Below are 230,686 nucleotides of genomic sequence, written 5' to 3'. Positions count from 1 at the left end.
TTGATTCATGGGAACTTTCAACTATAAATAACAAACAAAGCAAGTATGTACACATAAAACATGGATGTAATTTAGTCGTATTGGGGGATCTATAATGCACTTTTGTACGAGACTATCGCTCGTGACAGTTTTCACTGCGAGTCTTTTTATTGTATCCGGAGAAGCAAAGGCTAATTTTAACGTTCACGTAAAATCAACTAACCCCGTTGTAGGCGCCAAAGCATTTGACCTCAACTTAGCAACACTCACACCACAAGAAAAAAAGTTAGTAGACAAATACAACTCGGTTATTGATGACCACCTAAATTACAATTTTTCTATTACGCGTACGGTAAGAATACTTGTCAATCACTACCCACAACACGTCAATCAAATCTTAATTGCCGCCTATCAACATTACCCGACACGAATTCCAGTTATTAACCGTGCGGTTATTCAGGTTGAGCCGGCACTCACTTCCGACGTGCTAACGACAACTCACTTAGTCGCGCCGCAGGCGTTCGACGAAACCATCGCGCAGGCAATAGATGTAGAGCCGAGTTATATCGATGATATTGTGACGACAGCAACTCGTCTCGCACCGGAAAAATTAAATACTATTGTACGGGTAGCCATAGTGAGTGAACCGAGAATGAGTGAAACAGTCGTTAAATCGGCTGCCGAAAGTTCGCCTGACAATTTTCTAGATGCGGTCGTTTCTTCTATAAAGGAAATACCTCAAATCACCAAACATGCATTTGTCGCTGTAAAAGACTTTTTTAATTTTAACAATGCAGAGCAGAAGACAAGACCTAAACCTGAACAGTGGAATCGCTTTATAGTTGAGGCAAAGGCACAGGGGATTAATCGCGAAGAATTGGAATGGTTTAAAGAGCACGGCTACTTAACTGAACAGCAAATCGCAAAAGTCTATAACAACAAAGCCGACAAATAGCTCACCATGCGTAACGGATATAAAAAAGCCGGCTGAAAAGCCGGCTTTTTTTAGTATCAGAAATCTTATTCCGCAGCTTCCGCTACTTCTTCGACTTCCTCTACTTCGGGACGGCCAACCAATTCAATGTAAGCCATTGGTGCGTTATCACCTGCACGGAAACCACACTTCATAATGCGAGTGTAGCCACCTGGGCGAGATTCATAACGCGGACCAAGTTCATTGAAAAGCTTGCCCACTACTTCTTTATCACGTGTACGTGCAAATGCTAAACGGCGATTTGCAACGCTGTCTTGCTTAGCCATTGTGATCAACGGCTCGACTACGCGACGCAACTCTTTCGCTTTTGGCAACGTCGTTTTGATGATCTCATGACGCACCAACGAGCTAGCCATGTTGCGGAACATCGCTTGACGATGGCTGCTGTTACGATTGAGTTGACGACCACTCTTACGATGGCGCATACCTATACCCTTCTCAGTAAATCAATTACCAAGGTAACTTAGTCGTTGTCGATCAAGCTTGCTGGTGGCCAGTTCTCAAGGCGCATGCCAAGAGATAGACCACGAGACGCCAAGACGTCTTTGATTTCAGTAAGCGATTTCTTACCAAGGTTAGGCGTTTTTAATAACTCAACCTCGGTACGTTGTACTAAGTCACCAATGTACTGAATTGCTTCTGCTTTCAAGCAGTTTGCAGAACGAACAGTCAATTCTAAGTCATCTACCGGACGGAGGAGAATCGGATCAAACTCCGGTTTCTCTTCCTTCTCTTCCGGCTCGCTGATATCACGAAGTTCGACGAATGCCTCTAGCTGTTCAGCTAGAATTGTAGCAGCACGACGAATCGCTTCTTCTGGATCCAATGTACCATTGGTTTCCATTTCGATAATCAGCTTGTCCAAGTCGGTGCGCTGTTCAACACGTGCAGCGTCAACGCTGTACGCAATACGCTCAACTGGACTGAAAGAGGCATCCACTAACAGACGACCGATCGGACGCTCCTCGTCATCTTCTGACTGACGAGCCGACGCAGGAACATAACCACGACCACGTTCAACCTTAACACGCATATTCAATTCGTTGTCGCCAGTGAGGTGACAAACTACGTGCTCAGGATTGACGATTTCAACATCACCATCGTGCTGGAAATCACCTGCGGTTACAGGACCTGCACCGGATTTATTCAAGGTCAACGTCGCTTCGTCTTTACCTTCTAAGCTGACAGACAGCCCTTTGAGGTTCAACAAAATTTCGATGACATCTTCTTGCACGCCTTCTTTGCTGCTGTATTCGTGCAGCACACCGTCGATTTCTACTTCAGTCACTGCACAGCCTGGCATTGACGACAATAGAATACGACGTAAAGCATTGCCTAGGGTGTAACCAAAGCCACGCTCTAGAGGCTCCAGTGTCACCTTGGCGTGAGTCGTGCTAATTTGCTCGATGTCAACTAACCTCGGCTTTAGGAATTCGGTAACAGAACCCTGCATTGTGTCCTCTCTCTATGCTTAAGCTTTACTTAGAGTAAAGCTCTACGATCAACTGTTCGTTAATTTCAGCAGACAAATCACTGCGCTCAGGAAGACGCTTGAACTGACCTTCCATTTTGCTGCTGTCAACTTCTAACCAAACTGGCTTTTCTCGCTGCTCTGAAAGCTCAAGCGCTGCACTAATACGTGCTTGCTTTTTAGCTTTTTCGCGAACAGACACTACATCTTCAGGGCGAACCATGAATGATGGAATGTTAACCACTTGACCGTTAACAACAACAGCTTTGTGACTGACTAGCTGACGAGCTTCTGCGCGCGTTGACGCAAAGCCCATACGATAAACTACGTTATCCAAACGCTGTTCTAGCAACTGCAACAGGTTTTCACCGGTATTGCCTTTAATACGAGCAGCTTCTTTGTAGTAGTTACGGAATTGCTTCTCTAAAACGCCGTACATACGACGTACTTTTTGCTTCTCGCGCAACTGAACACCGTAATCAGACAAACGGCCACGACGGGCACCATGCTGACCAGGAGCAGTTTCGATCTTACATTTAGAATCGATTGCGCGTACGCCGCTTTTAAGGAACAAGTCTGTTCCTTCGCGACGGCTTAGCTTGAGTTTAGGACCCAAATATCTTGCCATGATCTTTCTCCAACTATCGATTCACGCCTTTAAACGCGACGTTTCTTAGGCGGACGACAACCGTTGTGAGGAATAGGTGTCACATCGGTAATATTCGTGATGCGGTATCCTACGGCGTTCAGTGCGCGAATAGATGATTCACGACCTGGACCTGGACCGTTTACAAATACTTCCAAGTTCTTAAGACCATATTCCTTCGCCATTTCACCAGCACGCTCAGCAGCAACCTGCGCAGCGAACGGGGTTGATTTCCGTGAACCACGGAACCCTGATCCACCAGCTGTAGCCCATGCCAACGCATTACCTTGACGGTCTGTGATGGTGATGATGGTGTTGTTGAAAGATGCATGCACGTGAGCCATGCCATCGGCGACTTGCTTTTTAACGCGCTTGCGAGAACGAGTCTGTGCTTTAGCCATTACTCAATCCCCCTTATTTCTTAATCGGTTTGCGCGGTCCTTTACGAGTGCGCGCGTTTGTCTTAGTGCGCTGTCCACGTAAAGGGAGGCTGCGACGATGACGAAGACCACGGAAACATCCGAGATCCATCAACCGTTTGATGTTCATTGAAACTTCGCGACGCAGGTCACCTTCGACTGCATACTTAGCTACTGCTTCACGAAGAACGTCTAATTTCTCTTCTGACAATGTACCGATCTGGGTATCTTCAGCAATGCCCGCTGCTTCGCAAATTGCGCTAGAGCGAGTACGACCGATACCGTAGATTGCAGTCAATGCAATCACTGCGTGTTTATTGTCAGGAACGTTAATGCCAGCGATACGGGCCACTAACACGTCTCCTTTTTTTGTAGGCTTCAGTTGAAAAGCCCGTTAGGATACTCAACCGATTGCCGAATTGCAAATACTAAAGGTGGCGACCCTAAAGCCGCCGCCCTTTCCTTCGAATCAACCTTGCCGTTGCTTATGCTTTGCATCAGTGCAAATCACGCGCACAACACCGTTGCGCTTGATGATTTTGCAGTTACGGCAGATTTTCTTCACGGAAGCACGAACTTTCATTGCTACTCTCCGTTTCTATCCAACCTTAGCGGCCGTAGCCTTTAAGGTTAGCTTTTTTAAGCACAGAATCGTATTGATGAGACATCATATGAGTCTGTACCTGTGCCATAAAGTCCATGATGACTACCACAATAATCAGTAGCGAAGTGCCACCAAAGTAGAACTGAACGTTCCAAGCGATCATCATAAACTCAGGAACCAAACATACAAAGGTAATGTATAGCGCGCCTGCCAATGTCAAGCGAGTCATTACTTTATCGATGTATCTAGACGTTTGTTCACCTGGGCGGATACCCGGAATGAACGCTCCAGATTTTTTCAGATTATCTGCTGTTTCACGCGGGTTGAATACCAACGCCGTGTAGAAAAAGCAGAAGAAAATAATCGCAGCCGCATATAGTAACACATAAAGTGGCTGACCTGGAGATAAAGTCATCGAAATTTGCTGCAAAACATCAGCAACAACACCGTCACCTGATCCAAACCAGGTCGCAATTGTACCCGGGAACAGGATGATGCTTGATGCAAAGATTGGTGGAATTACACCCGCCATATTAACTTTCAATGGCAAGTGTGTGCTTTGAGCCGCGAATACTTTACGTCCCTGCTGACGCTTGGCGTAGTTTACAACGATACGACGTTGACCACGCTCTACGAAAACAACAAAGTAAGTAACCGCTAACACGATTACACCAATAAGCAACAAGAGTAATATATTTAAATCGCCTTGACGTGCCTGTTCTGCTGTCTGACCGATAGCAGAAGGCAAGCCCGCAACAATACCCACGAAAATCAGGATAGAGATACCGTTACCGATGCCTCGTTCAGTAATTTGTTCACCCAACCACATTAAGAACATGGTGCCTGTGACTAAACTCACAACGGCGGTGAAGTAAAACTGAAAGCCTGGATCAATGACCAGGCCAGGCATCAAGTTAGGTAAGCCCGTGGCAATCCCTATTGACTGGAACGTAGCAAGAATTAGCGTACCCCAGCGAGTATACTGGCTAATTTTACGACGACCTGCCTCACCTTCCTTCTTCAATTCTGCTAGACGCGGGTGAACAACCGTAGCCAATTGCATAATAATTGAAGCAGAGATATAAGGCATTATTCCCAGTGCAAAAACGGATGCGCGCTCAAGTGCACCACCGCTGAACATGTTAAACATGGCAACGATGGTGTCCTTTTGCTGTGAGAACAGCTGAGCTAACACGGCGGCATCAATACCAGGAATAGGCACAAAGGAGCCCGCTCGGAAGACGATAATCGCTCCTAACACAAACAACAGGCGACGCTTGAGTTCCGACAAGCCACCTTGCGCTCGATTTGATTCCAATCCTGGTTTAGCCATGAGACCTATCCTTCGATGTTTCCGCCAGCAGCTTCAATAGCTTCGCGAGCGCCTTTTGTAACTTTAAGACCTTTAACAGCTACTTTACGACTGATTTCGCCCGACTTAATGACCTTAGCGGTCAAAACGTCTTTACGAACTAAGTTAGCCGCTTTAAGCGCTGCTAAGTCAACGACATCGCCGTCAACTTTAGCGATCTCAGCTAGGTTTACTTCAGCTGTTAATGCCGCTTTACGTGAAGTAAAGCCAAATTTCGGCAAACGACGCTGAATTGGCATTTGACCGCCCTCGAAACCTGGCTTCACGGTACCGCCAGAACGTGACTTCTGACCTTTGTGACCACGAGCACCAGTCTTACCGAGACCAGAACCAATACCACGACCTAAGCGCTTCTTACTGCTTTTTGCACCCGGTGCAGGAGCAAGAGTATTAAGTTTCATCGCTTAGTCCTCCACCTTAACCATGTAAATTACTTGGTTCACCATACCGCGGACTGCAGCAGTGTCTTCCAACTCTACTGTGTGACCAATACGGCGGAGACCCAAGCCACGTAGTGTAGCTTTATGTTTCGGTAAACGACCGATAGAGCTACGCGTCTGTGTTACTTTTAATGTCTTTTTCGCCATTGTTCACTACCCCAGTATCTCGTCAACGCGCAATCCACGCTTAGCCGCAACTTGCTCAGGCGACTTCATGTCGTTCAATGCTTTAATAGTTGCACGAACAACGTTGATTGGGTTGGTTGAACCATATGCTTTTGAAAGCACGTTATGTACACCTGCAACTTCCAATACCGCACGCATCGCACCACCTGCGATGATACCGGTACCTTCAGAGGCTGGTTGCATATATACCTGTGAACCTGAGTGACGGCCTTTAACCGGGTGCTGTAAAGTTTCACCCTTAAGCTGCACAGTCACCATGTTGCGACGTGCTTTTTCCATCGCTTTCTGGATAGCAGCAGGCACTTCACGTGCTTTGCCGTAACCGAAACCGACTTTGCCTTTACCATCGCCAACCACAGTCAGTGCAGTGAAGCTAAAGATACGACCACCTTTAACAACTTTTGCTACACGATTAACTGTGATCAACTTTTCAATCAGTTCACCGTTTTGAGCTTCTACATTTGCCATGTTCGTCTCCTAGAACTGAAGTCCAGCTTCACGCGCAGCGTCTGCTAATGCAGCAACGCGACCGTGGTATTTAAAACCACTGCGGTCAAAAGTAACGTCTTTGATACCTTTTTCAACCGCGCGTTCAGCGATAACTTTACCCACAACCTTAGCGGCATCAGCATTACCTGTTTTTTCCACTTGGTCACGGATCGCCTTTTCAACCGTCGAAGCGGCTGCTAGCACTTCAGATCCGTTAGGTGCGATCAACTGTGCATAAATATGTCTTGGCGTACGGTGTACAACCAGACGGTTTGCACCCAACTCTTTGATTTGTTTACGTGCGCGAGTAGCACGACGTAAGCGAGCTGCTTTCTTGTCCATCGTATTACCCTACTTTTTCTTGGCTTCTTTACGGCGCACTTGCTCATCCGAATAACGAACACCTTTGCCTTTGTAAGGCTCTGGTTTACGATATGCGCGGATGTTAGCGGCAACTTGTCCAACAAGCTGCTTGTTTGCGCCCTTAACGACAACCTCAGTTTGAGAAGGAGTTTCGATTGTGATTCCTGCTGGAATCTCGAACTCTACAGGATGTGAAAAGCCCAAAGTTAGGTTCAATTTATTACCTTGCGCTTGCGCACGGTAACCAACACCCATCAATTGCAGCTTACGTTCAAACCCTTTGCTTACTCCAACTACCATATTGTTTAACAACGCGCGTGCAGTGCCCGCTTGCGCAGTAGAGTTTGCAACTCCATCGCGTGGGACAGTGCGTAGCTCGTTCTCTTCTTGAACAAGCTCTACCGCGTCGTTAACAACGTGACTCAGTGAGCCTTGGGCACCCTTAATGGTAACTTCCTGACCGTTTAGCGTAACTTCAACGCCAGCAGGAATCTCAATAGGTGCTTTAGCAACACGTGACATCTCCTACCTCCTAATTACGCTACGTAACCGATGACTTCGCCACCAAGACCAGCTTGGCGAGCGGCACGGTCGGTCATTAGGCCTTTCGATGTTGAAACAACAGCGATACCCAGACCACCCATCACGTTAGGTAACTCGTTGCGTTTTTTGTAAATACGCAGACCAGGACGACTAACGCGCTCGATAGATTCAATAACTGGCTTTCCTTCGAAGTATTTAAGTTCGATTTCAAGCTCAGGTTTAGCAGTACTCTCAGTGCGGTAATCAATAATGAAACCTTCTTTCTTAAGCACTTCGGCGATTGCCACTTTTTGCTTAGATGAAGGCATCTTTACTGACACTTTGTTAGCACCTTGAGCGTTGCGAATGCGTGTGAACATATCCGCAATTGGATCTTGCATGCTCATATTTGCTTTCTCCCGTGATTCGTGGCTTACCAGCTAGCTTTTTTCAAGCCAGGAATTTCACCGCGCATCGCCATCTCACGCACCTTGATTCGGCTCATGCCAAACTTACGGAGGAAACCGTGAGGACGACCAGTAATACGACAACGATTACGTTGACGTGTCGGACTGGCATCACGTGGGAGCTGTTGCAATTTAAGTACGGCTTCCCAACGCTCTTCGTCTGATGCTTTCGGGTCATTAATGACCGCTTTCAGTGCATTGCGTTTTTCTGCGTATTTTGACGCAAGCTTTGCTCGCTTCGCGTCACGCGCTTTCATTGACTGTTTTGCCATAACTCTACACCTTACTTTCTGAACGGGAAGTTAAAGGCAGCTAGCAAAGCACGAGCTTCGTCATCTGTGCCAGCATTAGTGGTAATGGTGATATCCAGACCACGTACCTTGTCGACTTTGTCATAGTCGATTTCCGGAAAGATGATCTGCTCACGAACACCCATGCTGTAGTTACCACGACCATCAAACGACTTAGGGTTGAGGCCACGGAAGTCACGGATACGTGGAATTGCAATCGAGATTAGACGTTGCAAAAAGTCCCACATACGCTCGCCGCGCAGAGTTACCTTACAGCCAATCGGGAAGCCTTCACGGATTTTGAAACCGGCGACAGACTTGCGTGCTACAGTACGAATTGGCTTTTGACCAGAGATAGCCTCTAAGTCTGCCACTGCATTATCAAGTACTTTTTTGTCAGCCAGAGCTTCACCAACACCCATGTTAAGGGTGATTTTCTCAATCCGAGGGACTTGCATGACGCTGTTGTAGCTGAACTCTTTCATCAGTCCAGGAACTACCGATTCTTTATAAAAATCATGCAGTTTCGCCATCGTAAAACTCCAAAATTGAATTAAATGATTGCGTTGTTCGATTTGAAGAAACGGACTTTTTTGCCGTCTTCGAATCGGAATCCAACACGATCTGCTTTACCTGTCTCTGGGTTAAGGATCGCTACGTTTGAAATATGGATTGGTGCTTCTTGTTCAACGATGCCACCTGATTCACCTAAAGCCGGATTTGGCTTTTGATGTTTCTTGACAACGTTAACACCTTCCACAATCACGCGATTCTTATCGGTAAGAACTTTAAGGACTTTGCCTTGCTTGCCCTTGTCCTTACCGGCCAGGACGACTACTTCGTCATCACGTTTAATTTTTGCCGCCATAATGGACTCCTTATAAAACTTCTGGTGCCAACGAGATAATCTTCATAAACTGCTCAGAACGCAGCTCACGAGTTACCGGACCGAAGATACGAGTACCAATTGGCTGTTGGTTGTTGTTTAACAACACAGCCGCGTTGCGGTCAAAACGGATGACCGACCCGTCTTGACGACGGACGCCTTTTCTGGTGCGAACGACCACCGCATTCACAACATCGCCTTTTTTCACCTTACCGCGCGGAATTGCTTCCTTGACAGTAACTTTGATGATATCACCGATGTTCGCGTAGCGGCGGTGCGAACCACCTAGAACCTTAATACATTGTACGCTGCGCGCGCCGGAGTTATCGGCAACGTCCAGGGTAGTTTGCATTTGGATCATTTCAGTGCCCCGCTTAGTTAAAAAAACAGACCCTCTCGGGTCGTGCTGCCTTTTGGTTTTTCCCTTATAAAAAGGGCGGCGAATTGTAACAGATAAAAATTTGAAGCGATAGGGTTATCTCACTTTTTTTGTTAATCACCGTATCTCGACCGGTATCAGTTGGCACTCATCCTTTACAATGGTAAAGTCGTAAAACATTGTTTGTGTTTGACTTGTACAGTTCTGTGGAATAGCAACCGAGGCCAGACGTTTTAGCTTATGAACCTATTTTATATTGTGTTCGCGCCAATGATTGGTGCTTTGATTCCTTTACTGCTTCGACGAACGAGTCGACCTGTAAAGACGATAGCGACGATTGCAATACCCATCTCATGCATTTTGGTTGCATGGCCACTTGCCCAGCAAACGCTGGCAGGAGATATTCCCACAGCCATACAGCAGTGGCTACCGAATATTGATTTTGACCTTGCCTTCCGTCTGGACGGCTTATCGCTCCTGTTCGTTAGCCTTATTCTCGGTATCGGTGTGTTGATTGTCCTATACGCCCATTACTATTTGTCTAGTAAAGATAATGACAGTCGTTTCTACGCCTGTTTATTACTATTTATGTCGTCAATGCTTGGCATCGTCACAGCCGATAATGTGCTGTTGATGTGGGCATTCTGGGAACTCACTAGTATATCGTCATTCTTGTTGATAGGTTATTGGTATCATCAAAGTGACGCTCGTCGTGGCGCGCGCATGGCACTTGCAACAACAGGCGCCGGTGGACTAGCACTGCTCGCTGGCTTGCTGATTATTGGGCATATTGCCGGTAGCTACCAGTTGGACGCAATATTTGCCGCGAAAGACGCAATTCAAGCACACAGTTTATATATCCCTGCACTCATTCTGGTATTGTTGGGCGCATTTACTAAGTCAGCTCAATTTCCATTTCAGTTTTGGTTGCCTCATGCTATGGCTGCACCAACGCCTGTAAGTGCTTACTTGCACTCAGCCACGATGGTTAAAGCCGGTATATTTTTGCTTGCGCGCATGCACCCTGCTCTGGCGGGAACCGAGTTTTGGTTTATTACTGTTACGCTCATTGGTCTGATCACAATGTTAGTCGGTGCTTATTTCGCACTACTTAAACACGACTTAAAAGGGTTATTGGCCTTCTCAACGGTAAGCCATTTAGGCCTTATTTGTATGTTGCTTGGAATTGGCTCACAGGCTGCTGTGATCGCGGCGCTATTCCACGTGATTAATCACGCGTGTTTCAAGGCTGGGTTATTTATGACCGCCGGCATAATTGACCATGAGGCTGGCACGCGAGATATGCGCAAGCTACAAGGTCTACTCAAGTTTATGCCGATTACCGCGACGCTTGCGATGATCGTCACTGCATCGATGGCTGGCGTGCCTCCTTTTAACGGTTTTATGTCTAAAGAGCTTTTTTTGGATCAAGCTCTCAACCAACATCTGTTCGGTGGATTAAGTTGGTTTGTTCCTGTACTCGCCACCGTGGGCGCAGCACTATCGGTCGCTTATTCTATTCGGTTTATTCATGATGTGTTTTTTAATGGTGGATACAAGGAGCTTCCAAAACAACCTCATGACCCGCCGAAAATGATGGCATTGCCGGTTCTTATATTGTCACTCATGTGCATTATCATAGGGCTACTCCCAATGCTCACGGTGTCCGGTATATTAAACCAAGCAGTAAGTAGTGTTGTACTCGATAACATAACGGTAAAACTGGCACTCTGGCATGGTTTCAACCTCCCACTGTTGATGAGCGCCGTCGCTATTGTAGGTGGTATTGTTATCTACAGCCAGCGCGATCAACTGTTTACGTTTAATCGTCAGTTTGAAGGGCAAGATGCCAAGCATAACTTCGAGCGTATCGTGCAGTCGATATGCGATAGTGCCAACAAGTTGTTCACGTATATAGATACGGGCTCGTTACAGCGCTACATGGCGTTAGTACTTATTTCCGTCATCGTACTGGTAATTCCGCAGTTGTTTGAAATAGTGACTTTGGAAGGCTCGAGAGAACAACTGCCCGTTGACTTTGTTTCTATTGTCGGTGCTTCTGTGCTCATGGTTGCAGGCTTTGCCACGGCTGTTTTGCATCGTCACCGTTTTATTATGCTTATGATGCTTTCAGTCGTCGGGCTTGTGGTATCGATATCCTTCGCGCATTTCTCGGCCCCCGATCTCGCTATGACACAGCTGGTCGTCGAAGTAGTCAGCATTATTCTCATGGTACTTGCATTATTTTTTATGCCGCAGAAAACAGCCCGCGCGTCAACCGGGCATCGTGTATTTCGTGATATTTTAATCGCAAGTTTAATCGGTGGTATAGTTGCAACACTAAACTACGGGATCCTGACGAGTGACTTTGAAACGATTTCAGATTTTTTCATTGCGAATGCAAAAACAGGCGGTGGTGGCACTAACGTCGTCAACCTTATCCTAGTCGACTTTCGTGGCTTCGACACTCTCGGTGAAATTACAGTTTTAGCTATTGCCGCAGCGGGAATTCATAAGTTACTCAATAAGCTCAAACCGTTCATGCCGTCGAGCGATATTGATGGACGACCATGGCATCGTATCAAACACCCGCTGATGCTCACTAACGTTGCGAACTTAATCCTTCCGATGGCAATGGTGGTAGCGGTCTACATCTTCCTGCGCGGCCATAATCTGCCCGGAGGGGGCTTTATCGCCGGTCTTATCGCGGCCTCAGCAATGATCCTCCAGTACATTGCTAACGGTGTAGACTGGGTGAAGGAACGATTTAATGTAAATTACCAATCACTCATGTCGTTTGGCGTGATGATTGCGGCATTAACAGGCGTTGGTAGTTGGTTCTTCGACCGGCCCTTCCTTACCTCTTGGTTCACATATTTAAAATGGCCGCTTGTTGGTAAGTTTGAATTCGCAACTGCGTTATTGTTCGATTTGGGGGTATTCCTAACCGTAATTGGAGCCACCATGATGATTTTAAGTAACTTTGGGAAAATGACAACGCGTCATCGTCCGCGTCAGGAGGGGAACTAGATGGAAACATTATTCTCAGTGACCGTTGGTGTTTTAACCGCCTGCAGTGTATTTCTGATCCTAAGAGGTCGTTCATTTCCTGTCGTGGTTGGAATAACCATGCTCTCGTATGCGGTCAACTTATTCCTATTTTCCACAGGCAGGCTCACCATTGACGGTGCACCTATCTTAGGTACGAACACCGAATACGCCGATCCGTTACCGCAGGCACTCGTGCTGACGGCAATTGTAATAGGTTTTGCGATGACCGCGTACTCTGTCATTTTGGCGGTTCGTACACGGGGTGAAATTGGAACGGATGAAGTGAACGAACAAGATAGTGGGGAGTCTTCACGCTGATGTGGCAACAACACCTAGCAATTTTACCAATACTGATACCCTTATTCACAGCGCTACTGCAGCTATTACCCTGGGGCGACCGTCCTCAGCCTAAACGGCGCGCGCTTGGTTTAGCATCAAGTATTCTTACGCTCGTTTGTGCCGCATTATTACTTGTGCACGTTAACCAAAACGGCATGTTAGTCTATGCTTTGGGTGACTGGTCAGCTCCCTTTGGTATTGTACTTGTACTGGATAAACTCAGTACCTTAATGATCCTATTAACCGCTGTATTAGCACTGCCGGTGCTGATCTATGGTTGTTATACCGAAGATAATCTAGGCTCCCATTTCCATGCACTTTTCCAGTTCCAGGTAATGGGCATCATCGGCGCCTTTGCCACGGGCGATCTTTTTAACTTATTTGTCTTTTTCGAGGTGTTACTAATCTCGTCATACGGACTAATGATGCATGGCGGTGGCAAATTCCGGGTACGTTCGACGCTCCATTATGTACTACTAAACTTGCTCGGTAGTGCACTATTTTTGATTAGTGTGGGCACCTTATATGCAACAACGGGTACACTTAACATGGCCGATATGGCGGTTAAGGTGGCTCAGTTATCAGGTGACGAGGCCGCATTGGCGAGAGCTGGAGGCTTCATGTTGCTCGCTGTGTTTGGTATTAAAGCAGCGATTCTTCCGCTACACTTTTGGCTACCGCAGGCCTATTCGACGACCACGGGAGTGGTTGCTGCGCTCTTCGCAATAATGACCAAAGTCGGCGTCTATTCAATCATTCGTGTCTACACACTTATCTTTGGGCCCGAGGCGAACGAACTCGTTTGGCTCGCAGCAGACTGGCTATGGATACTCGGTATATTGACGTTAATATTTGGCATTATTGGCATGCTAGGTACCCGTGACTTTAGATTACTTGTTGCTTATTTAGTTATCGTTTCGGTAGGCACACTATTAGCAACTTATAGCTTTAGCTCTGCTGCGGGAATCAGTACAGCCCTGTTCTATTTAATTCATTCAACAGTGATCACAGGCGCTTTGTTTTTGCTTGCCGACGTCATGGCATTCGAACGTGGAAAAACAGCTTCTCGTATCGTTACAGGCAAACGTATGGCAAATCACAACACCTACGCCGTTATGTTTCTGATTGCGGCCATCGCAATTATCGGCTTACCTCCATTAAGTGGATTTGCTGGGAAACTCATGATTTTACAAGCCGCACCGGTCTCAACGAGTGGTTTTTGGTTGTGGGGGACAATGCTACTTGCCACCTTAGTGATGTTAATAATGATGAGCCGAACTGGTAGTAAAATGATTTGGCATACTCTGCAGGGTAAACCGAATGAACAATCAGCTCCTATAGGAAAGCGTGTGGCAATCGGGATGTTATTATCGCTCTCATTGATATTAACTATATTTGCTAACCCTATCCGTGACTACACCGATAGTGTTGCTGACGAGTTACTCGATACGCAATCTTACCCGACCACAGTCATTGCGCCTAGTAGCGGCGAGGAGAACCAATATGAGTAAAGTGTTTCCAGCTCCATTTCTAACACTAAGCTTATTTGCCATATGGTTGCTGCTATTTAATTCAATAGCACCTGGTGTGGTGATCCTAGGTTTAATTATAACGACCTTAATACCGCTTTTGTTACGGCCCGCTTGGCCTGATTTTAAAACTATTAAAAAGCCACATTTGGCGCTGGTCTATCTCGTTATTTTGATTTTCGATATTATCGTGGCCAACTTTAAAGTGGCTGCTTTAATCTTAGGCCGTAGAAAGCACCTCAAACCTGCTTTGTTTGTATTCCCTCTGGATATGACAGACGAACTGCCTGTAACAATTTTGGCGAGCACTATTACTCTGACCCCTGGAACAGTGTCTTGCGAAATTACTCGGGGTCGCCGAGGCATACTAATCCATGCTTTTTCTGACGAGACACCAGAAGAAACGATTAACGTGATACGTCAGCGCTACGAGCGTCGCTTGAAGGAGATATTCCAATGCTAACGACTGTAATTCACATAGCGTTCGTACTGTTTAGTTTGTCGATTATAATGAACTTCTGGCGGCTTGCTAAAGGTCCTCATCTACCCGACCGAATTCTTGCACTGGATACAGTGTATATAAACTCGTTAGCACTGCTGTTGTTACTCGGCATCTATCAAAATACACAAACATATTTCGAAGCAGCTCTTTTGATTGCAATGTTTGGTTTTGTTAGCACGATTGCAGCGGGTAAGTTTTTACTCCGTGGTGATTTAATTGAATAAAAGAGGAAACCAATGGAAGCTTTAAATCAATTACCGTTGTGGGTACAGTGGGTGATCGCTTTCTTCATCTTAATTGGTGCGGTATTTGCCTTCATCGGTTCGCTTGGTCTTGCAATATTACCTGACTTTTTTACACGCCTACATGCGCCAACTAAAAATACTACCATGGGAATTGGTGGGACAGTAATAGCAGCAATCATATCGACCTCGGCACAGGGCACTCTCACACTCAACGAGTTGCTGATAGCCATTTTCCTATTTCTAACTGCTCCTATCAGTGCTCACATTCTTGCCAAAGCAGCGCTTCACACCGAGCTCCCAAAATTTGCGCCGACACGAGATTTGCGTGATAAAGAAGACGCCTATCAACATGAAACAGACAAATAAAAAGTGGCGCCGAGGCGCCACTTTCTGCGTTGGATCAAAGTAACTAACCCTTAGAAGTAATAACCAAAGTTAATATTAAAGCGATCATTTACTTCACCACCATCAGTAGCAATATTGCCTCCAATGAACGGTTGGTTCTTGGCCTTCACGTAATCGATATACGTATAAAAACCACCGCCTGCTGCTACGGCGACGCCTAGAACATTCATCCAAGTATCGTCCTGGTAGCCGCGCTTATCGGTTATAATGCTATGATCATTATAGAATGTAAGCGAAGTTATCGGTCCAATGTTTACCGGCAACGTATAGGCCACATTCCCTGTATAAACTTTGGCTTCAGTTGGGATAGCATCATAGTAGGCATAGGCACCCATGTAGACGCCACGATTTTCAACCTTTAAGTCATACTCGTAGTCAGCGTACTGTAGCTGAACATTCCAAGGACCATTGTTGTAGTTACCGTGAACACCCCATGCAAAACGATTACCGACGTTTTGGTTTTCATATTCTTGTGCAGCAGTAAAGCCTTCAGCCGCCGAACCTGAATAGAAATTATTACCTTGAGCCGATACACCGATCTCTAAGTTTTCTTCATCACTGAACGTAAACTTGCGAGCGGCACGCAATGCATAACTATTGCTTTCACCAATCGGTAACCCAGGTGTGTCATAAGCGCCCTGACCCGGCAGACGAATACCTACAGTATCGTAGTTGTAACGCGCTGTACGGTCTGTTGCTGAGCCATCAACACCACCCTGTTCATCGGACTTGTGATAAGCGATATCGAAATCCCAGTCATCACCGCGGTAAAGGAATCTAATACCGTTATCGTGCTCATCCTCTAGCCCAATATAAAATGTTGAGTTGAAAAAGTAGCTGTGAGAGTTGTAAGGCATATTACCAAATGGCACTTTAACAACGCCAATTTGGCCTTGCCACTTATCGGTAAAGTTGTACCCAAACCAAGCGTGCTTCACGACGTCTTGATACTGGAACCAGCGGTATTCAGCAGAGAGAATAACGTCACCGATTTCACCATCAAAATTCAAACGGAAAATATCAAAATCTAGGTCGCCCGTGCGGTTTTCATTGTCACGGTCATAGTTATTGTATTCGTATTGAAAACGAACGGCACCGTGTACTTTAATTGGCCAATTTTCGTTTTCTTCCGTTTTCTCTTCGAGCTTAGCTAAGCGTGCCTGAACCCCTGAATCAGCCACTTCTTCGCTTTGCATACGACGAGACCGTTTGGATTTATTAGCATAATCTTTTTTGGACATCATCTCTTGATGATGTTCCTTCATTTTTTCTTTAGCTTTTTCTTGCTTAGCTAAACGCGCCTCGAGATCTGCCAGCTTTTGCTTTAATGCCTCAATCTCCTGCTGAACCGACTCCTGATCCTGCTGCATCGGTACAGCGTAGACTGGGCTGGCAGCCAGCATTGAGGCGGCTAGCACCCAACTTTTCGTCATGTTGTGCTCCTTACTTTAGATGAAAATACGGGTAACGTTATTATTTTGTCATAAAGTATACCGTAATAAACTTTATTTAGATCAAAAAAAAGACCTCCGCAAGGGAGGCCTTTGTATATATTGTTACGAACTGCAATTAGACAATTTCAGCACGTTCAACGATTTCGAGCAATGCCCAAGATTTATTCTTGGAAAGAGGGCGTGATTCGCGAACAATCACGGTATCGCCCATCTTGCACTGATTCTCTTCATCATGTGCGTGTACTTTAGTTGTACGCGAGATGTATTTGCCGTAGATCGGGTGCTTAACACGACGCTCTACCGCTACAGTGATGGTTTTATCCATCTTGTCGCTCACAACTTTGCCTTGCAGTGTACGAACACGTTTTTCTTCAGCCATTACGCACCTGCCTTCTCATTTAAGATGGTTTTAATACGTGCGATATCGCGACGTACTTGCTTCATCATGTGAGTCTGATTCAGCTGACCTGTTGCCGCTTGCATACGCAGGTTGAACTGCTCACGACGCAAGTTCAGCAATTCTTCTTGCAGCTGCTCAACGGTTTTTTCTTTAAGTTCACTTGCTTTCATCACATTACCGTCCGAGTAACAAAAGTGGTTTTGAATGGCAATTTACGTGCCGCAAGGCGGAACGCTTCACGTGCCAGTTCTTCAGAAACACCGTCCATTTCGTACAGTACGCGACCTGGCTGAATCTGTGCTACCCAGTATTCAACGTTACCTTTACCTTTACCCATACGAACTTCTAATGGCTTCTTGGTAATAGGCTTGTCTGGGAATACACGGATCCAGATTTTACCTTGACGCTTAACGTGACGAGTCATCGCACGACGGCCGGCTTCGATTTGACGCGCAGTCATACGACCACGGTCAACTGCTTTTAGTCCGAAGCTTCCGAAGCTGACTTTGTTACCTGATTGCGCAAGACCACGGTTACGGCCTGTGTGAACCTTACGGAATTTTGTACGCTTTGGTTGTAACATATCGTCTCCCCTTACTTACGGTTTTTGCCGCGTTTTGGAGCTGGTTTTTCCTCGGTTGGAAGTCCACCAAGAACTTCGCCACGGAAAATCCAAACTTTAACGCCGATGATACCGTAAGTGGTATTCGCTTCAGAAGTTGCGTAATCGATGTCTGCACGAAGTGTGTGCAGAGGAACGCGTCCTTCACGGTACCACTCAGTACGTGCAATCTCTGCACCGCCCAAACGACCGCTTACTTCGACCTTGATACCTTTAGCACCAAGACGGATAGCGTTTTGAACAGCGCGCTTCATAGCACGACGGAACATAACACGACGTTCCAACTGACCTGAGATATTATCAGCAACAAGTTGCGCATCCAATTCTGGCTTACGCACTTCAGAAATGTTGATTTGCGACGGAGCGCCAGTCAACTTCTGAACTTGTTGGCGAAGCTTTTCAACGTCTTCACCTTTTTTACCGATAACAACGCCAGGGCGTGCAGTATGAATAGTCACACGAACACTCTTAGCTGGACGCTCGATAACGATACGAGATACTGATGCGTTGCGTAGTTCTTTAGTCAGGAACTTACGTACCTGATGATCACTGTGCAAGTTGTCAGCAAATTCGTTTGTATTCGCATACCAGGTTGCATTCCATGGTCTGGAGATACCTAGGCGAATACCATTAGGATGTACTTTCTGACCCATAATTTATCTCCTAGCTATCCGACACGACCACAGTAATGTGGCTGGTGCGCTTAAAGATACGATCCGCACGGCCTTTGGCACGTGGCTTGATACGCTTCATGGTCGGACCTTCGTCGACGAAGACGCGAGCCACTTTCAGCTCATCGATGTCCGCACCTTCGTTGTGCTCCGCGTTAGCGATCGCTGACTCAAGTACTTTCTTAACCAAGCCAGCGGCTGCTTTAGGGCTGTACGCAAGAATGTCCAGTGCTTTTTCAACTGGCAAACCGCGAATTTGGTCAGCAACCAAACGGCCTTTCTGAGCAGAAACGCGGGCGAATTGGTGTTTAGCAATAGCTTCCATCACTTTCTACCTCTTACCGTTTCTTCGCTTTCTTATCAGCAGCATGGCCGCGATAAGTACGGGTTGGTGCGAATTCACCCAGCTTATGACCGATCATTTCGTCAGAAACGAATACCGGTACGTGCTGACGACCGTTGTGTACAGCGATAGTCAAGCCGATCATATCTGGAATAATCATTGAACGACGGGACCAAGTCTTAATTGGCTTTTTATCCCCGGCTTCCAACGCTTTCTCCACCTTATTTAGCAGGTGAAGGTCAATAAATGGACCTTTTTTAAGAGAACGTGGCATGTTAAATCCTCAACTCTTATTTGTTGCGACGGCGTACGATGAACTTATCAGTACGCTTGTTCTTACGGGTTTTGTAGCCCTTAGTCGGAGTACCCCAAGGTGTCACTGGGTGACGACCACCAGAAGTACGACCTTCACCACCACCGTGCGGGTGATCAACTGGGTTCATCGCCACACCACGAACGGTAGGACGAACACCACGCCAGCGCTTCGCGCCCGCTTTACCCAATTGACGCAGCATGTGTTCTGCGTTACCCACTTCACCGATGGTCGCTCGACCTTCAGACTGTACACGGCGCATTTCGCCAGAACGCAAACGGATAGTGACATATGCACCATCACGCGCCAGGATTTGGCCATACGCACCTGCTGAACGAGCCAGCTGTGCACCTTTACCTGGTTGCATTTCGATTGCGTGTACTACAGTACCTACTGGGATGTTGCGCATAGGTAAGCTGTTACCCGCTTTAATTGGCGCATCAGAACCTGAAGCAATGCGGTCGCCCACATTCAAGTTCTTAGGAGCCAAAATGTAGCGACGCTCACCGTCTGCGTACAATACCAATGCGATATTCGCTGAACGGTTAGGATCGTATTCAATACGCTCTACCTTTGCAGGGATACCGTCTTTATTACGCTTAAAGTCGATAATACGGTAGTGATGTTTATGACCACCGCCGATGTGACGTACAGTGATACGTCCATTGTTATTACGACCGCCCTTCTTGCTGTTTTTGTCCAGCAATGGAGCAAAAGGCTTGCCTTTGTACAGGTCCTGACCGACGACTTTTACGACGTGGCGTTGACCCGGAGACGTAGGCTTACTTTTAACTACAGCCATGATAATTCCTCCTGTTACTCAGCGCCGCCAACGAAGTCGATGTCAGCACCCTCTTTCAGGGCCACATACGCTTTTTTCCAGTCGCTACGTTTACCGAAGCGGAAACCAGTGCGTTTAGATTTACCCTTAACGTTCACTGTGCGTACGTTTTTAACTTCAACTTCAAAAAGTTTTTCGACAGCTGCTTTGATTTCGGACTTAGTCGCATCTTTAGCTACTTTGAAAACTACAGTGTTGTAGCCTTCAGCAGTCATGGTGCTTTTTTCCGAAACGTGAGGTGCCAAGATTACATTAAGTAAACGTTCTTCGCGCATCATGACAACACCTCCTCAAGCTGCTTAACTGCGTCAGCAGTCATCAGGACGTTTTCAAACGCGATTAAGCTTACTGGGTCGATGCCTTGAACATCACGTACGTCAACTTTATGCAAGTTGCGTGACGCAAGGAACAAGTTCTCGTCAACTTCTTTAGTCACGATCAAAACGTCGTTCAGGTTCAATTCTTTCAACTTCGCAACGAGTTGTTTAGTCTTTGGCGCTTCAAGCTCAAAGTTCTCAACAACCTGCAAACGGTCTTGACGAATCAATTCTGACAGGATGCTTTTTACAGCACCGCGGTACATTTTTTTGTTAACTTTCTGTTCGTGGTTTTGCGGTTTCGCCGCAAAAGTAGTACCACCTGAGCGCCAGATTGGGCTACGGATAGTACCGGCACGTGCACGACCCGTGCCTTTTTGACGCCATGGTTTCTTACCACCACCAGCAACTTCAGAACGAGTTTTCTGAGCTTTGGTACCCTGACGAGCACCCGCTGCATATGCAACAACTACCTGGTGGACAAGTGCTTCGTTGAACTCACGTCCAAAGGTAGCTTCGGAAACCTCAAGAGCGCCTTTTGCGTCTTTCAATGTTAATTCCATCACCATTCTCCTCAGACGTTACGCCTTGACCGCAGGTTTAACGATCACATCGCCACCGGTAGCGCCAGGGACAGCACCTTTAATCAATAAAAGGTTGCGTTCAGCGTCTACACGAACCAACTCAAGTGATTGAGTTGTCACGCGCTCGTTACCCATTTGACCGGCCATTTTCTTGCCTTTGAAAACTTTACCTGGTGATTGGTTTTGACCAATTGAACCAGGAGCACGGTGCGATAATGAGTTACCGTGGGTAGCGTCTTGAGTGCGGAAGTTCCAGCGTTTAACGGTACCAGCAAAGCCTTTACCTTTAGACGTACCTGTAACATCCACTTTCTTAATTTCTGAGAATACTTCTACTGTAATCTCAGAACCTACTGCGAAATCATCGCCTTCGCCGTCTTCTAAGCGAAATTCCCAAAGACCACGACCTGCCTCAGAACTCGCCTTAGCAAAATGACCTGCTGAAGGCTTGTTTACGCGGCTAGCTTTCTTTTCGCCTGTGGTTACTTGAAGCGCACGATAACCGTCAGTTTCCTCAGTTTTAACCTGAGTCACGCGGTTAGCCAGCACTTCGATCACAGTAACAGGAACAGAAGCGCCGTCTTCCTGGAAGACACGCGTCATTCCTACTTTACGACCGACTAGACCTATAGCCATTGTTAAAACCTCTCGTGTGTAATCCTATTACTGCCCACTTAACCCAAGCTGATCTGTACATCAACGCCAGCTGCCAAATCCAAACGCATTAACGCGTCAACAGTTTTGTCAGTTGGGTCCATGATATCGATCAGACGCTTGTGGGTGCGGATTTCGTACTGGTCACGCGCATCTTTGTTTACGTGTGGAGAAATCAGCACGGTGAAGCGTTCTTTCCGAGTTGGCAGTGGAATTGGTCCACGTACCTGCGCGCCAGTGCGTTTTGCAGTATCAACGATCTCTGCAGTTGACTGGTCAATCAGACGGTGATCGAACGCTTTCAATCGAATCCGAATTCTTTGATTAGCCATAAAAAATCAAAGCCTCAAATTAAAGAGCATTTAAAAAAGAGCACAGACAAACGCAACCTCCCTGGCACATACCGGGGGTGCGATTATCTACGTCAACCATTCAATCCCCTATCGGGACTGTTGTGGAACACCAATTAAGCAAGTCGCTAAACTTAAACAAAAATTGATGTGGTCGCGAATTATACAGCTTCGCGACCGGTTGTCAACATTTAGCAGTAAGTAGGTCGCGCCTATGGCGCGACTTTAGGGGTGTGACTTGCGCCAAAGGCGCAAGCTACCCAACGGGTAAGTGTTACTTCGCGAGGTCTTCTACCTGCCGCCAGACGCGCATTAAATTGCCACCCAAGATCATTTTAATTTCTTCATCGGTGTAACCGCGGTCTAGCAAACCCTGAACCAAGTTAGGATAACTCGACACGTCTTTCAAACCTACAGGTAAGGAATCACCTACGCCATCGTAGTCCGAGCCAATCCCAATATGCTCAACACCAATCAACGCTTTCACATGGTCGATATGGTCTAGGACTTGGTCAAGCGTCGCATACGGATATGGGTTGTTGTTCTCGATCTCCGCAATACGCTGCTTTGCTTCCTCAGACTCTTCGCCATACTGTTCTTTTACTGCCTCAATACGCTTTTTAAGCATATCGCGATAGCGGTTGGCTTGCTTTGCAACAAATGAAGACCCAAAGTTGATTTGAATGACACCGCCGTTTTCACCAAGCTTTTTCAGCATGTCGTCACTCATGTTGCGTTCAAAACCTGGTGTGTACTGACGTAAAGACGAATGTGACGCGATAACGGGCGCCTCACTGATCTCGATAACTTGATAAAACGCATCATCGGAGATATGTGAAACATCGACCATCACACCGATATCATTCATTGCTTTCACAAGCTTCTTACCAAAAGGTGATAAACCATCCCATTGGCGACGGATATCGTATGATGAATCCGAGATATGGTTGGACTGTGAGTGCGCCAACGTAATGTAGCGAATACCGCGCTTGTAGAAGTGCTCAAGGTTGGCAAGATCACCCTCGATGGGGGTGCCGTTTTCCATTCCCAAGGCAATAGACATTAAGCCTTTTTCAGTGTTTTCCTTCACTTGCTCTGTCGTATAAGCCATAGCGAATTTATCTGGCGCACGACCGACGAGAGCCTCCATACTATCAATAAGCTCATTCGCTAGTTGAATACTCCCACCACTCTGTTCGTAATGCGCAGGAATATAAATTGACATGAAAGGGGCATTTAACCCGCCCTCTACCGCTCTTGGATAATCAAAATCTCCACCCTCGGTAGCGACGGTCACATCCTCCCACTCGTTATGAATACGATAGGGGACGTCGATGTGCGTATCGATAAGTAGGTTTTCTTTCGCTAGCATACGTGCTTTATCACTAGCGGTATATTCTTCAGCAAAACTAGATGTTGCGGTAGCGACAAGTGCCGCTAGTGCCGTCATTGTAATTGTCTTTTTTAACATGCAAGTTCCTTAACACAACCAAAACAGAGAACTTGCAGATTAACAAAACTTTAACCCTGACGCACTAGCGATGAACTCGCGGCGGTCACCGCACCGATGATAACTGTGCCTAACACCGGTGCGATTAACCAAACCAACCACCAATGAGTGAGATACGCCATGGTGATTACTCGCTTTTGTTGTCGTCGTTTGACTCAGCTGAGTCATCCCGTGATTCACGTGAAGCAAGGGCTTCTTCGCTAAACAGTTCAGTAGTGATTTCATCGAGAGTGGATACAACAGCATCTTTTGATGCTTGCCACAGTGACTCAGAAATTGAACTGACCTCAGTTTGAAGAGCGCTACGGATGCTACTCTCTTGACTATCTTGAGCCATTGCAGGGACTGAACTCAATGCGGCAACGGCTGACAAAGTGATAATAAATTTTTTCATGGCTGTGCTCCTTTGAAGGTAACGTATTAATTAAGTCGCTATTACTCTTTCAAAGGTTGTGCCAACTTTATAAAAATTATAACACCTTGTTTTTAAAGAATTTTTAAAACAGTTAGTTTTATTACTTTCTTTGGCTTGGTGAAAAAATCACACCGCTTTACAAAACACACTAAATTTTAGTCAATATCGCTACTGAATATCAGCAAGACGTAAGGAGCTATCTGTCCGGAACTCAATAGCGCCCTCAATAAGCGCTTCAGCATCATTTAAACGAGGCCCTTTTATACTCAAGAACTGGCGCCATTTTTTTCCGCCGGGCTGTCCTTGGAAAAGTCCAAGCATGTGACGCACAACGTGCCACGCGCGACCACCTGCGGCAATGTGTTGCTGAATGTACGGAATCATCTGACGCGCCACACTTTCTCGTGAAATAGAGGTAGGGTTTGATGTATATAGGGTTTCTAACTCAGTCAACAACCACGGGTTCTGATATGCTTCGCGTCCAATCATTACGCTATCCACATGGGCTAAATGTAACTGAGTCTCTGCTAGCGTTTTAATGCCGCCATTGATAGCTATCGGTAATTCGGCGTAGCGTTGCTTCGCACGATAAACGCGGTCATATTGCAAAGGCGGTATTTCTCTATTCTCTTTCGGGCTTAACCCATTGAGCCAAGCCTTCCGCGCGTGAAGTGTGAGTTGATCAGTGCCTGCCTCGACACAAGCATCTAGAAATTGATATAAAAACTCATCGCTATCGTGCTCATCAATCCCTAGACGGGTTTTAACCGTCACTGGAATGTCTACTTCGGCTTTCATCGCCTTAATGCAATCACTGACTAATTTCGGTTGTGCCATCAAGCAAGCACCAAAACTGCCATTTTGAACTCGGTCTGAAGGACATCCTACATTAATATTAACCTCGTCATAGCCGCGAGTTTGCGCTTGAACTGCACACTGTGCCATTGCGCTCGGATCAGCGCCACCCAATTGAAGCGCAACGGGATGTTCCTCATCGTTGTAAGCTAGGAAATCTTGCTGACCATAGATAATGGCGCCAGTGGTCACCATATCGGTGTACAACAATGTATTGGGGCTTAATAAACGATGAAAGTATCGACAATGGCGATCCGTCCAATCCAGCATCGGGGCGACTGAAGCAAAATGAGGGTATAGCTTTGACAACGAAAACTCCTGTAGCTTATGGCGGTAACGCTAAAAACTCGACTGGCTATGTGAGGTGCCATTATATCTGTTTTATATTGTTCAGAACACCACGTTAGTTCCGAAATAGGACGATATGATTTACACTTTAGTAAAAACGATTATTGTGTCGAGCGTTGCTTGGCTGATAAATCTAATTACAATCAAAGCCAGCAGATGAAAAGGTCATATATGGGAACTATCGAAACAGAGCGATTAATTAGTAAGGCCGAGAAGCTTTGTCAAAACCGTGGCGCGCGATTAACGTCTACGCGTCGTGAAGTCTTTCGTATTCTGGCAGCTCAAAAAGGTGCGGTTGGTGCCTATGATTTGCTTGACTTGCTCAAGGGCTCTGTTCCTAACGCAAAGCCGCCAACGATCTACCGTGCGCTCGACTTTCTTCAAGAGCAAGGTTTTGTTCACAAGATCACTTCATCGAATAGTTTTGTTCTTTGCTCGCATTTTGAGCATCAACACCCTGTCCAAATGTTAATTTGTGATCGCTGTGGAGATGTTCAAGAAATTCACTCTGAAGGCGTTTACTCCGAACTGCAATCGCAGGCTGAGGATCAGGGCTTTCTGGTCAAAGAACAAACCATAGAAGCACATGGTTTATGTGCTAAATGTCATTAGTACTTACTACAACAACAGGAAATACCAATGAAGTTAACTCACCTCCTTGGTGTAGCTGTCGCAAGCATGGCGGTCTCTCAGGCCATTAATGCCCAAGCGTTTGACGACAAGTTCCGCCAGTTGAATGATGATAAATATCGTTCTCCCAACATATACAGAACAGCCTCTGGTGCGCCCGGGCATGGTTATTGGCAGCAGCAAGCTGATTACGATATTCAAGTCACTTTGAATGACGATAACCAAAGCATTAATGCGCGTAGTACGATTACCTACACGAATAACTCACCCGATACATTACGTTACATTTGGGTACAGCTGGACCAAAACCGATTCAAGAAGGATTCTATCGGTCCTCAAGCTTCGGCAACCAATGCTGATCGAATGAAAAAAGTCAGCTTTAGCCAAATGGAAACGATGATGACTCAAGAAGAGTTTCCAGCGGGCTATACCATCACTGACGTCTCGGACCCTCGCGGCGAACAGATGGATTACATCATCAATGACACGATGATGCGTATTGACTTAGATAAGCCCCTGAAATCGGGTGAGTCCATTGAATTCAATATTGGTTGGAAGTTCAACATCATTGAAGCCGACGTACTCGGTGGCCGTGGTGGTTATGAATATTTCGAAGACGACGGAAACTACTTGTACGAAATGTCACAATGGTTCCCTCGTGTCGCTGCTTACTACGATGCTGAAGGTTGGCAAAACAAGCAATTCATGGGTCGTGGCGAATTCACCTTGGAATTTGGTAACTACGAAGTAGCAATTACCGTACCTGCCGATCATATCGTTGCAGCAACGGGTACATTGCAGAACCCTGATGAAGTCCTAACCGACGAGCAACAGCAGCGTTTAGAAGAAGCTGAAACAGCTGACAAGCCAGTTAAAATTGTCACACAAGAAGAAGCTTTGGAGAACGAAAAAGAAGGGACTTCTGAGACTAAAACTTGGGTATTTAAAGCCGATAACGTTCGCGATTTCGCGTGGGCTTCATCACGTAAGTTTATTTGGGATGCTCAAGGGTTTGATAACGGTGAAAGCGACGTTTTAGCGATGTCGTTCTACCCTGAAGAGGGTAACCCTCTGTGGGAACGCTACTCAACTGCATCCATTATCCACACTATCGAAAACTATAATAAATATAGTTTTGCATACCCATACCCTGTTGCTATCTCAGTTAATGGTCCGGTCGGTGGTATGGAATACCCTATGCTGACCTTCAATGGTCCGCGTCCATACGTTAACGAAGAGAGTGGAGAGAAGTACTACTCAAAACGTACTAAATATGGCTTGATCTCTGTCATTATTCACGAAATTGGCCACTCTTATTTCCCAATGATCGTGAACTCAGACGAGCGTCAGTGGACTTGGATGGATGAAGGTCTAAATACCTATCTTCAATTCCTTGCAGAGCAAGCGTGGGAAGACGACTATCCGTCTTGGCGTGGAGAAGCTCGCAATATCACAGGTTACATGGCTAGCCGTAATCAAATGCCGATTATGACAAACTCAGAATCAATTCTGCAGTTCGGTAATAATGCGTATGGTAAGCCTGCGACCGCGCTCAATATTTTGCGTGAAACCATTGTTGGCCGTGAATTGTTTGACTTTGCATTCCGTGAATACTCACGTCGCTGGAAATTCAAACGCCCAACTCCTGAAGATTTCTTCCGTACCTTAGAAGATGCATCAGGTGTTGATCTTGACTGGTTTATTCGCGGCTGGTTCTACACCACTGACCACGTAGATATCTCGCTCGACAAAGTAAACCTGCTAACCGTCAATACTCAAGATCCAGAAGTCGAAAAGGCTTGGAAGAAAGAAGTTGATCAGCAAGATCCAAAATCTATCACTGCGATTCGCAATGAAGATATGGTCAAGAAGATTGCTCAACAAGAACACCTTCGTGACTTCTACAACGAGAATGACGAGTACACCGTCACTAATGCGGACCGTAACGAATACAAAAAGTTACTTGATGGCCTAGATGACGAACAGAAGCAAATGCTGAAAAACGGCAAAAACTTCTACGTGCTCGACTTTAGTAACAAAGGCGGGTTGGTGATGCCTATTTTACTAGACCTACATTTCGCTGACGGTACTAAAGAACACGTTCGTATTCCTGCTGAAATCTGGCGCCGTTCGCCGGAGCACGTAAGCAAGCTGTTGATTCGTGATAAGAAGATTGACCAAATTGTAGTTGACCCGTATTGGGAGACTGCTGATACCGATACTTCGAATAACTACTGGCCAGCTCGTGCTGTACCATCGCGTATTGAGTTATACAAACGTGATCATGGTGATGACAGTATGATGGAACGCTACAACGAGGAATTAGACACGGATGATAAAAACGCTGAAGAGTAATATTTCGCGTTCTATTATCGGTTTAATCGCCTCTTGTGCGCTGCTACCTCAGGTAGCAGCGCACAAATATTTTTTTGGCTTAACCGATGTGAGTTGGAACGCTCATACAGGTAATATTGAGGTGGTACATCAATATACCTTACACGACGTCGAACTGGCTATTGGTCGTTTTTTTAATACCCCCTTCAGAATTGACCAACCCGACGCCGAGCGCAAGGTTAAAGAATGGCTCAATGCACGTTTTTCAATGACCTCTTCCGATGGCGAGCCGATAGCGTTGGATTGGGTGGGCTTGGAAGCGGATTTTCAGAACCTATGGCTTTATCAAGAAAAATCTCATTCAAAAACCGAATTTTGTAATTGGGAAATAACAAACCGTGTTATGCTTTCCACATACCCTGCTCAAGTGAACACAGTGAATGTTAAAGGCGATGACATCACGCGAGGAATTACACTTAACGAGCAGCGTGACACAAAAAAAATCAATTGCGGTAAGTAAAAGGTAATTATTTATGGACGCAGCGTTCGTCAACCCATTTTTGAACGCACTTCAAAACGTGCTTTCAATGATGGCTCAAATAGAGCTTAAGCCAGGAAAGCCTCAAATTAAAAAGGATGAATACGCTCGTGGCGATGTGTCGGGCATCATTGGAATGGTAGGTCCACAAGTTAAAGGCTCCTTTTCAATATCCTTTGAAGAAAATCTAGCCTGTGAAATCATGCATAAGATGTTGGGCGAGTTACCCGATTCAGTGGATGAAGAGGTATGCGATATGGTGGGTGAAATCACTAATATGGTTACAGGCGGTGCCAAAAAAGAGCTCGCCGAGCGCGGCTTTGAGTTTGATATGGCCACACCGATCGTCGTCTCGGGACGCGACCATACTATATCTCATCGCTCTGAGGGCGCAAAGCTCATCATGCCCTTTAACCATGTTGCCGGTAAGGCATACATCGAAATATGTTTTGATAAGTTGAGAGCCTAGTTGTTGCTAAGCTCTCTTTTTAAAAGTTAATAGCGCTCATCATCAGACGCTCGAGCAAAATTATCGAACCGCGATAGATGCCCATGGAATTTAAGTTCAACTTTACCGATGGGTCCATTCCTTTGCTTACCAATGATAATCTCCGCTAATCCTTTCTCTGCACTGTCTGGGTGATAAACCTCATCACGGTAGATAAACATAATAACGTCAGCATCCTGCTCGATCGATCCAGACTCGCGCAAGTCGGAGTTGACAGGACGCTTATCTGAGCGTTGCTCAAGTGAGCGGTTAAGCTGTGAAAGCGCTACGACAGGAACACTCAATTCCTTAGCTAAAGATTTTAACGAGCGCGAGATCTCAGCAATTTCAAGTGTACGATTTTCTGACATCCCCGGTACTGTCATTAACTGCAAGTAATCCACCATAATCATCGATAACCCACCGTGATCTCGCGCAACACGACGAGCCCTGGAGCGAACTTCTGTCGGTGTTAATCCGGAGGAGTCATCGATATACAGATTATTCTTATCATTGAGAATATTCATGACTGAGGCAATACGAGCCCAATCATCATCCTCCAAACGTCCTGTCCTAACACGGTTTTGATCAACGCGACTGAGTGATGCCAACATACGCATCATGATTTGCTCAGATGGCATTTCTAAACTAAACACCAGCACCGGTTTTTCTTCGTTCATTGCGACGTTTTCGGCTAAGTTCATCGCGAAGGTGGTTTTACCCATCGACGGACGAGCGGCAACAATAATAAGATCTGAAGGCTGCAGACCGGCAGTCATCTGGTCTAAATCATGGAAGCCAGTTGATGTGCCTGTTACACCGTTATGATTTTTTATGTTGCTAAGCGTCTCTATTTTCTCAATCGTCTTAGCCAGAATATCACTGACCCCCTTGGGGCCTTCCGTTGCACTAGTGCGCTTCTCCGCAATACGGAATACTTTACTCTCCGCCTCATCGAGTAACTGTTGGCTCGTTCGTCCTTGGGTATCGTAACCTGACTCGGCAATATCATTCGCTGCGGCAATCATCTCTCTGAGCACCGCCCGCTCGCGTACAATATTGGCATAAGCGACAATGTTAGCTGCACTCGGTGTATTTTTCGAGATTTCGCCTAGATACGCAAAGCCACCCACGGCGTCGAGCTCAGTGTTCGCCTCTAGCTCCTCAGAAACAGTCACTAAGTCCATTGGCTGACTGCTATCAGCGAGGGATTGCATTGCAGTAAAAATCAGTCGATGAGCACGATGATAAAAATCTTGCGCGATAATCAGCCCAGAAACTTTATCCCAAGCGTCATTATCTAACATCAACCCACCCAACACAGATTGTTCGGCTTCGATCGAATGAGGCGCTGAACGCAGCGCCTCAATCGACTTATCTCTTTGCTTATTTTTTTCCGCCATCGTTACAGTCTCTGTACACTCGCCAATGAGCGCTACTATATCGTTAATCGCGACGAATTTCGACAGTTCCTGAGACGGTTGTTAAACCCACTCTCGCACTTCCGGTGCCGACTTCGAAGTTTAATTCTGACGAAGTTCCCCAGCGCGATTCAGTGGGTTTGTCGTTACTAATACGGTTAACAATGTCACCACCAGCATTAGTTGTAATATCAAAACTGGCGTTCGGTATCGCACTGAAAGTAAACGCCATATCGCCGCTCACGGATGAAGCTTTCAATTCACCACTGTCTGCCAATTTAAGCGAAAGATTAATGTCTCCACTGACATTTTTTAAATTAGCTTTCTTGAGACTTGGTAATTCAGCCGTTACATCGCCTGAGACGTTTTGTAAGTAGAACTCTTCCATCATATCGGCGTAAACACTAATATCGCCGCTAACGGCTTGATAATGAGCGACTCTCGCGCTACTGCCTTTATCGCTAATATCCCCACTAACACTTTCTAGCCTGACGGTACCAGCAATAGACCGCGCATCAATGTCACCACTGACAGTACTGACTTCGACACCGCCACCAATATTTTCGACTTTCACATCACCGCTCACGAGGTTTATTTCGACCCCTTCTTGCAAATCAAAGGCATCGACATCCATGGATACACCTTTTACATCAAGATGGCTTGATTTAGGCATATAAATAGTTAACTTTGACCCTTCATCATCGTCGAACCACCCATTTTGCTCGGGTGTTTTAACTTGCACCTGCAATGTTGAGCCACGTAGTTCAAAAATAAATTGTTCAGTGCGTTTGTCGAGTGTTCCAGTAACATGAACCACGTTGTCATCACTCGCCATGATCTCGATTGAGCCGCGTTCGTTATCAACAAATACTTCCGTCCCCTTCGGCACTTCCATTTTTTCATCGACACGCTCTTGTGCAACAGCGTTCACTGTTGATAGCGCAACAGCTCCCATCAATAATGCGGTTAAAAATTTCATAGTAATCTCCTCGTTCACCAAGCTTAAATTTGTTTCAATACTGGCTTTTGTTGATAGCTTTGCTCTAATAAAGCCAGTTCTTGTTCGTTAATCCAACGCAACAGCTCCAATTGCTGTGCATTACCAGGGCCAGACGCTAACGCTTCTAATACCGACTGTCGCGCTTTAGCTAGCTGTTGTAGCTGTGTAGTTAATTGCTCATCACTCTGCTCAATTCCAGCAAGTTTGTAACCCCTTTGCAGCGCCGAAACCTGTTGCGCTTGGGTGCTGATCATCTGTGCCGCTGCCGCGTAATAAGGTGATTCATTCGTTCTGATATCTTCTCCTGGCTGAGCACCTTGGTAGCCAACAAAGACAGCCACCGCCAACAGACTCGCGGCGAGCGCCCCACCGGCAGCTGCCCACCATGTACGTGAGTCCTCAGTCGTTTGCCCCTCTAAGCGCTGTTCAATACCCTGCCATAAGTCATCACTCGGCTCTATTGCGTCAGGAGTCTCACGTTGGTGCGCAATAAGTGCTTCTAACTGTTGCTCTTTTTCGTTGCTCATAACCACTCCTGCATTAATTTCTTAGCGCGAAAAAACTGGGATTTACTCGTACCTTCGGCAATATGTAACAGGTCAGCAATTTGCTGGTGCGAATAGTCCTGTAACGCATGTAGAACGAAAACCTGTCGTGTTTGCTCAGGCAAGCGGATGATCAACTTATCGAGCTCGCCTAAATCAATGTCGCTACTGTCAGTTTCGTCCTGCGTATTATGGTCAATGGCTCGCTCATTGCGTTTAAACCATCGTGACTGCTTTCGCATTTCTGTAATACCCACATTATTAGCAAGACTAAAAAGCCACGTTGAAAACTTTGCTCGACCATCAAATTTGGGTAATGAACGCCAGGCCTGTACAAAGACTTCCTGTACCAAGTCATCGGCCAGTGAGCGATCAGCAGTTAACCTGAACACCATTCCGTAGACACCACGTACGTAACGCTCATATAAGCGTCTAAACGCATGCTTATCGCCATTGGCAGCTAACTCTATGTCGTTGCTGTCTGACAAGGTTCTCTCCCTGAAAAAAGTTTATTAGCTAATTTATAGAGTAAGTCGCGTTAATGCGAGGCTAGGTTTACAAGGCAGGTAAAAAAAAAGCTGCCCTAAGGCTAATGCCGATCAGTTAAGAAATTTTCAATGATCGGTTGACCGATCCGGCAGAGTCTTCAAAATCCATAGTCAGAATTTCTGGCTATGGATTTTTTTATGTTTTTAAGTCAAGCGTTAGAACAGCTGCAAGAGTTTACCCCAGATGATTTCAGTAAGTTACCCGACTTACTCGAGCCTGAATTAGTCGAGCAATGCTTGCAGGATACAGGCGTTACGACGGTGCGTAAGCGTCGTTTGCCCATGGATTTTATGGTGTGGGCTGTTGTTGGCATGGCGCTTTTCAGAGACATGCCCATGCGGCAACTGGTTTCGCATCTTGATTTAATGTTGCCTGGTAACAGGCCCTACGTTGCACCCAGTGCTGTGGTTCAGGCACGTCAGCGCTTAGGCGCTGATGTGATGAAGCGGATGTTTGAGCTCACTAATCAGTTATGGTTCGATAAATTACCCACGTCTCATTGGAATAACCTATCGATTTTGGCAGTAGACGGGACTGTCTGGCGTACACCCGATACGCCTGAAAATAGTGCGAGGTTTGGACGCACAGCGAATCAACTCAAAGAGTCAGACTATCCTCAAATTCGTATGGTTAATCAAATGGAAGTCAGCAGTCATTTAGTGACAGCAACGGAGTTTGGCAGTATTGCACAAGCCAGTGAAGTTGATTTGGCAGCTAAACTTATCGAGCGAACGCCTGACCATTCACTGACGCTATTCGATAAGGGCTTCTATGCGCTGGGGCTATTAGAGCAGTGGCATCGGGCGGGTGAAGAGCGCCACTGGCTTATCCCGCTCAGAAAAGGCGCGCAATATACTGTAAAAACATCATTCAGTAGCACCGATAAACTGGTGGAAATTAAGTTATCCCCACAGGCAAAAAAGAAGTGGGATAACGCACCCGAAACCGTTGAAGCTCGGTTGGTGAGCAAGAAAGTCGGTAAGAAAGATGTGGCTATCTTAACCTCAATGACAGATACGATGCGCTATCCGGAAGCGGATATCGTGGACTTATATGCTCACCGCTGGGAAATCGAACAAGCTTACCGAGAAATGAAGCAGTATATGCTGAAAAATGAACTGACCTTGCGAAGTAAGCGTCCCGAGCTAGTTGAACAAGAGCTCTGGGGCATGCTCGTAGCATACAACTTGTTACGATATATGATGGCTCAAATGGCTTACAGCCTGAAGCAGGTCGAGCCCAATCAAATCAGCTTTAAACAGGCATCGCACTACCTCGTTGGACAGCTTCATATGCTCGTAAATATCTCTCCAGGGAAAATACCCAAAGTCATGGAGCAGATGATGGAAATGGCCAGCGCGTTTGTATTACCTGACCGACGAGAACGGCACTATCCACGAGCAATAAAAAGGCGACCGCAACGTTATCCGATGCGGTCGCCTAGAAAAAATGCTAGTCGTTAGCTTAACTGACAAGCATTAGCCCTAAGGCAGCTTTTCATAACTCAGTAACATATTACTTAGTTGGAACCACTTTTACAGTGATGTTAGCGAACACGTCAGCGTGCAAGTGTAGTTCGATTTCAAACTCACCTACTTCACGCAACGTGCCGTTTGGCATAAGTACTTCGCTCTTCTTCACTTCAACGCCAGCCGCAGTGATTGCGTCCGCGATATCGCGAGTACCGATAGAGCCAAATAATTTACCTTCGTCACCCGCTTTAGAAGCGATAGTAACAGATTCCAAAGCGTTGACTTTTTCAGCGCGCGCTTGAGCTGCAGCTAATTGGTCAGCCAATTTCGCTTCGTAGTCAGCACGACGTTGCTCAAAAAGCTCAACGTTTTCTTTAGTTGCAGGAACCGCTTTACCTTGTGGGAACAAGAAGTTACGCGCGTAACCTGACTTAACAGCAACCTGGTCGCCTAAGCTACCTAGGTTAGCGATCTTATCTAATAAGATGATATTCATTTTCGCTACCTCTAAATCTTGGTATCCGAGCCTTTGCTAACTTACTGATGTGAATCAGTGTAAGGCAGCAAAGACAAATAACGAGCACGTTTGATGGCACGTGCTAACTGACGCTGATACTTAGCTGACGTTCCAGTGATACGGCTAGGAACAATCTTGCCAGATTCAGTGATGTAGTTTTTTAGCGTAGCGATGTCTTTGTAATCGATCTCTTTTACGCCTTCAGCCTTAAAACGGCAGAATTTACGGCGACGGAAAAAACGAGCCATTATGGCCTCCTTAAATCATTTCTAGATGCTGAGCGTGAAGAACTAGTTTGGCTAACCCTTGCTTGTCTTCATGACGATGCAAGAAACCCTCGGTATGTACTTCACTGCCCACCGTCAATTTATCCAACCAGTGCGTAAGCCCTTCGCCACTCATGATGACTTGTAAACGAACAAATGATTGTCGGCTCATTCCTGCTTCTGCTTGCATTGAGCGGTGCTCAAGAGAGAATTGGATGTGCTCAATACCTGATGGGCTCTTTTCGAGTCGAGCAGGTTTACAAACGTGTCCAGTTAAATGAAGTCGATTCATAGTTGCTAAAGGAGCAAAACCTCAATTAAGCGGCTTCGCTATCACCTTTACGCTCTTCCTTTTTAGTTAAAGGAGATGGTTCAGTGATCGCTTCTTTTTTACGCATAACAAGGTTACGTAAAACAGCGTCGTTGAAACGGAAGGCTGTTTCCAGCTCGTCAACAACTTCTGCGTTCGCTTCAATGTTTAGCAACACGTAGTGCGCTTTATGAAGCTTGTTGATTGGGTAAGCTAGTTGACGGCGACCCCAGTCTTCTAGACGATGGATCTGGCCACCACCTTGCTTGATCGTTTCGCTGTAGCGCTCGATCATGCCAGGTACTTGCTCGCTTTGGTCTGGATGGACCATAAATACGATTTCGTAATGACGCATTACTGCTTCCTTTTGGTTCAGTAGCCTCTGTTCAGTTCAGCCAAACTGACATAGAAGCAAGGAATACTCTATTTAAAAAGATAAAACGGCTGATTTGAGCCGCGCGAGTTTAACTAATTTATGCACAAAATGCAATGATTAATAATCTCGCGCTTCAGGGTGGGACGCTTTGTGTGCTGCGCTGACTTCGTCCGTCACTAAAGATACTAACCGCCCTGCCAGTTCAGTTTTGACGCCTTCTGGCCCTCTTACCATGACTCTATCAAGAGGCGTCTCGGACCGAACGATGTCGGCTTGTAATGTCAAGAAATCATCTTGCTTATCCACTTCAACACGAATCGCATATTCCGCATTCTTCGCCGATTCGATATGCCATTCGTGTCTCACATCAAACCGATTCTGTAAATCTTCGAGCACCTGATTAACAATCGCCTCATCTGTTTTCGATTCGTAACTGATGCTGACATAAGGCTTAGTCGATCGCACAAAGGTACTTTCATTCCAATTTGGCGTCCAACTGAGGAACAGTAAACCAATCAGTGCCAGTGCGATAATTATCGGAAGTAAACGGCGGCTAATTGGCATGACGCTGTCTCACCGCCTCAAAAAGACAAACCCCACTGGCAACAGATACATTTAAACTGCTTACAGAGCCATCTAATGGGATAGATGCCAATTCATCGCAAGTTTCACGGGTCAGTCGACGCATTCCCTTGCCCTCGGCTCCCATAACTAATGCGAGCGGACCCTTAAAATCGATTTGATAAAGTGATTTATCGGCTTCACCTGCTGTACCAACCACCCACACATTGAGATCTTGCAGTGTGCGAAGCGCACGTGCCAAGTTGGTTACAACAACCAAAGGAATGTTGTCTACTGCACCACACGCTACTTTTCGTACGGTAGGCGTAATCTGTGCTGATTTGTCCTTAGGCACAACCACAGCTGTCGCGCCAGCGGCATCGGCCGTGCGCATGCATGCACCTAGGTTGTGTGGATCAGTCACGTTATCGAGTACTAAAAATAACGGGGCACCTTGGGCTTTTTCAATCAATGTTGAAAAATCATTCTCATTCAGTGGCGGTAAAGCTTTTATTGTCGCTACCACGCCTTGATGGTTACCAAACTCGGCTCTTTTATCAAGCGCTTGACGCGGTATCCACTGAGGCCGAATACCAATCGCCTCCGCTTGACCTATCACCTCAGCAACGGAAGCATCCTGACGTTCACGTGAAACAAATAACTCTATTAACCGATCGGGGTGCTGTGTTAGCACTGAGCGAACCGCGTGCAAACCAAAAACTGTAACTTTCTGACTCATGATTTATTGCGCCCTTTACTACTTGAATGACCGCGACTATTTTTTTGACCCGATGTTTTCTTACTTGACGGCTTGCGCTTATTCGAGCGCTTACCACGGCTATTTTTGTCACCCTTTTTAGCGTTACGCTGCTGTCCTTTATTGCCTTTAGGCATACGAGATTTACCTGTAGGACTCTCAGCACTTAACAACTCTAAGTCAATTTTGCGGTCGTCTAGATTGACTTGTTTAACACGCACTTCGACTTTATCGCCAAGTCGGAACACGCGGTGACTATTTTCACCCACAAGCATATTTTTGGTGTTATCAAACTGATAATAGTCGTCACCTAAATTACTGATATGCACCAGACCATCAATTTGATATTCATCAAGCCGCACGAATAAACCAAAGTTTGTAACCGCCGCGATAACACCAGTGAAACTTGAGCCGATATGGTCTTGCATAAACTCACATTTGAGCCACTCATCCACCTGTCGCGTTGCATCATCAGCACGGCGTTCAGTGTGGCTACAATGAATACCTAAATCATCGAGCTCAGTATCATCATATGCCCATGCACCGGTCAACGCGCCCTTAAACTCGCCCTTGCGCTTTAAAATTGCCTTAATCGCGCGATGTAAAATGAGATCAGGATAGCGCCTAATCGGAGACGTAAAGTGTGAATACGATTTTAATGCCAAGCCGAAGTGACCTGTGTTATCAGGTTGATAGACTGCTTGTTGCATTGAGCGCAGAAGCATCGTCTCTATCAGTTCTCGATCAGGGCGTTGTTGAACCTCAGACAAAAGCTTGCCGAAATCAGTCGGCGTAGGCTCTTCGCCACCTCCTAATTCAAGACCTAATTCACCCAGGAAGCTACGAAAGTTAGTCAACCGCTCATCGGCGGGCGGTTCATGGACACGAAACAGTGCATTGATATCGTCGACTGACTCAACCAGTTTAGCGGCCTCTACATTAGCCGCAATCATGCACTCTTCGATGATTTTATGTGCGACATGACGTTTTACCGGTTCAATACGCTCGATTTTACGCTCGGCATTAAAAATAAATCGAACTTCTTGCGTATCAAACTCGATCGCAGAGCGTTTCTTCCTGACCGAAGCCAGTGCTTTATATAGGCTATGCAACGACTCGATATTCGTTAATACATCTTTGTATTGCTCGCGTAGTTCTGTATCACCATCTAAAATTTGTTTAACTTTAGTGTAGGTTAAGCGCGCGTGACTATTCATTACTGCCGGATAGAAACGCGATGATTTCAACTTGCCGCGCGGCCCCACTTCGATTTCAGCCACCATACACAACCGGTCGACATTCGGATTGAGGGAGCAAAGACCATTCGAGAGTTTTTCTGGTAGCATGGGAATCACGTTGTTAGGAAAGTAAACGGAGTTGCCTCGATTCCACGCTTCTTGATCAAGTACCGTATTGGGCTTCACATAGTAGGACACGTCTGCAATCGCCACCCATAAACGCCAACCGCTCTCTTCGGGCATCGCTAAGACCGCATCGTCAAAATCACGAGAATCTTCCCCATCAATCGTGATGAGCGGTAATTCACGTAAATCGATACGTCCCTCATACGCTTGCTTAGGAATTTCATCAGCTATTTTATTAAGCTCTTGATCCAACCCTTCAGGCCATTCATTAGGAATGTCATGTTCTCGAATAGCGACTTCAATCTCCATTCCAGGTGCCATGTGATCACCGAGAATTTCGGTAATCTCACCAATGGGGCTAGTTCGTTTGTTAGGTCTTCGTGTAATCTTGACCACAACCAATTGGCCGTGACGCGCACCCGCGGTTGCATGGTTGGGGATCAAAATATCCTGGTTAATGCGACTATCATCAGGAACAACAATACCCATATCATGATCGACAAAGTAACGTCCGACGATATCGTTATCACGGGGTTCTATAACCCTCACCACACGACCTTCACGTTTTCCTTTGCGATCTTGGCCTGACACTTTAACCAATACCACGTCACCATGAAGTACCGAGTACATTTGGTGATGAGGAATAAAGATATCATCACCACCTTCTTCAGGCTGACAAAAACCAAAGCCTTCGCGGTGACCGATGATACGCCCTTTAATCAATTGCATTCGGTCTGGTAATCCGTAGCTATTGGCTTTGGTATACACTAACTGACCGTCACGTTCCATCGCTCGCAAGCGACGTTTGATGCCTACTTGTTGGCGTTCATCACCAAGCTTGAAATGACTTACAAATTCATCAAACGAAACAGGTTTAAGGTGCTTCTGTACCAACCCAAGCAACGCTTCCCTACTTGGTATTTCAACCTCGTAGGTCGGGGTGGATTGGCCGTTCGAATTTGTTTCTGACATAAGTTCTCTTATAAGTTGAAATTAAATATTGACTACTATGCATGCAGTATACGCTTTATAACCACTATTGTCAGTGACAGAAAAAAGAAACCCCAGCCGAAGCTGGGGTTTTGGTACGTCATGTTAATTCGCTTGTGATTGCGTGATAGTTCGTTCCTCAATGACGTTATTATCAATATCTGCATTATCAAACCAAATCGGGCGCAGTTGTGGCTCCTGAGAGTACAGCTGAGTTTGGTCAATATAATGATCAGACAGGATATTACGAGACTGAGAATAGCTCAGTAAACCTTGAGCCTGCGGACCGTCGTCGGTGAACTCCATGGTGAACATCCAGCTCGAACCATAACTGATATGATAGCCAGCACCATTTGCCGCTAGGTTTGAGCCTTCCACTTGTGGATAAATCAAGCGCGGATAAATCGTACCATCAGAGCCCGTGTTTGCGCGGAACACGTTAAAGCCCCCTTCGATGTTATTGGCACCACCCCAGGGCAAACGATTACCACTCGGTGTTCCATCTGGAAGCGCACGCTCAACGAATTGAACCTCGCCCAACGGGGCGTCAATCGACAAGCCTACTGACTGAATACGTGCCATAGCATGGCCTAATAGCGTCAAGACCGCTGTTGATTTCTTCAAACCGTTGGGGGTTGTTAGCGGTTGCGAGGCATCGTAGGGTACCTGCCACTGCGGGTTACGCGACCATTCTGAGGCAAACTCACGGAATAGCATCGCACCGACACTGTCTTTATTCATCGTACCATCCCATTGTGCAAGTACATCGCACCCAGGTTTAATACTCATTGCGCCAGCCGCAGTGTTGACAGGATTACTACCTTGTGCGGTACAAAGGTCAACTAAGTCGTCGAGTACCGCTTCAGCAAGAAATGCGCGGTTGCTCAAGAGCTTATTTGCAATGTCTTGTCGACTAAACAAGCCATTAACAGAGCCCCCTTCCGCTAACATTTTTTGACCCAAACGAGAGCGCAAAGACTGTTGGTTACCGATAGGTCCCCAAAGTGGCGATACGTTTTCGATTGGATTATTGGGGTTCGTTAGCCAAAAGCTGTCATTAGAGTTCTGCACGAAATCGTTCCGAAGCAGTTGTGGAGCCTTGCTAAAAGGCATTTTTCCGTCCGCTTTGTGACTGGCAGAAGTCCCCGGAACGACAGGAAACCCTGCCGACGCACTGATCCCCTGCAAAACAGCGTTGCTTTGCCACTGTGCAATCGTCTCATCACTCAAGTTAGGGACCGATGAGCCGTCCGTAAAGAACACATCACCATCTTCGTCAGCCGCCATGGCATTGTTAAATACCGTGCCCGTGTAATCGACAAACGACTGGCGATATTCTTCAATGTTGCGTGCGCGGTTCATTGCCAACCAGTGATCGAAAATTTCAAAATTAGGCAGATTCGCATCATAGATCGCGTAAGCTACGTCCTTCCCATAAGGGTCGGTACCCCAAGTTAGCGGTGAATTAGGAACTTTAATAATTGTGCCAAACTCACTGTGATAACTGGTTTTTTCAAGGGTTATTAGGCCATTGCCCGTATTCACTTGGATCTGATGCGTTTTTGTTGTCATCGGAACCGACTCACCATCGACTAGATAGTGGGTCCCCGTTTCGTCTTCTGGATCTAACGCTAGCTGATGAACGACAAACCGATTGGCCGTTGAGAACGTGTGCGTCCACGCAACATGCTCATTAAAGCCGATATTGACGATACCGGGCATACCCGATAGCGATCCACCAACGACTTTTAATTCACCAGGAATTTCCGTTCCAAATTGCCAAAACCGTTGGTTCCCGGTATGTGGGAAGTGCGGGTTAGCCAACACCATGCCGTTCCCCGTCGCAGACATTTCTGAGCCGATAGCCCAACCATTAGAGCCCATTTCCGTTGGATTAGGTTCTGGCATCTCAATATGAACTGGATTCAGCGTCATTGCTTGTTGAGAAGGTGCAACCGGCTGTGGCATGTAACTCTGATTTGGTGGCGCGGCAACAAAGACGGCTCCGGTAAAGTTGCTAGCCCCTGGCAGTAGCGCAACACCCTGTGCGTACGTAAGCAGATCGATAGGTGTAATTTCTTGTACGAAAGGCTGCCCAGCGCAGGTCGGATCAATGTTGTTTACGCCTGTCTCGCTCAGGTATTCGTTGTATCCCGCCGCATAGCCCGTCAACAATGCTTGAGATTCTTCACTCAAAGAATCGAAGCCCTGTTCGGCGTTATCGCGAATACCTAGCGCAAGAAAGCCAAAATCATCTATTAAGTTTTGATTATTATTCGAACCAATCGGATTATGTGGGCCAAAGTACATTGAGCGCTGCGAATTAAATTTCACGATTTGGTCCGCTAAAATACAGATATTGTCTTTAGCAAAAGCAAAGCCAACGCCAAATCCTAAACTTTCTAGGTTATCCGCTTTTATGTAGGGCACACCATAGGTCGTCCAGCGAATGTCGGCACTGAGTTCATCGTCATCGTCAAATGTTGATAAAGGATCTTGTGCTGGTAAGGGGCTACTATAATCTGGTTCTGACGGAGTTTCAGGAGCTTGATATTCAGCCACTTCGTTACTAAAGTTACAACCGCTCAGCGAGACTACACCGGCCATTAGCAAGGCTCGATATAGCAGTGAGGTTTTGTAAGTTCTCATCGCGCTTTCCTTGTGAAGTTTAAGTTATTGTTATCGCCACATGAGCGAGACTACTTTATTCGCTTGTGTACTGCCTAAATCATCAGCGCATAGTTTAGCTTAATGTAAAATACACGCATAATTTATACCCTCTGTTATAACGCGTTATTACAGCATGGTCCAACCACTAAATCGTGATTGTTCCTCGCAAATATTCGACGGCTTGTCCAAAAAGCTTCACGCGATCCTGTTCAACCTCGCAAATCACGCGACCACCTCGTGACGATAGCTGCTCCCCAATAACCCGCTTCTTATTTAATCGCTTACTCCACAAAGGAGCTAACTGGCAATGCGCTGAACCTGTAACAGGGTCTTCGTTCACATTAAGCTTTGGAAAAAAGCAACGACTGACAAACCCATCTCCTTCAACTGCGGTTGCGACAACACCTCGCGAATCGAGCTTTTTTAATTCATTGAAGTCAGGCGATAAAGCACGCACTTGCGCTGCATTTTCAAGTATCGCAATATGATCAAAGCCACGTAACAGTTCTACGGGGTCACAACCAAGTCCATGGCTGACAACTGCATTCGGGGCAATCGATTGGGGTTCTGTTGCAGGAAAGTCCATCATCATCCCCGATGATGTACGCGTGACAATCAAACTACCGCTGCGTGTATTAAAGTGGACTTGCTCAATGTCGGGGCGTAAATGGTTAAAGACCACGAACGCCGCGGCGAGCGTTGCATGACCACAGAGATCAACTTCAGCCGCCGGGGTAAACCAACGTAAATCGAATACACTGGGCGAGCGTGTTGATGATAAAAACGCCGTTTCCGATAAGTTATTCTCTTCCGCGATATACTGAAGCATATCATCAGATAGTGTATGGTCGAGTAGAGGCACCACGGCTGCTGGATTACCACCGAAGGTTCTATCTGTAAAGGCATCAACTTGATATAAAGAAAGTTGCATTGAACTATTTCCTTGTGTTTTCCTCTAAATAGGTATAAACCTATGACTGTGATCAAAGAAGAGTCATTTTTATTATCTATAAGACTCATGTTGATTGCATAAGCTGTAAGTTAAATTAGTTGAGAGCTGAACGCTAAGATGTATCGGAAATTTTTTGCTCTACTCATTGTCACTATTTCGCTACTCGCGCAACCTGCGATGGCGTCATTGAGTGCGCACAACGTTCAAAGCGTCTCTTCTGATTGTGATTTATCGGTTTATCATGCTGAGCATTCCCAAGGTATTATCCAAACCTCTGGCGCTAACGATATCGGTTCAGAACAACCCGATCATTCGCCAGCTATTACAAGTCAGAACTTTTCTCCCTCTTTAGCCATCACAGACGAGCGAGTTCAAATCACCGTTCGGTTTGTTACCGGCGTTGATTTTATTCGCCCACAACTAAGGGCTCCACCAACGACTGTTTAATTCCGCTGTATTGACATTTATTTTTAGGAATTAAGGAGTACGTTATGACTGAGTTTAAATCACTTAAATCAGTATCTCATGGTGATGCCGTTTCACTCTCTTCGCAAGCTCGCGACCCTTTCAACTGTGATTGGCATGCGAACGCCTTGCATGTGTTCGATGACTTCGAGCGCCACGATCCGTTACTACTACGATCAAATACAAGTCTCGACCGCGCTGAGCAGCTCATGAATTCTGCGAAGGTTCGTTACGCTTGTGTCGTGAATAGTAATGAACAAATTGTGGGCTTAGTCGCGTTGCGCGAGTTTCATAGCCGTCATGCTATGCAAGTGAGTCAATCGACCCAACTCCCGTGGGCGGATCTAACTGTTGGCGACTTAATGAGAAAACTTGATGAGTTGCCGCAGGTTGAATATAAACAACTACAGAAAGCGCGTATTGGTGATACAGCAGCCACGCTTAAGTCTGCTGGGCGCGATTTCTTACTGGTATTTGAAGCAGGTTCAATCCGTGGCGTTGTGTCGTCGCTGCGCATCGCGCAAGTAACCGGAGAGTCTGTGAATATTTATCACTCGGCTTCAACTTTCGCCGAGATTATTTCAGCAGTGAATCACTCTCACTTAAATGACTAGACATTAATAACAAAATAAGGCGGTTAAACCGCCTTATTTCTTCTCGGAAGATATTTTTTACGTCGTTTTAGAAGGTATAACTTACCTCAAACCGCACAGTTCTCGGCTCCATCACGTGATAATGTAAATCTTCGACCCCCGCTGCGGGTTCCCCTTGCAAACGCGATGCATAGTAATAATCGATATCATGGTCATTACTGTCTAATAAGTTGAGTATTTGAACTTGAGCCGACCAATTCTGCCATTGCTTAGCAAGTAAAAAGTTGACCACTGTGGAGCTATCAGAGCGCACACTATTATCCTCAGTCAACGGACGCTCACCGATATAGCGCACACGTAATGTAGACAACCAATTATTCCCAAACCTATGGGTTGCGCCCAATTGCAGAATATCCTCAACCGCCCCTGGAATATAATCATTAGGTAACGCATCATCAAATTCAGCATCTGTATAGGCATATTCAAAGTCAAAGCTAAGGTTATCATTTACATTATAGTAGGCAGCCACTTCAATACCATTTCTGTATGATGGACGACTCGCTTCCGTATTGCCCGCATCACCCACAAACAATAACTCGCTATCCTGCTCAAGCGCCCAAAGCGCGACTGAGCTGTTAAACTGGCTATTTGGACGCCAACGCATTCCAACCTCGTAACCTAAAGCACGAACAAGCGGGTCGACAGGCGCGACACGATCACCGGAGTTAGGATCAACACGCGTGACAGTGCCTCGCGCATCGTTGGAGTGAAAGCCCTGTCCCGCAGATAGGTATACTTCCATATCATCCAACAACAGATAATTAAGACTACCTTTTAGTGACCATAATGCATCGGATTCTTGACCATTGTTATGGGTTAACTGAACATCATAAATATTTTGTTGCAGTCGGCTGTTCACATCAAAGTCAAAGTAATCATAACGGAGCGATACGGTACTACGCAGTCGCCCTGTCCACTGGTAATCATGTGTCACATACGAGCCAAAGCTCCACTCATCAACACGGTCACTGCGCACGGCTCCAATACGCTCGCGTGCCTCGCTTTTATATAGCCCGACTTCGCCTATATCGTCATAGCGCGTATCAAACCCTACCGTAAAATTATTGTTGATATGCCAACTACCTGAGGCACCATAAATCATTCGATCGTCGACCTGTTCAAATTGGTCACCATTGACAGGATCATCAAGGTAGTATGTGAAATTAGAGAAAAGAGACAAACCATAGTCGATGGCATAAGCGCTTAATGCGTAGTCCGCTGTCGTGTAAATAGCGTTGAGACTGTAACGATGTGTCTTACCACCGAGTGTCGGGTCAATCGAGCCGAGCTCATCAATTAATCCAGACTCCACTGCACGAGCAGGAATTTGATCAGCACTATTCCACTCATTATGGTAGCCCATGGCTCCGAGTGTTAGAACACCGTCATCTAGGCGAATACTATGTCTCAAAACACCGTTGAGCTTATCAACATCCTCATCGATATCCGACCACGGTCCATCATAAGTTTGATACTCAAGCGCATACAAGGTCGCATTCCGGCTTCCTGAATTCACACTATCAGCTACCAAAGCACGTCGATAATTATCTTCGCCTAGGGTCACGGATGCGAGCCCATTGCGCCGCGTCATCTGAGTGCTAAAACCAACACTACCTGCTCCGGAGAAATCACCTACATCTCCATAATAAGTGCCCTTTTGATACGTCACTTGAGCAATGATCTCGGGAATTAAAAAATTAATATCGGTATAGCCCTGACCATGACCGTGACTACGCATATTGACCGGCATACCATCAACGTATGTAGCAAAGTCAGTGCCATGGTCTAAGTTAAAACCGCGCAAAAAGTATTGATTGGCTTTACCACTACCGCTGTGTTGCGTTGCACTCATTCCTGGAATGAGTTCCATCAGTTCACCCGTTCTTAACATCGGACGAATTTCAATTTCGGGCTGTCCTAAGACGCCTTCGGAAGCCGACATCGACTGACCTAACAAATTAGCTTGATGCCCAGAAACCAAGATACGCTCAATACCATCATGTGCTTGAACGCTCGCCAAAGGAAGCGCACTGATAAGGGCGCTAAGTACCATAGAACGTCGAAATTTGACCACGAAAACCTCATAACAAATTGAATAACTTATTTAGCATACTAAAAATTGAATAGATAAACATGAAAACTGCGAGAAAACGGGGGCATACCAGGTTAAGTGGTGCGAAGTGTGAAATACCGATTAGATTAATCGTTTTTAACAATCAGAAACCAAGGGATATATCCATAAAACTGGTCTATATTACATTGCGAAAATGGTTAAACAGTCAACATGAGGTTAACAAAATGAGTGTCACACGAAAAATGAGTATCTCACTGGTGTCGGCCGCTGTAGCACTGACTTTATCGGGTCAAGCATTAGCGCAGCAAGGTCATAACTACCACAAGAATATGCAGCAAACCGAGCAAGCTAAGGAAAATAGCTTTTGGTGGCCAAACAAACTAAATTTGGAACCTCTGCGCCAGCACAGCCCCGAGTCCAACCCACTCGATGCCGATTTTGATTATGCAGAGGCCTTTAATGCACTTGATCTAGAAGCGGTTAAAAAGGACATCGAAGCGCTGATGACATCGGATCAAGATTGGTGGCCAGCCGATTATGGACATTATGGCCCTTTCTTTATTCGCATGGCATGGCACGGTGCGGGCACCTATCGTGTACAAGATGGACGCGGCGGTGCTGCGGGAGCGCAACAACGCTTTGAGCCGCTTAATAGCTGGCCCGACAACGTTAGTTTGGATAAAGCACGTCGTCTGTTATGGCCAGTGAAGCAAAAATACGGCCGCAATATTTCTTGGGCTGATTTGATGGTACTGACAGGCAACGTAGCGCTCGAATCAATGGGCTTTAAGACCTACGGTTTTGCTGGCGGTCGTGAAGATGCCTGGGAGCCTGATATTGTTTACTGGGGACCTGAAACCGAGTGGCTCGGTGACAAACGCTATAAAGGTGAACGTAAACTCGATAACCCATTAGCCGCGGTACAAATGGGGCTAATTTACGTCAACCCAGAAGGTCCAAATGGCAACCCCGATCCACTGCTCGCCGCAAAAGATATTCGTGACACGTTCGGACGCATGGCGATGAACGATGAGGAAACCGTTGCATTGATCGCCGGCGGACATACGTTTGGTAAAGCGCACGGCGCGCACAAACCTGAAGAATGCTTAGGCGCTGAACCTGCTGCCGCCCCCGTAGAACAACAAGGTCTCGGTTGGAAGAATAGTTGCGGAAAAGGTAATGCTGAGGACACGATCACCAGTGGCTTAGAAGGTGCATGGTCGGTCAATCCTACTGCGTGGACGACCCAATACTTGGATAATTTGTTTGGTTTCGACTGGGAACAGACGCGCAGTCCAGCGGGCGCTATTCAATGGATACCTAAAGATGGTCAAGCGGCTAATATGGTACCCGATGCACACGTCGAAGGTAAGCGTCACGCGCCTATCATGTTTACTACCGATCTCGCACTAAAGTTCGACCCTGAATATCGCAAAATCGCGAAGCGTTTTCACGAAAACCCAGAAGAATTCGAACTTGCGTTTGCTAAAGCTTGGTTTAAATTGACCCACCGCGATATGGGTCCCAAAGCACGATACCTTGGCAGTATGGCACCTAAAGAAGACCTGATTTGGCAAGACCCAATCCCTAAAGTCGATTACACGCTGATTAACGAAAGCGAAATTAGCGAGTTAAAAAAACAGATCTTGGCCAGCAAACTGACGGTGCCAGAACTCGTTCGTACCGCCTGGGCAGCGGCTTCAAGCTTCCGTGCCACAGATATGCGCGGCGGAGCCAATGGCGCGCGGATCGCTTTGGAACCACAAATAAACTGGGAAGCGAATAACCCTGAAGAGTTGAGGCGAGTACTGAATGAACTTAAGCGCATTCGTGCTGAGTTCAATCAATCGCTCTCTGGCAATAAGCAAATATCTCTAGCGGATACTATCGTGCTGGCAGGTGCCGCTGCTATCGAAAAAGCAGCTGAAGATGCGGGCTATCGCGTAAAGGTACCTTTCATACCTGGACGCGCAGATGCGACCCAAGAGATAACCGACGTGCAGTCATTTGAGTTCTTGGAGCCAACCGCAGACGCTTTTCGAAACTATTACAGTGAAGAGAGCCGTTTGAATCCAGCGCAAATGATGGTGGATAAAGCCGATACGCTCGACTTAACTGTCCCAGAACTGACCGTTTTATTGGGAGGCTTACGCAGTTTAGGGGCGAACTATAAAGGTACTGAGCACGGAGTTTTCACGGAGCAGCCAGGTACACTCAACAACGACTTTTTCGTAAACTTGCTGAGTATGGATACACAATGGGAACCCTCTCAGGATGACGAGTCGCTATACATTGGTCGTGACCGCACTACGGGTGAGCCAAAGTACACCGCAACGACGGTCGACTTAATTTTTGGTTCGAACTCCGAGTTACGTGCAGTGGCGGAAATTTATGCCCTTGATGACTCAAAAGACAAGTTCGTCGACGACTTTATAAATGCATGGGTTAAAGTGATGCAGCTCGATCGCTTTGATCTAGAAAAGTCCTAACCGTTAATACAACGAATCTGCCTGCCGGTTGATTGGAAACAATGAGCCGGCATTTTTATTTCACCGAGTGAAAGTCATTGGGTAGTAATGAGTGTCGGCTGAAACGTTAGATTAGCATTGAAAACGTGATAGGAAGAGCTTACTAGAAGCTTGGTGCCGAGGGGGGGACTTGAACCCCCACGCTGTTACCAGCGGTGGATTTTGAATCCACTGCGTCTACCAATTCCGCCACCTCGGCATTAAGATAGGTTGTCTTGGTCGACGGAGGGGATTATACCCGTGACATCTTTCTAATCAAGCAAATATTGCAGAATTTTTTCGGTTTTAAGTTTGTTTGGTCATTCCTTAACCGAACCATCCTACTGCGCGTCGGTCCGGGTCATGGTAAACTCTCCCCGTTACAGGTTGTTATGGATAAAAATATGCCATCAGAAGCTCAAAAACTGCATGCGAGTTTTCCATCAGCAAACTTTCTTCGTCGGTTTGCCGCATGGATTTACGATTTTTTAGTCGCTTGTGCGATGGTTATGCTTGCCACCGCACTCGCGCTCGGAGCGTCAGCTATCGCCACCAGCTTAGGCTGGCTCACATTACCGGAAGGTATGGATCATGCGGAGTTTATTGACCAAGGTCCTTGGCTCACAATTTTTCTGTTAACCGTCTTAGCGGTGTTTTTTGGTTACTTCTGGAAAACATCGGGTCAGACCGTAGGCATGCGAGCTTGGCGCTTAAAATTACAACAACGAGACGGTTCTCGACTCACTTACAAACAGGTAATTATAAGGCTTTTGACATGCATGTTGGGCGTAGGAAATATCTGGGTTCTCGTGGACTTAAAACACCGCCGAGCTTGGCAAGATTACGCCGCAAAAACAGAGCTGGTCACTCTATCAAAAGAAGCTAACCAGCTATTTTATTGGAAAGAGCTTTAGCTCTTCCTCTGCATGACAAAAATAGCAACACTGGCAAAGACTAAGCTCGGCAACAAGGCCCCTAGCACCGCCGGCACCTGGTAGACTTGTGCTAGGGGACCAAAAATTTCGTTACTGACATGAAACGCAAATCCTGTAATTACGCCCAACAGTATACGCGCTCCCATACTGGTTTCCCGTAATGGGCCAAAAATAAAGGACAATGCGACCAGTAACATCACCGCCACAGTCACCGGTGATAAGACCTTACGCCACAACGCCAACTCGTAACGCTGAGCAGACTGCTCGTTCGACTTAAGGTAGGTGAGATAATCAATCAGTCCCGATATTGATAATGACTCCGGTTTTATAGTGACGACGCCCAATTTATCCGGTGTCAGGCTTGATTGCCACACAGTGCTATCAAGGCGTTTTTCAATCACTTTTTGTTGTGTAAGTCGAGTCTCGACCACCTGGCTTAAACGCCAAGACTCATTACTATACACAGCCGTCTGAGCGTATGTGACTGTTTCGAGTTGCTGTTGTCCATCAAAGTCGTAAATCAGCACGCCATTCAAACGTCCGGTGTCTTCAACTTCCGAAATATTAATAAAATCATCGCCATCTTTCGCCCAGACGCCACGTTGAGCGGAAATAAGACTACCTCCGGAGATTTCTTGTGCACGGATTAGCCGACCTTTAGCTTCCATCGGAGGCGCAACCCATTCTCCAATAGCAATTACAGCAATCATCATAACAACTGCAGTTTTCATCACCGCACCAGCAATATTAAGCTTTGAGCGACCCGCGGCTTGCATCACGATAAGCTCAGAGTTACTCGCCAGCACCCCCATACCTATTAAGCCACCCAGTAATGCAGCCATCGGAAAGAAAACTTCAACATCACGCGGAATACTGTAAAAAACAAACAGCGCCGCGTCGATCACCTCATAACTACCTCGTCCGACCGACTTGAGTTGCTCGACAAAACGTATTAACCCCGAAAGCCCGGTCAGTACGATTAAACTCATTAGCGAGGTTTTGAGAACTGTCGCGCCAATATAGCGATCCAAGATACTAAACATCGTTACACTCTCCGGTTTCGCTGACGCCAGAACATCAAGTGTGCCCAAAATCTCAACCCGACAGGTCGTGCTCGGCTGAGCAACGCAATACCGAATACCAGCAAAGCAACATGTATCCACCACAGACCGATAAAGGTTGGGATAACTCCATCCCGTACCGCCGATTTGGCAGCCATGAGAACAAGAAAATATCCTAGATAAATTAAAATAGCCGGCGCCATTCGCGCGAATTTACCTTGTCTCGGATTGACTCGGCTTAATGGAACAGCAATCAGTGTCAATAATGGCATTGCCAAGGGTATTGCTATACGCCATTGCAGCTCAGCCGCTGCCGCATTTGATTGTTCCTGCCACAACTCATTGACAGTATAAGCTTCTAGATCTCGTAACTGTTCATCTACAGGTTGCTCTTTGATTTGCAACCTATACTGCTCGAAACTCATCAACTGGTAATGTTCACCATCGCCTGCAAAGCGTTTACCGTCGCGCAGCTCTAACCACTGAGAGCCAGAGCTTTCAGTATTCACTTCACCCGAGGTTGAAACCACCACGCTACCGGAGCGAATACGTCCCTGCTCTGCCTGATGCTGCGCCACAAACACATTCTGCAAATCACCTTGATCATCTTGGCTTTGAATAAAAATGACTGCCTTGCCATTGCTAGATTGCTGAAAGCGACCTGGAATAAGGGCTGTTAATCCACTATCCGCGCGAGCCTTGTCCTCAATTTTTTGCTCTTGCTCCAATGACCAGGGCACAACGTACATAGTCAACGCCGCAGTCAATAGAGCCAGTATCACCGCAACAACCAGTGTCACTCGAGTCACATACCACTCACTGACGCCACAGGCATGTAATACCGTCATTTCGTTGTCTGCATAGATGCGTCCGTGAGCCAATAAAATGCCCAGAAATAAGCTCAATGGGATGATCAGTGCCAGTAGCGCCGGTAGATTCAGCGATAACAACTGAAAAATAATAGAACTAGGAATATCGCCTTCTGACGCATCCGACAGTACGCGAACAAATTTTTGACTGACAAATATCGTCATCAGTACAACCAATACCGCGATTTGAGACTTTAATGTCTCAGCAATCAAATATTTAAAAATGCGCACGTTGCTCGACTCATAACTTTGGTTTTTACTGGAATAGCTGTGATTTTTAAGTAAACTTGTTATTTTAACAACAAATTTGTTTATTAGGCTAACTATAGCAGTCCTTGCGGCCTACCGAAATAGGAGCACAGTCCATGGAGTTCAGCGTAAAAAGTGGCAACCCAGAAAAACAACGTTCCGCGTGTATCGTTGTGGGTGTCTTCGAACCGCGGAGATTATCCGGTGTCGCAGAACAACTTGATAACGTCAGTGAAGGTTATCTTAGTAACCTTTTACGACGGGGAGACTTAGAGGGCAAGACCGGTCAAGTGCTCTTACTTCATCACGTCCCTAATGTTCTCGCAGAACGCGTATTGCTCGTCGGTTGCGGTAAGGAGCGCGAGCTTGATGAACGTCAGTATAAGCAGATTATAGCTAAGACGATTAATACACTAAACGAAACGGGCTCAATGGAAGCGGTTTGTTTCTTAAGTGAGTTACATGTAAAAGGCCGTGATACTTATTGGAAAGTACGTATGGCGGTCGAAGCTGCGCACCAAACGATCTATAGCTTTAATCAGCTGAAAACAAAAAAAGAAGAACCGCGTAGGCCATTACGCAAACTCACATTTAACGTACCGAGTCGCAAAGAATTAACCATTGGTGAGCAAGCGATTAACCACGGTTTAGCCGTTGCCGCAGGTATGGATAAATGTCGTGACGTTGCCAATATGCCGCCTAACATCTGTACTCCGCGCTATTTAGCCGAACAAGCCCATGCCTTGGCAGAAAAATATGCTCAACTGGAAGTAACCACGGTTGAGGAGAAGGAAATGGCCGAGCTCGGTATGAACGCTTACCTAGCCGTCGGTCGTGGCTCTGAGCATGAGTCAGTACTTACACTGATGCATTATAAAGGAGCCGCTGACGATCAGGCGCCTATAGTTTTAGTCGGTAAGGGACTGACCTTTGACTCAGGGGGGATTTCAATTAAACCGTCCGCCAATATGGACGAAATGAAATACGATATGGGTGGCGCTGCCGGCGTCTTTGGAGCGATGCAAGCGTTGGCTGAAATGCAGTTACCTATTAACGTGATTGGTGTGATGGCCGGCTGCGAAAATATGCCCGATGGTAAAGCGTATCGACCGGGTGACATTCTCACCACCATGAGCGGCCAAACTGTTGAAGTGCTAAATACCGATGCTGAGGGCCGATTGGTTTTATGCGATACGCTCACGTATGTTGAGCGCTTTGAGCCAGAGCTTGTTATCGACTTGGCGACTTTAACCGGCGCTTGCGTAGTGGCGTTGGGTTCACACGCCTCAGCAGTGTTAAGTCAGCACAACCCATTAGCCAGCGAAATTTTAAATGCGGCGTCACAAAGTGGCGATAAAGCATGGCGTTTACCACTGTGGGACGAATACCAATCGCAATTGGATAGCCCTTTCGCTGACATGCAAAACATTGGCGGTAAAGAAGCCGGTACCATTACTGCCGCTTGTTTCTTATCTCGGTTTACGCGCAAATATAACTGGGCGCATATGGATATCGCGGGCACCGCCTGGAGTGGTGGCGCTAATAAAGGTTCGACTGGCCGTCCTGTCCCCTTGCTTAGCCAGTTTTTGATCAACCGCTGCCAACAAGTGGATGCAAACGACTAGTTATGCCCAGTGCAACGTTTTTTTTAGTACAAACGACCAACGAAGACGAGAAAAATAACCTGATTTGCGATAAAATCGCCGATCTTTTTCGTCAGTATCGCAAATTGCTTGTGGTATGCGAGGATCAGCAGCAGGCCGAACTGTTCGATGAACTGTTATGGCAGCGGCCTGCCGATGGGTTTATCCCCCATGCGTTAGTAGGTGAAGCCTTGCCGAACGGTGCGCCGGTGACGCTCTCATGGCGTCAGTCAGAGCAACAACCGCGTACAGGCATGGCTCTGTTTAACTTGGCGAGCCAAGTGCCAGAGATTGCACAACGCAGCCAACATATTTTTGACCTTGTGCCGGCGCCCGAAGATGAAAAAGCCGTCGCACGAGAGCGATACAAACATTATCGTGCTCGCGGATGCCAAATGCGCACCGAGCCGTTAACAGCAAAGCACAATTAAGGCCATTATGGACAAGACGTACTCTCCTAAAGACATTGAAGAATCGTTATATCAAACGTGGGAAAGCAAAGGCTATTTTAAGCCTTCTGGCGAAGGTGATGCATACTCAATTATGATCCCGCCCCCCAATGTGACAGGTAGCTTGCACATGGGTCACGCGTTCCAACACACCATTATGGATATCCTGACCCGCTATCAGCGGATGGACGGGAAAAACACATTATGGCAGGTCGGCTCCGACCACGCGGGCATTGCAACCCAAATGGTTGTTGAGCGTCAACTCGCAGCAGAAGGCAAAAATCGCGCCGATTTAGGGCGTGAAGCGTTTATCGACAAAGTCTGGGAGTGGAAGCAAGAGTCTGGCGGCACTATCACCTCACAAATGCGTCGCTTAGGTGATTCTGTCGACTGGGATCGCGAGCGTTTTACGATGGATGAAGGTCTGTCTAAAGCAGTGCTAGAAGTCTTCGTAAAGCTTCACAAAGAAGGTCTTATTTACCGTGGCAAGCGCTTGGTTAATTGGGATCCAAAGTTACAAACAGCAATTTCCGATCTCGAAGTTGAAAATAAAGAGCAGCAGGGTCACATCTGGCATCTGCGTTATCCGCTAGCGGATGGCGAGAAAACGGAAGACGGTAAAGATTATTTGGTTGTCGCAACGACTCGACCCGAGACGATGCTGGGAGATGTTTGTGTTGCCGTGCATCCAGAAGACGCGCGTTACAAACACTTAGTCGGCAAGCACATTGAGCTACCACTCGTTAATCGCAGAATTCCAATCATTGCCGATGACTATGTTGACCGTGAGTTCGGTACTGGCTGCGTTAAAATTACCCCTGCTCATGACTTTAATGACTATGAAATCGGTAAACGCAACGAACTGGGCATGATTGCGGTACTTGATGATACGGCACATGTTTTAAGTACTGCGGGTTTGTATACGAGCAAAGGAGAAGCGGTTGAGTCGCTTGGTGAGTTTAAGGGCGAACTGCCTCAACAGTTTGCAGGGCTTGAACGCTTTGAAGCACGTAAACAAATCATCGCCGCGTTTGAAGAGCTCGAGCTCCTCGATAAGATTGAGAAGCATACCAACAAGGTGCCTTACGGCGACCGCGGCGGCGTACCAATTGAACCCCATTTGACTGATCAGTGGTATGTGCGTGTTGAATCATTAGCTAAACAGGCGACTGAAGCTGTTGAAGATGGTCGCATCGAGTTCGTACCCAAACAATACGAGAATATGTACTTCAGTTGGATGCGTGACATCCAGGACTGGTGTATTTCACGTCAATTGTGGTGGGGACACCGCATTCCAGCATGGTACGACGAACAAGGTAACGTCTATGTTGGACGTTCTGAGGAAGAGGTGCGCAAAGAAAACGACCTAGGCGACATCAAGTTGTCTCAAGATGATGATGTCCTCGATACCTGGTTCTCCTCTGCGCTTTGGACTTTCTCGACGCTAGGTTGGCCAGAGCAAACTGACGATTTAAAAACGTTCCACCCGACTGATGTGCTGGTCACCGGTTTTGATATTATTTTCTTCTGGGTTGCGCGCATGATTATGATGACCATGCACTTCCTGAAAGATGAAAATGGTCAGCCTCAGGTCCCCTTCAAAAAGGTCTATGTCACTGGGCTTATTCGCGATGAAGAAGGCCAGAAGATGTCTAAGTCGAAAGGTAACGTACTGGATCCATTAGACATGATCGACGGCATTAGCGCTGATGCATTAGTCGAAAAGCGTACCGCTAACCTAATGCAACCTAAAATGCGCGAGAAAATTGCTAAGGCTACACGCAAACAATTCCCTGACGGCATCACTGCACACGGTACCGATGCATTGCGTTTCACCTTAACTGCGCTGGCTTCGACGGGTCGTGATATTAACTGGGATATGAAACGTCTTGAGGGTTATCGCAACTTCTGTAATAAGTTATGGAACGCTAGCCGCTATGTGTTGATGAACACGGAAGAACATGATTGCGGCCAGTCGGGTGAAGACTATCGCTTATCGCTCGCAGATGAGTGGATTATTGCGCGCTTCAACCACACTGTTAAAGAGTTCCGTCATGCACTCGATACCTATCGGTTTGACCAAGCCGCAGCGATTGCTTACGAGTTTACTTGGAACCAGTTCTGTGACTGGTATTTAGAGTTAACCAAGCCCGTACTTAATAATGGTACTGAAGCAGAGCAACGTGGCACGCGCCGTACCTTGGTCACTGTACTCGAGCAACTATTACGACTACTGCATCCTGTGTTGCCTTATATCACCGAGACTATTTGGCATCGTGTCAAACCGTTGGCCGGGGTTGAGGGTGAAACGATTATGTTGCAGCCGTTCCCACAAGCAAACGCCGATGTCGATCATCAAGCGATGCAGGACATGGAATGGTTAAAACGGGTGATCTTGGCGATCCGAAATATCCGTGGTGAGATGGATTTATCGCCTAACAAACCATTACCGTTGCTAATATCCCATTATGATGAGATGGCACGGGGCCGTATTGAAGCCAACAGAACATTCTTGCAGAGCCTGGCCAAACTTGAGCAAATCGACTACTTGAATGAAGGCGATGAGCCGCCAGCAAGTATGACAAGCCTTGTGGATAGTATGCAGTTGCACATCCCGATGGCTGGCTTAATTGACAAGGACGCCGAGTTAAAACGTCTCGATAAAGCCCTGCAAAAAGCCGAGCAAGAGCAAAAGCGTCTAAGCGGCAAGCTCAGTAACGAAAACTTCGTGAGTAAGGCACCTGAGGCCGTCATTGCTAAAGAGCGTGAGAAGCTGGCAGAAGCTGAAGAAGCGTTAGCTCAAATCAAGCAGCAGCACGCTAAAATAGCCTCTCTGTAATAGGTTTCGAGCATAAGTGAAGGCGCCTTTATGGCGCCTTTTTTCATCCAATTATCATCTCTCTGCGTAGAACATAAACCGCTTAACTTAAGGAGAGAGCAATGAATATCTTTGACGAACTTAAGACCGATCATGATAAGCAGCGCGCATTGTTGGACAACTTGAGCGACACGCAGGGGGATGAAGCAGAACGTCGCACCCAATTCAACGTTTTGAAAGCGCAACTTCAAGCACATGCTACGGCTGAAGAAAGGTATTTCTACTCACCATTGATTAACAACGATAGTACCGTCGACTTATCACGTCACGGTATTGCTGAACACCACGAGATTGACGAGCTCATTGAGACGATAGAGCAAACCGATATGTCATCGCCAGCTTGGCTTCAGCACTTGAAAAGCCTTAAACATAAAGTGCTTCACCACCTCGAAGACGAAGAACAGGGCTTTTTTCAGCAGGCAGGTAAGGTGCTTAGCACCCAACAAAAATCAGAGTTAGGTAGTGACTATCGCTCAGAAATGGATCAACAAGGTATATAGCAATAAGTTCGAGGACGAATTATTCGTCCTCGAAATCTTCCTCGTCTTCGTCAAGGAAAGTACCCCAACCGTCGTACTCAACTTCACATTCTTCAGCCACGACTAAAATCTCGCGAATTTGACGCGAAAGGACATCTCGGTCAAGCGTACTTTCTGTGGAAGCTGCAAAAGCAAACCACCGCTCGCCTTGCTCGTCCTCAAACTCGTCCGCATCATCAACGTGATAGCCTTCTTTTACCATTTCTACAGCGGCCTTTTCGAGCTTGGTAAAGTCCTGTGACGCCAAATGATGCTCTATTAAATAGTATTCACTTGGATCGACACCATCTTCTAGCATGGCATCAATTGTTTCATTACTCTGCTTGAGCAAGACATCTAGCATTGAACTCATAAATTTCCTTCATCATTTTCACTGACGTGTTTATCTAGTAGAGCAATTTTGTTCTTCATCACCTCGTGAGTCTCACGAGAGAGTTGTCGTAGTGATTCTTTTGAGTAATTGGCTATGTTAATAGGTTCAAGGAACTCTATTTTTAATACACCGTTGCTCCAACGATTCATTTTAATCTTTTCGTGTAAATTTGAAACACATACGGGAACAATATTTACTTGAGCTTTTAGTGCGGTGTGAAACGCGCCATTTTTAAATGGAAGCAGCCCTCTTCCATAACTTCGCGTTCCTTCAGGAAACATCCACACTGAAATATCTCTACGTTTAATCGCATCAGCCGTTTGCGCAATCGTGCCGTGTGCACGCCCTTTATTCTTTCTATCAATTAGAATATTGCCGGCGAGCCAGTATAATTGACCGAAGAATGGGATGTAACGCAGACTTTTTTTGCCGACCGTGACGGTATTTGGCGGTAGCATCGCCGCAATAGTAAAAATTTCCCAGCTATTTTGATGGTTGCAAATATAGACATAAGGCCCGCCCGGCGGTACATCAGGGTGCACCTTGACCTCGAGTTTTACACCCAATATGCGTGTAACCGAGCCGAAGATACGTGCCCATACGTATGTATTATTACGATGAAATGGCCTTAATATACAGAATATACAGCCGATAACTCCGAATAGGACGATAAAGATCCCTAAAAATATCCAGCGTATCGCAGCTAACATCATTACTCCTTGTTGTTTTGCTCGGCTAGTATATCGTGTTTATTCAAAATAAAACTCCGATCAGTCAAATATTAGGTAAGCTATGGCTCTATTTACCCGACCCGATATCTCAACCGATGTTTATATCGAGCTTATGGATGAGATTAAAGAGCTCCATCAACAAGCAGAGAACAGCGTAATTGCTCTAGAGTCTTCGCCAGACTCCGTTTCTCACCAAGCATCACTGTACCGCGCGATCCATACCATCAAAGGCGACTTAGGCATTATCGGGCTTACCCCCTTAATACCGCTCATCGGTGCTGTTGAAAATCTGCTGGACGACGTTCGCAATCAACGATTCTCTTTTAACGCGAGCATGGGTGACATCGTATTTAACTTAATCGATCACGTTTACAACTTTGTTCAATCTTGTAAAGACAGTGTTCGAGTTGAGTATCCAGACCAGCGCTATCAACGGGTAATTGGACTATGCCAAGCACTGGACTACAAACATATTGATACCGCTTTACGAAAAGTTCTAGTAACGCTAGCGCCTGAGCTAGTTATCACCGCCGACCTCAATAATAAGCCAACTTATACCCTCAATGCCCAAGACAATGCAGAAGCGGACTTATCGTTCTTTGAATCACTCATAACTCATGCGGAACAACGTTCAAGTTATTGGCAAGGTAGAGCCCAACGCCAACTAAAACTTGCCCTAATTATTAACAGACATGCAGGCTCACCAGTTGATGATAGACAATTAACAGCCGCATGCTTTGTACACGACTTCGGAATGTCGTTTTTACCTCTGTCCATTCTTCATGCGAAAGATGCGTTATCAGATGCGCAAAGTAACACGTTAAAAACGCATGTTTACCTGTCAGCCAAGTTACTCGAAAATCTACCACAATGGCAAAAAGCAAAACAAATGGTGTTACAACATCATGAGCGAGTCGACGGAGAGGGTTACCCCAATGGACTCAAACAATCCGACATCTGCGATGGCGCTAAAATATTAGCGATTGTTGACACATTTGACGCTATGACCCATGAACGCGCCCATAATCATCATTTAAAGAGACCGTATAGCCGAGCCCACGCTGAAATAAAACGGTTAGCAGGGACACAACTGTGTCCCTATTGGGTGACTGTATTTAATGAAGCGATGACTGAACTCATTAGAGTAAAACGGACGCTCTAGATTTAATCCTCGCTCGCATCGGTTTCCGATGATGAGTCGATCGTGTTACTAACCGCCTCTACTTCGATCCTATCGACACGTTGTAGACCACGCGGTAATTTATTGCCTCGACGACCACGTTCACCATGGTAATGCGCAAGATCAGCAGGCTTCAGTGTCAACTTACGGCGGCCTGCATGCAAAGTTACCGTGCTCTCTGGGCTTGCAACACTCACTGCGACCACATACTCCTCCCGCGACTGAGCTCGCAATGTTGGAATACTGATCATTTTGTTACCTTTACCTTTTGCTAACTGTGGTAGGTCAGCTATCGGAAACACCAGCATGCGTCCCTCATTGGACACAACTATCACCTGTGCTTGTGCGGTATCTTTTACCTCTACAGGCGGCATTACCTTGGCCCCTGTGGGTAGCGTCAGGATCGCCTTACCATTTTTATTGCGTGAAACTAAATCTTTAAACTGACACACAAAACCATAACCAGCGTCAGAACTTAGTAGATAATACTGTTCGTCTCTAGCCATCAGTGCATGCTGAACCATTTCTCCCGCCACCATATTAAAACGGCCTGTTAACGGTTCACCTTGGCTTCGAGCCGAGGGCAATGAATGGGCTTCGCAAGAATAGCTGCGCCCCGATGTATCAAGAAATACGACCGGTAGGTTGCTTTTGCCCTGAGCTGCTGCTTGGAAACTGTCGCCCGACTTGTAGCTCAGTTTCTCGCCATCGACATCATGCCCTTTGGCACAACGCACCCAGCCTTTAGCAGAGAGCACTACGGTCACCGCTTCAGCAGGCGTAAGTTCGGTTTCACTGAGAGCTTTAGCTTCAGCGCGTTCAACTAGAGGCGAACGACGCTCGTCGCCATACTTCTCGGCATCAGCAAGAATTTCTTTTTTGATAAGAGTTTTTAAGCGACGGTCTGAGTTGAGTAGCTGTGAGAGTTTTTCACGCTCTTTTTCAAGCTCCTCTTGCTCGCCCTTTAACTTCATTTCTTCTAAACGCGCTAAATGGCGTAATTTCAACTCCAGAATAGCTTCTGCCTGAGTATCCGTCAGCGCGAAACGCTTGATTAGTTCTTTTTTCGGCTCGTCTTCATAACGAATAATTTCAATGACTTCGTCAATATTCAAAAACGCTATTAATAGACCCTGCAAAATATGCAAACGCGCTTCTACTTTGTCGAGACGGTATTGCAATCGCCGCGTTACCGTTTGCTTACGGAACTCTAGCCACTCACCCAAAATACCGACCAGAGGTTTAACTTGTGGCCGACCATCCAAGCCAAGGATATTAAGGTTTACACGGTACTGCTTCTCGAGATCTGTGGTAGCAAACAAGTGCTTCATCAACTGCTCTGTATCAACACGATTCGAGCGCGGCACCACGACCAAACGAGTAGGGTTTTCGTGGTCTGATTCATCACGTAAGTCAGAAACTAAGGGCAGTTTTTTGGCTTGCATCTGTGCGGCTATCTGTTCCAACACTTTCGCGCCAGAAGCTTGATGAGGTAATGCAGTGAGTACGATCTCGTTTTCTTCAAGATGATACTTAGCACGCATTTTTATCGTCCCACGCCCCGATTCGTAAAGCTTTTTTAGATCCGCTTTCGGCGTGATAATTTCCGCGTCCGTTGGATAGTCAGGTCCTTGTAAGTGCTCCATCACCTCATCTAAATCTGCGCTCGGCCTATCAATTAATAACGCACATGCATTAGCCACTTCACGGGCATTATGCGGCGGAATATCTGTTGCCATACCGACAGCAATACCAGTAACCCCATTAAGCAGAATATGGGGTAAGCGTGCCGGTAACATTTTCGGCTCGCGCATCGTGCCATCAAAGTTGGGAATCCAGTCGACCGTGCCTTGCCCAAGCTCGCTCAACAGTACCTCGCTAAAGTGCGATAACTTAGCTTCGGTGTAACGCATGGCAGCGAACGACTTAGGATCATCCGGCGATCCCCAGTTTCCTTGACCATCAACGAGTGGGTGACGATAGCTAAATGGTTGCGCCATCAGTACCATTGCTTCATAACAGGCGCTATCACCATGCGGATGAAACTTACCAAGTACATCACCCACGGTACGAGCAGACTTTTTATATTTAGCCAGAGCCGAAAGCCCGAGCTCTGACATTGCGTAAATAATTCGACGTTGCACCGGCTTTAGGCCATCGCCAATATGCGGTAGCGCACGGTCCATAATGACGTACATCGAGTAGTTGAGGTACGCATCCTCAGTAAACTTACTCAGCGGTGTGCGTTCGGTTACTTCACTCGACATTGAGCTGTTCTCCATTTAAATTCATTTCGCGCAGTGGTCATTTTTATAATTCTGCCAAATCGGCCATATTGCCTTTGCTCTCTAGCCAAGTACGACGATCGGCTGCACGCTTTTTCGCTAATAACATATCCATCAATTCCTCCATCGCCTCAGCATCGTCAATAGTGAGCTGTACGAGTCGACGGGTATTAGGGTCCATGGTCGTTTCACGGAGTGTCAATGGGTTCATTTCACCTAACCCTTTGAAGCGCTGCACGTTGACTTTTCCTTTGCGCTTCTCCGCTTCGATACGATCAAGAATGCCCTGCTTCTCGCCTTCATCAAGGGCATAGAACACATCTTTGCCAACATCAATGCGATACAGCGGAGGCATTGCCACAAAGATATGCCCATTTTCGACCAAGGGTCGGAAGTGTTTTACGAACAAAGCGCACAATAAGGTGGCGATATGCAGACCATCCGAGTCAGCATCAGCAAGAATACAAATCTTGTTGTATCTCAGCTTGTCCAAATCCACCGAGTTCGGATCAACCCCCACGGCGACGGATATATCGTGTATTTCTTGGGAAGCAAGGATCTGTTCTGGGTCGACCTCCCAGGTATTGAGAATTTTTCCTCGTAACGGCATCACCGCTTGAAACTCACGATCGCGCGCCTGTTTAGCTGAGCCGCCTGCAGAGTCACCCTCGACCAAAAATAGCTCACTACGCTCACTGTCTTGACCCGAGCAGTCTGTCAGCTTGCCGGGAAGTGCAGGGCCAGACGTTACTTTTTTACGAACAACCTTTTTACTGGCTTTCAAGCGACGCTGCGCATTAGAGATACAAAGTTCTGCAAGCGCCTCAGCTTGTTCGGTATGCTCATTGAGCCACAGGCTGAATGAATCTTTTACGACACCTGAAACAAAACTCGCCGACTGGCGAGACGACAAACGTTCTTTAGTCTGCCCGGCAAATTGCGGGTCTTCCATCTTCAGTGAAAGAATATAACTACACCGCTCCCACACATCATCAGGCGTCAATTTAACACCGCGCGGCGTTAAATTACGGAATTCACAGAATTCTCGCATGGCTTCTAACAAACCTTGTCGCAAGCCATTGACGTGCGTGCCGCCTAAAGCAGTGGGAATTAAGTTCACATAACTTTCAGTAACCGCTTCACCACCTTCTGGTAACCAAGTCACTGCCCATTCTGCCGCCTCAGTTTTACTGACAAAGCTCCCGTCAAAGGGCGCCTCCGGCAGTGTGGGGTATTCTTCAACGGCTTCTCGTAAGTAGTCCGTTAAGCCATCCTCGTAAAACCAGCTTGTTTCCTCGCCGTCAACATGATTGATAAAGCGAATGGTCAATCCCGGACAAAGAACCGCTTTTGCACGTAGCAGATGGGTCAGCTTTAAAACTGAAAATTTACTTGAGTCGAAATACTGTTCATCGGGCCAAAAGTGAACGCGGGTGCCCGTATTACGTTTACCACAGGTACCGGTGACGTCCAGTTCTGAAACTTTGTCACCGTTTTCAAACGCCATTTCGTACACTTGACTGTCACGGCGAATCGTTATTTCGACGCGTTTGGATAACGCGTTAACAACCGAAATACCGACGCCATGAAGACCACCTGAAAATTGATAGTTCTTATTAGAGAATTTCCCACCCGCATGGAGCTTACTCATTATCAGCTCCACGCCGGGGATTTTCTCCTCTGGGTGAATATCAACAGGCATGCCTCGACCATCGTCAGTCACTTCGAGTGACTGATCTTTGTGTAATACCACTGTAATGGTTTTAGCATGCCCTGCGAGCGCTTCGTCGACACTGTTATCGATAACTTCTTGGCCAAGATGGTTAGGGCGCGACGTGTCTGTATACATACCCGGTCGACGTTGGACCGGCTCAAGGCCGTTTAAGACCTCGATCGAATCGGATTTATAATCTGTCATGGTTATGATCTAATTTTTGGACCAGCGCGACACATTGTCGTGTATATGGTTATTATTGTGGATTCAATGTACCGCTATTATCGGTCTATTTGAAGTCGTGTGGTAAAAATTTATCTAAGCGTAGCATCGGCACTTGTCCACGCGTTTTAATGAGCATCAACCAATCTGTTAGGAACTGATTCACTTGATGTTTTTCATCAGGATGTCGCATTTCTGGATTGGGCTGCTGATAGTTTACACGCAGCCGACTCACCCCCTGACTCGAGAGCACCTCTGCCATCCGAACATCATGATATAGACGCACGTCGAGTTGTGTCAGTAAGTAATCAGCTGACCAATGCTCTCGCTTTTGCGCAATGCGGACATCACTGGTGTATTTTGACTCACTCAACTGAGTAATTTCAAACGTTAGGTGCGCGCCAGCACGAATGACATGTGGGTGTTCTGAGTCCGGTACAAGTCGTACCAACCCGGCATAGTTGCGTTCATTAATACGATGTAACTCAGCTACATCAATAACGTACCGCTCATCTCTCATAGTCGACGCTTTACACCTTAATTATTTGGCAAATGGTAGCTTATTAATATGTAATTGAAGCCATTGTAGACCAATCACACTAGCTGCATTATTAATGCGCCCTTGCTCTAACCATTCTATCACGCTTTCGAAGGGTTTGACGTGCACGCGGATATCCTCATGTTCCGACTCGACTCCTGCTAGCTCAGCCGCTTGGCTGGCATCGACTTCAGCAATATAAATAGTTAAGCGCTCGTCAGTCCCCCCGGGGCTTGAATAATAACTCAATGCTTTGACTAACTGCTTAGCGCGCAGCCCCGCCTCTTCAAATAATTCACGATGCGCCACTTGTTCGGGCGTTTCATCGCCATCAAACATGCCAGCAACAAACTCTAACAACCAAGGACCGTATTCGTTTTTCATAGCTCCCATACGAAACTGCTCTAAAACCACGAGTTCCTGAGTGATTGGGTCATAGGGAATCACCACTACGGCATCACCGCGCTCCATCAGTTCGCGCGTAATCGAGGGTCCCCACCCGCCAGCAAACAATTTATGTTTGAGTGTGTACTGGTTTACCGACAAAAATCCCTTATAAAGTGAATCTTTACTTTCAATTTGAACATCATCTTTACTAAACTGTTTCACCATGACTCCTAACTAACGCTAAAAAGAAGCAGCTCATCTATTTGCATACATTCTGTTACACTTAAGCGTGATCTGAAACCTTCTTTCGCTTAAAGTTAAGCCAGATTAAGTTTAAACTGGTAATCATTCAAACGTGTATGTAAACTTATTGAATATTCAAAGCGACTCATACACTGATTACACTGTCGAATACCATCAGCACAGGGCAACGTTAGCAATGAAAAAACATTTAGTGTCCATTACTGTTGGCTTAGCGCTAGCCACAGCGAGTTTTACTACCAGCGCAGAAGATTTACGTGACGTATACCAGTTAGCTGTGAAGAACGATCCAGCTTTACTCCGGGCAGCCGCCGAGCGTGATGCCGCACAAAAGAACGTCGATATCGCTAATTCCGCATTCTGGCCACAGATCGCGGGCGAAGTTGGCATCAGTGATTCTTCATCAGAATCATTCCAGCCAGGCTTAGGCACATACAAGCGCGATTCAAATGGCTGGAGCGCTGGCGTTAGCTTAAATCAAAACATTTTTGACTGGAGCACATGGAAAGAGTCAGATATCGCTAACAAACAAGCCTATCGCGCTGAAGTCGCTTATCAAGCCGCGGAACAATCATTGCGCTTACGCGTCGTAAACGCCTACTTTGGTGCACTGCAAGCAAAAGACGACTTAGCCTTTGCCCAATCTGAAAAACGAGCAATCGAGCGCCAGCTAGAACAGACTAAACAACGGTTTTCAGTCGGTCTGACTGCGATTACTGACGTTCATGAAGCGCAGGCTCAATATGACAGCGCTGTTGCTCGCGAAATTCAAGCGCGTAACGCCGTTGAAATTGCGATGGAAAATATTCGCGAAATCACAGGTCAGTATCCGCAATCCTTAGCCGGTCTCAATACCGATACTTTTTCGCCTTCTGACCCTCAGCCTGCGGAAGTCCTCCGTTGGGTTAAAAAGGCTGAAAATAACAATCTAAATCTCATGCAAAGCATGGTGAATGTTGACATCGCCGAGCAGCAGATCGAAGTTAATCAAGCCGGTCACTACCCGACTGTTGGCTTAACAGCAAGCTACAGTACTCAAGACAGTGAAACCACGATCGACGGTACCACCATAGACTTACCTCGACTTGACACGCGCTCTATTGGTGTAAAAGTTTCTGTACCAATCTTCAGCGGTTTCCGGACCTCATCACAAGTTGCTCAGGCACGCGACAACTATGTTGCTGCAAGCCAATCAATGGTGGAAACTCAGCGCTCGGTTGAGCGTCAAGTTCGCAATGCCTACTACGAGGTCAATGCATCAATTGCGAGTATCCGTGCATTCCAGCAAGCAGTAACCTCAGCCGAGAGTGCACTAAAAGCAACGGAAGCAGGCTTTGAAGTGGGTACTCGGACTATCGTCGATGTACTTAACAGTACCCGTAATTTGTTCGATGCACGCCGTAATCTAGCGCAGGCACGCTACGGCTATATTCGTCAGCGTATCAACCTCGAACAAACGGTTGGGGAATTGCAAGCTGATGATTTGCAAGCCATCAACGAAAGCCTCTCTGAAAATGTTGATAGCACGGCGGCTGAATAAGTCGTTCAATTAAGCTTCAACACTGAACGTGCAGTGAATGGTCGGTTCACTGCACGTTTTTGATTTGTGTTAATCTACGTATTATTCGTTCCAAAATAAGAACTGTGTCCGTGATCGAACAACCCAAGTTTAAACTCTATTTTTTACACCCTAAGTTCTGGCTAACTTGGCTCGGTGTTATTTTCCTTTATTCTGTTTCATGGTTACCGTATCGCCTACAGATCGCCATGGGTAAAGGCTTGGGCCGATTGTTAATGAAGGCGTTACCGCGTCGAGTCGCCATTGCACGCCGTAACTTAGCACTGGCATTTCCCGATAAACCGGCCGATGAGATCGAACGATTAGTTAAGAAAAACTTAGAAAATACGGGAATCGCCTATTTCGAAGTGGGTATCGCGTGGTGGTGGCCGAATTGGCGTATCAAACGCAAGCTGCACGTCCATGGCGAAGAAAACCTAAGAGATGCTCAAGAAGGCGGCAAAGGCGTATTAATGCTCTTGTTCCACTTCTTGAGTTTAGAGGTTCATGCACGTTTACACGGCTTTGTTGAGCCTGCAGTTGGACTCTATCGTCCTCACAACAATGCCGTTATGGAGTACTTACAGACTAAAGGGCGCGCGCGTTCAAACAAGTATATGATCCAACGTCGCGATGTAAAAGGCATGGTCAATGCTATCAAGAACGGTGAAATAGCCGGTTATTTACCGGATCAAGACTATGGCCGTCGCCGCGTCGTATTCGCTCCCTTTTTCGCAGTCCCTGACGCTTCTACAACCACCGGCACCATGCTGTTCGCCAACCACAAAAACTGCAACGTTATTGTCAGTCGTTGCGTTCGACGTGAAGATGGCACGGGCTACGATGTTTACTACGAGCCTAAGTTAGTCAACTTCCCGATAGGCGATGACCTCGCCGACGCAACGCTCATTAACCAACTGGTTGAGCAAGCCGTATTGAAAGCGCCTGAACAGTACCTATGGGTCCATCGACGCTTCAAAACACGACCCCAAGAGGATATGCCGAGCTACTACAGCTAAATGCCGCTCGCATTTGCGCTCAGTAAACGCGACCAAACACGACGAACCGCATCACGCTCTGTGGTTAAGTCGTGTTGGCTTAACGCATCTTCGCCCTGTAATGCCAACGCATGGCTCTCACAGCGAAAAATTTGATACGCGTTGATAAGATCTTGTGCTTCCACAGGATCGATTAAATGACACTGTTCGGCGCAAGTTAGGATACGAATATTGTCCGAATACTCGGTCAATTGTGGATAATCATGCGCATAGTTGAGTACTAGATACTGCGCAATAAACTCGATGTCCGCTATCCCGCCTGGATCTTGCTTGATATCGAAGTGAGTGCCCCCGCTTGAAAGATGTGCCCGCATCTTTTGGCGCATCGCAAGAATATCTTCCCGTAAGCTAGTTGCTTCTCGCGTACGCGACAAAATGGCGCAACGGATATCTTGTAAGTCAGCTTGCACAGCATCGGTCCCGTATATCGGGCGCGCACGCACCAAAGCCTGCAACTCCCAAGTCCATGCATCATCGCGTAAGTAGCGGATAAACGAATCTAACTGCGTTACCAATAAGCCAGCTTGACCAGAGGGTCTTAAGCGTAAATCAACCTCGTATAAAACTCCCGCCACGGTTCGTGTAGTAAATAAGTGCAGAATACGCTGCGCCAATCGCAAGTAAAATTGTTGCACTTCGATAGGTTTGGCACCATCAGTGTAGCCTTCGTACTGCGCGTGAGTCACAAAGACCAAATCAAGATCTGAGCCATATCCGAGCTCCAACCCCCCTAGCTTACCGTATGCCAGTACGCCAAAGCCCGTATCCTGTATCGAACGTCCTGGCGGTGTGCCGTGACGCTGCGCCATTTGTCGCCAAGCCAGATGCACGACTTCTGCGGTCACCGCCTGAGCCAAATAACTCAAGTGGTCACTTACTTTCATAAGCTCTAAGCCACCCGTGATATCCGCAGCCGCAATTTTAAGCTGCAACACCTGTTTCGCTTGCCGTAACGCATCCATTTGTGACTCTAAATCATCTTCGGGCGTGCGTATCAGAAACTCATTGAGTACGCTTGGGTAATCAGTCAAATCAGGTAGTTGGTACAAGTGCTGCGGATCGATCAGCTCGTCGAGTAGAATAGGATGCAGTGCCAATTGCTGCGAAACCCACGGTGAAGCGGCACACAGACGACAAAGTTGAACTCGGGCGCCTGGGTTTTCGGCCAACAACTCAATGTAAGCTGTTCTACTCATAATGGCGCGAATAACAGTAAGCACACGCTCAAGAATCGTCATCGATTGAGGTTGCGCTATCATCTGCCGAAATAACAATGGCATTAAACGCGCTAATGCGGCTCGACCTCGCGGCCCCGAACTTCGCTTACGAGCTTCACTGCGAAATTGCTTGATTAAACGCCAGATACCGTCAACATCTTGCTCACCTTCTGCAGCAATAATTTCCAGTGCCGCGTCGTCTTCGAGCATATCTTGCCATAGCACTTGTAGACTTTGCTCTTCCTCGTCGCACTCAGATCCTTCACCTACCACTTGCTTAAATTCATTGTGAATAAAGTCCATCGCTTGAACAATGCGTTGCTCAAGCTGAGCAAAGTCTTCCTCACCCATGAGATAAGCAAGTTTCTCTTGCGCTGATTCATCGTGAGGTAGCTTTTGCGTTTGCTCATCAGCTAATTGTTGCAGTCGATGTTCAACTTCACGAAGCAACTCATAGGCTTGCAGTAGACGTTTTGCCACTGACCCTTGGAAGATGTCGAGGTTGACCATTGCCTCGTATGCACGATAGATTGAGCGCGTTTGTAACGACTTCTCGCGTCCACCACGGATCAACTGATGGGCTTGGGCAATGAACTCAACTTCTCGTATCCCACCCGCTGCTAACTTAATATTACCCTGTGCGCCCTGTCGCCTGGTCTCCTGAGTAATCAGAAGCTTCATTTTGCGCAGCGCTTCAATAGCACCGAAATCAATGTAACGTCTGTAGACAAACGGCCGGATGAGTTCTTGAAATGCATTTGTCTGCTTCTTGCCTAAACGATTGAGCAGCCGTGCCTTTACCATCGCATAGCGTTCCCAGTCACGCCCTTGCTCCTGATAGTAATGCTCTAAAGCCGCTAAGCTCGTGACCAGCGGGCCTGACTGTCCAAAAGGCCGAAGCCGCATATCGACACGAAACGCTTGACCATCAAACGTGTTTTCATCCAAAACAGCGATTAACGCCTGAGCTAACCGAGTAAAAAACACGGAGTTTTCTACCGACCGCGAGCCGCCCTGTGTTTCACCCTGCTCTGGATAATAAAAAATAAGATCGATATCAGAGGAAAAGTTGAGCTCACGACCGCCGAGCTTGCCCATACCGAGCACATAAAGATGCTGCAGTTCGCCATCAATATCGAGCGGACGCCCTAAACGTTGATAAAAGCGCTGTTCAAGCCAGTGTAATGATTCGATAATCAATGTATCGGCGAGTTCCGAATAAAAGGCGAGTGATTCAGCTAAGCTGCGTTGACCTTGCCATTCTAATAGCGCACTCGCTGCCATGTGAGCATGCCTGAATCGCCTCACAGCAGCTTTTAGTTCATTCTCGGACTCAACCGCTGCAATATGAGTTAAAAAAGCCGCTCGAATCTCATTTGCCGAAATCGGTTCAAGCCACGCTGCGGCTAACGCTTCGGGATACCGCTCAGCTACCTCGCCAATAAAAGAGGAGACGGCGACACCATGACGTAGTGAATTGAGCATGCCTTGCGGTAAACGGATCTGCTCGTGAATACGCTGCCAAACTGGCTCCGAGGCTTCAATAAAGTGTTTTGCCGGTACTCGGTCTAATCGGTTTTGCATGGTCACCCACTTATTGCTGCCAATAAGGTTCACGACGTAATGCCGCCTTGCGTGAGTACTCTAAAGCAGTTAGTAAGGATTCGCGTTGAACTTTTTGCCATTCCAGTAATTTCTCATCGGCAAGATCATCACTGTTTTTTACCATTTCATGTAGAATGTGGAGCGCGTTAATTTCACGAATCCCCCGCGCTAGGTCAAGCCACGGCGAACGGAAGTTATCACGCTGCTGAGCATCGTACAGCTGACCTAAGCAGGTACCTAGCATTAAGCTATGTTGTAAAGCCGGCAACAACTTTAAATAACGCTCTTCTGACATATCCTCAACTTCCTCGAACGCCGCTTGAACGTCTTTCCAGTCGTTGCGTAAAAGTTCTGTACTCCAACTTTGACAAGGCTGCTCAAGCGCCTCGTTAGTCGGCTTTTCCATTAAAAATTGAGACAAATCGAGCAATACACATTGATAACTATCAGAACGCACCACCTTGACCAATTCTGCTAATTGTATCACTTGCTGTTGAGTATCCTCTAAATGCTCGTACAAACTTGATTGCTTTTTTAACGCTCGATGATAAGCGCCATCTTCGGCCGTGAGCTCAGCCAATCCTTCAAAACGCTTTAGCCAGCTTAGCGGCTGGTGGATTTCCGCTAATTGTTCAGGCAGATCGCGACAGTCAATGTCGAGACTTCTCAGCTGATCAATGACTGCGCGGCAAAGATAAATTCCGTCGGCCATACCTTGAGCAGCGCGAACGTGGGCGTGATACTCCAGACATGCCTCGTTGTGTTGCCAATGACGCAAACCGTACTCGAGCGCCTTATAAAGTGCGTCGGCGAGCGAATAATCCGAATTAATATCAACAAAGTGCGTTTGAACAAAGGGTTCCAACGCACTCTTTCCTGCTAATAAGTAACCACGCGCGGCTTTACTGAGAGAACCCATTCGTGCGTTCGCTTTTTTCACGAGACGTTCCGCTAAACGATAGACATCAGCAAGGTCGCCGCCTTGTAGCTCTAGCTCCATCTCAACGATTCGTTCTGTTTTTTCACCCGCGACAATCTCACCCATATCAAGCACAAGTTCAATCTGACCATCCCCGCTTGGAATGTGCCATTTGTGGCGAGTGAAGTCCGTTTTGAAAAGCGCTTGTAGATCGCGCTGGATATCGTATACAGGGAAATCATCCGGCCATATCCCCTCATCAAATAAGGTGATATCCGGCTCCATCGAGTCAACATTAAGGTTATATTCTGGTCGTTCGTGCATGCCGCCAAGAACTCGACCTGCCAACTTGATTGTTTGCTCTAATTGATCTCCTGAACGTCTGATACGTAAACCCATATCATACTGTCGTAAACGCAGATCGCTGGTATCAAAGTATGCGTTCGCCAATTCGAGCGCCTGATAAGACGATTCTGCCCCGTGCTCTTGAGCCACGGTTCGACATTCATTGAGTGTATTCTCACGCTGTTGTGGCTCAATTAATAGTTTGAGCTCAATTTCTTGTGACATGTTGGGATACCCAGTGCTGGAAGCTTTGTGCTAAAGGTACTGACTTGTTTCCAAAGGGTCAATAAACATTGTTTTCAAGGCTTTATTGACAGCCATCGAGAAAATATGCAACGTGGCCTTGGAAAGTCTTTACCGGCGCAAAAATAATCGTATACTTGCGCCCGATTCCCATCGTTGGGGAAGCACGCCGAGCTTCGGCCTGGCCAAACAGGAGATGCTATGTTCAAAGCGAGTGAGGTGCTATCCAAAAGCCATCAGGCAGAGGATCTGAAGTCCTTACAGCAAGCGATAACCGACAATTATATCGTCGATGAAGATGCATATATGCGTGAGTTGTTGCCGCTGGTGCCATCAGATGATGACGCGGTTAGTACAGTGACGGAGCGCGCCGCCAAGTTAGTCGAGCAAGTGCGAGAGCAGGCCGACAATGGTATGGTCGATTCGTTTTTGCAAGAGTACAGCTTAGACACCAAAGAGGGTATCATCCTCATGTGTCTTGCCGAGGCTCTGTTACGTATTCCCGATGCAGCCACTGCAGACGCTCTGATACAAGACAAATTATCAGGCGGTGATTGGCAAAAGCATATGGGCCAAAGTGCTTCATGGTTAGTTAATTCCGGTACTTGGGGGTTAGCGCTTACCAACGGCGTTATCAATCCCACCGGAAAAGCGATGGAAACGCCACGAGGCACCTTCCGCCGCATGATCCGCAAGCTAGGTAAACCCGTGGTTCGTAAAGCAACGTATGCCGCGATGCAAATTATGGGTAAACAGTTTGTTTTAGGCCGTACGATTGAGGAAGCCTTAAAAGAAAGTCGTGAAAATCGCGACAAAGGCTATACCCACGCTTACGATATGCTCGGCGAAGCCGCATTAACGATGAGTGATGCAGAGTACTACAAGCAACAGTACGTCAATTCGATTAAAACCATCACCAATGAAAAATTCAATAATCCGGATGCACCGCGCCCCACGATTTCTATCAAACTATCGGCGTTGCACCCGCGTTACGAGGCATCGAACCACGAACGCGTATTAACTGAGTTGGCGACGACGCTCACCGACCTCGTCAAGCTTGCGAAAGAAGCTGATGTTGGCGTGACCATCGATGCTGAGGAGGTGGATCGCCACGAATTATCACTCGAGTTATTCGAAAAAGTGTATCGGAGTGGTGTGTGTAAAGGCTGGCCGCGCTTTGGTTTGGTGGTTCAAGCCTACTCTAAGCGCGCATTGCCCACCTTATGCTGGATTACTGCGCTTGCCCGCGAGTGCGGCGATGAAATTCCTGTACGTTTAGTAAAAGGTGCGTACTGGGATAATGAGATTAAATGGAGTCAAGAGAATGGTGTCACAGGATATCCTGTGTTTACCCGCAAGGCTCACAGTGATCTTTCTTATATTGCCTGCGCACGTTACTTACTAAGCGATGATACGGATGGTGCCATCTATCCACAGTTTGCAACTCATAATGCGCAGACCATTATGTCCATTGAGCACATGAACGAGACGCATAAGCGCCGCATTGAGTATCAACGCCTACATGGTATGGGTGATAATCTTTATGACACGCTGATGAAGCAGAAGCCAGGTATGGTTGTGCGCATATATGCGCCCGTGGGTCCTCATCGCGATCTATTACCTTACTTAGTGCGCCGCTTACTCGAGAACGGTGCTAACTCGTCATTCGTTCATAAGCTACTTGATGCTGATACACCCGTCGACGAATTGGTTGTACATCCGCTGAAGACAGCAATGCGTCACGAAGTTTATGCTAACGACAAGATTCCACTTCCTCCTGCAATGTATGAGGAACGCAAAAATTCATTAGGATTGAATATGAATATTCACTCACAAGCAGATGATTTCATTGCCGCAGTACAACAGTATCGCGACAAACAATGGCAAGGTGGCCCAATTGTTGACGGTAAGACCGTAGAGACCGACCACCAAGTAAGCATCACTAGCCCGCAAGAGACTACAAAACAAGTGGGTAGTATTTATTGGGGCGATAAAAAGCTTGCTGAACAAGCATTGCAAAGCGCTAATAAAGCCTATCGTGCATGGCGTGAGGTGCCGGTTGACGAACGTGCGACCTGCCTCGAAAAATTTGCCGACTTAATGGAAGCTAACCGTAATGAATTAATTGCGCTGTGTTCCGTTGAGGCGGGCAAAGGCTTGCAAGACGGTATTGATGAAGTCCGTGAAGCCGTTGATTTCTGCCGCTACTATGCGAAAGAAGCGCGTAAATTAATGGACGGCGAGATTCAGTTGCCAGGTCCCACAGGCGAAGACAACAAACTGAAACTCGAAGGTCGCGGTACCTTTATTTGCATCAGCCCGTGGAACTTCCCTCTTGCTATTTTCGTTGGCCAAGTCGTCGCTGCACTGGTAACCGGTAACTCTGTTATCGCTAAACCAGCTGAGCAAACTGGGCTTATAGCATATCGTGCAGTACAACTTGCTCTAGAAGCCGGTGTGCCAGGCAATGTCTTGCACTTTATGCCAGGTAGTGGTGCCGAAGTCGGTAGTTTCCTGACTTCTCAGGAAGACATCGGCGGTGTTTGCTTCACAGGCTCTACCTATACAGCACAGGCAATCAACCGCGCTTTAGCAGCGCGCACTGGGCCTATCGTGCCGCTGATTGCCGAAACAGGCGGTCAGAATGCCATGTTAATCGATTCAACGTCGCTACCTGAGCAAGTGGTCACTGATGTTGTCGCAAGTGCATTCCAAAGTGCCGGACAGCGCTGCTCAGCACTGCGTGTTTTGTTTGTCCAAGATGATATTGCGGATCGTATTTTCGACTTACTGCGCGGTGCGATGGAAGAACTTGAAGTCGGCGATCCGTTGTTGCACGAAACCGATGTCGGTCCAGTCATTGACGGTATTGCTAAAACTAATTTGGAACAGCATATCTCAGATATTCAACAAGCGGGTCGTCTGATCGCTCGAGCGCCGATGCCTGATTATACTCAAGGCGGCACTTTTGTTGCGCCAACGGCTATTGAAATCGACAGCATCAGCCAGTTAGTCAAGGAAAACTTTGGTCCAATTCTTCATGTCATCCGCTACAAAACTGAAGAGTTGGATGATGTAATCGACAGTATCAACGGCACAGGTTACGGCCTTACATTTGGCATCCATAGCCGTAACGAAACGTTCGCGTATGACATCGCAAGCCGCGTTGATGTCGGTAACGTTTACATCAACCGTAACCAAATCGGTGCGATTGTCGGCGTTCAACCATTCGGTGGACGTGGTATGTCAGGTACTGGGCCGAAAGCAGGTGGACCGCACTACCTCACGCGTTTCATTACTGAAAAAACGCGTTCCGACAACATCACTGCTGTCGGTGGTAATGCGACACTACTCTCGCTGGACGACTAATCGATCGAGTTGTCTATCGATGCAAACAAAAGCGGCGGCGCCTCAGGCGCCGCTTTTTTGTAGGCTATCGGTTATCCTTAATAACAATGTCGGTTCCCTCAAGCTGCTGCTCAAGAGCTTCATCGTAAATAATATAAACTTCATGTTTACCACCTCCGTCACTAAATTCGACGGCGGCTATATCCGCTTCATGACGGACAACCCGCGGTGGTTCATTTAGCAGATAGTGTTTGGGTGGCAAGATAAAACGCCTTTCAACGAGTTCTCGCCCGTCCCAATACGCAGCTTCCTGTTTTGGTCGGAACTTAATTACGATAATAATAAATATCGTCATCGTTAACAGTACGCCAATAGCTATCAGCCACAACGGAACCTTTCCACCAATATAAATCGCCATCCATAGGGCTAAAAAAAAGCCGCCCCAACCTTGGGGGCGGCGACTATCGCGATAAAAGCTAATTGTTTGTTTAGAAGTCTTCGTCGTCATGTAAATATAAGCTCTCACTACCGTCTTCGATGGCACTGATCAATGACGAAATACGTGGCAATATCCGCGCAAAATAAAACCGTGCTGTCTTAATTTTGCTCGCCAAGTAAGGCCGTTCGCCTTGTTTTGTCTCTGCAACCAATGCCATACGTAACCATAAGTATGCATACGCAATATAACCGACCAAATGCAAATACTCCACCGCAACGGAGTTGACTTGATTCTCATCATTTTGCGTGCGCTCAATGATTTGTCCGGTCACGCGTTCTAGTTCATCAACGGCCTGCTTGAGTTGATTAAATTGAGCATTCCAGTTGTCGGTGGCAGCTTCATTAACAAATGCTTTAATCTCGGCAACAAATGGATGTAGCAGCTGACCTTTAGAACCAACCACTTTGCGCCCGAGTAAGTCGAGTGCTTGAATACCATTGGTGCCTTCATAAATTTGTGCAATGCGGGTGTCACGAATGAGTTGCTCTTGTCCCCACTCCCGAACATAGCCGTGACCGCCGAAAATCTGTTGTCCATGAATTGTTGACTCAAGACCCGTGTCCGTCAAAAAGGCTTTTGCAACAGGGGTTAGCAGTGCCACCATTGCGTCCGCCTGTTGCTTCACTTCATCTGACTCACCGTATTTTGCTCGGTCCAATTGTTGCCCAACCCAGGTTGAAAACGCACGTCCACCTTCGGTAAGTGACTTCATGGTTAACAACATCCGACGGATGTCGCCATGCACCAATAAGGGATCAGCAGCTGCACTCATATCACGCGTCGCTTTTGCACCGCGTCCCTGAATACGTTCTCTCGCATACTCCAACGCATTTTGATAAGAGCGTTCTGCGGTTCCAAGACCCTGAATCCCTACTCCCAGACGTTCATAGTTCATCATGGTAAACATCGCAGCCAAACCACGGTTAGGCTCACCGACCATCCAGCCGCGTGCGCCGTCAAAGTTCATCACGCAAGTAGCTGAACCATGGATTCCCATTTTATGTTCAATGGAGCCACAACTGACCGCATTACGCTCACCGACTGAGCCATCGTCGTTGACTAAAAATTTCGGCACTACAAAAAGCGATATACCTTTCGTGCCAGCGGGTGCGTCAGGCAATTTTGCCAGCACTAGGTGTACGATATTATCGACCAAATCATGTTCACCACCGGTGATGAAAATCTTGGTTCCTGAAATGAGATAGCTATCGTCACCTTGTGGTTCGGCTTTAGTTTTTATAATCCCTAAGTCAGTACCCGCATGAGGTTCAGTTAAGCACATGGTGCCGGTCCACTCGCCTTGCACCATTTTCTCTAGATAAGTTTGTTTGATGTCGTCGCTACCATGCAAATCAAGCGTCATGATGGCGCCAGAGGTTAGCCCAGGGTAAAGGGAAAAAGCGACATCGGCCGAACACAGCATTTCTTCGTACTGAGCTGAGAGTGATTTCGGTAGCCCCATACCACCAAAATCTGGGTTTGCGGTAACGCCCACCCAGCCACCTTCAGCTAATTGGCGGAAGTTTTCCTTATAAGCTGCGGGTGTCGTGACTTCACCGCCATTAAAACTCACGCCTTCCTCATCAGCTTGACGAGATACCGGCGCGATGAGCTGCTCAGCGACCTTTGCGGCTTCATCAAGAATCGCTGACGCTGTGTCTTGATCCATCATCTCCGCAAGCATGTCGCTTTTTTGCCAATCGGCGGTGACATTAAATACATCATGAAGGACAAAATCCATGTCATCTCTTGGCGCACGATAATCGGCCATGACCTACCTCTCTTTATACAAAGTTGAACCCGTTCGACGTTTTTTCAAACAGGCGTTTAATTCAGTTGTTTAAAGAGTAAAAAGGTCACGCTCAATTGTCAATCATTGGGCGCCTTTCCAATCAACCAGCGCTTCGACCGCGAAAAGCTTGCCCTGTCTGCGTAAAACCACTCGTTGTGGCTCGATCTTTACAACTTGCATGTCGCGAAATTGATCGCCAACCATTAGTTTTTGTTGATCAAGCTCTATCCACCGACGACTCTCATCAGAAACGTACATATGTGCATCGTACGTGAACGCACGAATCTGTCGCTGTAACGACGGATTGAGTTTCGATAAAGTAGGAATCACGCTATCGACGTCATTTTGCTTAGCATCGGCCGTTGCTTTAACAGCTTGTTCAAAGCGACTCAGCAAATCCTCAGAAATGCCCTCAGTAGCCAACGCATCTTGCTGACTTGCTGGCTGCTGAGCTGCTTGTCCTCTTGGATTAACAATTATCGGCTCGGGTTCAGCCGGCTTAGGCTCAGGTGCTGCCGCCCAATCGATGGTAGGTACTGTAGCCGCATTTCCCCAACGATAGACCTCTGGTTGCTGGGCCTGTTGCGCTACCGCGTTGTCTTGTTCACCCAAAGGGAGATACAAAACCACTAAACTGCAGGCGATGGCAGCTACACAAGCACCGATAGCCCACTTGGCAGTCCCTGAAGCCGAGTTTTTTTGCGCTGCGAATAGCTCGTTATTAAGTTGGCTTTGTGTGCGCACGATGGGGGACTGCTGTTGCTTTAGCGCTTTTAAGATAGAAGACATCAGTTAACCTCCTGTAAGCGCGGACCGGATTCAAAGTAGCGTGCACTTAACCACGCCAATGTAACTTGATTTAACTCGCCAGTGATCGGTAGTCCAGCTTGTCTTTGAATCGCTTGTAATTGTGCTTGCGCATTCAAACGCTGCTGGGTATCGCTTAAATAACGCGCCAGTTGCTCCTTAACCCATTGTGTCAAAGCTTCAGATTCCGTAGCCCCATCTTGGTATCGAATATCGGGTCGCTGATATAAGCCGATGACTTCTCCTGTCCACCCCTGGGTATCAACCGGTTCCATCGACTTCAATACGATGCCTGTTTGAGTATCTCGCAACAATAGCGCCGGGTAGTTTATTTGCTGTAATTGCGACACGCTGACCGCATTGGTTTTTAAGCAAGCGAGCTGATAATTCTTTACCCAATCACAAAAGGCTTGTTGCCGAGGCGGTTGAGGCAATTGCCACGCAGTCGCCAGTAATTGCGCATTTTGATAGTCATAGTTGCTAATCGGTTCTTCCACCTGAATCTCGGGAACTGACCACCAGCGCATCAGAGCGGCTATTATTACTGCCGCGATTGGCAGTAGAAGCCACGGCCAACGTGACGCCGTCTGAGCGCGTTGTTGAGGCTCGTCAAATTGGCCCAGCTCTTGTGAGGCGCGTTTAACATGCGCTTTGTCGACTTGCATTTGACCATCTGCGTAAGCAACTAAGAGCGCGCGATCGCAGAGTAAATTTAATAGCCTGGGTACTCCGCCCGTCAGTTTGTGGGCCGTCATCGCCGCAGGCTGAGTAAACAGTGCTCGGTTGGCGCCCGCCATCTGACAGCGATAAGCGATATATCGTTCGGTATCGTAGTTGGTCAATGGTAACAAGTGATAACGGGCTGTAATGCGCTGCGCCAGCTGTCGAAGCTCTTGCCGTTTTAGTAAGGTTTGTAGCTCAGGCTGTCCGATTAAAATGACCCGTAGTAACTTATTTTTTGTCGTTTCTAAATTGGTGAGTAACCGCAGCTGCTCGAGTACTTGGGGCTTTAAGTGTTGCGCTTCATCAATCAGCACGACACACTGACGATCCTGTTGATGAGCGTCGAGTAGAAACTGACTGATTTTATCGGTCAGTACTTTACGTGTTGCACGTCCTTTTTGATAGCGGATCCCCCACTCATCACATAACGTCGCCAACAACTCATTCTCGTTAAGCATCGGGTTTAGGATAAAGGCAATTTCTGTCGACTCGGGCAGTTGCTCAAGTAACGCACGCGATACCGTGGTTTTTCCCGTACCGACTTCTCCGGTCAGTAGAATAAAACCACCACTGCCTTGCAACCCCTGCACTAAATGCGCGAGCGCTTCTTGGTGACGTTCACTATGATAGAGAAAGTGCGGATCGGGCGCGATCGAAAATGGTTCTGCGGTTAATCCAAAATGCTGTTGATACATAGTCATGCCAAACTTTTTTAGCCTCAGTGTAACGAGTTACTTGCGCTTAAACTAGTGATTCGCGATCATCACCTTAAAGCATGGAGGTGCAATTGGATATATATTTAGTCGGTGGAGCCGTTCGAGACCAGTTATTGGGCTGTCCTGTCGGTGATAAAGATTATGTTGTGGTGGGCGCAACCCCTGACCAAATGCTCGCTTTAGGTTATCAACAAGTGGGTAAGGATTTTCCTGTGTTCTTACACCCACAGACACGGGAAGAGTATGCACTGGCGCGTACTGAGCGTAAGCAAGGACAAGGATACACGGGGTTTCAAGTTAATACAGATACAACGATAACGCTTTCCCAAGACTTAGAACGCCGAGATTTAACCATTAATGCCATCGCTGAAGACGAGCACGGACACCTGATCGATCCCTATGGCGGACAGCAAGATATTGAACGCAAGCTATTGCGTCACGTTTCGCCTGCGTTTGTTGAAGATCCCTTGCGAGTGCTTCGCGTGGCACGGTTCTATGCACGATTTAAACCCTTGGGCTTTACGGTCGCACAGGAAACCAAAAACCTGATGAAAGCCATGGCTCGTTCGGGCGAGTTAAAGACACTCGTTGCAGAACGAGTATGGCGAGAATGGGAAAAGGCGCTCGCCACCGATGCGCCAGCAGCGTTTATTGAGCTATTAGTCGAAATTGATGCATGGTCGCAGGTGATGCCTGAATTGACGATATCGCCCTCATCAGTGAGCGACCTACAACAAATTAGCCAAGTCACACAGTGCACTCACACACGATTTGCAACGCTCATGTTACGCCAAGGCGATACTTTTGAAATTAATTTGTTGAGTCAAAAGCTACGTCTGCCCAATCAGTATAAACGGTTAGCACAAGCAGTGTTTGGTAGCCGCAAGTGGTTATTGCAACCCTCACCACTCAGTCCCGCACAACTATTAGAGCTTGCTAATGGCGCTGATATGTGGCGCCAACCAGAGCGCATCGAGCAATTGGCACACATCCGCCATATCGCACGACCTAATATCAGTGATGGCTGTATTGTAAGTGCCTTGACTCAGGCTCGATCGATTGATGCCTCATCTATCGTTGCACGAGGCCTTAAAGGGCCTGAGGTAGGCCAAGTACTGAATGAGGAGCGCTTGTTAGCGATAAAACGTGGCTTAATTTAAAACGGCAGCCAACGCTCATCTTTGAGTGGAGCTAGCTGTTGTGTTCGGTTATAAGTTTGCCACAAAGCACGATAGGTTTTGCCGTTAACCGGATGTCTGCGCATCGGTGCGATATCCGCTAGCGGCAATAAAACGAAGGCATTCTCTAAAATTTCAGCACGCGGTAATTGAGGCTCTGATTCGCGAACCAAGTCATCGTATAGCAGTACGTCGATATCCAACGTACGGGGACTAAATTTAGGCCCCCCGTGAGTACGTCCATGCGCTTTCTCAATCGCCTTACACTGCTGAAGGACCGATTCGACATCGAGCGTTGTGGTTACTTCAACTACGAGGTTATAAAACGCATGTCCTGCAAAGCCAACCGCTTCACTTTCATAGACCTGGGAACGCTGCACCCAGTTAAAGTGCTCGTTGATATCAATCAGCCCATTAAGGATGTGGCGCTCTCGGTCGGAGTTCGAACCCACACCTAAAAATACACGTGCCATCGCAATTATCCGAACGGTCCGTCTACACAGGTCCGCTGTATTTTTACAGCTACATTGTTTGCCGTCGGCACAGCGCCAGGCTTACTGACCTTTACCTGGACTTCATTAACACCAAAATCTTTAAATAATAACTCGGCAATACCTTCTGCAACGGTCTCAATTAATGCTCTCGGCTTTGCTTGAATCCAACGTTCAACGGCTTGGCTGACTGCGGCATAATCGAGCGCATCATCGATACTGTCCGACTGACCTGCGCGCTGGCAATCCCATGCCAGTGTGAGATCAATGATCAGCTTTTGTTGAATATCTTGTTCCCAGTCGTAAACGCCGATAGTTGCGTCAACTTCTAGCCCCTCAATCAGTACTTCATCTAATCCTTGTTGGGACATAAATTTCCTCATTGGTAATTCGACTAAAAACCGCTTATTCTAGGTCTATAAAGCTTAACCTAATCTTAGGAAGAATCGAACCCTATGAGCGCACTGACTTTACTGATGATACTCGCTGCCTATCTACTGGGCTCGATCAGTAGTGCCGTGCTCATTTGTAAGCTTTGGCGACTGCCCGACCCCAGATTATCGGGTTCCGGTAATCCCGGAGCGACCAATGTCTATCGAGTTGGGGGTAAACTGCCCGCAATATTGACGCTTCTGTTCGACGTGCTCAAGGGGATGATCCCTGTCTGGAGCTCCTATTTTTTAGGGATCGAACCGTTTTTTCTTGGCTTAATAGCTGTCGCCGCTTGCCTGGGTCATATCTTCCCCTTGTACTTTAATTTTCGTGGCGGCAAAGCCGTCGCAACCGCCCTAGGCTCAATGTTTCCTGTGGCTTGGGCGATGGCGCTGTTGCTGATCGCTACCTGGCTTCTGGTCTTCAAGCTGAGTCGCATTTCTTCTCTTGCTGCGCTCGTTACCGTGTGTCTTGCGCCGTTTTATGCATATTGGATAAAACCTCAATACACCGTGCCTGTAATTATGATTTCAGCGCTCATTCTGTGGCGCCATCAAGCGAATATTATACGACTCACATCAGGTAAAGAAACTTCATTTCGTAGAGATCAATAACTTTAAGAACCGTGCGCAGCAAGATCAGTTAATGGCCAACGCGGGAAAGTTTTGATCGCCAACCCTGTTTTTTCGCCCGCCTCTAAACGAAGGGCGCCTGCTAACGCAATCATGGCACCATTGTCAGTGCAAAACTCTGTTCTTGGATAGAACACCTGCCCTTTCAATTTCGTCATTAAATGTTCAAGTTGTTGGCGCAAGTGTTTATTAGCGCTCACCCCGCCCGCAACAACGAGTCGCTGGCGTCCAGTTTGTTTGAGCGCACGCTTACATTTAATAGCCAGAGTATCAACGACAGCATCCTCGAATGCGCGGGCAATATCAGCTCGCGTTTGATCATCATTAGGACTGCTCGCCAACGTATTGGCGGTAAACGTTTTTAAGCCACTAAACGAAAAATCGAGACCTGGACGATCGGTCATTGGACGCGGAAACTTAAAACGTTCAGAACGCCCACTTTCAGCAAGTCGAGCCAGTCGAGGTCCTCCCGGATAATCCAGCCCCATCAACTTGGCTGTTTTATCAAACGCTTCACCAGCCGCATCGTCGACCGACTCTCCAAGCAACTCGTATTGTCCAATTCCTTTCACATCAACTAGTTGCGTGTGTCCCCCAGAAACGAGTAGCGCGACAAAGGGAAACTCGGGACGTGCATCTTCTAACATCGGAGCCAGCAGGTGCCCTTCCATGTGGTGAACGCCCACCGCTGGAACATCCCAAGCGAAAGCGAGGCTTCGACCTATACAACTACCGACAAGCAAAGCTCCGACTAGACCCGGGCCACAGGTGTAAGCTATCGCATCAATATCTTCCCGCGATAGCTCGGCTTCGGCAAACGCTTCCTGTATAAGCGGCAACACTTTACGAACGTGGTCCCGAGAAGCCAACTCCGGAACTACACCACCATAATCTGCGTGCAGTTTTACTTGTGAGTATAATTTATGCGCCAGTAGCCCGTTCTCAGTGTCATAAATAGCGATCCCCGTCTCGTCACACGACGTTTCGATACCCAGAACTTTCATACCTATACAACCTGCTATAAATCTCAATATTCCGCTATTCTACCTTATTTTTTCTCGCCTTACCTAAGAAGGTGTGCGATTTTAGTGCAACATAAAAATAACAGGGATGAACTCGATTATGGCTCTATCCAAACTTAGCAAAACAACCTTATCACTCAGCTTGGCTTTAGCGTTAACCGCATGTCAAACGTTGCCGACAGAAACGAATCCCGCCACGGTCAGCAGCCAACAAAGTGAAGCCACGTTTCAATTCGCACATGCCGATTATCTAACGATTCAAGACGCACTAGCACAAGGCGAGCTCTCTTCAGCGGAACTGATAACGCATTATTTACGTCAGATAGAAGCAAACAACCAACAGGGCGCTCAATTGCGTGCGGTTATCAGCCTTAACCCTGACGCGTTAAATCAAGCTAAAATGTTAGATAACGAACGTAAACAAGGCAATGTCCGCGGTCCTCTTCACGGAATTCCTGTGTTACTGAAAGATAATATCGATACAGCGGATGGACTCGCCAATACCGCGGGATCCGTTTTATTTGCCGAAAACTATCCCGAGGATGACGCCACTTTAGTGACAAACCTTCGTAAGCAAGGTGCAATTATCTTAGGCAAGGCCAATTTGAGTGAGTGGGCTAACTTTCGTTCAACACGTTCAAGCTCTGGATGGAGTGGTGTTGGCGGCCTAGCGCGTAACCCATACGATCCTACCCGCTCCACGTGTGGCTCAAGCGCAGGCTCAGGAGCGGCCGTCGCTGCCGACTTCACCACCTTCGCAGTCGGTACTGAAACCGATGGTTCACTCGTCTGCCCCGGAGCGGTAAACGGTATTGTCAGCATCAAACCAACGTTAGGTTTAATTAGTCGTGACGGCATCATCCCTATCTCGCACAGTCAAGATACCGCAGGTCCAATGGCACGAACCGTGGCGGGCGCAGTTACACTAATGCAGGCAATGGCATCCTACGATGGGAGCGATTCCGCTAGCTTCCGCTCCGACACCGTGTTGACCGATTATTTGAACGAAGATGGGCTCAAAGGTAAGCGTATTGGAGTCGTTCGTAACTTAATGGGGTATAACGAATTACTTGATCAGCAGTTCGAGCAACAATTGGACGTGCTAAAAGCACAAGGCGCTACGCTAGTTGATGTGGAAATGCCAACTTATGGTGAGTACGGCGATGCCGAATTCACCGTTTTGTTATATGAATTCAAGCACGATATGGCGGCGTACCTTGCGACCACTAATCTGCCGTACCGCAGCATGTCGGACTTAATTGAGGCTAACAATCGGATGGCAGATAAAGAACTCCCGTATTTTGGTCAAGAGCTCTTTATCATGGCAAACAATATGACCGCTGCTGATGAATCTCGCTATTTAGATGCGCTGGAGAAAAGTAAGCGTCTAGCTGGACCCGAGGGTATCGATAAGATGCTTACTGAGCATGATCTGGATTTGTTAGTTGCGCCCACGACCGGTCCTAGTTGGAAAATCGACTTGGTGAATGGTGACCATTACGCTGGTTCCGCAAGCTCACCGGCAGCTGTTGCGGGGTATCCGCACATTACCGTACCGATGGGCTATATTGAACTTCCCAAGCAGCCAAAACTACCCGTTGGCATTAGCTTCTTTTCCACGGCGAATGCAGAGCCTGTATTGATCGAGGCCGCCTACAGCTACGAGCAAGCGACCCAGCATCGTCAACCGCCACAATTAAACATTACTGCAAGTCACGCAAATTAATTGTCGTTTGAGTCAATGGCCGCCCGTTGACGTCTCTCAATGAGAGCGTCACGGTCGGTTGTTCTGACCATGTAATCTCGATCATACCAAACCGCGTACTTGGCTCGCCCAAACCTTGCCGCTGACTAAACTGATACGGCGTCCCATTGTCTCTATTAATGGTGCCCGAACTGACTTGCCAAACAGGATAGTCTAGTAACTGAGGCGCTTTGACAATTTGACCAAAATGAATACCACCATGCCCCAGCACAACATGTTTCACATTTAGGTTTTTTAACAGCGCAAACAGTCGCTTCTGCTCCTGCGTAAACAGAGCCCAGCTCGGGTATCCGTTCTGTGGTGCTAAAAATGGCATTTCAGAAAGCAAAATACGTATTTCTGCTTCTTTCGACAGTTGCTGTTCTAACCACTGCCATTGGCCTTCACCCAGCAGTCTATTGGCGTCACCCACTTGTAGGGGACCATTATTGTCATCGAAGTAAAGGCTGACTCGCTCAAGCAAACCTCTTTTCTTTAACGGCTCGCGCGCCCAGCGCGTGTCCAATAAAATCACCTGTACCCGCTGCGGCGCTTCCCCGATGATAAAGCTTTTAGCAATACCATGCTCTTGGAACATACGTTCAGACGTCAGCGGCTCACGCCAAAAGGTCAAAAAGTGATTGCGTACCGCATAACGTTGCGGGTTGTCAGCACCGACGTGTCCATCAATACTGTAATCATCCTCTCCCCACGTCGAGACAAAAGCGCTGTTTCTGCGCAGCATCCGCGGACCTCGGTAGCGATTAAACACCTCGTACGCCGCAAGTAAGTCATCCATATCATCAGCGTTTGCAGCAACCCCATTACCGAGTAAAGCAAACACCTCGGGTTCAGCCAGGTTCAACGCATCCCATACCGCCTGTCGCTCACTCTGGTCGACACAACAACCTAGCGCAATACGTGTAGATTGCTGCGCCTGAACAGCCAGCGAAAGAGTCAAAATGACAACCGCGCACCCGAGTCGTATCACTAGAAATCCTCTTTATTCGCAGCGCAACGACGCGCCTCTTCCCTATCTATATCGCCTCGCGAGAGTAATTTCTTTAACGACTGATCGAGTGTTTGCATTCCTTTCTCCTGTCCGGTCTGGATAACAGAGTACATTTGTGCGACTTTATCCTCCCGAATCAAGTTCTTAATCGCCGGGGTTGTCAGCATGATCTCATGTGCCGCCACACGACCTCCGCCCACGCGTTTTAATAAGCTTTGCGAAATGACAGCCCGTAATGATTCTGAGAGCATCGAGCGCACCATGGGTTTATCGTCTCCAGGGAACACATCAATAATACGATCAACGGTTTTAGGCGCTGAAGTGGTATGCAACGTACCCAACACCAAATGCCCGGTTTCTGCCGCAGTCATGGCTAAGCGAATGGTTTGCAAGTCGCGCATCTCACCGACCAAAATGACATCCGGGTCTTCCCGCAGCGCCGAGCGTAAAGCGGCTTCAAAGCTGCGTGTATCACGATGCACTTCGCGTTGACTGATTAAGCTTTGTTTATTCTCATGCACAAACTCAATCGGATCTTCAATTGTTAAAATATGTTGTGAACGTGAACGGTTAATGTAATCAACCATCGCCGCCAACGTTGTTGACTTACCCGATCCCGTGGGTCCTGTAACCAACACCAAACCGCGAGGCGCATCGACAATGTCTTTAAATATCTCTGGCGCATTGAGCTCTTCTAAGGTCGTAACTTCGCTTGGGATGACCCGGAAGGCAGCCGCGATACCGTGCCGTTGAGTGAAAACGTTGACACGGAAGCGCGCAACAGACTCAATGGAAAACGAGAAGTCACATTCGAAACGCTCGTTAAACTCTTCCTGCTGACCTTCTGACATAATATCGAACAACATGGTACGAAGTTCTTGATGTGAATGAGGGTCCATTTTAAGTGGTCGAATATCACCATCCACTCGTATCATAGGCACACTGCCTGCAGAAAGATGCAAATCTGAAGCCGATTGCTTCATACTAAAGGAAAGCAGTTCGCTTACATTCATCGTTGAATTCTCTATCTGATAAACAAGGAATAATGGTGACCAAGGTAGCAGAAAATATTGTCAAAAGTCTTGGACAAATTCGTCAAAACATTAACGCTATGGCCGAACAGACTACCTATAGGGAGTCCGTGCGGCTGCTCGCTGTGAGTAAAAAGCATTCAGCCGAAGCTATTCGGGTTGCGTACGAAGCCGGCCAACGCGAATTTGCTGAGAATTATGTTCAAGAAGGGGTTGCCAAGGTGCAACAGCTGCAAGCGCTGGATATAACCTGGCACTTTATTGGTCCGCTACAGTCCAATAAAACTAAACTTGTCGCTGAACACTTTGACTGGGTTCAAAGTATCGATCGAGAGAAAATTGCTCGTCGTTTAAATGACCAGCGTTCAGGTGCTTTGCCCCCGCTCAATGTACTCTTACAGGTAAATATCGATAACGACCCGAATAAATCCGGTGTAAAAAAAAGTGATATTAATGCACTCGCAAAGTTTGTCAGCAAGTGCCCGCACTTGAAACTACGCGGCATCATGACCATCTTAGAAGCAGATACCGATGAAAAGCAGCAACTTGATAGCTTCACGAGCATGCGTGAACTTTACCAACAGCTGCAACAACTGCACCCATCTGTTGACACCCTTTCTATGGGAATGAGCGGTGATATGCGACAAGCAATACACGCAGGTGCTAACATGGTACGTATTGGAAGTGCAATTTTTGGACAACGGGAGTGATAATGAACGATATTCGTAAGATCGCATTTATTGGCGCAGGTAACATGACACAAAGCATCGTTGGTGGCATGTGCAAAAGTGGCTATCCAGCTGACCATGTTTTTGTCAGCAACCCGAGCCCTGAGAAACTTGAAAAGATGAAGTCCAACTTAGGCGTCAATACTAGCCAAGACAATATTGAGGTTATTGAGCAAGCCGACGTTATCGTGCTCTCAGTTAAGCCGCAATTAATGGAACAAGTTTGTGCTGATATTAAAAGCAAAGTCAGTAACCTTGCCGACAAACTGATTATCACCATCGCTGCTGGTATTCGTATGCCGAAATACCGCACTTATTTAGGTGATGACATCACCATCATCCGCGTGATGCCTAATACGCCATCGTTGGTCGGTCAGGGCATGTCAGGTTTAGTGACCGATAGCGCCGATGACAAAGATAAAGCCTATGTGACTGACGTATTCGATGGCGTGGGTGATACCTTGTGGGTCGCCGATGAGGATCAACTCGATATCCTAGGCGCCGTAGCGGGCAGTGGCCCAGCGTACTTCTTCGAATTTATGGATAGTTTAGCCAAAGGCGCAATGGAACTCGGCTTTGACCCAGAAAAAGCGCGCGCTATGGTTCAGCAAACCTGTTTAGGTGCCGCTCAAATGGCGAAAGAAAGCGACTTAACATTAGAAGATTTACGCAAGCAAGTAACCAGTAAGGGCGGCTCAACCGCAAAAGGCGTAGAAGTCTATCAACAACGCGATCTGCACAACATTTCGGCCGATGCTGTGAAAGCCGCAGTGAAACGTAATCAAGAAATGGCGGATCTGTTTTAGGAGCGACCATGAATAACGCAATGCAGTTTCTTCTGACCACCTTAATCGAACTTTACTCGATTGTGGTTATTTTGCGACTCTGGATGCAAGCTGTTCGAGCGGATTACTATAATCCGCTCAGTCAGTTTGTTGTCAAAGCAACCGAGCCTTTGTTGGGTCCCTTGCGTAAAGTGATTCCATCTAAAGGCCGCATAGATTTAGCGTGTTTAATACTCGCTATTGCGCTAGGCATGCTCAAAATCGGAGCGCTGGTTTGGTTAAATGACATCCCGGTGAACCCCTTGGTAATTGTTGTTCAGGGCTTACTGTCTACCGTTAGTGCATTTTTAACCACCCTATTCTGGATCCTGATTATCCGCGCACTGTTGAGCTGGTTTTCCCAAGGCTATAACCCGATGGAAGCGATGTTGTATCAATTGACAGAGCCCTTTCTTGCGCCCGTGCGACGTATCATTCCGCCGCTAGGAGGCTTAGATCTATCGGTGTTAATTGTCATTATTGCGATTCAGTTCTTACGCATCTTAATTGGCGTATAGGAGCACACAATGCATCAATTGAGTCGTTATTTAACCTTCACACTATTATTGGCAGCGAGCACCTTTACCGGTGCTTCGCTTGCTGAACAAAAACAGCAGTTGGGCGAGTGGGATGTTCATTACAACGCGTTTAACTCGACGTTTCTAACGCCCGAGATCGCTTCAACCTATGACATCCAGCGCAGTGAGAAGTCAGGATTGGTAAATATTGCGGTCTTGAATCGTTCTAACCAACAGTCGGTCGCTGCAGACTTAAAAGGCCACGTGATAAACCCTCGCGGTGGCGTACAGACATTGCAGTTCCAAAAAATTGATGAGGGCACAAGCGTCTATTACATTGCCGATTTTTTATTTGGTGATGAAGAGTTAATGCGCTTTAAAATTGATATCCGCGATTCAGCGGGTCATAGCCATCGCCTCGAATTTGAGCAAAAAATGTATCAAGAGTGAGCGCCTGCTCACTCTTTTGCTTTAACACCCACCGCTTCAATATCACCTGTTTTATTTAAGCTACGCACTGTCACTGTCAACGCGCCAATAACCAAGCTATCACCGATAACTACGCGACGATGGAACTTGTCCTTAAAGTGGTCATTAAGAGTCATGCTGAGGATAGATTCATCCACATCGCCTGCCGGATATACGCTCGCCAGCTCGGCAATGGTCAAGTCGCCCCTTAAAGTAAAGTCACCGAAGAAGCCTTTATCACTCATCTGCATGCCCTTACCGCCGGATGCTAAGATACGACTCACCTCATCAATATCTTTGACTGTTGCAGTCACTAGCAGTACATCCCCCTCACGCACAATAGGTTGTGTCTCGGGTTGCAGCCAGTCACCGTCACGAATAACACCAACAAAAGTCGCAGGGGCGGTCAACTTGAGCTCTTTCCACGCGTGATCACAGGCGGGAGAATCCTTATCGATAGGATAAGACCAAACCTCGAGTGCTTCGCGACTCGAAACAGACGCCAATGGCATCCGTTGCGCCGGTTCCGGACGTTTGGGAACTTCTAACTGTAACCAACGCGCCACAGGCGCGATAGTCCAGCCTTGAATGATTAGAGAGATGAGCACTACGACAAATGCGACATCGAAATAGAGCTCTTGTTGCTCAACACCACTCAACCATGGAAATAGGGCTAAGATAATAGGTACCGCCCCACGTAATCCGACCCAGCTGATGAACACTTGTTCACGCCAGGGAAAGCTGAATGGGAGTAAACTCACCAAGACTGCTATCGGACGCGCTACGAATATCAGCGTAAAGGCAACACCCACTGCGACAGGTAAGTATTGAACAACATGTGAAGGTGTTACTAATAAGCCAAGTATAAGAAACATGCTAATTTGACTTAACCAAGCTAGCCCATCCTGTACATGCAGAATATGCACAAGTTGTGGTAGACGCGAATTGCCAATAACGAAGCCCATTAAGTACACCGCTAAGAAACCGCTGGCACCCAAAAATGCAGTCAGTGCATAGATCATCACGGCACTGGCAATCGCCAATAAGGGTAGAAATGAGAAACTCAGCGGTAATTTCCTGGCTGCAATAATGAATGCACGACCCGCTAACCATCCCATCGCCAAGCCACCTGCAAGCTGCCAGGCGACATTTCCCACCATGTGATACCACGCTGAAAATTCGCCAGATGCGGCAGCGCTGGTCATGGTCAGCGTGAGGATAACCGCCATCGGGTCGTTGCTACCTGACTCTATCTCAAGTGTCGCACCGACCCGCTCTTTAATCTGTAAACCCTGCGACTGAAAGATACCAAATACAGCGGCCGCGTCGGTAGAACTTAAAATGGCGCCTATCAATAAGGCAGCCGTCCAAGGTAGATCGAATAAATATACCGCTGTCGTTGCAACCAAGGTGCAGGTTAAGGCCACCCCGATAGTTGCCAAACTAATAGCGGGCCAAAGTGCAACCCTAAAGCGCTCAGGATTGGTGCGCATGCCACCATCAAATAGGATAATCACTAATGCGATAGAGCCGATGAAAAACGCAATATTAGGGCTATCAAAACTTAACCCGAGCACACCATCGGTTCCCGCGAGCATACCCACGACAAGAAACACGAGTAGAATCGGTGCACCCAAGCGATTAGAAATAATTCCTGCAAGGATACTCACCACTAACAAAAAACCACACACTAAAATCAGTGTATTTGCAGCATCCAAGTGCATTCTCCTTTTATTCTTTTATTTTATCCGTGCCGCTTATTATGAATCATTGATTTTAAAAGGCACGTTCAAACGGTATCATGATGTCACCGATTTGACTTGAGATTTTTCTATGATAACAAGCGACTTTACCCTAGTGCTCGCAACTGGAAACCAAGGAAAAGTGAGCGAGCTGCAAGCGATGTTGGCGAGCCAACAGGCAACTCAGTCTTGGCAAGTCCGACCACAGAGTGAATGGAACGTGCCCGAAGCAGAAGAAACCGGCACAACGTTTGTAGAAAACGCCATCATTAAGGCGCGTAATGCCTGTCTACATACGGGATTACCCGCCATAGCGGATGACTCTGGCCTCGAAATTCCTGCGCTCGACGGTGCACCAGGCGTTTACTCGGCGCGTTATGCGGGCGAGCATGCGACCGATCAAGATAACATCGAGCGTGTACTTGCGGATATGTCGAGCATAAAGCAACGCCAAGCTCGCTTTCATTGCGTACTGGTTTATATGCGCCATGCTGCCGATCCAACGCCGTTAATCTGTCACGGGCAATGGCACGGCGAGCTCTTAACGCACCCGCAAGGTGACCACGGTTTCGGGTACGATCCAATTTTTTATATCGCTGACCAGCAGTGTTCAGCAGCCCAGCTCGATAAAGCCGCTAAACAGCAATTGAGTCACCGTGGTAAAGCACTCTCCCAATTACTGCAACACATAGCAGAACAGGCCTAATATGTCACTTACGCTTCCACCGTTATCGCTGTATATCCATATTCCATGGTGTGTCGAGAAGTGCCCCTACTGCGACTTTAACTCGCACAAAATACAAGGTAGCATTCCTGAACAAGCTTATATAAGTCGCTTGCTAGATGACCTATCAGCCGATCTCGGCGGCGTGCAAGGTCGCGCTATCCAATCTATTTTTATTGGCGGAGGAACCCCAAGCGTGATTACTGCGGAGGGGATTCAACGGTTACTTGATGGCGTGCGCAAACGCCTGACTCTTGCCAGTGATTGCGAGATCACGTTGGAAGCTAACCCAGGAACTTTCGAGGTAGAGCGCTTTGCGGGCTTCATCAACGCGGGTGTCAACAGACTCTCTATCGGTATTCAAAGCCTCAATGCAGAACACTTACGTACACTCGGTCGTATCCATGACCCGCTGCAAGCTCGCATCGCGGCAGAGCACGCCAGTCAGTTACCTCTGAAGAGCTTTAACCTGGACTTGATGCATGGTTTGCCCGGTCAATCGGCGCACGACGCACTGAGCGATCTTGAAGGTGTTATTGCACTAAATCCACCTCATATTTCATGGTATCAGCTGACCATCGAGCCCAACACTATGTTTGCCAGCCGACCGCCTCAACTGCCCGATGACGATACGCTATGGGCCATCTATCAACGCGGTCACGAGAGATTACTGAAAGCTGGTTATCAGCAATACGAAGTCAGTGCTTACTGTAAACCCGGGCACCAAAGTCTACACAACACTAACTATTGGGAGTTTGGTGACTATTTAGGTATCGGTTGTGGAGCACACAGTAAAATAACCCTCCCAGAGCAACATAAAATACGGCGTTGCGAAAAGGTGAAACATCCTCAGGGCTATCTCGATTTGACGCGCGCGTTACGTTATCGGGAGTGGGATGTTGACCCCGAAGAGCGAAGCTTCGAGTTCTTCATGAACCAATTTCGTCTATTTCAGCCTGTATCTAAACAGCAGTTTACTGACTTTACCGGCTTACCGATCGAACACGGTGACCGTGCACTAGACGAAGCCAAGAGAAAAGGCTGGGTCGAATCAGACGGTGACCATTGGCAGCTAAGTCAGCTCGGTCACCGATTCCTGAACGACGTTTTAACTACTTTGCTTTCTGAAACTTAAGGTCCCAGACACCGTGGCCTTTAGTTTCACCACGTTGTTCAAACTTGGTTTTAGGACGCTCTTCTGGGCGCGGAATAAAGTCACCCGCGGTCGATAGGTTGCTCAAACGTGGCTCGCCGGACAACACCTCAAGCATATGTTCGGCGTAGTTTTCCCAGTCGGTCGCCAAGTGAATCACACCGTTGGGTTTGAGCTTTTTACACAGGTGAGCAACAAACTCCGGTTGAATTAGTCGGCGTTTATGATGACGCTTCTTATGCCATGGATCAGGAAAGAAAATTTGCACCTGCTGTAAGCTCTCGTCAGCAATACACTGCTCAAGTACTTCAACTGCATCGTCATTGAATAGGCGTAAATTAGTAACACCAGCATCCTCTGCAGCCATCAAGCAGGCACCGACGCCGGGTTCATGGACTTCGATACCGATGAAGTTTTGCTCAGGTGCATTCTTTGCCATTTCAACCAACGAGTGCCCCATACCAAAGCCTATTTCTAGAGTGACTGCGTTGCTGTTATTGAACACTGTTTCAAAGTTGAGCAGACCTTGCTCTAGCGCAAGACCAAGTTGTGGCCATTGACGTTCAATTGCGGCTGCTTGGCCTTTAGTTAATCGCCCCTCACGCTTTACAAAACTGCGAACTCGACGTACATATTTTCCAGCCGCTGCGGCTTCTTCAGCGCTTTTAAACTGACTCATTTATTTACACTCAACTGTTGCTGTCACCATAATAAAAAAGCAGGCTCATTTTCATGAGCCTGCTCTCTATTATCACCTATTCAAGGTACTTAACGCAATTTACTTCTCAATGACAGGTACACGTGTCATGACTTTCAGTTCGGCTTCAATACGACGATTTTCTTGACGATCTGCAGGGCTGTCACCTTTAACTTTAGGCTGACTCTCGCCATGACCGACTGTGTTAATGCGGCTTGCTGAAATACCGTAGCTTTCAACCAGTACATTTTTGACTGACTCTGCACGGCGCTGCGACAACCACTGGTTGTACTCTGCATCACCGATTTTGTCGGTATGTCCATGTATTGTCAGATCTAACTGCGGATGCTCGTTCATAAATTCCGCCATTTCCGCAATAGGTTCCATCGCATCTTTGCGAACTTGCGAGGAATCAAAATCAAATTCAACTAGCAGCTGTTCGCGTACAGTTTCATTTTCATACATGGTGCAACCATCTGCATCCACTGAGTAACGACGAGGCGTATCAGCGCACTTATCGCGGCTGTCTATCACACCGTCGTTGTCACTATCCATCGTCTGCTGCGGTGCAGGTGTCGTTTCAGTTGGCTGCGCAGCCGCTGGACGAGGTTTCGCCTCTGTTACAGCATTGCGTCCGCCGAAGAAATACTGAAGACCAACGTTCGCAAAACCTTCGGTGTAATCTTCATCAAACCCTTGCTGAACACCACCTTCTACGCGCCAAGCTAAATTGTTATTGATGAAAGAACGGTGACCCACCGTCAACCGAACCGATTTGTCCGCGATATCTCCGATATCAGTACTCGTTAGGCCTAAACCACCGTAGACCATATCATTAAAATGATACAGCACATCAGTACCGTAACTTTTACCGTAAGCAGTGCCACTCGGGTCCAAATCTGCTTCCATGTAGTCATAATAAACGCGTGCTTCCCAAGCTTCGGTTAACATCACACCTAGCTCAAGACCGCCGGTCCAAGTGCTCAAACCATTATCTACCGGCACACCAACATTGTTTTGCGCGGCGACACGCTCCGAGTCAGGCGCAAAAACTCCCAAACGCGCTCCCACATAAATATCGTTTTTTTCTACTTGAGATTGTTGTGCAAGTGCAGTCCCAGACACACCAGCGCTTAAAAGGGCTAGAACAATCGCGTTTAGTTTTTTCATTGCAATCTCCTTATTCATGCAATCTGTAAATTCGTACGTCTCACTGTGAGTACGACAAATTAAATATGTAGATCATAATGATCATTCATAATTATTAAAATTATAGTGCTATTTTTTTATTTGTCAGATAGGTTTGCGGTTTATTTACACAGCTTTAGACAATAAACTAAATAGAACTAACGTAACTTGATAAAAGTCAGAGGCCTTAATGAATGAGCAGTTTTCAAGCCATGTATTAAGTTGGTTTGATAAGTTCGGGCGCAAGACGCTTCCATGGCAACTTAATAAAACGCCTTATCGGGTGTGGTTGTCAGAAATTATGCTACAGCAAACCCAAGTCAATACCGTTATCCCCTATTTTAAGCGATTCGTAGAGCGCTTTCCATCACTTCCCGACTTAGCCGAAGCCGAACAAGATACCGTGCTCAGTTTATGGACGGGATTAGGCTACTATGCACGCGCTCGCAACCTCCATAAAGCCGCACAGCTCGCTGTCGAGCGATATGACGGCCAGTTACCCGACTCTCAGGCTGAACTCGAGACGCTACCCGGCATCGGTCGTTCTACAGCAGGCGCAATATTATCGCTAGGTTTTGGCAAGCCTGCAGCTATTCTCGACGGCAATGTAAAACGTGTGCTAGCTCGCTATTTCGGTGAGTCAGAATGGCCCGGTAAAACAGCGGTACAACGATCGTTATGGCAACACTCTGAAGCGCTCACACCCGCTCACCGACATGATGATTATAATCAGGCAATGATGGATTTGGGCGCTCTGGTCTGCACGCGAAGCAAGCCGGATTGTCAGGCTTGCCCTCTTAGGAGCGATTGTCTCGCGTATCAAGAAGACACGGTCGCGACTATCCCAGCGCCTAAGCCTAAAAAGGAAAACCCGACTCGCACCGTTTATCTGCTCATTCAACGGGATATCCAAACATTATCCATTTTGCTAGAGCAGCGACCAGCAACAGGAATTTGGGGCGGACTTTGGAGCTTTCCAGAGTACGAGAGTAAATCAGCACTCTTGAACTCAGCGCCAGCTCATCCCGAACAATTGATCGAATTATCACCATTTAAGCACGTTTTTAGTCATTTCACCCTGCATTGTTATCCGATCGTAGTTGACAGTCACGCTACAGATGCCATTAATGAAAGAAAGCAACGCTGGGTGCCACTCCACGAGGATATTGAACTGGGGTATTCGGCAGTTACAGTAAAACTATTTAAAAAACTAAAGGTACTAAAATGAGCAGAACCGTTTATTGCGAATTTTTACAAAAGGAAGCTGAGGGACTCGATTTTCAGCTCTATCCTGGTGAGCTAGGTGAACGTATATTTAATCACATTTCCAAAGAAGCTTGGGCCGAGTGGCAGAAGAAGCAAACTATGCTAATTAACGAAAATCGTTTAAATATGATGGCGGAAGACGATCGAAAATTCCTTGAAGAACGTATGAAAGAATTCCTATTCGAAAGAAAGGATGTCACGGTTGAGGGTTACACCCCGCCAAGTGATTAATGGATGCACAAATTCACTAACACAGTGATTTATTTTTGACTAATATATTGACAATAGCTTTGGCTTATGAAGCTTTAAAGCTCTGTGAGTAGAGAAAAAAAAGCCAATCTGTTAGACTACTAACGAATTCATGAAAAGGGAGTCTATATGAAAGCGCCATCCTGGCGAAGAGCCGTCCTAAAGGTAGGCAGTGCGCTCATTGCGCCAGATGAAACCGGAGTGAGTACCAAGTACCTACTGCCAATCGCTCGTTTCATCAACGAGTGTAGAGAACGCGGCCAAGAGGTCGTACTCGTTTCTTCAGGCAGTGTTGCCGCTGGAAGAAAGCATATTCCATTTGAGCATCAAAAGTTACCCGTCACCGTTCGTAAAGCCATGTCAGCTGTAGGACAGAACGAAATGATGGCGTATTGGTCGCGCTTTTTTGACTTTCCATGCGCCCAACTCTTGATGACGCACAGTGATTTACGTGACCGTGCACGTTACGTAAGTATCAAAAACACACTGAATAGATTGTTAGAACACAACATTTTACCTGTTGTGAATGAAAATGATGCACTTGCCACTGATGAAATGAAAGTGGGCGACAACGATAACTTGGCGGCGATGGTCGCAACGCTCGTTGACGCAGATGCATTATTTATTTGCTCAGACATCGATGGACTTTATGACGCCGATCCGAATGTGAACCCAGACGCCAAGAAAATTCCTGTGGTTGAGCAAATCGATGAAAGTATTTTCTCGCTAGCAGGCGGCTCTGTCAGTGCGGTTGGCACAGGCGGCATGAGAACAAAAGTCGAGGCTGCAGAAAAAGCGACTTCACACGGTATTGATACCTATATTGTGAACGGCCGCAAAGGCGAGACTTTTGAATCGCTGTTGCAAGGCGAGATTCCTGGCACTTTATTTAGACGTCAATCAGACCCCATTAGTAACAAGAAGCACTGGTTACGTCACACGCTCGTCGCGCAAGGCGAGATTTTAATCGATGAAGGTGCAGAAAAAGCTTTATTAGAGAACGGTGCGTCACTGTTAAGTTCCGGTATTGTCGATGTTCAAGGCGACTTTGACCGAGGCGATGCGGTACTCGTCCGCAGCGCAAATGATACAGACGCAATCGCTAAGGGTATTTGCCAATACAGTTCTCACGAACTATTACACATCAAAGGTCAGCAGACGGAAGATATTGCTGAACAATTTGGTTACAGCCCAATTACAGAAGTGATTCACCGTGACGATTTGATGATTTTGGAGGACTCATGAGTCAAGATTTAGCACAACAGATTGCCAAACGTGCGGCCGATGCGGCACACGCGGTGGCAACACTGTCAGAACAAGAGAAAAACGCCGTACTACAGAAGATGGCGAATGCGATTCGTGCACATAAAGATGAAATTCTTAAAGTGAACGAAACGGACATGAAAACAGGCAAAGAAAAAGGTCTGAGCGATGCAATGATGGATCGTCTTCATTTAACTGAAGAACGTGTTGAAGGCATGGCGACGGCTATCGAAGAAATTATCGACCTAAAAGATCCAGTGGGTGACAGCTACCTGTTAGAAGAACGCCCTAACGGATTAAAAATCGAAAAAATGCGTATTCCGCTGGGTGTCATTTGCATGATTTATGAAGCACGCCCGAATGTCACAGCGGATGCGGGAGCACTGTGCTTTAAATCTGGTAATGCAGTCATCTTGCGTTGTGGTCGCGAAGCAATCGAAAGTAGTAAAGCTATCGCTGATGCACTGCATGAGGCTTTAGAGCAAAGCGGTTTACCAAAAGATGTGATCACTGTAGTACCAACGCCAGATCGCGAAGTCATGACCGAGCTACTGCAGCAGAAAGACTACATCGATTTGGTGATTCCTCGCGGCGGCGAAGGCCTCATTCATTTCGTGAGCGATACCAGTAAGATCCCAGTGATTCAACATTACAAAGGCGTGTGCCATCTTTATGTTGATAAAGATGCCGACCTTGATAAAGCGCTCGCCATCTTGCTTAATGGCAAGACCCAACGCACAGGTGTATGTAATGCGCTGGAAGGTCTGCTAGTCCATCAAGATATCGCTGATAAGTTCTTACCGATGGCAGCCAAAGCATTGGCAGAAAAAGACGTGACCATTCACGCTTGCAACAAATCGGTGGGCTATTTTGACGGTGCTGATGAAATTTCAGTCGATGATTTCGGCCAAGAGTATCTTGCGCTTGAAATCGCTGTCCGTACCGTTGATGACTTTGATGGTGCACTTGAGCACATCAAACGTTTTGGCAGCGGACACACCGAAGTCATCGTCACTGAAAACGATCAGACAGCTAAGCGTTTCATTCGCGAAGTTGATTCTGCAGTGACCATGGCAAATGCATCTTCACGCTTCTCTGACGGCGGTCAGCTTGGCTTAGGCGCTGAGATTGGTATCTCAACCAGTAAGCTGCATGCATACGGTCCAATGGGCTTACAAGCGCTTACAACTGAGAAGTTCGTAGTGACAGGTAACGGACAGATTCGCGACTAATCATTTAGGTTGCGACGGTACAAAAAAGGCCTGCTAAGTTAAACTTGGCAGGCCTTTTTATTAGACGTTTAGAGTAAGTGCTAACCTTTTTCGTAACCGGTCAATAACTCGGGCCAATCACGGCTCTCTTTCCAATAAAAGGTATCGTACTTAGCTTTTTCTTTCTTCAATGAGCGCAGTAACCTGTCTAAGTTTTCCTTTTTCCACTCACCGGGCTCTCTAAATCCACACTTATCAAAATCAACGATCCAAGGCTTATCATTATCATCGAGCATGATATTGTGGCAATTCAAGTCTGAGTGGAACACGTTCTTATCGTGCAACTGACGTATCGCAGCACCTAAAGACTGCCATTGCTCTACATTCAATTGACGTTCACGGAGCAATCGGTAAACATCCACAGCGCCAGGAATCACTTCAACTAAAATATCTGCGGTGTAACTCATGACACCCACTTTGCGCATACGTGCAGCAATAGGCCGAGGTACAGGTAAATTTTGATTGCGTAGCTTTACCAACAAATCAAACTCTGCGATAGCACGGCTTCGCTCTACCGGCTCTCGCATAAACTTATCTTTATTGACCTTACCTACAAGTCCACCGCGGTAATAGTGCCTCAACACCATGCCGTGATCCCCCTGTTGAATAAACCAAACAGTTGCACGGCCCGTCGCATTGCCTGCTATGGCCTTTTTCTGCTGCCAATATTTGGCAGAAAAAAAGTTATCCTCAAATTCTGGCAACACGTCCTTATCAAACTTAATCACATCACGTTTTGTCGTAAATGTCGCTATCATTTGCTGTCCTATATCGCTAAATCTTTGCGCATGCTTAAGCATACGTCGACTGGCGCCCTGATGCGTGCTAAGCACGTTTTCAGCGGCACTTACGCTCGTTTTTCTCAATGAATCATTATCAAATAAATATTGCAGTGGTGTGGCAAGATCTAAGTCCTTAACCCAATGCACAGCCCGCTGCTCGTCTAACAGCCGATACACCTCGGCAAAATTAAATATCTTTCTTCCGCTAACGACAGCTGAACCTGCCGCTACGGCTTCAAGCGGATTATGTCCGCCGCGCTCAATTAAGCTTCCACCGACAAAAGTCACTTGAGCAATACTGCACCACTTCAACATCTCGCCAATTGAGTCGGCTAGCAACACATTACAGTCCGATGGGACACCTTGATCACTCAACTCACTACGGCGCATCCAAACGAGTTCAGAACTCTGAAGTTGCGCTGCAACTTCATCAAACCGCTCAGGATGACGTGGTGCCCAAATCAGCAGCATCGCTGGATACGTTTCTAACAGTTTTTGATGCGCGCTCAGTACCGCTTGTTCCTCGCCTGGGTGCGTACTTGCAGCCAGCCAAACTAAGTGTTCTCCGCGCAATTTCAGTAATTCCTCTGCGGCTACTTTTTCTGATGTGGGCACGGAAACATCATATTTCAAGTTACCATCAATATAGAGCCTCGTATCTCTTACCCCCAAACATAACATACGCTTTGCTGTGGCACGCGACTGTGCGCCAACATAAGCTAGGCTGTGCCAGCTTTCACGCATGAGTTTCCCGACTCGGGCGTAACCGCGTGCTGAACGTTTTGATAGACGGGCGTTGAGGAGACTCACAGGAATATGACGTTGGCCGGCGTGATACACCAAATTAGGCCAAAGCTCAGTTTCCATCACCCAAATCGCGCGCGGTCTGAGCTTCGACAGGAAGCTCCGCACTGCACAAGGGTGATCGATAGGCAAGTAACACACAGACACCCTATCACCAAAACTTTGCTCGATGAGACGACGTGCAGTAGGCGTCATGCAACTAATCGTGATGGGGCTATGCGGAAACTCTTCAATAGCTTGTTGAATCAACTGACGCGCAGCGATGGTCTCACCCACCGATACGGTATGGATGAGTAATCCGTTTTGCTCAGTGTCAGTAACCTCCAAGCGACCCAGTCGCTCCCAATGATGCGCTCGATAACCAGCATCTTTTCGGCCTCTGTAATAAAACCAAGCAAGCGCCAGCGGTGCGACACCTGTCATCACACCGCTGTAGAGCCAACGTAACATGCTTATTGCCAGTATTCAGCTATCCAACGGGTTGGTAGCACTTTACGATACCACTTACCGCTACGACCCGCTAACGCATCATCGGGATGTGGCTTACCGTGGAAAATAATAACGCGCGCATCTTCGGGGATCCGCGGCTGTTGGAAAAAGCTCAACGGGAACGGTCGAATACAATGACGTTTGAAGCTTCGACACCACTTCTCTGGCCAATACTTCAGACGATTTTGGCGGTCGACAAATTGTGTAATGTACTCTTGTTCGTTGCGAACAGACTCCGTTGCTTTCTCGGGATCGGCCTTTAAATAATCCAGCGCATCCTCGTGAGCCCCCGCTTCAAAACGGAATACCGAGGTATTACCGGTAGCATCTGACTTGTCCCACTCTTTAATAACCATGAAGTCACCTTCCGGTTTAAAAAAGTCATCGAGCGAACCAACAATGACGATGTCCAAATCAAGAAACAATGTGGGTCCGGTTAAATCAGAGAGAGGATTCGCAAAACACGTTAACTTCAACCACCCATGCGCTTTCGCCCATGCTTTCTTCTCGTCGAAGTCTTCAAACCCAATTTTTGGAATCGGCTTAACTTCGACCTCATCACGAATACCTTCTGCTTCGTCTGTAAAGCATACAAACCGATAGGGTAAGCTAAGGTTACGGCTGACCATCGAGTACAATGTATTGACGTAGTCGTTCCCGTATTTGTCACCCCATTTGATGCAGATTACATTAACTTTTTGTTGTGCGTCGCTCATAACGGCTCCCTAATCATTTAATCTGCCCATAATGCCACAAATTAAAGCAGTTCGGTATTAGATCCTATCCCTAGACTAGCACGTAACTGAAAGCAAAAGAGGAGTATTCAACTTATGACAAAGCATATCGCTCAGGCCGACTTGGCTAATATGGATAACCGTCATCGTGTTAATTTCATCAACTCATTATCGGGTTATAAAAGCGCTAACTTAATTGGTACTAGTAGCCGTAAAAATGAAGACAACTTGGCAATCGTCAGCTCAGTGGTTCATTTAGGCGCTAACCCTCCCCTCATTGGTTTCATCATGCGCCCCGATTCAGTTGAGCGCCATACATTGGAAAATATCGAAGAAACAGGTGTTTATACGATTAATCATGTATCCCAATCGATAGTTAAAGCGGCACATCAAACGGCAGCGCGATACGATAGAAAGGTATCGGAGTTTGAAGCAACCGGCTTAACGCCTGACCGTTGTAATGGTTTTCACGCCCCTTTCGTTAAAGAAAGCCCGCTCTCAATGGGTGTAAAGCTCGTCGAAATTACTAATATTACGCACAATGGTACCGACTTTGTCATTGGCGAAATTCAATGGATTCAAACTGACGAGGAGGCGATCCAAGAAGATGGCTTTATTGATTTGAACACATTAGAGACCGTCGCGGTATCTGGCCTTGATAGCTATCACAGCGCCTCGAGACTATTTCGACTCAGTTATGCTAAACCCGATAAAGCCCTAGAGGAGATCCCTCTCAAGGGGGCAGACACGTACGATGAGTGACATAAGGGAAGTTCGCTTAGTATTGGGCGACCAGCTTAACGCGAAGCACACTTGGTGGCGCACGCAGCATGATAACGTGCTGTACGTGATGATGGAGATGCGCCAAGAAACTGATTACGTCAAACACCATATACAAAAGATCGTTGCTTTTTTTGCCGCGATGCGTAATTTTGCCAGCGCCATTGAGCAAGCAGGTCATCGAGTTCATTACATGAAACTGGATGATGCAAACAACACCCAGTCACTTACGCAGAACTTAGCGGCCATATTAGCCCAGCACCCCAACGCGAAGCTGAGCTGCATGCTGCCCGACGAGTACCGGGTTGATCATCAACTCCGTAGCTGGGCGGGGAAAGAAGATATACACATTGACTGGGTCGACAGTGAGCACTTCCTTACCCAACGAACTGTTTTGGCTGAGTGGTTTCCCGGTCGTGATAATTTTTTGATGGAGAGCTTTTACCGTCGCGTACGAAAGCAGTTCGATATCATGATGGAGGGCGACAAACCCGAAGGTGGTCAGTGGAACTATGATCATGATAACCGTAACAAGCTACCAAAAAGTAGCTCTGTTATTGCCCCAAGCTGCCCAGCGAATGATGTCACAGATATTCACCAAATGGTGACACAACAGGATATTAATTACTTTGGAGACATCGATCCTCAACACTTTATTTGGCCGACCACACGCAAGCAAGCTCGGGATATTTTATCATTCTTTTGCCAACACCAATTAGCTCACTTTGGCACCTACCAAGATGCGATAACGGATACTGAAGTGCACGATCACGCATGGAGCTTGTACCATTCACGTTTATCATTTGCGATGAACAGCAAAATGTTACATCCAATGGAAGTCGTGAACGCAGTTCTCACTCATTGGCGCGAAAATGAAGGCACAATCAGTATCAATCAAGTTGAAGGGTTTATTCGACAAATTATTGGTTGGCGAGAATTTATCCGCGCCATTTACTGGCATCACATGCCTGAATATAAGAATCTTAATGCGCTCGGACATCAACGCGATCTGCCGAAGTTTTTTTGGGATGGTGAGACACATATGCGTTGTCTATCGCAAGCCATTAAACAGTCTTTAAAGTACGCTTACGCACACCACATTCAACGTCTTATGCTGACTGGAAATTTTGCACTATTAGCGGGCTGCGATCCCGATCAAGTCGATGGATGGTATCTCGGCATTTATATTGATGCACTCGAGTGGGTAGAACTCCCTAATACCCGTGGTATGAGTCAATATGCTGACAATGGTGTGCTAGCCACCAAACCCTATATTTCAAGCGCAAATTATATAAAGAAAATGAGTCACCATTGTTCTCAGTGTCGCTATAATCCGGATAAGAAAACTGGCGAGGGGTCATGTCCGTTTAATTCGCTTTATTGGCAATTCTTGGCTCGACATGAATCACACTTTAGTAATAATCAACGCATGGCAATGATGTATTCGGTGTGGAACAAGAAAACGCAAGAAGAACAAAAGGCGCTTGCCAAGCAAGCAGAATATTATTTAAACAACATGGATGATTTATAATCATGAGTTATTTAAACAAGTCGTTACTCGGTCTCTTATCTTTATTTGTGTTGTTCGCCCTACCCGGCTGCAAATCTGACCCGACGCCCGTGGCGCCGACAGTAAAACAGTTCTCAGCGGAAAAATATTTGGGCAAATGGTATGAAATTATCCGTATGCCGCACAGCTTTGAAGAAAACCTGCAAGGCGTCACCGCAGAGTACCGACTCAACGCTGACGGCACTATCGAGGTGACTAATCGCGGTTATAATGTAGTGGATGACGAATGGCAGACCGCAATTGGCAAAGCCGAGCCTGTAGAAGGCATGTCAGCCGCTTACAAGGTAACCTTTTTCTGGCCGTTTTATGGGGGATACTATGTCAGCTGGTTATCACCCAACTACAAAATGGCGATTGTTACGAGCGATTCACACGACTACTTTTGGTTTTTGGCGCGCTCACCTAATGTCGATCAAAGCGATATTGACTTTGCATTAGCTAAAGCAAAACAGTGGGGATATGATATCGACCAGATGATTATCACACAATCTCTGGCCGACATCGGGTTAGCTAACGCCGATTAATTGAATCGACGTGCAGCAGGTTGACCTTTACGCGGAGCGCGGCGGCGATTGTCGCCGTTGCCTTTACTCGCGCGAGGCGGCATTTTCTTAAGCGGACTATCAGATAACTCAAGTGCCATCGGCTGCTGACGCACGCGTGTGCGTTGCAACGCTTTCTTCAATTCAGCAGGCATCCCTTTGGGCAGTTGTACCAACGAGTGCTGTGCGAACAGTTGAATCTGACCAATGAATTGGCTATCGATCTCAGCTTCATTGGCGATGGCACCCACGATATCGCCTGGACGCGCACCGTGGTCACGGCCGACCTGAATCTTATAAGTATCGAACTCGCTATCCGGCACACGTTTAGTGGTCGCGCGTACACGCTTTTCACCACGCTGAGGACGTCCGTTATCACGATCAGCACGCTCTGCGCGTTCAGGACGCGGACGACGCTCTTCTTTCACGAACAACGGCTGTTGCTGGTTACGTTGAGCCAATAGGCTCAGCGCGATCTGTTCAGCGGTCATCGACCCGTCAGCTAACCAACTGCTGAGAAGCTTCTGAACGTTGCTGTCAACATCCGACTCAAGTTGCTTCAATAGGCTTTGCTGCAATTGCTCTTGGCGGAAGCGACTCAGTTCTTCTGCTGAAGGTACGTCAAAGTATTCAATTGAACCGTTCGTCAGTTTTTCATAATGACGTAACAAGTGACGCTCTTTACCGCGATAGAATAAGATAGCCTCGCCGCTACGACCTGCACGACCGGTACGACCGATACGGTGAACGTATGACTCGGTGTCACTCGGTAGATCGTAGTTAATGACGTGAGTAATTTCGGGTACATCAAGACCACGCGCGACAACGTCTGTTGCTACGAGCACTTTAATGTGGCCGCTACGCAATTGAGTGACTGTTTGTTCACGTTGTGCTTGGTTCAAATCACCACTCAAAGGTGCTGCACGGAATCCTTGGCGCTGTAAAAGCTCTGCCACGTCCATAGTATCTTGACGCGTACGCACGAACACTAACGCGCGTTGATATTCAGTCACTTCTAAAAGACGAGTCAATGCTGTCATTTTAGTCATGCCCATGACTTTCCATGCGCGCTGACGAATGTTCGCCTTCGCCTGCTCTACGGGAGCAATACGAATGTTCACAGGATCCGTCAAGTACGTTTTGGCTAACTTACGAATAGCGGTTGGCATCGTCGCCGAGAACAACGCACGTTGTGCGGTATCCGGCACCGACTGTAAAATAGTTTCGATGTCTTCAATAAAGCCCATGTTTAGCATTTCATCGGCTTCATCCAACACAGCAAAGCGCAGTCCGTCAAGCTTCAACACTTTCTTGTTGAGTAAGTCGATCAATCGACCTGGCGTACCAACAACTACAGACGCGCCACGTTTTAGCGCTTGAATTTGTGGCCCAAAGGCGCTGCCGCCATAAACGGTTGCGACTTCCATACCCTTCATTTGCTTAGAGAAGCTTTCGATGGCATCAGCGACCTGGATCGCGAGCTCACGGGTCGGCGTCACGACAAGCATCTGAGTTTGACGTTGATTCGCTTCAATTGAAGCTAAAGCTGGCAGTGAAAACGCGGCGGTTTTACCCGTGCCGGTTTGCGCTTCACCCAATACATCATTCCCTTCCAATAAGCTAGGAATGGCTTGTTGTTGGATAGGTGTAGGTTGTGTAAAACCTAGCGCTTCAAGTTGATTTAAGACAACAGAAGGCAATGCCATGTCTTGGAAAGACACAGCGGTAGTATCATTTTTCATAAAAATCTCAAAGTCATAAGGTGGTTATAAACCACGATGTGTGTTCGAGGGTTTCGCCCGGCCACCATTATGCTTTTGAGCATCTCTAGAAATTAGGCTTACCCTTACTCGGTCGCAGATTGCGTGTTTCATATACACGGATAACTGCGAGGCGCGAATTGTACCTAGTTATTGGAAAATTACAACTCATTTGTATACGTTTTATGCATTTACACAGAGATAGTCATTTATTTTTCTAAAAAACTGAACCATTCCATTAGTTTTTGCCTACATTGATATACTAACCCGAATAACAGGAGGCGTTATGTCATCTCACTCTATGTCGTCACTCACAAAGCAAGATTGTTTCATTGAGGGGCATTGGGTACCGACGGAAAAACGGTTCGCCGTTACAAACCCTGCCAATGGCGAGGTAATCACAGAAGTGGCCGACGCGGATGGCGATCTCACGAAGCGAGCCATCAACGCCGCTGAAGTAGCACTCGCTAAATGGCGTGCCACATCCACTCAAGAGCGCGCAGCACTGTTGCGCAAGTGGTATCAAGCCATCATGGACAACAAGCAGGCTTTGGGCGAACTGATGAGCGCCGAGCAAGGCAAACCTGTTCCTGAAGCTGTTGGTGAGGTCGAGTACGGTGCTAGCTTTGTCGATTGGTTTGCCGGTGAAGCGGAACGCATCAACGGCGATATTCTACCAATTACCGATAACAGCAAGCGTGTCATGGTGATCAAACAACCTGTGGGTGTATGTGCCGCGATTACGCCTTGGAACTTCCCGAACGCAATGATCACGCGCAAAGTCGCGCCTGCGTTGGCAGCTGGTTGCACCATCGTTGTTAAACCACCACAACTGACACCCTTATCAAGTCTCGCTCTGGCTCAGCTCGCCAGTGAAGTCGGTATTCCGGACGGGGTCATTAATATTTTACCGACCACGGATTCGAAAACCGTGGGCGAAATTCTGGCAACATCAAAACAAGTTAGAAAACTGTCTTTCACTGGTTCAACGGGTGTCGGCAAGATCTTAATGAAGCAATGTGCCGAGAACGTTAAAAAGATCTCGCTCGAACTCGGTGGCAATGCACCCTTTATCGTGTTCGATGATGCCGATTTAGATGCAGCCGCCGAACAGTTGATGGCGTGCAAATTCCGCAACGGCGGTCAAACTTGTATTTCAGCGAACCGTGTGTTGGTACAAGATAGCGTGAAAGAAGAGTTCATTAAGAAAGTGGTCTCTAAAGTTAAAGCGCTTAATGTGGGTCCAGGTGATAAAGAAGACGTCGATCTGGGACCATTGATTGATCAAGACGCTGTCGATAAAGTTCAACGTTTAGTCATCAGTGCTAAATCCGATGGCGCAGAGATAGAAGAAGGCGGATCAGTGATGACCGATCTGGGCGACTTATTCTATGCCCCGACGGTGATTTCGGGTGTGACTCAGGACATGGAAATCACGCAAGAAGAAATTTTCGGTCCCGTCATCGCAATTTCGAGTTTTGAAACTGAGGAAGAAGCGATTCAACAGGCGAACGACACTCCGTTCGGTCTTGCTTCCTACTTTGCCGCTAAAGATACTGCACGCATATTCCGAGTCAGTGAAGGGCTTGAATATGGCATGGTTGGCGTTAATACGGGCGGTATCTCACACGCCTATAACCCCTTTGGCGGAATTAAAGAATCGGGTATTGGACGTGAAGGGTCAAAATACGGTATAGATGAGTACTTGGAAATTAAGACCATCACGTTAGGCGGCCTTGAATGAGCACGACCCCATCAATAGCTGAGTTATTTGATTCACTCAGTAACACCTACAAAACCGGGCTTTCACGCCCGGTTTTTTGGCGTAAACAACAGCTAGAAGGCATTAAAAACTTTCTCACAAAAGAGCAGTCTTCGATCGAGCGCGCCCTCACGCAGGACTTGGGTAAACATCCAAGCGAAAGTCGATTAACTGAGCTCAACTATTTATTAAGTCACATCGATTACACACTGAAGCACCTCAATAAGTGGGTTAAACCGACGCGTGTGAAAACGCCGTTACTGGCTTGGCCTGGCTCAAGTCAGCTCTATCCTGAACCGCTCGGTACCGTGCTTATTTTAGGGGCGTGGAATTATCCCCTGCAGCTACTTATCGCGCCAGCTATTGCCGCCATTGCGGCTGGAAATTGTGTGATACTGAAGCCATCAGAACATGCGCCAAACACCGCAGAGGTCATCGCCAATAAGCTGGGCGACTATATCGACAATCATGCGATTAAGGTTGTCACCGGTGATGTCTCGGTTGCTAACGAACTCACCCAACAACCTTTTGATCATATTTTCTACACTGGCGGTAGTAATGGTGCTAAAGCTGTTTTACGTAACGCAGCGCAACACCTGACACCCACAACACTAGAGCTCGGTGGTAAAAGTCCGGCGATAGTAAGTGAAGATTGTGATATTGAGGTCACCGCTCGACGCTTGGTCTGGGGCAAATACCTTAACGCCGGTCAGACCTGTATAGCACCGGATTATGTGCTGGTTCAGGACAGCATTCGCGATACGTTGATAAGCAAAATCAAAGAGCAAATCGAACTGTTTTACGGCAGTGACCCGCAACAGAGCGATGATTACGGTCGGATTATTAGTGCCAACCATTGGCAACGTCTTATAAAGCTACTCGACGACACAGACATCATCAGTGGCGGAGACTACCAGCGTAAAGATAACTACATCGCGCCCACACTCATCAACTTAGATGGACTGGACAGCGAGCACCCGCTTCATCACGAAGAGATCTTTGGTCCGTTACTCCCAATCAAATCAGTGACGTCCATACAAGCCGCCATTGATTACGTGATAGCAAAGCCCAAGCCTTTAGCCTGCTATGCTTTTAGTAAAAATAATCGCACCCTAGAACAAGTTAAGCACCAAGTCAGTGCCGGAAGCTACTGTGCAAACGATACATTGATGTTTATGCTTAACGAAGCGCTTCCGTTTGGAGGCGTTGGCCAAAGTGGCATGGGTCGTTATCACGGTAAATTTGGTTTTGACACGCTCAGTCACCAAAAGGCAGTCATGAAACGTTCCTTTAAGTTCGACGTAGCGCTGCGTTATCCTCCTTACACCAAACTTAAAGACAAGCTGCTGGCGTGGCTCAAGTAATGATGCCATTGAATTTTCAATGGGTTGCCCCGATGTTGCTATGTATTGATACATATAAATAAAGGCTGACTCATGGCACAAAGCAATATTGTCGACATTACGCTACAAAATTTTCAGCAAGTTTTATTAGAAGGCTCCAAAGAGCGATTAGTGATCATCGATTTTTGGGCCGACTGGTGCGAGCCTTGCAAACAATTAATGCCGGTATTAGAACGTATTGCGAGCCAATACCCCGACGACATTACCTTGGCAAAAATTAATTGTGACGAGCAACAAGAGCTTGCCATGCAGTTTGGCGTTCGTAGTTTGCCTACCGTAGCCTTCTTTAAGGACGGTCAGCCTGTTGACAGCTTCGCGGGGGTAAAATCTGAAACTGAAATCATGACAATGCTCGAACCCCATTTGCCAAGCCCAGCCGATAGTTTTATTCAAAATGCACAACAAGCGCTTGCCGAAGGCAACGCTGCAGAAGCTTACACTCAAGCCAAACAGGCTTTTGACATTGATAATAGCAACATGACTGCCATCAAATTACTGGCAGAAGCAGCGGTCGACCACGGTCGTTTAGCACAAGCTAAGGAGCTCGCGGCGACGATCCCAATGGTCGAGCAAGATAGTGACTATCAACGGATCATGAGCAAAATCGAACTCGCTGAAGATAGCGCCGACTCGCCAGAGATTAAAGCACTACAAGCGCAGGTCGAGGAAGAGCCAGATAATAGCGAATTAAAAATCAAACTCGCGCTGCAATTGCACCAGTCGCACCGAGATGAAGAAGCCATTTCATTGTTATTTGAAGTAATGCGAAAGGATCCCGCACGCACTGAAGCTAAAAAATATGCACTCGACGTTATCAATCAATTACCTGACGGTGATCCGCTTGCATCGAAGGCGCGTAGAACTCTTTACAGCATGATGTATTAATGGCTGTTCACTAGCAACGAGTTCGGCCGGTTCCCTCAACCGGCCGCTTTTTTATGATAAAGACACAGTATCAAAGCCTTATTCACTCAGGAAAATTGCAAGCAGATACGCTGCAAGCATCAGTGTGCGCACGGCTTGAACACCTTCGCCAGCAACTTGTTCAGTCAATTGAACCAACCTCTGTGTATATTTACGGCCCGGTGGGGCGCGGAAAGTCGATGTTGATGGATTTGTTTTACGGTCAGTTGAACATTTCAGAAAAAGTCAGGTTGCATTATCACCACTTCATGAAGCATATCCACGACCAGCTCAACCAGCGCCAAGGTAAATCCGACCCCTTATTGAGTATCGCAGAAGCATGGGCGCAGGATTATCGTGTGATATGCCTTGATGAATTTATCGTCGAAGATATTGGTGATGCCATGCTGTTAGCTAATCTCTGGCAGGCGTTGTTTAGTCACGGTGTCACCCTCGTCACAACCTCAAATACGCCACCGTCGGAGCTGTATCGGGGCGGCCTTGCACGGCACCGCTTTGAACCTTTCATTCAGTTGCTCGAGCGCCAATGCCAAATCATTGACCTTGATTCAGGTATTGATTACCGCCGACTAAAACAGGGTGAAGCGCCGTATTACTTTATTGAGCAGTCAGCACAAGACTTTAAGCAGCAAGTCGCCGCACACTTTGGTCAGTTATCTGATAATAAGCCAGTAACCATCATGAACCGCGAGTTACCTTGTATATGTCGTTCAGAAAAAACGATTCTGTTTGACTTCGCTCAGCTCTGTTCGGGTCCAAGAAGCCAGCGTGACTATATGGAACTCGCGGAGCACTATAAGCAGATCGCCGTTGATAAGGTTCCACGTTTTACTTTTAAGCCGAAAAACTCAACTCAACAAGGAGTCGAGGACGGCTACCAACGCGACACAACGCATCAACACGAAAGTCACTTGGACAATGAGGCTCGCCGTTTTATCGCGTTAGTCGATGAGTGCTACGACCGAGGTTGTTTACTGGTGCTAAACGCCGCCGATGAGCCTGACCGCCTGTACCAAGCAGAGCTACTTAAGTTTCCATTTCAACGGTGTGTTTCACGGATTATAGAAATGCAGTCTTGGTAAACCGCAGAACCTCTTAAATTTCCTTATTAAACCTACGCTTTACACCTTTAATCGCAGAACAGGCGGGCGCATGCTTGCCGAGCGCCCTGCCCCTTGCTAGGATTGCTTAAATTTTTGGCTCGCTATACAGAGCTCTACAATAACAATTAAAAAGAAGGAAACTAATGAGCGAACAACGCGATCAATTCAGTTCCAAGATCGGGTTTATCCTAGCTGCCGCAGGTTCAGCGGTTGGTATTGGTAACCTGGTTGGATTCCCTGTCGCTGCAACTAAAAATGGTGGCGGAGCGTTTCTTTTAATCTATGCACTCTTTGTTGCATTTATATGTCTACCCGTCATGCTTGCCGAAATGGGGCTTGGCCGAAAAGCTCAAAAAAATCCGCTCGGCTCTTATTTAGCATTGGGCAGTGGCAAACCATTTTGGAGCTTTTCAGGCTTCTTAGCTGTTCTCACTCCTTTCATGATCGCTATATTTTATATGGTCATCACTGTCTGGATTTTCGGTTATCTTTACCATGCCGCTATCGGTGACCTCAATAAACTAGCGGACCCGAGTTACTTCGGTCAATTTGTCAACGACTACAGCTTTGTTGGTTTCCTTATCGCGGTGACGTTAATCGTCAACATTATTCTCATGGGCGGCGTTCGCCAGGGTATTGAGAAAGCGGCTAAATTCCTGATGCCAGCGTTATTTATTATGCTGATTTTACTCGTTATCTTTGTACTTTCATTAGATAACGCATCACTCGGCATTCAGTTCTACTTAGTTCCTGACTTTAGCAAAATTGATGGTTCGGTAATCAGTGGCGCCCTGTCACAGGCATTCTTCAGCTTGTCACTCGGTATGGGCATTCTCATCACTTATGGCTCTTATTTCAGCCGTAAGGACGATATTGTAACCTCCGGTAAGCTTGTCGCGATAACAGACACCGCGGTCGCTTTCACCGCTGGTCTCATGACCTTACCGGCGATATTCGCAATTAATCCAAATACAGACCCTAACTCACTCAGCGATTCTTCGGTAAGCATGATCTTTTCATTCTTCCCACAAATTTTTATCGCGTTAGAAGCATCGATTGGATATGTTGGCGCCAGCATCGCGGCCACCATTTTCTTCTTGCTCGCTTTTGTGGCAGCCATTACCTCGTTGGTTTCTATTATCGAGGTACCGACGGCAGCCATCATTCAACAACGTGGCACGTCGCGTAAAAAAGCACTATCAATTATGTGTGCAGCGACCACAGTACTCACAATTATCGCAGCCACTTCATTTGGATTCATTCCTGCATTTACCGAGTTTGTTAGTTACGGCGGCGCTACAAAGTCTGTGTTTGACGTCATTTACGATGTGTTTTATGACACCATTTTACCGCTTAACGGTTTGCTCATTTGCTTATTTGTATGGTGGCACTGGCGTTATAGTAGCCTTGAAAAAGAGTTATCTGAGGGTAATAGCAATTACCCCAATACCTTCTTAGCTAAATACGTACGTGTGTCCATTACCACCTTTATTCCAGCTATCCTATTTGTGGTATTCATCAACACCGTATTAAGCAAATTCTTTGGCATCACGTGGTTCTAAAACATACTGGCTTTAGGCAATTACATATCATTTCAGATGGGGCTCTTTTGAGCCCCTATTTCGAAACATGCCCCAACAACCTTTCGCTTTATTTATCTGACTCTGATACCGCAGCCCATGCGGCCACCAACCGTTATAGAGACTTCCTTGGACACGAGTTCAACCAGGTCGTCATTGACTGTCGAAACCAACTGAATTTTGATGCCATAGCCGCTTTGTGTGGCACTTTGATGGCCGGTGGCGAGCTAGTTCTACTGACGCCACAACAGCCTTCTCCCGCGTTAAATCGGCTCATCGATTGTTGGCAAATGCGTTCGCCCATTGAGGCCACAAGCGATGCTAAACCACCTTCACTACCTACGGCAGCCCAACAGGACCTTGTCCAACAGTTGCAGGACAAGGAATCTGTGCATATCGTTATTGCATCACGAGGTCGTGGTAAAAGCAGTTGTTTAGGGACAGCGCTTGCTCAAGCCGACAACGCAAGCCAATGTATTGTCACAGCGCCCAGAAAAGCTAATGCTCAAGTATTACTGAAACACGCACCTCATGCTCACTTTGTTGCATGGGACACACTGATTGAGCAACCTGGCTCAACAGAGCGACTCATTATCGATGAAGCGGCAGGTATTCCTTTATGGGCGATTCAAAAGTTGGTGCAAAAGTATCCGGCGTGGATGCTAGCGACAACTGTAGATGGTTATGAGGGGTGTGGCCGAGGCTTTGCTATTCACTTTGTCGAGTGGGCCGAACGGACATTTGCTCACGTGAAGATGCACACATTACAAGACCCCATCCGTTGGTTAACGGGTGACCCTTTAGAGTATTGGCTACAGCAAGCATTACTGCTGAATGCGGCGCCACGACAATTAACCCAGTCAATAGATAGCGGCGTTTATCATGCCAGCGAGCTACCTGAGGATGCTCTGCACCAAGCGTTTGAGTTACTACTCGAAGCCCACTACCAAAGTAGTCCAAATGATCTCAAACTATTACTCGATGAACCGCAGCATTACCTTTACTTGCACGTTAACAATGGCTCTGTCATCGCGGTTGCTTGGCTCGCGCTAGAAGGTCCACTGGCAGATGACCTCGCTTTGCAAGTGCAATTAGGCAAACGACGTCCACCTGGAAATTTATTGCCTCAAAGTCTCACCTACTTTCTGCAAAGCCCCCGTCTAGCGGCATTACGATGGTGTCGAGTGAGTAGAATCGCCGTTCAAGAAAGTCACCGTCGACAGCATATCGCCTCGAATGTCCTCAATGCCGTTCGACACTGGGTAGCAACGCAAAACGTGCATGCGCTCGGTACAAGTTTTGGTTACGAGCCAGGTTTAGCTCAGTTTTGGCGTGCCAACGGCTACCACCTGGTCCGACTCAGTAGTAAGCAAGATCGCGTCAGCGCTCGCTATGCTTCGCTTTGGGTCTCTCCAATAACGCCAGACGCCGAAGCGCTGTGTACGCCTCTTTGTGAATGGGGAGCAGCGCAACAACGTTGGTGGTTTAACGGCCAGATTCCATCAAACACACTCGACGCTACCACAAACGCTTTACTCAGCGCCTTTAAAGAAGCCAATTTGCCGCTAGACAGTGTGCTATTTGCCTGCGCGTTAGTCAGCAAGCATGATGCGCTCACATTTACTCCATCTGACTTTGCCGTTCCTCAAAACGCGATGCAGTCACTCAAACATACTTATAAAGCAGACTCCTTCAAACAACTCAGCGCACTAATGCGTTCAGATATCGCTAAAATTCTGTAAAGCGATTGAGTCACTGAGTCAGGGTTCATAGAATAGTACGTTCATTTCACCAAAGGGATATCCTATGAAGCACACACGGTTTGCTAGCCTGTTAATTTTCGCTTTAGTCTCAGCGTGCTCGAGCCAGAACGAAAAACCAGCAACCAAGCCTGAGAATCCCTATGGCTATCCCCCGCTTGCCTCACAATCCGTGACCGATAACTATCACGGCGAAGAAGTCACTGACGACTTTCGCATCCTAGAAGACGAACAGCACTCGGAAGTAGTAAAGTGGCTGGCTGCAGAGGACCGTTATACAGAACAACGCTTAGGTCAGTTAAGCAGCGCTGAGTTTATTCGACAACGGCTGACCGAGTTATCAAATTACGAACGTACCAGTGCGCCTACCGAAGTCGCTGGACATTGGTTCTATCTGCAAAACGATGGCTTGCAAGATCAGTCGGTACTCTACGTGCGTCAATCAGACTCGGGCGCACCACATATCGTGATCGATCCAAACCAACTTGATCCCTCTGGCACGACCTCGATTCACGACTATAGTGTATCGCCTGATGGCAAGACTATCGCTTACTCGTTGAGCGAACAAGGCAGCGACTGGGTTGATTGGTACATCACGCCAGTTGCCGAGCCAAACCCGCCCACACAACCAGTCATCAGTGGTGTGAAATTTACTCAGCTCGCCTGGACCAAGGACTCGAAGGGGTTCTACTACAGCCGCTATCCGAAAACCAGTGATGGCGGTTATGATGGCCAGGCACCGGTTCAAACATACTTCCATAAGCTAGGTTCGGCACAAACACAAGACAAACGGATTGCAACCGGGATAAAAAATGACAGCTATATCTATACGTTACCCGATACCTCTGCATTATTGATCAAAGAGACGTCTGGCTTTGACAAAAATCGTTGGTACTTACTGGCTGATGTAAAGCAGCCCAACGAACTGATTGCCATAAACTTTCCTGATAATGAATTTGCCACGTTTATCGGCCGCAGCGGACAATCACTTATATTTAAACTGCGGGGTAAGCAAGGTCGAGGGTTACTCGCTGCATTAGATATCCAGCAACCGCGGCAATCTCAGAAAATCGTGGTAGAGGAACAACAGCAAACGTTAGCTGACGCCGTTGTGATTGATGACCAGATCATTGCTCATTATTTAGATAAAGCTCAGTCACGCTTAGTTATTTTGAATTCAAAAGGGCATGTATTAAGGGAGTTAGCGCTACCTGGGCAGGGCCATATTTCGGAGCTCACAGCAGATAAAGTCGGACGCGAGGCTTTCTTTAAATTTGAACAGTTCACTCAACCTGGCAGCATCTATCGCTACCAAGCAGCACAGCAACGCACGACACTTTGGCGTTCGTTCAAACAGCCGGCAGGGGTCGACAACTACCAAGCAAAACAAATTACGTACACCTCCACTGATGGCCAGCCGATCCCAATGTTTATCGTTGGTAAAGATGTTAAATCCGAGCCAACAGCACGTCCTACGCTGCTCATCGCTTATGGTGGTTTTGGTATCTCGATGCTTCCTACATACAACCCTGCTTGGTTGACGTGGTTGGAACTCGGTGGCCAAGTCGCAATTGCCAATGTCCGCGGTGGTGGCGAGTTCGGCGAACAATGGCATGATGCAGGCCGATTAGCGGGTAAGCTACAGGTGATTGACGATATTGAAGGCGCCGCTCAGTACCTGATCAAACACCAATACACCACACACACTCAGTTGGCGTTTTACGGACGCAGTAATGGTGCAATGCTTGGTGCTGCAGTAATGGTCGAGTCGCCCAAGCTATTTAACGTCGCGCTACTTGATAATGGGTTATTTGACATGCTGCGCTATCAAACCGCCAACGCCAAAGCCTGGTTCACCGAATATGGACTGAGTAGCGATGCGTCGCAATTCAATACGCTCTATAACTATTCGCCACTGCACAATATCGATAAAACAAGCTGTTATCCGGCGACTATTGTCAGCACATCCCAAAATAATACTCGCGTGGCGCCCTGGCACAGCTATAAGCTTGCTGCAGCTTTGCAACGCGCGCAAAACTGCGACAAACCGATACTGCTGCTTACACAGCCTTCTGCTGGTCACTTAAATGATCGACCAACATGGATGACCATCGAACACGTCAGCAAGCTTTGGACATTTGCGGCAAATAAGCTCAACATGACAGTTACACAAGGCAAAGATAGCGAATGAAGCACTGATAATTTTATGCTATCTTTCGCAGCAAGAAATGATACTGCATTTACGATAGAGGATAGAGCGAATGTCTAAGGTTTTAATCATTGGCGCGGGCGGTGTTGCCGGCGTAGTTGTACAAAAATGTGCCAAGCTGCCAGAAGTGTTCTCAGAAATTCATTTGGCAAGCCGTACCCTTTCTAAGTGTGAAGCCTTGCAGGAACAAGCCGGCGCCGATCGCGTAGTAGGTGTGTATCAGGTCGACGCTGACGATTCTGCTAAAGTCGCGGATCTGATTCGCCAAGTGCAGCCTAAACTAGTGATCAACGTAGCCCTGCCATACCAAGACTTACCAATCATGGACGCGTGTTTGGAAACCGGCGTGCACTACCTCGACACTGCTAACTATGAACCAAAAGATGAAGCTAAATTCGAATATTCTTGGCAATGGGCTTATCAAGAACGCTTCAAAGAGAAGGGTCTGATGGCGCTGTTAGGCGCGGGATTCGATCCGGGTGTGACTAACGTATTCACAGCCTACGCTGCTAAACACTACTTTGACGAGATTCATTATCTCGATATCGTCGATTGTAATGGCGGTGACCACGGACAAGCCTTTGCGACCAACTTTAATCCAGAAATCAATATTCGTGAAATCACGCAAAAAGGTAAGTTCTGGGAAAATGGCGAATGGCACGAAACCGATCCAATCAGCGTCCGCAAGGATTTAGATTATCCCAATGTTGGCGAACGTCCGTCTTATCTGCTGTATCACGAAGAGCTTGAATCTTTGGTTAAGCATTTCCCAACCATTAAGCGCGCGCGTTTCTGGATGACCTTTGGCGACCAATACTTGACGCATTTGCGCGTATTAGAGAATGTTGGCATGACGTCAATCAAGCCCGTTCAGTTCCAAGGACAAGACATCGTACCGCTTGAGTTTTTAAAGGCCGTATTGCCTAACCCAGGCTCGTTAGCAGAAGGCTACACCGGTAAAACTTGTATTGGTACCTATGTAACAGGTATGAAAGATGGCAAAGAGAAAACCATCTTTATTTACAATAACTGTGACCATGCTGAAACCAACAAAGAAGTGGGCGCACAAGCGGTCTCATACACTACTGGCGTACCCGCTATGATTGGCGCGGCAATGATGTTGCAAGGCGAATGGATGAAACCAGGTGTTTGGAACATGGAACAATTCGACCCAGATGAATTCATGAATCGCCTAAATCAGTATGGCTTGCCTTGGCACGTTACTGAGTGTGAGCAGCCGTTCGGTGAGTAATATGAACAAGTACCTGCGTGAGGATATACCCTCGCCTTGTTACGTACTCGACGAAGCATTGCTGCGTAACAATCTAGAGTTGATGAAACGTGTGCAAGTAGAAAGTGGCGCCAGTATCATTCTGGCGCTTAAGGGCTACTCGATGTGGTCTGCTTTTCCGCTTATCAAGCAGTATTTAAAAGGATGTACAGCAAGCTCGGTTTGGGAAGCTCAACTCGCTGCCGATAAGTTCGGCAGCGAAGTCCATGCTTATGCTCCAGCCTACAAGGCTGAGGATATCAAACAGTTGTTGCCGATTGTTAATCACATCTCTTTTAATAGCATCTCGCAATGGGAAGCCTACGCCGACCAAGCAAAGGCGGCAGGCGTATCCGTTGGTTTGCGGGTCAATCCCGAACACCAAGAGGCCGATACCGAACTCTATGATCCCAGCGCACCGGGATCACGACTGGGTGTACGCGCAAGTGAGCTTGAAAACGTCTCGCTAGACGATGTAGAAGGCATACACGTACACAACCTATGTGAATGCGATTCCTATGCTTTAGAGCGGACGCTCGCAGCAGTAGAGAACAAGTTTGGCGATTTATTGCATCAGGTTAAGTGGTTAAACCTGGGCGGCGGTCATTTAATGACGCGCGAAGGCTATGATGTTGACCATCTAATTAGCCAGTTGCAACGGTTAAAAGCGACTTACAACTTGGACATTATTTTAGAACCCGGATCAGCAGTTGCTTGGCAAACGGGTCCATTGGTCTGTGAAGTGGTGGATATTGTCGAGAACCAAGGTTCTATCGCACTGTTAGACATCTCCGCTACTGCGCACATGCCCGACGTTCTTGAAATGCCATACCGACCGCATATCGAGGGTGCAGGGTTACCTGCTGATAAACCTTACCGATACCGCCTTGGTGGCAACAGTTGTTTGGCAGGTGACGTCATCGGCGAATACAGCTTTGATGAGCCGTTAAAACCCGGCGACCGATTAGTCTTTGCCGACATGATGCATTACACCATGGTAAAAACAACGTTCTTTAATGGTGTACAACATCCAGATATTGGCATTCTGCGTGAAGACGGCAGTTTTGAACGTATCCGTCATTTTACGTACGAAGATTTCCGCTCTCGCTTATCCTAAGAAACCTGAAAGCCCCTAATTTAAGGGGCTTTTTGCTTCCTCTACGACTGACGGCGGCATCAACTCTGCGAGTTGCTCCATTCGTTGCGCGATTGCCTGATGAGTCCTTTTATCGGCAGTAACTGATTCATGTAACCACCGGTAGACGCTTTTGAAGTCGTAAGGACTGCCCTCGCCCGCAATTAAAATATCCGCGACACGAAGTTGCGCGGGAACATTACCGAGTGATGCGGCTTCCCTCAAATACAAAATAGCCTTATCGATATCTTTTTGAACGAGGATTCCCTTATGATAATAGCGACCCAGCTGTTCTAACGCAGCAATAAGACCTTGCTTTGCTGCCTTTTCCATATACAAAATGCCCAACGCTTCATCTTGTTGATAGCAAACGCCCCAAGCAAGCATATCGCCATATAAAAATTGATACGTCGGACGCTTTTCAATATCAGCTTGCGCCTGAATATCTTGTACTAATTGACAGCGATCTTCAATTTCCACGCGGTGAAGATGGGTGTTTTTTGCAAACATATCCACTAATTCAGCATCACTATAAAGCTGAACCGCCTCGATTTCTCCGCTTTGCTCTTGCGCCTCAGCATAGGTTGAGCAAAACATCGCAAGGGCGAGTATGATAACAGCGTGCCTCATTGCTTTACCTTTACTATCGTCTCAATAACTCGTTATCGGCAGCAGCCAGCAAACCCTTGAACACTAAATCATCTTTTCGAATGTAAGAGATCGACTCTATACGATTGAGTGATTGAATTAATCGTTCGCCATCACCTCCGGTAACAACGATATCAAAGGCCTCGTTATTAAAACGTTGCCGGCTAACATGCAACCCTTGGCTTATAGCGCCGACAAGCGCGTAATGGACACCATAACTCATTGCAGTCACCGTACTCGTCGCGGGTTCCCGAAAACACGCCTCCGTAAGCTCACCCTTAACTAATGCAGTTTTCTGATGCATCGATTCGTGCATTAAACGACGTCCTGGGACAATCCATCCGCCCAAATGCTGACCCGACCCATCCATCCAGTCGATCGTCATCGCCGTACCTGCATCGATAATCATGCAATTGTTATGCGCTTCTGAGCGGTAACCTAACAAAGCGAACCAACGATCAGCACCGAGTTTTTCGGGTTCCGAATAGCCGTTCTTTACATCACGCCACGTCGCCGTACTGACTAACCAATTCACTGAGATTGCAAGCCGACGGAGTCCCTGTTCAATCGCACTCTTAACTTCGAGACTTGCAACAGAACAGCCACAGCATAACTTTATATCAGCCGCAACATCCTCGAGATCGACAGTCCACAGCTCGTTGGCAAGTAGATCAGCGTTTACATATTTATATTCACGGACGAGTTGGTCATTCCGATAAATGGCCAGTTTACTGCGCGTGTTACCGCTATCAATGACTAGTCGCATCACCGGGCCTCACAGATATTTCTCCTCCAAAAAAGCGCTTCACGCTACCGTCGACCTCAACTAAAAGCGCGCCGGTCTCATCGACACCGCGGCAAAGACCGTCAACTTTTCGTTCCCCTAGTAATAATCGAACCGGCTTGGTATCGAACTTATCGTATTCTCGCCATAATGTGGCAAACTGTCCAAAGCCCGAGTTTTCATAGTCCGTTAGCGTTCTGACGAGATACTGATGTAAGCGACCTGCGAACCGATTACGCTGGAGTGGCAACGCTAAATGGCTATTCACGTCGGTCCACGCTTGATCAATAGACTGAGCGGCTGTGTCAGGTAGGGTTAAATTGATGCCCACACCAATCACACAACGTGCACTACCATCCTCAAGACTATCGATATCAATCAAAATACCAGCCACCTTTTTATTTTCAATGTACACATCGTTGGGCCACTTAACTGACACGTTTTTTATATTAAGCTGTTCTCGAAGTACGCGTGCTATTGCTAAACCCACCGCTAAGCTTAGACCCATAGCACGTCCCAGACCTTCTTCTAACCGCCAATACAGACTGATATACAGATTGGTACCGAATGGTGAGATCCATTGTTTTCCTCGCCGGCCACGGCCCTGTGTTTGAGCCTCTGCCAGTATTGCATAACCCTGCGGTAATTGTTGTGTGTCGCTTAATTGCTTGAGGTCGTCATTGGTCGAGCCAACTATTGAGCTTACGTTTAACATGCTTTTCGGCAACTCGCTTGCCGCTGCTATTTGTTCAGCATTGAGTAAGTCAATAGAGCTTGCAAGCCGATAACCTTTACCTGATACCGAAAATACGTCAATTCCAAGTGCGTCTAACCTTTCAATGTACTGATTAATAGCCGCACGCGAGACAGACATTGCTTGACCAAGTGATTCGCCCGAGTGAAATTCGCCATCATTCAGTAGCTTTATCAGCTGCTCTAGCCGTTGTTCGATTTTCATACTCATAATCCTTGATAGTTCGCTACGTCATCTATCAGACCATTACGACCGATCAGACGGACTTCTGGCTCGAGCATAACACTGAATGCCTGTTCAACACGCTGCTGAATAAGCCGACACAACGCCAACACGTCATCTCCAGTCGCATGTCCTCGATTAACAAGCACGAGTGCCTGCTTATTATGAACACAACAGTCACCACAACAAGTCCCTTTTAAGCCTAAGCACTCGATTAGCCAGCCGGCGGCTAGCTTGTAACCAGAGTCGACTTCAAACCCGACGAGATTCGGGAAGTCCCCTATGAGTTGTTGATAACGCTCCACAGAAACAACAGGGTTTTTAAAAAACGATCCTGCATTGGGTATTTTATTAGGGTCTGGAAGCTTTGACGACCGAATAGCAATGACAGTGTCTGCAATTGTTCGTGCCGATATCGAGGCTTGGCTCTTAAGATCTGCGAGTGCAGGATAGCTTAAATTAGGTTGCCAAGCTTTTGGGATATAAAAATTAACGTGGGTAATAAGCCAACTACGCGGGTTCCTTTTAAATACACTATCGCGATAGCTAAAGTCACATTCATCGTTGGCTATTGTGTGAACTTCGCCTGTGGAAATGTGAATGGCTTCGACGCTTTGGATATACTGGCTCACCTCTACTCCGTACGCGCCAATATTTTGAACCGGTGCAGCACCCACTGAGCCAGGAATCAGCACAAGGTTCTCTAGTCCGTACATATTTTTAGCCAATGTCCACGTAACAAAGTCGTGCCAGTTTTCCTGCGCACCAACGCGAATATGCCAGCCAGACTGACTTTCTTGAAGCGATATACCTGTAATGTCGCTTTTTACTATAACGCCATCATAATTATCGACAAAGAGGGTATTAGTGCCTTCTCCTAAGATTAAGAAGCTATCCAAATCGCCCACACTTCGTGCATCGGCAACGCTCGTCACGTTAAACACTTCTGAAGCATAATTATTAATTTTAAAGCTGTGATGAGAAGCTAAAGGCCACACAAAAAAACCCCAAATCCAAAATAATCATCAGATTATATCATAACGCCGTAGCGTGCGCCTTGGGCGCACGGGCCGATATGGATTGTCGCGCACAATGCGCGACGTACGTGGCGCGGGCGTACCATCATGCGGACGTAGCGTGCGCATTCTGCGCACGGGGCGATGTGGATGGTCGCGCACAATGCGCGACGTACACGGCGCGGACGTAGCGTGCGCATTCTGCGCACGGCGCGGTGTGGATTGTCGCGCAAGATGCGCGACGTACGCGGTGCGGTGGTAGCGTGCGCCTTGGGCGCACGGCGCGGTGTGAATGGTCGCGCACAATGCGCGACGTACAGGGTGCGGGGGCGACGTGCGTCTGGCGAGCAGGCATAAAAAATCCCCCGTGCTTGCGCACGAGGGATTGTTTATTTGAAGTCTGGCGGTGTCCTACTCTCACATGGGGAGACCCCACACTACCATCGGCGCTGGTATGTTTCACTTCTGGGTTCGGAATGGAGCCAGGTGGTGCCATACCGCTATGGCCGCCAGACATAAACTGTCACAACATGGATTCGGCTGATTGTTTCGCCACTCTCTTATTCAATTCGATAAAGCGTCTTACGTGCTCAACAAGCAAACACCTTGGGTGTTGTATGGTTAAGTCTCACGGGCAATTAGTACGGGTTAGCTCAACGCCTTACAACGCTTCCACACCCCGCCTATCAACGTCGTCGTCTGCAACGACCCTTCAGAGCACTTAATGTGCTAGTGAGAGCTTATCTCGAGGCTCGCTTCCCGCTTAGATGCTTTCAGCGGTTATCGATTCCGAACTTAGCTACCCGGCAGTGCCACTGGCGTGACAACCGGAACACCAGAGGTTCGTCCACTCCGGTCCTCTCGTACTAGGAGCAGCTCCTCTCAACTCTCAAACGCCCACGGCAGATAGGGACCGAACTGTCTCACGACGTTCTAAACCCAGCTCGCGTACCACTTTAAATGGCGAACAGCCATACCCTTGGGACCGACTTCAGCCCCAGGATGTGATGAGCCGACATCGAGGTGCCAAACACCGCCGTCGATATGAACTCTTGGGCGGTATCAGCCTGTTATCCCCGGAGTACCTTTTATCCGTTGAGCGATGGCCCTTCCATTCAGAACCACCGGATCACTATGACCTACTTTCGTATCTGCTCGACGTGTCTGTCTCGCAGTTAAGCTGGCTTCTGCCATTACACTAACCGTACGATGTCCGACCGTACTTAGCCAACCTTCGTGCTCCTCCGTTACTCTTTGGGAGGAGACCGCCCCAGTCAAACTACCCACCAGGCACTGTCCCCACACCCGATTAGGGTGCTAGGTTAGAACATCAAACATACAAGGGTGGTATTTCAAGGATGGCTCCACACCAACTAGCGCCAGTGCTTCTAAGCCTCCCACCTATCCTACACATGTAGGTTCAATGTTCAGTGCCAAGCTGTAGTAAAGGTTCACGGGGTCTTTCCGTCTAGCCGCGGGTACACTGCATCTTCACAGCGATTTCAATTTCACTGAGTCTCGGGTGGAGACAGCGTGGCCATGGTTACACCATTCGTGCAGGTCGGAACTTACCCGACAAGGAATTTCGCTACCTTAGGACCGTTATAGTTACGGCCGCCGTTTACCGGGGCTTCGATCAAGAGCTTCGCTTACGCTAACCCCATCAATTAACCTTCCGGCACCGGGCAGGTGTCACACCCTATACGTCCTCTTTCGAGTTAGCAGAGTGCTGTGTTTTTAATAAACAGTCCCAGCCACCTGGTCACTGCGACCACCTTCAGCTTACGACGCGAAGTCTTCACCAAAGGTGGCGTACCTTCTCCCGAAGTTACGGTACTATTTTGCCTAGTTCCTTCACCCGAGTTCTCTCAAGCGCCTTAGTATTCTCTACCTGACCACCTGTGTCGGTTTCGGGTACGGTCAACATGTACCTGAAGCTTAGAGGCTTTTCCCGGAAGCAGGGCATCAATGGCTTCGCACCCGTAGGTGCTCGTCTCGTTTCTCGGCCTTAAGGGTCCGGATTTGCCTAAACCCTCAGCCTACTAACTTTCACCAGGACTACCAACGCCTGGCCCACCTAGCCTTCTCCGTCCCCCCATCGCAGTACATGTCGGTACAGGAATATTAACCTGTTTCCCATCGACTACGCGTTTCCGCCTCGCCTTAGGGGCCGACTTACCCTACCCTGATTAGCATGGGATAGGAAACCTTGGTCTTCCGGCGTGCGGGTTTTTCACCCGCATTATCGTTACTCATGTCAGCATTCGCACTTCTGATACGTCCAGCATGCTTCTCAACACACCTTCATCCGCTTACAGAACGCTCCCCTACCCAGTGTATGTATCCCGCAAACTACTCCGTTATCCGCAACTAGTGTTGGGACGCTTTCGCACATGCTGTGCGTAAGCGGAATAGCCTGTGGTGATACATACACTGCCGCAGCTTCGGTGTATGGCTTAGCCCCGTTACATCTTCCGCGCAGGCCGACTCGACTAGTGAGCTATTACGCTTTCTTTAAAGGGTGGCTGCTTCTAAGCCAACCTCCTAGCTGTCTATGCCTTCCCACATCGTTTCCCACTGAGCCATAACTTGGGGACCTTAGCTGGCGGTCTGGGTTGTTTCCCTCTCCACGACGGACGTTAGCACCCGCCGTGTGTCTCCCGGATAGTACTCTACGGTATTCGGAGTTTGCATGGGGTTGGTAAGTCGGGATGACCCCCTAGCCCAAACAGTGCTCTACCCCCGTAGGTATTCATCCGAGGCTCTACCTAAATAGATTTCGGGGAGAACCAGCTATCTCCGGGCTTGATTAGCCTTTCACTCCTAACCACAAGTCATCCCCTAATTTTTCAACATTAGTGGGTTCGGTCCTCCAATTGATGTTACTCAATCTTCAACCTGCTCATGGCTAGATCGCCCGGTTTCGGGTCTATACCTTGCAACTCGACGCCCAGTTAAGACTCGGTTTCCCTACGGCTCCCCTATTCGGTTAACCTTGCTACAAAATATAAGTCGCTGACCCATTATACAAAAGGTACGCAGTCACCCCACAAGGAGGCTCCTACTGCTTGTACGTACACGGTTTCAGGTTCTATTTCACTCCCCTCGCCGGGGTTCTTTTCGCCTTTCCCTCACGGTACTGGTTCACTATCGGTCAGTTGGGAGTATTTAGCCTTGGAGGATGGTCCCCCCATATTCAGTCAAGATAACACGTGTCCCGACCTACTCGTTTTCACTCACTATGCGCCGTCACATACCGGGCTATCACCGTCTATGGCTCTGCTTCCCAACAGATTCTGTTAACGCATTGTCAGCTTAAGGGCTGCTTCCCGTTCGCTCGCCGCTACTAGGGAAATCTCGGTTGATTTCTTTTCCTCCGGGTACTTAGATGTTTCAGTTCTCCGGGTTTGCCTCCAAGCACCTATATATTCAGTGCCGGATACTCTGTAAACAGAGTGGGTTGCCCCATTCGGAAATCCATGACTGATAACGACTCTTACTGTCTCGTCATGGCTTATCGCAAGTTAGTACGTCCTTCATCGCCTCCAACTGCCTAGGCATCCACCGTGTACGCTTAGTCACTTAACCATACAACACCTAAGATGTCTGCTATGCAGAACCTCGTGCATTGTATTGCAACTAAGATTGTTTGTTCTCGCTGTACACTTGTAAGATACGCCTCTACCAATTTGAATAAGGTTCAAGTAGAGTGGCATTTCATTACTTTATTACAATCAGCTTGTCCATGTTGTTAAAGAGCATGTAACGCAAAGTTACCGGTAAACATTCAGCTTTGAACGCTTAACGCTAACATCGCTATAGAGAAGAAGTGGTGGAGCCAAGCGGGATCGAACCGCTGACCTCCTGCGTGCAAGGCAGGCGCTCTCCCAGCTGAGCTATGGCCCCACAGACCCCAGGTCTGTCGGCACATCCAACAAAACCCGAAAAGGGAATTTCAAGCTGTGGCAAGGCCGCAAGGAGGACGCATGCACCAGCATGCGACGACGCAGCAACGCAGTTCACAGCGCAGAAATGGTGGGTCTGAGTAGACTTGAACTACCGACCTCACCCTTATCAGGGGTGCGCTCTAACCAGCTGAGCTACAGACCCAGTATAATTTAAGGCTTTATCTTGTGCCAAAGGCACAAGCTACCCCAATTCTTCTCTATTCATCAAACCAAGCAATCTGTGTGGACACTTACATCCATAAGCGAAGTGTAAGGAGGTGATCCAGCCGCAGGTTCCCCTACGGCTACCTTGTTACGACTTCACCCCAGTCATGAACCACACCGTGGTGATCGTTCTCCCGAAGGTTAAACTAACCACTTCTGGTGCAGCCCACTCCCATGGTGTGACGGGCGGTGTGTACAAGGCCCGGGAACGTATTCACCGTGGCATTCTGATCCACGATTACTAGCGATTCCGACTTCATGGAGTCGAGTTGCAGACTCCAATCCGGACTACGACGCGCTTTATGAGATTCGCTTACCCTCGCAGGTTCGCTGCCCTTTGTACGCGCCATTGTAGCACGTGTGTAGCCCATCCCGTAAGGGCCATGATGACTTGACGTCGTCCCCACCTTCCTCCGGTTTATCACCGGCAGTCTCCCCAGAGTTCCCGACCGAATCGCTGGCAACTAAGGATAAGGGTTGCGCTCGTTGCGGGACTTAACCCAACATCTCACAACACGAGCTGACGACAGCCATGCAGCACCTGTCTCAGTGTTCCCGAAGGCACCAATCTATCTCTAGAAAGTTCACTGGATGTCAAGGGATGGTAAGGTTCTTCGCGTTGCATCGAATTAAACCACATGCTCCACCGCTTGTGCGGGCCCCCGTCAATTCATTTGAGTTTTAACCTTGCGGCCGTACTCCCCAGGCGGTCAACTTAGTGCGTTAGCTGCGTTACTCACGTCTTAGTGACACGAACAACTAGTTGACATCGTTTACGGCGTGGACTACCAGGGTATCTAATCCTGTTTGCTCCCCACGCTTTCGTACCTCAGCGTCAGTCTCTGACCAGGTGGCCGCCTTCGCCACTGGTATTCCTTCCAATATCTACGCATTTCACCGCTACACTGGAAATTCTACCACCCTCTTCAGGACTCTAGCGTGCCAGTTCAAAATGCAATTCCCAGGTTGAGCCCGGGGCTTTCACATCTTGCTTAACACACCGCCTACGTACGCTTTACGCCCAGTAATTCCGATTAACGCTTGCACCCTCCGTATTACCGCGGCTGCTGGCACGGAGTTAGCCGGTGCTTCTTCTGTGGCTAACGTCAATTCAGCAAGCTATTAACTTACTGACCTTCCTCACCACTGAAAGTGCTTTACAACCCGAAGGCCTTCTTCACACACGCGGCATGGCTGCATCAGGCTTGCGCCCATTGTGCAATATTCCCCACTGCTGCCTCCCGTAGGAGTCTGGGCCGTGTCTCAGTCCCAGTGTGGCTGATCATCCTCTCAGAACAGCTAGGGATCGTCGCCTTGGTGAGCCTTTACCTCACCAACTAGCTAATCCCGCTTGGGCCCATCTCTAGGTGTGAGGCCCGAAGGTCCCCCACTTTGGTCCGTAGACATTATGCGGTATTAGCCACCGTTTCCAGTGGTTGTCCCCCGCCTAGAGGCAAGTTCCCAAGTATTACTCACCCGTCCGCCGCTCGTCAGCAAAGAAGCAAGCTTCTCTCTGTTACCGCTCGACTTGCATGTGTTAGGCCTGCCGCCAGCGTTCAATCTGAGCCATGATCAAACTCTTCAATTAAAAAGTTCAATCAACTCAATGAATTACGTGTGCTTGCTACCTCAGTAGCTAGACACTCATTCAAAAGTTGCAATATTTTTTGTTGCTTACTTTTGCAAGTGCCCACACAGTTTGCTTGGCTTGATATATTGTTAAAGAGCGTTGCTTCGTTCCCGAAGCAGGGATGCGTATTCTACATCCCTTTCTCGTCGCGTCAAGTACTTTTTTCTACTCTTTTCGACGACCGTGTCACACTGCGCTTCCGCGTCTTTCTCTGTGACAACGGCGGCGAATTATAGAGATCCTATTCACACTTGCAAGCACTTTTTTGAAATTAACTTCCAACTGGTTATTTATTGCTCGCTCTGGTTATTGTTCGAGCTTTTTCCCTGCTTTTCGTCCTTAAACTCGGCATCATCTTGCTCATTATCACCAACCACGTGTTCCAGCTTTAGTTTGTTTACGCTACGAATAGTTAATACCGGACCCGATAATGCATATAAGAAGAAAATACCGAACAGCACTAAAGAGGGCTGAGTTGCTACAATAACGAATGCCAACACAATCACTAAAATCACGACAAATGAGACTTTTCCTTTCCAGTCGACATCTTTAAATGAATGGTAGCGGAAGTTTGTAACCATCAGTAAGCCGGCAACAATAGTAACAATTGCCGCAAAGCCGCCTAAATCATTACCCGATATACCGTATTCAGTGCCGACCCAAACCAGCCCCGATACAACAGCCGCGGCACTTGGGATTGCGAGCCCCTGAAAATAGCGTTTGTCAGCACTACCTATATTAGTATTAAAGCGAGCTAACCGGAGTGCGCCGCCTGCCACGAAAATAAAAGCAGCGAGCCAACCCAATTTACCTAAGTCGGCCAATGCGTAGTTATACATGACTAACGCGGGCGCCATACCAAACGATACGATATCAGCCATGCTGTCATATTCAGCGCCGAAATCACTTTCAGTTTGAGTCATGCGTGCGACGCGACCATCTAATCCGTCAAAGATCATCGCAATGAAGATAGCCACGGCAGCTTCCACATAGCGCTCGTTCATAGAGGCAATGATCGCATAGAAGCCCGAGAACAAACCTGCCGTAGTAAATAGATTAGGTAATAAATAAATACCACGTCGTTTCTGTGAGCTCTGGCTTTCTACCTTACCCGACTCGTTAGCCATGTTTACTATTCCTCTTAAGTACGAAAAAAATTCAATCTGATTTGAGTTTAGCACAGCGCAATCAACGGTTAAAAATGCTTTAAAACACTATCAATAAAAAAGGAGGGGCTTCCCCCCTCCTTTATGCATTAGACGATAGTTGATTAACTAACACGCTACTCAATAGCTAAACGATTATCTGCTACATCAACATGAATCGTATCACCGGCTTTAAAATCTCCCGAAAGAATGCGCTGCGCTAACGGGTTTTCAAGTTCTTGTTGAATTGCACGTTTTAACGGGCGCGCACCAAACACAGGGTCAAAACCTGCAGACGCGATGAAGTCTAGCGCTTCAACACTTAATTCGATGCTCATGTCTCGGTCTTCAAGTCGAGCATAAAGACGCTGCAATTGCGCTTCTGCAATCGAGCGAATTTCTTCTCGACCTAGCGGATGAAACACAACCGTCTCATCAACTCGGTTAAGAAACTCAGGTCGGAAGTGACCCGCTAAGACGTCCATGACCATCGCTTTCATTTCATCATAGCTGTTATCAGACGCATGCGCTTGAATCAGATCGGACCCTAAGTTCGATGTCATAATGATCACCGTATTCTTAAAGTCCACCGTGCGACCTTGACCATCGGTCAGCCTTCCATCATCCAATACCTGTAGCAAGATATTGAATACGTCAGGGTGAGCTTTTTCGACCTCATCGAGCAAAATAACAGAATAGGGTTTACGACGAACAGCTTCAGTGAGGTAGCCGCCCTCTTCATAACCGACATATCCTGGAGGAGCTCCCACTAACCGTGCCACCGAGTGCTTCTCCATAAACTCGGACATATCGATTCGAACCATCGCATCGTCGGTATCAAACATGAAGTTTGCTAACGCTTTGGACAACTCGGTTTTACCCACACCTGTTGGTCCGAGGAATAAGAACGAGCCGATCGGACGGTTCGGATCCCCTAACCCTGCTCGAGAGCGACGAATAGCATTAGCGACCGCATCCACCGCCTCATTTTGACCAACGACTCGCTTGTGTAATAACGACTCCATCTGTACCAGTTTTTCACGTTCACCCTCGAGCATTTTGCTCACAGGAATACCAGTCCAACGTGACAGAACGTCCGCGATTTCCTCATCCGTGACTCGGTTTTTCAACAAACTCATGTCTTGCATCTCGGCTTGCAGCGCTAAATCCAATTGTCGCTCTAGCTCAGGGATACGCCCGTATTGCAGTTCCGACATACGATTTAAGTCACCAGCGCGACGCGCAATATCCATCTCAGTACGCACTTGGTCAAGCTGCGATTTAATGTGCTGAGTGCCCTGGACCGCCGCCTTTTCTGAGTTCCAAACTTCTTCAAGCTCGCCGTACTTTTTCTCTAGTTCATCGAGCTCATCATGTAAGTGTTCAAGACGCTTTTTACTCGCATCATCCTTTTCCTTCTGCAACGCCTGACGTTCCAATTTTAATTGGATAATACGGCGCTCTAAGCGATCTAAGTCCTCTGGTTTAGAATCAATCTGCATTCGGATGCTAGATGCTGCTTCATCAATCAAGTCGATGGCTTTATCCGGCAGCTTTCGATCACTGATATAGCGATGCGATAACGAAGCAGCCGCAACAATCGCTGGGTCAGTAATTTCCACCGAGTGATGGATTTCGTAACGCTCTTTCAAACCACGCAAAATAGCAATCGTGTCTTCCACGGTGGGCTCATCAACCAACACTTTTTGAAAACGACGCTCAAGCGCGGCATCTTTTTCAATGTACTGACGATACTCATCAAGCGTGGTCGCCCCTACACAATGAAGTTCACCACGCGCCAGCGCAGGCTTGAGCATATTGCCAGCATCCATCGCGCCATCCGCTTTGCCAGCGCCCACCATCGTATGTAATTCATCAATAAAGAGAATCACTCGACCCTCTTCCTTTGCCAGCTCGTTAAGCACAGCTTTGAGGCGCTCCTCAAATTCGCCGCGATATTTTGCACCTGCTAATAAGGCTCCCAGATCGAGCGATAAAACGCGCTTATTCTTGAGACCTTCTGGCACCTCTGCATTGATGATTCGTTGTGCCAGCCCCTCAACGATAGCTGTTTTTCCCACACCTGGATCACCAATCAGTACAGGATTATTCTTAGTTCGACGCTGCAATACTTGAATGGTACGTCGAATCTCTTCATCACGCCCAATCACAGGATCCAATTTGCCTTGCGCCGCTCGCTCAGTCAGATCAATCGTGTACTTATCAAGTGCTTGACGCTTTTCTTCGGCATTCGGGTCATCAACATTCTGTCCGTCGCGGATATCATTAATGGCCTTTTCCAAGGCGTCCTTCTTAATACCGAGCTTTTTAAACAACTCACCAAGCGGTCCTTTATCCTCAGTCGCTGCCAACAAAAACAGTTCGGACGAAATATATGCATCTTTACGTTGCTGGGCATACTTATCGCAAAGGTTTAATAACTTTGCGGTGCCTTGCGAGAGTTGAACTTCTCCTTCTGCCCCTTGCACTTCCGGCATTTTGTCGAGCAGTTTGCCAAGCTCTGAGCGGAACTGACTGATATTAGCACCAATAATGGTAAACAGCGGACGAACCGAGCCGCCCTCTTGATCCATGAGTGCCTGCATCAAATGTGCGGGTTCGATAAATTGATGATCTCGACCGAGTGCTAATGATTGTGCATCAGCGATGGCCATTTGGAATTTAGTAGTGAATTTATCGTGTCTCATAATTACTTCCTGAGTTAACTTTCTCTTAAAGCAAATATGGGTACTTTTTCGACACTTTCAAGTGATACAGATCAACTTCGCCAGATTAAAGATGCCATCCTGGCAGGCTCTTGGGCTCGACGCCAAGAATACCAAGCGTCGCTTTCACGATAAGTGCAGCGATTACTCAGTGTAACGTCAGATATACCCAGATTATTGAGCTGCTGCGTTGCGAGCCCTGATAAGTCGGCGAGCCATTTGCCCTCACCGTCTGGAATAAAATAGATATCCGCATTGATGTTGCGGCGGATAAATGCTGTGCGGACTTCGCTTCCCACTTGAAACATCGGCTGAGAAATTGCAGGACCAATCCACACGCTTAATTGATCTGCCTTAACCTTCATTGCAGTTACTGTATTTTTAATTATCCCTTCAACTAAACCGCGCCAGCCTGCATGAACCGCAGCAATGCGATCACCATCCCGCGTGCACATTAATATAGGTAAACAATCAGCAGTCAATACCGCACACACACTCGGTTGATCAGACCAAACAGCATCGCAGGGTTCGCTAAGCGCACCGACATGAGATACCTGTGTTGTGTGCTGCTGTTGCAACCAGCGCACGTGAAAAGGCAAGTTAAGTTCTCGTCGAAGCTGCTCGCGTCGGAGTATTACAGCGGCAGGGTCATCACCCACATGGGCAGCCAGGTTACCCACTGTACGTGTGGTAACCGCCGCTGAAATACCTGGGGGTAAAACCCAATCAGGCGTCAGAATGCGCTTCAAGGTCATCTTTCATGCTTTGAATCAGTGCTACAAAGTCATCAGGACGTGGGGCTTCAAAACTCATCCAGTCACCGGTTATAGGGTGGTGAAGCGATAGTTTTGCTGCATGCAATGCTTGTCGACTAAAGCCACGTAGCGATGCCAAAAACTCATCGCTCGCCTGTTTAGGTGGACGCGGACGCCCGCCATACGTTAAATCGCCAACTAACGGGTGACGAATGTGCGCCATATGAACGCGAATCTGGTGTGTACGACCACTTTCTAGTCTCAGGCGGAGTAACGTATGCGCTCGAAACCGCTCCACAACTCGATAGTGAGTGACTGCAGGCTTACCTGAACTAACAACCGCCATATGCGTCCGTTTGGTGGGATGTCGACCGATAGGTTCATCAACCATCCCACCCGCGGTCATTACCCCGTTACACACAGCTTCATATTCACGAGTAATTTCACGCTTTTGCATCATATCAACCAACTGAATCTGAGCTGGAATATTACGCGCCACCACCATTAAACCTGTGGTGTCCTTATCCAAGCGATGAATAATACCTGCCCGCGGAACATGATCGATATCAGGGTCGTAATGCAATAGGCCGTTTAACAGAGTGCCGTCAGGGGCTCCGGCTCCTGGATGAACCACCAAACCGGCTGGCTTATTGATAATTAAGATGTCTTCATCCTCATAAACAATATCAAGCTCAATCGGCTGTGCTTGGTAACGCTCCTCGCGCTCAAGTTCAGCATCGATAGCAACCAACGCGCCGAACTCTAGTTTTTCGCGCGGCTTTTCAATAACCTGAGCATCGACAGAGACTTTACCCTCTGTGATCCACTTTTTCATGCGCGAACGAGAATAGTCTGGGAACAACTCAGCCAATATCTGGTCTAAACGCTTCCCCGCGAGGGATTCAGGCACGATGGCCTCTAGTTGAATAGTTTCATTCATAAATTTTTTTCGACTGTCAAAGAGTATTGTGCTGGGTTAGAATGCGGATTATCTATTAATTATGATAGTGTAACTTGTTACACTGAACTTTGCACAGGCAAAACACCGCTTATCTAAGTGACTGACTCTAAAAAACCTGAGGTGTTATGAAACGTCGTATCCTAATTTTAACTGCCGCAGTCGGATTAAGTCTGGCAGGGTGCTCGTCAACAGATGACCAGCAAAGCGAGCTCAAGTACACACAAGTTGAGCTCATGTATGAATCAGCGCAAGATCAAATGTCCTTAGGGAACTTTACCCAGGCAGAGGAAGAACTTTCGAATATTAATTCGCGTTACCCCTTTGGTCCCTTCGCTCATCAAGTCCAATTGGACCTGATTTATCTAAATTATAAGCTTGATAATACTGAAAAGGCGCTTGCTGCCATTGACCGTTTTATAAGCTTAAACCCGAATCATAAGGACGTTGATTACGCGTTATACATGCGCGGTCTGACGAATCAACGAGCCGAATATAATGCCATTCATGAACTGGCGGGCGTAGATCGTTCTGACCGTGACTCCACCATGGCAAAAGAAGCTTTTAAAGACTTTGCCGAACTGCTACGCAAGTATCCTGAAAGCAAATATGCAGCAGATGCTAAAAAGCGTATGATCGCGATAAAAAGTCGTCTGGCTAAAAAAGAACTGGCAGTGGCCCAGTACTATATGAAGCGTCAAGCCTATCTCGCAGCAGCTAACCGTGGTCGTTATGTGGTAGAAAACTTCGAGAATACGCCAGAGGTGGAGAGTGCCTTGGCGATGATGGTTGAGTGTTACGACCAACTCGAATTAGAAGAACTTAAGCAAGACACGCTTAAGGTACTCAGAAGTAACTTCCCTAATAATGAGTTAGTCAACAACTAATCAAAAGTGAGCAGGCTAAACCGCCTGCTCATTTTCCTCTCCGGTTCGGATTCGAATGACTCGTTCAATATCCGACACAAATATTTTACCATCACCTATTTTGCCCGTCTGTGCGGTTTCCATGATGGCTTCAATACAGCGTTCAACGTCTGTATCAGCAACCACTACTTCAAGTTTCACTTTAGGCAAGAAGTCCACCATATATTCAGCCCCCCGATAAAGCTCCGTGTGCCCTTTCTGGCGTCCGAAACCTTTGACTTCGGATACTGTCATTCCAGCGATGCCGACTTCTGATAAAGCTTCTCGCACATCGTCCAATTTAAATGGTTTTATAATTGCTTCGACCTTCTTCATGGCCACTCCAATCTAATTTTGGCGTTCTAATTCAAAACGGTAATGACTGGTTATCGGATAACGTCGATCACGACCAAAGTTTCGTGCCGTAATTTTAGGTCCAACAGCCGCCTGCCGGCGTTTATATTCATTTATATCAACCAACTTTAATGCTCTGCGGACATCCGCTTCGTTAAAGCCCGCTGCAATAATGTCCACCACAGACCAGTCCTGCTCTACGTAGAGCGACAGAATACGATCTAGGTCACCATAATCGGGCAACGAATCACTATCGACTTGATCCGGCGCCAGCTCCGCAGAAGGTGGGCGCTCGATAACTCGCTCTGGTATACAGGTAGATCGCGTGTTTCTGTAAGCTGCAAGTTGGTAAACTAACGTTTTTGGCACATCTTTAATAGGTGCAAACCCACCACACATATCACCGTACAGCGTTGCATAACCTACTGCAACTTCACTTTTATTGCCCGTAGTAAGCACTAGCGCGCCGGATTTATTCGACAACGCCATGAGCAAAACACCACGACAACGTGACTGTAAATTCTCTTCGGTCGTATCTGTCGATGTCCCAGCAAAGAACGGATCGAGTTGCTTCATAAACGCATCAAACATCGGTTCAATCGGAACAACATCATACTTCACATTAAGCGTTTCCGCCTGTTGTTCAGCATCCTCTAGGCTCATATTTGACGTATACTTGAACGGCATCATGACGGCTTGAACACGCTCAGAGCCCAGTGCATCTGATGCAATCGCTAAGGTGAGTGCCGAATCGATACCTCCCGATAGCCCGAGTAATACATTCTTAAAGCCATTCTTATTGACATAGTCTCGCACCGAGAGTACCAGCGCATCGTATACATGAGCCAAGCGCAAATCACTATCTTCGCCGGCATACGGAGGAAAAGCCTCACACGTCAGTGACTCAGTGGTTAACTTAAGTGTTGCGAGCGTTGTCTGGCAGTGAGGAAGTTCTGCGACTAACTCGCCCTGCTTATCTAATACCAGCGAATGACCATCAAAAATCAGTTCATCTTGACCACCACAGTTATTCAAATAAGCAATGGGGAACCCGTGCTCAGCCACTCGTTGCTTCAAAACGGATAGTCGTTGATCGTGCTTATCGATTTCGTAGGGAGAAGCATTAACAGACAATACGAGATCAAGTTGATCATCCGCCAGGCGAGCCAAAGGCTCAGGATGCCATAAATCTTCACAAATCATCAGCCCGATGCGATATCCCTGCCATTCAAACACTTGTCCTTCATCACCAGGAACAAAATAACGCTGTTCATCAAACACACCAGTATTTGGTAAACGTTGTTTTTTATACCGCAGTAAACATTCACCCCGATGAAGCACTGATATAACGTTAAACAGCTGCTCGCCGACTTTGCTGGGATGTCCAACAATTACAACACAATCCGAAGCAGCCGCACTGATCTGCTCGACCGCATTATCAACAGCTTCTTGATGATCAGTTCGTAACAATAGGTCTTCAGGTGGATAACCTGTAATAGCTAACTCTGGAAAGACAATAATATCATGATCGCGGCTCTGCTCAGCGACCGTTTTAAGTATCAGGCTTGTGTTGTTATGAAGCGCACCGACAGTAAAATCTAATTGTGCCATGCACAATGACAGCTCAGACATAGTGTTTGATCCAGCGTTACAGGACTAAAAATACAGGGGGCGAATAGTATAGTAGCGACGAAATTTTGGCAAATTAACGCCGTCCTAGTGACGTAAATCTTCAGGTATTGGCTCGTCAGTATTCGGCTTTTTAGGTCGCTTAGCTTTACCTTGTTTGAACATTTTAAGTTGATAAACATAAGCAAGCACCTGAGCTACGGCAACAAACAATCCACGAGGAATCTCAGTTTCTAACTCAGTGGTATGATAAATTGACCGAGCTAGCGCAGGCGAGGCCACCAACGGCACGTCGTACTCTAGAGCAATTTCACGAATCTTAGCCGCTGTTTCGTCGGTCCCTTTGGCTAAGAGGATAGGAGCCTGATTTCCACTCTCTTCGTATTTTATAGCCACCGCAAAATGTGTCGGGTTGGTAACTACAACATCTGCTTTAGGAACCTCTTGCATCATCCTACGGTTCGCCATTTCCATCTGTAAGCGGCGAATACGACCTTTTACCTCAGGACTACCTTCTGAGTCTTTATGCTCGTCTTTGATCTCCTGCTTGGTCATACGTAAATCTTTATTGTGCTTCCAAAGTTGAAAAGGCGCATCGATGACAACAATTAAAAACATCGAGCAACAAATCAGTAGAAACATCCACATCAAGATATCGAGCGCATTTTCAATCATGCTCGGCATCTGACCCATTGAGATCTGTAAAATGTTATCGAACTGCCAGCTCAACAGTAAAAAGGCACTGATCGCCACCACCCCGAACTTAGCGATTCCTTTTACTAACTCGACCAAGGCTTGGGTACCAAACATTCGCTTGAAACCATTCATGGGGTTCATACGCGAGAATTTAGGTGCCATTGCTTTCCAAGAAAAATTGATACCACCTAGCCAACTATTACCCAGAAATGTAAAAAGGGTAATAAAGGCAAATATAATGATAACCGGCCAAATGATGTGCTCAAACCCTACAGCAAGCGCCTTATAGATTTGCGAAGTATCAAAAGCTTGTCGTCTTTCAAGCGTAAACAAGTCACGGAATAGCCCTCTCACGCCAGCGTAGAGCGACTCGCCAAACCAAAAGAACGCGACGGCAGCACTGACTAACACAAAGGCAGTTCCCATCTCCTTTGAACGCGCTATTTGGCCTTTCTCTCGGGCCTCTCGTTTGCGTTTCTCGGTGGGTTCCTCTGTGCGTTCTTGATCAGTTTCAGCCATTCATCACCTCAGCATCGACTACCAATAACCGTACACATGACACTCACCGCTTCTTGCCATTGATTTTCAAAGTGGAAGATAAAGCCCCCTAAAGTCAGCCATAAAACGATCAATCCACTCACCATGGTAATCGGGAAACCAATCGCAAAAATGTTTAGCTGCGGCGCTGCACGAGTCATTACACCAAACGACAAATTAATTAGTAGCAAGGCAATAATACCCGATAACATTGCTGTAAGTGCTGCCGAAAACATTGAACTTCCCCAGTCGGCAATCATTCGAAATGCATCGGCATTCAAACCAGTCATCGCCACGGGTACAGAATCGAAACTCGCAACGACCATTTGAATCATTAATAGATGACCGTCAAGCGCGAGAAATATCAAACTCGCCAACATCAAAAAGAACTGCGCTATCACTGGAACTTGTTGGCCATTAGTCGGATCGACCATTGAAGCAAAGCCCAAACCAATTTGCATTGCAATGATTTGCCCACCCAATACAAACGTCTGTAAGAAAAGCAATGAGAGCAAGCCCAACGCAACCCCAATGACAATCTGTTGCGCTGTCACCAGCATACCGCCCACTGTAAACATCTCGACGCCCGGATTCACATCTGGTAATGCGGGTGATATTGCAAATGTAATTGCTAAGGAAAGTAAGACCTTAATTCTTGAATTAACTAAGGTACCGGAAAACAACGCCATACTCATTAGCATTGAGGATACACGTGTCAGCGGCCACAAATGTTGCTGTAGCCACTCCATCAACACCTGCGTAACGAGATCCATGCTAGCCGACCACTTGCGGTATGCGGTTATACATTTCTATAGTGAAGTCCATTAGCAGGCCAACAATAAAATGCCCACCGAGTCCGATAACAGCCAGTGTGACTAATAAACGCGGCAAAAAGCTAAGGGTTTGCTCATTAATTGAGGTTGCAGCTTGGAAAACCGCAACCATCAGACCGACCAGCAAGCTCGGCACGATGATAAAAGCCACTATAATAACAATGACTTTGAGCGCCTCTTGAAACACATCGAGAAAGACTTCGGGGGACATCTCGCCTCCTAAACACCAAAGCTGCCAGCTAACGTGCTCATGGTTAAGTTCCAACCATCGACCAAAACAAACAACATTAACTTAAACGGGAGCGATACAATCATCGGTGATAACATCATCATACCCATCGCCATCAATACACTTGCAACAACTAAGTCAATAATCAAAAACGGGATGAATAACATAAAACCAATCTGGAAGGCGGTTTTCAGCTCCGATGTAATAAATGACGGAATCAATATCGACATCGGAGTATCTTCTGGACTTTGAATATTCGTCTCACCCGCGATATCGGCAAACGTTTGGATATCCGTCACACGCGTTTGCGCAAGCATAAAGGCTTTTAGCGGCGCTTTGGCGCGATCTACCGCTTCCATTGAGGTCACTTCTTCATTTAAGTAGGGTTGCAACGCCTTGTCATTAATTTCTGTAAGTACTGGACTCATAATAAAAAATGTCAAAAAGAGCGTGATACCGATAAGCACCTGATTAGAAGGGGACTGCTGTAAGCCGATAGCTTGTCGTAAGATGGCCAAAACAACAATAATACGTGTGAACGACGTCATCATAATAACCATCGCAGGGATGAACGTCAGCGCCGTCATTATTGCCAGAATTTGTAACGTGACAGAATACTCCTCGCTACCATCTGGATTAGTTTTTACCGTAACGGCTGAAATATCTTGCATCGCGTTTGCCACATCAGGAAGCAATAGTGCGAGTAGCACAAAACAACCTAAGAGAAGCTTTATTTTCATTGTTTTTCTTCTCCTAACACAAAGTCATCGGGCAATTCTTTCAAACATTCGACGCGTTCAGGCGTGACACCTAGCAAGAATTTCTTGTCACCAATTTGCACCACGCTGATACGTTCTTTAGGCCCTAATGAAAGCGTCCCCATCAGCTTCATGCCCTTTGAGCCTTGAAATTTAACGTTGAATCGTTTTAATACCGTCGCTAATGCAATAATGACAACAATCACTGCAATTAATGCGACCAGCATAGAAGCAATATCTTTTCCGCCAATAGGCGATGTTGCTTTTTCGACCTGAGCAAGCGCAGGGCTTGCCCAAATACTAGCGCAACTTACGAATACGCTCGATTTGACTGATAACATCAGTGAGTCGAATCCCAAATTTATCATTAACCACAACAACCTCGCCGTGTGCTATCAGAGTGCCATTGACCAACACATCGAGAGGCTCCCCAGCAACACGTTCGAGTTCCACCACCGAACCTTGGTTAAGCTGTAGCAAGTTACGAATACTGATTTGGCTACGCCCTACCTCCATTGAGATGGTAACCGGAATATCGAGGATCGCGTCTAATTTTCGCTTATCGCCATCATCAAGGCTCTCAGCATTCAATTCCTCTAGCTCTGCTGTTCGCACGCCCTCACTTTGCTTATCGGCATTATCCTCTGATTCGCCCTCTTCAGAAGCCGCCTGCTCAGCCATTGCCGCTTCCCAGTCGTCCATTTCATTGTCTTTATTGCTCATTTGTCTTCCTCAATCATTCAAATGCTGAATGCTATAAATCAATATCTTCTTCCAGTTGACGCAACTCTGCATCACCGCCAATTCGGCGTCCACCTCGAGTCAGCATATGGATATCTGACTTAACAGTCTCGGGACGTCGAATCTTATCTGAAATTTTCAACGCAATATTGTCTCGTGAACGACCCATTTTCGCATGAAAGGTAGGCAAATCTTCGATAAATACCGTTAGATTATCAGGCACTTCAAGTGGAATAATATCGCCTTCCTCAAAGTCCATAACCTCGCGCAATGTGACGTCGACATCAGCGAGCTTGGCAACCATTTCCACAGGCACGTCCATGATTTCGTCACGCAGCGCTTTACTCCAGCGCATATCGGTATCTTCTTTATCCGATTGTACACCCGCATCCAACAGTTCACGAATCGGCTCAAGCATTGAGTAAGGTAAAGCGATATGAAAGTCGCCCCCGCCCCCATCAAGTTCGATATGAAACGAACTAATAACGATAACTTCAGTCGGCGAAACGATATTGGCCATTGCCGGGTTAACTTCTGAATCCAAATACTCAAAGCCTACGTCCATCACAGGCGCCCAAGCTTCTTTATAATCTTCAAAAATCAGCTTTAACAGCATTTGGATAATACGTCGCTCAGTAGGGGTAAATTCGCGCCCCTCAATCTTCGCATGATAGCGTCCATCGCCGCCAAAAAAGTTATCTACCAAGATAAACACCAAACGTGCTTCCATGGTAATTAAGGCGGTTCCTTTCAGTGGGCGAAAACGCACCATATTTAAACTGGTTGGAACGAATAGTGTATGCACATACTCACCAAACTTAAGCATTTGCACGCCGTTGATGGACACCTCAGCGGTGCGGCGCATCATGTTAAACAGGCTTACACGCATATGCCTCGCAAATCGCTCATTAACGATCTCAAGCGTAGGCATGCGACCGCGGACAATCCGATCTTGCGACGAAAAGTCATAATCCAACGCTTCTGATGCTGCATCCGAGGATTCGACATCTTCCTCTTCGACGTCATCGACTCCGTGTAGGAGCGCATCAATCTCGTCTTGTGATAATAAATCGCTCAAAACACTGCTCGCTCTTTTATTGCATGACAAGGCCGGTAAAAAGCACTTTCTCCACCAAGCCTTCTCCCGTGACACTCTCGAGTGCGGAACGCACCTGTTTTAACGCAAGCTCTCTAATACGTTGCTTGCCTTCTGCTGTTCTCAGTTCGTCGGCAGTAGATGAACTAAATACTTCGTGCAAGGTACCCTCAATCAGTGGGATATGTTGCTTAGTCAGCTCTTCGCTACGCTCCCCTCGAACCATCAATTGCACATTAATTTGCACCGTTCGATCTCTCGAGTCACCCGGTACAATAAATACAAAGGGTCGAGGCATCCCGACATAGAGCGCATTACCCACTTGCGCAGGTTCAGACGTCATCTCTTCGCTTGAACCGCCTCCTGCCCCCATATCTGAAGCGCTCGAGGCTTGTTTAGTCCCCATCAAAAACCACACTGCAACAATGATGATCACAACTAACAGAATCGCAGCAGCACCAATGATCAGCCACTTTTTCTTACCGCCGGGCGCTTTTTCTGAGCTTTCTTCTTGGTTATCGTTTTCCGCCATGGGTTGTTCCTAAACAAAGGTATAAGCTAATACAGAGCACTATATATCGAAACAGGGATAGGTTTCATCCCTTACACATAGAAATCGAGTCGCCCCTGCTCGAGAAAGTCGTCTACCGCACCATCTAACTGAAGGACAGGCTCTTCAGAATCACCATTATTTGCAAAACCTGTACCCCGCCCCGAACTTGATTCATTGCCTTGTCCACTTTGCTGCTCACTGACCGTGCTTTGCGCCAAGTTTAGGCCTTGCTGCTCCAACATCTCTCGCAAGCGCGGCATGGACTGCTCTATCGCATCACGAGCCTGAGCGGATTGCACTTGAAACTGTACGGTCGTCTGGTCGCCTTGCGTATGAATCCGCACGTGCATTGAACCTAATTCAGGTGGATCGAGACGGATGTCGGCGCGATTAATATTCTTCGAGACCATCAGCTGAATACGCTCTTGTAGCTTTTGCGCAGTCTCTTGTTGTTGCAGATCTAACGGCTTGTCAGCAGCCGTTTGCGCTTGCGCCACTGACATACCGTCAACTTTGGTCATCGCTTGTTGGGTCTGCGTAATTGCACTCATATGCGCAGCTGAGGATTGCGTGTGTTGAGTTAGACTTGTATCCATGCCTGACCCCGACACAGCGCTCAGTTCAGCCTCAGTTGCCATTCCCTGAGAGCTCGTGCTCCCATTATTAAGCTGTTCTTTTACAAACTTCGCCATCATGCTTTTATCAGCTGCAGGCTTTGTATCTTCATCTTTAACAGATTCAGAGGTGCTTTTGCCGTTATCAGATGAAGAAGAGCCGCCGCTCTTCTCGGTTGCATTTACCGAATCAACGCGTTCAGACTGAGTTGATTTTGTGTGCAATGAAGCCGGAATCGTTGAGGCAAGTTGAACCTGTTTATCTGACTTCTGCAACGCTGACTGATAGTGATCAATCCAATTTGATAGTGTGCTCTTTTGTCCCGCATCAAATTGCTTAGACGTCTCAAGAGCCCCTTTTATATGATTCATCGCTTCGGTAAGCGATGCGTTTGGCTGTTGCTTATGAAATGCGTCGAGTTCCTTGGTTAGCCAATCCTTTTGCTCTGGATTCAGTTTCGGCATCTCTATCTCACTCAACATGGCGAGCGGCTCCTCAGAGTCCTCGTCAAGCATCGCCTCGATATCTGTCCATTGTTTCTTTTGATGAGGTTGAATCACCTGAGTCTCAAATTGGGCCAACTCAGCCATCAAACCATCTGTCGCTTTATCAAGCGTTTCCTTGGGCATAAAGCCAGCTTGTTGTGCGTCGGCAACAACTTGCCGCATCTCTGCTATTTTTTGCGTCAGTTGACTCAGCACGCCTTGCTGGTCAGCACTCAATTGTTCGTCCGATTGAAGTTGCGTGACGTCCGCATCGAGTTTCGCTAACCACTGCTCCATCTCATCTAACGTCGCCTGATCTTGCTTACTGATCTCAATCGAAGTTTCCGTGTCAGCATGACTTTCTTCGCTATTGATAAGTAAATCGCGCATTCGATCAATGGTTTCTACCCAGTCCCGAGCCTCTGAAGCATGTTCTTTCGACGCTGACAGACGCTGACTAAGTGATGACTGAGGAAGCTCATTACTATATTCGGGCTCTTCGAATGCGCGGTGTGGACTATTAATGTCCACTTCACCACGGGCAAATAATTGCCGAGCACGCGGCTCCTCAGAAGCAGAAGGCATTAACTTGGCAAAGTCGCGACCGCTGACGTCCATCATATCCACATCAGTAAAATCTTTCGAGCTATCGCCTTTTACTGACGAACTGGACACGTTCGTGGTTAATTGAATAATCTGGGGCATAATGTGTCACCTGTTAGGCACTGCCGCATATATTTGACGCTACGGCTAATCTGATTCGATTAATTAAAACTAGCAATATTTATACCAGTTTTTGCTTTTTACCCCGTATAAAGCGTTGGGTGGAAAAATCATCGAGGTTTTTTTGTTCTTTTCTTGCCTGCAATCTTGCTGCTGCTCGTTTCTTGTTTTCTATCAGCAACTCAATAGACTCCGCTTTTTGCCGTTGTGCTAGCCATTGCTGCTTACGCTGCTCGACCACCTGATTTAACTGTTGCAGCACGTTATGCATCTGCTCGATACCTTCATCCAGCTTGCCGACAAACGCGTGATATTGACCAAATTGAATAGAACGAATTCCACCTGCTCCGCGCGCTTGCAACTGATTCAAGTAGTCTAACCGATACTGTACTAACCCATCGAGACGCTGTTGCTCACTCACTAGCCGTTGTTTAGCCTCACCAAAATGCTGAGCCAATTTGTCGGTGCGTTGCTGCTCAAGTTCTAACAACATCGTCAATTGTGATATATCAGCCATAAAGACAATCCCTAACGCGAAGCGAACGCGCGTTGAGTCAACTGCTGGAGTTTCATGAGACTCTCATCGTAACTAATCACTTCATTCATACGCTGAGTCAAAAAGCCCTCAACCTGAGGTTGCATCGCTATCGCTTCGTCGATCTTAGCATCAGAGCCCTTACTGTAAGCCCCAATAGATATAAGGTCGCGATTACGACGAAACGATGAGTACCACTGTCGAACTTTTGTCGCTCGTTGCAGGTGTTCATCGGAAACAACCTGGGGCATGACACGACTAATCGAGGCCTCAATATCAATGGCGGGATAATGCCCAGAATCGGCTAGCTCACGGTTCAGTACGATATGCCCATCGAGAATAGCACGCGCTGAGTCAGCGATAGGATCCTGCAAATCATCACCTTCAGTGAGCACGGTATAAAATGCCGTAATTGATCCTTGTGCGCCACCGCCGTTACCCGCGCGCTCGACCAAAGCCGGCAGGCGTGCGAATACCGAAGGAGGATAACCTTTTGTGGCCGGAGGTTCACCGACCGCCAATGCAATCTCACGCTGCGCCATGGCGTAACGAGTCAAAGAATCCATCAACAGTAAAACATTCATACCCTGGTCACGAAAATACTCGGCTACTTTTGACGCAGTTTCGCACCCGCGTAAACGCAACAGCGGTGACTGATCCGCAGGGGCAGCCACGACCACCGCCTTTTCCAATCCTTCTTCACCCAATATTTCATCAATAAACTCTTTGACTTCTCGACCCCGTTCACCAATGAGTCCAACAACGATAACGTCTGCATTGGTGCCTTTCGTCATCATTCCTAGTAAGACACTTTTACCGACACCGCTACCGGCGAATAAACCCATGCGCTGCCCCTGACCGACAGTAATACATGCATTAATCGCGTTGACGCCGACATCTAGCGGCACTTTCACGGGTCGGCGATTAAGTGGATTGATAGGCAGGCTACGATAGGCATTTTGATTGTCTGTTAATATCGGTCCCTTGGCGTCTAATGGATGACCTCGTGCATCAATTACACGGCCTAAAAGCTCTAACCCAAGCGGCAGCTGTTCGGTACGCGTTAGCGGTTTTACTTTGGCGCCCGGAACCACACCGTGCGCATCATCCATGGGCATCAAATAGCTAGTCTGACCTTCAAAGCCCACCACCTCGGCCTCGATATCGCCATGTGCAGATTCGACTGCACACGTTGCACCAATAGGTGCCCGCACGCCAACAGCCTCAAACATAAGTCCGACCACTCGTGTTAGATAGCCAGATACCAATACTGGCGCAGGTTTCACCCGCTTTTTCAAGCTTGCAAAGTAATCAGTTAAGCTATCAGTCATCAGCCGCCCTGCAATTTTTCAAAAATCAAGTCGACTCGGCTAGCAAGTGAGTAGTCCACGCTTGAGCTTTCTGTCGTCACGCGGCACCCGCCGCGCTCGAGTAGGTCATCCTTACTGAGCAACCACCCTTTTTCTTTTAATTCTTCTTCACCCAAGCTCGCTTGGATTACCTCAATATCGTCAGGATTGAGGTGAATGATCACCCGTTGGTCGGTCACGGGAAGCACTTCAAGGGCCTGCTGAAATGCCTTTTTAACAATATTTTCATTATGCAGAGGTTCGTTTAAGCAGGCTGTTCGGGTCAGGGTGAAAACCAACTCTAATAACTCTTTTCGCAAGGTTTCGGTAAGTTGCTGCGTGGGCGCGGCTAAGCCATTCATCACTTCAATCAGAGCTTGTTCTGCCTCACTCATTTGCGCCTTGCCGTCAGCCAGCCCTTGCTCAAAACCTGCATGGAAGCCCTTCTCACGACCTTGCTCCACACCTTCCTCGTGTCCTTTTTCAAGCCCTTCCTGATGACCTTGCTCAAAGCCTGCCTTAAAGCCTTCTTCCCGTGCGGCCTCGCGAATCTCCTCGAGCTGTTGCGCAGTTAAGGGTTCTGGCTTTTCTTCTTCGGGCTCAGGCTCCGGCGGCTCATAATGCCACTTTCGGGGTTTGTTCAGAGCATTGCGGCTTTCACCTGCTTTTAAATCTTCCGTGGTAATATCCGGCAAATCCCAAGTTTTCATCGTCGGACGCTCGCTCATGATTGCAGGTTCCTAGCTACTGTCTTATAAAAACTCATCACCACCACCGCCGCCAAGCATAATTTCTCCGGCGTCGGCCAAGCGACGGGCAACTGCAAGAATGTCTTTTTGTGCAGCCTCGACATCACTAATTCGTACAGGCCCCATTGCCTCTAAATCATCTCGCAAGAGGTCACCTGCACGCTTCGACATATTTTTGAAGATTTTTTCTTTGACCGAGTCATCAGCACCCTTAAGGGCTTTCTGTAACGTATCGCCGTCGACTTCACGCAGCAACGTTTGAATACCGCGGTCGTCGACATCGACTAAGTTTTCGAAGACAAACATCAGATCTTGAATTTGCTGACTCATTTCTTCGTCTTGCTCGCGTATCGCATCCATTAACTGACCTTCGATATTGGTATCGAGGTAGTTCATAATATTGGCAGCAGCTTTCAAACCACCCATCTTCGCCGCCTGCGCACCCGCTTGACCAGCAAATTGTTTTTCCATGATTTCATTCAATTCTTGCAGTGCCGCTGGCTGAACTTCTTCTAAGTTAGCGATGCGCATCATCAGGTCTAGTCGCACTTTTTCTGGGAACTGAGCCATAATCTCGGCACTTTGCTCAGCATCAAGATAGGACAGCACGATAGTTTGAATCTGCGGGTGTTCATTACGAATGATCGTCGCCACTTGTTTTGAGTCCATCCATTTCAGCGAGTCGAGGCCTTTGGCACCACCGCCCATAACGATCTGTTCTATCAGGTTGCCTGCTTTGTCCTCGCCCAGTGCTGAGGTCAACGCCTTACGCACGAACTCTTCACTCTTGAAGCCAATGTTTGTAAATTTCTGGATCTCATCTAGGAACAAGTTGTGTACGGCATTAACTTTGTCTTGATTAAAATCTTCAAGGCTCGCCATTGCCGTGCCCACTTTCTGTACCTGCTTCGGCTCTAGATGTTTTAGAATTTGCGCGGCGTCTTCCTCAGATAGGCTCAGCAATAAAATTGCAGCCTTTTCCACGCCTTCAAGTTGCGTTACGTCAAATTCAGTTTCACTGCGTTTGGTGCGAATATCTGTATTAGGCATCTTCGTTTAACCACGCTTTTACTACTTGTGAAGAGAGTTCAGGCTCATTTGCAACCAATGCCCGTACTGCTTTCAGCAAGTCTTCATCTTTATGTAAATCAGGAAGTTGTAAACTCCCATCAGGTCCAAAACCAACAGAGCTCTCATCAAATTGCGACGATAGCAAGTCGATAGTTTCATCACCCATCATCTCATCGTCTTCGAGCATTGAGTGAGCATCGTCTTCCAATTCTTGAGTTGGGTTAATAAGTTTCTTCAACATTGGACGGACAACAGCAAGAATGAGTACCAGAATGACCAGGCCTCCCATCACTAAACGAGCAGCACGCCAAAACCAAGGTTCATCCCACATTGCTGTTTCACCCGCGCCCAAATCAGGTAGCTGCGCGAACGGAACCGATACAACTTCAATCGTATCACCTCGACTGAGGTCAAAGCCAATACCACCTTGTAATAACCGACGAATATTCGCTAACTGTTCAGGTGAGGCGGGTTGAGGCACCTGCTCGCCATCCGCATTGGTTGTCATCGGCTGATTCACCGCAACCGACACGCTCAATCGCTCAATTGTCCCGCTTTGACTGCGCGTATAGCTAACGGTATTATCCAACTCATAGTTACGTGTTGCTTCACGATGCATACTCCCGGTCGCATCACGCTGACTACCCGCACCTGTGGCCTGTTCGGGAATATTTGATTCTAATGGGGGCTGATTACTGAGTGCACCAGGAATACCACCGACGGCTGTACCGGCGCTGCGGTTCTCCACCGTCATTTCGCTACGAATGGCTGGCATGTCTGGGTTGTATAGCCGTTGTGTTTTTTCCGACTGCGTAAAATCCATTGTGACATCGACCTGCGCAGTGTAATTGTCATATCCCAATACCGGAATCAAAATGCTGTCAATTTTATTCAGGTATTCTTCTTCGCGTTTACGCTCTAACTGATACTCACGGCTATTCGTGGCGGCCAATGCGCTTTGCGAACCTGAGTTCAAAAGCCGACCGTTTTGATCGGTGACAGTGACTTGTGAAGTTTCTAAACTCGTGACGGACGACGCAACCATATCGACAATAGAGGCGATTTCTTCCTCACTCAGTGACTGATTACCTTTCACGTTAAGCATCACAGATGCTTTAGGTTGTTTCTCGCGACGTGCAAATACGTTTTCTTTAGGCACGGCCAACAGCACACGGGCGGCCGATACTGCGCGCATTTCTTCAATTGCTCGTGCTAACTGAATTTCCCGGGAGTGGATCAAACGTTCACGCTCGAGTCGTTGACTCACGCCAAAACCAGGCTCACTCATTAAAATATCGGAGCCGTTGCTTTCCGATTGACCGTAATCCACACCGGCACGCGTTAACTGAAGTTTAACCGCATCGTAGTTCTCCTCAGGAACCGATACCACATTACCGTCGACTTTATATTCGATATTGTTTGCGTCGAGATAATCTAAAGTACCAACGAGCTGTTCTGTTTCCATTTTTGCAAGAGGACGGAAAGTCGACTCTTGTGCCCAAAGCATAATGAAAATAGCGATGGCCACACAGATGGCAAGCGCCAAAATTACGACGACTTGGCGCAACATATCAAAGTTCGCCAACTTATCGACGATGCTTTGCTTTTCTCCTGACTGCCCGCTTGCGTCAGCAGCGCTGTTACCCGCGCCTTCTGTTACCATCAAATCTGTTGATTCAGCCACAGCTCATTCTCCAACTAATTCGGTTATACCGGCATTGACATGATTTCTTTGTACGCTTCTACCATCTTATTGCGCACTTGCACCGTTGCTTCAAAAGCAATACTCGCTTTTTGACTCGCGATCATGGTTTGTTCGAGCGTGACATTGGGATCGCCCAGTTCCATGCGCGTTTTTAAATCACCCGAAGTCTGTTGTAGCTCGTTGACGTTATCTACGGCCATTTTTAACAAGTTTGAAAAATCAGCGTTTGCTGAATTTTCGACTTTCAGCGCATTATCGTTCTGCGGCTTGTCGAGGTTGGCAGATTGCGTTGTGAGCTCGCGCCATTGTTGATAGGCTGCGTTGGCATCTACTTTCATTTCTTTCTCCGTCAAAAAACTTACGACTTAACGTGTTGCCTATGACGATGCAAGTAGAATGCCAACTCTGCTTTATAAGGTGGGTTAATTAGACACTCAGTCCGTTATCTCTAATCTTTGCAAGTTTATAGCGCAGTGTTCGGGGCGATATTCCTAGTTCTTCAGCAACCGGTTTACGCTTGCCATGATGGCGCGCCAACGCTTGCTTGATAATTCGATACTCTTGCATGAACAATGATTCGCCCAGTTCCTCGGCAGGTTCATTGTCGAGATTTTCATGCTCAGGTTGTGAAGCAAGTACCTGACTATCCTGAGAAACTTGCTCGGGCAGGACATGGTCCATCAACGCATCGTCTAGCATCAAATCACTGGGTCGTATTTTGCCACCTTGTTGGAGAACTAAGGCTCGTTGAACAACATTTTCAAGTTCTCTGACATTCCCCGGCCATGCATATTGCTTTAGGTGTTGAAGCGCCTCGTCCGACAACGTCACCACTTCTCGAATACCTAAACGCTGACGATGCCGCGCAATTAACGCTTCAGCTAACGGTCCGATATCCTCAGTTCGCTCCGCGAGAGGCAGCCACCTTAGGGGGAACACGTTGAGTCGATACATGAGATCTTCGCGGAAGATCCCTTCCGCCACAGCGGCTTTAATATCCCGATTAGAGGTCGCTATGATGCGAACATCAAGACGAATCGCTTGGCGTGCGCCTAACCGTTCAACCTGACGCTCTTGAATCACACGTAACAATTTCGCTTGCAAGGCGATATCCATTTCGGTCACTTCGTCAAGCAACAATGTACCGCCTTGTGCCAGTTCAAACTTACCGGGTGAAGACTGGGTCGCGCCGGTAAATGCACCTTTTTCATAGCCGAACAAAAGTGATTCCAGCATCGTTTCAGGGATCGCTGCACAATTAACCGCAACGAAGGGTTGCTTATCTCGTTTGGATTGTTGGTGGATATAACGCGCCAATACTTCTTTGCCCGTTCCACTCGGACCGGTGATCAACACCGTAGCCTCCGTTCGAGCCACTTTTTTAGCTAACTCTAATAGCGCCAAACTCGCGCTATCCTTTGCTACCACACCATGACCTGCTGCCGGCTCGATGGGTGCATGACGTTGCACAAGTTGGGTCAGTTCGTCTATCGAAAACGGTTTACTGAGGTAGTCGACAGCTCCCTCGCGCATCGCTACAACAGCATCGTCAACTTTTGCATACGCGGTCATCATCACAACGGGTACATCGATCTTCAGATGTTTAATATTTCTGAGTAATTGCAAACCGTTCATACCTGGCATTTGTACATCGCTGACGACCAAGTCAATGCGATGCTTCTTAAGCTGCAATAATGCTGATTCACCATTATCGGCATGCAAACATTGGTAGTGCGCCAATTCAAGCGTGTCTGTAATAGCCTCTCTTAACGCGGCGTCATCCTCAACAATCAGAATAATTGGACTAACCATAACGCACCTCCAGATTCGCGTGTTGAACGATGGGGAGCACTATCCTGAATTCGCTTCCACAGCCCTTTTCCGACTGCCACTCGATACGGCCATTATGCGCTTTCGTGACCATATCAACGACTGCCAATCCCAATCCTGTGCCGTGGGTTTTGTTGGTGGCAAATGGCGTAAATAAACGTTGTTTCATCGCCTCGTCGATACCAACGCCAGTATCACGAACAGAGCAACTCCAAAAACCTTCGCTCGACTCGGTTTCGACAACGACTGACTGCCCTTGTTGACTGGCATCAATCGCGTTAGTGATCAAATTTTGAATCGCTCCTGCTACGGCTGTTTGGTTAATACGCAGAGCCGTACCCTCATCATCATCTTGCCATCGAATGGCTACCCTACGTTGCGCTGCGTATGCTTCGACACTTTGCTTGATATGATTCACCAAGTCATCTGCATCAACGTCAGCTAGCGTGCTTTGTTGACCGCTTTTAGCGAATAGCAGCATATCGTTAACGTGGTGCTCTAGGTCATGTAGGCGTGTTTTTAGCTTGCGACTAAACTGACAACGCTGATCCTCGGTTAGGTTATTTGAAGATAAATGCTCTGAATAAAGAAGCGCTGTCGCCAAAGGCGTACGTATTTGATGTGCAAGGGAAGCGACCATGCGCCCCATGGAAGACAGGCGTTGTAAGTGCGCGAGCTGGGCTTGTAAGTCACGCGTCTCAGTAAGATCGGTAAGCACCACAAGCTGCCCTGGCTGCTCTGGTAGACTCGAAATATCGACACGTACTCGCCGCCCATTATGCAACGAAACCTCGTGCCAGTCATCGGCTTTGGGAGTAAAGGTGCGCGCGACACAATCGCGCCATAGCTCACCGTTTAAATCGGTCCCGATGAGCTGAATACTGCTTGGATTACAGTAATCAACGATACCTTGACCATTGACTAAAATGACCGCGTTAGGCATCGCATCAATGAGAGCGTAGTTCGATTGCATAAATTAGTGCATCCTGAAAAATTCCTTACACTAATAATGCAAAAGGCATGCCTATTATTTTCTTTTTAATTCAACATGTTAGAAGCGTCAAAATATCAACATCATACTTTCGTGATGTCATATTTTTTCATTTTTTCGACTAACGTAGTGCGCCGCATACTGAGTAGGTCGGCGGCCTTTGCGACAACCCCATCGGCACGGTCAAGCGCTTGTTTTATCATTTCTACTTCAATTTCAGCTAGCATATCCTTCAGGTTTAAGCCCGACTCAGGGATTTCTGCCGATCCAGTTACGTCCAAACTGGAGAGTTCGCTTGACTCATCATCTCCTTCTTCGTCTTGCTCCGAGAAAATCGCATTAAGCGCATCTCGCTCCAACAATTCTTCTGGATACTCAGGTGTTAAATCCTCAGCGTCGATATGCCGATACTTATGCGGTAGATCGTTTACGTCGACCCATTGATTGGGGTGTGTAATTGACAGTCGCTCAATTAAGTTCGCTAATTCGCGCACATTGCCAGGCCATGGGTGCGCTTCCAGCGACTGTAGTGCACGTTCGGTCAAACGCACACTAATACCACGTTCTTCCTTAAACCGCTCGGCAATCTCACGAAGTAAGAGCGGCACATCTTCTGCACGTTCTCGCAATGCCGGCATTTCGATAGGGAAGACATTCAAGCGATAGTAAAGATCTTCACGGAATCGCCCATCGGCAATCATAGTCTCAAGCTGGCGATGAGTAGCAGCAACAACCCGTACATCGGCCGAAATACTCTTACTGCTGCCAATGCGTTCAAATACGCGCTCCTGTAATACACGTAGCAATTTGACCTGCATTGGTAGCGGCATATCACCGATTTCATCTAGGAATAACGTACCGCCCTGTGCCAGCTCGAAACGCCCTTTACGCACACCAATAGCTCCAGTAAAGGCGCCTTTTTCGTGACCAAACAACTCACTTTCGAGTAAATCGGGGGGAATGGCTCCACAGTTCACGGGAACAAAAGGTCCTTTAGCACGACGCGAAAGCTGGTGAATCCCACGAGCGACAACCTCTTTACCCGTACCCGACTCACCTAATACTAGAACATTCGCCTCACTTCCTGCGACCTGTTGAATGAGCTTACGAATTTCTCGGATATCGTGGCTTTGGCCGACCAATTTCCTTTCTAAAGGATCGGTGTTCTTACCGTGGTAGCCTCGCTGGCTTGGAAGGTGGCGATGGTATGCTTGACAGTAGCGAATCAAATGCGACAGTTCATCGTAGGTCAGTGCTTGCGATATTTCACCGACGACATTCGCACGTCGAACCGCATTCGCATGACGCTCAGTTGCACTAATAAAAGGAACATTGGGATAGTCACAAGCCAAAGCTTCAAGATCATCAACGCAGTCGCCTGCGATGATGCATAAAGCATTGTCTAATTGCTCATCCCCCAGCCACTGGGTTTGGCACTCTACGAGCTCGCCCATAAAGTCGAGCACTGTCTGTAACTGCTTTTTACGCTCCGTATTCGACTCGAGTACATAAATAACTCGAGAATCCATCGTAGAGGAGTTTACCACGCGCTAACCCTTTAGTTTGCCAACCGACCGATTACAAAGTCTTGACCGGCACTATGAAGAAATAATTCTGTTACATCGGGTAGTTCGCGTTGCTGTGCAATTTCTACCCACTGATAAAATACATTGCGATGAACTTTTGCTGTTAAACCTGTCGGGAGTTCAAAGTACGGCACTCCATCCTTAACAAAACTTAACAGTTGCTCGTTCAAAATATATCGCTCATCAATATTGGTTACAACTTGAATTACTGTCTCACCTTCATAATCGTGGAATTTCCAATCGACGATCATAAACGGCGCATCTGCAACCGCGATTTTCACTTTTTCAGCAGGCGTTACAAGAAAATATTCGCCCGACTCACACACCAACACTGATGCAAATAATTTCACCAGTGCAGTGCGAGTAATAGGCGAACCTTGGTATAACCACTGACCATGTTCATCAATAAGCATCGGAATCTCGCCACAGTATGGCGGATCCCATTTTTCAGTAGGGGCGTGACGATACGACTCGAGCTGTTTAGCTAAATCGTTCAGAGACATAGGCAATTAATCAACAAGTTTCTTCTGTCTGAGTAAATACCACAAGGTGGCTTCAGTGCGATTAGACACCTTGATCGCTTTGAAGATTGCTGAGAGGTGAACACGGATAGTACCCTCAGTAATGCCTAATATATTAGCAATCTCCTTGTTAGATAAACCTTGCGCCAATAACTGCATGATTTCAAGCTGACGTGGCGAAAGGAAGCTTTCAGCACCACTGCTTTTATTACGAGGTTCATTAAGGTTCGGGTCATCCGGTAAGTAACGGTCACCGTTGAGCAGGCCCCGAATCGCCATTTTGGCTTGCTCCGCTGAGGCATCTTTAGGTAAATAACTCCGTACTCCCGCGGCCATAACTTGGCGCACATCGCCAACCGCTTTAGCTTTAGTAAACAGCACTAAATGCGCTGAAGGCGCCAAACGCTTCAAACGCTGCAAAGCAGGACGAATTTCCTCATCAGGTAATTCCATCTCAACAAAGATAATATTAAATTCATCCGCTTTTAGGTAGTTTTCTGCAACCGTGAACGAATCAGCCTCATAAATTGCTGGCTGCGTTGCATAGTTCGTCAACAATTGTATGAGTCCTGAACGCATGAAGAACGAAGGATCAATAATTAATATCTTCATCTAGTTTCTCTCGTTGAAAATCCTTATCTATTTAACTTTTAGCATACCCGAATTCAAGCTCAGAGCAAGTTCTTAAGGAAATTTATATCTGTCACGAAAATTTTTGTTAATAAAATCAACATCGTTAAGATGTTTGTCCTTTGTGTATTAACGTGAAAACCTTGTATAGTAACTCTATTGCTCATTTATAGGGATTTTTCATGAAGCCATTTCGCCGTTTAATTATGACCTACTCGTTAGTGCTTAGTGCGCTGTTTACTACCTCAATTAATGCACAGACAGTTTATACAAATGTTAATGGATATACGCTAACAAGCCCTGCTGGACAAGATGCACAACTTGCACAGTTCAGTGCTTTTGCGGTGCGTAATGGCAAGTTTATCGCGATGGGCGATGCCGAGCTTGCACAACAATTTCCCGATTTCACGCGTGTCGACTTACAAGGTAAAACGGTATTTCCTGGCCTGATTGATGCCCACGGTCATGTGTTGGGCTTGGGTCTAAGTTTATTGCAAGTTGATTTGCGTACAAGTGAATCAGCATCCGACGCCGTTAATGCAGTCAACGACTATGCTCAGCAGCACCGCGACCTTCAATGGATAAAAGGGCGTGGCTGGAACCAAGAAAACTGGCCCAGTAAACGTTTTCCAACCGCCAAGCAGCTTGATGAGTTCGTCGCTGATCGCCCCGTTTATTTGACCCGTGTTGATGGTCATGCGGCATGGCTCAACTCAAAAGCACTCGAAGTCGCCGGTATTACCAGTGAGACAGTCTCACCGGATGGCGGTCAAATCATCAAAGACGCGCAAGGTAACCCAACGGGCGTGCTCATCGATAATGCCGTCAACTTAGTTGAGCCGCTTATCCCAGAGCCAACAGCCAGTGAGAAAAAGCAAGCCTTCCAACTGGCATTCAACCATTTGCTATCGCTCGGCGTAACTTCGGTGCATGATGCGGGCGTACCGGCGGTTGACCTATCAATTTATAAAGGTATGCAACATCAAGGTGAGATGCCCATGCGCGTTTATCCAATGATTGCAGCGACCGAACCGCAACTTCCTCAATTATTAGCTGAAGGCCCCTACCGCACCGATGACGATAAACTTTTTATTCGTAGCGTAAAAATATATGCTGACGGTGCATTGGGTAGCCGCGGTGCAGCATTACTTAAGCCATACAGTGATGACCATGATAATCACGGGCTACTCGTTACCTCGGTAGACAATATTCGCAAGCTGTATCAACTGATTATTCCGTATGGTTTTCAAATAAACACGCATGCCATTGGTGACCGTGCCAACCGCATTGCACTCGACGCTTTCGCTGAGTTTTATCAGACGCTTGGCGGGCGCAATTTACGTAATCGCATTGAGCACGCACAAATCGTCAATGTAGACGACCTACAGCGCTTTAAGGATTTGAATATCATCGCCTCGATGCAGCCCACGCACGCAACAAGCGACAAAAACATGGCTGAAGACCGCTTAGGTAAAGCACGTATGAAGGGAGCGTATGCCTGGCATACCTTACTCGAGCAAGGTACGATTATTGCCGCAGGCTCCGACTTCCCTGTTGAGCTTGCGAACCCATTTTATGGCTTACATGCAGCCGTAACCCGTCAAGATCGCCAGAACATGCCTGCTGGTGGCTGGCATGCCGAAGAGTCAATGTCGCTCGAGCAAGCATTGCGAGCGTTTACGATTGACGCGGCGTATGCGGGTTGGCAAGAAAGCACGTTAGGCTCAATTGAACCCGGCAAATGGGCTGATTTTATCGTACTCGACCGAGACCCTTTTGCGATTGATGCAAAAGACATTTGGCGAGTGGACGTCGAGCAAACCTTTGTAGCAGGTGAGCAGGTATATTCAAATGAATGATGACTTTTTATTCTCCGAGGACGAACCTGAAGAAGAGGTGCTAAACACGGCACCTCCTTATGAAATCCTTATCGTCGACGATGACGAGGAAATTCACACTATTACCAAAATGGCGCTTGCTGATTTTAAACTCGACGAACGTCCATTAAAGTTTCACTCAGTTTATTCTGGTGAGGAAGCTAAACAGTTTTTATCCAATAATACAGCCATCGCAATGACGCTATTGGATGTCGTCATGGAAACAGACCATGCGGGACTTGATGTCGCACGTTGGATCCGCCAAGAGTTACAGAATCGTCTGATTCGCATCGTATTGCGCACGGGACAACCGGGTCAAGCGCCCGAAGAAGATGTCATCGCACGCTACGATATTGACGACTATAAAGAAAAAACCGAGCTGACCTATCGTAAGCTCGTCACTTTAATGTACTCCTGTCTGCGCGCATACCGTGATCTGAATGCCATTGAACGTAATAAGCGCGGTTTAGAAAAGGTCATCAATGCATCAGCTGAAGTGTTCAGCGCCCAATCGATGCATGCCTTGTGTCAGGGTATTTTAGAACAATTGGTCGCACTGATTACTCACTCTGATGATGCCATGTATTGTCGCACCCATGGTCTTACCGCTAAGACCCGTGACAACCAAGAGTTTGAAATTATCGGAGGCACCGGCGACTACGCCCAAGCCGTTGGTCAGGCGGTCACACAAGATATTGACTGGTCATTAGTGACCGAACTACAAAATCTGCAACGCTCGGTGGTATTTAGAATTCATAATAACGATTACTATGGGCTCTATAAAACGACGGGCGGTCGACAATATTTACTCGTCATCAAAGATGTTCGAGATTTATCTGAGCTTGATCAAAACTTACTGGGGCTGTTTGTGAATAATAGCTCTATTGCAATCGATAACCTTAACTTGAGAGAGACCGAGCGAGAAGCTCAACGTGAGTTGCTGTACTCCGTAGGCGAGGCTATCGAAAAACGGTCGGTCGATAATATTAGCCATCATGTGAAGCGCTCAGCGGAAATGGCTGGGCAACTATTAATTGCCACCGGCGCCACCAGCGAAGACGCAGAAAAGCTGAAGCAAGCGGCGTCAGTGTACGATATCGGTAAAGTCTCCGTACAAATGGAATTGGCTCAAAGTGCCGATGCCCTATCGATTCACGATTACGAAGAAATCATGAGTAATGTGATCAAAGGTCATGACTATCTAAGCCAGACCGATACCGAAATTGCACAAATCGCAGCCCGTATTGCGCAAGATATTCATGAGCGTTGGGATGGACTGGGTTTCCCCAGTCGCAAAAAAGCGAAAGCGATTGATATCAATGCGCGAATTCTGTCCATCACCAGTCAGTATGACGCACTGCGCACTCAACGCTCATATCGCGATGCGCAGGATACGGGCGCCGCAATCGATTATTTGACGCTGCACTCCGGCGAATTCTTTGATCCAGAACTCGTCGGTATTATGATCGATCATATTGATGCGATGGAAAAGATAAGACAACGTTATTCGGATATCATCTAACCACGAGGGTATTATGGATCTTCAATCCATTCGACGCGATTACAACATTGGCCATTTAACTGAGTCTGATGTGCCCAACACACCGTTTCAGCTGTTTGAGAGCTGGCTAAACAATGCCGTCGAGTGTGGTCTCAACAGCGATCCAACGGCGATGACTGTTGCCACGGTAGACAGCCAAGGGCATCCGAGTCAGCGTATCGTTTTGCTTAAAGGCTTTGACGAGTCGGGGCTACGCTTCTTTACCAATAAGCAAAGTCATAAAGGTAAGGATATCGCACTCAACCCCAAGGTATCGTGCCACTTTGCCTGGCTTGCACTCGAGCGCCAAGTGCACTTTCGTGGTTACGCCGAGCCTTTAAGCGAACAGGAAAACGACGAATACTTTTATTCACGCCCGTTCGAAAGCCAAGTAGCGGCACTGATTTCTAATCAAAGTCAGCCGATTGGCAGTCGCGATGAGCTTGTACGTTACTACCAAGAGCAGCTTGAGCAATATCAAGGCAAGCAAGTACCGCGTCCACAACACTGGGGCGGTTACCGCATCGTGCCGAGCGAAGTTGAATTTTGGCAAGGTGGTGAGCATCGCTTACACGACCGGTTTATCTACCGCTTAGAAAGCGCAGATAATTGGAACGTGCAGCGATTACAACCTTAACTCAGTGCTGTCGGTAACGGCTGCTGACAAAACTCAGCGCACTTACGCAATACTTTGAGTGTAGCGGGCGCATAACGTACACCTTTCTCAAGCTGTTGGCGCTTGCGCGCCAGCGCTTGGTGACCGGGGATGCGTACGGGGTTATCCGCAGCAATCGATTTTGCCGCCAAGGTGTCACGAATTAACTCATCCACCTGAGTAATAAATGCTTTTTGCTCGCCAAACGCCGAAGGGTCAATAACTTGAACCCAAACACAGTTGGCATCGCCCTCATCTTTACCTTGATTCCGACCATACTGCGCCAGCGCCATCGTCCACAGTTCACTAAATAGCGTTAAGCCATAACCTTTATAGCCCAACAGCTCACCACCCAATGGACCAATCGCACTACCCGGTTCTGAGAAAAACGTCTCAGGATCATCGGTCCATTCCCCCTGAGCTGTGACCAATGCGTTATAAGGCAGCTTTTGCTGATTGGCTTTTGCCTGACGTACCTTGCCCGCGGCCGTCATCGATAAACTGATGTCCAATAAGATAGGATCGCCAGAGCTCGGCACACCTACAGCGAACGGATTAGGCGAATACACCGCTTGTTTAGCACCAAACGGAGCGACGGCGCGTTGACCTGGGGTCGAGCACATTAAACTGACCATCATGCCCTGCTCTGTTGCTAGGCTTAAATAAGCAGCCAAAGACGCGATATGTTGACTACGACGAACGGTGATGGTGCCCGTGCCCGCCTGCTTCGCCATCTGAATGGCTTCGTTAATTGCCATCGGCATCACATAAGGACCCGGTAAACGTTGAGCATCCCAATTGGCGACAGCGGCACGCTGTTGCAGCACCTGTGGTTGTCCTTTGGGCTGACTCTCACCACGCTCCAACCACTGACAATTATTCAGCAGCCGAATTAGACCATGGGTACTGTAGCCCAACAAGTCACCCTCGAGTAAATAGTAGGCAACGTGGCGAGCAACTTCGCCCGACGCTCCAGCAGACTGCAGACACTCGTCGGCCCACGCTAACAATTCGTTGTAATCAAACAGACAATCACGCTCGCTCATCAAATTTCCTCTTGGTCAGCGACACTACTAACGGTAAGCTTACACCAATGACCATAGCAAGGAGTATAACAGGTGTCATCTAGTCGATTGATTGAACGCATAGCCGTAATTACCAGCGGTGGCGACGCCCCGGGTATGAATGCAGCACTACGTGCAGTGGTATTAGCTGCCGAGCATGATGGAATAGACGTTGTAGGTTTTCGTCATGGATATGAAGGCTTGCTAAATAATGACTATATGAAACTCGGTCGCGATGAAGTTGAACATATATTGCAATATTCTGGCACCATCATTAAAAGTGCGCGTAGCGAACGCTTTAAAACCGATGAGGGTGGAATAGAGGCTGCGCGTAACCTAGATGCGCAAAATGTAGATGCATTTATTGTCATTGGTGGCGACGGTTCATTTAGAGGCGCAAATCATCTTGCTAAATTTTGGCAAGGTCCTATTATTGGCATCCCCGGCACCATCGACAACGACCTCTTCGGAACTGACAACACGATTGGCTACGATACAGCAGTAGAAACCGCGATGGATGCGCTTGATAAAATCCGTGACACCGCAGAGGCCATGGATCGGGTATTTATTGTTGAGGTTATGGGCCGTAACGCGGGTTACATTGCAATTAGCAGTGCCATGGCAAGCGGTGCAGAGCGTATGATTTTGCCCGAGTTGCAAAAGGATAAACCGCTCACCATCGATGCCTTGGTTAAACATGTGGAAGGCGTGAACCGTGTGCGTGGTGACTCCAGTTACGTGATGGTGTTGTGCGAAAACCAATGGCCTGGCGGCGCGGTGCGCTTAGCCGAGCAACTGGAGGATCGACTCAACTTTCCGTGTCGTCCTTGTCTGCTTGGTCACGTGCAACGTGGTGGACGTCCAACGGCTATGGATCGTATCTTGGCGACCCGTTTAGGCGTTTATGCCGTACAACTGGTACAAGAAGGAATTACCGGCGTTATGGCCGGCATTGAGAAGAACGAGCTGGTTACCACACCGCTCGAAGACACTTGGGTCAAGCGCAAAGTGCTGAGCCAAGAATTGATAGATATACAGACCAAGTGTTTTAACCCGATCAAAAAAGATCGTCATAAAGCTACGGTCGACAAAGCGTAGAGTAAGGTATTGTGCCCATGTCAGAAATTTCACTTCCAGTGGCGACCAATGATCCCGTGCGTCCCTTTTTTGGCGCCGAGCGTTCATTTTCGATCCATCCTGGCAGTATTCACATCATTGGCTTCGGCTTTGATGGCACCGCATGTTTTCGTAAAGGGACCAAAGAAGGTCCGGATGGCCTTCGCTCGGTGTCTGAAGATATCGAGTCGTATTCTCCCTACCTGGATGCCGATCTGGAAGATTACGAGTTTTTTGACCTCGGCAACTTACGTTTAGGTTTTGACGATGACGTTGAGGCACAGTGGCATCATGCCAATAATGACTTTAACCAGATTTTTGAACCGCTGGATTTAGCCGCGACCCAAACCAAGCTCATTACCTTAGGGGGTGAGCATTCGATTTCGTACGCACCTATCGTTAAGCATCTCAAACAATACCCCAATATGGTGTTGTTACACCTTGATGCGCACGCCGATTTGCGTGATGGCTTTTTAGGTTATCACTTTTCACACGCGTCGATAATTCGCCGCGTGGTCGATCATTTCGGCCCTAAACACCAGCTTATTCAATATGGTATTCGCTCAGGCACTCGTGATGAATATACCTGGATGAATCAACAAGGCACGATCCGTAAATCGCGGCAGGACTTTCTGACATCGGTACAGGAGATAGCCGGCGACCGCCCTATCTACCTTACGCTGGATCTCGACTACTTCGACCCCGCATTTATGCCTGGTACAGGCACACCAGAACCGGGCGGAGAGGACTTTCATTCATTCGTCAGTTTGATGAAGATCCTGCGTGAGAAAAATTTCATTGGTGCAGATATTGTTGAGTTATCTCCTAAAATCGACCCAACAGGCAACTCAGATGTATTCGCGGCAAAAATCGTCCGCGAAGTATTGTTAACACTAGAGCAAGCAGGAGCATAAGCCGATGGCAGATTGGACTATCGACCAAGCTGAAGAACTTTACGGCGTTAATCGTTGGGGGGCGGGCTATTTCTCCATTGGTGAGAACGGTAATATCAAAATCGCGCCTAACCACCGGTTACCCGACATTACCATCGATATGCGCGAAGTCGTAGATGAAATTATTGCCGAAGGCATCGAGCTGCCCGCAGTTATCCGCTTTCATGACATCTTGCGCTCACAAGTTGAGATCATTAACGAGACGTTCAACAAATGTATCGAGGAAGCCGAGTACAACGGTCAGTACTGCGGTGTGTTTCCCATAAAAGTGAACCAGATGCGTGAAGTGGTCGAAGAGATCATGGATGCCGGCGAGCCCTATAACTACGGTTTAGAGGCGGGCTCTAAACCGGAACTCATGGCGGTCATGGCATATAATGACAACCCTGAAGCGCTGACGGTATTAAATGGCTATAAAGATAAAGACTATTTGACATTGGCTCTGCTTGGACGTCAACTCAAGCGTAAAATGATCATCGTAGTCGAGAAGTTCAGCGAACTTGAAATGCTGATCCCGCTTGCAAAGCAGCTCGGTGTGGAGCCAATGATTGGCTTACGCTCGAAAATGATGGTGCGTAGCTCAGGTAAATGGGCGGGTTCAAGTGGGGACCGCGCTAAGTTTGGTCTGAGTATTGCCGAAATTCTTAATGCCATTGAGCGTTTGCGCGAAGAAGACATGCTGCATTGCGCGAAGTTATTGCACTTTCATATCGGCAGTCAGCTCTCGGATATTCGCAAAATTAAAGAAGCGGTATCTGAGGGAGCGCGTTTGTACGCCAAATTGGTGCAAGAAGGCGTTGAACTTGAGTACTTAGACATCGGTGGCGGCTTAGGTATCGATTACGACGGCACCAGTTCTACCACCGACTCATCGCGTAACTACTCAACCGAGGAATATGTTGCCGACGTGGTATGGGGCATTAAACAGGTCTGTGACCTCGAGAACGTCCCTCACCCTAACATCGTGAGTGAGAGTGGTCGCGCCATGACTGCGCACCACAGCTGTGTGGTCTCGAACATTGTCGGCGAAGTAAACCCTTCAGGCACTGACTTTGATTTGAGCGCAACTGAAGACGAGCACATTCTGGTCAAGAACATGCGTGACCTGTTTATTAACGGTGCACAATATCACCCTCAAGAGCGCTATAACGATGCGGCAGGTTACAAGCAAAGCGCATACGAGGCATTTAAGCTCGGCATTCTCTCGCTGAAAGAGATGGCAAAGCTCGACACCATGTATTGGCGTATTCTCGCCGATATCCACACCGGCCTTGATGAGGAAAGTGCTTTCATTCAAGAGCTGGATGAGCTTGAAGATATGTTGGCGAGTCAGTACCTGTGTAACTTCTCGATTTTCCAGTCAGCTGCGGACACCTGGGCGATTGGTCAAGTACTGCCGATTGTGCCTATCTCGCGCCTTGACGAAAAACCCGAAGTGCGTTGCTCTATTGCTGATATTACCTGCGACAGTGACGGTAAGCTAAGCAAGTACATTGAAGGCACAGAAATTCGCGAAAACATCCCGATGCATAAGCTGAAGAAGAATGAGAACTACCATGTAGGCTTATTCTTAACCGGCGCGTATCAGGATGTTATGGGTGATATGCACAACTTGTTTGGCCGTTTAACCGAAGTGCACGTTTATTGCCACGACGATGAGCCGGGTGATTTCTATATTGAGGAAGTTGTACCGGGTACATCAGCAGAAAAAGTACTGACGACGATGCAATACAACACCGAATATATGGCTAAAACGGTTAAAAAGCATATCGATCGTCAAGTACGTAAAGGTCACCTGCAGCCTCGTGAAGGCGTACGGTGGACTAACTTTTACGAGAAATGTTTGGCGGGTAGCACCTATTTGCGTGTAGATTAACCGCAAAATGGTGATTTACTGACCAAACGGTAAAAAACCTAAGAAAAGCGGTTGACTCGGAGACGAAAAAAACGTTTAATACGCCTCGTCGCCCGGATAGCTCAGTCGGTAGAGCAGAGGATTGAAAATCCTCGTGTCGGTGGTTCGATTCCGCCTCCGGGCACCACTTCCCCCTCCTTAGTGGTCCTTATTAGTACTTTAACTCCTTAATAATCAAAGACTTGATCGTAACTTTGGTCTTTTGTAGTCCTTTCGGGTTCAGTAGTATCCAGACTTTTTAGTACACTGTTTAGTAACACAGAACAAAATACACTAAAGGCGTGTTACTAAAATGGCCCGTATAACTAAACCGCTAAGTGCTCGTGAAGTCAGTGAAGCTAAGCCTAAAGACAAAGAATACAATCTTTATGATGGACAAGGACTTCAACTAAGAGTTAAACCTTCGGGTAAGAGAGTTTGGGTCTTCAATTATTTCGAGCCTTTCACTAAACGGCGCAGAAATTTAACACTTGGCGACTTTCCTGGGGTTCTACCCAGATTTTACGGACACATCCATAAAGAGGCATAATGTGCCCATAAGGAGTGTTCATGACCAAACGAAGAAAATACAGTACTGAATTTAAACGAGAAGCCGTTGAGCAGACTCGACAGCCCGGAGTCAGTTGTCGACAGGTTGCACTGGAAATTGGTGTTAACCCAAATATGCTGTCCCGATGGAAACGCGAGTTAGAAGAGGCTCCTGGTAGTGCTCACAAAGGCTCAGGCACGCCACGCGACGAAGAGGTTGCTCGGCTTAAGCGCGAGTTGGCCCGGATAAAAAAGGAGCGTGATTTTTTGCGCGAAGCGGCAACGTTCTTCGCAAAAGAGTCGTCCTGAGATATCAGGCGATCGAACGTTGTCGCGAACAGTTTCCGATACGCTTAATGTGCCGTTGTATGAAAGTCTCAGCCAGCGGCTATTATGACTGGGTAAATCGCCAACCGTCGCGTCGTGCCGTTGATAATGAACGATTGCTGACGCGTATTAAAGAGATCCATGAAGATAGCGGCGGTATTATTGGTGCGCCGCGCATGCATGAAGATCTTAAAGAAGAAAAGGAAACGGTCAGTCTTAATCGCGTTGCGCGATTAATGGCATTGCATGGGTTACAAGGTTGGCCGCGCAAAAAAGGGCGTGGTCGCAAAACACCATCTCAGCGCCCGGATGGTATTAAAAACCACCTGGGACGAGACTTCAAAGCCCTTGAGCCGAATACCAAGTGGGTAACTGACATAACCGAAGTGAAAACGGACGAAGGAAAACTTTATCTGTGTGTTGTGCTGGATCTGTTTAACCATGTCGTTGTCGGCTGGTCAATGCACCACCGGCAGGATAGAAAAATGGTTCTGCGAGCGGTGGAGATGGCAGTCTGGCAACGTCCTGAGGCGACACAGGCAATACTGCATTCGGATCGTGGAACGCAATTTACCAGCGGCGATTATCAACGGTACTTAAAAAACAACGACTTATTGGGGAGCATGAGTGCTGTCGGACATTGTGCCGATAATGCGGCTTGTGAAGGCTTTTTCGGTATGCTCAAACGCGAGCGCGTGAACCACCGGAAATACCGAACCAGAGACGAAGCTCGTGCCGATATATTTTTTTACATCGAGCGGTTTCATAATCCAAGAATGCGACGTAGAGTAGCGAATCAAGACAGGAAGTTTACAAACGTTTTAAACCGTCCGTAGAAACGGGGTAGAACCCATCCAACCTCTGAATATCGAAGTCTATCAACAGACACGACGAAACACGTTCATTTAGGTGAGCCTGTTAATAAAGTAGAGGGTTCACAGGAGTTCAGAATTCCCCCTACCGATTTTGACGAGTCAGATTTCGTTGCCATGTTCGATCCTTCAGGCAAAGTTCAAGGCCCAAAATTAAGAGAGGCAATTAAAAGCCTACGGCTTGCTCAACTAGCCCAAGATATTTTCCCTGACGGTTATGTACCAAAAATCAATCAATCTAAAGGCGATTACCGAACAGCGATGAATAGAGGAAATAATGCGAGTCTTGTTGATAAACCTAGTCAGCCATTCAATGTTTATCAATTAACCCGCCAAATAGTTCATGAATGCTGTTGGGATAATGGGGATAACTGGGGGAACCAAAATAACGACCTTAATTATTGCTCTTCTCTACTAACAAGAATACAGGCAGTAACACACTCTCCCTCTCTTCGCGCTGTTTTTAATGAGAACGGAGGTCTTGAATCTCTTGATAGCATAATAAACGAATTCCTATCCAGTGATAGCAGAACCCTCCGTATATGCACTAGCGATGTAAGCTACGAATTTTATGCTAGAGAAATTATAGCGAATACGATTGGTCGGAAATTACTTAATAGAGCACGAAGTGAAGAGTTCAGATCCCGGCCATTACTGGTCATCTTAGATGAAGCCCATAACTTTTTAGGGAAAAGAGTCGGTGCAGATGAAAACGCAATAAAGCTAAATGCATTCGAGTTAATAGCAAAAGAAGGACGTAAATACGGGTTAAATATCTGTATTGCGACACAACGCCCTCGTGACATAACCGAAGGAGTGCTTAGTCAAATGGGAACACTTTTTGTACACAGGCTCACTAACGATAAAGATAGAGATGTTGTCGAACGCGCCTGTGGAGAAATAGATAAAACTGCAGCGTCATTTTTACCTAACTTAAAGCAAGGCGAAGTCGCGATTGTAGGTGTAAGCTTTCCTATCCCGATGACTGTTAAAATAAGTAGGCCTAAGATACCACCAATTTCAGATGGTCCGAAATTTAATAAACTCTGGACTGGCAATGGCTGAATGGGCGCTCTAGCCTAACAAAAAAACTAAAACTGTATTTCGGAAGCAAAAAATAACCGACTAACGCAGCTCTATCACTTAACGTTAATCGGCTTTAATTATATCTGTAAATTGGTAAAGTCCCGATCAACATCCTCTTGAGTTATTCCGATATAACGCAGCGTTACGGCTTCGGAACTGTGACGAAGCATCTTCATTACTCGAGCGATGTCATTGGTCTTTTTGTAGAGGTGGTAACCTCTGGTTTTACGCATTGAGTGCGTCCCTAGGCTTATTCCAACCTCCTCTCCTATAGCCGCAAATACCCGTGAAACATAACGACGACTAAGTGGCCTAGCCGCTGTGTTTTTGGACCATTGGTTACGATAAGACTGAAAGAGATAAATGTGATCAAGGTGTTCAGATCGAATACGAGCGATCACCGCCCTCGCCTTTTCATTGAGTTTAATTGTCGCCAGCTTCGACGTTTTGCCTTCGACCAGCAACAGCCGGTCATGCTCGATATTTTGGGTAAGCGGATTAAATGGTTGATCTTACCTTTGCATGAGAGTGAGACAGACCGGCATCTCATCGGATTATCTGGTTGATGCTTCACCTACTGCTGGTGCATGTTTCCTTCGCTAATTCCAGCAAGAACCCCACACGCCTCAACTTCCCGGTCATCGTTGCAACTCGCTCTCAGTGAAACGAGTTGTTTCTCAAGCGCTTGCAGAGCGGTTATCTGCGACCGCACATGAGAGATGTGATCATCGAGCAAGGCGTTGACGGCGGTACAAGGCTGATGAGGGTCGTCCTGATAGCTCTGTAGTTCGTGAATCTCAGCCAGTGACAGGCCCAGGATTCTGCAGCGACGGATGAAGGCCAGCCCCTCACCATGCTTCTCGGTATAGACACGGTAACCGTTGTCCTGCCGATCAGGCGGCGGCAACAAGCCCTGCTGTTCATAGAAGCGGATCGTCTGTGTTTCGACCCCTACCAACTGCGCCAACTGACCAATGCGCATCAGCCTCCTCCCCAACGGATTCTTTACTCTATTGACCTTATAGTAGCTTTATAGTTTAAAATGGTACCACAACATTGTTCAAGTGGAGTCGTATCATGAGCAAATCCTGTGGTGGCGCCTGTGGCGGTGATGCAACGTCCGCAGCGGATACCGATATACAGGCCTCCTCCGAGGCGCCAGGGAGATGGGTCAGTGTTTATGCCGTGCCGAAGATGGACTGTCCATCAGAAGAACGAATGATTCGCCTAGCCCTGAACGGCTTTGAGGAGATTCGGGCGCTGTCCTTCGACTTGTCGAACCGCCGGCTGAAGGTCGTGCATGACGGCGAGGTCGAGCCCGTCACCTCGAAACTGAAGACCTTGGGGCTAGGCGCCTCGCTTCAGGAAACCGTCGCTGCAAATCCGGAGACCATCAAGGCCGCCGAGTTTTCGGCAGCTTCTGCTAAGCAAGAATCCGGGACCCTGCGCTGGTTGCTCGGCATCAATGCACTTCTGTTCGTGGTGGAAATGACTGCCGGTCTGATCGCCCGGTCCACCGGCCTGATTGGAGAATCCCTGGACAATTTTGCCGATGCGGCGGTGTACGGGCTTGCCCTTTATGCGGTTGGACATAGCGTGAAAATGCAGGTACGTGCCGCGCATCTTGCTGGTGTACTGCAACTGATCTTGGCTGTGGGCGTGCTCGTAGAGGTGGTGAGACGCTTTGTATTCGGTAGTGAGCCTGAATCGCTGGTGATGATGGCTATCGCATTCGTCGCATTGATTGCCAATACCAGTTGTCTGCTGCTCATATCCAAACATCGGGAAGGCGGGGCGCACATGAAGGCAAGCTGGATATTCTCGGCCAACGACGTGGTGATCAACCTGGGGGTCATCACCGCCGGCGCCCTGGTCGCGTGGACCGGTTCCAATTATCCGGATCTGATTATCGGCACCATCGCGGGGGGCATTGTACTTAACGGTGCCAGACGCATTTTGGCGTTGAAGGGTTAAATAATGCTCATTATTGGCAAAAAGCTCTCGCCGTATGCCCTATTGTCCATATCGGGCCTGCTGGCAGCGTCTGATCAGGCTGTAAAGTGGCTGGTGCAGCAATCAATGGCCTATGGCGAGTATGTTTCGGTGACCCCGTTCTTTAACTGGGTGCACCTATGGAACACCGGTGCCGCATTCAGTCTTTTTGCGAATGGTGGAGGCTGGCAGCGCTACTTTTTTATCGGGATCGCGGTGGCGGTCTCGATTTTTCTGATCAAGCTGATCCTTGAAAATCGTCATAAAGGAGAAGCCATCGCTTACAGTCTTATCCTCGGTGGCGCCATGGGCAACCTGATTGACCGGGTCTTTCGTGGCTATGTTGTGGATTCCTTTGATTTCTATTGGCGAGACTGGCATTGGCCGGCCTTCAACCTGGCTGATATTGCAATTGTCCTCGGTGCCTTACTTTTCGTTTCCGGCAGCTTTTTAGGTAAAAAAACAAACACCAATGCCGAGTCGGATGGATCTGACTGAAACCTTCGCCTATACAACACCATGACCGAACTTCCCGACAACATCCTTCACCTGCCGCAATACCAAGTACTGGGCTGCAAAACCACCGACGACGACATGCACTTCCAAGCGGACGCGCCCGATCCCATCGCCTGCGAGGAATGCGGAGTGCAGGGTGAGTTCGTGCGGTTCGGCAAGCGTGATGTTCCCTATCGTGATCTGCCCATCCACGGCAAGCGGGTCACCCTCTGGGTGGTCCGCCGCCGGTACACCTGCCGGGCCTGCAAGACAACCTTCAGGCCCCAGCTACCGGAGATGGTGGACGGCTTCCGTATGACGCTGCGGCTGCATGAATACGTGGAGAAGGAATCCTTCAACCACCCCTACACCTTTGTGGCGGCACAGACAGGTCTGGACGAGAAGACGGTACGCGACATCTTCAACGCCCGCGCCGAGTTCTTGGGGCGCTGGCACCGCTTCGAGACGCCCCGCATTCTGGGCATCGACGAGCTGTACCTGAACAAGCGCTACCGCTGCATCCTGACCAACATCGAGGAGCGAGCCCTGCTCGACCTGCTGGCTACCCGCCGTCAGGACGTGGTGACCAACTACCTGATGAAGCTGAAAGACCGCCAGAAGGTCGAGATCGTCAGCATGGACATGTGGAACCCCTACCGGGCAGCGGTCAAGGCCTTGCTGCCACAGGCCCGCATCGTGGTCGATAAGTTCCATGTGGTACGCATGGCCAACGATGCCCTGGAGAAGGTGCGCAAGGGCCTCAGAAAGGAGCTGAAACCCTCCCAGAGCCGAACCCTCAAGGGCGACCGGAAGATCCTGCTGAAACGCGCTCACGAAGTTTCAGATCGGGAACGGCTGATCATGGAGACCTGGACAGGCGCATTCCCGCAACTGCTGGCCGCCTACGAGCACAAGGAACGCTTCTATGGCATCTGGGACGCCATCACACGGCCCCAGTCAGAAGCCGCCCTGGACGAGTGGATAGCCACCATTCCGAAAGGCCAGAAGGAAGTCTGGAGCGATCTGGTCAGGGCTGTGGGCAACTGGCGCGAAGAGATCATGACCTACTTCGAGACGGACATGCCCGTCACCAACGCTTACACGGAGTCGATCAACCGACTGGCCAAAGACAAGAACCGTGAAGGGCGTGGTTACTCCTTCGAGGTGATGCGGGAACGAATGCTCTACACCACGAAGCACAAGAAGAAGGCACCGACTGCGAAGGTCTCTCCTTTCTACAAGAAAACCATCGGTTACGGACTGCCGGACTTCGCAGAGGAACTCAACTACGGAGTCGATCTATCAACCATCTGAGGGTGGTATCAGATTGATGGGGTGAAGGTGCCCCATCAACCATTAAATCCGTATACCCTAAAGAAATAGGGATCCTCAGTCCCTATAACTCTATCTCGACAACGCCGAGGCCAAGATCTCCCTGAGCGGCTCCTATGTAACGCAACTTCACTGCCTAAGGGCTGTGACGCAGCATTTTCATTACACTGGCGATGTCGTTCGTGCTCTTATAAAGGTGGTAGCCTCGGTTTTCTCGCATTGAGTGAGTACCCAGTATAATACCAACTCCCTTGCCAATCTGGACGAACGCCCTCGAAACGTGATTGCAACTAATTGGAGCCTCATCCAAGCCGAGAGACCATTGGTTTCGGTTCCTTTCCCTACCAGCGTCAGGCTGGTCATCGTTCATGCTTTCAAGTTTGATGGACAGGAAACCCGAGAGCCTTAACACTAGGTTCACACCCAGATCCCAAACATCAGCAACCTGCTGATCGTAGGTTGGGTAGGTAATTAATTTGACGGTTACCCGCTTGTACTTCCACCATGCTCGAATTCTTTTTTTGCTGTAAGACGTGACTTTCAGTACTTAAGATGGTATAAAAGGAGAAATAGCCTGGCATTAATGAGTTTGCTTGTTCCCATTTCCTTATTTTAGGAACTTAGTAGTAATCAAAACAGAACCACTCTTTTTGATGATATATCTTTTAAATTATGGGAAGTTCAAGCTTTGATTGAGAACGACTTTTAATTAATGTACCGTAGTGACGCCTTTTTAAACCATAGGTAATGATGCTTAGACTCGGATTTTTAATACTGGTGCTTGTTGCTGTTCTGACTCAAATCAGTCAGGCGGTTGCTGATGTGCATCAATCTCACCAATCCTCTTCTGAGCAACACCTCAATTTTGAGCATGACGAATCCCACATCGATAAGCGCAATCTCCCTAAAAGTGGCGAAATCAGCTTTGACTACCATCATTGCTGTCACTGCCATGGTTCATTTCATTTATATGCCATGAAGGCTGAAAAAACTCTCGCGTTACCACGAATGGGCACAATACGTCTTGGGTATACTGAGTTTTACACTAACCCACTATCATCGCCGCTGTTCCGGCCTCCCATCTCCTCATAGCTGCCTAATACGCTGCTTTAGCAGCGCAACTAAATCATTATTTTACGCAGTAATATGACTGAGGAGTCTATCTATGGGTCCGTTTTCGACACATAGCAAACGCTTGTTTGTTGCCGTAAGTCTGGCAATAAGTTCAAGCTACGCCAATGCACAACAGTTGCCCGAGCAATGGCAAAAAACTGTGCAGCAACACCCCAGTGTTGAAGCCGCTCAACAGCAGGCTGAAGCGCTGATCCAACAGGGCAAACAATTAAATCAGCCTTTGTACAACCCTAGCTTATCGTCACGCTTAGAGCGCGAGGGTGACATCAATAATTACGCTGTTGGTCTAAGCCAGACGCTGGACTGGAGCACTCGCAATGAAGCAAGGGCCAGTCAGAGTGACGCCATGACGGCTATGGCAGTGAGTATTTATCGCCAGTCGGCGACATCGCATGCTAAAACTTTGTTGAATGCCTATGTGCAATGGCTGGACGCAAAACAGCGTTACGCACTGGCTGAGCAGCAAGAGAAAATCGTTAAACAGGCGATAAGCCTGGTTGCCGAACGACGTAAAGCCGGTGACTTAGGTGCCGTCGACGAACAACTGACGGTACTCGCGCTAAGTCGGCAACTGCAACAAACGGCAGCGGCTTATCAACAACTGCAATCCGCTGAAGCAGAGTTAAACGCTCTGCTAACAACGTCTGATGTCGGTCAACTCTCCATTAATGAGGAGCTATTTAACGTTGAACCTGCGTTAACGGCTCGTTGGCAACAACATCCAGCGTTAAAAGCCGCTTACCTGCAATGGCAATTAAAGCGCGCCGATGTCGACTGGAAACGCTCGTTAACCACCGCCAACCCAACCGTAGGCGTCGAAGCGGGCGAGAGCGATAACGAAACAGTAATTGGCTTATCATTCAGCATTCCACTACAGGTTCGCAATAACTACAGCGATGCGGTGCGCGCAGCCAATAGCGAAGCTGTTGCTGAAGAAAAACGTTTGATTGCACTAAGGCAACAATGGCAAGCAGCACTGAAATCGTCTCTTAACAATTATCGTTTTGTGAAAAAACAGTGGCAAAGCTGGCAAAGAGACTTTCAATCTCGGCAGGATGAGTCGATGCAGGTGATTGAGCAGTCCTGGCTCGCCGGTGACCTATCCACCACAGACTACCTCACCGCTGTGCAACAGCAGCTCGATAGCCAATTTGCAGGGATAGCGCTGCAAACACAATATCGGTTGGCCGCCATTGAATGGTTGTACCGTTCGGGCGAACTCAGTAAAGCACTGACGTTATCGCCGTTAAGCCAGCCAACAAACGCAGAGATTGGAGAGTAAACGATGTCAGTAAAACCTTTATACGCAGCAATAGCACTTGCGCTGAGCTTTTCGGTTATGGCGCAGGATGAACACGGACACGACGAAAAAGAAGATACCCACAAGGAAGAAGGCAAACACGAGCAAGGTGAACATAAGGAAAGCTCAGGCGTGGAGCTATCCAGCAAGCAGCTATCCATGGCAGATATCACCACGCGAACCTTGCAAACTCAAGTCATTGAATATCCGGTTTATGCCCCGGGCGAGGTGGTTGCTAACGACTTTAATAGCTATATCGTGAGTCCGCGCATCGATTCGACCGTGCTCAAACGTTTTGTCAGTATTGGCGACCACGTCGAAAAAGGTGAACCACTAGCCACCCTCTTCAGCGCGATCATGGCGGAGGCGCAAAGTCAGTATTTGGTCACACTTAACGAATGGCAACGCGTGCAGTCGCTCGGTGAGTCAACGGTGGGTGAAAAACGCTTTGTCGAAGCGAAAAACGCCTTTACCTCAGCGCAAGCGCAACTCAAAGCATTTGGTATGTCAGCCAGTGATATTAAGCGTTTAAGTAAAGCTGACTACCCTATCGGCGAATACCAACTGACCTCAGAAATTGGCGGGATTGTGGTTAGCGATAACTTTAAGCAGGGCCAGCAAGTTAATGCCGGTAACCACTTGGTTGAAGTGCTGCAAGAAGAAACCCTGTGGGTTAATGCTCGGCTACCAGGCTCAGCTGACCTTAATGTGCAGTTTGGTGATGCTGTTACGGTAAGTGTCGATAATCAGCGCTTTGCGGCAAAAGTCATTCAGGAAGGCCACACAATAGACCATAAAACCCGAACCCGAACGGTACGACTTGGGGTAAATAACGAAAAGGACCAATTACACCCTGGTTTATTTGCGGATGTTTATTTCTCAGTCAAGTCCGATGGACCGGTGCTTGCAGTTAAGGACTCAGCCTTAATGCGGGCACCTGATGGTGACTGGCAGATATTCATTGAGCACGAACCCGGAAAGTTTGAACCGAAGAAAGTCGAATTGGTTGATGAAAAGGGTCCGTGGAAAGTTATTCGAGGCGTTAAGGAAGGCACAAAATACGTAGACAACGGCGCGTTTTTCGTTCGCTCACAAATCGCTAAAGGCGGTTTTGACCCACATAACCACTAACAGGAGGTTGTATGTTTCAGCGCATTATTCAGTTTGCTGTCGCCAATCGCCTGTTATTGGTATTGGCTTTATTCAGCATCAGCATTGCGTCATTTTTTATTATTCCCAAACTTAATCTGGATGCCTTTCCCGATGTTACCAACGTTCAGGTAACGGTAAATACGGAAGCACCAGGATTAGCAGCGACCGAAGTCGAGCAGCTTATTACCTATCCGATAGAGTCGGTGATGTATGCCCTGCCCGACGTCAAAGAAGTTCGGTCAATCTCAAAAACAGGTTTATCGGGCATTACCGTGGTATTTGACGAGAGTGTCGATATCTACTTTGCCCGGCAACTGGTATTCGAGCGGCTGCAAGCGGCAAAGGAGTTGATTCCAGAGGGAGTCGGCACGCCCGAAATGGGCCCTAACTCTTCCGGTCTCGGCCAGGTTTATCAGTATCTGCTACTTGCCGAGCCGGGCTCTGGTGTCAGTAGCATGGAGCTACGCAGTCTTAACGACTATGTGGTTAAACTGCTACTGATGCCCGTTGAGGGAATTACCGAAGTCTTGTCCTTTGGCGGTGAAGTTAAGCAATATCAGGTTAACCTCAATCCCGCCAAGCTGCTGTCTTACGACCTTACCCAGCAAGATGTGATGAGCGCGGTCAACAAGAATAACGGTAACGTTGGTGGTTGGTATATGCCCCGCGGTCAGGAGCAGTTGGTTATTCGCGGCACCGGCTGGCTGGAAAGCGGTAAAAAAGGTCTACAGCAGATACAACAAATACCGCTCAAAACCGTTGACGGCGTTTCCGTAACACTGGGCCAGGTTGCCGACGTCGAAATCGGCAGTGAAATTCGCCAGGGAGCGGTCTCAATGTCGCGTAAAGTCGACGGCGAGGTCAACCAGCTGGGCGAAGTGGTGTCGGGTATTGTGCTCAAACGCAAGGGCTCGAATACCAAAGCCACCATCGACGGTATTAAAAAGCGCATTCCGCTTATTCAGCAAGCATTACCCGAGGGTGTCACCTTTGAGCCGTATTATGATCAGGCCGATTTAATACAAAAAGCCGTATCTACGGTCGCATATTCACTGCTCATTGCCTTTGTCTTTATTATCGCAGTATTAGCACTGTTTTTGCTCAACATACGCGCTACTTTTTTAGTGTTACTGTCCATTCCCGTTTCTATCGCCATTGCCCTGATGGTAATGTCCGCGATGGGCATGTCAGCTAACCTGATGTCGCTGGGCGGGATTGCTGTTGCCATTGGTATGCTGGTCGACGGCTCCGTGGTGATGGTTGAAAACATCTTTAAGCACTTAAGTCGTCCGGATAGTGAACACCAAGACGACGCCGAGCAACGCACAGAGCACCGCGACCCAGATCCTCAGGCAGCCAAACTCGATAGCCATGGTATCAAGCTGCGAGTTAAGGAAGCGGCGAACGAAGTGGCACGACCGGTATTCTTTGCCGCCATGATTATCTTGGTGGTCTTTATGCCACTGTTTAGTTTTCAGGGTGTTGAAGCTAAATTATTTGAGCCCATGGCTATCAGTATTATGTTGGCCATTATCTCCGCGGTTTTTGTGGCCATCATGGTTGTACCGGCATTAGCCAGTTACTTTTTCAGTCGGGGTATTAAGCCTCGTGAAAATAAACTGCTTAAACCACTAGATAATGGTTATAAAAGACTATTATCGGTGGCGTTACGCAGTAAAAAGGCTGTTATTACCCTGGCCGGTGTGCTGTTTGTCGGCGCTTTGGTGTTAGTGCCTCGTCTCGGCACAGAATTTGCGCCCGAATTGGAAGAAGGCACGATTAATATTCGCGTGACATTAGCCCCCTCCTCTAACCTTGAAACGGCCTTAGAGGTGGCTCCGAAGCTTGAAAAAATCCTGATGTCGTTCCCGGAAACCACCTACGCACTCAGCCGCATTGGACGAGCTGAAGTGGGCGGCGATCCAGAGCCTATCAGCAACATCGAGTTATATGTGGGTCTTAAGCCGCAGTCTGAATGGACAACGGCATCCGATCGCTACGCCTTACAAGAAAAAATGGAGGCAAAACTAGATGCTCACCCAGGCTTGTTGTTTAATTTTTCACAACCTATTGCAACACGGGTTGATGAACTGCTCTCAGGTGTAAAATCGCAGCTAGCCATCAAACTATTTGGACCCGAGCTTGACGTGTTGGCCCGTAAAGGCCAGGAAATAGAAGGTGCCGTCAAGCAAGTTGACGGGGCGGTTGCTGTAGCGATGGAGCAAATAAAAGGTGAAGCACAACTCGTGGTTTCGCCGAAACGCCAACAACTCTCACGCTACGGCTTAAATGTCACCGATGTACTGAGCGTTGTCGACAATGGCTTGGGTGGCGCTTCGGCAGGCCAGATCATTCGCGGTAATGAGCGCTATGATATTTACGTGCGGCTGGCCAAGCAATTCCGCGATACGCCGGAGTCTATTCGTTCGTTACGCCTGTTAACTCCCTCAGGGGCCTGGGTAACCTTAGGCGAAGTCGCCCACGTCGCAATTGAATCAGGACCACCGCAAATCCGTCGTGATGACGTACAGCGTCGCGTTGTGATTCAATCGAACGTTCAGGGTCGTGACATGGGCAGCGTGGTTGCCGATATTCGGAAGGCGATTGACGAGAAGGTGGATTTACCAACCGGTTACTCAGTCGACATTGGTGGCCAGTTCGAAAGTCAACAACGAGCACAGGAGCGCTTGTCCATTGTCGTTCCCATATCGCTGGCACTCATCGCCCTGCTGCTTTATTTTGCTTTCGGCACCATGGGTCAAGCCATGTTGATTTTGGTGAATGTACCGTTGGCAGTCATCGGTGGTATTGTGGCACTCTATGTGTCAGGGCAGTACTTATCGGTGCCCAGCGCCGTGGGTTTCATCACACTGTTTGGTGTGGCGGTACTAAACGGTGTGGTTCTGGTCGAAAGTATAAACCAGAGAATAACCGATGGGCATGCAGTTAATGATGCCGTGTTTGATGGCGCATGGTCGCGACTACGCCCGGTATTAATGACGGCAATAACCTCAGCGTTAGGACTCATTCCCATGCTGTTTGCAACCGGTGCAGGGGCTGAAATTCAACGCCCACTGGCTACCGTCATTGTTGGTGGTTTGGTATCAGCTACTCTGCTGACATTGGTTATCTTACCCGTGCTCTATCCTTGGTTTTCGAAACAAAAAATTAAGGATCTGAGCCGTTAGGGTTCAATAGCATTTAAGGGGGCGGTTATTGTCGCCCCCTTTTATTAAAAGAGGAACGTATTATGGGACATCACCATAACCATGATCACTCAAAGGACATGCCGTCCAACCGATTAGGTTGGGCATTCCTGCTTAACTTTGTTTTTACCATTATTGAGTTCATTGGTGGTTTTCTTACCAACAGTACCGCCATTTTAGCTGATGCCGTTCATGATCTTGGCGATAGCCTGTCGTTAGGTCTCGCGTGGATACTAAATAAACTTGGCAAAAAACAGGCTAACCAACACTTTACCTACGGTTATAAGCGACTCAATCTTGCCGGTGCATTTATTAATGCCGTTGTTTTAATCGCAGGCTCTGCCTGGGTACTTGTGGAAGCGATTCCCAGACTCTGGAACCCTCAAATGCCCATCGCTGATGGCATGATCGCTTTAGCCGTCGTTGGCATTACAGTTAATGGATTTGCCGCTTACAAATTGTCAGAAGGTAAAACGTTAAACGAGCGCGTTATTAACTGGCACTTGCTGGAAGATGTTCTCGGCTGGGTTACTGTACTTATCGTTGGTATTGTTTTGCTGTTTGTGGATTGGCCAATTCTCGATCCGCTACTGTCGATTGGTTTTACTCTATTTATTTTAGTGAATGTGCTGCGCAACCTGTGGGCAACGCTGAAACTCTTCATACAAGCAACTCCGGACAAAGAAACCTACAGACAAGTCGCTGACACTTTGCTGGAGCTACCTCATGTTGCTGACCTACACCATCTGCATTTTTGGTCACTAGATGGCGAGGAGCATGTATTAACCGTTCATTTGGTGTTAACTAAGAACCTTGATATTGAGGCTCGTAGCGACTTAAAACAGCGCATCGATAACGTCCTTGCGCCCTATGCTTTAAGCCATACAACAGTAGAATTAGAAGATCCTGATGAAGCGTGTAGGGACAACTGATAATGAGTGCATTATTTTTATTGAAAACGCTCGGGTTATTTATTGCAACCGCAATTGCCGAAATTGTCGGTTGCTATTTACCCTACCTATGGCTCAAAGAGGGCCATTCCGTTTGGTTGCTCATTCCGGCAGCAATAAGCTTAGCTTTATTTGCTTACTTATTAACACTTCATCCAGCGGAAAGCGGGCGGGTCTACGCAGCTTATGGTGGTATTTACGTGTTAACTGCCATAGTCTGGCTGCGAATTGTCGATAAATCGCCACTATCCAATTTCGACCTGATTGGCACGACGTTTGTGCTAACCGGTATGGGGATTCTTGTGTATGGCTGGCGTTAGCTATAAAGCAATTCAGTTAAAGAACTCCACTCAAAAGTTTTACACAGACTAGCGCACCTTATGTTTGTCCGTCGTAGCGTCCTCAACCCCGTCATTAAGCGAGGCCATCAGTGGACAATAGACATCTCCGTGTCCGGCGCTGCATTTTTGCACCAACTCATTCAGCGCTTGTTCAATTTGCTGTAAGTGCGATATCTTTCGACGAACACTGGTGAGCTTTTGCTCTCCAAGCTCCCGTGCTTCATCGCAATGAGCGCCATCTTGCAGAGTTAATAGCTCACCAATTTCATCCAGACTAAATCCGAGCCATTGAGACGCGCGAATAAAATGAAGCCGAGCAAGCGCTTGTTCGTCGTAATGTCGGATCCCCCCATACGGCTTCTCCGGCTCGCTCATTAGCCCTCGGCGCTGATAATAGCGCACCGTTTCCACGCCCACGCCGGCTGTTTTGGCCAGCGTGCCAATTGTCATTACGTTGCGTTTTTTTAACATAGCTATTGCTTCCGTAGTGAGGTACGGGTCTAAGATTAACACATTAAAGCAAAATGCCCGAAGGAGTTACTCTTATGTCAAATTCAAAATCTGGTCGGGGCTCTCTTCTCGCGGGAGGGATCGCAGCGACTCTGGCATCTGCGTGTTGTCTGGGTCCCCTCATATTACTTGCACTCGGTGTATCCGGGGCCTGGATTGGGAGCCTCACAGCACTTGAGCCTTATCGACCCATTTTTATTGCCATTGCATTGATTGCCATATTCTTTGCCTGGCGTCGAATATACCGGCGTGCTGATGACTGCAACCCTGATAACACCTGCGCAACGCCAAGTGCTCGTAAGAGCTACAAAGTGATGTTTTGGCTCGTTGCGGTGCTTACTTTAACAGCACTGGCGTACCCCTATGCTGTTCCTTTCTTTTACTAGGAGGCAATACACGATGAAAAAAGCAATGATAACAACCATTTTATTTTTACTGTTTAGCATGCCCGCATTGGCGGCTGAGAAAACCGTCACGCTATCAGTACCCGGTATGACATGCGTCACCTGCCCAATTACCGTCAAAGCTGCACTTGGCCAAGTCGCAGGTGTGAGCGCCGTCGATGTCCGTTTTGAAGAGCGGGATGCAACAGTGACATTCGACGACGAAAAAACGTCAGTTAAGGAGCTTACTGAAGCAACGACAAATGCAGGATACCCATCAACACTGAAAGCAACGGCGGCAAAAAATCAGTCATGAAACATCACAATACCTTATAGCTACTGTAAAACTGAAAGACCAAGGAGTAACCGTTATGAGTAGTAACAATTTACACATTGCTGTCATTGGTAGCGGCGGCAGTGCGATGGCTGCGGCACTCAAAGCGACTGAAGGAGGTGCCCGAGTGACGCTCATTGAGAGAGGTACTATTGGCGGAACTTGTGTCAATATTGGCTGTGTCCCGTCTAAAATCATGATCCGAGCGGCTCATATCGCCCAACTGCGGCGAGAAAGCCCTTTTGATAAAGGCTTAAGTACTCATACTCTTAAGGTAAATCGATCAACTCTCCTCGAGCAACAACAGGCTCGGATAGAAGAACTCCGTGAATCCAAATACCAGAGTATTCTTAGAGAGAATTCCGCCATTACCGTTATTAACGGCGAAGCCCGCTTTATAGACGATGAAACTCTTTCCGTATCACTTTGCGATGGCGGTGAGCAAACGGTTCACTTTGACCGTGCTTTTATCGGCACCGGGGCCCGACCCGCACAACCACCCATCCCCGGCTTAGCTGAAACCCCTTACCTTACTTCGACAAGCGCATTAGAGCTAAATGACATTCCTAAGAGCCTCCTTATTATTGGAGCCTCGGTCGTTGCTCTTGAGTTAGCACAAGCCTTCGCGCGTCTCGGTAGTGACGTTACTGTTTTGGCCCGCAGTCGAGTGTTATCCCAAGACGAGCCTGCCATTGGTGAAGCAATAGCGACTGTTTTTGATCGCGAAGGCATCAATGTGCTTGAGCATACAGAAGCCAGCGAAGTGCGTTACGACGGACAACACTTCATTCTCAAAACCAATGCCGGAACATTAAAAGCAGAACAACTGCTCGTGGCCACAGGCCGTACGCCCAATACGGAAAACCTCGATTTAAAAACCATCGGTGTACAAACTGAACGCGGTGCAATAACGATTAACGATCGCATGCAAACCTCTAACTCAAGAGTATATGCGGCAGGCGACTGTACGAATCAGCCGAAGTTTGTCTATGTCGCCGCCGCAGGCGGCAGCCGAGCCGCTATTAACATGACGGGCGGTGATGCGCATCTTGATCTCAGTGCCATGCCCGAGGTTATCTTTACTGATCCACAAGTCGCCACGGTGGGTTTATCAGAAGCTGATGCTAAAACTGGTGGTTACGTCACCGAAAGCCGCACGTTGGGCCTTGAAAATGTCCCACGGGCATTGGTTAACTTCGATACCCAAGGGTTTATAAAAATTGTCGCAGAAAGTGGCAGCGGCCGGCTGCTCGGTGTTCAAGTCGTCGCAGGAGAAGCTGGTGAGTTGATTCAAGCTGCTGTAATGGCGATAAGAGCAGGAATGACAGTCAATGAGTTGGCTGATGAGCTCTTCCCATACCTTACGATGGTAGAAGGCTTAAAGTTATGTGCTCAAACATTCACTAAAGATGTTAAGCAATTATCTTGCTGCGCTGGATGAGATAACCTAGCTTAACTTCACTGGACAGTTACCAATATTTCGGGTTTAGCTGCTGGTTGGTGATAGGTTAAGCTAGTTCAGGGAGAGTGTAAAAATATCTGTGTAAATGGCATTCTTAGCAATATCGAAGAAGGATATCAGAATGCCAATATCAGACAAACTCATCGATCAGCTGCTTGATGGCTGTGACTCACCCGACGACATTTTAGGTGAAGCTGGGCTGCTCAAGCAGCTTACCAAAAAAGTCGCTGAACGCGCTTTAGAAGCCGAGATGCAAGCCCATTTAGGCTACGCCCCAAATGATGCGGCCGGCAATAACAGCGGTAACTCCCGCAACGGTAAAACCAAGAAGGCTGTTCGTAGCACCAACGGTGACGTCGAGCTGGATATTCCCCGTGATCGCAACGGTAGCTTTGAGCCTAAACTGGTTCGCAAAGGTGAACGCCAGCTTAACGGATTCGATGAGCGCATCGTCGCGCTCTATGCCAGAGGCATGACTACCCGGGATATCCAGGCTTACCTTGAAGAAGCCTACGGTGTTGAAGTATCTCCCACATTCATATCTCAGGTTACAAACGAGGTGATGGACGAAGTAAAGGCCTGGCAACATCGACCACTGGCAAAGCTTTACCCGGTCGTTTACCTTGATTGCCTGGTGGTTCGCAGCCGTGACTCTGGCGTTGTTCAAAATAAGTCAGTCTACCTGGCGCTTGGTATTAACACCGACGGTGAAAAAGAGCTCCTTGGCCTGTGGATGGCGCAAACCGAAGGCGCTAAATTCTGGTTATCTGTGATGAACGAGCTTAAAAATCGCGGCGTCGATGATATCTTTATCGCCTGCTGCGATGGCTTGAAGGGCTTCCCCGAAGCCATTGAAGCGGTTTACCCGAAGACTCAGGTACAGCTGTGCATCGTGCATCAAATTCGCCACTCTATGCGTTACGTAAACTGGAAGCAACGCAAGATCATCGCAGCTGACTTAAAGCTAATTTATGGTGCTGCCACCCGCGCTGCAGCAGAGCAGGCGCTGGAAGAGTTCGCTGAAAAGTGGGATGAAGAGCATCCGACCATAAGCCGCTCATGGCGGGCAAACTGGGAACGCTTAAGCGTATTCTTCGAATACCCGGCGGAGATACGTAAGGCTATCTACACCACTAACGCCATCGAATCGCTGAACGCGTCATTGCGTAAAATTACCAAGACTCGCCGGTCGTTCCCGAATGATGAGGCCATCATGAAGGTATTGTACTTAGCCTTGCATCAGGCATCGAAAAAGTGGACGATGCCCATACGCAACTGGAAACCGGCCATGGCGCAATTCGAGATCATGTATCAGGATCGGATTTAACAGTGCAAACAGCCATTTACACAAAATTTTTTACAGTCTCAGTTCAGGAGTGATAATAGTTGTTATAAGCACTTTTTTTCATTCATATTAGCTCTTATTTGTCTCACTTATTTGACAATAAGTTTTCCTAGATACCTTTGCATCTGACAATGAAAATCGTATTCTCCGGTCTTTAATACTGGCAATTCGATCAACTTTAACTTATTGGTCGGTAAAGTATAGCTGATCCCCAGATCAGGAATAAGCAAAGTTTCAGAGCAACAGATTTAAAGGCTTCCAGTTTGACAACAATCTCATTTAGCCGTTTTCATTTGTTTATTATATAACGTTACAATTAGCCAGCCAGTAATCATAGCTCCCAAGGACCACCCGAATAATCCCGTAACAAATCCACTAAAACTCAAATGCCACTCGAAACCAGAGAGTTTTCCGTGAACCATGCCTTCTGTTAAAGCCATCATGCTAGAGGGCATAATAAGCACTAGCAAGCTACAAACTCCCCATAAAACTGCGAAAGTACCGCTACTTGCACACTGCAAGTAGCGGCATTTCCAACGGAGAGCTTAATCTCTACTACATTTCCTTTTTTTCTTCACTCTGATGTTCCATCATCTGCTCCATCATCATTTGCATCATATCCATTCTATGCTCCATCATTTTCATTTTATTCATCATATTCTCTTTGCCCATTTGCTCTGCTTTGTCTCCCTTTTTATGTTCTCCTTTGTTCATGCCTTTATCCATCCCATGGTTCATCATTTGCATTCCCTTCTGCATTGACTTCATGTGTTCTTCCATTAGTTTTTTACGTTTCTTGGGATCGGATTCGCTTTTTATTTTTTCCATAGCTTCGCGCATTTCTTGCATGTGCTCATTCATTGATGTCATTTTTTCATGATGCATCATTCCACTCATTGAACCTGTTTTATCATCACCATGTTTATGCTGTGCATCAGCAAAGACAGGAGAGGCCATTAAAGCTGTGATAGTTAAAGCTGAAAGTACTTTTTTCATTTTATTACCCTCTTGACTATGACCAAATTGTATTGGTCTCATTAATTTTACTTTGTTTCACTATCGTTAAATCTTGGAGCCCACGCTGACGTAGACCTCATATAACGGCGATATTTATTGCCGAATCCTTCAATGCCTTCGATGAAATTGAATTTCATCGAATCTAACGGGAAACTTTTAAAGCTCATATTGTGACCTGGACGTTTTAAGCCATTTAACCGACAACTAGCTTTCCCCGATACATTTGCATCTGGCAATGAAAGTCGTACTCTCCGGGTTCCAGCGCTGGTATTTGAATTTGCTTTAATTTGTTAGAAGGCAACGTTTCACTTATTTCTAGCTTGGGAATGAGCAAAGTTTCAGAACAAGGCGATTGATCCTTCCGCAGGAACTTAAGTTCAACCGGTTTACCTTCAGGTATTTTTATTCTCGAAGGCGAGTAGGTACCGTTTTCGACGGCAATCACCAAATCACCTTCTCCCAGCTTCAGCTGCTGGGGCTTGTAAAGCCAAAACCACCAGACGATCAGCGCGATCAAAGTGATACCAGCAATATTAATGAATAACATGTTTATTCTCCTGAATGCGTCAGTGTTAGAAGGTGCGTTAATGTTTCTTGGCTTTGAAAAAGCGCAACCGATTAGCGTTACTCACTACCGTGAGTGACGAAAAAGCCATGGCTGCACCGGCAATGACAGGGCTTAATAGAATGCCGAGAAACGGGTACAGTACACCTGCGGCAAAAGGTATACCTGCCACGTTGTAAATAAAAGCACCGAATAGATTCTGCTTGATATTGCGCAGAGTAGCCTTACTTACAGCTACTGCATCAGCTAGACCATGTAACGACCCCCGCATCAAAGTAATGTCAGCACTTTCAATGGCTACATCCGTTCCCGTACCGATGGCAAAGCCCACGTTGGCAATAGCCAGCGCTGGCGCATCATTAATACCATCCCCCGTCATGCCAACTACTTCGCCTTCCATTTGAAGTTCCTGAACTTTTTTTGACTTTTCTTCCGGCAGAACTTCAGCAAAAAACTCTTTAACTCCCACTTTTTCAGCAACTGCTTTTGCAGTCGCACGATTATCACCAGTAAGCATCACTACCCGCACACCATTATCTTTCAAACGCTTGATGGCAGCGACAGAGTCGTCTTTTATGGGATCTGCAACGGCGATAATTGCAGCCAATTCATTATTAACAGCAAAGTACATTGGTGTCTTAGCTTCAGCTGCTAATTCTTGGGCTTTTTCAATAAAGTTACCGAGCTCAATTTGACGTTCACGTAACAGTTTTTCATTACCAAAAAGGAGGGACTTCCCGTCTACTTCAGCCTCCACGCCATGGCCAGCAATCGCATTGAAGTTTGAGACTTTAGTTGTTTCAATTCCTCTTTCCCGAGCTGATTCAACTATCGCCTGTGCCAGCGGATGTTCAGAGCCAGACTCAAGTGTGGCTGCAAGTTGCAGTACTGTTTGCTCATCGTACTCACTGGCTACTAATACATCGGTTACTTTGGGAGAGCCAAGTGTGATGGTGCCCGTTTTATCAAGGATCATAGCCGACACTTTCGAAGCAGTTTGCAATGCTTCGCCATTGCGAATCAGCACACCTGCCTCTGCGGCTTTTCCTACACCCACCATTACCGACATAGGCGTCGCCAGGCCTAATGCGCAAGGGCAAGCAATAATCAAGACAGTGGTCGCTGATACCACAGCAAAGGCCAGTGCCGGCTCAGGCCCAAAGTTAAGCCAAGCTAGAGCACTGATAACAGCGATAATCATAACGACTGGCACAAAGTAAGCTGAAATAATATCGGCAAGACGACCGATTGGGGGCTTAGAGTTTTGCGCCCGTTTCACCATGTTAATAATTTGAGCAAGTGCTGTATCTTTTCCGACTCTTGTCGCTTGAAACAAAAAGGAACCACTTTTATTTATCGTGCCCGCCACAACGTCATCACCAACTGATTTTTCCACGGGCATGGGTTCACCCGTTAGCATAGATTCATCAACGGTGGTACTTCCCTCTATAACTTTTCCATCAACAGGGATTTTTTCTCCGGGACGAACACGTACTACGTCCTCCTCGAGTACGTCTTCGATAGCGATATCCAATTGTTTATCGTCACGAATCACCCTTGCGGTTTTCGCCTGCAAACCAATGAGACGTTTTATGGCTTCGGACGTGCGCCCACGAGCTTTCAGTTCAAGTGCCAGCCCCAAATTGATCAAACCGATAATCATTGCGGTCGCTTCAAAGTATACGTGACGCGCCATTTCCGGAACCAGGTGCGGAACCAATACAACCACCATGGAATACAACCAGGCGGTACCAGTACCAAGTGCGATCAGCGTATCCATATTAGCGGAATGATTTTTCAAAGATTGCCAGGCACCGACGAAGAAGTGTTTGCCCGAAAAGTAAAGTACACCTAACGTTAGAATACCTACGACTAACCATGTCACACGCTCTGTGGCAGTGGTCACCGTCATTTCACCAACAAAAAGGCTATAAATCATGAGAGGTACACCTAACGACAGCGCAACGGTCATCTCCCGCATCAGCCGCTTGTAATAAGCCCAGTCGGCTTGCTCTTTTTCTGCCAACGCATCACCGTCACTTTCGGACGTGGCTACTTTAGCGCTATACCCCGCCCTCTCTACTGCTTTCACTAAAGCGCTCGGATTTGCTGTTCCAGTCACACTGACCGTTCGCTGGGCAAAGTTCATCTCTGCATTTTCCACGCCGGATACAGACTTTAATGCATTTTCGATTTTGCCAACACAACTCGCGCAACCGGCTCCCTCGATAATGAGTTCCTCAATGGAACGACTACGAACGTCCTCAGTTTTTACACCCATACCAGTGCTCCTTATTGACGGGAAAAAAGCCAAGCAACAGCTATTTCCCGTAAAGTACCAACGATAAAACCGTCACTCACTACATATCCGAAAATCGATTCGCAGTTTGCACCATTCGTTTTATTTCATTTTCTTCAACGCTCTTTACCGTTTCTAACAGCTCTTTTGCGCTGTCTATATCAACACGGGAATATAGGTGTTCATACAACTCAATGACTTGCTCATGATGGTTTACAATGTTCTCCATAATGTGATCAGTATCTAACTCTTTAAAAGGCGAATCACAGTGTCCATGCTCAACGATGGGATGTTTCCCAATATAGTCATAACACCAAGTGTCTAATGCATTTCGGTTTGCTGTACTCAAAAAACCTTCGACCATTCGCTCTAAGCTAGCCTCATGACCCGACACGTAGTTTAGAATCATCCGAGCTCGTTCATCTTGGTTTTGTTTAGAGCAGTGAGTAACACACTCCTTCAGGTTTTTGTGGAAATCAACGGTCCAACTCAGCACATCTTTGATTGTTTCTATTTGCATTTTTTACTCCTTACCTATAATTAATCGTTACTTTCGTTTGCTTTTGGTACGTGGCGGGCTTCTGTGGCAACTCCACAGTGTATGCTCTGCATTATCTTTAATATTTTGATCAATAAATTTGTAGTATTCCTCTTTCAAGTGAGTCCACCAGCCACTATTTATTTCAACACCAAATATTCCGAGCTTTTCCTCTATCATAGTCAGATCGACTTTAGAGGCATCATAAGCGACCGATAACAAGTTCTGGTCAGAGTCGTAGGCAACGCTATCAAGACCAACCAAGCGATCGATTTCGTTAATCGCTTCGCGAACTTTTTTCACACTCTCAGTGTTTAGCTTTAACGTGCGATTGACTAAGTTAATTTCCCGCACTCCGGCTCTATGATCGTTATTTGACATCAATACTGTCCTGTTAATTAAAACTACCAATACGTTTCAGGCAACATTTGCTCGGTGTTAACTTTGTAACGAAAGCTCTTTATTAGTGGCTGCTCGTTTATCGTGAACCCAGAACAATTCATCGATTGGCGAGATAGAAACTAATCCCTCGTTAGATACCCCAGTATGGGCCGCTTCAACTACCAAGAGGGCAACATCACGCGCATCATCACTGTTCACATAAACTTCAAGCTGTACGTGATCAACTAAGTGATCATCGTTATAGCTATCGAAGTAGTAACCCCGTCCTCGCACAGGAAACAGCGTAAAGCCGCTAACGCCACGGCCGATGAGAGCCTCTTCCACTGAGTCTTGTCGAAGTTGATCAAAAATAGCGGTAATTTTAGATAGGTTCATATCCCCCCCTAAAAGCCCTAAAGCATATAGCTTATGGACTGTGTTTAGCCTAGTTACTTAAATTTCGAGAAAATCTAGAGTTGTAATTTAGTAGTGCTATTTCGGAGGGTAGTAAATATCGAAGAGTATTTGCTTCACATCACCTTTATAAGACAAGGGATGTGGCAAGTTGCTAGGAGAGTTTATCGAGGTGTCGAATTGAATAAATACTAGAGGTGAGTTCGCAGAGTTACACTCTTCATCCATAGAGCATTTATCAGCTACGCAGCAATAACAGTCGTCAATGATAGATTGCTCACTTTCATCGCAATGAAAGTTATCTTTGCTTTCGTTGCTAACATCCATATGGCTAACACTTTTTTCGTGCTGTACATTGGAAGCATTGTTATAAGCAGGAGCGGCTGGGAAGGATAGCTGTATCACTATTCCTAACATAAGCACAACTAAAAATTTTGCTTGAAACATATGTGCGCTCCTATTGCCATACTATAAATTAGCATACTACCCCCTGCACATCATTGATCGAGATCAAAGGTGTGCAGGTGATATTCACAGAGTAAGGTATCATCTAACCTTAACGTCTTTCTTTCGCCACAAGTAGTAAACAGCAGGTAATACGAGCAAGGTTAAGATAACAGCGCTGATCATTCCTCCAACCATTGGCGCCGCTATTCTACTAACCACCTCAGCCCCAGTCCCTGTACTAAACATTATAGGCAATAAACCAGCAATTGTAGAAACGGCCGTCATCATGACGGGGCGAACACGAAGTCCAGCCCCTTCCATTACGGCAAGAGAGAGACCGTCTTTCGTTAATGCTTTACCATGCTCTAACTGACTTTTTTCATATTCATTATAGGACTGGTTTAGGTAAGTCAGCATTAATATCCCTATTTCTACGGTAACCCCCGCTAGTGCTATAAAGCCAACCGCTACAGCAACTGAGAAGTTATAATCTAAAAGATACATCAGCCAAATTGAACCGACCAACGCAAGGGGTAAGGTTCCCAATATGATAGCGATTTCCGTAGCATTTCGAAAATTCATGTACAAAAGAACGATAATAATCGCGAGCGTTAACGGAATCACGTAAGTCAGTTTTTCCTTTGCCCTTTCCATATATTCGTACTGCCCGGACCAGGTAACTGAATACCCTGCTGGCAACTCGAGTTCTTGTTCTACAACCTTCATTGCTTTTTCAACATAAGTGCCGACATCAACTCCCTCAATGTCGACAAAAGTCCAGCCATTAAGTCTTGCGTTTTCGCTTTTAATTGCCGGCGGTCCAAGTTCAACGTAGACATCAGCCACATCCGCCAAACTAATACGCTGCCCGTTTGGCGTAACTAAAGGTAGCTTCTTTAATTCTTCCGGCGAATCACGGTAATCTTGAGGGTAGCGCAAGTTTATTGGGTAACGTTCAAGCCCTTCAATGGTCTCTGAAACATTCATTCCACCAATAGCCGTGGCAACGACCTGCTGCACATCCTCAATGTTCAAGCCATAACGTGCAGCCTGCTCTCTTTCTATGTCAACTTTGACATAGCGTCCACCTGCCACTCGCTCTGAATAAACAGAAGCCGTACCATCGACATCATCAAGTATTGCTTCAAGCTGCTGCCCTATCGTCTGAATTTCATTAAGATCGGCTCCGGCAACTTTTATACCTACCGGCGTTTTGATACCTGTCGATAGCATATCAATGCGAGTTTTAATGGGGTAAACCCACGCATTGGTCAGCCCCGGAAACTTTACAAGCGCATCCAGTTCTTTTTTCAACTTCTCAGTGGTCATACCGTCTCTCCACTGATCTTTCGGTTTCAGTTGAATAAAGGTTTCAATCATCGTTAGGGGTGCCGGATCAGTGGCGGTATCCGCTCGACCAATTTTGCCAAAAACCGTCTTCACTTCCGGTACCGTTTTTATGAGCTTGTCGGTTTGCTGCAACAGCTCCCTTGCTTTACCAATTGATAATCCGGGATAGGTAGTGGGCATATACATCAAATCGCCCTCATCCAAATCTGGAATAAATTCACTACCAATTTTGTCAATCGGCCAGACACCAACGGCCAGGATAACAAGCGCTCCGACAACTGCTGTCTTGGGGTATTTCAAAATGCCTTTTAAAAGCGGTTTATACCCGGCGATCAATAACCGGTTAAGCGGGTTTTTCCCCTCAGGTGTTACCTTTCCTCTGATAAAATATCCCATCAACACGGGGATAACGGTAACCGCTAAGGCTGCACTGGCTGCCATTGCGTAAGTTTTCGTGAAAGCAAGCGGAGAAAACATCCGCCCTTCCTGGGCTTCTAAGGTAAATACCGGCATAAAGCTGACGGTAATAATGAGCAAGCTAAAGAAAAGAGCAGGGCCCACCTCTGAAGCAGAGGCGGCAACCACCCGCCAGCGGTTCTCTGCTGTCAGTGGCGTTTTTTCCATATGCTTATGCATATTTTCAATCATGACGATGGCACCATCGAGCATAGCGCCAATAGCGATTGCGATCCCTCCAAGTGACATAATATTCGCGTTAATTCCTTGCCAATACATGACAATAAACGCGGTTAAAATACCCAAAGGCAAGCTGATAACGGCAACCAGCGAGGAGCGGACATGGAAGAGAAATATCACACAGATAAACGCGACAATAGCGAGTTCTTCTATTAAACTTTTCCAGAGACTTTCCACGGCATCCGAGATAAGCCCCGAACGATCATAGACAGTGACTATATCGACACCTTCTGGTAGCCCAGACTTTAATTCTTCCAACTTTTGTTTAACGCCATCAATCGTTTTTTGGGCATTTTCTCCGAAACGCATTACCACAATACCACCCACGGCTTCTCCCTCACCGTTGAGTTCGGCGATACCGCGTCTCATTTGGGGGCCCACACCCACATCAGCAACGTCTTTAAGCAATAATGGCGTGCCATTTTCATCAACGCCAAGCGGGATACTCTCTAAGTCTGACACACTATCAATATAGCCTGAGGCCCGGACCATATACTCAGCTTCCGCCATTTCAACCACCGACGCCCCCACTTCCTGATTGCCTCGCTGGATAGCATTTTGTATGTGAGCAAGAGGAATATCGAATGCGCGCAGCTTCTCCGGATCCACTTTCACCTGGTACTGCTTTACCATCCCGCCCAGGGCGGCAACTTCTGAAACCCCCTCGACCGTTTGCAGTTCATACTTTAAAAACCAATCCTGCATACTGCGTAACTCACTCAAATTGTGGTTACCCGTGCGATCAACCAAGGCATACAAATACACCCAACCAACCCCTGTTGCATCAGGGCCTAATTGCGGTCTTGCATTAGAAGGCAGTGTCGGAGCAACCTGAGACAAGTATTCCAGTACTCGCGAACGCGCCCAGTAAGCGTCTGTATCTTCGTCAAAAATGACATACACATAGGAGTCGCCGAAAAACGAATATCCACGAACGGTTTTAGCGCCGGGGACAGACAGCATAGCGGTTGTTAATGGATAGGTTACTTGATCTTCTACCACCTGCGGCGCTTGACCCGGATAGCTGGTTTTAATGATCACCTGGACATCCGACAAGTCCGGCAGTGCGTCTACGGGCGTATTCTTGACCGCAAAAGCACCAACACCCACGAGGATTAATGTCGCCAAAAGAACGAAAAAACGGTTACTCACTGACCATCGAATGATTGACTTAATCATGGTTATGCTCCTGCTCTGTCACTTGTTTTTGCTCAGGAATATGAATCGATGTGAGCTGGTACTGTTGCTTCCCGACTTGCGTTATTTCCGCATGCAAGGATAACCCCGTGCTAAGCTGAGAAAGTTCAACATCCGAAGCAACATCGAAGTCCATCGTCATTGCAGGCCAGTCCCATTCAGAAATCTCACCGTGCTCCAGCGTAACCATCGAGTGCTGAGGCATAACATTTTTAACGGTTGCTTCAACCCAGACAGCTTGAGCTGCTGCGTCACTTGACATACTGTCGTGGCTCTCGCTATCAGTGTTAGAGTCGTGGTTCATACGTTTAAAGTCGGAAGACTTACTGGACTCAGAGTCAATTAAGAACTGAGCCGATGTAACAATTTCATCACCTGCCATAAGACCCGATAAAATCTCAACTCGCGAGCTACCTAACCGCCCAACGTCAACATTAACTGATTTAAATTTCCCATCACCCAGTGCCAGGACAACTCGGTTCGAATCACCCATTCGGATAAGCGCTTCTTTAGGGATGATTAAGTTTTTGTCGCCTAAACCAGCCTTAATGTTAAGATTCGCAAACATGCCCGGTTTTAAAAAACCATCCGGGTTGTCGAAGTGAATTCGAACTTGTCCCGTCCGAGTTTTAGGGTTAAGTGACGGATAGACATAATCAACCTTTCCTTGCCACTCTTTACCTGGAGCATACTCAAGGTTCATTTGAACGTCATTGCCTACCTCAACCTGGTTCAATTGCCGCTCAAAGACTTCTGCAATAACCCAAATTTTATCCAGTTGAGCAATGGTCATTAAATTCATACTCGGCGTTACAAACGCACCTTCACGCACAGTCAGTCTATCCAATACCCCGGACTGCTTTGCTTTTACCGTGATTGTTTTCTGAATTTTACGAGTTTCTTTTAACTTCTTAATCTCAGATTCAGAGACTTGCAGAGCTCTTAAGCGTTCTTCAGCGGCATCAATTAGCACCTGATTACCTCTTTGCGAGGCCAATACAAGCTCCTCTTGCGCATTAACCATTTCAGGAGAGTAAATACTGTATAAAGGCTCGCCGGCTTTAACCGAGTTACCAACCGCTTTTACGAAAAGCTTCTCAATCCAGCCTTCAACACGAGGACTTACTGTTAATACTCGGTCCTCATCAAACTGAACATAGCCAACTGTTTCGATATCTAGGTTGAGTCTCGAGGACGTGACGGTTGCAGTTGTAACCCCAAGGTTATTAATAACGTCGGGATCAATTCTCACCGTACCAGGTGAACTCTCTTCTGCATCATCGCCATAGTAAGGAATAAGGTCCATCCCCATTGGAGACTTTCCTGGTTTGTCTCGACGATAATTGGGATCCATCGGAGCCACCCAATATAACGGCTCTTTTTCTGCATTGCCCGATGAACGATCAGACACTTCAGTCGATTGCATTACATAGCCAATAGTGCCAGCGCCAACTGCAAAGCCTACAGCTAAACTTATAAGAGATTTGGTGACTGTTTTCATTTTACACTCCTGAAAGTAATAAGTAGTTTGCTTCGGCAATCAATTTTTGGCGGTTGATGGCGATTGCTAATGCATCAATTTTTGCGTCGATTTCCGCAATCTGTGACCGTACCGCCTCGGCAAAGTCGCCATCATCATTGTTGTAGGCAGTCAATGCGGCTTCAGACTGGGCGGACATTTGTGGAAGTAGCTCTTCGTGATATAGGGCAGCACGTTCATTCAAACGGTTCAGTTGTAAAAACGTACTGCGTAAATTGGCTATTAACTGCCTGGCAACCAATAACTTCTCAGTTTTTTTTGCTTCCGTTTTAAACTTTGCTGAGCGTACCTGCTTATCCTGTTTGTTATCAGTAAATAAAGGGACATCGAACGTAACCCCGACTGACAGCAAGTCGGCACGGTCATTGCCGCTTGGATCGTCGTTTCTATGGCCATATTTCAGATTGGCTGACCATTGCGGTTTATAACCTTGCTGAGCGAGCTCGACAGACGTCTCCGACGCCAAAATGTCTTGATCGGTCGCTTGCAAAACCGGGTGTTCTTTTATCAATTCGTACAAGGCTTGATTCGGTATTGTCGAAGGTGATAGCAATGTCTTCTTCAGCGTAAGACTCGGAAGGTCATCCGGTAACGTTGATTTCGCTATAACACCTATCCATTCCGACAATTCGCTTTGAAGTTGCTCCTCTTTTTGTCGCAGTGACGTCAACCTATCATCCAGGCGTGTAAGCTCAAGTTGGGCTCTAATAACATCTTGCTGCCGTGCTTTTCCCTCGGTACTGGTATAACTTGCCTTGGCGGTCGACACTAACTGTTCAAAAAGCGCTCTATCCGATTCAATCAAGCGAATACTTTGCTGAAAGAAAAAAACATCTAACCACAACTTCGTGACCGTTGTTTTGACCTTTGCAATACGATCCGCTCTCAAAAACGGTTGTTTTTGAGCTAATTGGTTTTTCTGCTTACGAGACAACGATAATGTGTCTCCTCTGGGAAATGCTTGTGAAACACCGACGACTAACTGGGTCATTCCTTCCTGTCTTGAACTAAAACTGTCAACCGGGAAACTGGCAGCCGTGAGCGATATTTGAGGGTCAGGCAAACTGGAAGAGGCTATTGCTTCACTCGCGAATGCTTCTTGGGTTTGCTTACTTGCCGTTAACCAAGGATCTTCTTGTACAGCGATACTCACTGCTTCTTGCAAATTCAAAAGCGGCTCTTGTGCATTAACGACATTTGGCACCACTACAGTCAGAACACTTAAATAAGCCATTCTTCTTAAAAGTTTCATATTGTTACTCTCAAAAACTGTGAATTTTTAAATTAAACACAGACCAAGTTATGAGTCGGACCGTAACGAGGACGACGAACGACGTCGTAACGACAATGACCGAACCAAAGCTTATAGCTGTGCTTTTACCTGGACGATAAACGCGCCAGGAGCGAGAAATTTAGTACTTTTTAAGAGTAGATTGGGGGCCGAAATAGCGAGAGAGAGTGCTTTTCTTTAATATTCGTATCTAAGAATGAGGAAGCGTTAAAAACCAGCTTCTCAATAGGCGGAACCGTCGATTGCTCAGAATAAACGACAGTAATCGACGGGCTGTAACAATGTCGCATCATTGAATCAGAGCAACAATTATCGGTAAGAGAGTGCGACACTTCGCAATCAGCAAGATCACAAACCTGCTCAGTAGAATCGTGCATACAGGCCTCTTCCGTACTGATAGTTTGTGAAAATGACATTGTTGTTACTGCCAATAGCAATAGAGCAATGATTAAACGATACATGCGAAGTTCTGCTGTAAAAACATGCTTGAATTGTATATCTTTTGCTGATAAGGATCAATCAATTAAAAGAGATACTCATAGCGAGGTAGTCAATCCAGGTGGCGATACGACTACTATATCACCACCCAGATTTACGACTAACTTAGGCGATTTTAAAGTCTAAATACCAAAGTCATCGAACTTTATGCGTTCTCGCGGAACACCAAAGTCAGCAAGAGACTTTAACGTTGCTTCTAGCATCGGCGGAGGACCACACACGTAAATATCTAATGTTTCTTTGTTTTTGCCGGCCAACCACTTCATTGCGGTTTCGTGCACAAAACCAGTTGGTCCAGTCCAGTCATCCGACTTGGCGCTCTCAGAAAGAACAGGTATATAAGTTAACCGCTCTTCTCTTTCAAACTCGTTTCTATAACAGAGTTCCTTTTCATATCGAGCACCGTAAAAGAATATGCAACGACGAGGAGAATCTGCTGCTAATTCACTTTGTATTAACGCTCTTAACGGTGCAACACCTGCGCCGCCTCCAATAAAGACTTGCGTGTGACTATTTTGTTTCGTCAGCTGAAAGTCACCAAATGGTCCTACAGCATCGACACGCGCACCAGCCTCCAGATTACATAGGTAGTTTGAGCCGATACCCGGGGGAATCCCTTCACTTGGCGATGGCAGCTGCCTTATGTTAAATACAAACTGAGTCGGGTGAGGCCGCGTAGCAACCGAGTAATGCCGTGACAATATTTCGTTTATATGTGGAATACGGAACTGCATAAATTGCCCGGCTTCATAACTAACGGGATCTGAACTTACAAAAGTAAGCTCCATAATGGATGGAGTGAGTTGCCGCTTTGAATCAAGTGTTAAAGCAATATCATCGACTCCGGCATTATGCAGCTTAACGTCATAGTCGGGTGATGTTCTGTGCTGACACGATAAGCGCGTCCCCGCTTCTAATTCAGTAGCGCTCAATAACGCTTTTTCAGCGGCTGTCGGACTCGGTATGCTGTTGCCTTGTAGTGTCACTTTACATAATCCACAAGTACCGCCACCGCCACAACTACTCGCAATTGGTTGCCCTTTCTGCTGAAAATATTCTAGCCACGTTCTCTTACGGTTCGGATTAAAGTCACCGTTAGTAATATTTCGGCCTAAGAGAATTAAGCCCGATAACGAAAACCAAAGAGCGAATAACCCGGCACTCCAAATCAATAAATGATTAAAGCTTCGGCCACCAGTGTAATCCATAAAATGCAGACGAAATGCCCAGTCAGCTATTGTCCATGGTGTATTGCGATGCTCCACTACCTGAGATGAGGCTTCATCGATGTATATCCGAGTATTAAGATCATCCTCGATATCAATGCGGAATCCTGAGGCATTCCAGCCATTCACTTCATCGCTTCCCTTGACTCTTTCAACCCTTTCAACCTGGCCCGGTCCATTGTAGCTATTCAGCGCTAGCTGAGTCGCCAAAGCTTGGTCCGTAGACCACCGTTCACCGGTATCTGCGTTGAAGTAAAGCAAACGTCCATCTGGCAGAGACACCTGATACTGACCTACCCCGGCAACACTGACCAGTTCAATGGAGTGAGCTAAGGGGAATCGTTGATGCATTTCAGTAACATCGATTTGAGGCGCTATTTTTTTAAGTGGGGGTTCAGAGTTTTTTGAGACCATATATTGGTGGCCTGACATTCCGTGATGTCCGGTTAAGCTAAAAAATAACCCACTCACTAGCCACAAAGCGACTTGAATCACTAAAACCAAACTCACCCAACGATGAAGCCATTGCATAAACCTTATCATTGAGCACCCCCAGTCGATTTTCTCTTAAACGTAATCGTATAAAAAAGCAGGACAGTGCCCGTTATCATTAAAATAAACGTACCGATAATAAAGCCCTTTAACCACCAGGTCTCGATATCCACACGCTCGTCGTAGTCCATTATGTGTAACATCCAGGCGATATCAAACCCCCGCCAAAACGTATGTCGCTTTACCAAAAGCTCCCCGGTCGTTTCAGATAAATACAGACTGGTATTACCGAAATCGTCATAATTTACCTGCCAAATCGGTAACAAAGCACCACTCACTTCTGTTGGTGGGTTATCAGTCATGTAAACGACCGATTCAATAGCGTCGGGATCCTTCGTGTAATATTGATTCGCTAACTCTTTAATGTGTTGTTCGGTTATATCAATACGCTGCAGCGACTCCGCATTAACTAAAAACGCTCCCTCGTTACTCTCTATTTTATACACCGGCTGTAACTTCTGATTCAGCCATACGCTTTTTAACGACGTTTTTCGTGTTTCTGGATAGCGGCTCAACAGGTCATTTAAGCTTGATATTTCAACACCTTTCGGTATTGGCTGGCTTATATCCTGAACTAAGTGATCACCATGAATATAATCCAAATCGAAGAACACCATGTAAGCGCCACTGATTGTCCAAATAACCATTTGCAGGCCAAAAATCAAAGATAGCCAACGATGCCAAACTCGCCAGCTACTGGAGCGTTTCTTTTGAGTCATACCCTACCTCAAATTTAATAAAAAAAGCTGCCGCTCCCAGGGAAAAGCGACAGCCAGTCTAGTCTTTAAAAGCTGTAACGTACCTTCAGATATAACTGACGGCCTAACAAGTCATATGTCATAGTGTCAGTATTGGCGTCCGTCCAACTTTGAATATAAGGCGGTTCTTTGTCAAAAAGGTTATTAACACCGCCAGTCACGCTCAGTTTTGAATTTACGAAATAAGTTCCCTGCACGTTATGATAGAAAACACTGGGTGCTCGGGCTCCAATATCTCCCGGAGCAGCATTAATGTCATCGGCAGGTCCAATGTACTGGACGGAGTAATGTACACGCCAGTCCTGTTTCATAAAGGTTCCCGAAGCGTTTGAACGCCAATGCGTATAACTCCCTCTACCGCCAGTAATATATCCGGCATACTCAATTTCATCCGCACCAACGAAAGGCGCAAATGTATACTCATTTAGGTAACTGACATTCCAACTGAAGTCACTTTTCCAACCCAGCAGCTCGGTGTTATAAAACAAAGCCGTATCAATACCCGACACATTTTCAGTTGCGGCATTGGTGGGTTGAGCAGACAAAAAGTTAATATCGCCAGTTAAAGAATCTCTCGTGAAATGCTCCGGACTGCAAAATGGGTGCGATAGATTTTCTGAGTTATAGCAGACAGACAGCTTCGTTGAACCGGGAATTCTTTGGATAGCATTCTCAATATCAATATCGTAGTAATCAACCGTCAATTGTAAATTGTCCGCCGAGCCGATATCCCATACGAAACCAGCAGTGAAAGTATCTGCGTCTTCCGGTTTTAAATCTGGGTTCCCACCAACAGTGGTAAGCACTGTTGCACCAAATTGTTCATACCCTGCAGGAACGCCGTCTGCTTGACAGTTTGCCGCCACAGTTGGGTTAGCGCCGGCTTGATCCCATCCGTCACACGGGTCCGTTGTTGTCAGATTTCCTTCAGCAACACCACCGAAGAGTTCAGGTATGTTTGGAATACGAAAAGCAGTTGACTGAGTCGCCCGCACTTTCAAAGCATCCGATACACGCCAGTGAACGCTCGCTTTATAATTTCCATCACTACCAAAGGTGTCATAATCACTGTAACGATACGCTAAATCTAAATTCAACGACTGAATCAGTGGTAAGTCCGCCAGCAACGGTAAAGAAGTCTCAGCGTAAACTTCATCAACTGTATAGCTCCCTTCTATCGGGTCCGCCTGATTGGTATTCATAATGCCAGCAACAATTGATGAATCCGGGTTTCGCCAACCTTTCTCTTTACGATGTTCAACACCAAAAGCGACTGGCACCCATCCAGCAGGCATTTCAAATAAGTCGCCTGAAATGTTTGCGGTCAATGAACGTTGTTCATTCCCCCCATTATCAGTCGTGCGAAACATGATGTAATCCAATGCCTCTTGAGACAGATCCCCATAACCCAACAAGTCGATACAGGGAATGCCATTGGAGCCGCATGTATTAGGGTCTAGGCCCGCAGATAGACGCTGCATATTGACGATATTGGTCATACCGTCAATGGCTGTATTACGGCCATAGTTATAAGCAACTTCCCAGTTCCAACCTGAGCCAATAACACCATTCATGCCGACGACCGTTCTGAACGTATTAACATCTTGAAAGAACGTTCTTGGTCCACCTTCTAATAAGCGACGACCTTCAAGTCGAATTGTTTCGCCCGTTGGGTTTGTTGGGTGGCTGGCATCAAACTCAATACCTCTTAATGTTCCCGGCGTTGCTAATTGATCGGAGGTTCGGTTGTTGTATAAAACTTCAGCAAAAACCGCCGCATCCGAAGACAGTTGATAATCCCCGAAAGCAGAGAAATTCCAGTTTGTAATTGGGTTAACCGAATTTAAATAAGGAAAAAATGCAAAGTTATGTTCCTCAGCGCTGTAGGGCTCATAAAAATCACCGTTACCATCAGCATCTTGACTGAAATTAATACGATCACCAGCATTTGGACCCGTCAATATGGTTGCCCTACCCCCAATGGTACTTGAACTTCCAAAGCAATCCAGTTGGCCTGGCGTTAATTCACCCAAAGCACAACCCGCTTGATCAGCCATATTAACTTCGTCTGAAGAACGATAGCCTAATGTCGCCATTACGCGACCTTTATCATTGCTGGCGCCAAATATCATATTAACTTTGCGATCTTGACCCTCACCATCATCTGTCGAGCCTAAGCGCCCTTCGATAGTAAAGCCATCGTAACTTTTACGGGTGATAATATTCACCACGCCCGCAACGGCGTCCGCACCGTAAATCGCTGAAGCGCCATCTTTAAGAACCTCGATGCGCTGGATCATTTCAACCGGTATCATATTTAAGTCAACAGAGCTGTTTGCGCCAGTACCGCCGTTAACAACACGACGGCCATTCAGCAGTACAAGCGTTCGGTTAATGCCCAGCCCACGCAAATTAACTTGAGCGGTGCCATAGCCGTTACCTGTCCAGTAGGCATTACTCTGGCTGCCAGCAAAACCAGCAGAGGCTGACATTCTCTGTAAAATCATTTCTACCGAGGTCATTCCCGATACTTCTATATCTTCCGCCGTGAAAACCTGAACAGGAGCAGCACTTTCTGCTTCTATTCGCTGAATTCGCGAACCAGTCACCGTGATTTTCTCAACGTCTTCGGCTTGAGTATTATCAGATCCTGACTGTGCCCAAACTGTTGTTGTATTAAAAAGTGCCGCAGATACACCTATAGCGACAGCAGACTTAAGTAACTTTTGCATTTTGTCACCTCGATTAGATTATAATTATTTTACTTTCCGATTAGACTTCGTACTGCTATCTAAGTTGTTTATACAACTCTCAGAATAGAAACCTCAGAATTTTAGTCAAGCTAAAAACGATTAAAGTTGTATAAAAAAACCTTTAACAGCAAAGCCTATAGCAGTTGTATATTCAACTTAGAGTTATCCTCATGTATCAATAATCTTTTAAAATAAGCTCTTCAAGATGACTAGAAAAGCTATAAAAAAAGTTGTCCACTTTTTTCAAAATAAAAATAATTTTTCATTTTTAATGAATTTTTACCCTCTTCTGATTATTGATGCTTTTAATCTTTTGCCGACTATAATGCGTACATGAATACATAAGTTTTACGTAAGGAACTTGGCTATGAGTCAATCAATTAAAAAAGCCACGCTTTACAGAATGTCGACACCTGACCACCAATGCCCTTTCGGTTTAAAAACCCGGCACTTACTTAAAGCCAACGGTTACGATGTGGACGACAACCTACTGGAAAGCCGCGAGGAAACCGACATATTCAAGGAAAAACACAACGTCGATACCACTCCACAAGTGTTTATTGGTGATGAACGCATCGGTGGGTACGAAGAGGTTCGAGCCTTTCTTGGAAAACCTCTTCCTGACCCTGACGCAACCAGTTACCGACCCGTTATTGCATTATTTATTATGACAGCGCTCCTCTCCGTAGCCACGTCGTGGTTGTCTTTTGGTCGCGCATTTACCGGACAAACCATCGAGTGGTTCATCAGTTTCTCGATGGTGGTTCTGGCCTTGCTCAAACTCCAGGACGTAGAGAAATTCTCTACCATGTTTCTCAACTACGATCTTCTCGCCAAAAAATGGGTGCCTTATGGCCGTGTTTACCCCTACGCCGAAGGCTTGGCGGGTCTGTTAATGGCAGCGGAATTTGCTCATGTCATTTCCATCCCTATTGCGTTATTCATAGGCATCGTGGGTTCTGTCTCCGTTTTTAAAGCCGTTTATGTCGACAAACGTGAGCTAAAATGTGCCTGTGTCGGTGGCTCAAGTAATGTGCCGTTAGGCTTCATTTCGCTCACTGAAAACCTCATGATGGTCGCTATGGCTATCTGGATGTTTTTTACAATGAACTAGAAAAGGAGCGCTATGCGCTCTTTTTCTTAACGCTTTTTACGTAAAAACAAAATCTCACCAGCGGCAATCAATGCCATACCGATAAGAGACGCCCAAATAACCTGCGGATCGCTTGTCCATTTCACCCATATAAAAGCGGCTAAAACGATGACATCTAGCGTGATTGCGCTGACAAGTATGTAAATATTGGCATTCACTTTTTGTCTAAGATGTCTCAATACCCCCCAGTGGATCGCAATGTCCATAACGATATAAAAAATAGCACCAAGCGAAGCGATTCGGCTCAAATCGAAAAAAGCAGCTAAGACCATAGCCATCACGATAGTGTAAACCAGTGTGTGCTTCTGAATGGAACCTGGCATCCCAAAATGACTGTGTGGCACAAGTTTCATATTGGTCAACATAGCCAACATTCTCGAGACGGCAAACGCGCTCGCGATCACACCGGATACCGTTGCGACAATTGCAAAAGCGACCGTTACCCAAAGTCCAGTCTCGCCATAGACGGGTCTGGCAGCTTCAGCAAGCGCATAATCTTTCGCTTTCACAATCTCATCTATGGACAGGCTCGAGCCAACCGCCAGAGTGACCAGAACATATATTAACGCGCAGATAATCAACGAAATAATAATGGCACGCCCGACATTTTTCTTGGGCTCAACAATTTCACCGCCACTATTGGTTATTGTTGTAAACCCTTTGTACGCAAGTATGCTTAAAGCAATCCCCGCTAAAATACCGCCGCCGGTAGCTTCTTCTGGAATAGCCGATATCGATTCAAACTGAATGCCTGAGGCCCACAAACCACCAGCCGCTAAAATCACCAATCCTAAAGCCTTAACAAAGGCCATAAAAAACGAGAACGTTTGAATAAACTGATTACTCAAAATATTGATAAAAAACGCAAAGACCAGCAAACCAACCGCCAACAACGGGACAAGCCACTGCGCTTCAAAAGAAATTAATTGGCTGGTATAGGACGCAAATGTCCGAGCGACTAAACTTTCATTAATCACCATAGAAAAGTACATCAAGAGTGCGAATATTGCCGTCACACTTCCTTTCCCATAGGCTTTACTGAGGAACATCGCAATGCCCCCCGCTGACGGGTATGCTTTGGCCAGTTTCACATACGAATAGGCGCTGAAACCGGCAATGATACCGCCGCACACAAACGCCAGGACAAACCACTCTCTTGCCAGCTGAGCAACTTGTCCGGTCAGTGCAAAAATACCAGCGCCAATCATCACACCAGTCCCCAGCGACACCGCCCCCCAAAGACTCAGGCTGCTTTTCTGATAATCCTGATGTCCGTGTTCATGATCGTGTTCTGCCATAATCAGCTCCTGTGATTGAACTCAGTTGGACCAATGGATCCGGATAATTTTCCAGCCAGACTCAGTCGTATTTGATACGGTTACGGTTTCATTCATCGTTAAATCAACCTCACGCCCGTTATACTCCCCGGAAACGCTATACCGAGAAGTGATCACAGCAAGGCCATCGGCTTCTTGTACTGTCCTTTCAAGCAACTGTGAAGGAACCGCCTGGCTAAACTTAATATCTGACTTAAGGTGATGAGCACTGTACTCGGCCAAGGATCGTTCAACACCACCACCTTCAAAGATAAACACATCATTGGAAAGCACATCTTTAACGACTTCCGTGTCACCTTCAGTCAAAGCCGTTCGAAACCTATCAAGCACAACTGTCGGTTCAGATACTTCCTCGGCACTACTAGGCGCTGAAATAAACAGCACCGAAACCATAAAAACACTCATGAATAATTTCATTCTTATTATTCCTTACATTAACTAGGGGAAAACGCGCTGCTTAACGCAGAGGCCAGGGTAAAAATAGTGACAGCCAATACCATTTCCGCCGTTATGGAGTTTTTGAGTCGCTTGGCGGCCGCGTTATCATTTAATTGCGGTACGAACTTTAATTTATGCAATGCGGCAACAAGGAGAATCAGCGCCACAAACACAAGTTTCGCTAGTAGTACCGTGTCATACGACGTAAGCGGCAGCTCTGGCATCCATCGCCCTGTTGCACTACGATACATAACCAAGCCCGCAATAAGGAGTATTGGAACCGCTGCAGACATATGCACACCAAAACGCTCCATAATGGCTTTCGCTTTAGCAAGCGGTACCGACGTTGCCAGCTTTCGCAATGAGTTAAGACTGCCGAACCAAACCCAAGCGACTAACAAGTGTGTTAAAAGCGCTAGCTTTCCCCACCAGACGGCGTCACTGCCGTGACCAATACTTAAAAAGCTCCATCCCATGAGTCCAATGGCGACAACATATAGCACCCACTTTATACGTTTTAGCTTAACAACGGAGTAAACAATCCAAGCAATAGCAACCGCTATCTGAAGTTGGATGAACAACCCAACAGGGCCGGTCCATATAAACTGCATGTAGGTCGTGTCAATCATGCCGGCAAAGCCTTCAGCAGCAAAACTACCGACTTTCAGAAAAAAATACAGAAGGCTTGCCAGTAATAGAAGCAACGCAACAAGGCTATTCTTTCGTTCAGACTGCTTTTTTAAACCGGACAAATAAACGATATAAGGCGAGGCAGTCATCACCGCGTTAAGCCAGAATATAAAGGCCAACGTTAAAACGCTGGCCACACTCCAAAGGGTCATCATTTCACCTCAAAGCTAAAATCACCCGATATTTTATGACTGTCCCCACCCATTGCCGTCCAATAAACCGTATAACCACCTGACGCCAAATTGTTTTTAACAGCAATTTCGTACGCTGCTTTGGGAGTCATGCTCATCGAAAAGTCCAGCGGATGCATTTTACCGTCATCTGAGTGCAGCATAATTTTAGCCAGACGAACATCACCGGAAAAATTCATCGTAATTTCCGTAGGTGACTCGGACAAAGTAGCACCGTCCTCCGGGCTACTGGATGTTAGGCCGACGTGAGCGCTGGCCCATGCACTAAAAAATAACGCGGTACCGAAGGCTAATTTAAGTACGTTTTTCATGTTGTTTCCTCTTTGTTTTATTATCAATTAAAACCAAACTCTGGCCCCAAGGACCACGCCTGTTTCTGTGGTGTCTTCACCCATTCGTTTCATTTCATCTGCCGTATTTCCTAACGCCCCGTTCCAATACACACCAATGTAAGGGGCAAATTCACGACTTATTTCATGGCGATATCGCAACCCCACGCGCAAGTTGCTCAAGCCACTTTGCCGTTCATATTTGTCTGAGTCTGTCAGGTTGGCTGTTAACTCAATGCGAGGTTGTAAGTACGAGGTTTGTGTTAACTGCCACTCGTACTCGGTTTCGCTAACAAATTGGACATCGCCTTCTTCGTTCATCATCAAAGAATTATCCATTTCAAACCAGTACGGCGCCAAACCCATAAAACTTAAGACCGCATAGTTTTCCATCGAGGCATCCGACGATAAGCTGCCTCGCGTACCGATACCGGCCTGAAACGACCAATACGGAGACACCAGATACCCATACAGCAGTTCGGCACTTTCTAAGTCAGTGGGCTCACCGTCGTCTTGAACATTCTCCCCTTCACTCTTGAAAACAGCTCGGTGATAGTCACCGCCATACCAAGCAATCATGTCCCAGACGGCTAGGTTCTCTTCCTCGTTGGTTCGCGTTAACTCCAACCGATCGAACAGTACTTGCCCGGTGTAATATTCTTTGACGGGTTCAGGCCAGTCCTCTTTCGCATGTCCGGCGACTGCTAAACCTGGCAACAACGCCGCACCCACTAATAATGATTTACCGTACATAATAGTCCTCCTTATGCGACATTGACCACACGGAACATACCCGCTTTCATGTGATACAACAGGTGACAGTGGAACGCCCAACTACCCGGCGCGTCTGCCGTTATCAATAACGACACTTTTTCGCTCGGCTTCAGGCTAATCGTATGTTTGCGTGGGCGTGGATACTGTCCGTTTTCAAGTTCCATCCACATACCGTGTAGGTGTATGGGGTGGTCCATCATCGTATCGTTTACCATCACCAACCTCAGTCGTTCTCCATGATGAAACTGAACCGGGCCATCCACTTCGGTAAACTTCTTCCCGTCGAAAGACCACATGTAACGCTCCATATTACCCGTTAAGTGCAGCTCTATCTGTCGTTCGGGCTCCCGCGTATCCGGCCATTCATGCGCGCCGACCAAGTCGGTATACACCAAGACTTTATGATCAACGTCTTCCAAGCCAATCCCGGGTTCATGCAAACGGCTTACCGGGTTTGTAGCAATCATAGCCGCCCCGGCGCCATGTCCGGACTCACGGTGTTTGATTTTAATGTTTTCGACCGGGAGCTCTTTTTTGTGTGTCATTTTATGCGTCATATGGCTGTTATTGCCGCCCATATGCTTCATATTCATGCTATTGCCTTTCATATCACCGGACATCGCCATCGCTCCCATGCCCATAGCGGCCATGCCTCGCTCAGGAACTTGCCGTAGTTCAGGCACTTCAGCCTCAAGACCAAGTTCCGGCGTTAATGTACCTCTGACATAACCACTTCGATCAAAGCTCTCAGCATAAATAGTGTAAGGCTTGTTTTGCTTAGGCTGGACAATTACATCGTAGGTTTCCGCCACACCAATGCGGAACTCGTCAACTGGCACTGGCTTCACAGGCTGCCCGTCAGCGGCCACTACCGTCATCTCCAATCCAGGGATTCTTACGTCGAAGAAACTCATTGCCGAACCATTAATGATACGCAGGCGTACTTTTTCACCAGGCTTAAACAATGCTGACCAGTTCATCTGTGAATCGCGGCCATTCATCAGGTAGGTATAAGTACTGCCCGTCACATCCGCAATATCACGGGGGCTCATTCGCATTTGCCCCCACATTTCTCGTTGCTTCCAGGTTTTCTCTAACCCTTGCTGTCGCACGTCCTCGAAGGTCTCAAATATCGTACGTTTTTGATAGTTATAGTACCCCTCCGCAACTTTCAAGTTACGAAACACGGTATCCGGATCTTCGAATGTCCAGTCGCTGAGAATAATGGTATGTTCTCGATCAGCACCAATGTCTCCGTCTTTCGGTTCAATCACTAACGGCCCCAGGTGTCCCAATTGCTCCTGCAAACCGGAATGGCTGTGATACCAATAAGTTCCGTTTTGCTCGACATCGTAGCGGTATTTGAACGTTCGTCCTGGCTTTATCCCTTCGAAAGATACGCCAGGCACGCCATCCATATTCTCCGGCAATATAATTCCGTGCCAGTGAATTGACGTGTCTTCCGACAACCGGTTAGTCACATTTAGCTTTGCTCGCTGCCCTTCTTTTAAACGAATCAAAGGGCCCGGCATTTGGCCATTGATGGTTATTGGTGTTCCTACTTTATTTCCCACGAGCAGTGGGGACTTTGCAATGGTCAGATCAATCTCATCGTTTGTCAGGATCTGATCTTTAAAACTGCGTCCCTGAGGAGCAGCCCAAGTTGGGGCTACTTTGGCGATTGCTAAAGCAGACGCCACAGTGAATGCAGATTTAATAAACTTTCGACGCCCTTTGTTAAACTCATTGCTCATTATGACGCTCCTCTTTTGAGGTTAAATTTTGATAACGTTGAATGTCCTGTTCCTTATCAGACGGCTCATCAGAAACCGATGATTTAAACCCTTTAATCGCACTACCAAGATCGGAGCCCAGGGTTCGTAGCTTTTTGCTACCAAAAAGAAGGATGACAATAACTAGTAAAATTCCTAGCTGAACCATACTCAAGCCGCCAAAACCCATAGCTAAAGCCCTTCATTTGAGAGTGCTTGCTGCTGCTCTAAACTTGCTATCTGCTTATAAGGTGTAATTGAACCGTCCTCTTTGATTTCATAGACCGTATACGGTTGAAACCGAGTACCCATTTCCATACCAACAGACCCTACCGGCATGCCAGGAACAGTTAATCCAATGCCATTGGCTGACTTTTTCCCAGCTAAATAATGAGAAACCAATGTAGGAGGAACGTGCCCCTCAAAGACATAGCCATTACTAGAAATAGTAGTATGACAGGATTGGACCTCGGCACTAATACCGGCATCACGTTTTCGTTGGGTCAAGTTGTTCGGATGTTGTACGGACACACTAAAGCTATCGGGTAAAGCTTGTAACCACTTTTCACAGCAACCGCAGTTGGGATCTTTTAGAACGGTTAGTTGCTGCTCTTCTACATCGGTTGCAGATACAGACACGGAAAATAGCATCGCTAAAACAGCGATATTGCGTTTGATAGACATAATTATTCACCGATTAATAAGTTTTAAGGAAACACGCCGAGCGTGTGCTGAATTTTTAGTAACTTATTAACCGATAATTATTGGAGGGCGGAACAAATTAGACGTGTGTTTAGCACGAATGGAGGTGTCAACGGGCGCATCGACTTTGGCAGAGAGATTAACTGCAGTGGCATTAACCGAAGAAGACTGTCCGACAAACAAAACCGAGCCGCCGGAGCAATGCCGAATGGTCATGTCAGCACAGCACGAGTTATGCTTTTGCGCCTCATGTTCACAATCGCTTGCGTCTGCTTCCTGCATCATGCTGTGCTGCATTTGCCCGTCATCATGGCATGCGTGAGCATCTGCCGTTTGCGAAAACGACATCGACACCAATAGCACTGTCATTAATAACAGAATTCGAATTAGCACGAGCACCCTGCTTTTTGCAATTTAATAAACTTTAGTCTAACGTCATTTTAACGCATGTCAAATAAGGAGCAGATAATGATGAATCACGAAATGTTCGCAGGTATGGGCTTTCTATGGATGCTGATTGTGGGAGCTATTTTTATTGTTCCCGCATGGCGTATCTGCCAACGAGTTGGCTACCCTGGTCCATTGGGTCTTCTGATTGTTATCCCTATCGCAAATATCATTCTTCTTTACTTTATAGCGTTCGGCCCATGGAAAAATGTTGATAAATAGCTAATTCACTTTAACCAAAGCAACAAGTATAGCTTTTCATCTCTGATCAGAAGCACGAATTTATGGGTATACGGATTTAATGGTTGATGGGGCACCTTCACCCCATCAATCTGATACCACCCTCAGATGGTTGATAGATCGACTCCGTAGTTGAGTTCCTCTGCGAAGTCCGGCAGTCCGTAACCGATGGTTTTCTTGTAGAAAGGAGAGACCTTCGCAGTCGGTGCCTTCTTCTTGTGCTTCGTGGTGTAGAGCATTCGTGCCCGCATCACCTCGAAGGAGTAACCGCGCCCTTCACGGTTCTTGTCCTTGGCCAGTCGGTTGATGGACTCCGTGTAAGCGTTGGTGACGGGCATGTCCGTCTCGAAGTAGGTCATGGTCTCTTCGCGCCAGTTTCCCACTGCCCTGACCAGATCGCTCCAGACTTCCTTTTGGCCCTTCGGGATGGTGGCTATCCACTCGTCCAGGGCGGCTTCTGCCTGGAGCCGTGTGGTGGCGTCCCAGATGCCGTAGAAGCGCTCCTTGTGCTCGTAGGCGGCCAGCAGTTGCGGGAACGCGCCTGTCCAGGTCTCCATGATGAGGCGCTCCCGGTCTGAGACTTCGTGAGCGCGTTTCAGCAGGATTTTCCGGTCTCCCTTGAGAGTCCGGCTCTGGGACGGTTTCAGCTCCTTTCTGAGGCCCTTGCGCACTCTCTCTAGGGCATCGTTGGCCATGCGCACCACATGGAACTTATCGACCACGATACGGGCCTGGGGCAGCACAGCCTTGACCGCTGCCCGGTAGGGGTTCCACATGTCCATGCTGACGATCTCGACCTTCTGCCGGTCTGTGCCGCCACAAAGGTGTAGGGGTGGTTGAAGGATTCCTTCTCCACGTATTCATGCAGCCGCAGCGTCATACGGAAGCCGTCCACCATCTCCGGTAGCTGGGGCCTGAAGGTTGTCTTGCAGGCCCGGCAGGTGTACCGGCGGCGGACCACCCAGAGGGTGACCCGCTTGCCGTGGATGGGCAGATCACGATAGGGAACATCACGCTTGCCGAACCGCACGAACTCACCCTGCACTCCGCATTCCTCGCAGGCGATGGGATCGGGCGCGTCCGCTTGGAAGTGCATGTCGTCGTCGGTGGTTTTGCAGCCCAGTACTTGGTATTGCGGCAGGTGAAGGATGTTGTCGGGAAGTTCGGTCATGGTGTTGTATAGGCGAAGGTTTCAGTCAGATCCATCCGACTCGGCATTGGTGTTTGTTTTTTTACCTAAAAAGCTGCCGGAAACGAAAAGTAAGGCACCGAGGACAATTGCAATATCAGCCAGGTTGAAGGCCGGCCAATGCCAGTCTCGCCAATAGAAATCAAAGGAATCCACAACATAGCCACGAAAGACCCGGTCAATCAGGTTGCCCATGGCGCCACCGAGGATAAGACTGTAAGCGATGGCTTCTCCTTTATGACGATTTTCAAGGATCAGCTTGATCAGAAAAATCGAGACCGCCACCGCGATCCCGATAAAAAAGTAGCGCTGCCAGCCTCCACCATTCGCAAAAAGACTGAATGCGGCACCGGTGTTCCATAGGTGCACCCAGTTAAAGAACGGGGTCACCGAAACATACTCGCCATAGGCCATTGATTGCTGCACCAGCCACTTTACAGCCTGATCAGACGCTGCCAGCAGGCCCGATATGGACAATAGGGCATACGGCGAGAGCTTTTTGCCAATAATGAGCATTATTTAACCCTTCAACGCCAAAATGCGTCTGGCACCGTTAAGTACAATGCCCCCCGCGATGGTGCCGATAATCAGATCCGGATAATTGGAACCGGTCCACGCGACCAGGGCGCCGGCGGTGATGACCCCCAGGTTGATCACCACGTCGTTGGCCGAGAATATCCAGCTTGCCTTCATGTGCGCCCCGCCTTCCCGATGTTTGGATATGAGCAGCAGACAACTGGTATTGGCAATCAATGCGACGAATGCGATAGCCATCATCACCAGCGATTCAGGCTCACTACCGAATACAAAGCGTCTCACCACCTCTACGAGCACGCCCACAGCCAAGATCAGTTGCAGTACACCAGCAAGATGCGCGGCACGTACCTGCATTTTCACGCTATGTCCAACCGCATAAAGGGCAAGCCCGTACACCGCCGCATCGGCAAAATTGTCCAGGGATTCTCCAATCAGGCCGGTGGACCGGGCGATCAGACCGGCAGTCATTTCCACCACGAACAGAAGTGCATTGATGCCGAGCAACCAGCGCAGGGTCCCGGATTCTTGCTTAGCAGAAGCTGCCGAAAACTCGGCGGCCTTGATGGTCTCCGGATTTGCAGCGACGGTTTCCTGAAGCGAGGCGCCTAGCCCCAAGGTCTTCAGTTTCGAGGTGACGGGCTCGACCTCGCCGTCATGCACGACCTTCAGCCGGCGGTTCGACAAGTCGAAGGACAGCGCCCGAATCTCCTCAAAGCCGTTCAGGGCTAGGCGAATCATTCGTTCTTCTGATGGACAGTCCATCTTCGGCACGGCATAAACACTGACCCATCTCCCTGGCGCCTCGGAGGAGGCCTGTATATCGGTATCCGCTGCGGACGTTGCATCACCGCCACAGGCGCCACCACAGGATTTGCTCATGATACGACTCCACTTGAACAATGTTGTGGTACCATTTTAAACTATAAAGCTACTATAAGGTCAATAGAGTAAAGAATCCGTTGGGGAGGAGGCTGATGCGCATTGGTCAGTTGGCGCAGTTGGTAGGGGTCGAAACACAGACGATCCGCTTCTATGAACAGCAGGGCTTGTTGCCGCCGCCTGATCGGCAGGACAACGGTTACCGTGTCTATACCGAGAAGCATGGTGAGGGGCTGGCCTTCATCCGTCGCTGCAGAATCCTGGGCCTGTCACTGGCTGAGATTCACGAACTACAGAGCTATCAGGACGACCCTCATCAGCCTTGTACCGCCGTCAACGCCTTGCTCGATGATCACATCTCTCATGTGCGGTCGCAGATAACCGCTCTGCAAGCGCTTGAGAAACAACTCGTTTCACTGAGAGCGAGTTGCAACGATGACCGGGAAGTTGAGGCGTGTGGGGTTCTTGCTGGAATTAGCGAAGGAAACATGCACCAGCAGTAGGTGAAGCATCAACCAGATAATCCGATGAGATGCCGGTCTGTCTCACTCTCATGCAAAGGTAAGATCAACCATTTAATCCGCTTACCCGAATTTATTTGCCACTACACGTTCACAAGTTGCAGACCACTATAGCTATGTTCAACGTGTTAAGCGAGTATTGGGCATAGCCAAAAAGTTAAAAGATTCATTTGTGAAAAAGCTTTCAATCAAAAAACTAAAGCTGAAGTTTTAGTAACAAGGTAAGTAACACGCTTGAATCTTAATATTTTTTATCCACTATAAAACAATAAGTTATTAGATCTTATCGATTCCGCCTCCGGCACCACTATTCTAAAGGCCCTGCACTTTGTGCGGGGCTTTTTAGTTTCTGATGGTGTACCAGATTTGTACCAATCGAGCCATCAACGTTACAAGCCACTCGTTTCAAGTGCTCGGTAGCCAAATGTGCATAACATGGTAACGGTTAGCCGTTGAGGCAGACGCTTCACTCCGAATATCAAACTTTACCTCGTCAATCAGACTTCGATTGATTTGGTCTAGATAGAGACCTCTAAAGTAAACGTCTAACCGTCTTAACTTACCAATATCTTTTTGGTGGTCGCGTTTATCTTGCTTTTCAGTCAACCAACGGATTGGTGAGCCCGACAGCTTAACGTCTGACTCATGGTTAACGATTACGGAATCAGATCAGTTATTAGTAGTCAACGATCATGGCTCTAATTATGAATTTGCCAATACGTAATCCAATGAACCACAACCAAACACTCTACTCCGACAGTTCGTACAGAGGGCTTCCGCTTTGGCCTCAGCATTTGCCTTATATTCAGGAACTCTTATTTGATCTACATGACACAATGACAAGAGCGATTGAGGAACATCCACGTACGCTGGCTGTTCGCTTTGATTTGAAAGTGCCTGTAGCCCGTATTCCCTTGCACCATAAACCACGAAAGACCGCACGACTCACTCAATGATATGACACCGTTTGATTACCGAACTGCGGCATAAATATTCTATCAGATGACTGTGTTATAAATGGGATATTTACACTTCTACCTGCCTAAAATATTCACGCTCGAAGTTGTTCGGTGACATTCTGAAGGCCCTGCACTTTGTGCGGGGCTTTTTTATTTCTACAGACCGACTACCAACAATTATTCGTACCATGGAGCCGAATTCTAGAAGGGCTGTCGATCTCTTAAAACCTCAGTTTGTCAATTGTTTAGAGGGTTTAGCAGTTATCGCTCCCGCTAGTACCAAGCCAATGGCGGCAGCTATCAAAGAGCTGTTGAATGTTTCACTATAAGCTCTAAGCGCCTCTGCCAAGAGAGGACCTATAATTTGCCCCACTCCATAAGAAAGCGTCATGACTGCCAGCATATTAAACTTTACTCTGTACTTTATTTTTTGTGCGGCTGACATTGCAATTGTTACGGTTCCCATGAAGGTGGAGCCGACCAAAATGGCACTTAAAAGATAAAAGCTAGAGGACGAACCCATCGTCGGTAGCACTACACCTAACGCCTGTACGCCTAGGTTAGTTTGTAAGGCAAGCTGGGAACCTAGACGTTGATGAATTTTGTGCCAAATAAAGCACGAGGGCATGGCACCTAATCCGAATACCGCCCAGATATGTGACGAATCAACCTCGGGTAACACTTGATGGACTAAAAACGGTAAATAGGTTGCGGTGATTATGTATCCTAAGCCAGCCAGTCCGTAGCAAAAAATAAGTGCACCGGTACCGATATTGGGCGCTTGCCTTTTACTTTCCGTTTGGTAGTTTGGGCTTGCTTTGGGATTGCTATCAAATAGTCCTCTGAGCACCATGATACCGAGAGCTACGGTCAATAATGCCAGTGCTAGCCACATTTCAAAACTGGTTAACAGCAACCAATCCGCTAACACGATCAGTTCTGCAGAGACGACGATGCCAAAACCCACCCCCGCAAATAATAAAGGTGCATGGTGCGAGTGGCCGCGGTGTTCAAGTAGCCAAAGCGAGGCTGCCACCATAGAAAAAGCACTAAACACGCCAGCAATAAAGCGCACCGCAATAATCGCTACTGCGGGCAGTGGCATTGCTAATAATGCCATAAATACAGCCGTGCCGATGACAGCACAAAGACACATACGATGAGCGTTGTGAGGTTTAATATATATAGACAGTAGTGACCCGACCAAATAGCCACAGTAATTGAGTGTAGCTGCCAAGCTACCCGCCCAAACACTCAACACGCCTTCTTCGACCATGTGAGGCAAAATTGCTGTGTAGGCAAATCGCCCAAAACCCATTCCAATAGTAAGAATTAACGCCGCTTCTAGCGCCGTTCTGATGCCGCGATCTTGATTATTACGGTCCACCGATTCCATTACAGCGTGTCCTTAACGACATCGATCAGACGTGAAAGTGCGGGAGTCAGGTGGCCTTGTCGCCATACGAGATAAGTATCAATGGTTTGACAATTTAACGAGGCTAACGTCTTAGCAGCAGGACTCAACTCTAAGACGCTTCTAGGTAACAAAGTGACACAGTGCCCCGCTGCAACGCATGCAATCATGGCGTGATAAGAATTTAACTCCTGGACACACCACTCGGAACTCGCATCAATATCCAAAACCGTCTCAGCTATCTTGCGATAAGTACATCCCGAAGCAAAAGCGGCAAGAGTGCGAGTTTCTAATTGAGTTATATCTTTCACACCCGCTTCGTTGGGTGGTAGTAGAAGAACTAAGTCTTCTTGCCAAACAGGTAGCGAATTGAGTGTCCGATCATCGAGCTCATCGTGCGCTATTTGCTCTGCATGCAAAGCCACAAAAGCACAGTCAATTAACCCTTTTTGCACCTCATCAATAAGCCTGCTTGAGGGGGCTGTCTTTAAACTTACATGAACCTGCGAGAATCTCTTAGTAAAGTCCGCTAGCAGCTGTGGTAAACGACTTGCAGCTGTACTTTCCATACTTCCCATTCGCACACTACCACCGCTTTGTTCCCCCAAAACGACCTGTTTAGCCTCCTCTTCTAGCGCGATAAGGCGTTTCGCATATTCTAAAAATTGCTCGCCGGCATGAGACAACGATAACCGCTTATTAATACGTACAAACAGGTCAGTGGCGACCTCAGACTCAAGCTGCTGAATTCGAGTAGTAACATTTGAAGGCGCTCGACCCAGTCTCTCTGCAGCGCGAGTGATACTTAACTCATCAGCCACACAGCAAAAGATTTTCAACGATTCAATATTCATTATATTCTCAATACAGGAATTTATTTAAAAATACATTCTTTATATGAGAATTTCAAATGCTACAGCCAAACTTGAAGCGAATTAGCGTTTAATGTAGCTTTACAGGGTTCGTATCAACCGCGAGAAGTAATGCGTAGACTGGGATTTTTAATTTTTGTACTGTTTGCCGTTCTGACTCAAATCAGTCAGGCGGTCGCTGACGTGCATCAAACCCATCAATCTGCGTTCGAGCAACACCTCAATTTCGAACACGACGAATCCCATATCGATAAAAGCAATCTCCCGAGTAGTGGTCAAATTAGTTTTGATTGTCACCACTGTTGCCATTGTCATGGCTCATTTCACCTCTATGCCATAAAAGCGGAGCGGACATTGACTTTGCCGCGTGTCGCGACGATCCGTCCGGGCTATGCCCAGGCTTATACAAATCCCTCTTCAGCGCCATTATTCCGGCCTCCCATCTCCTCATAACTGCTTAACACGCTGCTTTCGCAGCACTTAATTTGTTTTACGCAGTAACATGACTGAGGAGTCTACCTATGCGTTCGTTTTCGAAACGCAGCAAACGCTTGTTTGCTGCAATTAGTATGGCGTTGAGTTCAAGCTTCGCCAGCGCACAGCAATTGCCTGACCTATGGCAACAAGCAATACAGCAACATCCAAGTGTTCAGGCGGCCGAGCAACAAGCTCAAGCACTGATCCAGCAAGGCCGCCAGCTCAATCAACCGCTATATAATCCAACCTTGTCTTCTCGCTTAGAGCGCGAGGGAGACGTCAATAACTACGCGGTGGGTGTGAGTCAAACGCTCGACTGGAGTACCGGTAATGAAGCTCGCGCCAGCCAAGCCGATGCCATGACAGCGTTAGCACAAAGCCTCTATCGTCAAACGGCGACCCAGCACGCTAAAGAGCTACTCGATGCTTATGTGCGCTGGTTTGATGCCCAAAGGCGATACAGCTTGGCGAAACAGCAGGAGGACGTGGTTCAGCAAGCTATCGACATCGTCTCTGAGCGTCGTCGAGCAGGTGACTTGGGGCCGTGGATGAACAACTGACCATTTTGGCGTTAAGTCGTCAATTACAGCAAACCGCTGCAACATACCAAACGTTGCAGTCTGCTGAAGCGGATTTAAACGCCTTACTGACCACCTCTGATTTCAATCAACTCACCATTGAGGATGGCGTATTTGATATTACACCCAGTTTAACGGTTCGCTGGCAACAGCATCCGCAGTTAAAGGCCGCTTATCTGCAATGGCAGCTTAAACGTGCCGATGTCGACTGGAAGCGCTCACTAACGACGGCCAACCCGACGTTGGGTATTGAAGCGGGCGAGACCGACCACGAAACCGTCGTTGGTTTATCTTTCAGTATGCCTTTGCAGATCCGTAACAGCTACAACGACGCAGTGCATGCGGCGAGTAGCGAAGCACTGGCGGAAGAGAAGCGACTCATGGCGTTGAAGCATCAGTGGCAAGCGGCGCTCAAATCCTCGCTTAACAACTATCGCTTTATCAAAAGCCAATGGCACAGCTGGCAACAACGCTTTCAAGACCGACAGAGCGCTTCGTCCCAAGTGATAGAGCAGTCCTGGGTCGAAGGCGACTTATCAACCACCGATTACCTCACCGCAATGCGCCAACAACTCGACAGTCAATACGCAGGTATCGCGTTACAAACGCAATACCGTTTGGCGGCTATCGAATGGTTATATCGCTCGGGTGAACTCAGCAAAGCTCTGAAGTTAAGCCCGCTCAGTCAGCACACAAGTAACGCGATTGGAGAATAAATCATGTCAGTAAAACCTTTACATGCAGTCATAGCAATGGTGCTGAGCGTTTCAACTCAGGCGCAGGAGCAACATCAAGAAGACCATGAAACACACCAAGAGCCCGCTGGCATCACACTTTCTGAGCAGCAACGTGATATGGCCGACATTGCCACTGGCAAACTCAGCGCTCGCGTGATCGAGTACCCCGTGTATGCGCCCGGCGAGGTAGTGGCGAACGATTTCAATAGCTACGTTGTCAGTCCTCGAATTGATTCCACCATTTTAAGACGCTTTGTCAGTATCGGCGATCACGTCGAACAAGGTGAACCGCTGGCTACGCTATTTAGTGCGCGTATGGCGGACGCACAAAGCAGTTATTTAGTTGCGCTAAACGAGTGGCAACGGGTGCAGTCGCTGGGTGAATCGACAGTCGGTGAAAAACGCTTCGTCGAAGCACAAAATACGTTTACCTCAGCGCGCGCTAAACTCAAAGCGTTTGGTATGCTACTTAACGAAATTGAGCGTTTAACCAAGCCCGATTATCCACTTGGAGAATATCAACTGACGTCTGATATTAACGGCATTGTGGTTAGCGATAACTTTAAGCAAGGTCAACAAGTGAGTGCAGGTACCGAGCTCGTTGATGTGCTGCAAGAAGCAAGTTTGTGGGTGAACGCACGACTACCCGGTACCACCGATCTTAACGTTAAGTTTGGTGATCAAGTGATGGTGACAGTCGATGGAGTCGACTACCCTGCAAAAGTCATTCAGGAGGGGCATACCATCGACCATAAAACCCGCACACGCACTATCCGACTGGCAGTCGATAATAAGCAAGACCGCCTTCATCCTGGACTTTTTGCTGATGTCTACTTCACCGTTGAGTCGGAGCAACCGGTATTAGCGGTTCAGGACTCAGCACTGATGCGTGCTCCAGATGGCGACTGGCAAATCTTCATTGAACGTGCTCCCGGTCAGTTCGAACCCCAAGAAGTCGAACTAATTGATGAAAAAGGTCCGTGGAAGATTATTGACGGGGTATCGGAAGGCACACGATACGTCAGTCAGGGGGCTTTTTTCGTCCGTTCACAAATTGCTAAGGGCGGCTTTGACCCGCATAACCATTAATAGGAGGTTGTATGTTTCAGCGCATTATCCAATTTGCTGTCGCCAATCGCCTATTATTGGTATTGGCCTTATTCGGCATCAGCATCGCGTCCTTTTTTGTGATCCCTAAGCTTAATTTGGACGCCTTTCCCGATGTGACCAATGTTCAGGTTACGGTGAATACCGAGGCGCCCGGGTTAGCAGCGACCGAAGTTGAGCAATTAATTACTTATCCGATCGAGTCTGTCATGTATGCCCTTCCCGATGTTGAGGAAGTCCGCTCCATCTCTAAGACCGGCTTGTCCGGTATTACCGTGGTGTTTGACGAGAGCGTGGATATTTACTTTGCTCGACAACTGGTATTTGAGCGACTGCAAGCGGCAAAAGAGTTGATTCCCGAGGGTGTCGGCACACCCGAAATGGGTCCTAACTCCTCCGGTCTGGGTCAGGTCTACCAGTACTTATTAGTCGCCGACCCTGATTCTGGCGTGACTAGCATGGAGCTACGCAGTCTTAACGACTATGTGGTTAAACTGCTACTCATGCCGGTTGAAGGGATCACCGAAGTCTTGTCCTTTGGCGGCGAGGTTAAGCAATATCAGGTTAACCTTAATCCCGCCAAGTTATTGTCTTATGAACTGACCCAACAGGACGTTATGGATGCGGTTAATAAGAACAACGGTAACGTAGGGGGCTGGTATATGCCTCGCGGTCAGGAGCAGTTAGTTATCCGTGGCACGGGCTGGCTCGCGAACGGTGATAAAGGGTTGCAACAGCTCCGTCAGATTCCCTTAAAAACCGTTGACGGGGTCTCGGTGACACTCGGCCAAGTAGCCACTGTCGAGGTCGGGAGTGAAATCCGCCAAGGTGCGGTATCAATGTCGCGCAAAGTTGACGGTCAGGTCAACCAGTTAGGTGAGGTGGTGTCCGGTATCGTACTCAAACGTATGGGTTCGAACACCAAGGCGACTATCGATGGCATTAAAAAGCGCATTCCGCTTATCCAGCAGGCACTGCCCGAGGGCGTCACGTTTGAGCCGTATTATGATCAAGCCGATTTAATACAAAAAGCCGTGTCGACGGTCGCCTATTCGCTCCTCATCGCATTTGTGTTCATCATCGCGGTATTGGCCTTATTCTTACTGAACTTACGCGCTACTTTCTTAGTGCTGCTCTCTATACCAGTGTCGATCGCCATCGCCTTGATGGTTATGTCGGCTGTCGGTATGTCTGCGAATCTCATGTCATTAGGCGGGATTGCTGTCGCTATTGGTATGCTGGTCGATGGTTCGGTAGTGATGGTTGAAAACATTTTCAAACATCTGAGTCGTCCCGATATTGAGCACCATGAACAGGCAGCAAAGCGGACTGAGTATCACGATCCTGACCCGCAAGCGGCTCAGCTTGATAATCACGGTATCAAACTCCGAGTGAAAGAGGCGGCGAATGAGGTCGCACGACCCGTCTTTTTTGCTGCCATGATCATTTTGGTCGTTTTCATGCCGTTATTTAGCTTTCAGGGTGTCGAGGCAAAATTATTTGAGCCAATGGCGATCAGTATCATTCTGGCAATTATCTCAGCAGTTTTTGTTGCCATCATGGTCGTCCCGGCGCTCGCTAGTTACTTCTTTAGTCGCGGCATAAAGCCTCGAGAAAATAAGTTACTTAAACCCCTAGATAGGGGCTACAAGCGACTGCTATCCATTACCTTAAAAAGTAAAAAAGTGGTGGTTGCGATCGCCGGTGCGTTATTTGTCGCTGCCCTGCTATTGGTTCCGCAACTGGGCACCGAGTTTGCGCCTGAGCTAGAAGAAGGCACGATTAATATTCGCGTGACATTGGCCCCCTCTTCTAATCTCGAAACGGCGTTGGAGGTTGCTCCTAAGCTCGAAAAAATACTGATGTCATTTCCAGAAACCACGTATGCGCTGAGCCGTATTGGTCGCGCAGAGGTCGGCGGCGATCCGGAGCCTATCAGTAATATTGAGATCTATGTCGGTGTTAAACCCCAGTCAGAATGGACTACGGCATCAGACCGTTACGCCTTGCAGGAAAAAATGGAAGCTAAACTCGATACACACCCGGGTCTACTGTTTAACTTTTCACAACCGATTGCAACGCGGGTCGATGAGCTACTGTCGGGGGTTAAATCGCAACTCGCGATTAAGTTATTTGGCCCCGATTTGGATGTGCTTGCCCGTAAAGGTCAGGCGATTGAGGAAGCAGTTAAACAAGTCGATGGCGCCGTTGCTGTAGCAATGGAGCAAATAAAGGGCGAAGCCCAGCTAGTGGTGTCTCCTAAACGACAACAACTCTCACGTTACGGATTAAATGTCTCTGATGTGCTAGATGTCGTCGACAATGGACTGGGTGGTGCGTCAGCGGGCCAAATTATTCACGGCAATGAGCGCTATGACATTTATGTGCGGCTTGCCAAACAGTTTCGAGCAACCGCAGAAGCCATTCGTTCATTACGTTTATTAACGCCATCGGGTGCTTGGGTTACGCTCGGCGAGGTCGCCCACGTCGCGATCGAATCGGGTCCACCCCAAATACGCCGAGATGATGTTCAACGACGTGTCGTCATTCAATCCAATGTGCAAGGTCGTGACATGGGCAGTGTCGTAACGGATATCCGTCAGACCATCGACAACACCGTTGACTTACCATCCGGCTATTCAGTCGATATTGGTGGTCAGTTTGAGAGTCAACAACGAGCGCAAAAGCGGCTATCTATTGTCGTACCTATTTCGCTTGTCCTTATCGCACTGTTGCTCTACTTTGCCTTCGGCACCCTGGGTCAAGCAATGTTGATTTTAGTAAACGTGCCGTTAGCAGTGATTGGCGGTATTGTTGCACTCTTTATCTCCGGTCAATATCTTTCGGTGCCCAGTGCGGTCGGTTTCATCACACTCTTTGGTGTCGCCGTTCTAAATGGTGTGGTTCTGGTAGAGAGCATTAACCAGCGCATCGCGGACGGTCATCAGGTCACTGAGGCAGTATTTGATGGCGCATGGTCTCGCTTACGTCCGGTGTTGATGACAGCCATCACCTCAGCGCTCGGGCTGATACCCATGCTGTTTGCCACGGGTGCAGGCGCTGAGATCCAGCGTCCCTTGGCAACGGTCATCGTCGGTGGACTGGTTTCCGCCACGTTACTGACGCTTGTAGTATTACCGGTGCTCTACCCTTGGTTCTCTAAACAGAAAGTGAAGGAGCTTACGCGAACCTGATTTGTTTCACTGCTTACAGTTTGTAACAAAGCAGATTCGCTTTTCGTCTCCACCGTGATTATTGTTTAATCAAAGTCAAAATGAGGGCGTTGAAATGTACAGCGACAAAGATATTCGCGCAGCCGTCGAGGCAGGTGTCATGCCTAAACAAACGGCGAACGCGTTTCGTGATTTTATTCAACAACAGCGCGGTGGAGTCCTAAATCAAGACCAAGAGTATATTCCTTTGGTACACGGCTTTAACGACATTTTTGTCGTGATCGCCGCAGTGATTGCTTTGGCAGGTCTGTGGACGATTGGTAATACCATGTCGCCGCTGATCGGTGGCGGTTTAGTAGCTGTGGCAAGTTGGTTGTTGTCCGAGTACTTCACTCGCCGTCGACATATGGCGCTGCCATCGATCGTGCTATTGGTGACGGCATTGGGCGGTACCTTCGGTGGCGTGATTATGCAATTACTTGCCATGGCGGTTAGACCCGACCTTGCTAGCGGTGTCGCATTTATTGCTGCCAGTGCCGTTGCAACAGCGCATTGGTTTCGGTTCCGTGTTCCTATCACGCTCGCGGCTGGGATCGCTACGGTGGTTGGTATCATCGTGTCTTTCCTAAGCACCACCTGGTTGCTAGACAGTATCTTAATTGACTTGGTGATCATGACAGGGGGTTTAGTCACCTTTGGCATCGCCATGTATTGGGATGCTTCGGACGTCGATCGCACCAGTCGCCGTTCTGATGTCGCATTTTGGCTTCATCTACTGGCGGCGCCGCTGATGATTCATCCTTTGTTTAACGTCATTCTTGGCAGTGATTTTGAAATCGGCGTTACTCAAGCAGCCGCCACACTGGTGGTTTATGTTGTGTTGAGTGTCGTATCTCTGATTATCGATCGTCGCGCCTTGATGGTATCAGCATTGGCCTACGTTATTTTTATTTTCAGTCAAGTGCTGACAAGCGTTGGCTTGGTCGACTTAGGTAGCGCGGTGATGGGCTTAATCGTGGGTGCTGGCTTACTACTTGTGTCGGTGTTCTGGCATCCGTTACGCAGTTCATTGGTATCTAAATTGCCGCCTGCGCTACTTAATAAGTTACCTTCACTGCAATAAAGCAATGAGCGGCGCAAGCCGCTCTTTCTAATTTATTAGTTAAAAATTGTAGATATTTTGTAAAAATAAGCTTTGAAAAGCGCTTTAAGCGATCCATAATTTAACAATTAAACATTTAAATAACATTTGGAGCCGTTATGGCTGTAAAATTTGAAGACCGTCCCCTGGATAAAGTTCGCGAAGAAGTGATAGACCAGCTGGTTATGAATTACAGTCATGGTGAACTATCGCAAGAGGCTTTTGAGGCGCGGCTTGACCAAGCATTTGATGCGATCGCTCACCAGCAATTAGCCGACTTAGTAGAAGACTTACCCCTGCAAGTTGATGCGAAGTATGAGCAAAGTAAAGCCGCACGTTTTGACGCACACTCCACCAAAATATTCGCTGGCAGCGAACATTCGGTTGTCGCAATACTGTCGTCGCAAAGCATGAAAGGTGCATGGCAAGTACCGGCTAAAATTAAAGCCTACAGTGTGCTGGGTTCACTCAAGATCGACTTTACTGATGCGCACTTCGAGAGCGATGAAATTCATGTTCAACTACTCGACCTTGTTGGTGATATTAAAATTTTTGTTCCCGAGTTTGCCCGCGTGACCTGCAATGTCGCTAACATTATTAGCTCTCTCGATAATCATCTAGAGGCGCCAATACAAGCGCCTAAAGTGCACATCCATATTTCCGGCTATTCCGTACTCTCTTCTATTGATATCAAAGTACGCCAAACAATGCGCGAGCGTTTTATTGCGTTTGCTGATAAGTTAAAGCGTAACTGGACCACCTAAAAACAACAACATGGAGTCTAATCAATGAAGCTCTACGAAATGGCGAAGGCGCCTAACCCGCGTCGCGTACGCATGTTTCTCGCAGAAAAGGGATTACTAGATAAAGTCGAACGGATTGAAATTGACTTGTCAAAAGGTGAAAACCTCAGCGATTCTTTCAAAGCCAAAAACCCCATGCAAAAAGTCCCTGTACTTGAGCTCGATGACGGTAGCTTTATCTGCGAAACCACGGCAATTTGCCATTATTTCGAAAACCAATATCCCGACTCACCTAAACTACTTGGCGACAATGCCAACGACAAAGCCATTATTGAACAATGGACGCGTTGGGTCGATTTTTACTTGTTCTATCCAATTGGCATGGGCTTTCAGCACACGACCGACTATTTCAAGCACCGCATGCAACCCATCCGCGAATGGGGAGAGCACAATATCAAAGAGGCCGAGCGCTTTTTTGACTTTTTAAACGATCAACTCGAAGGTAAAGATTTTATTGCCTGCGGTCAGCTCACCGTCGCCGATATCAATGCGTTCTGCTCAGTCGACTTTGGCAAAGTCGTGAATCTACGCGTTGATGAAAGCCGTCCTAATTTATTCCGTTGGTATCAAGCGATGAAGCAACGCGCTTCTGCTAAAGTTTAATTCGAGCCTGATATGCAAGAAGAAGCATCAAGTTTGTGGGCGGAGTTTAGCTCCGCCTTTACTACCCTATGGCAAACACCACTTTATACCTCCGGCGATACAAAAATCCATTTTAGCCAAGTGGTCATTGCGCTGACCATTATCATCGTTGGTGTTATTGTTGTTCGCATTATAGGTCGCCAACTACTGAACCGTGCCCTGCTGCGCAACGGCGCGTCGGAAAACACCCTATTTACCTTTCGTCGGCTATTTCAGTTTATTGCCTACTTGTTACTGGTTTTACTTGCTCTACCGTTAGCTGGTATTCCGATTACGATATTTGCAGTACTCGGTGGCGCGTTCGCCATTGGTGTGGGTTTTGGTGCGCAGAATTTGCTCAATAACCTGATATCGGGTTTTATTCTATTAACCGAGAGTCCAATTCGTATTGGCGACATCGTTGAGCTTGAGAACGAGCAAGGTCGCATTGAAGAAATAGGTAATCGTTGTGTACGTATTCGTCGGTTTGACGGGATTCATGTACTGGTGCCAAACAGCTACTTTTTAGAGCAACGCGTAGTGAACTGGACACTGGTTTCAAAAGATATCCGCAGCAATGTCAGTGTTGGTGTCGCTTATGGTTCACCGGCTGAAAAGGTACGTGACTTAATGCTGGAGGCGGCGAAAGAGCATAAAAAGATTAACACCGAGTACCCCATCGAAGTGTTATTTGAAGACTTTGGTGATAACAGCCTTACCTTCAATTTGCTGTTCTGGACTTCGGTTAGTGCGCCGATGGATTTACGTCGGGTGCAGTCGGACTTGCGCTACAAGATCGACTCACTATTCGCCGAGAATGATATCGTCATCGCCTTCCCACAACGGGATGTGCACCTCGATACATTAAGACCACTCGAAGTCTCTATTCAACGAGCAAAAAAAAGCGATGCTAATTAGCATCGCTTTTATCAAAACTCTCCGCGTATTTAGAATTCACGCTTATACGTTAGCGAGAAACTAACACCACGCGTTTCTGAACGAAGCAAGGTATCGTCAAACTCAATCTCTTTATCTTGATTCAAGATATTTTGCACCTTGAGCGTGATCTGAGAATTGAAGTCTGGATAGTAACTATAAACCGCGTCTAAACTGTGGAAAGGTTGCTCAAACGCATCGCCACGACCTTCGATACCTGGAATGATAATACGCTCACCAAACACGTTATAAACCAACGATGCAGAGTGCTTACCATTGTCAGAATCAAAGCCAAGCTGACTGTTGACCACCCATTTTGAGTGACCCGTTAAGCGACGTTCGGTATTGGTAATCGACGTCGATACACCGGTTTGTTCAACAATCTTCTGAGTATCCAACTGGATTTCAGAGTCACTTAACGTAACGTTACCCGAAACAAAGAAGTTCGTGCTGAGTGATTTTAACCACTCCATTTCGACACCGTATACTTCACCGGTCTCAGCGTTAGCAATACGTACTAATGGAGGACCGTCTTGCGCGGGCGACTGAACAGATTCAATCGGGTCAGTCATGTCCTTATAGAACATACCCAACGACAAGGTATCGCCATTTTCTTGATACCACTCCCAACGTGCGTCATAGTTCTTGATCGACGTTGTCCGCAAGCCTGGTGTACCGCCGACTGGGAACAAGGTCAACGGATCGAGGTACGTTGAACTAGAGACTTCGCGCAAGTCAGGACGGACTACCGTTTGTCCGTAGCTGAAACGTAACTGCTGCTCGTCAGTTAAAAAGTAAGTCAACGCCAACGATGGATAGAAGTCATCCTCTTGGAATGCTAAATCAGCTAGATCGTTAGGTGTCGGGTTGGTTGGTAAATCGATTTCACCGGTCGTTGGTACCAGTGGTACCACAACTTGGCGGAAGTCTTCCCAACGAACACCCGCCGTAATACGCCACTTCTCTTTAAAGAACACGTCGCCTTCAACGTAGTATGCGTCGATTGCTTGCGCAGAAATATAATCATCGCCCGCTACCGTCGTATCGTTCAATATCGGCGTAAAACTAAGTTCAGTATTCGCTAATAAGTCATCATTAAGGATTTCGCCTAGCTGATGCCCTTGCAAAACGCTCGAGTCGGGGAACGCACGCGTATTGATATCAAAACGACGGTTGGTGGCAAAACGCGTTTTCTGAACAAAGTCCGCGCCCGCCTTTAAGGTGATATCCCAATCATCGAGCATGATTGGTAGAGTTACATTGCCGCCCCAGTTTTCAACTTCATCATCGAGATCTTGAAAAGAGTAACGTGCAGCCGTCGTCGCATTGGTTAGGTTACTCTCAGTTTGACGGTCAAAAACTCCATCTTCGTTACGGTCCGTCAAAATAAACCGAGTCTCTAAGTTACCCGGTGCATAACGGCTTGAACGTGCCTTTGAATACTTCCAATCAATACCCAAGAAGTTCCAGTCGGTAAAGGTATGCATCCCTTTAATTTGGTTAGCCACCATCCGACGCTCTTGGTAATTCACATCAAACTCACGAATACGCTGGTCAGAGCCGAAGTTGATGTTGTTATTGTTACCCAATTTCTCGCGTAAACGATCCTCGGTATCGTTCAGAATGACATGGCTGAAGTCGACTTTGTGATTCGCGCCGTAGTTAATGCCCAGCGTGAACATACCTGACCACGTCACTTGGTGCTCGGTTGACTGCACATCATCCCAACCACGAACCAATGTATAGCTGTCATCAGGGTTTAAGCGGTAGTTTTCACCCAGAAACTGCTCAGAAACCTGCCACTCATTGCGGTACGCAGCCGTGGTCAAAAAACCAATCGCCCACTTGTCAGTTAAATCATAACGGTTACCGTAGGTCACATTGACACCATAATCAGGGTCAATAGACTGCATTTGAGGGTCATAATCTCGGTTCAGTGCCAACGCCACATCCCGATTATCTTCGATGCTAATTTCATCAAGGAATGTGCGTTGTCCCCACAACGCTTGCAACATTTGTGGTGCTGCACGAGTTCCGTCATCTTTACCCTTCCATGAACTCCCGCCATCATACCAATATGAGTCATCGAAATTTTCTGAGTTGCCGCCCACTTTAATCGAGCCATTAAAAACTTCTTGCGTGGGGGCAGACTTCAGGCGGATATCAACATTACCGCCACCAAAGTTAGCCGGCATTGATGCTGAATACGACTTTTGAACAGCTAAACTTTCGATAATATCCGAGGGGAATAAATCGAGTGGAATAACGGCTCGGGTTGGATCAGGGCTCGGTACGGACATGCCGTTAAGTTGCGTACTCGAGTAACGCTCACCTAAGCCACGTACATATATAAATTTACCGTCGACCAGTGTAAGACCTGTAATACGACGAAGCGCAGCAGCGGCATCAGTATCACCGGTACGCGAAATCTGGTCAGCACCCATGATATCGGCCACGAACGCCTGTTCTTTACGCTCTTGAACTACCGCTGCGGCACTGCCCTGTAAACGAGTACCTGTGGTAACCACTTCCTCGATGACTTGCTCAGGGTTGCTTGCCTGCTGCTCTGCTTCAGCTTCGGTTTGCTCGGCGTCTTGCCAAGCGAGTGCCGCAGGTGTTGCCAAGCAGGCAAGCACTGCGAGAGAAATATTTGCCAGAGGGAATCGGTTGGCACGCATGATATTAGCTACCTCTTGTTACTATGGAAGCCGGAGGTGTCCCTAAGGTCACCTCACGGCTTTTAAAGAGCACTTTATGCTACTTAAGGGGTTACTCTAATCCTACAGTCCAACCTGCAGTCCAATCGTTACCTTCTTCAACTGCTCCAACGAATGTCGCGTTGTCGAAGAATGTATCGCCGCTGAGGTCTGCTGCAGTTGCGTCTGTAATGCTGAAGACACCGTTCAAAGTATCGCCTGCTGCGGCAATGCTATTACCTGCTTGACCTGTGAACCAAGTTTCCAAATTGACGTCAGTTGCGCCAAATTTAAAGTTTTCACCGTTGTCACACGCCATGACTGAGTGAGTCATTGCAATGCCACCATCTTGTAAGTGCTGCTGGCTGACCGGGCTACTCTCAACTTCTAAACATTCGCCCATGCCCGCAGGACCTGAAACGATCGTGTTATAGAACGTTGCTTTAGTACCTTCGCGCAAGTAGATACCCTCTGAAGAGTCCTCGCCTTGGAACGTGTTTCCAATGATGGTTAAGTTCGCAATGGTTGGGTTCGACATTGGCGTTACAGCCGGATTGCTACCATCGTTGTCAGCTTCGATACCACGGTTTGCATCTGAGTTGTCAGGGTTTTGGCGGACCAATACATATTGCATCTTGCCTTGGTACCCATTGTCCCAATCGATACTGTCATCTTGCATGTTGGTTAAAACAACATACTTGAAGTTAACCGCACCGCCGAACATTTCGATGCCATCATCTGAGTTGTTATGAACTTGGAGGTATTCCACCTTGGTTCCTGAGCCAACACCGCCGAACGTAATACCGTTAAGTTCGTTATCCGGTGCGATTTCAAAACCACCGTTCATGACACGTACATACTGCAAGGTACCTGAACTATCGGTCGCATCAGTACCACCGAATACAGCACCTTCTGCCGCGCCTTCAACTTGCAATGCACAGTCAGAACCATCAGATGGGCATTTGTTACTCGGTGCGTTACCCAAGATAACTAAGCCGCCCCACTGACCCGGCTGACCTTCGCCAGTCTCAACGTAAGCTGCGGAAGTAAACGTGATAGGCTGTTCAACCGTACCTTCCGCCATAATGTCTGAACCACGGCTGATCACTAAGTAATCGCCACCAGTACGTCCATAAACGGTTGTACCCGGCTCAATAGTCAACGTCATTGAGTTCGCATTGTCACCACCGATGAAAACCGGTCCGCTCAATGCATAAATATTGTCCGCGCTCAGTGTTAAATCGTCCGTGTAAGAGCCCGCTAGCTGACAAGTTGTGGTAGATCCATCTACTGGGGTAATCGCTTCGGTGCCTGCTGGACAACCTGCTACAGGCGCTTCTGAACCGCCCGCAGTGACTTCACCGCCGCCAAAACCAAATGCCCAGCCTTGACGCCAATCGCTGTCACCCGGAACCGCACCAACAAAATCAACTGACTCAAAGAAGCTACCATCAACGGTGTTCGCAACGTCTTGACCTGCACCTAATAACGGAGAGTTTGCCATGGGCTGACCGTTAGCACCTAGCATGATTGAAGTGCTGACTTGGTTGTTCGATTGCTGATTTAGGAACCAATCTTCGAGGTTTACATCGCCTGAACCGTACTTAAAGTTCTCACCATTGCTGCAAGCCATGAAAGAGTTTTCCATGGTGATAGTGCCGTCACCTAGATTGGTCTGAGATTGTGGGCTACCTTCAACTTCAAAGCATTCACCCATTTCCGAAGGACCTGTCACCACAACATTGTAAAACTGTGCACCGGTACCCTCGCGTAAATAAATACCTTCCGAAGAGTCTTCACCTTTGAAGTTATTACCGATAATGGTTAAGTTCGCGATAGTCGGGTTAGACATCGGCGTTGCCGCAGGGTTACTGCCATCATTGTCTGCTTCGATACCACGGTTAGCGTCGCCACCGTTCGGATCTTGCTCAACGTAAACGTATTGCATTTTACCACGATAGCCGTTGTCCCAATCGATGCTGTCATCTTGCATGCTGGTTAATACAACGTGCTTAAAGTTGACCGTACCACCGAACATTTCGATACCGTCGTCCGCGTTACCGTGCACTTGTAAGTAGTCAACCGTCGTGCCAGAACCTACGCCACCAAATGTGATACCGTTCAATTCATTGTCAGGCGCGATTTCGAAACCTGCGTGTTTAACAACCACGTAGCGTAACGTGCCTGAGTTATCATCGTCTTGAGAGCCGCCAAACACTGCGCCCTCTTCAGCACCTTCAACTTGCAATGCGCAGTCGGAGCCATCTGCTGGGCATTTGTTGCTTGATGCATTACCTAAGATAACCAAGCCGCCCCATTGGCCAGCGCCTGTTTCTTCGCCCACCACATCTTGTGATGATGTAAAGATAATGGGCGCATCAGAGGTGCCGTCTGCCATGATTTTTGAGCCGCGGCTTACAACCAAGTAATCATTACCCTGACGACCAAATACCACAGTACCCGGCTCAATGGTCAATGTTGCTGAATTCGCGTTGTCACCACCGACAAAGGTAGGTCCGTCGATAGCATACATAACTGTTGTGCCATCACTTTTGCTGTTCACTAAGGTTGTGT

218 protein-coding genes, 4 tRNA genes, 3 rRNA genes and 3 pseudogenes (1 of these 228 cut by a window edge) are annotated in these 230,686 nt (G+C 47.4%); 84 read left to right on the top strand and 144 right to left on the bottom strand.

Annotated elements, in window-relative coordinates; all coding sequences use genetic code 11:
* The first annotated feature begins 121 nt into the window (after window positions 1-121).
* Window positions 122-934, top strand: coding sequence for a hypothetical protein (locus tag AC3AP5_RS02165; RefSeq protein ID WP_131382171.1), 813 nt, complete (start codon window positions 122-124; stop codon window positions 932-934).
* 65 nt (window positions 935-999) lie between these two features.
* On the opposite strand, the gene rplQ is transcribed toward AC3AP5_RS02165, so the two are convergent.
* The 17 genes from rplQ to rplN form a co-directional block, all read right to left on the bottom strand.
* Window positions 1,000-1,398, bottom strand: a complete 399-nt coding sequence (gene rplQ, locus AC3AP5_RS02160; protein ID WP_006956458.1) for a 50S ribosomal protein L17 — start codon at window positions 1,396-1,398, stop codon at window positions 1,000-1,002.
* A gap of 38 nt (window positions 1,399-1,436) precedes the next feature.
* A complete protein-coding gene (locus AC3AP5_RS02155; protein WP_286682682.1) occupies window positions 1,437-2,426 on the bottom strand; it encodes a DNA-directed RNA polymerase subunit alpha in 990 nt (329 codons plus the stop codon).
* A gap of 25 nt (window positions 2,427-2,451) precedes the next feature.
* Window positions 2,452-3,072: a 30S ribosomal protein S4 gene (gene rpsD, locus AC3AP5_RS02150; RefSeq protein ID WP_006956430.1), complete on the bottom strand. Its 621-nt coding sequence runs from the start codon at window positions 3,070-3,072 to the stop codon at window positions 2,452-2,454.
* 29 nt (window positions 3,073-3,101) lie between these two features.
* Window positions 3,102-3,491, bottom strand: a complete 390-nt coding sequence (gene rpsK / locus AC3AP5_RS02145; protein WP_006956431.1) for a 30S ribosomal protein S11 — start codon at window positions 3,489-3,491, stop codon at window positions 3,102-3,104.
* 13 nt (window positions 3,492-3,504) lie between these two features.
* Window positions 3,505-3,861, bottom strand: a complete 357-nt coding sequence (gene rpsM / locus AC3AP5_RS02140) for a 30S ribosomal protein S13 (protein ID WP_006956432.1) — start codon at window positions 3,859-3,861, stop codon at window positions 3,505-3,507.
* Between the two features lie 117 nt (window positions 3,862-3,978).
* Entirely contained in the window at window positions 3,979-4,092 is a 114-nt protein-coding gene (gene rpmJ, locus AC3AP5_RS02135; RefSeq protein ID WP_006956433.1) for a 50S ribosomal protein L36, read from the bottom strand.
* Window positions 4,093-4,117: 25 nt separating this feature from the next.
* Window positions 4,118-5,446 carry a preprotein translocase subunit SecY gene (gene secY / locus AC3AP5_RS02130; RefSeq protein ID WP_006956434.1) on the bottom strand — a complete coding sequence of 443 codons (1,329 nt, stop codon included), beginning with the start codon at window positions 5,444-5,446 and terminating at the stop codon, window positions 4,118-4,120.
* A 5-nt stretch (window positions 5,447-5,451) separates the two neighbouring features.
* Window positions 5,452-5,886, bottom strand: a complete 435-nt coding sequence (gene rplO / locus AC3AP5_RS02125; RefSeq protein ID WP_006956435.1) for a 50S ribosomal protein L15 — start codon at window positions 5,884-5,886, stop codon at window positions 5,452-5,454.
* Between the two features lie 3 nt (window positions 5,887-5,889).
* Entirely contained in the window at window positions 5,890-6,072 is a 183-nt protein-coding gene (gene rpmD, locus AC3AP5_RS02120; protein WP_006956436.1) for a 50S ribosomal protein L30, read from the bottom strand.
* 6 nt (window positions 6,073-6,078) lie between these two features.
* Window positions 6,079-6,579 (bottom strand): 30S ribosomal protein S5, encoded by a 501-nt coding sequence (gene rpsE / locus AC3AP5_RS02115; RefSeq protein WP_006956437.1) that lies wholly within the window; start codon window positions 6,577-6,579, stop codon window positions 6,079-6,081.
* 9 nt (window positions 6,580-6,588) lie between these two features.
* The gene (gene rplR, locus AC3AP5_RS02110) at window positions 6,589-6,942 is read right to left on the bottom strand and encodes a 50S ribosomal protein L18 (protein ID WP_006956438.1); all 354 of its coding nucleotides are present in this window, start codon (window positions 6,940-6,942) and stop codon (window positions 6,589-6,591) included.
* A gap of 9 nt (window positions 6,943-6,951) precedes the next feature.
* Complete coding sequence (gene rplF / locus AC3AP5_RS02105) at window positions 6,952-7,485, bottom strand: 50S ribosomal protein L6 (RefSeq protein WP_006956439.1); 534 nt, start codon at window positions 7,483-7,485, stop codon at window positions 6,952-6,954.
* Window positions 7,486-7,499: 14 nt separating this feature from the next.
* Window positions 7,500-7,892, bottom strand: coding sequence for a 30S ribosomal protein S8 (gene rpsH / locus AC3AP5_RS02100; RefSeq protein ID WP_006956440.1), 393 nt, complete (start codon window positions 7,890-7,892; stop codon window positions 7,500-7,502).
* Window positions 7,893-7,918: 26 nt separating this feature from the next.
* Window positions 7,919-8,224 carry a 30S ribosomal protein S14 gene (gene rpsN / locus AC3AP5_RS02095; protein WP_071463929.1) on the bottom strand — a complete coding sequence of 102 codons (306 nt, stop codon included), beginning with the start codon at window positions 8,222-8,224 and terminating at the stop codon, window positions 7,919-7,921.
* An 11-nt stretch (window positions 8,225-8,235) separates the two neighbouring features.
* On the bottom strand, window positions 8,236-8,775 hold the full coding sequence (rplE, locus tag AC3AP5_RS02090) for a 50S ribosomal protein L5 (protein ID WP_006956442.1): 540 nt from the start codon (window positions 8,773-8,775) through the stop codon (window positions 8,236-8,238).
* Window positions 8,776-8,795: 20 nt separating this feature from the next.
* Complete coding sequence (gene rplX, locus AC3AP5_RS02085) at window positions 8,796-9,110, bottom strand: 50S ribosomal protein L24 (RefSeq protein WP_006956443.1); 315 nt, start codon at window positions 9,108-9,110, stop codon at window positions 8,796-8,798.
* A 10-nt stretch (window positions 9,111-9,120) separates the two neighbouring features.
* Window positions 9,121-9,489: a 50S ribosomal protein L14 gene (gene rplN, locus AC3AP5_RS02080; protein WP_006956444.1), complete on the bottom strand. Its 369-nt coding sequence runs from the start codon at window positions 9,487-9,489 to the stop codon at window positions 9,121-9,123.
* A gap of 258 nt (window positions 9,490-9,747) precedes the next feature.
* Here rplN and AC3AP5_RS02075 point away from each other — a divergent pair, with 258 nt between their 5' ends.
* The 6 genes from AC3AP5_RS02075 to AC3AP5_RS02050 are packed head-to-tail and all read left to right on the top strand — an operon-like array spanning window position 9,748 to window position 15,539.
* Window positions 9,748-12,537: a monovalent cation/H+ antiporter subunit A gene (locus tag AC3AP5_RS02075; RefSeq protein WP_006956445.1), complete on the top strand. Its 2,790-nt coding sequence runs from the start codon at window positions 9,748-9,750 to the stop codon at window positions 12,535-12,537.
* Window positions 12,538-12,876: a Na+/H+ antiporter subunit C gene (locus tag AC3AP5_RS02070; RefSeq protein WP_006956446.1), complete on the top strand. Its 339-nt coding sequence runs from the start codon at window positions 12,538-12,540 to the stop codon at window positions 12,874-12,876. It abuts the gene before it with no gap.
* Window positions 12,876-14,408 (top strand): monovalent cation/H+ antiporter subunit D, encoded by a 1,533-nt coding sequence (locus AC3AP5_RS02065; protein WP_006956447.1) that lies wholly within the window; start codon window positions 12,876-12,878, stop codon window positions 14,406-14,408. Before AC3AP5_RS02070 ends, AC3AP5_RS02065 begins: the two co-directional genes overlap by 1 nt.
* Window positions 14,401-14,889 carry a Na+/H+ antiporter subunit E gene (locus AC3AP5_RS02060; protein WP_006956448.1) on the top strand — a complete coding sequence of 163 codons (489 nt, stop codon included), beginning with the start codon at window positions 14,401-14,403 and terminating at the stop codon, window positions 14,887-14,889. The genes AC3AP5_RS02065 and AC3AP5_RS02060 overlap by 8 nt, the downstream gene beginning before the upstream one ends.
* Window positions 14,883-15,152 (top strand): K+/H+ antiporter subunit F, encoded by a 270-nt coding sequence (locus tag AC3AP5_RS02055; RefSeq protein ID WP_006956449.1) that lies wholly within the window; start codon window positions 14,883-14,885, stop codon window positions 15,150-15,152. Before AC3AP5_RS02060 ends, AC3AP5_RS02055 begins: the two co-directional genes overlap by 7 nt.
* A gap of 12 nt (window positions 15,153-15,164) precedes the next feature.
* Window positions 15,165-15,539, top strand: a complete 375-nt coding sequence (locus AC3AP5_RS02050) for a Na+/H+ antiporter subunit G (RefSeq protein ID WP_006956450.1) — start codon at window positions 15,165-15,167, stop codon at window positions 15,537-15,539.
* 50 nt (window positions 15,540-15,589) lie between these two features.
* Here the strand turns inward: AC3AP5_RS02050 and AC3AP5_RS02045 are convergent, their stop codons facing one another.
* From AC3AP5_RS02045 to dusA, 15 genes are all read right to left on the bottom strand, one after another.
* Window positions 15,590-17,011 (bottom strand): hypothetical protein, encoded by a 1,422-nt coding sequence (locus AC3AP5_RS02045; RefSeq protein WP_006956451.1) that lies wholly within the window; start codon window positions 17,009-17,011, stop codon window positions 15,590-15,592.
* Window positions 17,012-17,147: 136 nt separating this feature from the next.
* Window positions 17,148-17,411 carry a 30S ribosomal protein S17 gene (gene rpsQ / locus AC3AP5_RS02040; protein WP_006956452.1) on the bottom strand — a complete coding sequence of 88 codons (264 nt, stop codon included), beginning with the start codon at window positions 17,409-17,411 and terminating at the stop codon, window positions 17,148-17,150.
* Window positions 17,411-17,602 (bottom strand): 50S ribosomal protein L29, encoded by a 192-nt coding sequence (gene rpmC / locus AC3AP5_RS02035; protein ID WP_006956453.1) that lies wholly within the window; start codon window positions 17,600-17,602, stop codon window positions 17,411-17,413. Before rpmC ends, rpsQ begins: the two co-directional genes overlap by 1 nt.
* Window positions 17,602-18,015, bottom strand: coding sequence for a 50S ribosomal protein L16 (rplP, locus tag AC3AP5_RS02030; protein ID WP_006956454.1), 414 nt, complete (start codon window positions 18,013-18,015; stop codon window positions 17,602-17,604). The genes rpmC and rplP overlap by 1 nt, the downstream gene beginning before the upstream one ends.
* An 11-nt stretch (window positions 18,016-18,026) precedes the next feature.
* Window positions 18,027-18,707, bottom strand: coding sequence for a 30S ribosomal protein S3 (gene rpsC, locus AC3AP5_RS02025; protein WP_006956455.1), 681 nt, complete (start codon window positions 18,705-18,707; stop codon window positions 18,027-18,029).
* 10 nt (window positions 18,708-18,717) lie between these two features.
* Entirely contained in the window at window positions 18,718-19,050 is a 333-nt protein-coding gene (gene rplV / locus AC3AP5_RS02020; protein ID WP_006956456.1) for a 50S ribosomal protein L22, read from the bottom strand.
* A gap of 13 nt (window positions 19,051-19,063) precedes the next feature.
* Window positions 19,064-19,342 (bottom strand): 30S ribosomal protein S19, encoded by a 279-nt coding sequence (rpsS, locus tag AC3AP5_RS02015; protein WP_026860408.1) that lies wholly within the window; start codon window positions 19,340-19,342, stop codon window positions 19,064-19,066.
* A gap of 16 nt (window positions 19,343-19,358) precedes the next feature.
* On the bottom strand, window positions 19,359-20,183 hold the full coding sequence (rplB, locus tag AC3AP5_RS02010) for a 50S ribosomal protein L2 (protein ID WP_110574985.1): 825 nt from the start codon (window positions 20,181-20,183) through the stop codon (window positions 19,359-19,361).
* A gap of 14 nt (window positions 20,184-20,197) precedes the next feature.
* A complete protein-coding gene (gene rplW / locus AC3AP5_RS02005) occupies window positions 20,198-20,500 on the bottom strand; it encodes a 50S ribosomal protein L23 (protein WP_006956427.1) in 303 nt (100 codons plus the stop codon).
* Window positions 20,497-21,102, bottom strand: a complete 606-nt coding sequence (gene rplD, locus AC3AP5_RS02000) for a 50S ribosomal protein L4 (protein WP_006956426.1) — start codon at window positions 21,100-21,102, stop codon at window positions 20,497-20,499. The genes rplW and rplD overlap by 4 nt, the downstream gene beginning before the upstream one ends.
* 18 nt (window positions 21,103-21,120) lie before the next feature.
* Complete coding sequence (gene rplC, locus AC3AP5_RS01995) at window positions 21,121-21,759, bottom strand: 50S ribosomal protein L3 (RefSeq protein WP_006956425.1); 639 nt, start codon at window positions 21,757-21,759, stop codon at window positions 21,121-21,123.
* A 38-nt stretch (window positions 21,760-21,797) separates the two neighbouring features.
* Window positions 21,798-22,109 (bottom strand): 30S ribosomal protein S10, encoded by a 312-nt coding sequence (rpsJ, locus tag AC3AP5_RS01990; protein ID WP_006956423.1) that lies wholly within the window; start codon window positions 22,107-22,109, stop codon window positions 21,798-21,800.
* A 292-nt stretch (window positions 22,110-22,401) separates the two neighbouring features.
* The gene (locus AC3AP5_RS01985; protein ID WP_286682688.1) at window positions 22,402-23,598 is read right to left on the bottom strand and encodes a dipeptidase; all 1,197 of its coding nucleotides are present in this window, start codon (window positions 23,596-23,598) and stop codon (window positions 22,402-22,404) included.
* Between the two features lie 166 nt (window positions 23,599-23,764).
* Window positions 23,765-24,031: a hypothetical protein gene (locus tag AC3AP5_RS01980; RefSeq protein ID WP_006957016.1), complete on the bottom strand. Its 267-nt coding sequence runs from the start codon at window positions 24,029-24,031 to the stop codon at window positions 23,765-23,767.
* Window positions 24,032-24,220: 189 nt separating this feature from the next.
* Entirely contained in the window at window positions 24,221-25,216 is a 996-nt protein-coding gene (gene dusA / locus AC3AP5_RS01975) for a tRNA dihydrouridine(20/20a) synthase DusA (RefSeq protein ID WP_272977381.1), read from the bottom strand.
* Window positions 25,217-25,426: 210 nt separating this feature from the next.
* Here dusA and zur point away from each other — a divergent pair, with 210 nt between their 5' ends.
* The 4 genes from zur to AC3AP5_RS01955 are packed head-to-tail and all read left to right on the top strand — an operon-like array spanning window position 25,427 to window position 29,226.
* Window positions 25,427-25,867, top strand: coding sequence for a zinc uptake transcriptional repressor Zur (gene zur, locus AC3AP5_RS01970; RefSeq protein ID WP_006957009.1), 441 nt, complete (start codon window positions 25,427-25,429; stop codon window positions 25,865-25,867).
* 27 nt (window positions 25,868-25,894) lie between these two features.
* Window positions 25,895-28,240, top strand: coding sequence for a M1 family metallopeptidase (locus AC3AP5_RS01965; RefSeq protein WP_272977380.1), 2,346 nt, complete (start codon window positions 25,895-25,897; stop codon window positions 28,238-28,240).
* A complete protein-coding gene (locus tag AC3AP5_RS01960) occupies window positions 28,218-28,739 on the top strand; it encodes a DUF6702 family protein (protein WP_287831680.1) in 522 nt (173 codons plus the stop codon). The genes AC3AP5_RS01965 and AC3AP5_RS01960 overlap by 23 nt, the downstream gene beginning before the upstream one ends.
* Before the next feature lie 13 nt (window positions 28,740-28,752).
* A complete protein-coding gene (locus AC3AP5_RS01955) occupies window positions 28,753-29,226 on the top strand; it encodes a chemotaxis protein CheX (RefSeq protein WP_006957002.1) in 474 nt (157 codons plus the stop codon).
* A gap of 26 nt (window positions 29,227-29,252) precedes the next feature.
* On the opposite strand, the gene dnaB is transcribed toward AC3AP5_RS01955, so the two are convergent.
* The 4 genes from dnaB to AC3AP5_RS01935 are packed head-to-tail and all read right to left on the bottom strand — an operon-like array spanning window position 29,253 to window position 32,698.
* The gene (gene dnaB / locus AC3AP5_RS01950) at window positions 29,253-30,647 is read right to left on the bottom strand and encodes a replicative DNA helicase (RefSeq protein ID WP_006957003.1); all 1,395 of its coding nucleotides are present in this window, start codon (window positions 30,645-30,647) and stop codon (window positions 29,253-29,255) included.
* 43 nt (window positions 30,648-30,690) lie between these two features.
* Window positions 30,691-31,644, bottom strand: coding sequence for a DUF4097 family beta strand repeat-containing protein (locus AC3AP5_RS01945; protein WP_487326945.1), 954 nt, complete (start codon window positions 31,642-31,644; stop codon window positions 30,691-30,693).
* Window positions 31,645-31,667: 23 nt separating this feature from the next.
* Complete coding sequence (locus AC3AP5_RS01940) at window positions 31,668-32,192, bottom strand: hypothetical protein (RefSeq protein WP_272977926.1); 525 nt, start codon at window positions 32,190-32,192, stop codon at window positions 31,668-31,670.
* Complete coding sequence (locus AC3AP5_RS01935; protein ID WP_006956986.1) at window positions 32,189-32,698, bottom strand: RNA polymerase sigma factor; 510 nt, start codon at window positions 32,696-32,698, stop codon at window positions 32,189-32,191. Before AC3AP5_RS01935 ends, AC3AP5_RS01940 begins: the two co-directional genes overlap by 4 nt.
* A gap of 198 nt (window positions 32,699-32,896) precedes the next feature.
* Between AC3AP5_RS01935 and AC3AP5_RS01930 the strand changes: the two genes are divergently transcribed.
* Window positions 32,897-34,222 carry an IS4 family transposase gene (locus AC3AP5_RS01930; protein WP_287832378.1) on the top strand — a complete coding sequence of 442 codons (1,326 nt, stop codon included), beginning with the start codon at window positions 32,897-32,899 and terminating at the stop codon, window positions 34,220-34,222.
* 52 nt (window positions 34,223-34,274) lie between these two features.
* On the opposite strand, the gene rplI is transcribed toward AC3AP5_RS01930, so the two are convergent.
* From rplI to AC3AP5_RS01885, 9 genes are all read right to left on the bottom strand, one after another.
* Window positions 34,275-34,727, bottom strand: coding sequence for a 50S ribosomal protein L9 (rplI, locus tag AC3AP5_RS01925; protein WP_006956987.1), 453 nt, complete (start codon window positions 34,725-34,727; stop codon window positions 34,275-34,277).
* Between the two features lie 41 nt (window positions 34,728-34,768).
* The gene (gene rpsR, locus AC3AP5_RS01920) at window positions 34,769-34,996 is read right to left on the bottom strand and encodes a 30S ribosomal protein S18 (protein ID WP_006956988.1); all 228 of its coding nucleotides are present in this window, start codon (window positions 34,994-34,996) and stop codon (window positions 34,769-34,771) included.
* Window positions 34,997-35,006: 10 nt separating this feature from the next.
* Window positions 35,007-35,306 (bottom strand): primosomal replication protein N, encoded by a 300-nt coding sequence (priB, locus tag AC3AP5_RS01915; protein ID WP_006956989.1) that lies wholly within the window; start codon window positions 35,304-35,306, stop codon window positions 35,007-35,009.
* Window positions 35,307-35,331: 25 nt separating this feature from the next.
* Window positions 35,332-35,679, bottom strand: coding sequence for a 30S ribosomal protein S6 (gene rpsF, locus AC3AP5_RS01910; protein ID WP_006956990.1), 348 nt, complete (start codon window positions 35,677-35,679; stop codon window positions 35,332-35,334).
* Between the two features lie 138 nt (window positions 35,680-35,817).
* Window positions 35,818-36,264: a hypothetical protein gene (locus AC3AP5_RS01905; RefSeq protein ID WP_006956991.1), complete on the bottom strand. Its 447-nt coding sequence runs from the start codon at window positions 36,262-36,264 to the stop codon at window positions 35,818-35,820.
* Window positions 36,254-37,000: a 23S rRNA (guanosine(2251)-2'-O)-methyltransferase RlmB gene (gene rlmB / locus AC3AP5_RS01900; protein ID WP_006956992.1), complete on the bottom strand. Its 747-nt coding sequence runs from the start codon at window positions 36,998-37,000 to the stop codon at window positions 36,254-36,256. The genes AC3AP5_RS01905 and rlmB overlap by 11 nt, the downstream gene beginning before the upstream one ends.
* Complete coding sequence (gene rnr, locus AC3AP5_RS01895; protein ID WP_006956993.1) at window positions 36,997-39,354, bottom strand: ribonuclease R; 2,358 nt, start codon at window positions 39,352-39,354, stop codon at window positions 36,997-36,999. The genes rlmB and rnr overlap by 4 nt, the downstream gene beginning before the upstream one ends.
* A gap of 123 nt (window positions 39,355-39,477) precedes the next feature.
* Entirely contained in the window at window positions 39,478-42,021 is a 2,544-nt protein-coding gene (locus AC3AP5_RS01890) for an acylase (RefSeq protein WP_487326944.1), read from the bottom strand.
* A 166-nt stretch (window positions 42,022-42,187) separates the two neighbouring features.
* The gene (locus AC3AP5_RS01885; protein ID WP_487326943.1) at window positions 42,188-42,973 is read right to left on the bottom strand and encodes a PhzF family phenazine biosynthesis protein; all 786 of its coding nucleotides are present in this window, start codon (window positions 42,971-42,973) and stop codon (window positions 42,188-42,190) included.
* A 138-nt stretch (window positions 42,974-43,111) separates the two neighbouring features.
* Here AC3AP5_RS01885 and AC3AP5_RS01880 point away from each other — a divergent pair, with 138 nt between their 5' ends.
* Entirely contained in the window at window positions 43,112-43,441 is a 330-nt protein-coding gene (locus AC3AP5_RS01880; protein ID WP_006956996.1) for a hypothetical protein, read from the top strand.
* A gap of 44 nt (window positions 43,442-43,485) precedes the next feature.
* Window positions 43,486-44,073, top strand: coding sequence for a CBS domain-containing protein (locus AC3AP5_RS01875; RefSeq protein ID WP_071463958.1), 588 nt, complete (start codon window positions 43,486-43,488; stop codon window positions 44,071-44,073).
* A gap of 67 nt (window positions 44,074-44,140) precedes the next feature.
* Here the strand turns inward: AC3AP5_RS01875 and AC3AP5_RS01870 are convergent, their stop codons facing one another.
* Window positions 44,141-46,186, bottom strand: coding sequence for a TonB-dependent receptor (locus AC3AP5_RS01870; protein ID WP_286682132.1), 2,046 nt, complete (start codon window positions 46,184-46,186; stop codon window positions 44,141-44,143).
* 224 nt (window positions 46,187-46,410) lie between these two features.
* Between AC3AP5_RS01870 and katG the strand changes: the two genes are divergently transcribed.
* Complete coding sequence (gene katG, locus AC3AP5_RS01865) at window positions 46,411-48,675, top strand: catalase/peroxidase HPI (RefSeq protein WP_487326942.1); 2,265 nt, start codon at window positions 46,411-46,413, stop codon at window positions 48,673-48,675.
* Between the two features lie 151 nt (window positions 48,676-48,826).
* Here the strand turns inward: katG and AC3AP5_RS01860 are convergent.
* Window positions 48,827-48,913 (bottom strand) — tRNA-Leu (locus AC3AP5_RS01860).
* Window positions 48,914-49,097: 184 nt separating this feature from the next.
* Between AC3AP5_RS01860 and AC3AP5_RS01855 the strand changes: the two genes are divergently transcribed.
* Window positions 49,098-49,607 (top strand): RDD family protein, encoded by a 510-nt coding sequence (locus AC3AP5_RS01855; protein WP_040488268.1) that lies wholly within the window; start codon window positions 49,098-49,100, stop codon window positions 49,605-49,607.
* On the opposite strand, the gene lptG is transcribed toward AC3AP5_RS01855, so the two are convergent.
* Together lptG and lptF are read right to left on the bottom strand one after the other, a co-directional pair.
* Window positions 49,604-50,671 (bottom strand): LPS export ABC transporter permease LptG, encoded by a 1,068-nt coding sequence (lptG, locus tag AC3AP5_RS01850; RefSeq protein ID WP_006956972.1) that lies wholly within the window; start codon window positions 50,669-50,671, stop codon window positions 49,604-49,606. The two genes, AC3AP5_RS01855 and lptG, sit on opposite strands and share 4 nt — an antisense overlap.
* A gap of 2 nt (window positions 50,672-50,673) precedes the next feature.
* The gene (gene lptF, locus AC3AP5_RS01845) at window positions 50,674-51,789 is read right to left on the bottom strand and encodes an LPS export ABC transporter permease LptF (RefSeq protein ID WP_006956973.1); all 1,116 of its coding nucleotides are present in this window, start codon (window positions 51,787-51,789) and stop codon (window positions 50,674-50,676) included.
* Window positions 51,790-51,923: 134 nt separating this feature from the next.
* Between lptF and pepA the strand changes: the two genes are divergently transcribed.
* The 4 genes from pepA (at window position 51,924) to AC3AP5_RS01825 (ending at window position 57,277) form a co-directional block, all read left to right on the top strand.
* Window positions 51,924-53,432: a leucyl aminopeptidase gene (pepA, locus tag AC3AP5_RS01840; protein ID WP_487326941.1), complete on the top strand. Its 1,509-nt coding sequence runs from the start codon at window positions 51,924-51,926 to the stop codon at window positions 53,430-53,432.
* A gap of 2 nt (window positions 53,433-53,434) precedes the next feature.
* Window positions 53,435-53,881 (top strand): DNA polymerase III subunit chi, encoded by a 447-nt coding sequence (locus tag AC3AP5_RS01835; RefSeq protein ID WP_487326940.1) that lies wholly within the window; start codon window positions 53,435-53,437, stop codon window positions 53,879-53,881.
* Between the two features lie 7 nt (window positions 53,882-53,888).
* Window positions 53,889-56,738 (top strand): valine--tRNA ligase, encoded by a 2,850-nt coding sequence (locus AC3AP5_RS01830; protein WP_487326939.1) that lies wholly within the window; start codon window positions 53,889-53,891, stop codon window positions 56,736-56,738.
* 101 nt (window positions 56,739-56,839) lie between these two features.
* Window positions 56,840-57,277 carry a hemerythrin domain-containing protein gene (locus AC3AP5_RS01825; RefSeq protein WP_487326938.1) on the top strand — a complete coding sequence of 146 codons (438 nt, stop codon included), beginning with the start codon at window positions 56,840-56,842 and terminating at the stop codon, window positions 57,275-57,277.
* Between the two features lie 19 nt (window positions 57,278-57,296).
* On the opposite strand, the gene rraB is transcribed toward AC3AP5_RS01825, so the two are convergent.
* Both rraB and AC3AP5_RS01815 read right to left on the bottom strand, forming a co-directional pair.
* On the bottom strand, window positions 57,297-57,668 hold the full coding sequence (rraB, locus tag AC3AP5_RS01820; RefSeq protein WP_487326937.1) for a ribonuclease E inhibitor RraB: 372 nt from the start codon (window positions 57,666-57,668) through the stop codon (window positions 57,297-57,299).
* Entirely contained in the window at window positions 57,665-58,399 is a 735-nt protein-coding gene (locus AC3AP5_RS01815) for a 1-acylglycerol-3-phosphate O-acyltransferase (protein ID WP_272978734.1), read from the bottom strand. The genes rraB and AC3AP5_RS01815 overlap by 4 nt, the downstream gene beginning before the upstream one ends.
* Before the next feature lie 82 nt (window positions 58,400-58,481).
* Here AC3AP5_RS01815 and AC3AP5_RS01810 point away from each other — a divergent pair, with 82 nt between their 5' ends.
* Window positions 58,482-59,582, top strand: coding sequence for an HD-GYP domain-containing protein (locus AC3AP5_RS01810; RefSeq protein WP_006956980.1), 1,101 nt, complete (start codon window positions 58,482-58,484; stop codon window positions 59,580-59,582).
* A 2-nt stretch (window positions 59,583-59,584) separates the two neighbouring features.
* On the opposite strand, the gene parC is transcribed toward AC3AP5_RS01810, so the two are convergent.
* From parC to AC3AP5_RS01790, 4 genes are all read right to left on the bottom strand, one after another.
* A complete protein-coding gene (gene parC / locus AC3AP5_RS01805) occupies window positions 59,585-61,867 on the bottom strand; it encodes a DNA topoisomerase IV subunit A (RefSeq protein WP_006956981.1) in 2,283 nt (760 codons plus the stop codon).
* Between the two features lie 43 nt (window positions 61,868-61,910).
* Entirely contained in the window at window positions 61,911-63,803 is a 1,893-nt protein-coding gene (gene parE / locus AC3AP5_RS01800; RefSeq protein ID WP_006956982.1) for a DNA topoisomerase IV subunit B, read from the bottom strand.
* Window positions 63,804-63,888: 85 nt separating this feature from the next.
* Window positions 63,889-64,341, bottom strand: coding sequence for a DUF1249 domain-containing protein (locus AC3AP5_RS01795; RefSeq protein WP_487326936.1), 453 nt, complete (start codon window positions 64,339-64,341; stop codon window positions 63,889-63,891).
* Between the two features lie 21 nt (window positions 64,342-64,362).
* Window positions 64,363-64,971 (bottom strand): NUDIX domain-containing protein, encoded by a 609-nt coding sequence (locus AC3AP5_RS01790; RefSeq protein ID WP_272977943.1) that lies wholly within the window; start codon window positions 64,969-64,971, stop codon window positions 64,363-64,365.
* Between the two features lie 214 nt (window positions 64,972-65,185).
* On the opposite strand from AC3AP5_RS01790, the gene tolC reads away from it, so the two are divergent.
* Together tolC and lpxL are read left to right on the top strand one after the other, a co-directional pair.
* Window positions 65,186-66,547: an outer membrane channel protein TolC gene (tolC, locus tag AC3AP5_RS01785; RefSeq protein ID WP_286682134.1), complete on the top strand. Its 1,362-nt coding sequence runs from the start codon at window positions 65,186-65,188 to the stop codon at window positions 66,545-66,547.
* A gap of 110 nt (window positions 66,548-66,657) precedes the next feature.
* Window positions 66,658-67,584 (top strand): LpxL/LpxP family Kdo(2)-lipid IV(A) lauroyl/palmitoleoyl acyltransferase, encoded by a 927-nt coding sequence (gene lpxL / locus AC3AP5_RS01780; protein WP_006956102.1) that lies wholly within the window; start codon window positions 66,658-66,660, stop codon window positions 67,582-67,584.
* Here the strand turns inward: lpxL and glnE are convergent.
* Both glnE and AC3AP5_RS01770 read right to left on the bottom strand, forming a co-directional pair.
* Entirely contained in the window at window positions 67,581-70,424 is a 2,844-nt protein-coding gene (gene glnE, locus AC3AP5_RS01775) for a bifunctional [glutamate--ammonia ligase]-adenylyl-L-tyrosine phosphorylase/[glutamate--ammonia-ligase] adenylyltransferase (RefSeq protein ID WP_487326935.1), read from the bottom strand. The two genes, lpxL and glnE, sit on opposite strands and share 4 nt — an antisense overlap.
* 10 nt (window positions 70,425-70,434) lie before the next feature.
* Window positions 70,435-71,934 (bottom strand): CYTH domain-containing protein, encoded by a 1,500-nt coding sequence (locus tag AC3AP5_RS01770; RefSeq protein WP_487326934.1) that lies wholly within the window; start codon window positions 71,932-71,934, stop codon window positions 70,435-70,437.
* Window positions 71,935-72,153: 219 nt separating this feature from the next.
* Between AC3AP5_RS01770 and putA the strand changes: the two genes are divergently transcribed.
* Window positions 72,154-75,321, top strand: a complete 3,168-nt coding sequence (gene putA, locus AC3AP5_RS01765) for a bifunctional proline dehydrogenase/L-glutamate gamma-semialdehyde dehydrogenase PutA (protein ID WP_286682137.1) — start codon at window positions 72,154-72,156, stop codon at window positions 75,319-75,321.
* 64 nt (window positions 75,322-75,385) lie between these two features.
* On the opposite strand, the gene AC3AP5_RS01760 is transcribed toward putA, so the two are convergent.
* The 4 genes from AC3AP5_RS01760 to AC3AP5_RS01745 form a co-directional block, all read right to left on the bottom strand.
* On the bottom strand, window positions 75,386-75,808 hold the full coding sequence (locus AC3AP5_RS01760) for a hypothetical protein (RefSeq protein ID WP_272977751.1): 423 nt from the start codon (window positions 75,806-75,808) through the stop codon (window positions 75,386-75,388).
* Window positions 75,789-77,570 carry an acyl-CoA dehydrogenase C-terminal domain-containing protein gene (locus AC3AP5_RS01755; protein WP_272977750.1) on the bottom strand — a complete coding sequence of 594 codons (1,782 nt, stop codon included), beginning with the start codon at window positions 77,568-77,570 and terminating at the stop codon, window positions 75,789-75,791. The genes AC3AP5_RS01760 and AC3AP5_RS01755 overlap by 20 nt, the downstream gene beginning before the upstream one ends.
* A gap of 102 nt (window positions 77,571-77,672) precedes the next feature.
* Window positions 77,673-78,380, bottom strand: coding sequence for a general secretion pathway protein GspB (locus AC3AP5_RS01750; RefSeq protein ID WP_272977749.1), 708 nt, complete (start codon window positions 78,378-78,380; stop codon window positions 77,673-77,675).
* Window positions 78,380-79,822 carry an ExeA family protein gene (locus AC3AP5_RS01745; protein WP_414653229.1) on the bottom strand — a complete coding sequence of 481 codons (1,443 nt, stop codon included), beginning with the start codon at window positions 79,820-79,822 and terminating at the stop codon, window positions 78,380-78,382. The genes AC3AP5_RS01750 and AC3AP5_RS01745 overlap by 1 nt, the downstream gene beginning before the upstream one ends.
* Window positions 79,823-79,908: 86 nt before the next feature.
* Between AC3AP5_RS01745 and AC3AP5_RS01740 the strand changes: the two genes are divergently transcribed.
* A complete protein-coding gene (locus AC3AP5_RS01740) occupies window positions 79,909-80,997 on the top strand; it encodes a tRNA nucleotidyltransferase/poly(A) polymerase-related protein (protein WP_272977748.1) in 1,089 nt (362 codons plus the stop codon).
* Here AC3AP5_RS01740 and folK read toward each other — a convergent pair.
* Together folK and folB are read right to left on the bottom strand one after the other, a co-directional pair.
* On the bottom strand, window positions 80,994-81,488 hold the full coding sequence (gene folK, locus AC3AP5_RS01735; RefSeq protein WP_006956146.1) for a 2-amino-4-hydroxy-6-hydroxymethyldihydropteridine diphosphokinase: 495 nt from the start codon (window positions 81,486-81,488) through the stop codon (window positions 80,994-80,996). The two genes, AC3AP5_RS01740 and folK, sit on opposite strands and share 4 nt — an antisense overlap.
* Before the next feature lie 5 nt (window positions 81,489-81,493).
* A complete protein-coding gene (gene folB, locus AC3AP5_RS01730) occupies window positions 81,494-81,877 on the bottom strand; it encodes a dihydroneopterin aldolase (RefSeq protein WP_487326933.1) in 384 nt (127 codons plus the stop codon).
* An 84-nt stretch (window positions 81,878-81,961) separates the two neighbouring features.
* Here folB and plsY point away from each other — a divergent pair, with 84 nt between their 5' ends.
* The gene (plsY, locus tag AC3AP5_RS01725) at window positions 81,962-82,552 is read left to right on the top strand and encodes a glycerol-3-phosphate 1-O-acyltransferase PlsY (protein WP_006956144.1); all 591 of its coding nucleotides are present in this window, start codon (window positions 81,962-81,964) and stop codon (window positions 82,550-82,552) included.
* Window positions 82,553-82,554: 2 nt separating this feature from the next.
* Here the strand turns inward: plsY and tsaD are convergent, their stop codons facing one another.
* Window positions 82,555-83,574 carry a tRNA (adenosine(37)-N6)-threonylcarbamoyltransferase complex transferase subunit TsaD gene (gene tsaD / locus AC3AP5_RS01720; RefSeq protein WP_272977747.1) on the bottom strand — a complete coding sequence of 340 codons (1,020 nt, stop codon included), beginning with the start codon at window positions 83,572-83,574 and terminating at the stop codon, window positions 82,555-82,557.
* A gap of 118 nt (window positions 83,575-83,692) precedes the next feature.
* Here tsaD and AC3AP5_RS01715 point away from each other — a divergent pair, with 118 nt between their 5' ends.
* On the top strand, window positions 83,693-85,318 hold the full coding sequence (locus AC3AP5_RS01715) for an amidase (RefSeq protein WP_272977746.1): 1,626 nt from the start codon (window positions 83,693-83,695) through the stop codon (window positions 85,316-85,318).
* On the opposite strand, the gene AC3AP5_RS01710 is transcribed toward AC3AP5_RS01715, so the two are convergent.
* A complete protein-coding gene (locus AC3AP5_RS01710) occupies window positions 85,296-86,327 on the bottom strand; it encodes a metallophosphoesterase family protein (protein WP_272977745.1) in 1,032 nt (343 codons plus the stop codon). The genes AC3AP5_RS01715 and AC3AP5_RS01710 overlap by 23 nt on opposite strands.
* On the bottom strand, window positions 86,327-87,361 hold the full coding sequence (locus tag AC3AP5_RS01705) for a type IV pilus twitching motility protein PilT (protein WP_272977744.1): 1,035 nt from the start codon (window positions 87,359-87,361) through the stop codon (window positions 86,327-86,329). Before AC3AP5_RS01705 ends, AC3AP5_RS01710 begins: the two co-directional genes overlap by 1 nt.
* A 32-nt stretch (window positions 87,362-87,393) precedes the next feature.
* On the opposite strand from AC3AP5_RS01705, the gene AC3AP5_RS01700 reads away from it, so the two are divergent.
* From AC3AP5_RS01700 to AC3AP5_RS01685, 4 genes are read left to right on the top strand one after another with little or no spacing between them, the layout of a single operon-like run.
* Window positions 87,394-88,089: a YggS family pyridoxal phosphate-dependent enzyme gene (locus tag AC3AP5_RS01700; protein ID WP_006956139.1), complete on the top strand. Its 696-nt coding sequence runs from the start codon at window positions 87,394-87,396 to the stop codon at window positions 88,087-88,089.
* A gap of 2 nt (window positions 88,090-88,091) precedes the next feature.
* Window positions 88,092-88,913, top strand: a complete 822-nt coding sequence (proC, locus tag AC3AP5_RS01695) for a pyrroline-5-carboxylate reductase (RefSeq protein ID WP_286682142.1) — start codon at window positions 88,092-88,094, stop codon at window positions 88,911-88,913.
* 8 nt (window positions 88,914-88,921) lie between these two features.
* Window positions 88,922-89,449, top strand: coding sequence for a YggT family protein (locus tag AC3AP5_RS01690; protein ID WP_006956137.1), 528 nt, complete (start codon window positions 88,922-88,924; stop codon window positions 89,447-89,449).
* 9 nt (window positions 89,450-89,458) lie between these two features.
* On the top strand, window positions 89,459-89,899 hold the full coding sequence (locus AC3AP5_RS01685) for a DUF4426 domain-containing protein (protein ID WP_006956136.1): 441 nt from the start codon (window positions 89,459-89,461) through the stop codon (window positions 89,897-89,899).
* 8 nt (window positions 89,900-89,907) lie between these two features.
* Here AC3AP5_RS01685 and AC3AP5_RS01680 read toward each other — a convergent pair whose 3' ends face one another.
* Entirely contained in the window at window positions 89,908-91,641 is a 1,734-nt protein-coding gene (locus tag AC3AP5_RS01680; RefSeq protein WP_006956135.1) for a potassium/proton antiporter, read from the bottom strand.
* A gap of 109 nt (window positions 91,642-91,750) precedes the next feature.
* Here AC3AP5_RS01680 and rdgB point away from each other — a divergent pair, with 109 nt between their 5' ends.
* Together rdgB and hemW are read left to right on the top strand one after the other, a co-directional pair.
* Window positions 91,751-92,365 carry an RdgB/HAM1 family non-canonical purine NTP pyrophosphatase gene (rdgB, locus tag AC3AP5_RS01675; protein ID WP_286682143.1) on the top strand — a complete coding sequence of 205 codons (615 nt, stop codon included), beginning with the start codon at window positions 91,751-91,753 and terminating at the stop codon, window positions 92,363-92,365.
* Between the two features lies 1 nt (window position 92,366).
* Complete coding sequence (gene hemW / locus AC3AP5_RS01670; protein WP_286682144.1) at window positions 92,367-93,518, top strand: radical SAM family heme chaperone HemW; 1,152 nt, start codon at window positions 92,367-92,369, stop codon at window positions 93,516-93,518.
* On the opposite strand, the gene trmB is transcribed toward hemW, so the two are convergent.
* Window positions 93,496-94,215: a tRNA (guanosine(46)-N7)-methyltransferase TrmB gene (trmB, locus tag AC3AP5_RS01665; RefSeq protein ID WP_286682145.1), complete on the bottom strand. Its 720-nt coding sequence runs from the start codon at window positions 94,213-94,215 to the stop codon at window positions 93,496-93,498. The genes hemW and trmB overlap by 23 nt on opposite strands.
* 99 nt (window positions 94,216-94,314) lie before the next feature.
* Window positions 94,315-95,403 carry an OmpA family protein gene (locus tag AC3AP5_RS01660; RefSeq protein ID WP_006956131.1) on the bottom strand — a complete coding sequence of 363 codons (1,089 nt, stop codon included), beginning with the start codon at window positions 95,401-95,403 and terminating at the stop codon, window positions 94,315-94,317.
* Between the two features lie 208 nt (window positions 95,404-95,611).
* Here AC3AP5_RS01660 and mutY point away from each other — a divergent pair, with 208 nt between their 5' ends.
* The 4 genes from mutY to AC3AP5_RS01640 all read left to right on the top strand — a co-directional run bounded on the left by mutY (window position 95,612) and on the right by AC3AP5_RS01640 (window position 99,431).
* Window positions 95,612-96,649 carry an A/G-specific adenine glycosylase gene (gene mutY / locus AC3AP5_RS01655; RefSeq protein WP_006956130.1) on the top strand — a complete coding sequence of 346 codons (1,038 nt, stop codon included), beginning with the start codon at window positions 95,612-95,614 and terminating at the stop codon, window positions 96,647-96,649.
* Window positions 96,646-96,918: an oxidative damage protection protein gene (locus AC3AP5_RS01650; RefSeq protein ID WP_006956129.1), complete on the top strand. Its 273-nt coding sequence runs from the start codon at window positions 96,646-96,648 to the stop codon at window positions 96,916-96,918. The genes mutY and AC3AP5_RS01650 overlap by 4 nt, the downstream gene beginning before the upstream one ends.
* Window positions 96,919-97,065: 147 nt before the next feature.
* Window positions 97,066-98,181, top strand: coding sequence for a glutamate 5-kinase (gene proB / locus AC3AP5_RS01645; RefSeq protein WP_006956128.1), 1,116 nt, complete (start codon window positions 97,066-97,068; stop codon window positions 98,179-98,181).
* Window positions 98,178-99,431, top strand: coding sequence for a glutamate-5-semialdehyde dehydrogenase (locus AC3AP5_RS01640; protein WP_006956127.1), 1,254 nt, complete (start codon window positions 98,178-98,180; stop codon window positions 99,429-99,431). The genes proB and AC3AP5_RS01640 overlap by 4 nt, the downstream gene beginning before the upstream one ends.
* Before the next feature lie 80 nt (window positions 99,432-99,511).
* Here AC3AP5_RS01640 and AC3AP5_RS01635 read toward each other — a convergent pair whose 3' ends face one another.
* Both AC3AP5_RS01635 and AC3AP5_RS01630 read right to left on the bottom strand, forming a co-directional pair.
* Window positions 99,512-101,506: a 3-deoxy-D-manno-octulosonic acid kinase gene (locus AC3AP5_RS01635; protein ID WP_006956126.1), complete on the bottom strand. Its 1,995-nt coding sequence runs from the start codon at window positions 101,504-101,506 to the stop codon at window positions 99,512-99,514.
* Window positions 101,507-101,508: 2 nt separating this feature from the next.
* Entirely contained in the window at window positions 101,509-102,261 is a 753-nt protein-coding gene (locus AC3AP5_RS01630) for a hypothetical protein (RefSeq protein WP_006956125.1), read from the bottom strand.
* Between the two features lie 114 nt (window positions 102,262-102,375).
* Between AC3AP5_RS01630 and AC3AP5_RS01625 the strand changes: the two genes are divergently transcribed.
* The 3 genes from AC3AP5_RS01625 to AC3AP5_RS01615 are packed head-to-tail and all read left to right on the top strand — an operon-like array spanning window position 102,376 to window position 105,153.
* Window positions 102,376-103,041, top strand: coding sequence for a flavin reductase family protein (locus AC3AP5_RS01625; protein WP_006956124.1), 666 nt, complete (start codon window positions 102,376-102,378; stop codon window positions 103,039-103,041).
* On the top strand, window positions 103,034-104,590 hold the full coding sequence (locus AC3AP5_RS01620) for a cryptochrome/photolyase family protein (RefSeq protein ID WP_006956123.1): 1,557 nt from the start codon (window positions 103,034-103,036) through the stop codon (window positions 104,588-104,590). Before AC3AP5_RS01625 ends, AC3AP5_RS01620 begins: the two co-directional genes overlap by 8 nt.
* A 2-nt stretch (window positions 104,591-104,592) precedes the next feature.
* Complete coding sequence (locus AC3AP5_RS01615) at window positions 104,593-105,153, top strand: lipocalin family protein (RefSeq protein ID WP_006956122.1); 561 nt, start codon at window positions 104,593-104,595, stop codon at window positions 105,151-105,153.
* On the opposite strand, the gene AC3AP5_RS01610 is transcribed toward AC3AP5_RS01615, so the two are convergent.
* Complete coding sequence (locus tag AC3AP5_RS01610; RefSeq protein ID WP_006956121.1) at window positions 105,150-106,913, bottom strand: DEAD/DEAH box helicase; 1,764 nt, start codon at window positions 106,911-106,913, stop codon at window positions 105,150-105,152. The genes AC3AP5_RS01615 and AC3AP5_RS01610 overlap by 4 nt on opposite strands.
* A gap of 304 nt (window positions 106,914-107,217) precedes the next feature.
* Between AC3AP5_RS01610 and AC3AP5_RS01605 the strand changes: the two genes are divergently transcribed.
* The 9 genes from AC3AP5_RS01605 to nspC all read left to right on the top strand — a co-directional run bounded on the left by AC3AP5_RS01605 (window position 107,218) and on the right by nspC (window position 120,059).
* Window positions 107,218-108,675 carry an NAD-dependent succinate-semialdehyde dehydrogenase gene (locus AC3AP5_RS01605; RefSeq protein WP_040488065.1) on the top strand — a complete coding sequence of 486 codons (1,458 nt, stop codon included), beginning with the start codon at window positions 107,218-107,220 and terminating at the stop codon, window positions 108,673-108,675.
* Complete coding sequence (locus tag AC3AP5_RS01600) at window positions 108,672-110,057, top strand: aldehyde dehydrogenase family protein (RefSeq protein WP_487326932.1); 1,386 nt, start codon at window positions 108,672-108,674, stop codon at window positions 110,055-110,057. The genes AC3AP5_RS01605 and AC3AP5_RS01600 overlap by 4 nt, the downstream gene beginning before the upstream one ends.
* Window positions 110,058-110,129: 72 nt before the next feature.
* Complete coding sequence (trxA, locus tag AC3AP5_RS01595; protein ID WP_006956118.1) at window positions 110,130-110,981, top strand: thioredoxin; 852 nt, start codon at window positions 110,130-110,132, stop codon at window positions 110,979-110,981.
* A gap of 53 nt (window positions 110,982-111,034) precedes the next feature.
* On the top strand, window positions 111,035-112,102 hold the full coding sequence (gene zapE / locus AC3AP5_RS01590; RefSeq protein ID WP_287831240.1) for a cell division protein ZapE: 1,068 nt from the start codon (window positions 111,035-111,037) through the stop codon (window positions 112,100-112,102).
* A 164-nt stretch (window positions 112,103-112,266) separates the two neighbouring features.
* Window positions 112,267-113,685 (top strand): sodium-dependent transporter, encoded by a 1,419-nt coding sequence (locus AC3AP5_RS01585; protein ID WP_272977728.1) that lies wholly within the window; start codon window positions 112,267-112,269, stop codon window positions 113,683-113,685.
* 47 nt (window positions 113,686-113,732) lie between these two features.
* The gene (locus AC3AP5_RS01580) at window positions 113,733-115,445 is read left to right on the top strand and encodes a tRNA(Met) cytidine acetyltransferase TmcA domain-containing protein (protein ID WP_487326931.1); all 1,713 of its coding nucleotides are present in this window, start codon (window positions 113,733-113,735) and stop codon (window positions 115,443-115,445) included.
* Between the two features lie 64 nt (window positions 115,446-115,509).
* Window positions 115,510-117,654, top strand: a complete 2,145-nt coding sequence (locus AC3AP5_RS01575; RefSeq protein ID WP_272977726.1) for a prolyl oligopeptidase family serine peptidase — start codon at window positions 115,510-115,512, stop codon at window positions 117,652-117,654.
* A 70-nt stretch (window positions 117,655-117,724) separates the two neighbouring features.
* A complete protein-coding gene (locus AC3AP5_RS01570) occupies window positions 117,725-118,924 on the top strand; it encodes a saccharopine dehydrogenase family protein (protein ID WP_006956113.1) in 1,200 nt (399 codons plus the stop codon).
* A 1-nt stretch (window position 118,925) separates the two neighbouring features.
* On the top strand, window positions 118,926-120,059 hold the full coding sequence (nspC, locus tag AC3AP5_RS01565; protein ID WP_040488062.1) for a carboxynorspermidine decarboxylase: 1,134 nt from the start codon (window positions 118,926-118,928) through the stop codon (window positions 120,057-120,059).
* Between the two features lie 15 nt (window positions 120,060-120,074).
* Here nspC and AC3AP5_RS01560 read toward each other — a convergent pair whose 3' ends face one another.
* The 13 genes from AC3AP5_RS01560 to rluD all read right to left on the bottom strand — a co-directional run bounded on the left by AC3AP5_RS01560 (window position 120,075) and on the right by rluD (window position 134,869).
* Window positions 120,075-120,707: a tetratricopeptide repeat protein gene (locus AC3AP5_RS01560; protein WP_487326930.1), complete on the bottom strand. Its 633-nt coding sequence runs from the start codon at window positions 120,705-120,707 to the stop codon at window positions 120,075-120,077.
* Between the two features lie 13 nt (window positions 120,708-120,720).
* On the bottom strand, window positions 120,721-121,491 hold the full coding sequence (locus AC3AP5_RS01555) for a type III pantothenate kinase (RefSeq protein ID WP_487326929.1): 771 nt from the start codon (window positions 121,489-121,491) through the stop codon (window positions 120,721-120,723).
* The gene (birA, locus tag AC3AP5_RS01550) at window positions 121,475-122,467 is read right to left on the bottom strand and encodes a bifunctional biotin--[acetyl-CoA-carboxylase] ligase/biotin operon repressor BirA (protein ID WP_487326928.1); all 993 of its coding nucleotides are present in this window, start codon (window positions 122,465-122,467) and stop codon (window positions 121,475-121,477) included. Before birA ends, AC3AP5_RS01555 begins: the two co-directional genes overlap by 17 nt.
* A 2-nt stretch (window positions 122,468-122,469) precedes the next feature.
* Window positions 122,470-123,483 (bottom strand): UDP-N-acetylmuramate dehydrogenase, encoded by a 1,014-nt coding sequence (murB, locus tag AC3AP5_RS01545; RefSeq protein ID WP_487326927.1) that lies wholly within the window; start codon window positions 123,481-123,483, stop codon window positions 122,470-122,472.
* Between the two features lie 416 nt (window positions 123,484-123,899).
* Window positions 123,900-124,015 (bottom strand): 5S ribosomal RNA (gene rrf / locus AC3AP5_RS01540).
* Between the two features lie 103 nt (window positions 124,016-124,118).
* Window positions 124,119-127,089 (bottom strand): 23S ribosomal RNA (locus tag AC3AP5_RS01535).
* A gap of 242 nt (window positions 127,090-127,331) precedes the next feature.
* Window positions 127,332-127,407 (bottom strand) — tRNA-Ala (locus tag AC3AP5_RS01530).
* A 127-nt stretch (window positions 127,408-127,534) separates the two neighbouring features.
* A tRNA-Ile gene (locus AC3AP5_RS01525) sits at window positions 127,535-127,611 on the bottom strand.
* A gap of 108 nt (window positions 127,612-127,719) precedes the next feature.
* Window positions 127,720-129,261 (bottom strand): 16S ribosomal RNA (locus tag AC3AP5_RS01520).
* Together the 16S, 23S and 5S rRNA genes with 2 tRNA genes alongside form the textbook arrangement of a ribosomal RNA operon.
* Before the next feature lie 332 nt (window positions 129,262-129,593).
* Complete coding sequence (gene pssA / locus AC3AP5_RS01515; RefSeq protein WP_272978550.1) at window positions 129,594-130,430, bottom strand: CDP-diacylglycerol--serine O-phosphatidyltransferase; 837 nt, start codon at window positions 130,428-130,430, stop codon at window positions 129,594-129,596.
* Window positions 130,431-130,585: 155 nt separating this feature from the next.
* Window positions 130,586-133,156: an ATP-dependent chaperone ClpB gene (gene clpB, locus AC3AP5_RS01510; protein ID WP_006956158.1), complete on the bottom strand. Its 2,571-nt coding sequence runs from the start codon at window positions 133,154-133,156 to the stop codon at window positions 130,586-130,588.
* A gap of 71 nt (window positions 133,157-133,227) precedes the next feature.
* Window positions 133,228-133,929 (bottom strand): peptidoglycan editing factor PgeF, encoded by a 702-nt coding sequence (gene pgeF / locus AC3AP5_RS01505; protein ID WP_487326926.1) that lies wholly within the window; start codon window positions 133,927-133,929, stop codon window positions 133,228-133,230.
* Window positions 133,901-134,869: a 23S rRNA pseudouridine(1911/1915/1917) synthase RluD gene (rluD, locus tag AC3AP5_RS01500; protein WP_487326925.1), complete on the bottom strand. Its 969-nt coding sequence runs from the start codon at window positions 134,867-134,869 to the stop codon at window positions 133,901-133,903. The genes pgeF and rluD overlap by 29 nt, the downstream gene beginning before the upstream one ends.
* 146 nt (window positions 134,870-135,015) lie before the next feature.
* Here rluD and AC3AP5_RS01495 point away from each other — a divergent pair, with 146 nt between their 5' ends.
* A complete protein-coding gene (locus AC3AP5_RS01495; RefSeq protein ID WP_006956163.1) occupies window positions 135,016-135,774 on the top strand; it encodes an outer membrane protein assembly factor BamD in 759 nt (252 codons plus the stop codon).
* Between the two features lie 15 nt (window positions 135,775-135,789).
* On the opposite strand, the gene glnB is transcribed toward AC3AP5_RS01495, so the two are convergent.
* The 22 genes from glnB to AC3AP5_RS01385 all read right to left on the bottom strand — a co-directional run bounded on the left by glnB (window position 135,790) and on the right by AC3AP5_RS01385 (window position 155,990).
* Window positions 135,790-136,128, bottom strand: coding sequence for a nitrogen regulatory protein P-II (gene glnB, locus AC3AP5_RS01490; protein ID WP_006956165.1), 339 nt, complete (start codon window positions 136,126-136,128; stop codon window positions 135,790-135,792).
* 12 nt (window positions 136,129-136,140) lie between these two features.
* Entirely contained in the window at window positions 136,141-137,778 is a 1,638-nt protein-coding gene (locus AC3AP5_RS01485) for an NAD+ synthase (protein WP_287830872.1), read from the bottom strand.
* Window positions 137,779-137,862: 84 nt separating this feature from the next.
* A complete protein-coding gene (gene flhB, locus AC3AP5_RS01480) occupies window positions 137,863-138,990 on the bottom strand; it encodes a flagellar biosynthesis protein FlhB (protein WP_006956170.1) in 1,128 nt (375 codons plus the stop codon).
* Window positions 138,991-138,998: 8 nt separating this feature from the next.
* Window positions 138,999-139,781, bottom strand: coding sequence for a flagellar biosynthetic protein FliR (gene fliR / locus AC3AP5_RS01475; RefSeq protein WP_272977478.1), 783 nt, complete (start codon window positions 139,779-139,781; stop codon window positions 138,999-139,001).
* A gap of 1 nt (window position 139,782) precedes the next feature.
* Entirely contained in the window at window positions 139,783-140,052 is a 270-nt protein-coding gene (gene fliQ / locus AC3AP5_RS01470; RefSeq protein ID WP_006956173.1) for a flagellar biosynthesis protein FliQ, read from the bottom strand.
* A gap of 8 nt (window positions 140,053-140,060) precedes the next feature.
* On the bottom strand, window positions 140,061-140,810 hold the full coding sequence (gene fliP / locus AC3AP5_RS01465; RefSeq protein ID WP_006956174.1) for a flagellar type III secretion system pore protein FliP: 750 nt from the start codon (window positions 140,808-140,810) through the stop codon (window positions 140,061-140,063).
* A complete protein-coding gene (gene fliO / locus AC3AP5_RS01460) occupies window positions 140,807-141,169 on the bottom strand; it encodes a flagellar biosynthetic protein FliO (protein ID WP_286682638.1) in 363 nt (120 codons plus the stop codon). Before fliO ends, fliP begins: the two co-directional genes overlap by 4 nt.
* A complete protein-coding gene (fliN, locus tag AC3AP5_RS01455; protein WP_286682637.1) occupies window positions 141,129-141,551 on the bottom strand; it encodes a flagellar motor switch protein FliN in 423 nt (140 codons plus the stop codon). The genes fliO and fliN overlap by 41 nt, the downstream gene beginning before the upstream one ends.
* 31 nt (window positions 141,552-141,582) lie before the next feature.
* Window positions 141,583-142,647, bottom strand: coding sequence for a flagellar motor switch protein FliM (gene fliM, locus AC3AP5_RS01450; protein ID WP_006956177.1), 1,065 nt, complete (start codon window positions 142,645-142,647; stop codon window positions 141,583-141,585).
* 16 nt (window positions 142,648-142,663) lie between these two features.
* A complete protein-coding gene (gene fliL, locus AC3AP5_RS01445; RefSeq protein WP_006956178.1) occupies window positions 142,664-143,197 on the bottom strand; it encodes a flagellar basal body-associated protein FliL in 534 nt (177 codons plus the stop codon).
* Between the two features lie 71 nt (window positions 143,198-143,268).
* Window positions 143,269-145,023 carry a flagellar hook-length control protein FliK gene (locus tag AC3AP5_RS01440; RefSeq protein WP_272977476.1) on the bottom strand — a complete coding sequence of 585 codons (1,755 nt, stop codon included), beginning with the start codon at window positions 145,021-145,023 and terminating at the stop codon, window positions 143,269-143,271.
* A gap of 79 nt (window positions 145,024-145,102) precedes the next feature.
* Window positions 145,103-145,558: a flagellar export protein FliJ gene (gene fliJ, locus AC3AP5_RS01435; RefSeq protein ID WP_006956180.1), complete on the bottom strand. Its 456-nt coding sequence runs from the start codon at window positions 145,556-145,558 to the stop codon at window positions 145,103-145,105.
* A gap of 11 nt (window positions 145,559-145,569) precedes the next feature.
* Window positions 145,570-146,907, bottom strand: coding sequence for a flagellar protein export ATPase FliI (gene fliI / locus AC3AP5_RS01430; protein WP_272977475.1), 1,338 nt, complete (start codon window positions 146,905-146,907; stop codon window positions 145,570-145,572).
* Window positions 146,907-147,653 (bottom strand): flagellar assembly protein FliH, encoded by a 747-nt coding sequence (gene fliH, locus AC3AP5_RS01425; RefSeq protein ID WP_272977474.1) that lies wholly within the window; start codon window positions 147,651-147,653, stop codon window positions 146,907-146,909. Before fliH ends, fliI begins: the two co-directional genes overlap by 1 nt.
* A gap of 24 nt (window positions 147,654-147,677) precedes the next feature.
* Window positions 147,678-148,724 (bottom strand): flagellar motor switch protein FliG, encoded by a 1,047-nt coding sequence (gene fliG, locus AC3AP5_RS01420; protein WP_006956183.1) that lies wholly within the window; start codon window positions 148,722-148,724, stop codon window positions 147,678-147,680.
* Window positions 148,717-150,408: a flagellar basal-body MS-ring/collar protein FliF gene (fliF, locus tag AC3AP5_RS01415; RefSeq protein ID WP_165477457.1), complete on the bottom strand. Its 1,692-nt coding sequence runs from the start codon at window positions 150,406-150,408 to the stop codon at window positions 148,717-148,719. Before fliF ends, fliG begins: the two co-directional genes overlap by 8 nt.
* Before the next feature lie 44 nt (window positions 150,409-150,452).
* Window positions 150,453-150,788 (bottom strand): flagellar hook-basal body complex protein FliE, encoded by a 336-nt coding sequence (gene fliE, locus AC3AP5_RS01410; RefSeq protein ID WP_006956185.1) that lies wholly within the window; start codon window positions 150,786-150,788, stop codon window positions 150,453-150,455.
* A gap of 88 nt (window positions 150,789-150,876) precedes the next feature.
* Window positions 150,877-152,262: a sigma-54-dependent transcriptional regulator gene (locus AC3AP5_RS01405; protein ID WP_487326924.1), complete on the bottom strand. Its 1,386-nt coding sequence runs from the start codon at window positions 152,260-152,262 to the stop codon at window positions 150,877-150,879.
* Window positions 152,255-153,253 (bottom strand): sensor histidine kinase, encoded by a 999-nt coding sequence (locus AC3AP5_RS01400; protein ID WP_272977472.1) that lies wholly within the window; start codon window positions 153,251-153,253, stop codon window positions 152,255-152,257. The genes AC3AP5_RS01405 and AC3AP5_RS01400 overlap by 8 nt, the downstream gene beginning before the upstream one ends.
* 101 nt (window positions 153,254-153,354) lie before the next feature.
* Complete coding sequence (locus AC3AP5_RS01395) at window positions 153,355-154,800, bottom strand: sigma-54 dependent transcriptional regulator (RefSeq protein ID WP_487327292.1); 1,446 nt, start codon at window positions 154,798-154,800, stop codon at window positions 153,355-153,357.
* Between the two features lie 29 nt (window positions 154,801-154,829).
* The gene (locus AC3AP5_RS01390) at window positions 154,830-155,360 is read right to left on the bottom strand and encodes a DUF1285 domain-containing protein (RefSeq protein ID WP_006956189.1); all 531 of its coding nucleotides are present in this window, start codon (window positions 155,358-155,360) and stop codon (window positions 154,830-154,832) included.
* A gap of 6 nt (window positions 155,361-155,366) precedes the next feature.
* Window positions 155,367-155,990: a LuxR C-terminal-related transcriptional regulator gene (locus AC3AP5_RS01385; RefSeq protein ID WP_006956190.1), complete on the bottom strand. Its 624-nt coding sequence runs from the start codon at window positions 155,988-155,990 to the stop codon at window positions 155,367-155,369.
* A gap of 200 nt (window positions 155,991-156,190) precedes the next feature.
* Between AC3AP5_RS01385 and AC3AP5_RS01380 the strand changes: the two genes are divergently transcribed.
* Genes AC3AP5_RS01380 through pdxH form a run of 3 tightly spaced genes read left to right on the top strand, consistent with a single transcriptional unit; the run spans window position 156,191 to window position 160,062 of the window.
* Window positions 156,191-157,867 (top strand): amidohydrolase, encoded by a 1,677-nt coding sequence (locus AC3AP5_RS01380; protein WP_487326923.1) that lies wholly within the window; start codon window positions 156,191-156,193, stop codon window positions 157,865-157,867.
* The gene (locus tag AC3AP5_RS01375) at window positions 157,860-159,407 is read left to right on the top strand and encodes a response regulator (RefSeq protein ID WP_290615297.1); all 1,548 of its coding nucleotides are present in this window, start codon (window positions 157,860-157,862) and stop codon (window positions 159,405-159,407) included. Before AC3AP5_RS01380 ends, AC3AP5_RS01375 begins: the two co-directional genes overlap by 8 nt.
* 13 nt (window positions 159,408-159,420) lie before the next feature.
* A complete protein-coding gene (pdxH, locus tag AC3AP5_RS01370; protein ID WP_487326922.1) occupies window positions 159,421-160,062 on the top strand; it encodes a pyridoxamine 5'-phosphate oxidase in 642 nt (213 codons plus the stop codon).
* Here pdxH and AC3AP5_RS01365 read toward each other — a convergent pair.
* Window positions 160,059-161,126: an Ldh family oxidoreductase gene (locus AC3AP5_RS01365; protein WP_487326921.1), complete on the bottom strand. Its 1,068-nt coding sequence runs from the start codon at window positions 161,124-161,126 to the stop codon at window positions 160,059-160,061. The two genes, pdxH and AC3AP5_RS01365, sit on opposite strands and share 4 nt — an antisense overlap.
* A gap of 72 nt (window positions 161,127-161,198) precedes the next feature.
* Here AC3AP5_RS01365 and AC3AP5_RS01360 point away from each other — a divergent pair, with 72 nt between their 5' ends.
* From AC3AP5_RS01360 to AC3AP5_RS01330, 7 genes and pseudogenes are all read left to right on the top strand, one after another.
* Window positions 161,199-162,242 (top strand): ATP-dependent 6-phosphofructokinase, encoded by a 1,044-nt coding sequence (locus tag AC3AP5_RS01360; RefSeq protein WP_071464053.1) that lies wholly within the window; start codon window positions 161,199-161,201, stop codon window positions 162,240-162,242.
* 17 nt (window positions 162,243-162,259) lie between these two features.
* Window positions 162,260-163,174, top strand: coding sequence for an agmatinase (gene speB, locus AC3AP5_RS01355; protein ID WP_006956196.1), 915 nt, complete (start codon window positions 162,260-162,262; stop codon window positions 163,172-163,174).
* 4 nt (window positions 163,175-163,178) lie between these two features.
* Window positions 163,179-165,089 carry a biosynthetic arginine decarboxylase gene (speA, locus tag AC3AP5_RS01350; protein ID WP_006956197.1) on the top strand — a complete coding sequence of 637 codons (1,911 nt, stop codon included), beginning with the start codon at window positions 163,179-163,181 and terminating at the stop codon, window positions 165,087-165,089.
* A 90-nt stretch (window positions 165,090-165,179) separates the two neighbouring features.
* Window positions 165,180-165,255: transfer RNA gene (locus AC3AP5_RS01345), tRNA-Phe, on the top strand.
* A gap of 165 nt (window positions 165,256-165,420) precedes the next feature.
* Window positions 165,421-165,657 carry an integrase arm-type DNA-binding domain-containing protein gene (locus AC3AP5_RS01340; protein ID WP_287150203.1) on the top strand — a complete coding sequence of 79 codons (237 nt, stop codon included), beginning with the start codon at window positions 165,421-165,423 and terminating at the stop codon, window positions 165,655-165,657.
* Between the two features lie 20 nt (window positions 165,658-165,677).
* Window positions 165,678-166,830, top strand: a pseudogene (locus AC3AP5_RS01335) (IS3 family transposase).
* Between the two features lie 142 nt (window positions 166,831-166,972).
* Window positions 166,973-167,920, top strand: a complete 948-nt coding sequence (locus tag AC3AP5_RS01330) for an ATP-binding protein (RefSeq protein ID WP_006956198.1) — start codon at window positions 166,973-166,975, stop codon at window positions 167,918-167,920.
* A 98-nt stretch (window positions 167,921-168,018) separates the two neighbouring features.
* On the opposite strand, the pseudogene AC3AP5_RS01325 reads toward AC3AP5_RS01330, so the two are convergent.
* Both AC3AP5_RS01325 and cadR (AC3AP5_RS01320) read right to left on the bottom strand, forming a co-directional pair.
* Window positions 168,019-168,429: pseudogene (locus AC3AP5_RS01325) on the bottom strand (tyrosine-type recombinase/integrase); the annotation flags it as partial.
* A gap of 86 nt (window positions 168,430-168,515) precedes the next feature.
* A complete protein-coding gene (gene cadR / locus AC3AP5_RS01320) occupies window positions 168,516-168,923 on the bottom strand; it encodes a Cd(II)/Pb(II)-responsive transcriptional regulator (protein ID WP_004364961.1) in 408 nt (135 codons plus the stop codon).
* A gap of 95 nt (window positions 168,924-169,018) precedes the next feature.
* On the opposite strand from cadR (AC3AP5_RS01320), the gene AC3AP5_RS01315 reads away from it, so the two are divergent.
* The 3 genes from AC3AP5_RS01315 to AC3AP5_RS01305 are packed head-to-tail and all read left to right on the top strand — an operon-like array spanning window position 169,019 to window position 171,742.
* Window positions 169,019-169,915, top strand: a complete 897-nt coding sequence (locus tag AC3AP5_RS01315; RefSeq protein WP_004364974.1) for a cation efflux transmembrane domain-containing protein — start codon at window positions 169,019-169,021, stop codon at window positions 169,913-169,915.
* Window positions 169,916-169,918: 3 nt separating this feature from the next.
* Window positions 169,919-170,431 carry a signal peptidase II gene (gene lspA, locus AC3AP5_RS01310; RefSeq protein WP_006956258.1) on the top strand — a complete coding sequence of 171 codons (513 nt, stop codon included), beginning with the start codon at window positions 169,919-169,921 and terminating at the stop codon, window positions 170,429-170,431.
* Between the two features lie 21 nt (window positions 170,432-170,452).
* A complete protein-coding gene (locus AC3AP5_RS01305; RefSeq protein WP_487326920.1) occupies window positions 170,453-171,742 on the top strand; it encodes an ISL3 family transposase in 1,290 nt (429 codons plus the stop codon).
* Between the two features lie 786 nt (window positions 171,743-172,528).
* Here the strand turns inward: AC3AP5_RS01305 and AC3AP5_RS01300 are convergent.
* Window positions 172,529-172,714 (bottom strand): hypothetical protein, encoded by a 186-nt coding sequence (locus AC3AP5_RS01300; RefSeq protein WP_006956204.1) that lies wholly within the window; start codon window positions 172,712-172,714, stop codon window positions 172,529-172,531.
* A 211-nt stretch (window positions 172,715-172,925) separates the two neighbouring features.
* Here AC3AP5_RS01300 and AC3AP5_RS01295 point away from each other — a divergent pair, with 211 nt between their 5' ends.
* The 5 genes from AC3AP5_RS01295 to AC3AP5_RS01275 all read left to right on the top strand — a co-directional run bounded on the left by AC3AP5_RS01295 (window position 172,926) and on the right by AC3AP5_RS01275 (window position 179,822).
* Window positions 172,926-174,176, top strand: coding sequence for a TolC family protein (locus tag AC3AP5_RS01295; protein WP_006956205.1), 1,251 nt, complete (start codon window positions 172,926-172,928; stop codon window positions 174,174-174,176).
* 3 nt (window positions 174,177-174,179) lie between these two features.
* Complete coding sequence (locus tag AC3AP5_RS01290; protein WP_006956206.1) at window positions 174,180-175,325, top strand: efflux RND transporter periplasmic adaptor subunit; 1,146 nt, start codon at window positions 174,180-174,182, stop codon at window positions 175,323-175,325.
* A gap of 11 nt (window positions 175,326-175,336) precedes the next feature.
* Window positions 175,337-178,534: an efflux RND transporter permease subunit gene (locus AC3AP5_RS01285; protein WP_487326919.1), complete on the top strand. Its 3,198-nt coding sequence runs from the start codon at window positions 175,337-175,339 to the stop codon at window positions 178,532-178,534.
* 62 nt (window positions 178,535-178,596) lie between these two features.
* Window positions 178,597-179,484 (top strand): cation diffusion facilitator family transporter, encoded by an 888-nt coding sequence (locus AC3AP5_RS01280; protein WP_290615111.1) that lies wholly within the window; start codon window positions 178,597-178,599, stop codon window positions 179,482-179,484.
* Window positions 179,485-179,486: 2 nt separating this feature from the next.
* Entirely contained in the window at window positions 179,487-179,822 is a 336-nt protein-coding gene (locus tag AC3AP5_RS01275) for a YnfA family protein (RefSeq protein ID WP_006956209.1), read from the top strand.
* A gap of 48 nt (window positions 179,823-179,870) precedes the next feature.
* Here the strand turns inward: AC3AP5_RS01275 and merR are convergent, their stop codons facing one another.
* Window positions 179,871-180,314 (bottom strand): mercury resistance transcriptional regulator MerR, encoded by a 444-nt coding sequence (gene merR, locus AC3AP5_RS01270; RefSeq protein ID WP_006956210.1) that lies wholly within the window; start codon window positions 180,312-180,314, stop codon window positions 179,871-179,873.
* A 74-nt stretch (window positions 180,315-180,388) separates the two neighbouring features.
* On the opposite strand from merR, the gene merT reads away from it, so the two are divergent.
* The 4 genes from merT to AC3AP5_RS01250 all read left to right on the top strand — a co-directional run bounded on the left by merT (window position 180,389) and on the right by AC3AP5_RS01250 (window position 183,859).
* Window positions 180,389-180,739 carry a mercuric ion transporter MerT gene (gene merT / locus AC3AP5_RS01265; RefSeq protein WP_272977604.1) on the top strand — a complete coding sequence of 117 codons (351 nt, stop codon included), beginning with the start codon at window positions 180,389-180,391 and terminating at the stop codon, window positions 180,737-180,739.
* A gap of 13 nt (window positions 180,740-180,752) precedes the next feature.
* Entirely contained in the window at window positions 180,753-181,052 is a 300-nt protein-coding gene (merP, locus tag AC3AP5_RS01260; RefSeq protein WP_272977605.1) for a mercury resistance system periplasmic binding protein MerP, read from the top strand.
* Window positions 181,053-181,107: 55 nt separating this feature from the next.
* Window positions 181,108-182,511 (top strand): mercury(II) reductase, encoded by a 1,404-nt coding sequence (merA, locus tag AC3AP5_RS01255; protein ID WP_272977606.1) that lies wholly within the window; start codon window positions 181,108-181,110, stop codon window positions 182,509-182,511.
* Window positions 182,512-182,653: 142 nt separating this feature from the next.
* A complete protein-coding gene (locus AC3AP5_RS01250; protein ID WP_487326572.1) occupies window positions 182,654-183,859 on the top strand; it encodes an IS256 family transposase in 1,206 nt (401 codons plus the stop codon).
* A gap of 107 nt (window positions 183,860-183,966) precedes the next feature.
* Here AC3AP5_RS01250 and AC3AP5_RS01245 read toward each other — a convergent pair whose 3' ends face one another.
* The 15 genes from AC3AP5_RS01245 to AC3AP5_RS01175 form a co-directional block, all read right to left on the bottom strand.
* On the bottom strand, window positions 183,967-184,107 hold the full coding sequence (locus tag AC3AP5_RS01245; RefSeq protein WP_278043239.1) for a cupredoxin domain-containing protein: 141 nt from the start codon (window positions 184,105-184,107) through the stop codon (window positions 183,967-183,969).
* Between the two features lie 45 nt (window positions 184,108-184,152).
* Window positions 184,153-184,398 (bottom strand): DUF5676 family membrane protein, encoded by a 246-nt coding sequence (locus tag AC3AP5_RS01240; RefSeq protein ID WP_050750003.1) that lies wholly within the window; start codon window positions 184,396-184,398, stop codon window positions 184,153-184,155.
* Window positions 184,399-184,432: 34 nt separating this feature from the next.
* On the bottom strand, window positions 184,433-184,873 hold the full coding sequence (locus AC3AP5_RS01235; protein WP_034818226.1) for an EMC3/TMCO1 family protein: 441 nt from the start codon (window positions 184,871-184,873) through the stop codon (window positions 184,433-184,435).
* A 214-nt stretch (window positions 184,874-185,087) separates the two neighbouring features.
* Window positions 185,088-185,441 (bottom strand): cupredoxin domain-containing protein, encoded by a 354-nt coding sequence (locus tag AC3AP5_RS01230; RefSeq protein ID WP_006956216.1) that lies wholly within the window; start codon window positions 185,439-185,441, stop codon window positions 185,088-185,090.
* 37 nt (window positions 185,442-185,478) lie between these two features.
* On the bottom strand, window positions 185,479-187,740 hold the full coding sequence (locus tag AC3AP5_RS01225) for a heavy metal translocating P-type ATPase (RefSeq protein WP_487326918.1): 2,262 nt from the start codon (window positions 187,738-187,740) through the stop codon (window positions 185,479-185,481).
* 79 nt (window positions 187,741-187,819) lie between these two features.
* Window positions 187,820-188,278 carry an ATPase gene (locus AC3AP5_RS01220; protein WP_126785270.1) on the bottom strand — a complete coding sequence of 153 codons (459 nt, stop codon included), beginning with the start codon at window positions 188,276-188,278 and terminating at the stop codon, window positions 187,820-187,822.
* 27 nt (window positions 188,279-188,305) lie between these two features.
* Window positions 188,306-188,677, bottom strand: coding sequence for a cation transporter (locus tag AC3AP5_RS01215; RefSeq protein WP_487326917.1), 372 nt, complete (start codon window positions 188,675-188,677; stop codon window positions 188,306-188,308).
* Between the two features lie 57 nt (window positions 188,678-188,734).
* Complete coding sequence (locus tag AC3AP5_RS01210) at window positions 188,735-189,073, bottom strand: P-II family nitrogen regulator (RefSeq protein WP_006956222.1); 339 nt, start codon at window positions 189,071-189,073, stop codon at window positions 188,735-188,737.
* A gap of 96 nt (window positions 189,074-189,169) precedes the next feature.
* On the bottom strand, window positions 189,170-189,538 hold the full coding sequence (locus tag AC3AP5_RS01205) for a hypothetical protein (RefSeq protein WP_290615115.1): 369 nt from the start codon (window positions 189,536-189,538) through the stop codon (window positions 189,170-189,172).
* Window positions 189,539-189,637: 99 nt separating this feature from the next.
* Window positions 189,638-192,763 carry an efflux RND transporter permease subunit gene (locus tag AC3AP5_RS01200; protein WP_487326916.1) on the bottom strand — a complete coding sequence of 1,042 codons (3,126 nt, stop codon included), beginning with the start codon at window positions 192,761-192,763 and terminating at the stop codon, window positions 189,638-189,640.
* On the bottom strand, window positions 192,756-194,282 hold the full coding sequence (locus AC3AP5_RS01195; protein WP_006956229.1) for an efflux RND transporter periplasmic adaptor subunit: 1,527 nt from the start codon (window positions 194,280-194,282) through the stop codon (window positions 192,756-192,758). Before AC3AP5_RS01195 ends, AC3AP5_RS01200 begins: the two co-directional genes overlap by 8 nt.
* A gap of 1 nt (window position 194,283) precedes the next feature.
* Complete coding sequence (locus AC3AP5_RS01190; protein WP_050750004.1) at window positions 194,284-195,573, bottom strand: TolC family protein; 1,290 nt, start codon at window positions 195,571-195,573, stop codon at window positions 194,284-194,286.
* Between the two features lie 659 nt (window positions 195,574-196,232).
* The gene (locus AC3AP5_RS01185; protein ID WP_040488074.1) at window positions 196,233-197,879 is read right to left on the bottom strand and encodes a PepSY domain-containing protein; all 1,647 of its coding nucleotides are present in this window, start codon (window positions 197,877-197,879) and stop codon (window positions 196,233-196,235) included.
* Window positions 197,876-198,607 carry a membrane protein gene (locus tag AC3AP5_RS01180; RefSeq protein ID WP_006956236.1) on the bottom strand — a complete coding sequence of 244 codons (732 nt, stop codon included), beginning with the start codon at window positions 198,605-198,607 and terminating at the stop codon, window positions 197,876-197,878. The genes AC3AP5_RS01185 and AC3AP5_RS01180 overlap by 4 nt, the downstream gene beginning before the upstream one ends.
* A 65-nt stretch (window positions 198,608-198,672) precedes the next feature.
* A complete protein-coding gene (locus AC3AP5_RS01175) occupies window positions 198,673-201,378 on the bottom strand; it encodes a TonB-dependent receptor (RefSeq protein ID WP_006956238.1) in 2,706 nt (901 codons plus the stop codon).
* Window positions 201,379-201,766: 388 nt separating this feature from the next.
* Between AC3AP5_RS01175 and AC3AP5_RS01170 the strand changes: the two genes are divergently transcribed.
* Window positions 201,767-202,513: a MauE/DoxX family redox-associated membrane protein gene (locus AC3AP5_RS01170; RefSeq protein ID WP_006956240.1), complete on the top strand. Its 747-nt coding sequence runs from the start codon at window positions 201,767-201,769 to the stop codon at window positions 202,511-202,513.
* Window positions 202,514-202,539: 26 nt separating this feature from the next.
* Here the strand turns inward: AC3AP5_RS01170 and AC3AP5_RS01165 are convergent, their stop codons facing one another.
* From AC3AP5_RS01165 to AC3AP5_RS01125, 9 genes are all read right to left on the bottom strand, one after another.
* Complete coding sequence (locus AC3AP5_RS01165) at window positions 202,540-203,850, bottom strand: APC family permease (RefSeq protein WP_006956242.1); 1,311 nt, start codon at window positions 203,848-203,850, stop codon at window positions 202,540-202,542.
* A gap of 21 nt (window positions 203,851-203,871) precedes the next feature.
* Complete coding sequence (locus tag AC3AP5_RS01160; RefSeq protein ID WP_006956244.1) at window positions 203,872-204,306, bottom strand: YybH family protein; 435 nt, start codon at window positions 204,304-204,306, stop codon at window positions 203,872-203,874.
* A 17-nt stretch (window positions 204,307-204,323) separates the two neighbouring features.
* Window positions 204,324-205,172 (bottom strand): copper resistance D family protein, encoded by an 849-nt coding sequence (locus tag AC3AP5_RS01155; RefSeq protein WP_227016391.1) that lies wholly within the window; start codon window positions 205,170-205,172, stop codon window positions 204,324-204,326.
* Window positions 205,169-205,519 carry a copper resistance CopC family protein gene (locus AC3AP5_RS01150; protein ID WP_006956248.1) on the bottom strand — a complete coding sequence of 117 codons (351 nt, stop codon included), beginning with the start codon at window positions 205,517-205,519 and terminating at the stop codon, window positions 205,169-205,171. The genes AC3AP5_RS01155 and AC3AP5_RS01150 overlap by 4 nt, the downstream gene beginning before the upstream one ends.
* 27 nt (window positions 205,520-205,546) lie before the next feature.
* On the bottom strand, window positions 205,547-206,290 hold the full coding sequence (locus AC3AP5_RS01145; RefSeq protein ID WP_006956249.1) for a copper resistance protein B: 744 nt from the start codon (window positions 206,288-206,290) through the stop codon (window positions 205,547-205,549).
* Window positions 206,291-206,301: 11 nt separating this feature from the next.
* Window positions 206,302-208,065, bottom strand: a complete 1,764-nt coding sequence (locus tag AC3AP5_RS01140; RefSeq protein ID WP_339612274.1) for a copper resistance system multicopper oxidase — start codon at window positions 208,063-208,065, stop codon at window positions 206,302-206,304.
* Window positions 208,055-208,273 carry a twin-arginine translocase TatA/TatE family subunit gene (tatA, locus tag AC3AP5_RS01135; protein ID WP_487326915.1) on the bottom strand — a complete coding sequence of 73 codons (219 nt, stop codon included), beginning with the start codon at window positions 208,271-208,273 and terminating at the stop codon, window positions 208,055-208,057. The genes AC3AP5_RS01140 and tatA overlap by 11 nt, the downstream gene beginning before the upstream one ends.
* Before the next feature lie 2 nt (window positions 208,274-208,275).
* The gene (locus AC3AP5_RS01130) at window positions 208,276-208,767 is read right to left on the bottom strand and encodes a DUF411 domain-containing protein (RefSeq protein ID WP_487326914.1); all 492 of its coding nucleotides are present in this window, start codon (window positions 208,765-208,767) and stop codon (window positions 208,276-208,278) included.
* Window positions 208,768-208,833: 66 nt separating this feature from the next.
* The gene (locus AC3AP5_RS01125; protein WP_348664291.1) at window positions 208,834-209,178 is read right to left on the bottom strand and encodes a hypothetical protein; all 345 of its coding nucleotides are present in this window, start codon (window positions 209,176-209,178) and stop codon (window positions 208,834-208,836) included.
* Window positions 209,179-209,253: 75 nt separating this feature from the next.
* On the opposite strand from AC3AP5_RS01125, the gene AC3AP5_RS01120 reads away from it, so the two are divergent.
* A complete protein-coding gene (locus AC3AP5_RS01120) occupies window positions 209,254-209,454 on the top strand; it encodes a hypothetical protein (protein WP_006956255.1) in 201 nt (66 codons plus the stop codon).
* Window positions 209,455-209,576: 122 nt separating this feature from the next.
* Here AC3AP5_RS01120 and AC3AP5_RS01115 read toward each other — a convergent pair.
* The 3 genes and pseudogenes from AC3AP5_RS01115 to AC3AP5_RS01105 form a co-directional block, all read right to left on the bottom strand.
* Window positions 209,577-210,643 (bottom strand): annotated as a pseudogene (locus tag AC3AP5_RS01115) (transposase).
* 21 nt (window positions 210,644-210,664) lie between these two features.
* On the bottom strand, window positions 210,665-211,177 hold the full coding sequence (lspA, locus tag AC3AP5_RS01110; RefSeq protein WP_006956258.1) for a signal peptidase II: 513 nt from the start codon (window positions 211,175-211,177) through the stop codon (window positions 210,665-210,667).
* Window positions 211,178-211,180: 3 nt separating this feature from the next.
* Window positions 211,181-212,077 carry a cation efflux transmembrane domain-containing protein gene (locus AC3AP5_RS01105; protein WP_004364974.1) on the bottom strand — a complete coding sequence of 299 codons (897 nt, stop codon included), beginning with the start codon at window positions 212,075-212,077 and terminating at the stop codon, window positions 211,181-211,183.
* 95 nt (window positions 212,078-212,172) lie between these two features.
* Between AC3AP5_RS01105 and cadR (AC3AP5_RS01100) the strand changes: the two genes are divergently transcribed.
* Both cadR (AC3AP5_RS01100) and AC3AP5_RS01095 read left to right on the top strand, forming a co-directional pair.
* Entirely contained in the window at window positions 212,173-212,580 is a 408-nt protein-coding gene (gene cadR, locus AC3AP5_RS01100; protein ID WP_004364961.1) for a Cd(II)/Pb(II)-responsive transcriptional regulator, read from the top strand.
* A 722-nt stretch (window positions 212,581-213,302) separates the two neighbouring features.
* Window positions 213,303-213,554: a hypothetical protein gene (locus AC3AP5_RS01095; protein WP_286682509.1), complete on the top strand. Its 252-nt coding sequence runs from the start codon at window positions 213,303-213,305 to the stop codon at window positions 213,552-213,554.
* Between the two features lie 232 nt (window positions 213,555-213,786).
* Here the strand turns inward: AC3AP5_RS01095 and AC3AP5_RS01090 are convergent, their stop codons facing one another.
* The 3 genes from AC3AP5_RS01090 to AC3AP5_RS01080 form a co-directional block, all read right to left on the bottom strand.
* Window positions 213,787-214,953: a YbfB/YjiJ family MFS transporter gene (locus AC3AP5_RS01090; protein ID WP_006956260.1), complete on the bottom strand. Its 1,167-nt coding sequence runs from the start codon at window positions 214,951-214,953 to the stop codon at window positions 213,787-213,789.
* Window positions 214,953-215,825, bottom strand: coding sequence for a LysR family transcriptional regulator (locus AC3AP5_RS01085; protein WP_006956261.1), 873 nt, complete (start codon window positions 215,823-215,825; stop codon window positions 214,953-214,955). Before AC3AP5_RS01085 ends, AC3AP5_RS01090 begins: the two co-directional genes overlap by 1 nt.
* Before the next feature lie 147 nt (window positions 215,826-215,972).
* Window positions 215,973-216,152, bottom strand: coding sequence for a hypothetical protein (locus AC3AP5_RS01080; protein WP_006956262.1), 180 nt, complete (start codon window positions 216,150-216,152; stop codon window positions 215,973-215,975).
* 212 nt (window positions 216,153-216,364) lie between these two features.
* Between AC3AP5_RS01080 and AC3AP5_RS01075 the strand changes: the two genes are divergently transcribed.
* The 8 genes from AC3AP5_RS01075 to AC3AP5_RS01040 all read left to right on the top strand — a co-directional run bounded on the left by AC3AP5_RS01075 (window position 216,365) and on the right by AC3AP5_RS01040 (window position 225,398).
* On the top strand, window positions 216,365-216,880 hold the full coding sequence (locus AC3AP5_RS01075; RefSeq protein ID WP_006956263.1) for a TolC family protein: 516 nt from the start codon (window positions 216,365-216,367) through the stop codon (window positions 216,878-216,880).
* Entirely contained in the window at window positions 216,865-217,614 is a 750-nt protein-coding gene (locus AC3AP5_RS01070; RefSeq protein ID WP_242603670.1) for a TolC family protein, read from the top strand. Before AC3AP5_RS01075 ends, AC3AP5_RS01070 begins: the two co-directional genes overlap by 16 nt.
* A gap of 3 nt (window positions 217,615-217,617) precedes the next feature.
* Complete coding sequence (locus tag AC3AP5_RS01065; RefSeq protein ID WP_006956265.1) at window positions 217,618-218,724, top strand: efflux RND transporter periplasmic adaptor subunit; 1,107 nt, start codon at window positions 217,618-217,620, stop codon at window positions 218,722-218,724.
* An 11-nt stretch (window positions 218,725-218,735) separates the two neighbouring features.
* A complete protein-coding gene (locus AC3AP5_RS01060; protein ID WP_006956266.1) occupies window positions 218,736-221,936 on the top strand; it encodes an efflux RND transporter permease subunit in 3,201 nt (1,066 codons plus the stop codon).
* A gap of 94 nt (window positions 221,937-222,030) precedes the next feature.
* Entirely contained in the window at window positions 222,031-223,038 is a 1,008-nt protein-coding gene (locus tag AC3AP5_RS01055) for a DUF2339 domain-containing protein (RefSeq protein WP_006956267.1), read from the top strand.
* A gap of 137 nt (window positions 223,039-223,175) precedes the next feature.
* Window positions 223,176-223,820: a DUF1707 SHOCT-like domain-containing protein gene (locus tag AC3AP5_RS01050; protein ID WP_006956268.1), complete on the top strand. Its 645-nt coding sequence runs from the start codon at window positions 223,176-223,178 to the stop codon at window positions 223,818-223,820.
* A gap of 24 nt (window positions 223,821-223,844) precedes the next feature.
* Window positions 223,845-224,462 carry a glutathione S-transferase family protein gene (locus tag AC3AP5_RS01045; protein ID WP_006956269.1) on the top strand — a complete coding sequence of 206 codons (618 nt, stop codon included), beginning with the start codon at window positions 223,845-223,847 and terminating at the stop codon, window positions 224,460-224,462.
* Window positions 224,463-224,474: 12 nt separating this feature from the next.
* Window positions 224,475-225,398 carry a mechanosensitive ion channel family protein gene (locus AC3AP5_RS01040; protein WP_006956270.1) on the top strand — a complete coding sequence of 308 codons (924 nt, stop codon included), beginning with the start codon at window positions 224,475-224,477 and terminating at the stop codon, window positions 225,396-225,398.
* Window positions 225,399-225,427: 29 nt separating this feature from the next.
* Here the strand turns inward: AC3AP5_RS01040 and AC3AP5_RS01035 are convergent, their stop codons facing one another.
* The gene (locus AC3AP5_RS01035; RefSeq protein ID WP_006956271.1) at window positions 225,428-228,094 is read right to left on the bottom strand and encodes a TonB-dependent receptor domain-containing protein; all 2,667 of its coding nucleotides are present in this window, start codon (window positions 228,092-228,094) and stop codon (window positions 225,428-225,430) included.
* A gap of 91 nt (window positions 228,095-228,185) precedes the next feature.
* Window positions 228,186-230,686 carry the 3' portion of a hypothetical protein gene (locus AC3AP5_RS01030; protein ID WP_006956272.1) on the bottom strand. The gene runs 256 nt beyond the window's last position, so the window shows 2,501 of its 2,757 coding nt (coding positions 257-2,757); its start codon lies beyond the right edge, outside the window — the gene reads right to left on this strand; the stop codon is at window positions 228,186-228,188.

Source organism: Idiomarina sp. D18, from assembly GCF_057748155.1.
This window is presented reverse-complemented; position numbering and strand designations above follow the sequence as displayed.

Bases quoted from the DNA above. Each gene is read 5' to 3' on its own strand.
- rplQ (WP_006956458.1), bottom strand. From the start codon at position 1,398: ATGCGCCATCGTAAGAGTGGTCGTCAACTCAATCGTAACAGCAGCCAT.
- AC3AP5_RS02155 (WP_286682682.1), bottom strand. From the start codon at position 2,426: ATGCAGGGTTCTGTTACCGAATTCCTAAAGCCGAGGTTAGTTGACATC.
- rpsD (WP_006956430.1), bottom strand. From the start codon at position 3,072: ATGGCAAGATATTTGGGTCCTAAACTCAAGCTAAGCCGTCGCGAAGGA.
- rpsK (WP_006956431.1), bottom strand. From the start codon at position 3,491: ATGGCTAAAGCACAGACTCGTTCTCGCAAGCGCGTTAAAAAGCAAGTC.
- rpmJ (WP_006956433.1), bottom strand. From the start codon at position 4,092: ATGAAAGTTCGTGCTTCCGTGAAGAAAATCTGCCGTAACTGCAAAATC.
- secY (WP_006956434.1), bottom strand. From the start codon at position 5,446: ATGGCTAAACCAGGATTGGAATCAAATCGAGCGCAAGGTGGCTTGTCG.
- rplO (WP_006956435.1), bottom strand. From the start codon at position 5,886: ATGAAACTTAATACTCTTGCTCCTGCACCGGGTGCAAAAAGCAGTAAG.
- rpmD (WP_006956436.1), bottom strand. From the start codon at position 6,072: ATGGCGAAAAAGACATTAAAAGTAACACAGACGCGTAGCTCTATCGGT.
- rpsE (WP_006956437.1), bottom strand. From the start codon at position 6,579: ATGGCAAATGTAGAAGCTCAAAACGGTGAACTGATTGAAAAGTTGATC.
- rplR (WP_006956438.1), bottom strand. From the start codon at position 6,942: ATGGACAAGAAAGCAGCTCGCTTACGTCGTGCTACTCGCGCACGTAAA.
- rplF (WP_006956439.1), bottom strand. From the start codon at position 7,485: ATGTCACGTGTTGCTAAAGCACCTATTGAGATTCCTGCTGGCGTTGAA.
- rpsH (WP_006956440.1), bottom strand. From the start codon at position 7,892: ATGAGCATGCAAGATCCAATTGCGGATATGTTCACACGCATTCGCAAC.
- rpsN (WP_071463929.1), bottom strand. From the start codon at position 8,224: ATGGCAAAACAGTCAATGAAAGCGCGTGACGCGAAGCGAGCAAAGCTT.
- rplE (WP_006956442.1), bottom strand. From the start codon at position 8,775: ATGGCGAAACTGCATGATTTTTATAAAGAATCGGTAGTTCCTGGACTG.
- rplX (WP_006956443.1), bottom strand. From the start codon at position 9,110: ATGGCGGCAAAAATTAAACGTGATGACGAAGTAGTCGTCCTGGCCGGT.
- rplN (WP_006956444.1), bottom strand. From the start codon at position 9,489: ATGATCCAAATGCAAACTACCCTGGACGTTGCCGATAACTCCGGCGCG.
- AC3AP5_RS02075 (WP_006956445.1), top strand. From the start codon at position 9,748: ATGAACCTATTTTATATTGTGTTCGCGCCAATGATTGGTGCTTTGATT.
- AC3AP5_RS02070 (WP_006956446.1), top strand. From the start codon at position 12,538: ATGGAAACATTATTCTCAGTGACCGTTGGTGTTTTAACCGCCTGCAGT.
- AC3AP5_RS02065 (WP_006956447.1), top strand. From the start codon at position 12,876: ATGTGGCAACAACACCTAGCAATTTTACCAATACTGATACCCTTATTC.
- AC3AP5_RS02060 (WP_006956448.1), top strand. From the start codon at position 14,401: ATGAGTAAAGTGTTTCCAGCTCCATTTCTAACACTAAGCTTATTTGCC.
- AC3AP5_RS02055 (WP_006956449.1), top strand. From the start codon at position 14,883: ATGCTAACGACTGTAATTCACATAGCGTTCGTACTGTTTAGTTTGTCG.
- AC3AP5_RS02050 (WP_006956450.1), top strand. From the start codon at position 15,165: ATGGAAGCTTTAAATCAATTACCGTTGTGGGTACAGTGGGTGATCGCT.
- AC3AP5_RS02045 (WP_006956451.1), bottom strand. From the start codon at position 17,011: ATGACGAAAAGTTGGGTGCTAGCCGCCTCAATGCTGGCTGCCAGCCCA.
- rpsQ (WP_006956452.1), bottom strand. From the start codon at position 17,411: ATGGCTGAAGAAAAACGTGTTCGTACACTGCAAGGCAAAGTTGTGAGC.
- rpmC (WP_006956453.1), bottom strand. From the start codon at position 17,602: ATGAAAGCAAGTGAACTTAAAGAAAAAACCGTTGAGCAGCTGCAAGAA.
- rplP (WP_006956454.1), bottom strand. From the start codon at position 18,015: ATGTTACAACCAAAGCGTACAAAATTCCGTAAGGTTCACACAGGCCGT.
- rpsC (WP_006956455.1), bottom strand. From the start codon at position 18,707: ATGGGTCAGAAAGTACATCCTAATGGTATTCGCCTAGGTATCTCCAGA.
- rplV (WP_006956456.1), bottom strand. From the start codon at position 19,050: ATGGAAGCTATTGCTAAACACCAATTCGCCCGCGTTTCTGCTCAGAAA.
- rpsS (WP_026860408.1), bottom strand. From the start codon at position 19,342: ATGCCACGTTCTCTTAAAAAAGGTCCATTTATTGACCTTCACCTGCTA.
- rplB (WP_110574985.1), bottom strand. From the start codon at position 20,183: ATGGCTGTAGTTAAAAGTAAGCCTACGTCTCCGGGTCAACGCCACGTC.
- rplW (WP_006956427.1), bottom strand. From the start codon at position 20,500: ATGATGCGCGAAGAACGTTTACTTAATGTAATCTTGGCACCTCACGTT.
- rplD (WP_006956426.1), bottom strand. From the start codon at position 21,102: ATGGAATTAACATTGAAAGACGCAAAAGGCGCTCTTGAGGTTTCCGAA.
- rplC (WP_006956425.1), bottom strand. From the start codon at position 21,759: ATGGCTATAGGTCTAGTCGGTCGTAAAGTAGGAATGACGCGTGTCTTC.
- rpsJ (WP_006956423.1), bottom strand. From the start codon at position 22,109: ATGGCTAATCAAAGAATTCGGATTCGATTGAAAGCGTTCGATCACCGT.
- AC3AP5_RS01985 (WP_286682688.1), bottom strand. From the start codon at position 23,598: ATGTTAAAAAAGACAATTACAATGACGGCACTAGCGGCACTTGTCGCT.
- AC3AP5_RS01980 (WP_006957016.1), bottom strand. From the start codon at position 24,031: ATGAAAAAATTTATTATCACTTTGTCAGCCGTTGCCGCATTGAGTTCA.
- zur (WP_006957009.1), top strand. From the start codon at position 25,427: ATGGGAACTATCGAAACAGAGCGATTAATTAGTAAGGCCGAGAAGCTT.
- AC3AP5_RS01965 (WP_272977380.1), top strand. From the start codon at position 25,895: ATGAAGTTAACTCACCTCCTTGGTGTAGCTGTCGCAAGCATGGCGGTC.
- AC3AP5_RS01960 (WP_287831680.1), top strand. From the start codon at position 28,218: ATGATAAAAACGCTGAAGAGTAATATTTCGCGTTCTATTATCGGTTTA.
- AC3AP5_RS01955 (WP_006957002.1), top strand. From the start codon at position 28,753: ATGGACGCAGCGTTCGTCAACCCATTTTTGAACGCACTTCAAAACGTG.
- dnaB (WP_006957003.1), bottom strand. From the start codon at position 30,647: ATGGCGGAAAAAAATAAGCAAAGAGATAAGTCGATTGAGGCGCTGCGT.
- AC3AP5_RS01945 (WP_487326945.1), bottom strand. From the start codon at position 31,644: ATGAAATTTTTAACCGCATTATTGATGGGAGCTGTTGCGCTATCAACA.
- AC3AP5_RS01940 (WP_272977926.1), bottom strand. From the start codon at position 32,192: ATGAGCAACGAAAAAGAGCAACAGTTAGAAGCACTTATTGCGCACCAA.
- AC3AP5_RS01930 (WP_287832378.1), top strand. From the start codon at position 32,897: ATGTTTTTAAGTCAAGCGTTAGAACAGCTGCAAGAGTTTACCCCAGAT.
- rplI (WP_006956987.1), bottom strand. From the start codon at position 34,727: ATGAATATCATCTTATTAGATAAGATCGCTAACCTAGGTAGCTTAGGC.
- rpsR (WP_006956988.1), bottom strand. From the start codon at position 34,996: ATGGCTCGTTTTTTCCGTCGCCGTAAATTCTGCCGTTTTAAGGCTGAA.
- priB (WP_006956989.1), bottom strand. From the start codon at position 35,306: ATGAATCGACTTCATTTAACTGGACACGTTTGTAAACCTGCTCGACTC.
- rpsF (WP_006956990.1), bottom strand. From the start codon at position 35,679: ATGCGTCATTACGAAATCGTATTTATGGTCCATCCAGACCAAAGCGAG.
- AC3AP5_RS01905 (WP_006956991.1), bottom strand. From the start codon at position 36,264: ATGCCAATTAGCCGCCGTTTACTTCCGATAATTATCGCACTGGCACTG.
- rlmB (WP_006956992.1), bottom strand. From the start codon at position 37,000: ATGAGTCAGAAAGTTACAGTTTTTGGTTTGCACGCGGTTCGCTCAGTG.
- rnr (WP_006956993.1), bottom strand. From the start codon at position 39,354: ATGTCAGAAACAAATTCGAACGGCCAATCCACCCCGACCTACGAGGTT.
- AC3AP5_RS01890 (WP_487326944.1), bottom strand. From the start codon at position 42,021: ATGAGAACTTACAAAACCTCACTGCTATATCGAGCCTTGCTAATGGCC.
- AC3AP5_RS01885 (WP_487326943.1), bottom strand. From the start codon at position 42,973: ATGCAACTTTCTTTATATCAAGTTGATGCCTTTACAGATAGAACCTTC.
- AC3AP5_RS01880 (WP_006956996.1), top strand. From the start codon at position 43,112: ATGTATCGGAAATTTTTTGCTCTACTCATTGTCACTATTTCGCTACTC.
- AC3AP5_RS01875 (WP_071463958.1), top strand. From the start codon at position 43,486: ATGACTGAGTTTAAATCACTTAAATCAGTATCTCATGGTGATGCCGTT.
- katG (WP_487326942.1), top strand. From the start codon at position 46,411: ATGAGTGTCACACGAAAAATGAGTATCTCACTGGTGTCGGCCGCTGTA.
- AC3AP5_RS01855 (WP_040488268.1), top strand. From the start codon at position 49,098: ATGCCATCAGAAGCTCAAAAACTGCATGCGAGTTTTCCATCAGCAAAC.
- lptG (WP_006956972.1), bottom strand. From the start codon at position 50,671: ATGTTTAGTATCTTGGATCGCTATATTGGCGCGACAGTTCTCAAAACC.
- pepA (WP_487326941.1), top strand. From the start codon at position 51,924: ATGGAGTTCAGCGTAAAAAGTGGCAACCCAGAAAAACAACGTTCCGCG.
- AC3AP5_RS01835 (WP_487326940.1), top strand. From the start codon at position 53,435: ATGCCCAGTGCAACGTTTTTTTTAGTACAAACGACCAACGAAGACGAG.
- AC3AP5_RS01830 (WP_487326939.1), top strand. From the start codon at position 53,889: ATGGACAAGACGTACTCTCCTAAAGACATTGAAGAATCGTTATATCAA.
- AC3AP5_RS01825 (WP_487326938.1), top strand. From the start codon at position 56,840: ATGAATATCTTTGACGAACTTAAGACCGATCATGATAAGCAGCGCGCA.
- rraB (WP_487326937.1), bottom strand. From the start codon at position 57,668: ATGAGTTCAATGCTAGATGTCTTGCTCAAGCAGAGTAATGAAACAATT.
- AC3AP5_RS01815 (WP_272978734.1), bottom strand. From the start codon at position 58,399: ATGTTAGCTGCGATACGCTGGATATTTTTAGGGATCTTTATCGTCCTA.
- AC3AP5_RS01810 (WP_006956980.1), top strand. From the start codon at position 58,482: ATGGCTCTATTTACCCGACCCGATATCTCAACCGATGTTTATATCGAG.
- parC (WP_006956981.1), bottom strand. From the start codon at position 61,867: ATGTCGAGTGAAGTAACCGAACGCACACCGCTGAGTAAGTTTACTGAG.
- parE (WP_006956982.1), bottom strand. From the start codon at position 63,803: ATGACAGATTATAAATCCGATTCGATCGAGGTCTTAAACGGCCTTGAG.
- AC3AP5_RS01795 (WP_487326936.1), bottom strand. From the start codon at position 64,341: ATGAGAGATGAGCGGTACGTTATTGATGTAGCTGAGTTACATCGTATT.
- AC3AP5_RS01790 (WP_272977943.1), bottom strand. From the start codon at position 64,971: ATGGTGAAACAGTTTAGTAAAGATGATGTTCAAATTGAAAGTAAAGAT.
- tolC (WP_286682134.1), top strand. From the start codon at position 65,186: ATGAAAAAACATTTAGTGTCCATTACTGTTGGCTTAGCGCTAGCCACA.
- glnE (WP_487326935.1), bottom strand. From the start codon at position 70,424: ATGCAAAACCGATTAGACCGAGTACCGGCAAAACACTTTATTGAAGCC.
- AC3AP5_RS01770 (WP_487326934.1), bottom strand. From the start codon at position 71,934: ATGTCACAAGAAATTGAGCTCAAACTATTAATTGAGCCACAACAGCGT.
- putA (WP_286682137.1), top strand. From the start codon at position 72,154: ATGTTCAAAGCGAGTGAGGTGCTATCCAAAAGCCATCAGGCAGAGGAT.
- AC3AP5_RS01760 (WP_272977751.1), bottom strand. From the start codon at position 75,808: ATGACGACGAAGACTTCTAAACAAACAATTAGCTTTTATCGCGATAGT.
- AC3AP5_RS01755 (WP_272977750.1), bottom strand. From the start codon at position 77,570: ATGGCCGATTATCGTGCGCCAAGAGATGACATGGATTTTGTCCTTCAT.
- AC3AP5_RS01750 (WP_272977749.1), bottom strand. From the start codon at position 78,380: ATGTCTTCTATCTTAAAAGCGCTAAAGCAACAGCAGTCCCCCATCGTG.
- AC3AP5_RS01745 (WP_414653229.1), bottom strand. From the start codon at position 79,822: ATGACTATGTATCAACAGCATTTTGGATTAACCGCAGAACCATTTTCG.
- folK (WP_006956146.1), bottom strand. From the start codon at position 81,488: ATGGCACGTGTATTTTTAGGTGTGGGTTCGAACTCCGACCGAGAGCGC.
- folB (WP_487326933.1), bottom strand. From the start codon at position 81,877: ATGTCCCAACAAGGATTAGATGAAGTACTGATTGAGGGGCTAGAAGTT.
- plsY (WP_006956144.1), top strand. From the start codon at position 81,962: ATGAGCGCACTGACTTTACTGATGATACTCGCTGCCTATCTACTGGGC.
- tsaD (WP_272977747.1), bottom strand. From the start codon at position 83,574: ATGAAAGTTCTGGGTATCGAAACGTCGTGTGACGAGACGGGGATCGCT.
- AC3AP5_RS01715 (WP_272977746.1), top strand. From the start codon at position 83,693: ATGGCTCTATCCAAACTTAGCAAAACAACCTTATCACTCAGCTTGGCT.
- AC3AP5_RS01705 (WP_272977744.1), bottom strand. From the start codon at position 87,361: ATGAATGTAAGCGAACTGCTTTCCTTTAGTATGAAGCAATCGGCTTCA.
- AC3AP5_RS01700 (WP_006956139.1), top strand. From the start codon at position 87,394: ATGGTGACCAAGGTAGCAGAAAATATTGTCAAAAGTCTTGGACAAATT.
- proC (WP_286682142.1), top strand. From the start codon at position 88,092: ATGAACGATATTCGTAAGATCGCATTTATTGGCGCAGGTAACATGACA.
- AC3AP5_RS01690 (WP_006956137.1), top strand. From the start codon at position 88,922: ATGAATAACGCAATGCAGTTTCTTCTGACCACCTTAATCGAACTTTAC.
- AC3AP5_RS01685 (WP_006956136.1), top strand. From the start codon at position 89,459: ATGCATCAATTGAGTCGTTATTTAACCTTCACACTATTATTGGCAGCG.
- AC3AP5_RS01680 (WP_006956135.1), bottom strand. From the start codon at position 91,641: ATGCACTTGGATGCTGCAAATACACTGATTTTAGTGTGTGGTTTTTTG.
- rdgB (WP_286682143.1), top strand. From the start codon at position 91,751: ATGATAACAAGCGACTTTACCCTAGTGCTCGCAACTGGAAACCAAGGA.
- hemW (WP_286682144.1), top strand. From the start codon at position 92,367: ATGTCACTTACGCTTCCACCGTTATCGCTGTATATCCATATTCCATGG.
- trmB (WP_286682145.1), bottom strand. From the start codon at position 94,215: ATGAGTCAGTTTAAAAGCGCTGAAGAAGCCGCAGCGGCTGGAAAATAT.
- AC3AP5_RS01660 (WP_006956131.1), bottom strand. From the start codon at position 95,403: ATGAAAAAACTAAACGCGATTGTTCTAGCCCTTTTAAGCGCTGGTGTG.
- mutY (WP_006956130.1), top strand. From the start codon at position 95,612: ATGAATGAGCAGTTTTCAAGCCATGTATTAAGTTGGTTTGATAAGTTC.
- AC3AP5_RS01650 (WP_006956129.1), top strand. From the start codon at position 96,646: ATGAGCAGAACCGTTTATTGCGAATTTTTACAAAAGGAAGCTGAGGGA.
- proB (WP_006956128.1), top strand. From the start codon at position 97,066: ATGAAAGCGCCATCCTGGCGAAGAGCCGTCCTAAAGGTAGGCAGTGCG.
- AC3AP5_RS01640 (WP_006956127.1), top strand. From the start codon at position 98,178: ATGAGTCAAGATTTAGCACAACAGATTGCCAAACGTGCGGCCGATGCG.
- AC3AP5_RS01635 (WP_006956126.1), bottom strand. From the start codon at position 101,506: ATGTTACGTTGGCTCTACAGCGGTGTGATGACAGGTGTCGCACCGCTG.
- AC3AP5_RS01630 (WP_006956125.1), bottom strand. From the start codon at position 102,261: ATGAGCGACGCACAACAAAAAGTTAATGTAATCTGCATCAAATGGGGT.
- AC3AP5_RS01625 (WP_006956124.1), top strand. From the start codon at position 102,376: ATGACAAAGCATATCGCTCAGGCCGACTTGGCTAATATGGATAACCGT.
- AC3AP5_RS01620 (WP_006956123.1), top strand. From the start codon at position 103,034: ATGAGTGACATAAGGGAAGTTCGCTTAGTATTGGGCGACCAGCTTAAC.
- AC3AP5_RS01615 (WP_006956122.1), top strand. From the start codon at position 104,593: ATGAGTTATTTAAACAAGTCGTTACTCGGTCTCTTATCTTTATTTGTG.
- AC3AP5_RS01610 (WP_006956121.1), bottom strand. From the start codon at position 106,913: ATGAAAAATGATACTACCGCTGTGTCTTTCCAAGACATGGCATTGCCT.
- AC3AP5_RS01605 (WP_040488065.1), top strand. From the start codon at position 107,218: ATGTCATCTCACTCTATGTCGTCACTCACAAAGCAAGATTGTTTCATT.
- AC3AP5_RS01600 (WP_487326932.1), top strand. From the start codon at position 108,672: ATGAGCACGACCCCATCAATAGCTGAGTTATTTGATTCACTCAGTAAC.
- trxA (WP_006956118.1), top strand. From the start codon at position 110,130: ATGGCACAAAGCAATATTGTCGACATTACGCTACAAAATTTTCAGCAA.
- zapE (WP_287831240.1), top strand. From the start codon at position 111,035: ATGATAAAGACACAGTATCAAAGCCTTATTCACTCAGGAAAATTGCAA.
- AC3AP5_RS01585 (WP_272977728.1), top strand. From the start codon at position 112,267: ATGAGCGAACAACGCGATCAATTCAGTTCCAAGATCGGGTTTATCCTA.
- AC3AP5_RS01575 (WP_272977726.1), top strand. From the start codon at position 115,510: ATGAAGCACACACGGTTTGCTAGCCTGTTAATTTTCGCTTTAGTCTCA.
- AC3AP5_RS01570 (WP_006956113.1), top strand. From the start codon at position 117,725: ATGTCTAAGGTTTTAATCATTGGCGCGGGCGGTGTTGCCGGCGTAGTT.
- nspC (WP_040488062.1), top strand. From the start codon at position 118,926: ATGAACAAGTACCTGCGTGAGGATATACCCTCGCCTTGTTACGTACTC.
- AC3AP5_RS01560 (WP_487326930.1), bottom strand. From the start codon at position 120,707: ATGAGGCACGCTGTTATCATACTCGCCCTTGCGATGTTTTGCTCAACC.
- AC3AP5_RS01555 (WP_487326929.1), bottom strand. From the start codon at position 121,491: ATGCGACTAGTCATTGATAGCGGTAACACGCGCAGTAAACTGGCCATT.
- birA (WP_487326928.1), bottom strand. From the start codon at position 122,467: ATGAAAATCGAACAACGGCTAGAGCAGCTGATAAAGCTACTGAATGAT.
- pssA (WP_272978550.1), bottom strand. From the start codon at position 130,430: ATGGCTAACGAGTCGGGTAAGGTAGAAAGCCAGAGCTCACAGAAACGA.
- clpB (WP_006956158.1), bottom strand. From the start codon at position 133,156: ATGAGACACGATAAATTCACTACTAAATTCCAAATGGCCATCGCTGAT.
- pgeF (WP_487326926.1), bottom strand. From the start codon at position 133,929: ATGACCTTGAAGCGCATTCTGACGCCTGATTGGGTTTTACCCCCAGGT.
- rluD (WP_487326925.1), bottom strand. From the start codon at position 134,869: ATGAATGAAACTATTCAACTAGAGGCCATCGTGCCTGAATCCCTCGCG.
- AC3AP5_RS01495 (WP_006956163.1), top strand. From the start codon at position 135,016: ATGAAACGTCGTATCCTAATTTTAACTGCCGCAGTCGGATTAAGTCTG.
- glnB (WP_006956165.1), bottom strand. From the start codon at position 136,128: ATGAAGAAGGTCGAAGCAATTATAAAACCATTTAAATTGGACGATGTG.
- AC3AP5_RS01485 (WP_287830872.1), bottom strand. From the start codon at position 137,778: ATGTCTGAGCTGTCATTGTGCATGGCACAATTAGATTTTACTGTCGGT.
- flhB (WP_006956170.1), bottom strand. From the start codon at position 138,990: ATGGCTGAAACTGATCAAGAACGCACAGAGGAACCCACCGAGAAACGC.
- fliR (WP_272977478.1), bottom strand. From the start codon at position 139,781: ATGGATCTCGTTACGCAGGTGTTGATGGAGTGGCTACAGCAACATTTG.
- fliQ (WP_006956173.1), bottom strand. From the start codon at position 140,052: ATGTCCCCCGAAGTCTTTCTCGATGTGTTTCAAGAGGCGCTCAAAGTC.
- fliP (WP_006956174.1), bottom strand. From the start codon at position 140,810: ATGAAAATAAAGCTTCTCTTAGGTTGTTTTGTGCTACTCGCACTATTG.
- fliO (WP_286682638.1), bottom strand. From the start codon at position 141,169: ATGTTATCAGTCAAATCGAGCGTATTCGTAAGTTGCGCTAGTATTTGG.
- fliN (WP_286682637.1), bottom strand. From the start codon at position 141,551: ATGAGCAATAAAGACAATGAAATGGACGACTGGGAAGCGGCAATGGCT.
- fliL (WP_006956178.1), bottom strand. From the start codon at position 143,197: ATGGCGGAAAACGATAACCAAGAAGAAAGCTCAGAAAAAGCGCCCGGC.
- AC3AP5_RS01440 (WP_272977476.1), bottom strand. From the start codon at position 145,023: ATGCCCCAGATTATTCAATTAACCACGAACGTGTCCAGTTCGTCAGTA.
- fliJ (WP_006956180.1), bottom strand. From the start codon at position 145,558: ATGGCTGATATATCACAATTGACGATGTTGTTAGAACTTGAGCAGCAA.
- fliI (WP_272977475.1), bottom strand. From the start codon at position 146,907: ATGACTGATAGCTTAACTGATTACTTTGCAAGCTTGAAAAAGCGGGTG.
- fliH (WP_272977474.1), bottom strand. From the start codon at position 147,653: ATGAGCGAGCGTCCGACGATGAAAACTTGGGATTTGCCGGATATTACC.
- fliG (WP_006956183.1), bottom strand. From the start codon at position 148,724: ATGCCTAATACAGATATTCGCACCAAACGCAGTGAAACTGAATTTGAC.
- fliF (WP_165477457.1), bottom strand. From the start codon at position 150,408: ATGGTAACAGAAGGCGCGGGTAACAGCGCTGCTGACGCAAGCGGGCAG.
- fliE (WP_006956185.1), bottom strand. From the start codon at position 150,788: ATGAAAGTAGATGCCAACGCAGCCTATCAACAATGGCGCGAGCTCACA.
- AC3AP5_RS01405 (WP_487326924.1), bottom strand. From the start codon at position 152,262: ATGGTTAGTCCAATTATTCTGATTGTTGAGGATGACGCCGCGTTAAGA.
- AC3AP5_RS01400 (WP_272977472.1), bottom strand. From the start codon at position 153,253: ATGCAATCGAACTACGCTCTCATTGATGCGATGCCTAACGCGGTCATT.
- AC3AP5_RS01395 (WP_487327292.1), bottom strand. From the start codon at position 154,800: ATGGATTCTCGAGTTATTTATGTACTCGAGTCGAATACGGAGCGTAAA.
- AC3AP5_RS01390 (WP_006956189.1), bottom strand. From the start codon at position 155,360: ATGTCTCTGAACGATTTAGCTAAACAGCTCGAGTCGTATCGTCACGCC.
- AC3AP5_RS01385 (WP_006956190.1), bottom strand. From the start codon at position 155,990: ATGAAGATATTAATTATTGATCCTTCGTTCTTCATGCGTTCAGGACTC.
- AC3AP5_RS01380 (WP_487326923.1), top strand. From the start codon at position 156,191: ATGAAGCCATTTCGCCGTTTAATTATGACCTACTCGTTAGTGCTTAGT.
- AC3AP5_RS01375 (WP_290615297.1), top strand. From the start codon at position 157,860: ATGAATGATGACTTTTTATTCTCCGAGGACGAACCTGAAGAAGAGGTG.
- pdxH (WP_487326922.1), top strand. From the start codon at position 159,421: ATGGATCTTCAATCCATTCGACGCGATTACAACATTGGCCATTTAACT.
- AC3AP5_RS01365 (WP_487326921.1), bottom strand. From the start codon at position 161,126: ATGAGCGAGCGTGATTGTCTGTTTGATTACAACGAATTGTTAGCGTGG.
- speB (WP_006956196.1), top strand. From the start codon at position 162,260: ATGTCAGAAATTTCACTTCCAGTGGCGACCAATGATCCCGTGCGTCCC.
- speA (WP_006956197.1), top strand. From the start codon at position 163,179: ATGGCAGATTGGACTATCGACCAAGCTGAAGAACTTTACGGCGTTAAT.
- AC3AP5_RS01340 (WP_287150203.1), top strand. From the start codon at position 165,421: ATGGCCCGTATAACTAAACCGCTAAGTGCTCGTGAAGTCAGTGAAGCT.
- AC3AP5_RS01330 (WP_006956198.1), top strand. From the start codon at position 166,973: ATGTTCGATCCTTCAGGCAAAGTTCAAGGCCCAAAATTAAGAGAGGCA.
- cadR (WP_004364961.1), bottom strand. From the start codon at position 168,923: ATGCGCATTGGTCAGTTGGCGCAGTTGGTAGGGGTCGAAACACAGACG.
- AC3AP5_RS01315 (WP_004364974.1), top strand. From the start codon at position 169,019: ATGAGCAAATCCTGTGGTGGCGCCTGTGGCGGTGATGCAACGTCCGCA.
- lspA (WP_006956258.1), top strand. From the start codon at position 169,919: ATGCTCATTATTGGCAAAAAGCTCTCGCCGTATGCCCTATTGTCCATA.
- AC3AP5_RS01305 (WP_487326920.1), top strand. From the start codon at position 170,453: ATGACCGAACTTCCCGACAACATCCTTCACCTGCCGCAATACCAAGTA.
- AC3AP5_RS01300 (WP_006956204.1), bottom strand. From the start codon at position 172,714: ATGGCAGTGACAGCAATGATGGTAGTCAAAGCTGATTTCGCCACTTTT.
- AC3AP5_RS01295 (WP_006956205.1), top strand. From the start codon at position 172,926: ATGGGTCCGTTTTCGACACATAGCAAACGCTTGTTTGTTGCCGTAAGT.
- AC3AP5_RS01290 (WP_006956206.1), top strand. From the start codon at position 174,180: ATGTCAGTAAAACCTTTATACGCAGCAATAGCACTTGCGCTGAGCTTT.
- AC3AP5_RS01285 (WP_487326919.1), top strand. From the start codon at position 175,337: ATGTTTCAGCGCATTATTCAGTTTGCTGTCGCCAATCGCCTGTTATTG.
- AC3AP5_RS01280 (WP_290615111.1), top strand. From the start codon at position 178,597: ATGGGACATCACCATAACCATGATCACTCAAAGGACATGCCGTCCAAC.
- AC3AP5_RS01275 (WP_006956209.1), top strand. From the start codon at position 179,487: ATGAGTGCATTATTTTTATTGAAAACGCTCGGGTTATTTATTGCAACC.
- merR (WP_006956210.1), bottom strand. From the start codon at position 180,314: ATGTTAAAAAAACGCAACGTAATGACAATTGGCACGCTGGCCAAAACA.
- merT (WP_272977604.1), top strand. From the start codon at position 180,389: ATGTCAAATTCAAAATCTGGTCGGGGCTCTCTTCTCGCGGGAGGGATC.
- merP (WP_272977605.1), top strand. From the start codon at position 180,753: ATGAAAAAAGCAATGATAACAACCATTTTATTTTTACTGTTTAGCATG.
- merA (WP_272977606.1), top strand. From the start codon at position 181,108: ATGAGTAGTAACAATTTACACATTGCTGTCATTGGTAGCGGCGGCAGT.
- AC3AP5_RS01250 (WP_487326572.1), top strand. From the start codon at position 182,654: ATGCCAATATCAGACAAACTCATCGATCAGCTGCTTGATGGCTGTGAC.
- AC3AP5_RS01235 (WP_034818226.1), bottom strand. From the start codon at position 184,873: ATGAAAAAAGTACTTTCAGCTTTAACTATCACAGCTTTAATGGCCTCT.
- AC3AP5_RS01230 (WP_006956216.1), bottom strand. From the start codon at position 185,441: ATGTTATTCATTAATATTGCTGGTATCACTTTGATCGCGCTGATCGTC.
- AC3AP5_RS01225 (WP_487326918.1), bottom strand. From the start codon at position 187,740: ATGGGTGTAAAAACTGAGGACGTTCGTAGTCGTTCCATTGAGGAACTC.
- AC3AP5_RS01220 (WP_126785270.1), bottom strand. From the start codon at position 188,278: ATGCAAATAGAAACAATCAAAGATGTGCTGAGTTGGACCGTTGATTTC.
- AC3AP5_RS01215 (WP_487326917.1), bottom strand. From the start codon at position 188,677: ATGTCAAATAACGATCATAGAGCCGGAGTGCGGGAAATTAACTTAGTC.
- AC3AP5_RS01210 (WP_006956222.1), bottom strand. From the start codon at position 189,073: ATGAACCTATCTAAAATTACCGCTATTTTTGATCAACTTCGACAAGAC.
- AC3AP5_RS01205 (WP_290615115.1), bottom strand. From the start codon at position 189,538: ATGTTTCAAGCAAAATTTTTAGTTGTGCTTATGTTAGGAATAGTGATA.
- AC3AP5_RS01200 (WP_487326916.1), bottom strand. From the start codon at position 192,763: ATGATTAAGTCAATCATTCGATGGTCAGTGAGTAACCGTTTTTTCGTT.
- AC3AP5_RS01195 (WP_006956229.1), bottom strand. From the start codon at position 194,282: ATGAAAACAGTCACCAAATCTCTTATAAGTTTAGCTGTAGGCTTTGCA.
- AC3AP5_RS01190 (WP_050750004.1), bottom strand. From the start codon at position 195,573: ATGAAACTTTTAAGAAGAATGGCTTATTTAAGTGTTCTGACTGTAGTG.
- AC3AP5_RS01185 (WP_040488074.1), bottom strand. From the start codon at position 197,879: ATGATAAGGTTTATGCAATGGCTTCATCGTTGGGTGAGTTTGGTTTTA.
- AC3AP5_RS01180 (WP_006956236.1), bottom strand. From the start codon at position 198,607: ATGACTCAAAAGAAACGCTCCAGTAGCTGGCGAGTTTGGCATCGTTGG.
- AC3AP5_RS01175 (WP_006956238.1), bottom strand. From the start codon at position 201,378: ATGCAAAAGTTACTTAAGTCTGCTGTCGCTATAGGTGTATCTGCGGCA.
- AC3AP5_RS01170 (WP_006956240.1), top strand. From the start codon at position 201,767: ATGAGTCAATCAATTAAAAAAGCCACGCTTTACAGAATGTCGACACCT.
- AC3AP5_RS01165 (WP_006956242.1), bottom strand. From the start codon at position 203,850: ATGGCAGAACACGATCATGAACACGGACATCAGGATTATCAGAAAAGC.
- AC3AP5_RS01160 (WP_006956244.1), bottom strand. From the start codon at position 204,306: ATGAAATTATTCATGAGTGTTTTTATGGTTTCGGTGCTGTTTATTTCA.
- AC3AP5_RS01155 (WP_227016391.1), bottom strand. From the start codon at position 205,172: ATGATGACCCTTTGGAGTGTGGCCAGCGTTTTAACGTTGGCCTTTATA.
- AC3AP5_RS01150 (WP_006956248.1), bottom strand. From the start codon at position 205,519: ATGAAAAACGTACTTAAATTAGCCTTCGGTACCGCGTTATTTTTTAGT.
- AC3AP5_RS01145 (WP_006956249.1), bottom strand. From the start codon at position 206,290: ATGTACGGTAAATCATTATTAGTGGGTGCGGCGTTGTTGCCAGGTTTA.
- AC3AP5_RS01140 (WP_339612274.1), bottom strand. From the start codon at position 208,065: ATGAGCAATGAGTTTAACAAAGGGCGTCGAAAGTTTATTAAATCTGCA.
- tatA (WP_487326915.1), bottom strand. From the start codon at position 208,273: ATGGGTTTTGGCGGCTTGAGTATGGTTCAGCTAGGAATTTTACTAGTT.
- AC3AP5_RS01130 (WP_487326914.1), bottom strand. From the start codon at position 208,767: ATGTCTATCAAACGCAATATCGCTGTTTTAGCGATGCTATTTTCCGTG.
- AC3AP5_RS01120 (WP_006956255.1), top strand. From the start codon at position 209,254: ATGATGAATCACGAAATGTTCGCAGGTATGGGCTTTCTATGGATGCTG.
- lspA (WP_006956258.1), bottom strand. From the start codon at position 211,177: ATGCTCATTATTGGCAAAAAGCTCTCGCCGTATGCCCTATTGTCCATA.
- AC3AP5_RS01105 (WP_004364974.1), bottom strand. From the start codon at position 212,077: ATGAGCAAATCCTGTGGTGGCGCCTGTGGCGGTGATGCAACGTCCGCA.
- cadR (WP_004364961.1), top strand. From the start codon at position 212,173: ATGCGCATTGGTCAGTTGGCGCAGTTGGTAGGGGTCGAAACACAGACG.
- AC3AP5_RS01095 (WP_286682509.1), top strand. From the start codon at position 213,303: ATGAATTTGCCAATACGTAATCCAATGAACCACAACCAAACACTCTAC.
- AC3AP5_RS01090 (WP_006956260.1), bottom strand. From the start codon at position 214,953: ATGGAATCGGTGGACCGTAATAATCAAGATCGCGGCATCAGAACGGCG.
- AC3AP5_RS01085 (WP_006956261.1), bottom strand. From the start codon at position 215,825: ATGAATATTGAATCGTTGAAAATCTTTTGCTGTGTGGCTGATGAGTTA.
- AC3AP5_RS01080 (WP_006956262.1), bottom strand. From the start codon at position 216,152: ATGGCAACAGTGGTGACAATCAAAACTAATTTGACCACTACTCGGGAG.
- AC3AP5_RS01075 (WP_006956263.1), top strand. From the start codon at position 216,365: ATGCGTTCGTTTTCGAAACGCAGCAAACGCTTGTTTGCTGCAATTAGT.
- AC3AP5_RS01065 (WP_006956265.1), top strand. From the start codon at position 217,618: ATGTCAGTAAAACCTTTACATGCAGTCATAGCAATGGTGCTGAGCGTT.
- AC3AP5_RS01060 (WP_006956266.1), top strand. From the start codon at position 218,736: ATGTTTCAGCGCATTATCCAATTTGCTGTCGCCAATCGCCTATTATTG.
- AC3AP5_RS01055 (WP_006956267.1), top strand. From the start codon at position 222,031: ATGTACAGCGACAAAGATATTCGCGCAGCCGTCGAGGCAGGTGTCATG.
- AC3AP5_RS01050 (WP_006956268.1), top strand. From the start codon at position 223,176: ATGGCTGTAAAATTTGAAGACCGTCCCCTGGATAAAGTTCGCGAAGAA.
- AC3AP5_RS01045 (WP_006956269.1), top strand. From the start codon at position 223,845: ATGAAGCTCTACGAAATGGCGAAGGCGCCTAACCCGCGTCGCGTACGC.
- AC3AP5_RS01040 (WP_006956270.1), top strand. From the start codon at position 224,475: ATGCAAGAAGAAGCATCAAGTTTGTGGGCGGAGTTTAGCTCCGCCTTT.
- AC3AP5_RS01035 (WP_006956271.1), bottom strand. From the start codon at position 228,094: ATGCGTGCCAACCGATTCCCTCTGGCAAATATTTCTCTCGCAGTGCTT.